Below are 161,528 nucleotides of genomic sequence, written 5' to 3'. Positions count from 1 at the left end.
TCTCAGACAGCTCGTTTATTTTATCTCATCTCTTTTTGTTTGTCAAGCACTTTTTTAAGTTTTTTTCAAACATTTTTGAGTTAAGATTTTGTTGTCGCTTCGTTGACGACTTGGATACTTTATCATATCTTCTGTCTTTTGTCAATAAGGAATTTCTTTTTTCTGAAATTCTTTTTAATTGTTTGCTTTTTAAAAACAATTATTTGCGACAGCTCAATTATATTACCATAGGGTTTTATGCTTGTCAACCATAAAATTCAATTTTTTTAGATTTTCCTGGAAATTTATCTTAAAGGGGTAATTTCTTTCCTTTTATTATCCTTTTATCTCCCTGTTTATTATTTTAAATATGTTTTTTTATAAATCTCTTCGCTGAGTGCGCTACGCCGGTCGCATTTTCAATGCGGTAAGTGCGAGGGAAGGCAATCTCAGAGTTCCGTAGCCCGAACGCCCTCCCTCGCGCTCCCACCCCGTTGGGCACGGAAGGAGTTCTTCGTTGTTGTGTGTGCTGCGTTGTTGACTTTTTTCTGTATGCTGCGGTACTCAGAGTGGAACGTTGTGCCGACCTGGTTCCTGGATTCTTCGATATTTATGGTGGTACGTTGGGCCGATCTCGTTTCTGGATTCTTCAATATTTATGGTGATACGCTATGCCAATCTCGTCCCTGTATTCTTCGATACTTATAGTGGTACGTTGGGCCGATCTCGTTTCTGGATTCTTCGGTACTTACAATGGTACGCTGCGCCAATCTGGTTCTGGAGATTCTTCGATATTTGCAGGAATATTCTGTACCAATCTGGCATTTCAGGACAGGACGCCCAGTCCGCTTCCGTCACCTGTTCTGTTTTTTTCCTGTCGGCTGGAAGCGTCAGCCAGAGGAAGGTGGCATCGGGCCGGGCTGCTGCGGAGGAGGGGTGATTACTACTTGGGCTGCGGGAGACGGCGTTATTGCGGCAGGGTCTGCTGTCTGAGCCGAAGGCGAGTTCTGGCCCTGCCGCAATGCTTTTAGCCGTCTCACGGAGCCCTAGTAGTATCCCCCGACGGAGTCCCTGCCCGGACCGATGCCACCTTCTTCTGGCGTCCCTCTATACATCCGCCTCTCAAACTCCCGACAGCATCCACCCACGGACCGGTGCCACTTTCCTCTGGCGTCCCTCTATACATCCGCCTCTCAAACTCCCGACAGCATCCACCCACGGACCGATGCCACCTTCCTCTGGCGTCCCTCTATACATCCGCCTCTCAAACTCCCGACAGCATCCACCCACGGACCGATGCCACCTTCCTCTGGCGTCCCTCTATACATCCGCCCCACAAACTCCCGACAGCATCCACCCTCAGACCGATGCTTCCTTTGTCCCTCTATACATCCACCTCACGAATCCACAAGCCCTTCCCGGACCCGCTCCGTAAGACTGTCTCCACCCTTACGATACCAATCTTCCACAAAAGAGTCAAAAGAGCTCACAGGCATCCTCCCCATAATAATCTGGATAAATGCATTCTTCTCCAGCAAACGCAAAGTCTGAGGAATCTCCCCGTCACCATCCCCCAGAAACTTTTTCTCCGGAGCACGATAATTCGCATCCACCAGAAGCCCCACCGCCGAAATCCTGGACTTATACGCCGCCCAGGCCTCCACCGAAGGCACCTCCGCCTCAAGATATTCCTTACACGCATCAAAATAAGACGCCTCAATGGCACTGAGATCCTCCCTGGTCTTCTCATTGCCCGGACTGTAAAGAACCTCACGGATATGCTTTGTCACCATATAAGTAGCCTCATTATAGTCCACATTGATCATTAGCGGACGCGCCGTAGGATCCACATTCAAGGCAAAATAAGTATTCATCTCATCTGCATCCTCCGCTTCATATCTGGAATAGTCGAACAACACATTCAAAATCTTCATTGCGATCTCCGGATGCTCATACCCTTTACGCACAACTACATATTTATTATCTCGAAACGTAGAGTATACCTCCACAGTCCGCTTTACATCCGCAGTCAGATAATACGGTTCCCAGTCCGCCTCTTTGTTCTTCCTATACTCATCCATAAGAGGATTATTCGGAGTCCACCAGAGTCCGAAAAACGCTCCGCATTTTCCATTCACCACAAGATCACGGATATTATTCTGTGCACGTAAAGCAAAATCCGGATCCAGTATTCCCTGCCTGTAAAGCTCTCTGAGATACCCCAAAGCCTCCTTTGTCTCCTCCGTCAGCGATCCATAGACAATTTCTCCATCTGCATTTTCAATCCACTGCTGCGGATACGCCCCGAACTTTTCAAACACAGGGTCCACCGAATAGCTGGTGCTGACCGTGCCCACAAGTTCCGGATCACAGACAAGTCCCACAGGATCTTCACCATCCTCTGCACCCATCCGGTTTTCCTGAAATGCACGGATCACTGAAAAAGCCTCTTCCAGTGTCTTCGGTTCTTTCAATCCCAGCTGTTCCATCCAGTCACGTCTCAGCCATAAAAGCTGCGACCCATCATCAATGGCAGTCTCCGGAAGTGCATACAGTTTTCCGTCAAAAGTTCCGGATGCCAAAAGTTCCTCTCCATAGCTCTCATACATTTCCTTTATTTTATCGGAAGCGCAGTTTTTGTATACTTCCGTCAGATCCTCGATAAGATCATTTTCAACCAGCTCTTCCAGAGTTTCCCTGTCCGACACCAGAAAAATATCCGGAAGATTCCGATCTTTGACCAGGATGTTCAGGGCTTCGTCATACCGCTCCTCACTCTCCATAAAAACATTCTTATTCTGAATATTCAGTGTCTTTTTCAGATACCGGGTATATGCATTGTCCTCATAGGTCTGCCCGTCCGGAAGATTAGAATTATTAGCCCCTTTCATCTGTCCCAGAGTATAAGTTACAAGCTCCGGATATTTCCCCAGAGGCGAGGTTTCTGCCTGTTCCCAGCTCTTACTGCTCTTTTCGGACAGAACATCTATATCTGCTTTTTCCATTTCCGTAGTTTTTAAAGAACACCCCGTCAAAAGTGCCAGGCTCAGTATCGTACTCAGAAATACCACTGTTTTTCCCAGACTAAGTCTCATCTTTTTTTACCTCTTTCGGGATTCTCATATCAACGCTTGTCCCCTCACCTACCTTGCTCAAGATCCGGATGGCATATTTCTCTCCATATAAAATACACATACGGTCATTGACATTTTTAAGGCCATAGCCTTTTGCCTGATATGTGAGCAACTTTTCTGCCTGCTCCTGCTCCATCCCTATTCCGTTATCTTCAACCCGAATCACTACATCCCCATTCTCTTCAAAGAAATAAAGTTTCAGAAGCTTTTCCCCTTCCTCCTTCACATCCAGGCCATGCTCCAGAGCATTCTCAACGATGGGCTGCAGGGCAAGCTTCGGAACCAGCTCCTGCTGCACAGACGGATCGATACTCCACTCCACCTTAAAATCATTGTCATGCATGATAAGCTGGATTTCCAGATAAGCTTCGATATTCCGAATACAGGTTTCCACAGTCACCATATCTGCTCCCTTACTGAGCGCAGTCCGGTAAAATGTAGATAATGCCAGTGTCACACGGCTGATCTCCTTCTGACGGCTCTTAATCGCCATCCAGTTTATAATAGAAAGAGAATTATAAAGAAAATGGGGATTGATCTGGGCAGTCAGCGCTTTCAGTTCAAATTCCTTCAGAGCGATCTTATTTTCATATACTTCTTCGATCAGTCGATTAATTTCATCCATCATATGGTGAAAGCTTCTCACCAGCTGTCCTACCTCATCTCCGGAATCACTGTAAACCGTAACTTCACGGCTTCCCTGGTTCACCTGTTCCATATTTCTGGTAAGCTGCTCAATCTTTCTGGTAAACAGCTTGGAAAACGTCATTCCCAGCACAATGATGATCACAACACAGAAGCCGATCAGTGGGATCTCACTGATCAATACTTTTGAAACCGAGCTCTCAATCACAGCCGGAGGTTTGTAAAAATAATAGGTCCACCTTGTTTCATGTCCGCTGCTGCTGACATAGGTATATTCTTCCCTCAGACGATCCAGCTTTTTTGCGGTTTCTTTCTGTGCGGAAATATCACTGGCCGCCAGATTTTCTCCATGATAGACGATATTTTGCTGATCATCCACCACAAAGCCTCCGGAATTCCGTTCGATAATATTGGCCAGAGGCTGGAATACTTTTCCGTAATCCAGCGAAATACAGAGCACAGCCTCCTTGTTCTTGCCATCATATATTTCCCTGACTGCCGCAATCTGACGATTATCCCGGTCCACGATCCACTGAACCGTCACGGTATTATTTAATTTGTCACTCCACCATTCCCCATCCACCTCTGAAAGCGGAGCCAAGGTATATTCATGGCGCACGGGAATGCTTTCTGCAAAAAGCTGTATTCCCAGAATTGCTTCGTGGTAGGATTTAGGCACTGTCAGCAGCGGATCCACAACTTCCGTATACTGTTCATATGCAGTATAACGATCCATATCTTTGTTGAAGATCACCTCCTGGATTTCGGGAGAATAGGTAAGATAATTCAAAAGACTGGCATAAATTTCGATCTGCCCGTCAATGTTTTCCCTGGTCTGCTCCAGAATGGAGTACATATCCTCCATCTCATTTTTCCGGACAAGACTACTCATGCGACTGTGACTGTACAGTGCCAACACAGTCATCGGCACCAGGGATACCAACACAAGAAGATTTGTCAGCTTGTACCGGTATTTCATATCATTATACTTCTTCAGAAGCCTCTTCATCCTCATTGTTTCCTTTCCGATAGGATTCCGGGCTGCTTCCGTAATATTCCCGGAAGCTCCGGCAGAAATACGAAGAATTGGCAAATCCTACCTGCTCGCTGACCATGGCTACTTTCATGTTGGTGGTGCGTAGAAGCTCCTTGGCCTTTTCCATGCGGAACACACGGATAAAACGATTCAGGTTCATCCCCGTCTCCTTCTTGAAAATAAAACTGAGATAGCCAGAAGAAAGATATACTTTTTCTGCCAGTGTTTCCAGATTCAGATCTTCCGCATAGTGATTGTAAATATAATTTTTTACTGCTGCCACCTCATCTCTGGATTCGCTCATGGAACGGTCCAGGAACTCTTCGTACTGACGGATATTTTTTTCTGTAACCTCAATGATCTCCTGAATGGTAGAACAGCCATACAGATGATCCACTTCCAGATCCAGCCTGTGCTCTCCGGCAAAACGATTCTCCTGAAACAGCTCCCTGATCACATTGGAAAAAACAAATTTCACATACATGGCCGAAAACTGGGTATTGGACTGATATTTTGATGCCAGGCTGCGGAAATGGCTCCACAGCTGCTTCACATCCTTTCTGGAAATATCTTCTGAGATTTTTTCCATAAGTCTGGAATCCTGTTCCTCTTCGCCGGTATTTTTCTCCTCCTCTTCCTCACTGGTGTAGACATGGATGTCCGGATGATAAAATTTCTCTTCCATCTGCTGCTCCAGCTGTTCCATGATCCCGGGCAGTTCCCGGTATCCGTCAAAACGTCGGCTTACAGCCAGATGAAAACGGACAGGATGCAGTCGTTTCAGAATACTGTAGACATTTTTTGCCACAAGAGTATAGTCGCAGTACACATCTTTAAAAAGAAGCAGGGACTGGCGGCCATTGAGATTCAGATAGAAAAAAAAAGACCGGCGAAGTTCTTCCTGGATCTCAAGCGGGACTTCATCACTGGCAGAATCAAAAAAAGATTCATCGGATTCAATGAGTATCGCACAGTGCCACTGCTCCCAGACAGAAAAATCCACAATTCCTTCCGCTTCCTTCAGACGCTCCTGATCTCCGGAATAAATGTAGCCCAACAGAAAATACTGCTGAAGAAAGCTCTTTTCTTTTATGGACTGCTGCTCTTTATTTTTCCGGGATGCGATCTCCTTCTGGATCTTCTGTATGGTGTCATGAAAGCGGTCCGGATCCACCGGTTTCAGTACATAATCCGTCACACCATAGCGGATTGCCTCCTGGGCAAAAGCAAAATCTCCATAACCGCTGAAAATGATAATTTCCAGATCCGGATATTCCTCTCTTGCTTTTTTTGAAAGCTCCAGACCATCCATATGCGGCATTTTGATATCTGTCAGCATCAGATCCACCGGATGCTTTCTCAGCTCATTTAATGCCAGCTTGCCATTAGCCGCCTCATAAATTTCCCACTCTCCCTCCTCCATAGACAGAAGAAAGCGGATTCCGTCACGTTCCAGTTTTTCATCATCTACCACCAAAACTCTGTACATTCCTCACCTCGCCAAATATGGCCTGATCCACGTAAAAGCACGCAGAGCAGGCCGTTTTTCTTTCATTTTAACATTATTCAACTAATTTGTCAGCCCTTAACAGCTCCTGCAACCACACCTTCAATGATATATTTCTGGCATGCAAGATAGAAGGCAATGATCGGAATGATGGAAAGGACAAGAACGCCCATCATCGCTCCCATATCAATGGTTCCGTAACCGCCCTTCAGATACTGGATGGCAATGGAAATGGTTTTATATTTCTTGATATCAAGTACCAGATATGGAAGAAGATAATCATTCCAGATCCACATGGTTTCCAGAATCGCTACAGTTACACAGGTCGGTTTCATAACCGGAAGAACCACTTTAAAAAATGTCTGGATCGGGGTACAGCCATCGATCATGGCAGCTTCCTCGATCTCGATCGGAATGGATTTTACAAAACCGCTGAACATAAATACCGCAAGTCCTGCTCCATATCCAAGATAAATGATGATCAGTCCCCACGGAGTATTCAACTTCAGGATGTTTGCAATCTTGGAAAGAGTAAACATTACCATCTGGAATGGTACGACCATGGAAAACAGGCACAGCATGTACATGGTTTTTGTCAGCGTGTTGGTAACACGGTTGATGTACCAGGCACACATGGAGGTACAGAGCAGAATTACCGCAACCGAAAATACTGTGATAAATAATGTCCATCCAAATGCCTGGAAAAATCCGGTTTTTGTAAGACCATTTACATAGTTTTCCAGACCTACGAACATTTTATCCGTTGGGATTGCAAAAGGATAACGGCTGATGTATGCTTTTTTCTTAAAAGAATTGATCAAAACCAGAAGAATCGGGAAAATATAAGCAACAGATACCACACTCAGGATCGCAGTCCACAGACCGCTGAATTTTACTTTTTTATTCATTACTGCTGTACCTCCTTACTTCTTGTGAGACGATTCTGGATCATGGCAATTGCTCCAACCAGTATAAAGAAGATCACGGCCTTCGCCTGTCCTACACCTTCCCATCCGGTACGTCCATAGAAGGTATTGAAAATATTCAGCGCAAGCATTTCTGACATATTGGAAGGCTCACCATTTGTAAGAGCAAGGTTCTGGTCAAAAAGCTTGAAGGAGTTGGTAAGTGTCAAGAAAGTACAGATGGTAATGGACGGCATGACCATAGGAATGATCACATGCTTCAGAAGCTGTCCTTTGTTCGCACCATCGATCTGTGCAGCCTCGATCAGTTCACCCGGGATATTCTGGATACCTGCGATGTAAATGATCATCATATATCCGATCTGCTGCCAGCACATCAGGATCACAAGGCCCCAGAATCCGTAAACAGATGAATATGTAAGTGTTTTATTGATCTGAAGAAGCAGACCGTTTAACAGAAGCTGCCATACATAACCAAGGATGATACCACCGATCAGGTTTGGCATAAAAAATACGGTACGGAATATATTGGTTCCTTTGATCTTCTTGGTCAGAAGCAACGCAACTGCAAAACCGATCACATTGATCAGAACTACTGATACAACCGTAAATGCGGTGGTGTACCATAATGCATGTCCAAAGGTTCCATCTTCAGTAAAAATCTTCACATAGTTCTGTAATCCCACGAATTTTGCATCCGTTACTGTGGTAAATTTACAGAAGGAAAGATATACACCCATGATAAAGGGAACGATAAACCCAATGGTAAATGCCAGCAGGGTAGGCAGGACAAAAACCGGAAAATACTTTTTCATCATCTTATTCTGCATGTTTTCTCTTCCTTTCTCCTGAGGATGCATCCTTCCCTACTTTACGCACCCTCTCTTCATTAAAAGAGGCAGGCGGAAACCGCCCACCCCTTCGTGATCACGTTTCAGTTATAACTTATCAGCCTTCATTTGCTGCTTTGTACTCTTTTGCCCATCCGTCAACAAATGCAGTTTTCACAGCATCCCACTCGCCGGTACCCTGTGCATACTCAAGCATTGCACTGCCGACCTGGTTTTTCCACTCTTCAGAAGGCATGGTTGTGAAGTTCCATGAAACCGGAGTTTTACCAGCTTTTACATATTCATTGGCTGCTTTTACAAGCGGATTTGTAGACTCATAATTCTCATCAAAGGTCTTGAATGGTGTTGTAAATCCCATTTCCTGGCTTATAGATTCTCTTCCTTCATCACTTGTGATAACCCAACTGAGGAAATCAAGAGTTGCCTGGATATCCTTCTCATCTGCTTTTTTATTTACGCACCAGTAGTTCTCACTGCCTGTGCAAAGTCCCTGGTCCTCTTCACCATCTACACCAATGTAGATTGGAAGCATTCCCATATCCTCGTCTGCTACTTCGTTATCTTTGATGCTATCATAAGCCCAGGTTCCATTCTGATAGAACACAGCCTCTCCAAGGCCAAATTCAGCATTTGCATCATCGATAGTCTTGCTGGAAAGAAGGCTTGGCTCACAGGTAGAATCTGTGATATAAAGGTCAAACAGGTTCTTGAAGTTATCAAGATAGGTTCCTTTGATCGCATCTGTGGATGTGATTCCGTCTTCTTTGTACTCATAATAGATTGGAAGGTTTGCAAGGTGTGTCTTGAAGCGCCAGTCACTGGAAGAATCAAAGCCTGCGGAAGTAAATGCACCGTCAACTCCAAGGTCATCTTTCTTAGCCTGGATATCATCTGCAACCTTCTTTAATGTCTCAAAATTGTTGATCTCATCTGCAGACTTGATCACAGCGCCATCCATCTCACAGTATTTCTTAAGAAGCGCTTTGTTGTAAATAATTCCATATGTTTCAATTACATAGGCGATACCATCAACTGCACCGCTGTCATCCTTCAGTACGAAATCGTCACTCTCCACATTTTTATAAACATCGCTGTCTTTCAGGTCATAGCAATAATCTTTCCAGGATGCAAGTCCAACCGGTCCGTTAACCTGGAACAGTGTCGGAACCTCATCCTTGGCCATCTCTGATTTCAGAGTAGACTCATAAGTTCCGGAAGCAGCTGTAACAACGGTAACCGGTACACCAGTCTCATCGGTGTATTTCTTTGCCAGGTCTGACCACTGATCTGCCTGCTCCGGTTTAAAATTCAGATAATAAACAGAGCCTTCACTGTCATCCCCCTTTGCCATAGCCGGAACTGCCGGGATCATGGTAGCTGCCATTAAAGCTGCAAGACCAAATGCTGTTGCTTTTTTCATTCTCATAATCGTACCTCTCCTTTACCTTATATGATATTCAATTTGTTTCGCGAATATGCTTAAAACGTCCATTTCGCATATTCCTGACCGATAAGCTTCAAATCAGCTTCTCGATTAACTTGATGTTATTGTAAATCGAAGAGGTCATTTTCACTATATAAAAAAATCAAGAAACGTGTTGATTTTTTTATATAGTGAAAATATTGATATTTTCTTATAAAAAAAGAAACCGGAAGAGGATCACTCCTATTCCGATTTCCTTTATATATTATTTTCGATTCATCATGCTTTATTGACAGATCCGAAAAGCTCCATTTTCTCTTTAACAGTAGCTTTGATTGCTTCTGCTCCAGGTGCAAGAAGCTTACGTGGGTCATATCCTTTACCCTGCTGATCTTTGCCCTCTTCAATGTATTTACGTGTAGCTTCAGCAAATGCAAGCTGGCACTCTGTATTTACATTGATCTTGGAAACACCAAGGCTGATCGCTTTCTTGATCATGTCTGCCGGGATACCTGTACCACCGTGAAGAACAAGCGGCATATCTCCTGTCAGTTTCTGAATAGCATCCAGAGTCTCAAAGCTTAAGCCCTGCCAGTTAGCCGGATATTTTCCGTGAATGTTACCGATACCAGCTGCAAGGAAGTTAATTCCGAGATCTGCAACTCTCTTGCACTCCTCAGGATCAGCGCACTCGCCCATACCAACAACACCGTCTTCCTCGCCGCCGATGGAACCAACCTCTGCCTCAAGAGACATGTTGTGCTCAGCAACGATCTTAACCAGCTCTTTAGTCTTAGCTACGTTCTCATCGATCGGATAATGAGATCCGTCGAACATAATGGAAGAGAAACCAGCCTCAACACATTTCAGGCATCCATCATAGCTGCCGTGGTCAAGATGAAGAGCAACCGGAACAGTGATGTTCAGCTCTTCCATCATACCGTTAACCATACCTACAACTGTCTTATAACCTGTCATGTATTTACCGGCACCCTCGGAAACACCAAGGATTACAGGAGAGTTGAGCTCCTGAGCTGTCTGAAGGATAGCTTTTGTCCACTCAAGGTTGTTGATGTTGAACTGACCAACTGCATAATGGCCTGCTTTTGCTTTTTTCAGCATTTCTGTTGCGTTTACTAACATGATAAAATCCTCCTAACCTGTATTAGGATACGGAAAAACCGTGTCCTTTATATCCAACCGTACTCATAATAGCAGATTTCCTTTGGTAAGTCCAGTATTTTACCAAAAATGCTGATGCTGTGGGAATTATTATTTTTTTTGAGAAAAAGCTTGCAATTTTATCAAATGTTATGTACAATATATTTGTTGTTCACGGATGGATTCCCGAGTGGCCAAAGGGGGCAGACTGTAAATCTGTTGGCACCGCCTTCGAAGGTTCGAATCCTTCTCCATCCAGCGAATTTAGCTCTTACATCTTTGAGATGTAGGGGCTATTTTTTTGTGAAAAAGGAAACCGCAAAGGGGCACAAGGCCGCGCCCCTCTGCACACCCCTGGGCCTTTTTTAAGGAGTTCTTGGTTGTGGAGGACGGGAGGGTGTTGACTTTTGTCTGTATGCTTCGGTGTTGGACGTGGGACGCTGTGCCGAACTGGTTGCTGTATTCTTCGGTGTTGCATGTGAGGCGTTATGCCGATACAGCCACGTTTTCACAATTCAGGACAGGACGCAAACGTCCGCTTCCGTCCCTTGCGGTTGGAGTTTCAGCCGGGGATGTGGCATCGGTTCGGGCTGCTGTGGAGGAGGTGTGATACTGCTTGGGCTGCGGGAATCGGCGTTATTGTGCAGGGGCTGCTGTTTGAGCCGAAGGCGAGTTCAGCCCCTGGCACAATGATTTTAGCCGATTCACGGAGCCTTAGCAGTATCCGCCGACGGAGCCCTGCCCGAACCGATGTCACATCCCCGGCGTACGTTCGTTCCACCATCCCAGCGTACGCTCCTTCCACCCTGCGCACACTCCTTCCATGCACAGAAAAAGACGGCCACCCCAAACCGAGACAGCCGCCTTTCCCTCACACATCATACATAGGAAATCGAAACATCGAAAAATACTTATTTATTAACTCTGTTAACTGTATTACCAGCCAGAAAAGCCTTGATATTATCAACCGTAATATCCATAATTCTCTGTCTGGAAGCCTGCGCAGCCCAGGAAATATGCGGAGTGATGATGCAGTTCTTAGCCTTAAGAAGCGGGTTATCCCCTTTGATCGGCTCAGTAGAAACAACATCAAGACCAGCAGCATAAACCTTGCCACTGTTCAGAGCATCCGCAAGATCCTGCTCAACAACCAGCTGACCACGGCTGTTGTTGATAAGGATAACTCCATCCTTCATCTTCGCAATATTCTCTTTATTGATCATACCCTCTGTCTCCGGGAAAAGCGGGCAGTGAAGGAAGATCACATCAGACTGTGCGAACAGCTCATCCAGAGAAACATACTCTGCAAGCTTAGCACCAGCCTCACTCTGATAAGCATCATAAGCAAGAACCTTCATATCCAGAGCGTTAAGCAGCTTAGCAGTAGCCTGACCGATTCTTCCAAGGCCAATGATACCAGCAGTCTTTCCGTAAAGCTCGATCATCGGATAATCCCAGTAGCACCAGTCATCATTATTCTCCCATTTACCGGCCTTAACAGTCTCATCATGATGGCCATAGTGAGAGCAGATCTCAAGAAGAAGACCCAGAGCATACTGGCCAACAATCTGTGTACCATAAGTTGGAACATTCACAACCGGAATATTTTTCTCTTTTGCATAGTTGTAATCAACAACATTGTAACCGGTAGCCAGAACAGCGATCAGTTTCATGTTCGGGCATTTATCGATGGTCTCCTTGGAAATCGGAGTTTTATTGATAATAACGATCTCAGCATCGCCGATACGCTCAGCGATCAGCGGAGACTCTTCGTAGGAAGTTCTGTCATAAACAGTAACCTCTCCAAGCTCTTTTAATGCGTCCCAGCTTAAATCTCCAGGGTTCTCTGTGTAGCCATCCAATACAACAATCTTCATATTCGTACTCACCTTTCTTTTAAAATATTTTTGTGATATATATTGATTAAAGTTTTCCATTCAGTCGTTCATCCAGAGCATCCATTTCATTCAACTCACGGATATACAAATCCTGGGCAAGGTCCAGACTGACCTCAACAAAACGTATCTTCTGACCAGGACGTGCCTGGGCGATCTTGGCAAAATCCACAGTGATCACAGTACCGATCTTTGGATAACCACCTGTACTCTGACGGTCTGCCAGCATAATGATCGGCTGTCCGTTTAAAGGAACCTGAATCGATCCCATGGAAATACCATCTGTATTAATATTACCGTCACCGGCATGCTCTACCGGCTCTCTCTCGATACGACAGCCCATACGGTCAAACTCATTAGTAATGGTACCGCTGTACCAGAAAAATTTACGAACACCTTCTTCCGTAAATTCATTCTCCTGAGGTCCCAGAACCACACGGAGAACTACCTCATCGGAAGGATAGATTTCTGCCGGAACATGACGGAGTTCCATATTCGGAAGCTCTGTCTTCGGAGCAGTAAACTCAATGCTGTCACCCTTTTCCAGTTTTCTTCCTTCAACACCGCCAATGTGGTTACGAAGCAATGTGGACTTACTTCCCATCACAAGCGGGATATCCAGTCCGCCGGCAAAAGCGATATATCCGCGGCTTCCGTTTCTGGCACCTGCAAACATCAGCTTCTGGCCTTTTTTTACAAGAACAGCTTTATACATCGGGAAAGGCTGTCCATCCAGCATCGGTGTCAGATCTCCACCTGTCACCGCAATAATATTATCACTGGTAAAAGTAAGGGTTGGTCCGATAAAAGTCATCTCCAGAGCACCCTCTGTTTTTTTATTGCCTACCAGAAGATTGGCAATATGGAAAGCACGCGGATCCATGGCACCGGATGTAGAAACACCAAATGCCTGGTTCCCGAATCTTCCCTCATCCTGAACAGTGGTCAGGATCCCGCCGTTTTCAACTGTAATTCCCATATCATGACCTCCGTTCTTAACCGTTATCCTGTGGCGTATAGGTTTTCACTTTATAGGTACCGTTTTCCACGTCTCTTCGGATCTGATCATACTCCGTTTTTGTGACAGGTACATGCTTTACCCAGTCACCGGCACGTACAAGGAACGGATCCTCCTTTGCAAAATTACAAATATCAAGAGGTGTACTTCCGATGATATTCCATCCACACGGCTGCTCAAAAGGAATAAAATCAGACAGAGCCAGCTGGACAACAATGGATCTTGCAGGGATCTTTACCCTCGGAGAGGTTCTTCTCTTAAAGCTAAAGGGCTCCTCAAATCGGGCCATATACGGATGTCCCGGTGCAAACCCAAGCATGTATACATAATATTCGTGCTGAGAATGCTTACGGATAATTTCCTCTGTTGTAGTATTCTCAAGCTCTGCACAGTACTCCAGATCCGGTCCGGTCTCACCGCCATAATAAACCGGAATCTCTTTTACAACCTTCTTCGTTGTTGTGGAAACCTCATGCATATCTGCAATTCTCTTCTCCAGTTCTTCCACCAGTCTGGAATAACGGATCACCTCCGGGCGGTAATGTACGATCAGTGCACAATAGGTCGGAACTGTTTCCACCATGCCTTCAATTGGAGATTCTTTTAATTTTTCATCCAGTGCACGCACCCTGGCATTGACCTCAAGGCTGATCACACTGCCGAATTCAACGGAAACTGCTCTGTCTCCTGCGATCAGGAACTTCACATCCATTTAAGCTTACCTCCGTTCTTAATTTGACAAAAAGGCCCGTCATACGTGGTGACAGACCTTCCTGTATGTATCTTTTATTCGGTTAGTCTACAAATTCAAATCCGACTTTTTTGAGAGTTTCGTCAACCCATGGACGTGGCCACTCACCGCGTGTCAGGATTCCCTCAAGCTGTTTTTCCTCACCGGCATGGTATTTTCTTGCGATCTCTGCAAGCTCTGCCGTGTGCTCATCCGGTCTGATAGCAAGAAGTCCGTCAGAGTCTCCTACAATGATATCACCAGGATTGATAACGATTCCTGCGAAAGATACCGGGAAGTTCATCTCTCCCGGGCCGTTTTTGTATGGTCCGTTTGGTGTGATACCTTTTGCATATACAGGGAAATCCATCTGACTTAATGTATAGCTGTCACGAACACATCCGTCAATGATGATTCCTGCGATTCCTCTGGATTTTGCGTAGTTGCTCATAATCTCTCCGCAAAGTGCTCTGCTCAGGCTTCCTTTGTTTGCAAGAACGATAACATCTCCCGGCTGAGCCATATCCAGAGCTTTATGGAACAGAAGGTTATCTCCTGCCGGTGCATTTACTGTAAATGCAGTTCCCAGAAGTCTTGCCTTCGGGTTCAGAGGGAAAATGCTGGAATCTACAGCAGCGATCCTTCCACAGTTATCATCAATATTTGCAACCGGAATACCGCGGAAAGCTTCCACTAATTCTTTTGACGGTCTTTCGAAATTTCTTCTGATTCTACATCCTAATGCCATATGAAAACCTCTCTTCTTTTGATTTTCTTTTTAAGTTGTATTTATCATATCATACAAGCTTACTATTGAATAACGAATAATTTCTCTGTATAATATAAATAATTTTTATATTATCAAAGCTTAAACTACCCTATAGATAAAACAAAAGAAAAGGAGCTGTTCATATGAACCTTGCTGAAATCGAAACCTTTCTCACCATTGTAAATACCAAGAGCATCACCCGTACAGCGGATCTTCTTTTTCTTTCCCAGCCTACTGTCAGCCACCGGCTCACATCTCTGGAGAACGAACTGGGTTTCCCCCTTGTGATCCGTCAGAAAGGCCATAAGCAGGTGGAACTGACTGCCAAGGGAACAGATTTTATCATCCTTGCAGAACGCTGGATGTCTCTCTGGAAGGAAACTATGGAGCTGCAGCGCAATCAGGATTCTCTGCTGCTTACCATCGGCTGTACAGACAGCCTGAACGTAGCTGTTTTCGCACCACTGTATGACAGGATCTTAAATGAGCAGACTAAGCTGGACCTGAACATTGAGTCCCATCACTCTTCAGAGCTCTACGGTCTTCTTGGAGAACACAGCATTGATATCGGATTTGTCTACCACAAATTGCATTACAAGAATATCATAACAGAGAAAATCTTCGAAGAAAAGCTTTATCTGGTACAATCGGATCAGCCAGTGATTCCGGCTCCGGCAATACATACCGATGAGCTGGATCCATCCCTGGAGCTGTTTTTAAGCTGGGATGACAATTATCAGATCTGGCATGACCGCTGGCTTTCCTCTGCTTCCAGGCCTCACATTGCGGCAGATACCATCACGCTTTTGGACCGTCTCTGGAAAAAGCCGGGAAACTGGATGGTCGCACCACAGTCTGTGATCCTGGAGCTTTCCCATTACCGGCCTCTTTTTATCAGTGAACTGAAAAACACGCCGCCAAATCGTGTTTGCTATAAGATCAAACATAAATATCCAAAATCCACCAGCAAACGTGCCGTGGAATTTTTTGAAAATGCACTGGAAGACTTTCTTGCAGAATCCACTCCGTCCTTCCCGATCGGCCAGGTATGGGAACGGCAGAAATAAAAAAAACGGTAAGCACAAGTCCGTCAGGAACATTTTCTGCTTTACCGTTTCTTCTTATATTAGTTATACCAGGATTTTGATCCACCGCTTTTTACCACAAAAGCGGTGGATATTTTTTATCTGATCATTTGTTTTTCAGCTCTTCCACTGCTTTTTTAATCCTTGCACATGCTTCCTGAAGATCCTCATAGCTGCATGCATAGGAAATTCTTAAGTATCCCTCACCTTCGGAGCCGAATGCGGAGCCAGGTACTAGGGCGATCTTTGCATTGTCAAGAAGATACTCGGCCACCTCCATGGAAGTCATTCCAAGGCTCTTGATATTTACGAAGATATAAAAAGCGCCATGTGGGTTATTGCAGCTGATCCCATCGATCTCGTTCAGAGCCTTTACCACATAATCTTTTCTTCTCTGATATTCCTTTCTCATTGCCTCAACATCTTCTGCACAGTCACTTAATGCGGTAAGTGCTGCTTCCTGTACGAAGGAAGAAGCGCAGGTAACGGTATACTGATGAACACGTACGCATGCCTGGATGATTCCAACCGGTGCACACATATATCCAAGTCTCCAGCCTGTCATTGAGTAAGCTTTTGAAAAGCCTCCTAATGTAATGGTACGCTCTTTCATTCCCGGAAGGGATGCGATGCTTACATGCTCTGTTCCATCGTATACAAGCTGGCTGTAGATCTCATCCGCGATCACAAGAAGGTCATGTCTGATGGCGATCTCACTTAATTTCTCAAGTGTCTCTCTGGAAAACACACCGCCGGTCGGGTTGCTTGGGTTAACAACTACGATCATCTTTGTCTTGTCAGTGATCTTTGACTCCATCTCCTCAAAGTCGATCTGATAATCGTTCTCTTCTCTCAGGCTGTATGTTACAGGTACTGCTCCAAGTGCTGACGGAACATGGATGTAGTTCAGCCATACCGGGTTCGGGACAAGGATCTCATCGCCGGGATCCAGGAAAGCGTCCATGGATGCGAAAGTTGCCTCACCAACACCTACTGTTACAAGAACTTCAGATGCTTCATAATCTGTACCATGGTTCTCGTTCTCCCATTTTGCAATGGCCTCTCTCAGTTTCGGGATACCGTAGTTGGATGTGTAAAACACATGTCCTGCTGCAAGGCTCTCGTTTGCTGCCTTTTTGATCTTCTCAGGTGTATCAAAATCCGGACGTCCGATCTCCAGGTGAATGATCTTTTCTCCTGCCTGCTGCATTTTGTTTGCTTTTTCCATTACTGCACGGATACCGGAAAACGGAAGGCATTCCATTCTTTTCGCTGTCTTGTACTCCATATTCATTTCCTCCTGAACCCTTTTATTTTTCTGCGGATGTCCCGCTTTTTTACTCTGGAAATTCCGGACTGCATCTGTGCAGATGGGCAAATCGCCTGCACAGCATGTCCATTTAGTATTTAAGCGTATAGCTGATGTCTCAACTACACGCTTAAATGGTATCATCGTAGTAATATTAAGTCAATTTAATAATTTGTATGTATAATATTAAGACTTTTTATATTTACTTACGCGTTATATTTGTTTACGTCAAGCTCATTCTCTTTCTTGTTAACGATAACGTTGACTGTTGCATCACCGATTACGTTAAGCGGAAGAAGTGCCATCTCAACCGGACGGTTGATAGCTACAACCAGTGCATATGCGATCATGCAGAGGTCAGATGTCCATCCCATACCGGAAAGGATGGTTACGATCAGAGTTGTACCTGCGATCGGGATAGCCGGGCAGCCCATTGCTGCACAGATGGAAAGGAATGCAACTGTGATCAGGTTTGCCGGTGTGATGTCGATTCCGGATGCTGTTGCAATAAAGGTTACTGCAAACATATGCATAACTGTTGTTCCGTTCATGTTGATGGTCATACCTGTTGGAAGTACGAAGCTTGTGATCTCCTGAGAGCATCCAAGCTCATCAAGGCATGTTCTGGTGTTCAGCGGAAGGCATGCTGCAGAAGAGTTTGTGGAGAATCCGAATACACCGACCTTAGCGATCTTCTTGAGGAATTTCATCGGGCTTAAGCCTGTTGTAAGACCGATACCGATCGGGTAAATCGTAACTACAAGTACAAACAGTGTCAGCATTGCACCTACAATATAAGCAGCTGCAGGTGCCAGATACTCTGCTCCGTAAATTGCGAATGTACGGGAGATCAGGCAGAAGATTGCAACAGGACCAACCTTATTGATCAGGAATGTAAGGTACAGGTTGATGATATCGCTGAAATTTTCAAGAACTTTTTTCAGAGGATCCACCTTGTCACCAAGTGCGTTCATGCAAAGTCCGAGAACGATAGCTACTACTACAACTGCAAGGATACTGTTGTTGCTGCTGAATGCGGTTCCGATGTTGGACGGAACTGCTGTTACGATTGTTGCAAGCGGGTTAAACTGATCCAGTGTTGCAGCCTCTGTAACTGCCTCTGCCGGAAGCTTAACATTGAAGAAGCCTGCAGATTTCATTGCAAATGCAACGATACCTGCGATGCATGCGCCTACTACATAGAAACAGAAGAATCCAATCAGTGTACGCCCTGCGATTCTTCCCAGCTTGGAAGAGCTGGAAATACTGCACATTGCAAGGCTTAAGGATACAAGTACCAGCGGTACGATCGCCATCTGTAATCCCCTCATGAACAGCTGTCCGATAATATAGAAGAGACCGATGGAATGAAATCCCTGATCTGCTGTGATATCCTGGAACAGAAGTGCATTGATCACGTTCCATGTTCCCTCAGACATCTGCTGTTTCAGAAGCATGAATCCAAGTCCTACGACCAGACCGCCGACCAGAGCGATCATCATGTTTCTTACTATGTTGTTCTGTTTTTTCTCTTTTGCCATAGTTTCCACCCTTTCCTTTCTTATCCTAAAAAAGTACACATTTTCATATAAAAAGAGCCGGACAAATCATCGCAGTAATCCCTTGTTTTAAATCTCCTTTGATTTATCCGGCATTCTATCTCTCATATGAATGTACTTTATTTAGTTTCTATAAGTGTTTGATCTCAATACCTTCTTCTGTGAATTTCTCACGGATCCTCTGTACAAAAGCAAGTGCCTTCGGTCCGTCTCCGTGTACACAGAGTGTGTCACCCTTGATGTCAAGCTCTTTTCCGTTGATGGATGTGACTTTACCTTCTTTGATCATTTTCACGCATCTTTCGATGGCAACGTTCTCATCTGTGATCATGGATCCCTCCATCTTTCTCGGTACAAGAGAAAGATCATCCATGTATGCACGATCTGCAAAAATCTCAGATGCTGTACGAAGTCCCTTGCTCTCGGCGATATCTCCAAGAACTGCACCTGCACAGTAGTAAACGATCAGATCTTTGTCATACTCACAGATTGCCTCGCAGATTGCTGTGGAAATGTCCTCGTCATACTGGCAGGCATTACCCATTGCTCCATGAGGAGCGACATGCTGAAGCTTCATTCCGTAGCTCTTAGTGAAAGCAGCCAGGGCTCCGATCTGATATCTGACGTAATTCTTAACTTCATCATGAGAGAGAACCATCTTTCTTCGTCCAAAGCCAAGAAGATCAGGATATCCAGGATGGGCTCCAACCATAACGCCACGTTCCTTTGCCATGCGGACTACCTTATCCATTACCATCGGATCGCCTGCATGCCAGCCACATGCTACATTTGCTGTTGTGACATATTTGATGATTTCTTCATCGCCGCCAAGCTTATATGCACCAAAGCTCTCACCCATGTCACTGTTTAAGTCGATACTGTACATGTTGCTACCTTCCTTTCTTTCTTTCTTTACTTGCTGAAAGTATAACATGTTAAATATAAATAATAAAATAGATTATTTTTTCAGAATATATTAATATTTTCTATATTTCTTTTGCAATAAATTTCACTTTTCTTTGATCCGTTTTTTGAAAAGCTGTTGACAAAGATTTTTATATATGATTAAATAGTCATATGAACATTAATTCATATATTCATATAAAAAGACAAACAAATCAGCAAGGAGAGTTCATATGGAAGAAAAATTAAAGAAAGATTCCATGGAGTCCGCAAATTCCTGCGGTTGCGGCTGTGGTCACGATCATGCGCATCACAGCCATGATGAGCATGAAGCACATCATGATCATGAGCACCATCACCACCATGACGAGCACTGCGGCTGTGGCTGCGAAGATCACGACCATGAGCACCACGAACACGAGCATGAACACCACGATGAACACTGTAACTGTGGTTGCGAGGAGCACGAGCACGAACACCACGAACATGAGCATGTGCACCACGATGAACACTGTAACTGTGGTTGCGAGGAGCACGAGCACGAACACCATGAGCATGAGCATGTGCACCACGATGAACACTGTAACTGTGGTTGCGAGGAGCACGAGCACGAACACCATGAACATGAACATGAGCATGTGCACCACGATGAACACTGTAACTGTGGTTGCGAGGAGCACGAGCACAAACACCATGAACATGAGCATGTGCACCACGGTGAACACTGTAGCTGTGGTTGCGAGGAGCATAAGCACGAACATCATGAACATGAGCATGTGCATGTGCACCACGATGAACACTGTAACTGTGGTTGCGAGGAGCACGAGCACGAACATCATGAACATGAGCACCACGATGAACACTGTAGCTGTGGTTGCAAGGAGCACGGACACGAACACCATGAACACGAGCATGTGCACCACGATGAACACTGTAGCTGTGGTTGCGAGGAGCACGAGCACGAACATCATGAACACGAGCACCATCACCACCATGGCGAGCACTGCGGCTGTGGCTGCGGGGATCATGATCATGAGCACCACGTTCACTCCCACAATGCTCTCACCGCAAAGCGTATCTATATTCTGGAGAACCTCGGCTGCGCTCACTGTGCTTCCAAAATGGAGGAACGGATCCAGGCTCTTGAAGGCGTAGAAAGCGCTACCATTACTTTTGCGACAAAACAGCTTCGCTTAGGGGCTGCAGATCCAGACGCTCTGCTTCCGCAGATCCGCAAGATCTGCACATCCATTGAGTCTGAAGTTAAAGTTGTTCCGAGAAATCCAGCTCCGGCAGCTTCCACTGACACAACAACTAAGACCTATCTTCTGGAAAATCTGGGCTGCGCTCACTGCGCTTCCAAAATGGAGGAACAAATCGCAAACCTTGAAGGCATTTCCGAAGCAACCATCACTTTTGCAACAAAACAGCTTCGCTTAACTGCAAAGAATCCGGACCGATACCTGGATCAGATCCGTAAGATCTGTACATCCATTGAATCCGAAGTTCTTGTAAAAGAAAAGGATCCGAAACCAAAGGCTCAGTCCACAAAAGCAGTGACTCACCCAACCGCTTACAAGAAGAAATTTTTCTCCAGGGAAAACGTAGATATCATCTGTATTATCATCGGTGCAGTACTCTTCGTTGCCGGAGAGATCATGGAACACAAAGGCTTCGGCACCAGTGCCACTCTTCCTGTATTTGTGATCGCATACCTGGCACTTGGTGGTGTTATCGTTGTAAAAGCTGCCAAAAACATCTCTCACGGACAGATTTTTGACGAAAACTTTCTCATGAGCATTGCAACACTTGCCGCTTTTGCCATCAATGATTCCGCTGAGGCCGTAGGCGTTATGCTCTTCTACCGCATCGGAGAGCTTTTTGAGGAAAAAGCCGTTGAACGAAGCCGCGGACAGATCATGGATGCCGTAGACCTTCGTCCGGAAGTAGTAAATCTAGTCACGGGCGATGATATCCAGGTAATTCCCTCTGAAGAGGCTCAGATCGGAGACATTCTTCTGGTCCGTCCCGGAGACCGCATTCCTCTTGATGGTATCGTAATTGAGGGAAACAGCCGTATCGACACTTCTCCGATCACAGGAGAGCCTGTACCGGTTGCTGTAAATGAAGGTGATGAGATCACTTCCGGCTGCGTCAACACCTCCGGACAGCTTAAGATCCGCGTGGAAAAACCTCTGGAAGAATCCATGGTCACTCGTATTCTGGATTCCGTAGAAAACGCGGCAGCAAGCAAACCGAAGATCGACCGCTTTATCACACGCTTTGCCAGGGTTTATACTCCTTGTGTTGTAGGAATCGCAGTGGCAACTGCCATACTCCCATCCCTTGTTACCGGAAACTGGCATTACTGGATCTACACAGCTATTACTTTCCTGGTAATGAGCTGCCCTTGCGCTCTTGTACTTAGTATCCCGCTGGCCTTCTTCTCCGGGATCGGTGCCGGTTCCAAAAAGGGCATCCTTTTCAAGGGTGGCCTTTCCATCGAAGGATTAAGTAAGCTCGGCGCTGTGATCATGGATAAGACCGGCACTATCACAGAAGGCAACTTCCAGCTTCAGAAGGTTGTTGCCACCGGTAAATACACGGAAAATGAACTCCTTTCCATGTGTGCAGGCTGTGAACAGAACTCCACACATCCTATTGCGAACAGCATCGTTGTTGCCGCAAAGGAACGTGAGATCCAATTTGAAAAACCGATCTCCCTGGAAGAAATTTCCGGTCACGGGATCGTTGCGGAAATGCCGGAGGGAAAAGTTCTCTGCGGAAATCGCAAGCTGATGGATAAATTCGGAGTTACAATCGGAGAATTAAAGGAAGCCGCTTACGGCTCTGAAGTATTTATGGCAGTAAACGGAACCTTCGCAGGATATATGCTGATCTCCGATACCATCAAACCTGACGCAAAGGAAGCCATTGCTTCTCTGAAAAAACTTGGTCTCCACACTGTTATGCTTACCGGAGACTCCGAAGACAGTGCACAGGCTGTAGGAAAAGATGCCGGGATTGATGAGATCTATGCAAAGCTTCTTCCGGAGGATAAGCTCAATGCCCTGAAAAAGGTCCGCCAGGCACATGGAACTGTTATGTTTGTTGGTGACGGTATCAACGACGCTCCTGTTCTTGCAGGTGCTGATGTAGGCGCTGCCATGGGAAGCGGTGCAGATGCTGCCATTGAAGCCGCAGATGCCGTATTTATGAATTCCAATGTAGATGCGATCCCTCAGTCCATCACCATTGCACGAAGCACAAACCGTATTGCATGGCAGAACGTAATATTTGCCCTGGTGATCAAGATCGCAGTTATGATCCTTGGTCTTGCCGGACATGCCAACATGTGGATGGCCGTATTTGCAGACACTGGCGTTGCCATGATCTGCGTGCTGAATTCCATTCGTATCCTGTATAAAAAATAAGATCCGTTCTGCAGGGCAGATATCCTGCAGCGGATCCATACAACTCCCCAGTGATGCAGAAAAGAATTTGACCGGTGCGTTTTTTTCAGCTACAATAGAAGTTAACAGTTTGGAGGATGCGCAAATGAAGAAAACACATATAGATTACCCGATCAATGATGATACACTGTACCGGCTTGCCGACCTGTTCAAGGTTTTCGGTGATCCTACCAGGATCCGTATCCTGTACGTACTTTCTGTAGAAGAGCTCTGTGTTCAGGATATTGCCGATCGTCTTTCCATGACCCAGAGTGCTATTTCACATCAACTCCGGGTACTGAAGCAGATGTCACTGGTCAAATTTCGAAGAGATGGAAAAACCATTTACTACTCCCTGGCAGACAGCCATGTGGCAACCATCATGAATCAGGGACTTGAACACGTTACAGAAGAATAACCCATAAAACACAATGAAAAAAGCCAATCCGCTTCCTAATGGAAGAACAGATTGGCTTTTTTCTCTGCCTTACTCGTACATCATTTGTATTTATCCCTTGCCCTGTGGTGAAGCACCATCGCTCCGTATGCAGGCATCTTCACCTGAAGAATCCCTGCATCTGCAATATATTCTTCCGGCATTTCCGTATAACCCTCTCCGGAAGAAAGCATCAGGCGCTGAAAAGCCGTTGCTTCTTTCCGGCTTACACCGGTTTTCCAGGCTGTTACCCTTATGTCTCTCTCCTGATCCTGATTATTGAGGATCACTATGATCTGTTCAGAATCAGAAAAACGACCATAGCTCAAGCCCTGATGATCGTTCCACAGAAATTCCAGGGACCCCTTTGCAAGAATCGGATATGCCTTGTGTATGCAGATCATACGTTTGTGAAAGTCCAGCATCTCCTGGTCTTCTTTTCCCCAGGGATAAGTTCTGCGGTTATCCGGATCTGTAAAGCCGCAGACACCGGCTTCATCCCCGTAATATACCGTGGGCGCACCAGGCCACGTCATCTGGATCACAACAGCCTCTCTCATGATAGCAGGATTGATACCTGCAGATGCTGCCTCTGCGCCTGCGTAGGAAAGCCTTCCCACTCTGTGATTGGTTCTTGTCAGAAATCTGGAATGGTCATGGTTTGAAAGCTCATTCATGGCTCCATAAAGCGCTCCCATATGCAAAGACTGCATATGATGCTTCATCGCCCCGATAAAGGCCTCACTGTTGCCATAAAGGTCCTCCCGGTACTCATCACTGTGCTTCTCCATTCCGGTCAGGAACCACGTTACAGGCTCCATAAAAGCATCATAGTTCATAACTGTATCCCACTCATCACCGCGAAGCCAGCTTTCCGGATTTCCGTAGTGTTCTGCAAGGATCACTGCATCAGGATTGGCTTCTTTTACTGTCCTCCGGAACGCTTTCCAGAAGTGATGGTTAAAATCATTGCTGTGGCCCAGATCTGCAGCTACATCCAGTCTCCATCCGTCTACGTTATACGGCGGCGAAACCCATTTTCTGCCCACATCAAGGATCGTCCGGCAAAGCTCCTCAGATTCTTCGTAGTTCAGCTTTGGCAGGGTATCATGGGTCCACCAGCCGTCATAGGTTGGATTATAGGGCCAGCGGTTCTGATCCTGAAAGCAGAAGAAAGAACGATAAGGGCTGTCCGCCGAAACATAGGCCCCCTTTTCGTAGCCTTCCTGATTTTCGTAGATCCGTTCCCTGTCCATCCATTTATTAAAGGATCCGCAATGGTTAAATACCCCATCCAGGATCACTTTCATTCCTCTTCTGTGAATTTCCTCCACAAGCTCCTGAAAAAGCTTATTACTGGCCTCCAAATTCCGTTTATTGGTCACACGGCGGATATACTTAAGGGCATGACTGTTGTCACTGTCTCCGGGACTTAACAGACCATCACAGTCCTCTACGATCCTTCCGATATGCGGATCGATATGATCGTAATCCTGACAGTCATACTTATGGTTGCTGGGAGAGACAAAGATCGGATTCAGATAGATCACATCCACTCCAAGCTCCTGAATATAATCCAGCTTATCCATAACTCCCTGAAGATCGCCGCCATAAAATTCCCGGACACCCATCACAGCCGGAACCTTTTCCCAGTTATCCACTTTTACGGAAGTGTCCCCGATATAGAAATATTCCCCTGTTTCCACATCATTGGAAGGATCTCCGTTACAGAAACGATCTACATAAATCTGATACATCACAGCACCCTTCAGCCACTCAGGCACATGATATCCGGGATAGATCTCAAATTCTGTCCTTTCCTCATGTCTGGTGCTTACACCATTTGTATCATAATAACAGGTAACAAGTCCTGAATGAATCTCAAAGTAATATCGTACAGGATTTTTTCCCATTACGATCTGTGCAGTATAATAATCAAAGCTTCCGGAAGTTTTTTCCCACTTCATTTCCAGATATTCTCCGTCATGCACAAGACAGACGTTGTCCACATTATTTCTCTGGGTACGAAAACGGATCGTAACTGTATCACCTTCCCGTGGATCCACAGGTGTACGGTAATATTCCGTCCCGTCACTGAACATTGCGTCTTTATTTAATACCGGACTCATATTGAGTATATACCGCATCTTCTTTGCAGTCTCCATGCTTTCATATAACATTCTATTTTCCTCATTCCGTTTTTAGTACCATGTTTTTAAATATATTATCTTAATTTTTTCCATCCCGCAAGCATATATATATATATGTTTTCTCCGTAATTCGCCTTTTATTTTTGGGCAGTAAAAAAGGCAGCTGGTTATGGAACATCACCCAATTTTCCCTTATTTTATGCGGTTCACGGTACCTTACCTACTGCTGTCCAACCTGACATAGTCACCGTTGCTGCAAATACACTACTTTTTTGGCTAGTAATTCCAGCTACGGCTCTCGGTTTGTAGTATGAATCCATTGTTGTTGTAATTTTCTTATGTCCCAAATCTCGGGCAACCTCCGTCACTGGCACACCTCCATCTAATAACACACTTGGTGCTAGAATATAAATAGTATAAGTCAAAATGAGAATCCCTAATTACAAATTTTATGGTACTATGTAGTTACCGCACTGAAGGAGGATCTCATTATGGCAAAGCACTATGACAAACAATTTAAATTGGATGCAATCCAGTATTATCATGATCACAGAGAATTAGGATTGCGGGGTTGCGCTTCAAACTTAGGAATCAGTCATCAGACACTGTCTCGCTGGCAGAAAGAACTGCGTGATACCGGAGACATTGAGAGCCGTGGTTCCGGCAACTATGCTTCTGATGAAGCAAAAGAAATTGCACGTTTAAAGCGTGAACTACGTGATGCACAGGATGCACTTGATGTATTAAAAAAAGCCACCAACATTCTGGGAAAATGACGGAAGCCATTTACCTCAAAGTTACTGAGAAGGCAGAAGCAGCCCGCAAGGCTAAACGCCGTGTTTCTGTCTCCGGAATGTTGAAAATACTTGGCGTTTCACGTTCTGGTTATCGCGCATGGCTGAAACATGTTCCTTCCAATGCTGAAAAGCGTCGGGAATCAGTAAAAGCCAAAATCAAGGCTATTTAGGTAGTGTAAATTATTCTGTGTAAACCTCTCAGATTGATGATAAAATCATAGGTTTATAGAATAATTTACACTACCCAGGCATGCGTTGGATTATATTCTACACCGACTGCGGAACAATATCATACCATGTTGTCAGAACATTTGAATTCAATTTCTGCATCTTTTTTATCTCACGAGATGCTTTATAAATATCTGTTTCCAAATATTCTTGTGGCAACAATGATACTTTTTTCTTTGTCCGTTTCATTGCTAAAGGATTTGATTTTTCCCCTTCAATCAATTTCAAATAGTTAACATATAATTCCGGACAGTTATTTTTCAACAATGCTGGTACAGTTGGATATACAAGCTTGTTAATAATATCCAATGCCCAATAACTTCGTACTGTCATATCTACTGGATTCACATATACATGATTATAATAATCAATGTCAATGATGCAGCCATGAATCCATCCACGCCCACCAATTTTTCTAATTTCATCGGCAATACTTTCCTGATAAGCTGTATATTTTTTCAAAGGTGTTTCAATAGATGCAATCATTGAATCCATATTATCATAATAATAATTCACATCTTTCACATCTAATTTTTTCAATGCTCCACCATTCAATATCGCCAACGAACCTGTCTTTGTTTTATGAATAAAGCAATAATACCCATTCTTTTTCAACATATAAAGAATATTAACTTGCCTATTGAATGTCATTGATATATTCTTTCCACGAGAAAAATCTTGATATTCCTGAGATGTAATTTCATATATGCCATCTTCATAGTCACCAAAATAATCATACTCTCCATCCATCAAAAAATTCTTCAGATACGGACTTTCATTTCTGTACCCAATCTGATTATCAGCATATATCCTTTTTACACCATCGTCAAAGAACATATTCCTATGTGTATGACCACTGACATATACAAAATCATCATGACAATTTGCATCTGCACACCAATCTTTCTTTGGTGTATGCGTAAAGATGACTGTATTTTTCCTTGCTAACACATCTGTCAATTTATCATATAACTGTTCAAACTTTTTACTCTCCTGAATCTCTGTATTTCTATCAACAGTTTCTCGATACACACCATCATTTGCATTGAATTCTTCATTGTAACCAGAGAATCCAAGACCACCCAAAATCACCAATCTTGTACATCTCAATTTTTCCAGAATAGCCTGATTATCTAACTGTATCAATTCATTATATGGAATAATCCCCATGTCATCAGATTCATTTCTATAAAACAAATCATTATGCAATAAGTACATTCCATTTTCCTTTAATACGGTTCTGTATTTATCAACAATCTCATCCACTGACAGTCCCGGAAAATCCCATAGTTCATGATTACCAAGAACAAATACAAAATTTCGTCTTCCTGAGCCAGCTGATTTTCTAAGCATTTTCACAAACAATTCAAATAGCGAAAATTCTGATGACATATCTCCACCGATAAGTGTTAAATTCGTACTTTCAGCCAAAATGTCATCAATAATTTTTTGTATTGTAAAAACAACATCTTCCTTTGATTTACATCCTGCATTTTTAATTCTATGCATTAAATGTAAATCAGAAATGTAGCTAATTCTGTTAGAATCCCATAAAAACATACTTCCAAGATTTTCGAAAAGTATACTGCTGTCAGATGCAACAATTTCCCTTGACAATTGTAATACCAATGCCGTTTCTTCTTCATTCTTTTCAACTGTTGGGAACTCACCAATGAGTTTTTCATCATAATCATATGTTTTATATTGAACATTAAATTGTTTGCATAATTCACTGGTCATTTTCACGTCACTCAAGTTAATTCCGTCTATATCGGAAAGATTTTTCATGCCAGTACAGAATAACATATCTGCACCAGATAAATCGCCTTTCAAAAATGTCACAAAATCAAAGAAATATGGAAATCTATGTACCTTCTGTTTTACAATTTTTTTATCTTCATTACTCCAAAATTGACATACTGCAAATTCCCCATTCTTATATACTTTCAATACCTTGCAACTCAGATTTGCATCTTCATTAATCGGTAATTTTGTTGTATCATCAGTTATATATTTTGAAAAATCATCATTCAAATCAATGGCTCCTGATAAGTCACAATTTGTCAAATTACCATTTCTATACTTGATAAATTCATCGAATGTCTCAAAAGCTCGACATACATCTACACTATGCCACTGATTCAAAGTTTTTCTGCCTTGGTAGCTATAATAGCGATACACTTTTGTTTCTTCACAATAAAAATGTGTTGCTCTATCAAAATAACCTACTACAGTCTTCTCAACATCCTGATTTTTCAAGTCTTCCACAAAATCTTTTACTTCTTTTTTTCGCTTCCTATTGGTTGTAATCGATCCTTGTGAAAAATCATATTTATCAAGAATGACTTCTGGCGTATGAATCAAGCACAAGCCCAATACTACATTACCACCAATATAATAATCCTTTGACAGATATTCCATAAGCACATCCAAATGCTTTTTGTTACACTGAGCATCAAAAGCATACTGGAAAAAGAAGAATTCTACACATTTATATTGTGAAACCGTTGATTTTTTATAATTACCGCATACCTTTTTGAATTGTTCATATGTATCACAAGTATTGAATTTATCCAACCACTGTTTTACGCATTTCTTATTTACTTTTTCACAACGCTTATATGATTCAATTTCATCCTTTGACCATTCACACAAATAATCATCTACGGTTTCTGTCACAAAACTTTTTACTTTTGTCAATCGATCTATATCAAGATTAAGATTTTGGGAAAATTCATCTTCAAATGCATACTGATAATAACAAGCATCTTCGTATATATCACCATCCAAAAATCCATAATATTCCTCAAAAGAATCAAAGGTCATCTTATGCATCTTGAAACAAGATTACCTGACGACTCTTTATGAAACCAATCTTCTTCTACAAAAAATGTTTGTGTGATTACATCAAAACCTCGATGACCGCTTTTTCTCAATCCCAATTTTCTTTCTGCTTTTACAACATTAGAATCTAAAGCAAATTTTTCTGGAACATTTCTCACTTCCAATTCTCCGCTTTTCAATTCCTTAATAATACGCTTTGCTTCTGGACTTACCCTTGCAGACTTCGATACAGCTTTCAAGTAATACACCCCTTTTCTTATATATTATATCTGTATGATATAATATACACTATACTCTTCTTTTACAACATTACAACTACTTTGCTATTAATCTATATACACGTATGTCACTAATGGTCTCCTCATATTTCTCATAAAACCAAACATAAAAGGCTGTGACACAAAATTTACAATATCACAACCTCTTAATATCCCTTCTATATAATACTATTATACTTTTGAAATCATTCAAAATTTCAGATTTTACCCTTCACAGCAATCGATACATGTCCATTTCCTCTATTAGGCTTATATGGACCAAAACATACGATTACTTTTTTACCTGGTTTGATATAATAATCAAAATCCGAATAATTCATTTTCATAATTGGTCTATACCCTGTTCTAGAGATTTTTCTTGCATAAGTGTCCGCTATCTTTTTCTTAACAGACGATCTCTTACCATAAACTACATCTTGAATCCCCATTTTCTTGCCATCTCTTAATCGATAAGTTAAGCCATATTCACTTGTATTACCAACACCTCCGGCATACCAACTACTCGTAAATTTAAAACAAACATATCCCTTTTGATTATATGTAACTTTACATTTATATGTACAGTAAATATAATTATGTGATGACTTTTTTAAAACCTCAAAGTAATCAAACAATCTTCTTTTATATTTAAATGTATTCTTGTAATCAGTCATGATTGACTTGTTAATTTTCTTTATGGCAGCACTCTTCCCCTTCAATTGCGGAAGCTGATAGAGATATTCTGCCTTATGATCTTTATACTGTTTTATTTGTCTTTTGTTAACAATTTTATATGAAGCTTTTGATGCCGCAGACACTTCTGAATAATTCTCATAAGACGTCAACGAAAAAATGAGTCCTGCTATACAGCATATCAATAACACTTCTTTTAAAATATTTTTAATCTCTTTCATACATTCGATCCTCATTTCTTGAGTTTTTCACATATTTTTTCTTTAGCCCCACAAGAAATCTTGTGGGGCAATCATTCTTTTAGCATTACTTACTTATTAAAATCGTTCCTTCATGGTCTTTAACAATATTTACTTTTCTATCCCTTGTATTTCTCATCTCACTTTATAGCTGTTTTATGTCAAAAGACTTTATATGATTATTTTATTCTTGTTTTTCAACATTCTCAATGGTTAATAGAAAATATAACCATTTTTTTAACAAATACATTAAATATAAATCTATGATACTACAAGTCTAAAACAATTCTCTTTCATTATCATTTCGATTGTCTCGGTAACCAATAATCAACTATTGAAGCAATAGAAGCATATCTTTTGTATTCACTTTCAGCCTCTTTCCATAGATTATATTCTCTTTTTTCCTCAGGAGTCATATTCACTGGACTTTTGCACTTCAAATCTTCATTGTGATATACAGCAATTTCCATATCCATAATATCCATATGCAATTCGATTAACTGTTCGTAAGATGCTTCTATATTAAGGAAGCAAGGAATTTCATCTATTAACCCTAATTTATATAGATTGTAATCCTCAGCTATGATTTCAGTTCTCCACTCTGGTCGTAATTCCGAAAGCAATAATCTATACTTTTCGGCTTCAGATTTTGGAATATTTTTAATTACCATTACATCACCCATTCATTCTCTCTAAATATAGTATTATAACTGCTATAAAAATCTTATTCATCTTCTTCATTATCATCATCAATATCTGGTAATTCACCACTATTATTCCCAAATGCACAATTTACGCCAATAGCAGCCCCAACAACCCCTGCAACTGCAATGACTGCAATTAATGCTTTAGATCCCATTCTTTCATAGAATTTTTTATTTCTTAAATCAAGCTCAGCAATTTTGTCTGCAACTGCAATCATGTCCTCTGTAATCGCTTTTCTTTCCTCTTCTGTTATTTCATCTTTTTCCAATTTCTTTGCATTTGCATCCAATATGGTCTGATATCCATGAACAGCAGCCATGTGACCTTCATGGTTTTTCTCAAGAATATTATCACATATATGCATATAATTCGCGATTAATATTTTCCCAAAATCTGCAAATTCAGGAAATTGATTTATTATCGCAATGGCCACATCTTTATCCATATATGGAATCATTGAAGCAAACTGCATCAACTTATCCTTAGACACATTCCTAAAAGAATCTATTTTCAAAGCTTTTTTAACCGCTTCCTCTGTCACATATCTTTTTCGAACTATTTTCCCCATATAATGATGCCTCCTCACCTTACCTCATAATTATATTTTAACATACCACTATAAAAATAGACAGCGTTCCGTCTATTTTAACGCTAATCTATATATCTCTTATCTGATATTAACAATGAGTGTATCCATATGAATAATTTAATCACGGATGAAAACCAACTGTAGTCTGCCAGGCAACACTTTTCTTTTTATTACCATTTTTTGGCTATTATATAAATGAGACTGCCCTCAACTGCAGGATTTACTATAAATGTTCTATCATCAATTATCATATTTTACCTCTCCTGGACATTAATAATACTTTGTCTACATACTCTTTCCATTCTTCAAGGCAGATATCTCTCTGTCTATTCCTGCTTTAATGCCTTGTAATTCGCCCTATTTCGGCTTTTATCTACTCAAACGTAACTTACATATTTGCAGCATATACGAGGTATTTCAAGCCCTCACAAGCAGTTCTTTTCTATCTCGTATAAAATATTTCATTCACGTCTTATCTCCTCATATATACTATACAAAATTATCTGAGAAAAAAACAGCAGCACTGACCACTTTTTATGGTCAACACTGCTGTCCGTGTTTAAGGGGGGGGCTGTCCACCTGCTGTCCACTTTTATTAGCCGTAGCCAAAAGGCCTGTTTTAGACAAAGTAAAAAAGACAGCTGGTTAGGCTGCCTTTTTTGGAGAAGGTATTTCTTCTTATGGGGTGTAGCAAAAACTATATAATGTATTGGGGGGTTTTTACGGTATTTATAGTACCATGTGTCCACCAAAAAGTGTGCACAAAGTTCACAAAATTCAATATATTTTTTTGTGCATTTTATTCGTTTGTTTTTGCAACCTCTTCTTTTTCTGTTGTAAAAAGTGCTTCGAACTCTTCACGATGTATCTTTTCCTTCTCGAGAAGAAGGGCCGCACAGCTGTGAAGAACGCCGATATTCTCACGGATGATGCTCTCTGCATTCTCATGGCACTCACGGATGATACGGGAAATCTCCCCATCAATCTCTCTTGCCACTTCCTCACTGTAGCCTCTGGTATGTGCCAGATCACGGCCGATAAATACCTCATCGTCATCGTTGCCGTAAGCGATCAGACCGATTTTTTCAGACATGCCGTATTTCATTACCATAGAGCGTGCAGTCTCTGTGGCACGTTTGATATCATTGGAGGCACCGGTGGTGATATCTCCGAAGATGATCTCCTCAGCCACACGTCCGCCAAGAAGCGTGGTGATATCCTCCAGCATTTTGTTCTTTGTATTAAACATCTCATCATTATCCGGCAGCGGCATGGTGTAGCCGGCAGCTCCCATTCCCGTAGGAATAATGGAAATGGTGTATACCGGATCCATATGAGGAAGTACATGGAACAGGATCGCATGGCCTGCTTCATGATAAGCTGTGATCTTTTTCTCTTTATCAGAGATGACCTTGCTCTTCTTTTCTGCACCGATCCCAACCTTGATGAATGCTTTCTTGATATCCTTCTGCATGATATAAGGACGACCCTCTTTTGCAGCATCAATGGCAGCTTCGTTAAGAAGGTTCTCCAGATCTGCGCCTGTAAATCCTGCGGTTGTCTGGGCGATCTGGCGAAGATCCACATCATCTCCCAGCGGTTTGTCCTTGGCATGGACCATAAGGATCTCTTCTCTGCCCTTGACATCCGGGCGTCCCACACCGACTTTACGGTCAAATCGTCCCGGACGGAGGATCGCAGGATCCAGAATATCCACACGGTTGGTCGCTGCCATTACGATGATTCCTTCATTTACTCCAAAACCATCCATCTCTACAAGAAGCTGGTTCAACGTCTGTTCTCTCTCATCGTGGCCGCCGCCCATACCGGTTCCCCTTTGACGGGCTACCGCATCGATCTCATCAATAAAGATGATGCACGGTGCATGACGCTTGCCCTCTTCAAAAAGATCTCGTACACGGGAAGCACCGACACCAACAAACATCTCCACGAAATCGGATCCAGAAATGGAGAAAAACGGAACTCCGGCCTCTCCTGCAACTGCCTTCGCGAGAAGGGTTTTACCTGTTCCCGGAGGGCCCACAAGGATCACTCCCTTCGGGATCCTGGCACCTACCTTCGTATACTTCTGAGGGGATTTCAGGAAGTCAACTACCTCCTCCAGATCCTCCTTCTCCTCCTGAAGACCTGCAACATCTTTGAATGTTACTTTCTTATCATCAGGGGATGACATCCTTGCTCTGCTTTTTCCGAAGTTCATCATCTTCGCATTGCTTCCGCCGCCTCCGGACATCTGCCGGTTCATCATCATAAAGAAAAAGATAAGGATCGCGCCGGTAAGCACTACCGGAAGTACCGTTCCGATCATGGAGCTGTCCTTGGGTACATTGCGGATCGTCGGATCGATACCATGTTCTTCAAGAAGCTCCTCCGCTTCCTTTACATCGGTTACGTAGACTGTCTTCTGACCGTCTGAAACAATGTTTGCTGTTACATAACCGGTGGGCACTTCTCTGTTCTGATGGATCACCGCATCCGTCACTTTGTCTTCTTCCAGAGCCTTTTCCAGCTGGCCCATTGTGTAGCTGCCCTGGGTAGATACCTGGTCATTGAGATACAGATATCCTGCGATCAGTGCCACAATAAGCAGAAGGTACAGGCCTATCTTACCTGAATGCTTGCTCACTTGGTTAAATCTCCTTTCAGTCCTGAAGCTCCACTACTCCGATGTAAGGAAGGTTTCTGTATTTCTGGGCATAATCAAGTCCGTATCCTACTACAAACTCGTCCGGAATATTGAAGCAGCAGTAATCTACCTCTACATCTGTCACACGTCTCTCCGGTTTGTCAAGAAGTGTACAGAGTTTGATGCTTGCCGGATGTCTGCCCTTCAGGATACGCAGCAGATAGCTTAAGGTTCTGCCTGAATCAATGATATCCTCTACGATCAGAACATCTTTCCCTTCCAGTGGCTGATCCAGATCCTTGACGATCTTTACAACACCGCTGGATTTCGTATCATCACCGTAACTGGACACAGACATGAAATCCAGTGTTACCGGGCGTGTGATCCTCTTGGCAAGCTCACACATAAAGAAAACGCCGCCTTTCAAAACGCAGATCATGTGTACATCTTTTCCTTCATAATCCTTGTTGATCATGTCTGCAACTTCCTGGATACGGGCATCTACCTCTTCTTCACTGAGTAAAACCCTGATTTTTTCGCTCATGCTAAAGCTCCTCCTTGGTAATGTAATTCTAACACTCTCCCTGTAGTGGAAGTGATCTTATACTTCTCGTTCATCCGTCCTCCCGGGATCCAGAGTATCTCAGATCCTGCCGCAACAACCGGAATCCTGTCTCTCATCTCCGCCGGAATCTTCTCATCAATAAAGATCCGGTTCAGCTTCTTTTTTCCGCCTTCACTGTTTACAGTAAGATAATCTCCCTGTCTTCTGGTCCGAACGCATGGACTATCTTTTATTTTATCATAATCAAACCATTTCGTATACTTTTTTTCTTCAATCTTCTGTTTCTTATAAGAAAAAATTTTCGACTCAAAAACTCCGAAAGGACTTTCCAGAATCCCAGGTACCGGAAGCTCCATAGACATTTCTCTGAGACCTGCCGATACTTTTTTTTCAGTGGAAGCAGCGTTCTCTCTGTCTGATGCAGAGTTGTTTTTCAGACATACCCCTCCATACTGTCGTATTACCCGCAGCGATTCCGGAAGGTTGATATAACGACCGTTTTCTTTTTTTTGAAGCGAAAGGACCTGGTCCACATGAAGAGAGGTAAAGTCCTTACGTTTTCCTGCCAGTATCTCAAATGCCTCCATCACCGCATATTCCTGAAGGATAGGATCCTGTGCAAAAAATTTTTCATCCAGAAGATAGCCATTTTCTTTCCGGCAGCTTGCCAGAAGCTCCCTTCCCTTTTTCTGAAGATACGAATCTGCTTCTGCCAGAACCCGTGCGGTTTCTGCCATATGCTCCACCGCTTTTGCATTGATCTTCTGTTCCATAGCCGGAAGAATATGGTTACGGATCCGGTTTCTTGTATAGTCATCTGAAAGATTGCTACTGTCTGTGATATAGGAAATACCTCTCTCCTTCAGATAATTGACGATCTCCTTCCGTTCTAAACACAAAACCGGCCGGATGATCTCACCGTTTACCGCCTGTATCCCGGAAAGTCCCCGGATACCGGTTCCCCTTGCCAGATGATGCAGCATAGTCTCTGCCAGATCGTTGCGGTTGTGTGCCAGTGCGATCCGGAACTGTCCGTTCTTTTCTGACTGTTCCCCGGAAAAACCAAGTCTCTTTTTTTCCTCCTGAAACGCCTGTTTTCGCACGATCCTTCCGGTTTCTTCTTCTCCCAGCTTCCACTTTCCGGAAAGCTCCGGAACCGGATAATGCCTGGACCGGAAAGGAATTCCCCAATCCCGGCAGATTTTTTCCACAAACTGCTCATCCCGGTCCGCCTCCTGGCCCCGGATCCCATGATGGACATGAACCACTTCCATGGAAAAACCGATCTCTTTCTGAAGATTTTTCAGAATATGAAGCATTGCTATGGAATCTGCCCCTCCGGAAACCCCTGCCACAACCATATCCTCTGCTTTCAGCATCTGATGGTCTCTGATATATTTTCTTACACGTGTGATCATTTTTTCTCCTGTAACCAAAAATACTCTATTTTTTCCACAATCCTGCCACAACTACTGTCATATCATCCCTGGCATGATAATCGCTGTATCCCAGGACCCTTTCCAGTATTCCCCGTCCCATCTCCCTGGGCTCTTTTTCCCGGACATCCATAATGATCTCCTTCATAGTTTCTTCTTCCCGTTCTGCAGGAAGTGCATCCAGAACTCCATCTGTCATCATGATCAGATAATCTCCATGATAAAGCTTCCTTGATGCAGTATCAAAATCCAACTGCTGAACCAGGCCTGCGGCAAGATTTTCCGAAGCAATGGATTCCACCCAGTGATCTCTTTTAATAAATGTGGAAGACGCCCCTGCTTTCAGGAAATCACAAATCCCGGTATAAAGATCCACCGCACAGATATCGACAGTAGAAAACATCCCTTCCCGTCCTTTCAACAGCAATGCGGAATTCACCATTCTGGCAGCTGTCTCCTGAGAAAAGCCGGATTCCAGAAACTGTTCCAGAAGTTCTACCACGATCTCACTTTCTTTAAACGCTTCTATTCCGGAACCCATCCCATCAGACAGACAGAGAAAAAACCTGCCATCCTCTTCCTGACGACAGATATAATTATCTCCGGAAACTTTTTCCGCTTCTCTTGTAAGCCGCGCTACTCCGTAAAGCATCTGATAACTGACATCCTCCACAAAATGAACCATACGAAAATCTCCATTTACAATACTGCGGCTGCCGGTGTCCGGCGTCATGGAGCTTCCGCAGATTCTGGACAGGATCTGTGCGATTTCCGTCGTGGAGACACACTGTCCGCTCCTGGCTCTCAGATTCAAAAATATCTGCCGTCTTCCTTCGATCTTATCCATGACCCAGACATTTTTTACAAGTACATGCTTTTTACGAAGAGCCTTTTTCAGATCTTCCTGAAACTGCTGATCTGCCGGCATGATATCATACAGCTCTTCTGCCATATGATCCATAATCCTCGAGATCTCCGTCAGCTGCTGTGCAACTGCAAGCCGGCTTTCGATCATCCGGTTGTCCCACACGAGATTCTGCCTTTCTTCCCGAAATCCCTCATTCAGGACCTGAAAATACTGGGCGGAACGGCCACATGCTCTCATCCATTCACTGCGGGCTCTCTGGATATTCTCCTCATTGCCTTCCTCCATGGTACGGATCATATTCTCACTGCCCCGCATGGTTTCCCCCGCATGCTCTCCCCAGCAGATCTCTCTCTGATAACATCTGGAACATACAGCCGCACTGGTGTCCGATATGATACGGTTCAGCTGTCCTCCGCTCAAAAATTCCTTACGGTAAGGCATTCCGTAGAATGTATCCGCAAGCTTCCGGAAGGATGCTGCATACCGTTCCACTTTTTCCTTCTGGGGATGGCTTTCACAAAGCGGCAGCATTTCTTCTTTTTCCTTCGTTTTTCCCGAAAAGACAGTTTTTGCCATGTCCCGGAGTATCAGCAATATGCTGACTACGAGCATGGCAATGATCCATTCCTGCATATTTTCCCCTCCCCTTATAACCTTCACTGACTGAACATTATAAAGGAAGATCCCTGAAATATCTGTCAAAGCCGCACGAAAATGTCAAAAAAAATTTCGTCGAAACCTTTGATTTTCAGCTATTTTTCTTCCTGAAACACGATCTCGTTGTCTTTCACAAGTCCCAGCTTCTCACGAGCCGCCTCTTCCACATATTCGTCGGTCTTCATATATTCTTTCTCTGCTTCGATCTCCTTGGTACGTTCCTTCTCACTTTCAATCGACTTCTCCAGTGCTGTAGCTTTGGAATCATAATAATCCCTGCGCCGTTCCAGAGTCTTACTCTGCAGCATAAGGCTTCCCAGCAACACCAGTGCGATCACCATGATCCCCGCCATGCCAAGATAATTATATCCGATCCGTTTTTTTTCTTTTCCCTTTTTTGGATTTTTCAATCTGCTGCTCCTTTTTTACACGATCTGATCTCTTTACCTTTTACGAGCTTATACATCCAGATTTTACAACTTCTTCAAAAAAATATCAACCGGTTTGCTGTCTTTTTAGCTTTAATGGAACAGTCTTTTTAAAAGGGATCCTTCTTTTTTGTCTTTTTTCCTGCCAAGATAGGTAAGACTGTCGATTTTTCCCTCCAGGCTAAGCTGCCCGCTTTTCAGATCAAGATGTTTTACATGAAGTCCTTCGCCTTTTATGGATAACTTTCCTTCCTCTGTATGCAGCAGTATTTCTTTTTCATCGAAAGAGATCACCTCCCGGATTCCCGTTATGGTGCCACCTTTCTGCCGCTCCAGCATCAGACTGTGAAATGCTGCCGTTCTCTTCTCGTCCAATCCATACCTCCCTGGGGATGATTTCTCTTTTATTTTATGAAAAATCCATCCGGAATAGACCATCACGCCCAAACGGCAGCTGTCCCTGCATCAGATATAGCGGAACATACTTTCCACTTCATCTTTTTTTACCGTTTCCTTAACTTCCAAGACTTCAACCTTTACATTACGGCTTCCAAACTGAATCTCCACAGTGTCACCGGTCTTTACCTGTACAGAAGCCTTAGCCGGCTTGTCATTGACCAGAACTCTTCCTGCATCGCAGGCTTCATTTGCCACCGTACGGCGTTTGATCAGTCTGGATACCTTCAGATATTTATCAAGACGCATAATTTTTCCTCCTAAAAAAGCAGGGGAAACCAAAAACCGGTTTCCCCTGCCGTTATCACTCTGAACCAACAGATTATTTGCCGTTGACAACGTCCTTTAAAGCTTTTCCTGCTTTGAACTTCGGAGACTTGGAAGCCTCGATCGTCATGGTCTCACCAGTCTGAGGATTTCTTCCCTCTCTTGCAGCTCTTGTGCTTACTTCGAAAGTTCCAAATCCAACCAGCTGAATCTTCTCGCCTTTTTTCAGTTCGTCTGTTACAACATCGATAAAAGATTTCAGAACAGCTTCTACATCTTTTCTGGAAAGATTGGTGTCTTTCGCCATTGCTGCCACTAACTCTGTTTTATTCATGGTGTTTCCTCCTATAATTGATGTTCTCTTATTTTTGACTTTGCTTTATATATATACCGCTTTTGGCTTATAATGTCAAGGTTTTTCGCATATTACAGGCGGAATGTGACCCATTTTATTATTTCATGGAATCAACCATTTCAAGAACAGCCTTGCCCATTGCATCGGATTTCTCGTCTGCATCTGCAAGAGATGTTCCCTTAACGCCATAATAGAATTTAACCTTAGGCTCTGTTCCGGACGGTCTTACGCAAACCCATGCATCATCGGTAAGCTCATAGTAGAGAACATTGGAATTCGGAAGTCCTGTCGGCTTCTTCTCACCTGTTGCAAGATCTGTGATCTCGTCCAGCTTGTAGTCACGTACAGCAGTCACCTTATGTCCGGCAAACTCGGCAGGCGGATTCTGACGAAGTGTTGTCATGATCTCCTGGATCTTCTGAAGTCCCTCAATACCCTTCATGGTAACTGCCTGGATGGCATCCTTATAGTAGCCGAACTCCTCATACATATCGATCATTGCATCCCAGAGAGTCTTGCCCTGTGTCTTATAGTAAGCAGCAGCTTCGCAAAGTGCCATGGTAGCAACAATGGCATCCTTGTCTCTTGCATAGGTTCCGATCAGGCAGCCGTAGCTCTCCTCAAATCCGAAAAGATATGTACCCTTGCCACTGTTCTCAAATCCGAGGATCTGCTGTCCGATGTATTTGAATCCGGTAAGTACTTCGATAAGATTCACGTTGTATCCCTTGGCAATGGCATCTGCCAGGTTTGTTGTAACGATAGTCTTTACAAGAGCTCCGTCCTCCGGAAGGCTTCCGTTTACAGCCTTTCTCTGGCTCAGCTCATAGTTTGCAAGAAGGCATCCGGACATGTTGCCCGTAAGATCATGATACTCTCCGTTTTTGTCCTTTACGCGAACGCCAAGACGGTCTGCATCCGGATCTGTAGCAAGTACGATGTCTGCATCAACTTCCTTCGCAAGCTTCAGGCCAAGCTCAAATGCCTCTGCTGCCTCCGGGTTCGGATAGCTGACTGTCGGGAAATCCCCATTCGGAAGCTCCTGTTCCGGTACTACATATACATTCTCAAATCCAAGCTCCTTAAGGATCCTTCTGGCCGGAATATTGCCGGTTCCGTGAAGAGGTGTGTAAACGATTTTCAGGTTCTTGCCCTCTGCCTGGATCGCATCCATATGGATGATCTGTTTCTTAAGCTCTGCCATGTAAGCGTCATCGACAGCCTGTCCGATCACTTCGAAAAGTCCTGCATTTACTGCTTCTTCCTTATCCATGGTCTTTACGGTATTCCAGTCGGAGATTGCCTTTACCTCGCCCATGATACCGGAATCATGAGGTGGTGTGATCTGCGCGCCGTCCTCCCAGTAAACCTTGTATCCGTTGTATTCCGGAGGATTGTGGCTGGCTGTTACGTTGATACCTGCCACACAGCCCAGATGACGTACTGCAAAGGAAAGCTCCGGTGTCGGACGAAGTGTCTCAAAGATATAAGCCTTGATTCCGTTTGCTGCCAGGCAAAGTGCTGCTTCCTGGGCAAACTCCGGTGACATATGACGGGAATCATATGCGATGGCAACTCCCTGAGATTTCTTGTCAACCTTGGCAATATAGTTGGCAAGCCCCTGGGTCGCTCTTCTTACCACATAAATATTCATACGGTTGGTACCTGCGCCGATGATACCACGCAGGCCTGCCGTACCAAACTCAAGATCCATATAAAAACGCTCTTTGATCTCATTTTCGTCGTCTTTGATCGCTTTCAGTTCTTCCTTTGTCGCCTCATCAAAGTATGGGTTTTCAAGCCACTGATTATAGATTTCTTTATAATCCATGTTCCAAAATACCTCCCTGTTTCTTTATATAAGATACTTAGTATTATATAACAATTTTCAGAAAAAGGGAAGTTTTGTTTTCGTTACATTCAGAATCATTACTGTCTGAAGCACTGTTTTGAAAATTCCTCCCACTGTTTTTTCTGATAAATCAGGGTTCTCAGCTTTTCCACATTTTTTCCGGAGATCACAGCCTTGTTATGTGTATAATAATGATTTGCCAGTTTCCAGTATTTTTCCGGATAACAGAACCGGACTCTCAGGTTCTGCCACTCAGACTCTGAGAGCGGCCGCACGGAATCATATTCAGAAAGCATCTTCTGCGCGAGGTGCAGATCCCAGCTGTATTTCTCCAGGATTTTCCGCATAAAGCGGTACAGATCTGCCATCTGCACATCAAAGCTCCAGTGGCTGAAATTCGTCACCGCTGTGTTTTTCCCAAGCATCAGCACATTATGCTGATTATATTCGCCATGACAGATACTGCCGCTTTGAAGAGACTGCTGCCGCAGATTTTTATAATCCGTGGTTTCCAGCATAGCTGCCGCTTCTTCTCCTTTTTGCAGAAACCATTCCACGCTTTTCAGATAATCTTTCTCAAAAGAATTGACCGCTCCTTTTTTTCGGATAAAACGGCGTATTTTTTTCATTTCCTGATTATGCCGGATATATTCTTCCTGCAGATTTCTTCCCGCATAATCCATTTCCACAGGAAGCTGCATGATCTTGTGTATCTGTGCCAGAGTCCGGATGCTTTTTAAAATATCGTTTTCGGATCTCGTGTCACATTCCCGTCCCTCAAACCAGAACTGTGCAGTATATGGAACAGAATCTTTGTCCCTGCTTACCAGTACACCTTCCCTGTTTCTGAGATAGGCGTCCACAAGACAGTTCTGTTCCTTCATTTTTTCAAGAAGCTGCTGCTGCATGGAAAGCTTTTTTTCCGAGCCATGAAATTCCCGGAGTATCACCGGACCTTTTTCTGTCCGGCACAGAAGTGCCCCCCGCACCCTGACGGAGAATGAAGCCGTAAGCCCATACTGCTCCAGCACGCTCAAACCATAATCATACAAAAAAGTTCCCCCCTGCCTTATTTTACGTTCTATCTTATGCAGGGGGGATTTTTGTTATTCTATTCGGTTTTTATGCTGTCTTTTTCTGCTGTTTCAAGAAGTTTTTCTTTTGTATTAAGGGTTGGATCTTTCAGCACACAGTCTAGAAGTCTTTCGAGCAGTGCTCCCAGTGCCGGCCCGGCCGGATGTCCTGCCTTTATAAGATCCTTTCCGGAAACTGCCAGGGTTTTCAGGGATGTACATTCTCCTCTTTCAAGGATCCCCTGATAAGCTTCCGTCACACCGCCTAACCGTGCCAGCTTCTCCTCCCTCTTGTAAGTACTCTGGGATAAAAGATCTGCCTTCTGTACTTTCAGATACAGCGGAAAAAGATCTTCTCCGATAAGATTCACAGCTCTCCGCACATCCTCGGCATCCGGTGTGGGACGAAGATCATGATATCGGATCAGCCGACAGGTATTTCGGATCGTTACATTATCAAATTTCAGACGGCGCAGGATCTTTCCTGCCAGCTTTTCGCCTGCCGGTCCGTGAGTCTTAAAGTGGTCTCTTCCATTCTCGTCTGTCTTTTTTACAACCGGCTTGGCAATGTCGTGAAGAAGCATGGTGATACGAAGAAGCCTGTCATTCTCAATCTCCGTAAGGCTTTTCAGAATGTGTTCGCCTACGTTGCAGCAGTGATGGGGGGTATTCTGCGCTGTTTCCATACAAGCATCAAATTCCGGAAGAAATTCCCGGGTAAGGCCTGTCTCCCAGGCTGTCCGAAGGTAATCCGGATGATCTGATACCAGGAGCTTTACAAGCTCTGTCTGGATACGCTCTGCACTGACATGCTCCAGGTTCCCCGACATCCGTGCCAGTGCCGCTTTCGTATTCTCTTCCACAGTAAAACCAAGCTGTGCGGAAAAACGCACTGCACGGAGCATCCGAAGAGCATCCTCTGTAAAACGTTCCACCGGATCCCCGACACAACGGATGATCTTCCTATTGATATCCTCCATTCCGCCAAACAGATCCACCAGTCCATGCTCCGGATGATAAGCCATGGCGTTAATGGTAAAATCTCTTCGTTTCAGATCTTCCTCAAGACTTCTGGTAAAGGTCACAGCATCCGGGTGGCGGCCGTCATGATATTCTCCGTCTACACGGTAGGTTGTCACCTCAAAGCCCTCTTTGCCCATCATTACAGTTACTGTTCCATGCTGAATCCCCGTATCTACAGTTCTGTGAAAAAGCGCCTTCACCTGCTCCGGAAGTGCGGAGGTAGTGATATCCCAGTCCCCAGGCACCCGGTTCAGGATGGAATCCCGGACACAGCCGCCAACAACATATGCCTCATAGCCGGCTTCATTGAGAGTACGCAGGATCTGTTCTGCCTTTTGTGGTATGTTAATCGTCATAATAACTCCTCTTGATGATCGCTGCTGTCCGGTAAAGCGGACATTCGCAATCCGCTTCGCTACTTGCTCATGAACGCAGTCGCTTCGCGATCTGCGTTCAAAACACGTTTACATTTCGCTGTATTATCTCCATGTCAGCAGCCGAATAATATTCTGATATGTTTTCCTTAACGCTATTATAACATAGATTCATAAAAACAGCGGAGCATATTTTGCCCCGCCGTTGTTTCTACAATATGATCGTCCCACTTTTTTGAAGTGGCCTGCTATATTTTTTAGTATGCGCGTCCCCAGTAAACCATCTTCTTAGCCGGTTTTCCACAGCATACGCAAACGTCGCTTAACTGCTCCTGCTCAAACGGCATACATCTGGATGTTGCCTGGAAATCTTCCTTGATCTTGTCCTCACACGCACGATCTCCGCACCACATAGCTTTGATAAAGCCAGGCTTGCTGTTGATGATCTCGCCAAACTCCTCATAATTCTTTGCTACATAAGTATGCGCCTCTCTGTGTGCACGTGCGCGCTCCAGCATATCATGCTGAATGGTATCCAGAAGCTCTTTTACCTTATCTGCAAGCTCCTCGAAGGATACTGTGTATTTCTCACGGGTATCTCTTCTGCAGAGAACTGCCTGGCCGTTCTCGATATCCTTCGGTCCACACTCCACACGAAGCGGGATACCACGCATCTCCTGCTCAGCAAACTTGAATCCCGGGCTCTTGTCTGTCGCATCAACCTTTGCACGGATACCTGCTGCCTTCAGTGCTGCAAGAAGCTCGTCAGCCTTCTCCATAACGCCCTCTTTACGCTGCTGGATCGGGATGATCACAGTCTGTACCGGAGCGATCCTCGGAGGAAGAACAAGTCCGCTGTTATCACCGTGAACCATGATGATAGCACCGATCATACGAGTTGTCATTCCCCAGGATGTCTGGTGAACATATTTCAGGGTGTTATCTTTATCTGTGTACTGGATTCCAAATGCTTTGGCAAAGCCATCTCCGAAGTTATGGCTTGTACCGGACTGGAGAGCCTTACCGTCGTGCATCAGAGATTCGATGGTGTAAGTAGCCTCAGCACCTGCAAATTTCTCTTTATCTGTCTTCTGGCCTTTGATGACCGGAATCGCAAGAACTTCCTCGCAGAAGTCTGCATAGATGTTCAGCATCTGGATGGTGCGCTGCTCCGCTTCCTCAGCTGTTGCGTGAGCAGTATGTCCCTCCTGCCACAGGAACTCTCTGGAACGAAGGAAGGGACGTGTTGTCTTCTCCCAGCGTACAACGGAACACCACTGATTATATACCTTTGGAAGATCTCTGTGGGACTGGATCTCTTTCTGGTAGAAATCGCAGAACAGAGTCTCGGAAGTCGGACGCACGCAAAGTCGCTCCTGCAGCGGATCAAGGCCGCCATGAGTCACCCATGCAACCTCCGGAGCAAAACCTTCTACATGATCTTTCTCTTTATCAAGAAGAGACTCCGGAATAAAGATCGGCATGTAAACATTCTCTACACCGGTCTCTTTAAATCTGCGGTCAAGCTCATGCTGGATATTCTCCCAGATCGCATAACCTGCAGGTTTGATTGCCATACAGCCCTTAACACTTGTATAGCCACAAAGCTCAGCCTTCTTAACAACGTCTGTATACCACTGAGCAAAATCCTCATCCATAGATGTGATGGCCTGTACTAATTTCTTTTCTTTTGCCATGATAAATCTCCTTTTTCTTGTGATCTGTTACATATTGCCGGCTGTCAGGCAGCCACAGCAATCCGGAATCCTTCCAGCTTGCTCTTCTGTCCCATAAACCGTACACTACATTTACAGTCCCGTTTTACGGACAAAAAAATAAGCCCTCCGGATCCCTCACAAGGGACCGAATGACTTCGGCGGTACCACCCCAGTTAACAGCCAGAAAAGCTGTTCTCTCAACACCCGTTAACGCCGGAAACACACGCCACGCTTCAATCACGCAGAGCTCCGAGGCCGGTTCCACAGTTCACGCACAGGATCCTTCCACCAAAGCAGATCCCTCTCTGAGATAATTCCCTGTGTACTATTCTCATCATCGCCGTATCTTTGATATATTTTAGGTGAAAACCGCCTCAAAGTCAACCCCAAACAAAAAAATATAACAAGTCTTTCTGCTATGAGTTACTGCTCACTCCGTTCTCAGTAACACGCTTCGCGATGCACAGAATTTATGCTAATCGCATAAATTCGCGCGGTATGTCTCGGGTTTTCTGTGACCTTCGCTCACAAAAAACACCTCGCGGAACATTGCCAGTGAACAGTAACTTCTATAATCCTATTCCTTCACAGACACAGCCGGCATCTCCAGATACCTGTTCAGATCTTCTGTGAGAATATGGAGCTTAGTTCTGGTATCCTGCTCCTGGTAAGTCAGCCGGCCTGCGATCCTGGTGATATAATCCTCTTCTTCGATGATCTCACAGGTCTCAGGAAAATTAATATCATAATACTGAGCAAGATAAGATACCCAGTAATCCACCGGCACATGTCTGTCTGAGGATAATACGGATTCTCTTCTGAGACAGGATTCCCACACTGCCGGTGAGATCAGCCCTTCCCCGGCAGTCTCTTCTGATACACCAAGCATGGCTTCTATTGATGCTTCCAGCTTCACCCGGCAATTATCCAGCTTATCGGCATCACGGATCAATTTTGCATGGAAAAGCGTTCTTGCATCGTGGATTCCTTCCAGTTTGAAATCACTGTGCTTCCGAATTGCTGCATTGATCAGTTCATCAAATTTATCATCCTTCACGAAGCGCCGGATCAGCTTCTCCTCCCCGAAAAGAAGTTCTGCACCGAACACTGCATGATCCATGGTTCCCGGCTCAAAGCTGTGAAATCTACGGATCTGCTCAAAACGGCCAATATCATGAAGCAGACCGATCAGCTCCGCAAGTTCCACATCTTCATCGGAACATTCCATTTTTCTGGCGATCTCTCCTGCGTATTTCACCACTCCATAAGTATGTACGATCTTCAGATAGATCTGTTCATCCTCCCGGTCGTACTCATCCAGATATTTTTCGAATTCCTGTTTTGCATGTGCAATGTCGATCATTCTGCCACATCCCTTCTTTTGTTCATTCTGTAGTTCTGTAAACACTCTGTATTTATTATACCGAAGGTCTCTGACGAATTCTACTGTATTTCCCGGAATTTTAAATCTTCTCTCTGCCTCCTGCTCTGGTCAAAAAAGACAGCTGCCCACAGCCTATCTTCCGGATAGGCCTGGCAGCCGCCTTTTCTAAAAAATACCTCTCTTTTTTCTTATCTCACAAAATGGATCTCATAATCTCCGGATCCGGTCTCTGCCTGCATAAATCCGTCTGCGGCTGTGAAGTTAAGTCCATCTGCGGCTTTCACTTCCTTTGCACCGTCCAGGCAGATAGTTGCAGTTGTATTTGCAGGTATGGAAACATGCAGAACCGTCTCTCCCGGTTTTTCTTCCCAGAAGCTTCTTACCGGTCCGTATACAGAACGATACTCAACCTTTACATAGTCCAGGTTTCCACCCATTCTCGGATAGATTACTGCATGTTTGTATCCCGGTTCCTTCTCATCCACCTCAAGACCTGCCATCACACGAACCAGCCACTCTCCGATAGAACCGTAAGCATAGTGGTTGAAGGAGTTCATATCTGCACTCCACATGGTTCCGTCCGGCTTCAGGCCATCCCAGTGCTCCCAGACTGTAGTTGCGCCCATTTTTACCTGATACAGCCATGATGGGAAATCATCTTTCAGAAGCAAGTCGTAAGCTTCTTTTACATGTCCGTTCTGGCTTAATGCGTGGCAGAAATACGGAGTTCCCACAAATCCGGTTACAAGATGATCGTTCTCTTTTTTCAGAAGTCTCAAAAGCCCCTGAACGGTTTTCTCTTTATATTTTTCCGGTACCAGTTCGAAGTACAGTGCCACGATATGTGCGGTCTGCGTCTGTGCTGTCATCTCACCGTTTTCATCAAAGAAGGTTCTCTGGAATTTATCTACAACTTTATTGTAAAGATCTGTGTACTCTTTCACGTCCTCAGTGCATCCCAGGGCTTCTGCTGCTTTTACAAACAGACCTGTGGAATATGCAAAGTATGCCGTACAGGTCAGATCATTCGGTGTTGCACCGAAATAGCTGCCTTCCTCAGCATCCAAAGCTACCCAGTCACCGAACTGCAGCTTGTAGTTCCAGATATAATCCACAGAATATTCTCTCATAAAGTTGATCCAGTTCTTCATGCTGTTGTACTGGATCTTCAGAATCTCTTTGTCACCAAACGTCAGATACATGGTCCAGGGATTGATCACAGCCACATCTGCCCAAGCTGCTGCAGAATGACTTCCCTGCTCAAGGAGCCAGTTATCCCCTTCGTTTCCGGAAATGATATCCGGAACAACATGGGCAACACCGCCTTCCTCTGTCTGGTCTGCCTCCACATCACGGAGCCATTTTCGGTAGAAGGAATAGGTATTTTCAAGGAAACATGCCGTACGGCAGAAGATCTCTGCATCACCGGTCCATCCAAGACGCTCATCTCTCTGCGGGCAGTCTGTGGGAACATCCACAAAATTGCTCTTCAGTCCCCAGAGAATATTATGTGCAAGCTGATTCAGATCCGGATTCGATGTCTCAAGGAATCCTGTACGCTCCATCTTGGTATAGATGGCATTTGCTGTGAAATTGTCAAGGGATGGCTCACCTGGAAAGGAAACGATCTTCGCATAGCGGAATCCCATAAATGTGAATGACGGACGGTATGTGATGGTTCCGTCTTCCCCGAATGTATACTGAAGAGATTCCTTTGCCCCTCTCAGGTTATCCAGATATACATTTCCTTTGGAATCCAGCACCTCAAAGCAGTCCAGACGGATTACATCACCTTTTTTACCTGCTGCGGTAACCTGAATAAGAGCACTCATATTCTGGCCGAAATCAATCACCATATCTCCCTGTGGTGTCTCAAAAATTTTTTTTGGTTTTACTTCATCCATAAGGGAAACCTTTCCGCTTCCCTGTCCGGTAAGAACGGAAAAATCGTAATCCAGTTTACGGACCGGCTTCCACTGTCCGGCTGTACATCCGGCCTCTGCCCATCCTTTGATCTCTTTTGCTCCGTCGTAGATCTCACCATCGTAGATCTCCGCAAACACAACCGGTGCATCTGCACCGCTCCAGCTCTCATCTGTCACAAAAAGATCTTCGGTCCCATCCGCATAACGGATCACCATCTGCGCCAGAAGTGCCGTATTCTCTCCATAGTGATTTCTGTTCTTTTCAAGGCCTTCAAATCCCATTTTACCTTTATACCAGCCTGCTGCCAGCACGGCACCTGCCGCATTTTTGCCTTCTTTCAGGTAATCCGTTACTTCGTAAGTCTGGAAGCAAAGATGTTTACGGTAGGATGTCCATCCTGGTGTCAGTTCATCATTTCCAACTTTTCTGCCATTGAGATAGAAATGATACAGTCCCAGTGCAGTTACAGATACATAGGCCTCTTTTACAGGTTTTTTCACTGTAAATTCATTTCTTACATAGGTACCCTTGGAGTTATCTTTATCTGCCTCTTCCTCTGCGGATACAAACACCGCTTTCCACTGACTGTTATCCAGAATTCCTGTGACAAACGATGTCTCTGCCCATTCTGTTTCTTCTCCGTTGGCAGTTACTTTTACACGAGCAAAATATTTCTTCTGGGATTCAAGTTTCACATCCTCAGGAATGATCTGCGCAGATGCATCACTGTTCACTCTTCCGCTTTTATAGATTTTTTTCTCAAAAGCCTTATCCTCAGCAATTTCCAGTTCCCAGGTATCCTGGCGCACATTTCTCTTATCACTTTCTAATGTCCAGCTGAACTCCGGAATATGTGTGATTCCAATCTGTTCTTTCTCATAATCCATACGGATCTCATTGATTTTCAACATAGGTTCTACCCCCGATCTTCCATGATATTATCAGTTCTTACAGAGATGGTAACAAAAAAAGCGTCATCCTTCAATAACGCTTTTTCATCAAAATATTAACCATTTATAAGGTGTTTCGATATTCTTTCCGATACTGCGCCGGTGTACATCCCTCTGCCTCACGGAATTTCCGGTAAAAGAAATTCATATTGTTGTAACCACACAGTGGAATCAGCTCTGAAAGCGGCAGTTCCGTTGTTTCCAGAAGCATCCTTGCTTTTTTCAGGCGCTGTTCCTGAACATGTTCCACAAAGCTTCTTCCTGTTTTTTCTTTCAGAAGAGCTGTGAGATAATTTCCATGCATTCCAAATGCCCTTCCCATTTCCGGAAGTGTGCATGTTTCGTAATTTTTTTCGATATAGGAAAGAAGCTCCAGGATCTGTACCTCCTTTGCAACAGATGCCTGTTTCTTTGTCTCGTCACGCCAGGTCCTGAGAAGCTCTGTAAACAGAATGATCACATAGCTTTCCATCACCTCTTCCATACCGATATCCCGGGCATAATACTCAGATATGATCTGCTCCATGATCTCACCCACCCGGTTGTTCCCATGAGTTTTAAAATACAGATAATGCTTTTTCTTCCTGCTTCTGGTCACCGATTCCGCAAGGAACTCCGAAACTATTCCCTGGCGCGGCATCCGGCTCAGAAAGGCAGTGTCAAAGAATTCCCGGCTCATAAGGATATTTACCAGAATATCGTTTTCACCGCCCGCCTCGATCGCGTGCACTGCCTGGGTATCAAAAATACAGACATCTCCCTCGCTGGTAACGATCTTCTTCCCTTCTATGGTCTGACTGCAGCTTCCTGACCAGAGATAACAAAGCTCTATATAATCATGCTGGTGGGGCAGGACTTTCACATAGCGGTCCTGCCTGCTTACCACGATTTTTTCTCCCGGTGCCATAAACAGGCTTCCCTCAAAAAGATAAGTTCCCTGGCCGGCCTTTGCAAAACGGCAGGTATCCTGCCTTTGCAGTTCCTCCAGGGAAATCCCTTCCAAAATTTCTTTTTCTCTTGGTGTTATCTTTCTCAGATAACGGTCAAGCTCTTCTCTGTCCATCGTATTTCTTCAAACTCCTCGTTTACCGGAAAATGACTGTTTCCGCTCTTTTTTCCAATATAACACGTTGTCCCTGTCCGGTAAACTGTTTTTTCCGGTTTCTTCTATTCATACTTTACGATTTCTTTCCGCAGCCGCTTCATGATCCGCTTTTCCAGGCGGGAAATGTAGGATTGCGAAATTCCTAAAAGATCCGCTACCTCCTTCTGTGTTTTCTCTCTTCCTTCCCGGTTTCCGATCCCGAATCGCAGACGGATGATCATCTGTTCCCGCTTTGTCAGTTTGCTGATGGCTTTTCCAAGAAGTGAGATCTCCACCTCATCTTCCAGACGTCTGGAGATCACATCGTCATCCGTTCCCAGGATATCCGAAAGCAGCAGCTCATTTCCATCCCAGTCCACATTCAGCGGCTCATCAATGGAAACCTCCATCTTTGTTTTACTGTTTCTCCTCAGATACATCAGAATCTCATTTTCGATACATCGTGATGCATAGGTAGCAAGCTTGATATTTTTTACCGGATCAAAGGTATTGATAGCCTTTATGAGCCCTATGGTTCCGATGGAGATCAGATCCTCCACACCTACCCCTGTATTGTCAAATTTCTTTGCAATATAAACCACCAGCCGTAGATTGTGCTCGATCAGAACCGACTTTCCTTCTTTTTCCTTTTCTGTTCCCAGCATTTCGATCACTTCAGCCTCCCGTTCTGCTGACAACGGCGCCGGAAGGATATCATTTCCACCAATATAAAAAACCTCTCCCGGACGATTGAACATAAATTTCCGGATCACCTGAAACGGATAGGATCTTGCAGCTGCTCTGTTCATAACAAAAGCCCCCTTCTCAATTTAATAGTCTGGAATTCAAAAGTATCTCGTACTCTTCTCCCAAAGCTGAGGGCTCGGATGTTATGGCAAGCACCGGTTTTCCTACATGTATCACCCTTCCGGGAGTCTGGATCAGAAGTTCATCAAGGATCACTGCCAGCAGCAGTCCCTTTTTTCCATCTGCGGTATGACAGCTCAGAAAATGCGGCTGCAGGCTGACAAATCCTGTATTTTCCAGTTCCTCTGGTTTATCTTTTATATCCATCAGTTTTTTCACCTGCTCTTTCGATATCAGGCTTCCCAAAAGTTCCTGTTTGATGATCGATACCGGCTGTTTTTTCACAGGATCCATAAGGAGATTTCCGGTATCATAAAAGCCGTATGTCTGCTTCAGCTTCCCCTGATATTTCAAAGTGACCGGGAAAATATTTCTTCTTCCAAACCGGAAGGTCTCGGTCACACATCCCAGGGTATAAAGTGTGCCATAAATCCCTGACAGAAAAAGCAGAAATATTTTCACTGTCATGGTTCTTTCCGTTTCCAGTGCCTGATAGATCCCGCCAACCACAAAAGCTGTGAAATACAGAGCCAGAATGGTTTTTGCAAGAAGGCCGCCTTTTTTCAGTCGAAAAGCAAACGACGCCATAAAAAAAGCGCAGCCGCCATGGATCAGTACAGCGGCAGGAAAAATGATCTTAAAAGGTGCACATACAAGCAGGCAGGATACAAAAGATCCAAAGGCAGCGGATATCACACATCTTCTGCGTTTCCCGTCAAGATGCAGAAATTTTCCTACAAGTCTTAAAAGCATGTAATCCATAAGGAAATTCGTCATAAAAACGATATCTATGTATATCCTCTGATACATAAGCTTCCCCCACTGCTGTTTCGTCTGCCATCGATTCTCAACTTTGGTAAGTGCATTTATTATAGGGCAGGCTCTTTGCATATTTTGTCAAATCCGGATGTCGATTCTTCAAACTTATCGGGTCATTTCTGTCTGTCTCGACATTTATAGTTTTTTTCTATGAATCAGCGACAAAAATGTATAAATTTCCGTACAATATTTGTATTTGTTGATTTTCGCACTTTATAGTGCTAAAATATTTTTTATTATATTTCGTAAAGAAATTCTATTTTATGAGATACAGGAGGGAATCGAACAATGATCAATATTACCGGACATACCGGGCTTACCGGCCTTCTGGGAAGCCCCGTCGCACACAGCGTATCACCTTTAATGCACAATGAGGCATTCCGTTATCTTGGACTTGATTATGTGTATCTCTGTTTTGATGTAACAGAGGAGACCCTTCCCCAGGCTGTGGAAGGACTGAAAGCCTGTGGGATCAAGGGCTTTAACCTGACCATGCCAAACAAGAATAAGATCGTGGAGCTTTTGGACGAGCTTTCTCCCACTGCCCAGCTGATCGGAGCGGTAAATACCGTACGCAACGACAATGGAAAATTAAAGGGGTTTAATACTGATGGTTATGGATTTACCCAGTCTGCCAGAGATGCCGGCTGTGATGTAAAAGGACGAACCATCACCGTTATGGGCGTCGGTGGTGCCGGAATGGCGATCTGCGGCCAGTCCGCCCTGGAGGGGGCAAAAAAGATCCATGTTTTTGCACGTCCTACCAGCCGTTACTGGGAGCGCGCCGCTGCCATGGCAGAAAAAATGTCTCATATGACAGAATGTGAGATGATACTTCATGAGATGGATGATCACACTGCGCTGAAGGATGCACTGGAGGAAAGCAATCTCCTCATCAATGCAACTTCTGTGGGAATGGTTCCGGATGTGACAGGCACCGTGATCCCGGATAAGACTCTGTTCCATCCGGAACTTACCGTAGCCGATGTTGTGTATGAACCAAGAGAAACCAGACTCCTTCGGGAAGCCCGGGAAGCCGGATGTCCAACCTTTAACGGAATGTACATGCTGCTCCACCAGGGTGTAAAGGCTTTCCACATCTGGACCGGACTGGACATGCCGGTTGAGCTCGTCCGGGAGAAATATTTTAAATAAATTAATATACGATTCTCATATTGATTCCCTGAGGGAAATCCCCGTATTTTTCTCCAAAAAGATTCAAGCCGCCTTTGTTTCCAGCATCCGGGCGCACTGCAAGTTTCAGCGAAATATACGGTTTTCCCGAAAGGCGGATCATTTCCAGTATATTTTCATTATTTACTTTAATTTCGTTTATATAACATCCATCTTCCCTTAGAGAAACGCTCGTCATAAACCCATACTGTGTCAGCCCCATCGGCCACACATTCGGAGTTAGCCTTCCCCTTCTTGCCCCCATATCTCCCGGGCATGTATAAATTCCCACTGTCTTTTCATTGACAGAAATTGTGATATCGGAGGGCCACTGTGCATTATATCCCGGTGCTTCCGAACATATTTCCATGAAAAAACTCAGTTCCCGGATATTCCACAGCGGATTGATCTTGTTTGGAAACCGATATTCTATATACCCCTGACAGAACCAGATCAACTGTGCTTTATGTCTGTCCGGAGAATAAAAGGATCTGGGATCATCAAAGGTATCGATCACACCATCCATTCCCGCCAGACCGCAGGACGGTTCCACTTGAAAATCCGCATAATTTCCAATGGGCATTTCATACACCAGCGTATTTTCTGTCGCATTGATATCCGTATCATAAGCTTCCAGATGAAACGAAATAAAATCACACATACATATTCTCATGGAACCATGAATTCCCGGCTGACTTTCCGTAGAAACCAGATGCGCTTTTTCTAAGCAGCTAATGTGCATAGCTGTAGAAGACAGGGGAATTCCCAGTCGTCTGGAAATTTCCTGTAATGACAACGGATGTACTTTAATCAGATTAAGGATATCAATCCGAACCGGTGATGATAGTGCCTTACCGATAGCCGTAATCCAAGGTTTATGACTTTCTGTTGACAGATTTAACTCCAGTTCTTTTTCTGTTGTGATTCTCTGATTTATTTTTTCTTCTGACATTTTTTCCCTCCTTAGTAAATATTCTGCCCTTTTTTCAATTTCAGGATTCATGTAATGAATATCTGCTTATCTTTTCTTTTGTTACAATTATTTTGAAACAATATTCATTTTTACAAAAATATATACAAATTGCATTATATATTCTTGTTATAATTAGAGATTTTTGTCATTTTGCATTAAAATCATTGATTTTTCCGGATTTTATAGCTACAATTATAAATATAAAAAAGAGGAAAGCATATTTATTATTTTGTTTTTCATCCTTTTTCAGTAATTATGTAATAAATTCTATCAACCCTATTATATGGCAGCCAACGTAACCTGACAACACCCATTACGGATATTTCAGCATTATTTTACCAGAAGAAAGGATCTGCCTATGAGAAATGAATATCCGCGTCCCGACTTTGTCCGGGATAAATGGATGACTTTAAACGGTTCCTGGGAATTCCTGGACGGAACATCAGATACTCCCGTTCAGATTCAGGTTCCATTTCCACCTCAGAGCAAACTCAGTGGATTTGAAAAAGAACTTATCTCTGACAAAATCGTATACCAGCGTACTTTTCGCATTCCGGCAGACTGGGCCGGCCAGAGGATCATCCTTCATTTCGGTGCAGTCGATTACAAATGCAACGTATTTATCAACAATCACTGTATCGGTTTCCATGAAGGCGGACAGTCTTCCTTCTCTTTCGACATCACAGATTTTCTTTCCGACAAGGATACGGTACTCCAGGTAGCTGTAACAGATTACCTTCATGACGAAACCATTCCAAGGGGAAAACAGTTTTGGAAATCTTCCAGCGAATTTATCTGGTATACACAGTCCAGTGGCATATGGCAGTCGGTATGGCTTGAACCGGTAAATGACTCCCATCTGGAATGGATACATTTCACTCCGGACATTGATAAGGGCATTGTTGAAATTGCATATTCTGTTTCTGACGCCGCTTCTTTCCCCTGCGATTTAGAATGGAATATTACCTTTCGTGAACATCCTGTTTCACATGGTTGCCTTACTGTTTCAGAAAAGCGTGGAAAGATCATCGTTGATATTTTCAAAAGCAAAGCTTTACGTGGTTCTTTCCATTTTACCGGATGGTACTGGTCCCCGGAACATCCGAACCTGTTTACCGCAGACATTTTTCTAAAATCCGGAAACACACTTCTGGATCACATTGTTTCTTATTTCGGAATGCGTAAGATCCAGGTCCGGAACAGTAAAGTATATCTCAACAATCAGCCTTATTATCAGAAATTACTGCTGGATCAGGGCTACTGGAAAAACGGTCTGATCACCGCACCTTCCCAGGAAAACTATATCCAGGATATTAAAAAAGCCAAAGAAATGGGCTTTAACGGCTGCCGTAAACATGAAAAAACAGAAGATCCCGTTTTTCTTTACTGGGCTGACAAACTTGGTTTTCTTGTATGGGAAAGCACCGCCAGCTTCTGGAGTTTTTCGACACAGTCCGCCGCCATTTTTTCACAGGAATGGGCTCGCACCATTCACAGGGATTACAATCATCCCTGTATTATCTTATGGAATATGCTGAACGAAAGCTGGGGAGTTCCCGCTCTTTACAGCAACCCTCAGCAACAACATTTTACCCGTTCCCTGTATCACCTGGCCCACAGCCTTGATCCGACCCGGCTTGTAATCGCCAATGACGGATGGGAAATGACCGAAAATGATATCTGTGCTTTTCACTCCTACAAACACGGTTCCTCCAATGATTCTGATTCCCTGCTTGCTTTTTCTACAGGCCTGAAATCTCTTTCCGGTCTGGAAAAGCTGGTGGAAAAACCACTTTTTGCAGAAGGATTTGTGTATGAAAATCAACCGGTCATGCTCACGGAAGCAGGCGGGATTTCTCTTGGTACCAGATGTAACCCTGACAGCTGGGGATATTCTGACACAGACAGCGAAGAAGATTTTCTCACTGCCTACAGACACGTAATTCAGTCCATTTATTCTTCTGATCTGCTGTGCGGTTTCTGTTACACACAGCTGGCAGATATCCAGCAGGAACAAAACGGGCTTCTAAATGAAGATCATCAGTTTAAAATTGACCCTCAGAAAATACGGGAAATCAACGATTCCAGAGAAACTACCACTTCATTTTCCACGATTGAGGACTGTTAAAGGAGGTCTCTATGAATAAAACAGTGTTTATCCTTCTGGATGCCTGCCAGTACGAAGCCGGCACACGAAATCTCGGATATCTGGAACACCTGATTGATTATCAGAAAGGTGCCAAATACAAAGTAAAAGGAGAGCTTCCTTCTCTTTCCCGGCCAATATATGCAACATTGCTTACCGGAACTCCTGTATATTCTCATGGCATAACTACCAACGATGTTCTAAAAACCCTGAACTGCGACAATGTGTTTTCTCTCTGCAAAAAGCATGGAGGAAAAACCGCCGCCGCCGCATACCACTGGTTCGGAGAGCTCTATAACCATATTCCATTCTGCATAGAGCATGACAGAATACAGCTTCAGTCTTCTGAGACCATCGATTCCGGAATTTACTACTGGGATGACAGCTATCCGGATTCCCACCTTTTTGCAGACGGAGAATTTCTTCGTCAGAACCAGAATCCTGATTTTCTGCTGATCCATTCCATGGCCATTGATGATCAGGGGCACAAACATGGAGCAGGCTCCAGAGAATACGAAGAAGCCGTCGCTATTGCCGGACATATGATTGCCAATCTGCTTCCTCTTTGGCTGGATTCAGGATATAACATTGTCATTACTGCCGATCACGGAATCAATGAATTTGGAATCCACGGTGGAACAGATTCACCTCAACGGGATGTACCTCTTTACATTTTCAGTGATCAGGTAGTTTCCGGACGTTTTGAAAGTAATTATATTTCCCAGCTTTCCATTGCACCTCTTCTATGCCGGCTTCTGAACATCCCGTCCTCTCCGGACATGATGACTGAAATTCCGATCAGAATGGCCGAGACCATTTAAATAACCACATACCATAACAAAGGAGGTTTACCCATGAAAAAACGAACTTTATCTTTACTGAGTACCGCATTAACCGCAGCTATTTCCGCGTCCATGCTGATCTGTGCCGTTCCCGTCAGCGCCGCTGACAACGCAAAAGTTGTTTTAAACGGCGAGGAAATGAGTCTTGACGATCTGATCAAAAATGCGCAGAAAGAAGGAAATCTTCAGTCTGTCGGAATGCCTGATGACTGGGCAAACTGGAAAGGTTCCTGGGAAGCGATCACCGATACTTATGGCATCTCTCACGGAGATGTGGATATGACTTCTGCAGAAGAGCTTTCACAGTTTGCAGCTGAAAAGGACGACCCTACCAAAGATATCGGTGACATCGGTCTTTCCATGACCCCGGAAGCCATCAAACAGGATGTCATCGGTACTTACAAAGCTTCCACATGGGATTCCTTCCCTGACTGGGCAAAAGACCCGGACGGACGCTGGATCATGACTTACACAGGATCCCTTGCATTTATCGCAAACACAGAATTCACCGATGGCAAATGCCCGACATCCTGGGAAGAAGTAAAGAGCGGAGATTATCTCGTATCTGTCGGAAATGTTCTTGGTGGCGCGGCATCACAGGTTGCAGTTTTATCCTGCGCCATCGCAAATGGCGGATCCATGGACAATGTACAGCCCGGCATTGATTATTTCAAAGGGCTTGCAAAAGCCGGACGTCTCGACACCGGTGATACAACTTCTGCCCGTCTGGCAAGTGGTGAAATGGTATGCTGCGTAGGAAACTATGATTACTCGGTTCTTGCATGGAGAGATAATATCATTGCGGAAAATCCATCCATGGAGCTTGATATTACGATTCCATCCGATGGCTCTGTAACAAACGGTTACGCCCAGATCATCAACAAATATGCTCCTCATCCAAACGCAGCCGGTCTTGCCATCGAATATCTCTGTAGTGATGAAGGTGCCATCAACCGTGCAGAAGGCTATGCCCGCCCAACTAAACAGGATGTAACTCTTCCTAATGATGTTAAATCCAAACTTCTTGATGATGATCTTTATAAAAACTGCACAAACATTTCTGATGTGGATGCATTAAACAATGCCTGTGCAAAAATCGCTGAATTGTGGGAAAGAGAAGTTCTTCCTCTGGTTCAGTAATATGGAGGACTGCCAAATGAAAAAAGTTCGTAACCTTCAAAAGCTGATACCGCTTCTTCCGCTGCTTTTGCTGGCCATACTGTTTATCTTTCTGCCAATTATAAGCATGATCCAGAAAAGTTTTTTATCACCGGAAACGGGCGCTTTTACATTAAATAATTACAAAAACATCTTTACGGATTCCATTTATCAGGTAGCAACCAGCAACAGTCTGTATTTGTCCTTTACTTCTACGATTATCGGTCTGGTTCTCTCTTTTCTCATTGCCTGGGCAGTTAATGAACTAGGCAAAAATGGCCAGAGCCGGATGTTATCCATGCTGAATATGGTATCAAATTTTGCCGGATTACCACTTTATTTTTCATTTGTCGTTATTCTCGGAAATACCGGAATTTTTGTACTTGCACTGCGTGCGATCGGTATACAGCTGTCCACGGTTTTCCGTCTGTATTCTATTCAGGGGCTTTTGCTGATGTTTATTTACTTTCAGCTGCCCCTGGGCAGTCTGATGCTGGTTCCCGCTTTTCAAGCAGTGGATTCTTCCTGGAAAGAAGCCGCCGAAATCTTGGAAGCCTCTCCTTTTCATTTTTGGACAAGGATTGGTATTCCTGTAATGCTTCCAAGTCTTCTCGATACGTTTGCCCTGCTTTTTGCAAATGCGATCACAGCTTACGCCACTGTTCTTCTTCTGGTAACTACCAGCATCCCGCTTCTTCCGGTAAAGATCACAACCATGTTTACCGGCGAAATGACACCGCAGAAAGAAATGGGATCTGCACTTGCCATATGGATGATCCTGATCATGCTAGCTGTTATCTGTATCTGTAATCTTCTGAAAAAACTCGCTTGTAAAGGAGGGGAACAGGTATGAAACGTAAGAAAAAAATGCCCTATGTTATCATTACCCTTGCCAGCATTTTCCTTCTGATTCCGTTTGCAGCAACGCTTATCTATTCCTTTACCATAGGATGGACAAAGCTGTTTCCCGCAGGCTGGACATTCAAATACTGGATACAGGCATTTACAGAACCCACTCTGTGGCCGGCTATCCTGCGCGGAATTCTGATCAGTATTCCACCAATCCTGATCTGCAACATTGTTGTGATTCTGGCACTGTATACCTCCGTTGTTTATTATCCAAAACTTGAGAAGTACATCCAGACGATCTGCATGATTCCCAACTCCCTGAAAGGTGTAACCATCGCGATTCCGGTTCTGGCGCTTTACGCCGGTGGCGTTACCTTCTTTTCCAATCGTATGGTCATGCTTGTATGTATCTACAGCATTTCTATTCTGCCTTTTGTTTATCAGGGAATCCGTAACAACCTTCACGGAATCAATGTTACCCGCCTTCTGGAAGCAGCCGAGATTCTCGGTGCCGGAAAGCTGTATGCTTTTATCCGTATTATTCTTCCAAATATGCTGGCCGGTATTCTGGTTTCCTCACTTCTGGCACTTTCTACTGTTTTCGGTGATTTCGCCGTCATTAAGATCATCGCAGGAAACAAATACGAAACCGTTCAGATGTTACTGTACAACAGCCGACTGATCGTGCTTCAGTATCAATGCGTAATCGTAATCATCATGTTTACAGTTACTCTGATCATTTCACAGCTGGTTTTTAAATTTCAAAACAGAAAGAGATAAGGGTGGTATAAAATGGCATATATTGAATTCAGAAATATTCATAAAAGTTTTGGAAATAACGAAGTCCTCAAGGGCATTGATTTTTCTATTGATGAGGGAGAATTTGTTACCCTTCTCGGACCCTCCGGCTGTGGAAAAAGCACCCTTCTTCGCTGCTTTTCCGGACTGGAAACAGTTACAGACGGAGAAATTTATCTTGACGGAACCAACATTACGGATTTCACCCCAAAGCAGAGAAAAATCGGTATGGTCTTTCAGCAGTACAGCCTTTTTCCAAATATGACCGTACGCCAGAATGTTGCCTTTGGTCTTCAAATGCAAAAAAAAGATAAACGTTTCATCGCCGAGAAAGTAAAAGATGTTCTTTGTACTGTAGGTCTATCCGATAAACTGGATCAGTATCCACGTCAGCTCTCCGGAGGGCAGCAGCAACGTGTTGCACTGGCACGTGCCATCATAATGGAACCAAAAGTTCTTCTACTTGATGAACCGTTAAGTGCCATTGACGCGCTTCTTCGAAGAAATCTGCAGGTAGAAATCCGAAAAATCCAGCAAAATCTGAAAATGACTACTATTTTTGTTACACATGATCAGGAAGAAGCCATGGTTATGTCTGATACTATCCATCTTTTTAACGTTGGAAAAATTGAACAATCCGGTTCTCCTGCAGATATTTATACACATCCTCAGACAAAATTTGCCGCAAACTTTATTGGGCATTACAACATTTTAAGCCGCACTGATCTTCAGAAACTATGCGGATGTTCCTCAGATTGTGATTTTGTTGCCATCCGCCCGGAAGCTATTCTGATTACTTCCGAAATTCTGGATGATGCAGTTCGATTCCAAGGAAAAATCACCGGCGTAATGCTTCGCGGAACCACTATTTCCTATACAATTGACTGCAACGGCATTGAGCTTCGCGCAGATGCCCTGTTCGAAACCAACAGACAGCGAAAGACCGGCGAACTCCTTCATCTCCAGATTTTAAAAGAAGATATTCTTCACCTTCATTAAATACTCCTTTATTTTTCCGGAGGTATCTCATGAACAAACTTGGCAAAATAAAAAATTCCAGCACAGCATTTTTTCTTTTCCTGCTGTGCTGGATTGCCTATTTTACAGCATATATCGGAAGACTGAATTATTCCTCTGCAATGTCCGATATGATTCAAACCGGAATTCTTACCCAAAGTCATGCCGGTTTTATCAGTATGCTTTATTTTTTCTCCTACGGCTTTGGTCAGCTCCTCAACGGCATTCTCGGAGATTGGCTGCCGCCTCAGAAAATGATCTTTACCGGTCTTTTTCTAGCTGCGGTTATGAATTTTCTCATGCCTCTGATTTCTCTTTATCCTTTCATGGCCGCAGTCTGGGGAATCAACGGTTACGCTCAGGCTATGATCTGGCCTCCCATCATCCGTATCTTCTCGGAAATGCTGGATAGTCGCAGAAAGCTTAAATACTCTATTGATATTGTTTCTTCACAAGCATCCGGAACTCTGGCTTCCTATCTCCTTTCTGCTATCATCCTTCATCTGTCCGGATGGAAATCTGTATTTACCGTTGCTTCCATACTTCTTTTTATCGTTGCGCTGGTCTGGAAAGTGGGTTTTTCCGCTGTATGCAGACAAACAGACATCGTCGGCAAAAATATTTCCGACTTTTCTGTATCAGAAAAGTCACCATTCTTGGGATTGATCCGAACCAGTGGAATCTTCCTGCTTTTATTCCCTATCATGATCCATGGAATGTTAAAAGACGGAGTTACCACCTGGGTTCCCACATACATTTCCGAGAATTTTCTTACTTCCCCTTCTTTTTCTGTACTAATTACCACATTACTTCCTATTTTCAATCTTGCCGGCGCTTATCTTGCAAGATATGTATATATTAAATGTCAGAAAAACGAAACGCTTGCTGCTGCTGTTTTTTTCGGAATTTCTACTCTTTCCCTCACTTTACTGTGGATGCTTGGACATATTTCCATTTTTCTCACCACTGTTCTTTTTGCCCTTACTACCACTTCCATGATGGCAGTTAACACCCTATATGTCAGCATCTATCCGTTGCGATATGAAAAGCAGGGTCGTGTGGCTACCATTTCCGGTTTTCTGAATGCAGTTGCGTATATGGGAACTGCCATTTCTACTCTGGGAATCGGAATCTTGGCAGAGCACACCAATTGGAGCATTACCGTAGGTCTCTGGGTTCTTTTTACAGCAGGCGCATTCTTCAACTGTGTTTTATGTCGCAACATTACAAAATAATTTGCTGCGTCAAAAATCCCGCCGACAGTTTTAACAATCTGCCGACGGGATCTTTTTCGTTTATGATTTATTTCTTTTCTTCCTGAACCTCGATCTTACGGATAGTCTTATTCTTGATCTCCTCTTTGATAAAGGTAATGAACTCTCCGAGATCTTTCATGCCTTCATCTCCAAGATAACGGCTTCTTACGGAAACCTTGCCTTCCTCTTCCTCTTTTGCACCGACAATGAGCATGTACGGTACTCTTTCAAGACGTGCCTCACGGATCTTGTAACCCATTTTCTCGGAACGTCCGTCAACGGAGCAGCGGATTCCGGCTTCTTTCATCTCGGCCTCAACCTTCTGCGCATAATCATTGAATTTCTCGGAGATTGGGATCACACGAACCTGCTCCGGACACAGCCATGTCGGGAACATTCCTGCGTATTTCTCAATGAGCCATGCCAGTGTTCTCTCATAGCATCCCATGGATGTACGGTGGATGATGTACGGACGCTGTTTGTCGCCATTCTCATCGATATAGTACATATCAAACTGCTCTGCAAGAAGTGCATCCCACTGGATTGTGATCATGGTGTCTTCTTTTCCGTATACGTTCTTTGCGTTGATATCAACCTTCGGTCCGTAGAAAGCAGCTTCTCCTACATCTTCTGTAAACGGAATATTCAGCTCGTTCAGCATCTGGCGGATATGACCTTCTGTCTCCTCCCATACTTCCGGCTCACCGATGTATTTCTCTTTATTTTTCGGATCCCATTTGGAAAGATGATAGGTTACATCCTCCTCAACACCAAGTACCTGGAGACAGTACTGGGCAAGTGCGATACAATCCTTGAACTCTTTTACCATCTGATCCGGTCTTACGATCAGATGTCCCTCAGAGATCGTAAACTGACGAACTCGTGTCAGGCCGTGCATCTCACCGGAATCCTCGTTACGGAACAATGTGGAGGTCTCTCCAAGACGGATTGGCAGATCACGATAGCTGTGCTGCTCTGCTTTGTATACATAGTACTGGAACGGGCATGTCATCGGACGAAGTGCGTAAACCTCTTTATCCTTCTCCTCATCACCAAGTACGAACATACCGTCCTTGTAATGATCCCAGTGTCCGGAGATCTTGTAAAGATCACTCTTTGCCATAAGAGGAGTTTTTGTTCTTACATATCCACGCTTTGTCTCCTCATCCTCGATCCAGCGCTGAAGCTCCTGCATCATGATCACACCGTTTGGCATGATAAGCGGAAGTCCCTGTCCGATCACATCTACAGTTGTGAAGATCTTCATCTCACGACCAAGCTTGTTATGGTCACGTCTCTTTGCCTCTTCCATCTGCTCCAGATGCTCTTTCAGCTCATCCTTTGTAGCATAGGCAGTTCCGTAGATACGTGTGAGCATTGCATTCTTCTCGCTGCCTCTCCAGTATGCGCTGGAAGAAGAAAGAAGCTTAAATGCTTTCACACCTTTTACGCTCATCAGATGAGGTCCTGCGCAAAGATCTGTCCAGTCTCCCTGGGAATAGAAGGAAATCTCTTCGCCCTCCGGAAGATCCTCGATAAGCTCAACCTTATATGGCTCGTTTTTCTCCTTAAAGTATGCAATAGCATCTTCACGGGATTTTGTGAAACGCTCGATCTTAGCGCCTTTTTTGATGATCTTTTTCATTTCTTTTTCGATGGCGTCAAGATCCTCCCGGGAAAATGGCTCGTGGTCGAAATCATAGTAGAAGCCTGTATCAATGGATGGTCCGATGGCAACCTTTGCCTCCGGGTATAAGTTCTGTACAGCCTGTGCCATTACGTGAGATGCTGTATGGCGGAGAACTGCAAGGCCCTTCTCGTCTTTCGCTGTGAGGATGTTCAGTTCACAGTCACTGTCAAGAACGGTACGAAGATCTACAACCTCTCCGTTTACCTCTCCTGCACATGCTGCACGTGCGAGACCTTCGCTGATGTCATAGGCGATATCGATCACAGATTTTGCTTCTGCGTATTCTTTTTTTGAGCCGTCTTTTAATGTAATGATCATTGTTTTTTTCTCCTTTCATTTTAAATGAAGTTTCTATGATACACAGCATGTGTCTGCTTTTGCAAGAGATTCTGCAATAAAAAAATCCCTCACAGTACATCACATACTGTAAGGGACGAGTTCATTCATTCTCGCGGTTCCACCCTGCTTGCTCTGCTGCCCGGTCATGCCAGGATACAAAGCCTCTCAATTATGATGATAACGGAATCACCGGACCGGATTGGGGCCACTCAGAGGTAGTCTTCGGCTGTTTCCCGATAAGATGTTTCCAGCACTTCACATCTCTCTCTGTAACGTTTCACAGCTTACTCGTCTCGTCAGCGTGTTTTTTATTTCTTTTTCTGTGGTTCATTATAAGCGCAGTATTTTTATTTGTCAACGCATGTTGACAAAATTTTTGAGATTTCTCTTCTCGCACAGATCTACAGATTTCCCATGAGTTTATCTTTGATAATGGCCAGAATCTCACGGGGAATGTAGATAAAAAGACGCCAGCTTCGATACCGGGAAGGTACCATTATCACTTCCCGAAAGCCACATTTTCTCGCAATGGCCGCGCCCCTCCATACATGAAAATTGTTCGTCACCACGCCTACGGAACAGTCTGTGTTTCCAATCTTTCTGCAGCTGAATTCCAAATTCTCTTTCGTACTGGTGGATTCCTCTTCCCGTATCAGTCTGTCCCCGTCTATTCCGTGACCGGTAAGATAGCGATACATAGCCTCTGCCTCGGAAATATTTTCTCCATCACCTTTTCCTCCGGAGAGCACTGCTTTCGTCCCCGGATTTTCTTCAAGATAAAGAAGAGCCCTTCTGGCTCGTTCCAGAAGGGCAAGTGTCATCCGTGTTCCGTCCACATGGGCACCTAACACGATAATGTAATCCAGATTCTTCTTTACGCTCATTATCTTCCGCAGCAGTGTTTGTATTTCTTGCCGCTTCCGCATGGGCACGGATCGTTTCTTCCGACCTTGTGCGGTTTCACAACTGTGCCGGATTTCTTCTGCTCCATGTAGAGAGTTTTCTTTTTCTCTTCTGTGAAGATCTTGTCCCACTGAGGAAGGTTGTAAAGCCAGTCAGCCTTGGCATCTACCATGTTCTTATAGAGTGCCTCTTTATCAAATGCAAGGTTTACCTTGGTATTCTCATCCATGGTCTCGATCGGGTTCGGAACCTTCAGACTGTCATTGATTCCGTCAAGGAAACCAACCATAGTCATAACATCCTGACCGTATTTCTCAGCAAGCTCTTTTACAGTTCCGGAAACAACCTCATCCGGGTTCTCAAGAAGCTGCTCATAAATATTCTTTTCAATGTTAAAATAATTTGCCCAGAAGCGCTGAAGCTTATTCTTATCTGCATTCTGATTATAAGCAATGGAACGCCACTGCTCAAGAATTGTCATATCGCTCATTGTCTGATCCTCTTTTCCAAAATTTTAGATAAATAAGACGGAGATTTATATTCCGCTTCGCAATTTCTACTTATTATATCATCTTTTGGCGAAGAAATCAAATATATCTGTTTCATATCCGAGTTATTTTATCACACTGAGTTACTGTTCACTCCGTTCTCAATAACACGCTTCGCGATGCACAGAATTTATGCTGATCGCATAAATTCGCGCCCCCCCCGCAGGGGACTTACCTGCTTCAGTTAAAATATTTTCTGAGAAGATAAGTCGGAGTGCAGCTCCATGCGTGGCAGTAGCTGTTGACAATGCTGCTTCCATATGGAGATTCTGCAGGATTTTCAGGATTATAAAGCTCCCAGAATGTATCCGCACCGTGGCTTATCATTCCGCCCCAGTAATATTTCATATATTTCATTGCCTGGTCTTTTTTACCACACATCAGAAGTGCTTCCACAAAATGATGGTTCATATACGGAGAAACCATTCCTTTTTCCGGTTTCAGTTCCACCAGACGATCCAGTATTTCCGCTCCTTCTTCGCCGCTGACTGCTTCCGCCAGGACCATCCATACCTGACTTGCATAGTTGATCTGTTTTTCGTCGCCACTGACGAACAGCCCGCTCTCTTCATCAAAAAGATATTTTTTTGCAGATGCTGTTTTTGCCTCAGCCTCTTTTTTCAGTTCTTCTGCTTTTTCCATATCTCCGAGGAGTTCTGCGATCTTCTGTACTTTCTTCGCACAGTAGATATAAACACCCTGCATTGCGCTCTGCTTGTTCAGACCCTCTGTCCAGTCGATAAAGCCCCAGAAACCATCTCCGTTTTTCATAAGTCCGTTTTCATCGAACTGCTCTTTTGCGATCTCCATCTGACGGTATGCACAGGCACTTAAATCCTTTAAGGCCTCCTTGTCACCGGATGCTTCGTAGTAGTCACAGAGGGTTGCTCCGAAGAACATGGAGTAATCCAGAAGGAAGGTATCATCCACAATAAATTTCGGTTCTGTGAAAAGGCAGGCACTTACCTGTCCATTGTCCTTTGTCTGGCCTGCAAACAGATACAGGCATCTTTTTACCAGCTCCATGTTGTGGAATGTCTCATAATTTGCAAGCGCCTGAAGTCTTAAATCTCCAAGCCACAGACGGCGGTCTCTCTTGGGGCCGTCCTCAAATACGGTCTGCATGCAGTTTTGCAGGGTACGAAGACTGACACGATCCAGTCTGCGGATCACTTCATCCTCACTTTTCACCGGCTTCACATCTTCCATTCTGACAGAAGAAACACTGGTACAGAATACATCTTCCACTACCATCTGCCATTTCATGGAAGTGTCTATAGCTTCGATTTCCATATAACGGAAGGCATATCTTCTCGGAAGCTTCAGCTCTGCCGGAAGAACATCGATATGGATAAATTCTTCCTGTATCCAGCTTCTGCTGATCCATCCGTCATAGTCTGCAGAATCCTCGGTCATCTCCTTGGCGATCTCTCCGAACTTCAATCTAAAAAATGCCGGTGCGTCCTGAGGACTTCCTACAGAGTTCAGCTTCAGGGTCACGTATCCTACCTGATGATCTCCAAAATCCAGACAGATCTTGTCTCCCTTTGCAAGATGATAGCCTGAAAGATTTTTGATCTCATCCTTTTTGTGAACCTCCGGATAGACCTCCTCTGTTTTTACGATGTCTACAATAGAAACCGGACGAACTACCGTTTTCAGTAACTCCGGTGTACATGCTTCTGCTTTTTTTACAAAATCCTCATTGGTCACACGGACCATATTAAGATCAATACTTACCTCTGCCATTATATGGATATTCTCCTTTCATCCAGTTCTTCGATGATTCTTTCTGCATCACTATACACTTTTTCACTTTTTCTTCCAATTGTGATTTTTTTTATAAAACACTGATGTTTTTTTGGGTGATTATGATATACTTTACTCACCTGTTATGAAAAAGTTACATGGAAAGAGGACAGTCATGAAGTTTACCAGAGAAGAATTTCAGAAATATATTTATTCCTACAACGACGATGAAACTTTTTATAAGACACTTTATCTGCAGGAGAAGGAACATCCGGAGACTTTTCATGAATATTGCCTGACACTGGACCGTAAAAAGATTTATGAACACCGGCTTTATGTACCGGAGCTTCAGACCGAAGCCTGGTATCCCTATATGAAAGAAACCGATCTTTTTCATGATATAAATGGCAATATCGTGCTTTCCAAGCATTACCGCTATACCCCTGTTTTTCCCCATGAACATGAATTTTTTGAGATCCTCTGTCTGTATGACGGAACTGCCCACACTACGATACAGGGGATTGAACACACTTTGCATACCGGAGATATCTGTATCATCCCACCGCATACCACTCACAGTGTGGGGATCTTTGATGACAGTGTTGCTTTTAATATTCTGGTACGTAGCTCCACCTTTCAGTCCACATTCTTCCAGTCACTGACGGCAGACAGTGCCCTGACGCAGTTTTTTGCCCATGTGCTGTACCGCAAGACCGTGGGAAATTATCTGATCTTTCACAGTGGAAATGATGCACAGATCCATGACATGCTGGAAAATCTCTATATCGAATATCTCGGCCACGCCAAATACAGCTGCACCTTTCTCAACTCCATGCTGGTCATGTTCTGGGCCATGCTGCTGCGTTTTCACGAAAATGATATTGAATCCATCCTTACAAAGAACAGCACCGGGAAGTCTGTGACGGAAATCCTAAACTACCTGAACTGCAACTATCAAAGCGTCACTTTACGTGACGCTGCGAGGCATTTTGGCTACAGTATTTCTCACTTCAGTACTCTGATCAGAGAGAGTACCGGGCGCACGTTTTTGCAGATCATCCGGGATATCAAGCTGGACCAGGCATGCCGCGCCCTGCGTGAAACATCTCTCAGCAATCTTGCGATCTGCGAACTTGTAGGATATGAAAGTCCGGAACATTTTATGCGTACTTTTAAAAAAGCATATGGAATGACTCCTGGTGAATATCGGAAGAAGAACAGGGAATAAATCTTATATATTTTCTGTATAACAGATGCCGTTCCGGGATATACTTATCATATCCTCCCCTTTAGAATGCAGAGGGCTTCGCGATGGTGCAGGTCCTCTGCGTTTCTCTTTTCACACTGAAGGTCATTTCACACCAAGCTTCTCAAGCTCCTTCGCCGCCTGCTTCAGATTCTCAAACCGGATGGTATGGATACCGGCTCTTCCGGCTCCCTCGCAATTCACGGCACGATCATCCAGAAATACCGATTTCTCCGGTTTCAGGCTGTAACGCTTCAGAAGTGTTTTGTAAATATCCACTTCCGGCTTAATCTGCTGCACATCACAGGAAAATACCGCTCCGTCCATATATTTCAGAAAAGACATATCCTGCTTTGTACGATCCAGCATATAAGTTCCGTAGTTGGAAAGGACATAGAGATGATATCCCTGATTTTTGAGATATTTCACCCAGGTTTCCGCATAATCATACAGATGCATACATTCCGGATCACGTCGTACCACCTCACGGATATCTTCTTCATATTCCGGTGCACTTTCCACAAATTTATCTACATACCAGGATTCCTCATGCTGTCCACGATCCTGTTCCTCCCAGATCGGATTTCGAAATACTGCATCTGCGATTTTCTGATACTTTTCTTCCGGGAAGTCATAGCTTCGAAGATACTCTTCCCAGTCATAGCCCATCAGCACATTTCCCACATCAAAAATAATATTCTCGATCATACGGTTTTTATCCTCCCTCGGCTTTTTATTTCCCCAGATCCGGTACGACATCCAGAAAACATATGCCACGATCGGTACCAAAACTGCTGCTGCAAAAGATCCCCTGAACAAAGTCTGGGCGTCTTCACTGCTTCCCCAAGCAAATACCATGGGAAGGCAAAATACAAGAAGTAGTATAATAACACCTGCAAGAGCCGCGATTCTTTTAAAATTTTTCATTGAACTTCCTTTCACATGATACATCAGCTATTCTATCTGTTATTTTAACTGAATATCCCTTTGAACCAAAAGGGCGCCGGAGAAATTCTTCCCCGGCGCTTCCTGTTGGCATAATCCTGATACTGTAAAAATAATTATCTGTAAATGATGTCGCTTCTTCCTGGTCCGTTAGAGATCATTGTGATCGGGAATCCAATATGTTTTTCTACGAACTCTACATATTTTCTGCAGTTTTCCGGAAGATCCTCATATTTTTTGATTCCACGGATATCGCATTTCCATCCCGGAAGCTTCTCAATAACCGGTTTTGCTTTCTCAAGCTGCACAGTTGTCGGGAATTCTGTTGTTACCTCTCCGTCGATCTCATAGCCTGTGCAAACCGGGATCTCATCCAGATATCCCAGAACATCCAGTACTGTAAAAGCAACGTCTGTAGTTCCCTGGAGACGGCATCCGTATTTGGATGCAACACAGTCGAACCATCCCATACGTCTCGGACGGCCTGTAGTAGCACCGAACTCACCACCGTCACCGCCACGTTTTCTCAGCTCATCTGCTTCCTCGCCGAAGATCTCAGAAACGAATGCACCTGCTCCAACTGCACTGGAGTAAGCTTTGCATACGGTTACGACCTTCTTGATCTCATATGGAGGCAGGCCTGCACCGATGGCACCATAAGCAGCCAGTGTGGAAGAGGATGTAACCATCGGATAGATTCCGTGATCCGGGTCTTTCAGAGTTCCAAGCTGTCCCTCAAGAAGAACCTGTTTTCCCTCTTTCAGTGCATTCCAGAGATAGAGAGATACGTCGCATACGTATGGCTCAACCATCTTCTTGTATTCCATCAGCTCATTCATGATATCTTCCGGTTTCAGAAGAGGCTTATGATAGAGATGCTCAAGTGTTACGTTCTTGGTCTCGCAGATACGTACAACCTTCTCTTTCAGTGCTTCCTCATCAAAGAGCTCACTTACCTGGAAGCCGATCTTTGCATATTTGTCAGAATAGAACGGAGCGATTCCGGATTTTGTGGAACCGAAAGCCTTGCCGCCAAGACGCTCCTCCTCGTACTGATCAAACAGAATGTGGTAAGACATTACCATCTGTGCTCTGTTGGAGATCAGGATCTTCGGTGCAGGTACTCCACGGCTTACTACTTCATTGTACTCCTTAAAGAATACAGGAATATTCAGTGCAACACCGTTTCCGATGACACTGGTCGTATGTCCGTAAAACACACCTGACGGAAGTGTATGAAGTGCGAATTTACCGTAATCATTTACGATGGTGTGGCCCGCATTGGCTCCACCCTGAAATCTTACGATGATATCAGCTTTCTCAGCAAGCATATCTGTGATCTTGCCTTTACCTTCATCTCCCCAGTTTGCTCCTACTACTGCAGTTACCATAACACAGTTCCTCCTTGTGTCTTTCTCTATTATTCGGAATGCCACGTTATCTGTATATCATCCACAGAAGACTGACATTCCTGTCTGTGTTCTTTTTATGCTTACAACATTATACATTGATCTCAACTTTAACGCCAAGCAGATCTTTATGCGCATCCAGCACCGGCTGTACCACATTTGCAATGAAAGCTTCTGTCTGCTCTTTGGCACGTCCTGTATATCTGGACGGTTCCATGGCCTTCTGAAGATCCTCAAGAGTCAGATTAAACGCCGGATCTGCCGCGATCAGCTCAAGAAGATTGTTATCCTTACCCTCTACCTTCACGTTCTTTCCTGCTTCCATGGAAAGCTCACGGATACGCTCATGAAGCTCCTGACGGTCTCCACCTGCCTTAACCGCATCCATCATGATATTCTCAGTTGCCATAAACGGAAGCTCAGACATCAGTCTCTTCTCGATAACCTTCGGATAAACAACCAGTCCGTCTACAACATTAAGGCAGAGATCCAGGATTCCGTCGATCGCAAGGAATCCTTCCGGAACGCTGAGACGCTTATTTGCAGAGTCGTCCAAAGTTCTCTCAAACCACTGTGTTGCAGATGTGATCGCCGGGTTCAGTGCATCGATCATCACATATCTGGACAGGGAAGCGATTCTCTCACTTCTCATCGGATTTCTCTTATATGCCATAGCGGAAGATCCGATCTGGGATTTCTCAAATGGCTCCTCCACTTCCTTCAGATGCTGAAGAAGACGAATATCGTTAGACATCTTATGTGCACTTGCAGCGATTCCCGCAAGGATATTCAGCACACGGGTATCAACCTTTCTGGAATAGGTCTGTCCGGAAACCGGATAGCAGGATCTGAATCCCATCTTCTCTGCGATCATCGGATCGATCTTGTCGATGGTCTCCTGATCCCCGTCAAAAAGTTCCAGGAAGCTGGCCTGTGTACCGGTTGTTCCCTTTGAGCCAAGAAGCTTCATAGTGCTTAATACATACTCAAGGTCCTCAAGATCCATCAGGAATTCCTGAGTCCAGAGAGTTGCTCTCTTACCTACGGTTGTCGGCTGTGCCGGCTGGAAATGAGTAAACGCCAGAGTTGGCTGATCCTTATACTGCGCTGCAAACTTGGAAAGCTCTGCGATCACGTTCACAAGTTTCTTGCGGACAAGCTTCAGTGCCTCTGTCATAACGATGATATCTGTATTATCTCCTACATAACAGGAGGTTGCTCCCAGATGGATGATGCCTTTTGCCTTCGGGCACTGCACGCCAAATGCATACACGTGAGACATTACATCATGGCGAACCTGACGCTCACGCTCCTTAGCCACATCATAATTGATATCATCCGCATGAGCCTTCATTTCGTCGATCTGCTCCTGGGTAATGTTAAGGCCAAGCTCACGTTCCGTCTCAGCAAGTGCAATCCACAGCTTTCTCCATGTGCGGAACTTCATGTCCGGAGAAAAAATATACTGCATCTCTTTACTTGCATACCGCTCTGACAGCGGGCTTACATATCTGTCTGTATTCATTACTACCTCCTGATCACATACCTCCGGGCCGGAATGGCGAAAGATCCGTTATCTGCCCGGTTCTGGTTAATTCACGCCTCTTGAAATTATATAACATTGCCTCTTTAAAAGCAACCGTTTGTTACTCCATACCCTGATGGAATTTCCCCAAAAATTCCTTCATTCTGCCATTTTCGGAAGAAAATACCTCCTGTGGCGTTCCCTCCACTGCGATCACACCCTTATCCATAAAGATGATACGGTCGGAAATATCTCTTGCAAAATTCATTTCATGAGTAACGATCACCATGGTGATATGCTCCTGAGCAAGATCCTTGATAACCTTCAGGATCTCACCGGTCAGTTCCGGATCAAGTGCAGATGTAGGTTCATCAAAAAACAGGATCTTCGGATTCATACAGAGCGCACGGGCAATGGAAACTCGCTGCTGCTGTCCTCCGGAAAGCTGAAAAGGATATGCCTTCTCCTTGTCTGCAAGGCCCATTTTCTTAAGAAGGCTTCTTGCCTGGGCGTAAACCTCATCTTTCTTTCTCTTCTGCACCTTCAGAGGTGCATCCACTATATTTTTCAGTACAGAAAAATGCGGAAACAGATTGAACTGCTGGAACACCAGTCCCACATCACCATTTTTGATGATCTCGCCGCTGTCCGGCGTCTCAAGTCCTGTGGCACAACGCAGGATGGTTGACTTGCCGGAACCGGAAGGACCGATGATACTTAAAACCTCTCCCTCTTCCACGTCAAGAGAGATATCTTTGAGAACTTCCAGTCCGTCAAAGTTTTTTTTGATGTGTTTCATTTCAAATAATTTCATATTTTATACTCTCCATTTCGGTCAGCGGTAGTAATTCATGCTTTTCTCAACCTTCTGCATCACAACAGCCACGATCAGGTTGAACACATAATAAAATATCGCAGCGATCACAAATGGCATCATTGTTGTCTGTGCACTTGCGATCTGCTTGGCAATGGTAAACATCTCCGCAACTGCCACAACAAACGCAAGAGAAGTATCCTTGACCAGCGTAATGACCTCATTTGTAATAGACGGCAAAATCCTCTTGATCACCTGTGGAAGGATGATGCGGAAAAATGTCTGTACCTTATTGTATCCAAGGATCTTTGCAGCTTCATACTGTCCCACCGGCATGGATTCAATGCCGCCACGGTAGATTTCTGCAAAGTAAGCTGCATAGTTGATAGCAAATGCGATAAATACAGCGATCAGACTATATCCCATGGAAATACGGATCCCGAAGATAAAATACGGACCGAAATATACAACCATCAGCTGCAGCATCAGCGGCGTTCCTCTCATGATGGATATGTACCCGGATACAATGGTACGGATTACTTTGTTTCTGGACATTCTGCCAAAACAGATCAGAAGTCCCAGCGGCAGAGAAAACAGCAAGGTTATAAAAAAGATCTCAATAGAGACCAGCATTCCTCCTGCCAGCTGCTGGAGCATTACACTAAAATTCATTTTTTTCCTCCTGGTTCGGAGTATCAGTCCTATTTATCGGACTGATACCTGTAATTCCTGTAAACAACAGGAAATGAGCGTGCACGGCAGCTCTTTCTGCGCCGAAGCACCCTCATTTCCTTTTTATGCGGAAGCTTCAAAAGCTTCTGCTATGTTTCTTATTTCTACTGCTGTTGGATAGCTAAAAAAACATCTTCACAGTTTTTACTGTGCCGGATCTGCACCGGATCATTTGGATTCAGAATCGGTTTCTTTCTCTGTGCTGTCTGCATTTTCTTCTGTTTCAGCTTCTGCAGAATCAGAATCCTCTGTCTTATCCTTATCCTCACTGATGCAGAGCATGCTCTTATCCAATTCATACTTATCTGCAAGCTTGTCAACCTCGCCGGACTCGTCAAGCTTCTTGACCTCATCCCATACGAGATCCTTCAGTTCATCATTTCCCTTCTTGAATCCGATGCCATACTGTTCGTTCTGGATCGGCTCGTCAAGGATCACATATTTATCCTTGCCTCTCTGGGAAAGCTGATAATTAGCAACACCGATATCAACAGCGACAGCGTCTGCAGCTCCGGAATCAATATTCATAAATGCAGTGTTGTAGTCCGGATTCTCTGTAAGAGATGCAAAGCTGTCCTTCAGTTCCTTATTGTCATCGTTGTTCAGTGCGTCCAGCGCAGCGGATGCAGCCTGTACAACTACGTTCTTGCCCTTAAGATCCGCAAGCTTCTCAATTCCGGAATCCTTGGCAACTACGATCACCTGCTCATTGTTAATGTATGGATCACTCCATGTATAGTCATCCTCACGTCCGTTGATAGTAAATCCATTCCAGATACAGTCGATCGTTCCGGAGTTCAGCTCCATATCTTTGGAATCCCAGTTGATAGGCTTCTTAACAAGTTCCCAGCCAAGATTATTACATACTTCCTGGGCAAGGTCAAGGTCAAATCCTACATATTCTCCATTATCATCCTTATATCCGAATGGAGGATATTCAGCATCAAATCCTACGATCAGGGTCTTATCCTCAACACCTGCCTGTACACTCACTCCTGTTACCATCATTCCTATTGTCATCGCTGCCGCCATTACTACTGCAACTGTTCTCTTCTTCATGGTCATTCTCCTTTTTTCGGCTATCTCTTTATCACATGGTCACTCTACCACGTGAAAGTGTATGGTTATAGTAACATACCCAAAAGGAGCTGTCAAGAGCAAACCTTCTGCTCCGCCAAATAATCTTTGTATTTCTTTCTGGCCGTTTTCAAATATGTTCTGGAAATTGGGATTTCCGTCTGTCCGACCACAAAACTGTTCTTCTTAAGTGAAGTTACCTTCTCCATGTTGATACAAAAGCTCTGATGGCATCTCAGAAAGCTGCTGTCTGACAGCTGTCCTGAAAAATCCCCCAGCCTGGCTCTGCAGCTGATCTTTTTTCCATCGGTAAGATGAAATGTCACACTGTGAAGACTACTGGATATATACGCCAGATGATCGTGCTGCAGTGTATAAACCTGTGTCCTGTAACGAAAATACAGCGCTCTTCCGTCTTCACGCCTGCATACCTCCAGGATATGTTCCAGAACATGTTCCAGTTCTCCACTTTCAACCGGTTTGACCAGATAGTTATAGGCAAACACTTCAAATGCTTCTTTATAGAATTTCTCATTCTCTGCCACCAGTACAACCGGGATATAATGTCCTTTCAGACGCATTGTCCGTACAGTTTCCAGACTCCTGCCCTGATCACCATCCAGTCCCAAAAATATCAGATCGCAGATCTTATGTCCCTCTGCCAGTCCTTTCAGAAGACTCTCCCTGGTCCGATACAGAAGGAGCTCTGCATCAGGAACCAGTGTGGAAAGCTGCCTGTACAGCCTCTGTGCATCCTTTCGTATTTCATCACATATCGCGATCGTCATCACTGCCATTGCCGAGTTTTCCTCCATCATGCTCTTTCTGATATTTAACATTTTATTTTCAAAGAAAGACCTGCGCAATATGTGCTTCTAATTGTGCCTTGTTTTTTTACAAATTATTGCAATTCATGATCTGTTTTCGTATAATAATGCCATATAAGCACAAAAAGGAGTACTATCATGTCTGATTTCAGCAGCAAATGCCGGGAATACCTAAAGGATACAGGAGAAAACGTTTATCAGTTATCTGCTTATTCGGGACTTGACCGTACCTCTCTGCAGCGTATGATCACAGGGAAACGTCTTCCCGGTATTGATTTTGTGCGCCAGTTCTGCGATTCCCTCCGGATCAACCCTTCCCAACGCCGGGAACTGATGGAATTATATAAAATAGAAAAAATCGGAAAAGAAATTTATTACAACCGCAAATATATACAGGAACTTCTGGGTGTTATCAGCTCCCGGCAGGTCATTTCCCGGGAAGGTTTTCTCAGGCTTCCATCCTTTCCCTTTTACCGTGGAACTTTTTCTCTTGATGTGGAAAAGAAGGTCCTGAGCCTTTTTGAGGACATCCTGTCTTCCGGTTCTTCCGAAACGATCCGTACCAACCTTCCGGCCAACTGCCGGCTTCTTGTACAGATTTTTTCCCATCTTTATCCCAAATATGAGAAACTGCCACCGGTGATCCAGATCCTGCCGCTTCACCAGAACCCGTCCGCCTCACCGGATTACAACATGAATCTGGAAACCTTTCTCTGCACACTCCTTCCGATCCTGTCAGGTTTTGCGGGCTACCAGCCATATTATTACTATACTCAGGCAGGCCGAGAGTTTTCCAGCTATGAACTGTTTCCTTTTTTCTTACTCACTGAAAAAAAACTGCTGCTGTTATCCTCAGATATGATGACCTGTATTTTTACCGAAAATCCAGAAGCGATCCACGCATATCAGCAGGAATTCCGGCGGGTTCTTGAGAATTCCAGTCAATTCTTCCTGCAATCGGATTCTCCGGACAGGATCCTTAATATCTTTGATTCTATCATGCAGACAAAGATCTCAACAAATTTTGCACTGGAATCTCATCCCTGCCTTGCACTGATGTCCTATGGTCCGGGCTTTATTCAGTCATTGTTTGATAACAGGGATATCGATCTTTCCGATCCGGTCTATACCCAGCTGGCAGCGGTCCTGAACCAGACTTCCTTTGCTTTTACAGAAGCTGCCTTTTCCTGCAATTATTTTACACTGAGCGGGATCCGGAAATTTGCCCGTACCGGACTCCTTGACGGTCCTTATTCCTACCATCAGACCCCTCTTCCGAAAGAAGAACGAAAAAAAGCCCTCAGGCATCTTCTTGACACAGATATGGGACATGAAAAATGCAGGATCCTGAAGCCTTCCGTACTTCCGGAAACCGGGATCCATCTGGAAGTTCTGTCTGACTATTCCGTTTTTCTCTGCTTTCTTTCCGAAAAAGATACTTTTCTCTGTATCTATCTGAAAGAGACCAGTATCGGACAGGCCCTGAATGATTACCTCTGTTCTCTGTCTGAGGAAGAATCCGTATATACAAAAAAAGAAGCCCGGCAGATCCTGCTGGGACTTCTTGAACAGCTTTAAGAGCCGGTACTTCTGTGATATTCTCTTGTAAGATCCTCCAGGATCCTGTCGGTTTCTCCGGATACGATATGCTGCTCCGGGAGACCGGCAAAGTTTTTCAGAGCCTGGTCTGTTTCCTGTATTACCCTTTCATCTGTCTTCAGCTCTTCTTGTCGTTTCCTGTATTCTTCTTCACTGTGAACACTGCGGTAGGCCAGAAGATAAACCTTCATTGCTTTCTCTGAATGATTCTCCTTCCATGCTTTCCAAAAGCAATCCAGCGCCTTATCCATCTGGAACAGATAACCGTATGCGCATCCCTGGTTATGCAGGATTCTTTCACGCATCTCTCCGGTAATCTCTTTCCCGCCGTGCTCAAGAAGCTTCTGATAAACACGGAGCGCATTCACATACATCCGGTTTTCCATCAGTGCGTCGCCTTTTCGCTTCTCCCGTATTTCTTCAGGTTCACGTTTTCTGGCTTCGATGCGCCCGTTTAAGGTCTTAAGTTCTTCATAAGCCAGATAATTGATCTCTTTAAATATCGGATACAGTACTTCTTCAAGTCCGGCCTCTCTTCCAATATAAGGTTTCAGCTTGGCCGCAAGCTTCGGAAGCTCCAGTTCTTCCTCCAGCCAGGTACAAAGCTTACTGCTGATCAATGAGCTGTCCACAAGATAAAGATTGTTATAAAGATAATAGCAGAGTTCTTCTATAGAATAAATATTGGTACTGATATTTTCGATATAAAACGGCTTCTCTGCTTTTTTTACCTGACATAAAATATATCCGCTCATGCCTGATTCCTTTCTTCCTGCTCATCCCATCGTACCAGTTCCCTCCAGATTTTTCCACTGGAAGGATACATTTCGCCAAATCCCAGATCCTTCACTGTGATCTCGCAGTCTCTCGGCGATACGTATTTCAGCGTGAGGGAAAGCCTTGAAGTCCGATTAGGCCGCTTTGGCAGACCGTCAAGTGCCATGGCCACACGTTTCTTCTCGGTTTCTTCCGGAATACTTACCACAAATACCAGTTCACTGGTATCATCCAGGATCAGCTCGCAGGATGCACTGCATTCATACCAGTTGCTGCCGCTTTCGATCAGCGGATAGTAAGCCGGAGAGCCCATCACCCGCATATCCATTCCTACGTCCACAGCCACCAGCGAATCACTTAAATAGCGGTAACCTTTGAGTTTTTTATCCTCCAGCCTGTCCTTACCGGCTATGCAGGCTCCCTTTGCAAAAAGATTGTTTCCGTAAAAAACCTTCCGTCCCTGATGACACAGGAGCTTTACAGACTGCTGTGCCCACTTCTGGTCAAATCCTTCTCCCGTGATCTGCACACTGGAGAAGAGTTCTTTGCCGAGAGTCTTACTGATAAAACGGTAAAATTCCACATCACGGATCTCATCTTCCGGTTCAAGCTTTGTGCTGACCGGATCCTCCAGTTTTACAAGCACCGGTCTGGAAGAGCCGTTGATAGTCAGCTTCCGGAAGGTTACCGTATCGCCTGCAAAGGCATACCATCCTACACTTCGATTCCAGGTTTCCCGTTTCTGCCCCAGCGCATAATAATAAAAACTCTCGCCATAGTCCATAAGCATATATTTCTCACGTGAAAAACCTGCAAGGCTGCAGGCCTTCTGATAATTCCGTACCTGAAGTGTACTAAGTTCCGGCGATGTGATACAAAGGCACCGGGTATTCTTTACAATATCCTGGATTCCCAGAAATTTCAGGATTCCCCTCAGAAAATGTGCCAGAAGCTCTGCCGGCTCTTTTTCCTCTCCTGCCACCTGGATCTTTTCTTCCTTCTGACAGATATCATAAATATTTCCGATCATGATCCCGCCCTTTTCCCTGGCAAAATACTCTGCTTCCAGGCCTACGCAGTAATCACCGTGATCGGTACGATAGCAGATACAGCCCGGAGCTTCGTACTGACTGGCTCCTACCTTCATGGAAAGAGAACGGGCTTCTTCTGCTTTTCTGTCATAATAACAGATCTGTGTGTATTCTTTTCCAATATCAATTCCTATGATCAAGTCACGAATTTCATTCATCTTTCCGGTTCCTTCTCTATGACAAACATTTCATTAACGTACTGTTCCTGCCGGAGATACTGTGCCAGCTTCTCCTTCACTTCCGTTTCTTTATCAAGTTTTCTTGCACAGAGTATCTGATTGATCAGCTGATATTTGCTGGATGCCTGGTCATCACTCTGGTTCATGGTCAGTATTTTTTCTTCCGTTTTGTGTACACCGGCTTCATCTTCTATCTGGAAATAATATCGCAGGGTTTCTCCATAAAACAATGTAAATGCTCTGGCAAAAATTCCCTCATAGATATTTTTGAGCGGTTCACTTTTATAGTCCGGTACAGTTCCAAGTCCGGTATCCAGGGAATAATACAGTGTGACCGAAGCCTCCGGTGAAGTATGATACTCTACAAAAGTCTTATCATCCAGCTGATACGGTCGCAGGATACTCTGATCCAGGTTCCGGAAAAACTCAAATGTCATTCCTTCCTTTACACAGGAAGAGAGGATTTTTTCTTCCATTTCCAGATTTTCTTCATCAGAAGTTTTTTCTTCGGAAAGCAGTTTCAGAAGGGTCAGGTCACAGATCCGGTCTCCGGGCCACTCCTTTTCTCTGCGATTTTTCAGATACTCCTTAAGTCCCGGCATCTCCGGCATTTCTTTTACAAACATTCCGTAAGACATCAGAGTCAGATACGCACCGATCACACTCTCTTTTCCGGAATGGCGGATATATGCTTTCAGGATATCCGCCCCCTCTGGCCGGTAATCCCAGTTAAACATCAGAAGAGAAAGGATCCTCTCCTCCAGATTATAGGTATCCATCTCAAACCCACAGGCACTTTTCCAGATATCCAGAAGTTCATCCACAGGTCCAAACCGGAATTTCATCAGATACATGAGGATCACTTCATCATAGATTCCCTGTCGGTATACATGAGAGGAAAGTGTGATCAGCTCTTCGTCTTCCGCACAGTCACAGCGGATGATCATACGGCTTACCAGCTTCAGAAGAGCACGCTCCTCTACTCCTTCAAATCCAAATGCTTCCACCACGCTCATAGCCTGCGGAAACAGTCCCCGCTGGATCAGGATCTCCAGAAGGGTTTTCCGGTCGACCATGGCATATTCCCGATAATCCATCATCTCCAGACAGGCATCCAGATCTTCTCCCTGTACGTGATCCCGATAATAATCCAGGATCTTTTTGCGGATCAGCCTCTTATATTCATCGGTAAACGCCGGTGAAAGGACCAGTTTCTGAAAAATTCCCAGATTCTTACGACTGATCTCCTGACCCTGACAGTAATGCAAAAGCACAGCCGGTTCATCTGCCCCTTTTTCCAGCACTGCCGGAACCATCTCACGATCATCGAAAAGTGGTGTCAGATTATAATCTACCGTAGCAGCATAACGTCTCTGTTTTTCATCCTGAAATACAACAGCCGCATCTTCGCTGCAGATCCTTGGGTAAGCGATTCCATGGATACACGGATAGATTTCTTCCTGTTTCATCTGTCTGTGACGGACGATCACACTACGGACCTTCGGATCATCCGTATACAGCCGGTGAGTAAACATTCTGGAGGCGATCACCTGCGCTTTTTCGCTGTCCGATGGTTCCCGCATGAATTCCTGATAAACAGCGGCATAATTTTCATTCATCCGGCCTTCCCGTAACTTACGGAAAGCAAATTCCTCCATGCTTTCACGATAACTTTCGTATGTCTGTGGATCACGTTCCTTCCCTGCAATGATGCATGCATACAGATAGGCACGCTTGGAATCACCGAGAGTATTGTTGTTATAGGTAAAATACATCAAAAGCGGTTTCGGCAGGACTCTCCGATAAGAGGTATCCAGTGTTTCCACATAATATTCATACAGCCGTGTGATCCGGAGCCCGCGGTCCACGGCAGCGGAAAACCACTGAAAATATTCCGGTTTTCTTGGATTTCCCTTCATAATATATTTACAGATAGCTTCCACGGTATCATCTGACGGAAAGGCTTCACACCCCATGGCCATAGCACGGTACAGGCTCTCGTTAAAAGCTTTCTCATAGCCGGAAAGATATGCCAGGCGCATGACCAGCTCTTCCGTCAGCATCTGTTCTTTTCCTGCAAAAAGGAATACCTGGGCCCAGAACCCATTGATTCGATGCAGCAGCGACATATCTGCACAAATACTGTTCCATGCTTCCAGATACAGAAAAGGACTTGTACATCCCCGCTCAAAAAGTTCCTCCATCAGAAAGATCTTTTTTGACGGAGAAAGCGTATGATCCATTTCAAATGCCAGTTTCAGAAGGATAAAGCTGTCTTCCTTCTGCATCCGGAAATTCTGTACCTTGCGGAGGGCCTGTTCCTTATCCCGGTACAGCCCGGTCTGTGTACACAGATACAGATAAATCCCTGCCAGTTCCAGTTCATTGTGATGAAAGGATTTATTCTGATAACGCTCAAGGATTTCTGAAGCCTGGTCATCTTCTCCTTCCAGATGAAGAAGATAGGCTTCCAGAAGCTGATATTCCGGATATTTCAGTCCGCTTTCGCCCATACGGTCAAGTTTCTCGTGAGTAAAGGCTGTCCAGGCCTGAAAATCTGTTCTTTTACAGAGATATCCCAGGTATTCCTTCATCAGAGCTATCCGGTACTGTTTTTCCAGAAGATCCAGGTTCACGGCACTCTCAGTTCCTCTGGATGCAAGAACGTGATATACCAGTTTCTGGTATGGGGTTTTTACAATGATCTCGCCGTACTGATTCCCTTTTCCCAGTTTTTCCTGGCGTATCACATAGTTTATTTCACAGGTACTTCCGATAAAATCCTCTTCTGTGACCACATGCTTGCCTGCCTCCAGAAAATCCCCATTTACCTCAATATCTGCCCGCAGGTGTCCCCATCCGCTCCTGTGGATATAAAGGGATTCCTGAACAGATTCACTGACATCATAAAAACCGGCCTCTTCTCTGTTCAGACTCAATGTCACCTTTTCCTTGGCACCGGCTGCGATCAGAAATTCCTCCAGATGCTGATAGGTCACCGGCTGCTGTGACATTCCTGCATAAAGAGAACGGATCTTCTCACTCTGATCACTCAGGATCAGGGAAAAATGGCGTTCTGTAAAAATCCGGTAAGCCTCATGGAAATCTTCTTTTGCAATGTGCAGAAATTCTTCCAGAGAAGACACCTTTCTGCCTGCACTCTTCACCTCTTCCGTCTGTACCTGCACAGTGAACGGCAGCTTATATTCTCCGATACTGGTAGTAAAACACAGCCAGCCTTCAAAGCTCTCTCCCGGCTTCATTCCCTCTGCATCTACCCCATAAGGCATGCGCACCGTAGTTCCTGAAAAGCGGTCAAATCCGGGTACCAGTCTCCGGTCAGATGAAGTCACAAATCCACTGATCCTGCGGTTGTCATCGGTACCGAAATAAATCTCATCCTTTGTAGTCTCTCCTGCCTTCAGCGTAGCGAAAATACGGTCCTGTGAAAACAGAAGCTCAGGCTGTTCATAAATAAATTTCCCGTTAAGAAGCTGTTCTATCCTCTTTTTCAAAATATATACTCCTCATCAATATACACTGATTGTTGTCACTCGTATCTTATGATTATACACCAGATCAGAATGTGGCGCAACAGGTGTTCGCCTCTGTCCTTTTTATAAAGTTTCTGTTGGAAAAGCACGAAAAGCACGTCCGGTTCATAAGCTATAAGGAAATCCCCTTTGAGGTGAACTCTTGAAAACCTTTCTGAAACCGCTTTCTTTTGCGGAAGAGCAGTTCTATCTTCTGCAGCTCCAAAGGGGCGATCCGGAAGCAAAAAATATCCTTATCGAACACAATCTCCGCCTCGTAGCACATGTTGCAAAAAAATATCAGGGATGTGACGAGGATCAGGATGATCTGATCTCCATAGGCACCATAGGTCTGATCAAAGCCATTTCCACCTTTGATCCCAGCCGGACTTCCAAACTTTCCACTTATGCTGCACGGTGCATCGACAATGAGCTTCTCATGATGTTTCGTGCCCGCAGGAAACGTTCCAGAGAAGTTTCTCTCTATGAACCCATCGGCACAGACCGGGAAGGCAATGAGATCAGCCTTCTCGATATCATTGAAAGTCCACCCGTTGATGTTGTGGATGATTGTTTCAAACGGGACAGCATTTCCTATCTTCTCCGTTATATCCGGACAGTACTCTCCCCAAAGGAATACCAGGTGATCTGCTGCCGCTACGGTTTGAATGGCCAGGAGCCACTGACCCAGCGAGAGATTGCCGAAAATCTCTCCATCAGCCGCTCCTACGTATCCCGTATCGAAAAGAACGCTCTTCGAAAACTCCGTACTCTTTTTCCCGAAAATCAGTAAAGGGGAGAACGTTCTTTTCGTTCTCCCCTTTACTCTCTTATCCACCCTTTCGGATCATTCACCTCTTCGGAGAATATCAAATACCTCCGGCATCTCTGTCAGTTTCACATAGATTCTCTGCTGGGCATGTGGTGCACTCTCCATAGCTTCGCCCTCTTCATTATAAATGGCTTCCACTGTGACCGGAATATTCCTTCCGTCCGGTTTCATGATCTCGATGGTCTCTCCTACAGAAAACTTATTTCTCTGTGTCAGTCTTGCCAGACCTCTCTCATCGATCTCTTCTGCAAATCCAAGATATGTGTATTCTCTTACATACGTGTTGCTGTCATAGATCTGGGTATTCTCATCCGGCTTTCCGTAGAAAAATCCGGTAGTAAACTGACGGTAGGTACAGTTTGAGATCTGCTCCTGATACCACGGCATATTTGCATGATATTTTTCCGAACTTTCCATACAGTCGTCAATGGCTTTGCGGTAGGTTCTTGCCACTGTTGCCACATAAAGAGCTGTTTTCATACGTCCTTCGATCTTCAGGCTGTCAATACCGCTTGTAAGGATATCTTCCATATGCTCTACCATACAGAGATCCTTGGAATTAAAAATAAAAGTTCCTCTCTCATTTTCAAATACCGGCATGTATTCTCCCGGACGCTTCTCCTCCACAACAGAATATTTCCATCTGCAGGGATGGGTACAGGCTCCCTGATTAGCATCTCTTCCCGCCATAAAGTTACTGAGAAGACATCTTCCGGAATAGGAAATGCACATGGCGCCGTGAATAAACGTTTCAATCTCCATATCCTCCGGAATATGTGCCCGGATCTCCCGGATCTCTTCCAGAGAGAGCTCTCTTGCACTTACCACACGTTTGGCACCAAGGTTATACCAGAAACAGTAAGTCTCATAATTGGTATTATTTGCCTGTGTACTGATGTGACGCTCGATCTCCGGACAGATTTCCTTTGCATACATAAAGATTCCCGGATCTGCGATGATCAGTGCGTCCGGTCCGATCTCCTTCAGTTCCTGAAGATATTCCCTTACACCCTCAAGATCACGGTTATGCGCCAGGATGTTTACTGTCACATAAACCTTTACGCCATGGGAATGGGCAAATGCGATTCCCTCACACATATCTTCTTTTGAAAAATTCTTAGCCTTTGCGCGAAGTCCAAAAGCTTCTCCGCCGATGTAAACAGCATCTGCACCATATATGACGGCAACCTTTAAAACCTCAAGGCTGCTCGCCGGAACCAATAGTTCTGGTCGTTTCATAAGCCTGTTCTCCTGTTTTTACACTTACAGCCGCTCCGTCTCCAAGAGGAAGCACCGATGTACGAAGCACCGGACTGTGAGTCAGCTGCCAGAGATATTCTCTCATTCTTTTATAGATTGTACGGTTACGCCGTTCCACAAGATAATGAGATTCAATAATATCCCCTTCCTGCAGCACGTTGTCAGATACCAGTACGCTTCCCTCTTTCATCAGTCTCAGCACGTCAGGAAGCCAGTGGATATACTGGCCCTTGGCTGCGTCCATGAAGATCATATCAAAGGTTCCGGTAAGATTCTTCAGGATCTCTCCGGCATCTCCCTCCAGAAGCGTGATCTGTGACTCTCTTCCTGCGCGCCTGAAATTATCCTTTGCGACAGGAATTCTTTTTTCATAATTCTCTATAGTAACAATTTCCATATCTTCCGGCCCATACTCACACATAAGAAGTGTGGAGAAGCCTACGGCAGTCCCCACCTCCAAAATGCGCTTCGGTTGTTTCAGTGCCAGAAGCATCCTCATAAAGCTCTGCATATCTCTCCGGATGATCGGCACCCGGCCTGCAAGTGCCTTTGTCTCCAACTCCTGCAGAAATGGAGTATTCCCCATATCCAGTGAATTGATATAGGTCTGCATGCGTTCTTCTACGATCACTGGCTGTTCGATCCTTCCTTGCTCTCTTCTCCTGACAGCACTGCCATGATCCTGGTCGGTGTATAGGCTGTACTGAGAAGGTATGTACCGGCTTTGATCTGTCCGTGATATGCGGACATTCTTTCCTGTATGGTAAATGCAAGCGCATCCTTGACAAGGCCCTTCTGCTCCAGTGTCTTGCCTACTTTATATGCAGAGGCGCCTTCTTTTATGACTACCGTGACCTGCTGTCCCTCTCCCGGGCTCATAGCCTGCTGGTTAAACACATCGTAGCCAAACTGATATGCTGATTTTCCAACCCAGATCAGAAATACGATAATAAAGATATATACAGCGGTTTTAAATACCCCTCCAGCCAGAAAAACGCCGGCCCTGCCAACCTTGTCTCTTGTGTCTGCCATAGTCTTTCCTCCTATAAGTCAGGAATCTGTATGTCGATCCCGTCCACCAGCGTCCTGCATATCCGCTGCATCAGTCTGCACAGCGCAAGCTCAGCGTCGAGATAGGCATTTACTTTCAGGTTCTGTCTCAGACTTGCAGACTCCTGATTGAGCTGTTCCTCAATATGGAACAGCTCATCCTTGTCTGAATGATTCTGCAGTCTGAAATTATCTCCACGGAATCTCATCACTCTGGCTTTCAGCTCAGGATCCGTTTCAAGCTGGGCTGCCTGTTTCTGATATTCCTGATATTCATCGCTTCTGTGCACAGCATCGAGAAGCTTCTCGATTTCCATGCTGATCTCATCCATGAACCTACGCCTCCATAATGATAGGCAGGATCATAGGATTTCTCTTGGTCCGTTTCCACAAATACTCTCCAAGGGCATCCTTGACCTCGGTTTTGATCTTGCCCCAGTCAGTGATATTGTTCTCCAGGCAGGAATCCAGTGCAGTTTCCACAACCTGTCTGGCATGCTCCATAAGATCCTCAGATTCTCTTACATACACAAAACCTCTGGAAACGATATCCGGACCTGCGAGAACTACATTACTGTGGCGCTCCAGTGTCATAACTACGATCATGATTCCATCTTCTGAAAGGTGCTGACGGTCACGAAGTACGATATTTCCCACATCACCAACGCCAAGTCCGTCTACGAAGATTGCACCTGTATGAACGCTTCCTGTCACCTTGGCATCCTGTCCGTCCAACTCCAGAACATTTCCGGAAGAAAGGATAAAAATATTCTCCTTCGGGATTCCCAGATCTTCCACTATGTGTTTCTGTGCAGTCAGATGACGGTACTCACCATGGATCGGAATGGCATATTTCGGTTTTACGAGAGAGTAGATCAGCTTGATTTCCTCCTGGCAGGCATGTCCGGAAACATGGACATCCTGGAAAATAACCTTGGCTCCTTTCATAGACAGTTCGTTGATAACCTTGGAAACTGCCTTTTCATTTCCGGGGATCGGATTGGAGCTGAAAATGATGGTATCGTTAGGCTTGATCGTGATCTTCTTATGGATATTGGCTGCCATACGGGAAAGTGCCGCCATGGACTCACCCTGACTTCCGGTTGTGATCAGAACCACCTTGTCGTCCGGATAATTCTTCACCTGATCGATCTCGATCAGTGTGTTCTCCGGGATCTGCAGATAGCCAAGTTCTGACGCTACGGAAATAACATTGACCATACTGCGGCCTTCCACAGCAACCTTTCTTCCGAACCGGTATGCAGTGTTAATGATCTGCTGCACACGATCCACGTTGGATGCAAAGGTTGCAATGATGATCCTGGATGTACGGTACTCATTAAAAAGATTATCAAATACATGTCCCACTGTACGCTCGGACATTGTAAATCCCGGTCTCTCTGCATTGGTACTCTCACACATCAGTGCAAGCACACCCTTCTTGCCAATCTCTGCAAAACGCTGCAGATCGATGGCATCTCCAAATACCGGTGTATAATCAACTTTAAAGTCTCCTGTGTGTATCACGATTCCTACCGGTGAATAAATAGCAAGTGCGGATGCATCCTGGATACTGTGATTCGTTTTGATAAATTCCACAGCGAAATCCCCAAGATTGATCACCTGCCCGTGTTTTACTTCTTTCAGTTTGGTAGAACGCACAAGGTTATGCTCTTTCAGTTTGTTGCGGATCAGTCCCAGTGTCAGCTTGGTAGCATAGATCGGAACATTGATCTCTTTCAACACATACGGAAGAGCTCCGATATGATCTTCATGTCCATGAGTGATCACAAATCCCTTCACCTTGGAAATATTTTCCTTAAGGTATGTTACATCCGGAATGACCAGATCGATTCCCAACATATCGTCCTCAGGGAAAGAAAGACCACAGTCTACAACTACAATACTGTCGCCATACTCAAAAGCGGTAATGTTCATTCCGATCTGCTCCAGACCGCCAAGTGGTATGATCTTAAGTTTGGATGTTGCTCTGCGGCCGTTTTTCCGACCGGATGGCCTGCCGCTGGTCTTTGCCGGTTTCTGTGTGTTTCTGCTGTTTTTTACAGCGCCACCGGCTGTTGTTTTCTTTGCTGTTGGCCGGAAAGGCTTATCCTGACGGTTTTTGCCGCCACCACGATACTGTCTTGTTCTTGATCCGGCATTCTTTTGTCTTGATGCGGTTCTTCTGGCACCGCCTGCGGAAACTTGTACTCTGCTCTCCGCATTTTTGTTGTCATCGTTGTTCTCGCTTTTCAAAAATCGCTCCTCCATTCAAAATTCACGTCATCCAGCATCTGCTGAAAAACTGCATATACAGCCTGAAGTTCGTCATCATCCTCGACCATCTCATAACAGGCTTCTGTACTTCCCGGAGCTGAAATATCCTTCAGAATATATGCGTCTGCTTCCTCATCCTGTGAATCGGACACCAAAAGATAAGTCACACCCGCAATATTGGTCTGCTCCTCTACGTAAAACTCAGCAGCTGTGCCGTCGTCTGACTGAAATATTATTTTTTCCATATTTAATTCTTCCTTATCCGTTCTTGTCAAGCGGATATTCACAATCCGCATTTGCTACCTGATCCGCTCAAAACATCTATTTGCGTTTCCGATCATTCTTCCACGCCTTCCTGCTGCTCTCTTCTGTATGCGGCAGCATCCAGATATCCCTGCAGGATAAAGACTGCAGCTACCTGATCCAGATACTGTTTACGGTTTTCCTTATGCACACCGGTCTCCTCCAGAGTGCGGTCTGCCGCCATAGTAGTCAGTCTCTCATCCCACATAACAACAGGCAGGCCCGTACGTCTCTCCAGCATTTCCTTAAACTCCAGAGATTTCTCGGCCCGCTCTCCTACTGTATTGTTCATGTTTTTCGGGTATCCCAGAACGATCTCCGTAACCTGATACTCCGAAATGATCTCTTCAATACGTGCCAGAGTACGACGAAGCTTGTTTTCCTGCTTGCGCCATACGGTTTCCACACCTTGGGCTGTCAGACCAAGGGGATCGCTCACTGCAACCCCCACAGTCTTCGAGCCATAGTCCAGTCCCAGTACTCTCATATTACCGTTCCCAAGACTTGTTCTTGATATACTCGGTGAGAAGCTCTTCTACCAGTTCATCACGCTCCACCTTCATGATCATGCTTCTCGCACCCTTGTGGCTTGTGATGTAGGTCGGGTCTCCGGACATAATATATCCTACGATCTGATTCACCGGATTGTAGCCCTTCTCATCCATTGCATTGTACACCAGATCCAGGACTTCTTTTACCTGAAGCTCCTGATCCGGTTTTGTTCTGAAATACTGTGTATTTCCCAGATTATTCTCTGCCATTGTCTCTCACGTCCTTAAAATATATTCTTTTTTATTTTAATATAAATTTACATAAATTACAATCTTAAATTTAACGAGGATTGCGGATACAAACTGTCAACATTGCTGTTCACTCCGTTCTCAGTAACACGCTTCGCAAAATATTACCAGTGAACAAACAACCTTTCAACATACGATCCCGTTCTTCACTCCACGGCTTCACCGGTCATGATATGCTCTTCAAGAAAGCCTTCTGCCTTTACGTTTACGATATCATTTACGCCATAAGCTTCCGATTTCGGTACAGCAGTTTTTATATACTCCCGGCTGTGTCCCAGATACCAGGTCCGTCCATCCTTTGTATACTCTTCCTCGATCAGTACCTCCAGATTTTTGCCAAGCATGGATTTCTCATAATCCCCTGCATGACGATGATGCAGCTCGATCATCTTCTCACTGCGGAAGGATTTCTCCGCCTCTGTCAGCTGTCCGTCCATGGCAGCCGCCTTTGTTCCCTGTCTTCTGGAATATTTGAAGATATGAGTCTCATAAAAACGGATGCTGTCCACAAAATCATAGGACTTCCGGAATTCTTCCTCCGATTCCTGCGGAAAGCCTACGATCACATCCGTTGTCAGTGCCGGATTTCCATACACTTCTCTTAAAAGCTCACAGCGTTCTCTGTATTCCCCGCTTCTGTATCTGCGGTTCATCCTCTCCAGAGTCTCATCACAGCCACTCTGCAGGGAAAGATGGAAATGCGGGCATACCTTTGGCAGCGCAGCGATCCCTTCCGCAAATTCTCTTGTAACGATTCCAGGTTCCAGCGATCCCAGCCGGATACGCTGGATTCCTTCGATCTCATGCACAGCACGGATCAGAGAAAGCAGTGTCTCTTTTTTCTCATCCGGGAAATCCACTCCGTAGGAACTTAAATGGATTCCTGTAAGGACCACTTCCTTATAACCTTTTTCCGCAAGTGCACGGACCTCCTTCAGCACACTTTCAATATTCCGGCTTCTGACACGGCCTCTTGCGTAGGGAATGATACAGTACGTACAGAACTGATTGCATCCGTCCTGAACCTTGATATATGCCCTTACATGTTCTGCTGTATGATCAATAGAAAGATCCTCATACTCTTTTGTCTGATTGATCTTGATCACATGAGAACCATGGCCCGGTTTGTTTTCCGCATATTCGGCCAGTGCCTCCACAATATTGATCTTCTGGTTATTTCCCAGAACAAGATCAATGGCTTCGTCTTTTTCCAGTTTCTCGCCACCGGTCTGTACATAACAGCCCGTTGCCACCACGATCGCTTCCGGATTCATTTTTTTGGCTTTGTGGAGCATCTGTCTTGATTTTCTGTCTGCAATATTGGTTACTGTGCAGGTATTGATCACATAAATATCCGCTCCCGGCTCAAAAGGCACGATCTCATATCCCGCCTCCTCCAGAAGCTGCTGCATGGCCTCGATCTCATAGGCATTTACTTTGCAGCCAAGGTTGTGTAATGCAACTTTATTTCCCATTTTTCCTCACTTTTTTTACACTTTAACTAATTATTGAAACAATTTTTATCTCTTTTCACCTTGACTTTTTGGGTACTGACAGGTAAGATGAAAGCTGTAAAACAACAAAAATCTATCAAGGGAGGTTATTATAATGAAAACAGCTAAAATCTCACTGAATTCCATCGATAAGGTGAAAGCATTCGTAAACGAGATCAGCAAATTCGACTGCGATTTTGATTTAGTATCCGGAAGATATGTGATCGATGCAAAATCCATCATGGGTATCTTCAGCCTGGATCTTTCCAAGCCGATCGACCTCAACATCCATGCAGACGGCGCTGCTCTGGATAACGTAATGCAGATTATTTCCAAATATACAATCGACTAATCTATACTGTATATTTGAGAGGAACTGTATCGGATACAGTTCCTCTTTTTTCATGCTTTCAGAATTCTTCTGTTCTCAATGAACTCCCTTTTCCTGATATATCGGTAGCTCCAGGGAACCTCTACAGTGAGGTTCCCTGTTTGTTTTTTCTTATCTAAAAACGGATTACTGAATTTCAATGATCTCTGTGGTATTCAGAGCAGTTTCCATAAGCTCATCGATCTTCTCGGAAAGCTTCTGCTCAGAACGGCGGATCACCTTAAGATTCGGCTTTGTTACAGGATGTTTCGCCACAAAGATGGTACAGCAATCCTCAAACGGCTGAATAGAAGTCTCAAAGGTGTCGATCTTTCTGGAAATACGGACGATTTCCTCTTTATCAAAACCGATCACCGGACGGTATACCGGAAGTGTGCAGACCTCATTTGTGGAAGCAAGGCTCTGTAAGGTCTGGCTTGCAACCTGTCCGATGCTCTCACCTGTGATAAGTCCGAGACAACGGTCTTTTTTAGCGAAATGCTCGGCAATACGCATCATATATCTTCTCATGATAATAGTAAGCTCATCATGAGGACACTGATCATAAATATAAAGCTGTATATCTGTAAAGTTAACTACATGGAGACGGATCGGTCCACTGTATTTGGCTACCAGGCGGGCAAGATCCACTACCTTCTGTTTTGCGCGCTCACTGGTGTAGGGCGGTGCATGGAAATATACCGCATCGATCTTGACGCCACGTTTTGCGATCATATAGCCGGCAACCGGACTGTCGATTCCACCAGAAAGAAGAAGCATGGCTTTTCCGTTTGTTCCGATGGGCATTCCGCCTGCGCCCGGAATGGTCTGGGAATATACGTAAATCTTGTCACGGATCTCAACAGAAAGATCCAGCTCCGGATGATGAACATCCACACTTGCCTCCGGGAACGCATCCAGGATACGTCCGCCAAGCTCAGCGCTGACTTCCATAGAGCTGATCGGGTAGGATTTCTTTGCGCGGCGTGTCCAAACCTTGAAGCTTCCGTTAAAGTCCGGATGCCACTGCTTCATATAACTCACAACATCTTCGGCAAGCTTCTCGAAGCCCTGTTCTTCATAAATCATAACCGGGCAGATGCCAACAATACCAAATACATGCTGCAGCGCATCTACAGCCTCATCGTAATCATAGTTCTCCGGGCAGAATACATAAACTCTTCCCTGCTCTTTTTTTACTTCAAAATCTCCCTCGATCTTGGAGAGTGCGATCTCCATCTGATGTACGAGAGCATCTTCAAAACGATAGCGGTTTTTTCCCTTAAGGGCAATTTCCGCATATTTGATCAGAAATGCATGTACTAACATAAAAATCCCTTTCTTCTGTATTCTCTATCGACGTGCATACCTGCGCAGCATCGGAATTGTTTTTCCCAGTGCTTCCAGGCAGTAATCTACCTCTTCAAAGGTATTTTCCTCACAGAAGCTGATGCGGACGGTACTTTCCACATCGGCTCTGCTCAAGCCCATAGCTGTCAGTGTTGCACTTGGTTTTCTCTTATGACTGGAGCATGCACTTCCTGCGGAAATATATACTCCGAATTCTTCCAGTGTATGGAGAAGAACCTCACTTCGTACTCCATGGAAGGTTGCACTCATGATGTGTGGTGCTCCCTCCATTAACGGCATTCCGTTAACAGTAATATCGCCAAGCTTTGAAAGTCCCTCTGCCATCCGTTCTTTCAGAGCATAGAGCTGCTGTATCTTTTTATCAAAATCTGTGTATACCATATCTGCGGCAACGCCAAGTCCTGCGATTCCCGGCACATTGTCCGTTCCGGAGCGCATGCCGTTCTGCTGTCCGCCGCCAAGGATCTGCGGCTGTACTCTTACTTTTTCGTTAATATAGAGAAAGCCTACGCCCTTTGGTCCATGAATCTTGTGACTGCTCACGGAAAGAAGATCGATTCCCAGCTTTTTCGGATAGATACGATACTTTCCGAATGCCTGGATGGCATCTACATGAAAAAGTGCTTTCGGACTTTTTTCATGGACAAGCTTTCCGATCTCTTCTACCGGCATCACAGCTCCCACCTCATTGTTCACGTACATTACAGACACCAGAATGGTATCCGGACGAAGAGCCGCTTCCAATGCGTCCAGCTTTACAACGCCCTGATGATCAACAGGAAGAATGGTCACCTCATAACCCTGTTCCTTCAGATAAGCAAAAGGCTGGGCCACTGCTGCATGCTCTACTGCAGTTGTGATGATATGGTTTCCCATACGCTTATTGGCTTCCACACCACCGATGATGGCAAGGTTGTCCGACTCTGTTCCACCGGATGTAAAAAGAATCTCTTTTTCATTCACTTTCAGTAATTTTGCAAGGGTCTGGGCACTTCTGCGAACATAATTCTCCGCTTCCACTCCTTTTTTATGCATGGCAGAAGGATTTCCGAAATCTTCTGTCATGGTTTTGCAGACAATATCCTTTACTTCGTCGAAGCATCTCGTTGTCGCGGAATTGTCAAAATATGCTTCCATAATCTATTCATCCTCCAGTTGAAACATCAGAACAGAAAGTACTGCGAGTCCCGCGGTTTCTGTCCGTAAGATCCGGTGTCCCAGGGTGATGGGTTTCGCACCGGCTTCCATGGCATCTGCCACTTCCTGCTCTTCGAATCCACCCTCAGGGCCAATAAAGACACCTATGCTTTTTCCCGGTTCGATCGACCGGATCAGCTCCTTTGTCTCTTTCATTCCCTTTGCAAGCTCATAAGGGATCAGCAGAATGTCCAGTTCCTCTGCATAGGCAAGAGCTTCTTTAAAGCTCATCACGGAATGTACCTCCGGCACCAGCATACGTTTGGATTGTTTTGCCGCACTTTCTGCGATCTGCTGCCAGCGGAATACTTTTTTTTCTGCTTTTTTGTTATCCAGTTTTACCACGCAGCGCCTGGTTGAAACAGGAACTATGGAATATGCTCCAAGCTCTACTGCCTTCTGGATGATCAGCTCCATCTTATCAGCTTTCGGTAGTCCCTGAAAGAGATAAATACGGTTCTTCAGCTCATAATCCGGCTCCTGTGCATAGAGGATATGAAGCAGGACTTCATCCTCACCCGTGTTTTCGATCACACAGTGATATTCTTTTTCCTTATCGCTGATCCAGAGCTCCTCGTCTTTTTTCATGCGGAGTACATTCACGATATGATTGACATCATTTCCTGTGATACGGATCTCATGTCTGTCCCTGTCGATCTGATGAGGTTCCACAAAAAATCGCTGCATGAGATCAGTCCTTTCTTGCTGTCACAGATACCCACTCGCCCTGATGAGTCACCTCAACAAGAGTCAGTCCGGCGTCTTTTACAGCCTTCACTACGACATCCTCCTTTACATCCAGGATACCTGATGTAATGTAGTAAGCGCCTTTTTTCATCTGTGCAACGATCACCGGAGTCAGCGGTACCAGAACATCTGCCAGGATATTTGCAGTTACGATATCATATTTCTCATATCCGACCTGATCCTGAACTTCTTTGTCATCAATGATGTTTCCAATCATCATGTCAAAAGACTTCTCCTCGATCTGGTTGGCTTCCTTGTTCTCAGACACTGCCGGAACTGCACAGGGATCAAGGTCTGTACCAACCACATGGCCTGCACCAAGCTTCAGTGCAACGATCCCCAGGATTCCACTTCCGGTTCCCACATCAAGGATCTCCATTCCCGGCTTCACAAATTTCTTCAGCTGACGGATCACCAGCTGGGTAGTCTCATGCATTCCTGTACCAAAGGCAGTTCCCGGATCAATGTGGAGGATCATCTTGTCTTTATCTTCTGCCTTCACTTCTTCCCAAGACGGTACGATCAGAATGTCGTCTACATAGAACTGATGGAAGTACTGTTTCCAGTTATTGATCCAGTCTTTGTCCTCTGTCTGGGATTCTGTGATGGTTGCCTCTCCGATATCCACAAAGCTTCTCAGATCCTCAAGTGCAGCTTTCACATCTTTCAGGATCGCCTCGGTATCCGCATCCTCTTCCAGATAGAAGTTCAGATATGCGATCCCGTCATCTGCAGGTCCTTCCGGCATGATATCCACAAACATCTGTGCCTTGTCCTCATCAGTCAGCGGCTGCTTGTCCTGGATCTCCACACCTTCAATTCCCACCTCGGCAAGTGTACAGATCACAATATCCTCTGCCTCTGTTTTTGTCTTAAGTGTAAAACGGTTCCATTTCATATTTCTATATCTCCTTATGCTGTATACACATTTACGGATTTTCGTTCCTGTCTGTCGCCTGTTTTCTATTGTCCCGAAAACGGGCACTTCTTTTAATATACACGAATACAGAAAAAAAAGAAAGAGGCATTTTGTGCCTCTTTCCTGTTTTCACTTTATTTATTCCTCGAACATTTCCTTAACTTTCTCACGGAAACCTTTTTTCTTCTTTTCAGTTTTTTCGGAAGTCTCGGATGTGCTGTCCTCTGACGGACGGTTTCCACATGCCGCATCAAAAGCTTCCAGAGCTTTCTTTGCTTCCTCATTGAGATTTGTCGGAGTCTGGACTACCAGGGTTACATAGTGATCACCACGAACATTCTTGTTACGTAATGACGGAACACCTTTGCCCTTCAGACGAATCCTTGTATCAGTCTGTGTTCCCGGCTTCACCTCATAGGCAACCTCACCGTCTACCGTATTGATACGCATCTCCCCGCCAAGTGCAGCCTGTGCAAATGTGATCGGAGCTGTTGAAAAGATATTCATATCCTGTCTCTGGAAGATCGGATGACGGGCTACATTTACCTCCACCAGCAGATCACCTCTCGGTCCGCCGTTGGTTCCCGGTTCGCCTTTTTCGCGGATACGGATACACTGACCATTATCAATACCGGCCGGTACAGACACCTGGATCTTCTTTCTGGAAGAGGTATATCCGGTTCCACGGCAGGCACTGCATTTGTCCTTGATCACCTTACCGGTTCCGTTACAGTCCGGACAGGTCTGAACATTACGCACCATGCCAAACATGGACTGCTGGGTGTAAACGATCTGACCCTGGCCTTTACATTTCGGACATGTGACCGGTGATGTTCCAGGTTTCGCACCGGTTCCGTGACATGTAGTACATTCATCCTTCAGAACGATCTCCAGTTCTTTCTCGCATCCGAAAACCGCTTCCTCAAAAGTAATGTTCACACGTGCACGAAGGTTGGCGCCCTTCATCGGTCCGTTGTTGGCCCGTCTGGTTCTGCCTCCGCCGCCGAAAAGGTCTCCGAAGATATCTCCGAAGATGTCTCCCATATCTGCACCGTTGAAGTCAAATCCGCCAAAGCCGCCGGCTCCGCCTCCACCGCCGTTTTCGAATGCCGCATGACCAAACTGATCATACTGTCTTCTCTTATCGGCATCACTTAAAACGGAGTAAGCCTCTGTCGCTTCTTTGAATTTCGCCTCAGCCTCTTTATCACCCGGATTTACATCCGGGTGATATTTCTTGGCCAGCTTACGATATGCTTTTTTTAATGTTGCGTCATCGGCGTTTTTATCCACACCTAAGACTTCATAATAATCTCTTTTATCAGCCATTGTAATTGTTTCCTACTTGTCTTAGACTTCCTTGTAATCAGCATCTACAACATCATCGCCGTATCCTGCTTCATTTCCGCCCTGGGCACCAGCGTTTCCGCCCATGTTACCCATATCCGGTCCAGGACCAGCCTGACCCTGAGCTCCCTGAGTCTGCTCATACATCTTGGAAAACAGCTTCTGAGCGCTCTCCATCATCTTCTCCTGTGCAGCCTTGATGTCTGCAACCTGAGAATCGGTAAGCTCCTGAGCATTTGCTGTCTGTGCAAGAAGATCCTTCAGTGCATTGAGGTCTGCCTCAACACTTGCTTTATCGTTTGCATCAAGCTTGTCGCCTGCTTCCTTCAGTGCATTCTCAACCTGGAATACCATGGAGTCTGCATTGTTCCTTGTGTCGATCGCCTCTTTACGTTTCTTATCCTGAGCCTCGAATTCAGCTGCTTCTTTGACAGCTTTGTCGATATCGGAATCGGACATGTTAGAACCAGCTGTGATTGTGATGTGCTGCTCCTTACCTGTTCCAAGATCCTTAGCGGATACGTTAACGATACCGTTGGCATCAATGTCAAATGTTACCTCGATCTGCGGAACACCACGACGTGCTGGCGGGATTCCATCCAGACGGAACTGGCCGAGGGATTTGTTGTCTTTTGCGAACTGACGCTCACCCTGTACAACGTTGATATCTACAGCTGTCTGGTTATCTGCTGCTGTGGAGAAGATCTGGCTCTTCTTTGTAGGAATTGTAGTATTTCTCTCGATCAGACGAGTTGCGATACCACCCATTGTCTCGATGGACAGAGACAGCGGAGTAACATCCAGAAGAAGGATATCACCGGCACCTGCATCACCTGCAAGTTTACCACCCTGTACGGAAGCACCAAGTGCAACACACTCATCCGGGTTCAGGTTCTTGCTCGGCTCTTTGCCTGTTAACTGTCTTACCTTATCCTGTACTGCCGGGATACGGGAAGAACCACCAACCAGAAGTACCTGGCCAAGCTCAGAAGCTGTGATACCTGCATCAGACAGTGCACGACGAACCGGCTCAGCTGTCAGCTCTACAAGATCATGTGTCAGCTCATCGAATTTAGCTCTTGTAAGGTTCATATCGAAATGCTTCGGTCCTTCAGCTGTTGCTGTGATGAACGGAAGGTTAATGTTTGTTGTTGTTGCGGAAGAAAGCTCTTTCTTAGCCTTCTCAGCTGCCTCTTTCAGTCTCTGAAGAGCCATCTTATCGTTGCTTAAGTCTACGCCCTCTGTTCTCTTGAACTCGGAAAGCATGTAATCTGTGACCTTCTTATCAAAGTCATCTCCACCAAGACGGTTATTACCAGCTGTGGAAAGAACCTCGATAACGCCATCACCGATCTCGATAACAGATACATCGAATGTACCGCCGCCAAGGTCGTATACCATGATCTTCTGCTCTTTCTCGTTGTCAAGTCCATATGCAAGAGCTGCTGCTGTAGGCTCGTTGATGATACGTTTTACATCAAGACCTGCGATCTTACCTGCATCTTTGGTAGCCTGACGCTGAGCATCGTTGAAGTAAGCCGGAACTGTGATAACTGCCTCTGTTACTTTCTCACCAAGATATGCCTCTGCATCCTTTTTCAGTTTCTGAAGGATCATTGCGGAGATCTCCTGTGGAGAATATTTCTTGTCATCAATGGTTACACGGTAATCGGTACCCATCTCTCTTTTGATAGAGGAGATTGTTCTGTCTGCATTTGTAACTGCCTGACGTTTTGCAGGCTCACCTACCAGACGCTCTCCTGTCTTTGTGAAAGCCACAACGGACGGTGTTGTTCTTGCGCCTTCTGTATTTGCGATAACTGTTGGCTGTCCACCTTCCATTACGGCTACACAGCTGTTTGTTGTACCTAAGTCAATACCAATAATCTTTCCCATGATTTTTTCCTCCTGTTTTAGTCTGTATCTGTTAAAATAAAGTTTGTTGTCAGTTAGTTCGCAACCTTTACCATACTGTGACGTACTACGAAATCCTTGTAGGTGTAACCCTTCTGGAACTCTTCCACCACGATGTTCTCTCCAACCTCTTCATCTTCCACATGCATCACTGCATTATGGAAATCCGGGTTGAATTCCTTTCCCACTGCTTCGATTGGCTTCACACCAAGCTCATCCAGTGTTGTGGTAAGCTGCTTGTAGATCATTTTCATTCCATCTGCAAAAGCATCGCCTTCCTGTGCCTGTGCAAGACCTCTTTCGAAGTTATCTACAACCGGCAGGATCTTTTCAACGATCTCTTTCGCTCCGATGATGTACATGCTGGATTTTTCTTTTTCCGTTCTTTTACGGAAATTATCAAATTCAGCCATGGTACGCTTCAGGCGATCGGTAAGTTCCTCCACCTTCTGCTCAGATTTATCTTTTTTCTTCTTTCCGAAGAAGGAAGTTTTTGATTTTTCTTCTTTTTTATCCTCTGAGGCAGCTTCTTCGCCTGGAGTATTGTTTTCTTCCTCCGGCAGATCTTCTCCCTCCGGTGTCAGGCTTTTTTCTTCCTGATCTCCGTCAGTTACGGGGATTTCCTTCTCCGCTTCCTGCTCTTCGGATGTTTTCTTTGTTTCCTCCGACACTTTTTTTCTACCGCCTTTCTAAGTTTTCTTCTTTTTCAAAACGTCATCCAGATGATTCTTAAGCTCTTTCAGACTGTCCACTACATTCTCATAATCCATTCGTTTGGGACCGATGATCCCGATGGTTCCGTACATTCCGTCTCCCAGTTCATATCTGGCAGTTACAATGCTGCAGTCCTTCATGGTCTGGATCGGCATCTCATCACCGATATAAACCTGGATTCCTGTATTCTCTCCATCTGACATCTGTTCTTTTACAAGATCGGCAAGTTCATGCTTCTCCTCAAATGCGGAGATCAGCTCCGTTGCCTTTTCTTTATCGGCAAGCTCCGGATACTTGAAGATGTTGGTTGCACCTGAAGTATAGATCTCCATATCTTCCTCTTCCACATGAATGGTGGCTGCCACTGCATCCAGAACTGTTGCCACCACACCGCTGTGGCTGCCTGCCTGTTCCTTCAGTCTGGCGATCATCCCAAGGTTGATATCCTGGATCGGGATCCCATTGAGATTGGTGTTAAGAAGAAGATTCAGTTTCAGGATCGTCTGGTCGTCCATTTCCTCGTCCAGATTGATGATCTGGTTCCGGACTGTGTTGTTGTCACTGACAACCACGGCCACAAGCTGAAGCTCGCTCATTCTCGACAGCTGGATGAACTTGATCTTGTTGCCGCTGTACTGCGGAACGGAAACCATGGTAGCATAGTTGGTATTGGAAGCAAGAACCTTCGCAACCTTCTTAAGCACCTTATCCATCTTATCTGTCTTCTCAATGATCAGATCTCGCAGCTCTGCAACCTCTGCTTCCTTCTCCTTCATCAGCTCATTGACGTAAAGTCTGTAGCCCTTATCTGAAGGAATCCTTCCTGCTGAGGTATGAGGCTGGACGATATAGCCCATATCTGTCAGGTCTGACATTTCATTTCGGATCGTTGCGGAACTTACATTGAGATCCGCATACTTGGAAATGGTCCTGGAGCCAACCGGTTCTCCGGTCTCCATATAGGTCTTGATGATTGCTTTTAAGATTTTTTGTTTGCGCTCATTCAACACCTCTTCCATGAAGCCATCTCCTTTCCTTTTTATTCTTTCCTGACGGATGTTGATTCTTTTTTTATATCTGTTAGCACTCATTTTAGTGGAGTGCTAACATCTACAGTCTTTAAGATATCACCATGTAAAATATTTGTCAATATGTTTTGAAAAAAAGTTCTTATTTTTTCAAAACAAAAAAAGCATCAGTACGATGCTTTTTTGTAATACTGGTCTACGCAGTTCTGTGCCCCAGCAAAAAATTCCGTTTCTGTTTTCTGTCCCAGCACGTATTTCTGAAATTCCGTACCCATAGCCGAAACAGCTTCTATGGAATCGGTGCACAGTGGTCTTGCCTTCAGCTTATAATCTTTCAGATATTGCCGGATCATTTCAATGCCATCCAGCTCAAAATTCTTATCCTCGATCACATCCAGTCTTGCCGGACACATTTTTGTCAGCTGTCCGTAATTTTTACTGGCCTCATATCCGGACACATACTGAAGGAACTTCAGAGCTGCTTCTTTATGATCAGAATTTTTATTCAGTACATACTGCCAGGTTGCGATATTGGTCACCTTCTCGTCAAATTCCGGAAATGGTGCCATATGGAGCTTATCTTTTCCATACACGCCTGCATTCTGAAAGGTACTCAACGCACCAGTATACATGAACATACATCCATACTGGCCGTTTATAAATTTTTCATTCAGCTGGTCATGCTGGTCGATCAGATTCTCCTCTGATATCATCCCTGTATCCAGCATTCGCTTCATATATTCTGCCGCTTCTCTTGTTTTCGGATCCGTCCAGTCTGTATAATCTCCTCCGAAAAAATCGACATACTCGCTGATACTATTATATATGTAAGAAATCTCCCATGCATCCCCGTATGCATATTTTCCCGTATTCTGAAGCTTTTTCTGAAGGATCTCAAGATCACTGAAACAGGAGAGTCTGTCCAGACCAGCCTGATCCAGCAATTCCTGGTTCACCCAGAATGCCATGATATCCATTTTGAACGGTACCGAAAAAATATGTCCGTCTGACATGCATATTTCTTTCAGGTATTCCTGTGGAAAATTCGCCGCTGTCTCCTCTGTCATAACCGTATCTTCCAGCGGAAGAAGAAATCCCTTATGCTTAAATTCAGATATCATCTCATCATTTACTGTGATCAGATCAACAGAATCATCTCCTGATGTCAGAAGAGTTGCTATTTTGGCCTGACGATTGTCCGCATTAGCCGGACATTTTTCGATATGGATCTCTATTCCAAGATCTTTTTCCGCCTGACTGATAAAAGAATCAAAGCCCTCTGTACCTGCATCCACATGAAGGATCGTCAGTTCCTGTCTGTTCTTCGGCACAATATCAGATGCAGCCTCCTTCTTCTGGACTCCACATCCTGTCACTGCCAGAGCCAGGGCAAATACCCCGCAAAATACCTGTTTTTTCAATCTCTACCACCCTTTTTATCTGGGCCATCTATCCTCTTTTGACATCAACGGCTGGAACGGTGCATGAGGAAGTGTCTGATACCAGTACGCTACACTTGCCACATCATCCTGTCGTTCAAACAGGCCACGGTATCCGACGCCTATCTGCTGAATCGTAACGCGAAGATCCTCTTCAAAGCAGATCGGATCCTGTAAATGCCATCTGTAAAAGCCTCGCATTGGCGGGCAGTCATCATTATGATAAAAATTGTGGATCAGTTCGTCATGGGCAGAATAATACGGATATCCCAGATATGGTGTGTTATAATTCTGTTCCACGGTTTTTCCATCCACCTGTTTGGCAAAGCTCCAGGAACCTCCAAAGTAATCTTCCGTTCCTGTTCCGCAGATGGTCGGATACTCCTCATCTCCGTCAATATAAAACTTCATTTCTCCCTCGCCCCACCAGTAACGTTCCAGTGTGGTAAGTGCCATGTAGGTTCCTATATAATGGCCTTTTCCTTTTACTCCATCCAAAATTGTATAATCTTTTGTTTTTTCTGTCAACCGTTCCCGTCTCCACTGCGCATGGAAATAAGCAATATCGTCCGGAAGCTCATCATAGAGACAGTAATCTACCTGATAAAAGAAAGCCGGGATTTTATTTGCATGCTGGTTTTCCAGTGTGATCTTTGCTTTCTTCTTAAACGGCATCGGAAAATAGCAGTTAAAGCCCCTGTTTGGAACAACAGCCACCGGAACAGAATTTACAAAACATTCTCTTCCGAATCCGCAGCAGAAGAAATCACCCAGAGGACTTTCCACGGAAGGAGTTTCCTCGTCATCCCAGTACATACGGATCACAAGATCCCTCAGTACAAAGCAATCTGCCTCTGTAGTCTTGTTATCAACGGTGATCCAGATATGATTGATCTGTCCCGGTCCTTCCATTTCTGCCAGAGTTACCACAGTTCCCGGCTCTATATCCTTAAGACACGGACTTCCTTTTCTGGATGGTCCCAGATGGCTTGCCTCCATACCGCCTCTGCCTTTTTCTCCATGAGGATTCTCCGCATTGATCGCACGGCTTTTTCCGTGCTTTGCAAGTGCGATTCCTCCAAGTCCGCCTGTAAATGCCTGATACATATCTGCATTCTCCTTTCCTTTGGAAATTAAAAAATATTTACGCTTTTACTCCACCTGCCATGATACCATCCATGATCTGTTTCTCAAAAACAGCTACAAAGATAATGATCGGAAGAAGGATGATCCATCCCATGGCGCTGACAAGATCCCACGGAACTCCATACATGTTGTCACGTAACGGAAGCTGTACGATGGAAACAGAAAGTACCTGAATACCATTTGAATAAAACAACGGTGTGAAAAAGTTATTCAGACAGGTAATAAAGTTGATGATGCAAACCGTAGCGATCGCCGGCTTCATCAGCGGCAGAACGATCGTAAATAGTCTCTGTGAAAAAGATGCGCCGTCAATAGCAGCTGCCTCCTCCAGTGAGATCGGGATCTCACCGACAAAGTTTCTGAGGATCAGAACCGTAAACGGTATAACGGTACTGATATAAAGAAGGATAAGTCCCGGATATGTATCATACAGCTTTACCTTCTGCATAAACTCATACAGCGGGCGGGCTGTAACAACCTCAGGGATCAGCATGGTAGCCAGAACAAATGCAAATGCAACAGAAACTCCCTTTGAGTTAAATCTTGAAAAGCCATAAGCTGCCATTGCACACAGCACGGTGCTGATCACAAGAGTAAGACCGACGATCAGTACGGTGTTTCCAATCTTTGAAAGCAGTCCGACATTCTGTAGCAGAAATGTGTAGCTTTCCAGTGTGGGATGATCCGGAAGATAATCAATCGGTGTTTTAAACAGTTCTCCTGCCGGTGTGATCGAAGAAATAAAGATCCAGTAGACCGGGAACAGGATCAGAAAAGCCACAATGGCAAACAGAACCCATCTTCCAACAGCTATCACTCCATGATAAACATTATATTTTCCTGTATTCTTCACGATAATTCCCCCCTAACTGTCAAACTTATTCATAACACGTATATTCAGCCAGCTGAAGATCGCCATTACAACAAACAGCAGCATAGCCAGCGCCGAAGCATATCCTACGTTTAGATTTGTAAATGCTTCTGTTGTGATTCTGTATGCGATCAGCGCAGTATCCTCGCCAGGACCTCCGGATGTCATGGAATAAACCAGATCGAAGGTTGTCAGTCTCCAGAGTGTGAACGGAATACATAAAGTCAGGACATTTTTTGTGATCAGCGGAAGTGTGATCCTGAAAAAGCTCTGGATCCCGTTTGCACCGTCTACCTTTGCTGCCTCATAGATATCGCCGGAAATAAACTGAAGTCCGGAAAGTACAAGAATTGCAAAGAACGGAAGATCCTTCCACAGGTCCATTGCAATTACCGCTGCTCTTGCAGTACCTGTATTGATCAGCCAGCTGTTCTGGTATCCCGGTACAAACCAGCGGATAAAATCATTGATCAGACCATAATCATTGTTAAATGCCCATTTTGCAGCCATACCGGCTACTACTGCTGGCATAGCCCATGGGATCAGCACAATAGTCCTCAGAAAACGGCGGCCTTTGAATTTCATATTCAGGATCAGTGCCAGAATAACTCCGAGGATCACATGCAGGATCATGGAAACAACCACAAATATTGCCGTAAAGCTGATCGATGTAAGCACTTTAGGATCAGAAAATACCTTCAGGTAATTCTTGAAGCCTATAAATTCATTGATACCTGCAAGGATACTGATATTAAAGAAGCTGTTTTTCACAGTCATCAGAATGGGATATACTGTTGTAAAGCCTCTGATCAGTACAACCGGCAGGATCAAAAGCCATGGTATCCACTTCATAGTTTTTTTACTTATTGTCATGGAACTTTCCTCCCTGTTCATCAAGCAATGTAAAGCAGACTTTTACCTCTGCTTTACATTGCTGTTTTTTTATATCTTTTACTTATACATATCTACCACATCCTGAGCCTTCTTGCAGAACTCATCAACTGTGATCTCGTCTTTCATACAGGACTGGAAGATCGTTCCCATATCGCTGATAAATTCCATTGTCTGTGCCACCAGTGGACGTCCCTGTACATTGCATTCATTTGCATATCTGCTGTACATTTCTTTTGCCGGGTCAGAATCCGGAACTACCTTCTCTGCAACATCCTTTCTTGCAGGATATCTGTCAAATGCTTTATAGGAAGCTTCCATTCCGCCTTCATCAGCCATATACTGAAGGAATTTCACAGCTGCATCTTTATTCTTGGATGCTTTGTTAAGAACATAGTTCCAAGAATCTGTAAAGATCGCACGCTCTCCCTTACCGCTGAAATCCGGTACCATTTCCATGTGGATCTTATCTGCGCCAAGCATATCTGCCTTTGCATAATCTGTTCCAAGGCCCCACATAAACCAGCATCCGTATTTTCCGTCATTGATCTTCGGATTCATCTGATCATATTTATCAGCAATCTGCTCAATGGAGGTTTCTTTATCAGCAACCAGATCATGGAGGAACTGAACCGCTTCCTTGTTTTCCTCTTTGGTCCAGTCAAAATAATCGCCGCCGAACATGTTTACAAACTGTGCAAGCTCGTTAAATGCATAAGTTTTCTCCCAGGAACCGCCGTAACCGAATCTTCCATCCTTGGAAACAGCCTTCATATACTTCATGAAGTCCTCTTTTGTATCAATGGACTTGATTCCGACCTCATCCATGATCTCCTGATTTACCCAGAATGCAAGATATCCTGCATAGCCTGGAACACCGATAATGTTTCCGTCCTTATCTGTGATCATATCCTCTACATATCCCTGAGCAAACTGATCAATGATATCATCTGTCATTACTGTATCATTCAGTCCTTCCAGCCATCCGGAATTTTTAAATGCCGCGCTCATCTCATCGTTGATCTCAATGACATCCACGGAAGTATCTCCTGTGGAAAGCATTGTGGTGATCTTCTGCTGACGGGTATCTGTATCTGTAGGTGCCGCAATTACATTAATGTTCAGGCCCGTGGCATCTTCCACATTTGCAAGCCAGTCCTCAAAATCCGGGTCTGTGGTGTTGACGCTGTATAAGGTAAGATCATATTTTTCCTTTGCGGAAACAGTAACCACGTTACCTGCCATACCCACAACCATCGCTGCTGCCAAAACTGCACTCATTACTTTTTTCTTCATATCTTTCTTCCTTTCTGGACATTTTCGTGTTTGTCCACACCTGTTTTTGATGGTTTAAGGATACCAGAGAGCCCCCTCATTCTAAATACAATATTTTATGATTTATTTATATTATTTTTCGTTCTCTTGTATTTTTGTTGTTTATTTTTTATAATCCTTTTATATAATCTATATTTGTAACGGCTTTTTTCACAGCTGAATTCGGTTTCATTAATTTGTTTTTGACATAAAGGAGAATATGTACTATGAAATTCCACAAATGTATCCCACCCAGTTTTTCCTCATTTCGCTATAAGCTCCTGCTCGCATTTCTGATCGCAACTATGGTACCTCTGATTTCCCTGACCTTCATCAGCTATCACATTTCCTATAACATTGCCAGAGATCGTATTATCGATTCCGCCGTAATGACTGACAGACAGCTGGTTTCTCAGCTGAACGACCGTCTCGGCCAAGTTGAAAATGTAGCAGATACCATACAGTTTCAAATGTACTCCCTCAATCATTCTTCCTCCAATAAGGTAGATGCACTTAAAAAATTTACCACTGTAAAAAACAATATTTCGCTGTATAAATCCACATTCGATTTCTTCCATATATATGTTTTTCTGCGGCCGGATCAGCTTGGTTCAAAAGAAGGCCTGTACTTCTTTTCCACAGACGAGCTTTCTGCATATGGTCTTGATAAAAATACTGTTTCCGGTTCAGGCTTCTCCTCTGTCTGGATACCGGTTTCCAATATGCCGCTGCCTAAAATATTGTCCACAAAAAAATCATCCGCCGATGTGATCCTCTGCGTCCGGGCACTGAAAAATCAGGCCACCAGTATTCTGGAATACGCCTACGGCATTGCGCTGGATACCTCAGAGCTTGCCACTTATCTTCAGCCTGCAGCTATGGATTCCCGCATATACAGCTACATTCTCACAGATCACGGAGAGATTGCAGCGAAAAATACATCCTCACTGAATTTATCCGGAATTTCCAAAGCACAGTTTCAGAAATTTAAAGAAAATGCAGATTCTTCTTTTCACAGCGGCGACAAATATTATAACTGCTGTACCTTAAGCAATGGCTGGCTCCATGTTACCGAAATCCCTGAAAGCTACATTCAGGGCAACACACACATCCTGATCCGTGCCTTACTGATCACTGTCCTTATTTTTCTGCCCCTTACTGTTATCATCGTGATCCTTTTTTCCGAAAATCTTACCCGGAAGATCACTGCACTTTCCTATGCAATGGAAACCTTTCAGCTGGGACATGATCCGGAACATCTGTCTATCGTTACTGTTCCCCACCCGGATGACCCTTCCAGGTATGATGAGATCGACAGACTGGGCATCACCTTTGAAGATATGCAGCACACAATAGCCGGAAACCTGAAGTCCATTGTAAATCTTTCCGTAAACGAAGAGCGTCTGAAATACCAGCTGCTCCAGTCACAGATCAATCCGCATTTTCTTTATAATATCCTGGGATCGATCCGTACCTGCCAGTCGCTTGGAAAGCTTGACATTGCTGATCAGATGATTACTGATCTGACGGCCTTTTACCGTCTTACCCTGCGTAAATCAAAGGAACTTATTCCTATTAAAGATGAACTGGAAATCGCCCGGCTTTATCTGGAAATGGAAAAGCTCTGCCATAAAGATAATCTGGATTGGGAGATTGAAGCAGAAGATGGAATCGAAAATTTCCTGATCTGCAAGTTTACACTTCAGCCATTTCTCGAAAATTCCATTCTGCACGGGATTTCTTCGGGCACACCAGCTGTTTTTATTTCGATCCATGTTCTTTATGGCGATGATACGGTTGTGATCTCCATTGAGGACAACGGTGCCGGCATGGATCCTGAAACCCTTGCACAGCTGCGCCATGCTATTGAACATAATGTTATTGATTATGAGAAGCATTTTGGAGTTTCCAATGTAAGTTCCCGTATTTCCAACCCATTATACGGAAACGGTTCTGTAAGGATCAGCAGCAACCCCGGAAACGGCACATATGTCACCATTGAATTCGAACAGATGGAGGAAGATATCGATGAAAAAAATAATGATCGTAGATGATAATTACCTATCTGCAGAAGGTATCGAAAAAAACATAGACTGGGAAGCGCTGAATGCAGAGATCATCCATGTCTGCTACAATGGAACATCTGCTATCGAAGCCATGAAAAAAGAGCCTGCAGATCTGATCATTTCTGACATTGAAATGCCGGATCTTGACGGCATTTCCATGAGCCGTCAGGCTCTTGAGATCAATCCTATGGTAAAGATCATTCTGATCAGTGCCTATGATAAATTTGAGTATGCACGGCGTGCTCTGCTCCTCGGTGCTCTGGATTATATCGAAAAGCCTCTTGATTATACCTATCTTATCCAGAAGGTAAAAAACGCTTTTGCACTGATGGAAAAGGAACAGAAAAATCTCCAGCTTCTGAAACAAAGCAGGCCTCTTCTTACAGAAAAGTTTTTCCGCGAGATCACCCACCTTCCGGCTTCTGAAGCTGCCTACCGGCTGAAGCCTTATCTTCAGTATCTGAACCTGAAGCTGAATTATGATTTTTATACAGTTGTTGTTCTGGAGCTTGAAAATGCTCCGGATCTAAAAGCCGTTTACGGGATTGAAAAATTTCAGATGGAGCTTCTCAACCTTCAGGATCTGATAACTGAGGAAACCGCTTCTCTTGATTTTGTACACCTTCTTCCGGATATGGATGGCTATCTGTGCATTCTGGGACACAGTGGATGCCAGTCCAACAGCTTCCGTCAGCTTACCAGCCAGCTTATTTCCTCAATAGCAGATGCCTGCCAGCCACTGGGGCTGTCCCTCAATGCAGGCATCGGAACAATTGTCCGGGATTTCTGGAACCTGAACCAGTCCTACAAAAGTGCCGTACATGCGCTGGAATACAGATTCTTTTTCCCGCATCAGAATATCTTTGACGGAAGAGATGCTCTAGGTTCCGATCTGTCTGTTGCAGATTTTTCAGACACAAAGGAAGATGAGCTGATCCGGCTTCTCTGTAAAAAGGATACCTCTGCCATAGATATCTGGTTTCAAAATTTTTCCGACTGGCTTACCCAGAAATTTCGCACAAAGAATTTCGCTTTCATACAGATCTATTCTCTTCTCGGCCGAATCCTGAAATTTTTCTATGAATTAAATCTGGATACTCATGACCTTGAAGCTAAAATTTTGTATGTTTACAACCACATAAATGAGTTTCATAATACGGAAGAACTATGTCAATGGCTGAAGGATCTATGCCATCTTTTATGCCGGAAACTTGATTCCTCCATGAATGATTATCACCAGAAGCTCTGTGAACTGGTGATCTCCTATATCAACGAACACTACACTGACAATACGCTCTGCCTCAATGACATTGCCGCCTCTGCCAATGTAAGCCCTGCTTATTTAAGTGCTCTTTTCAAAAAAAATCAGGGGATCAGTCTCAGCGACTTTATCACATCTCAGCGAATTTCCGCAGCCGCCCGTTACCTGACTACGACTACTATGAGTCTGAAGGAGATCAGCCTGAAATGTGGTTATGCCAATCAATATTATTTCAGCACCAGCTTCAAAAAGAAAATGGGGATCACACCTTCCGCCTATCGGGAACAGCATACATAACCTCTTCTCTTCTTTATAACAAAGTTACTGTCACAAATGCCAGTGCCCTTCTCCGGAATTTTACTTATAATCAATTAATAAAGAGAATCATCATATTTTTTCGAAGGAGGGATCGCTATAAAAAAATGGAAAAAAATCCTGATATCTCTGATAACAGTCTTTGTACTGGCCATGCTTCCGGCAGAATCGGCAATTCTGCCTGGCACAGTCTGTGTTACAGAGGCCGCTCCCAGGATCAGTTCTTCCAAGCTTACCATGATCAAGGGGCAGAGCAGAACACTGAAGATCACCGGTCTCAAAAAAGGGCAGAAAATCACCTGGAAGAGCAGCAATTCCAAGATCGTCGCTGTAAACAAAGCTGGCAAGCTTCAGGCTAAGGCTAAAGGCTCTGCCACCATTACAGGAACCGTTTCCAAAAGGAAATACACCTGCAAAGTCACTGTACATGCCCCGAAGCTGAACAAAACCGCAGTAACTCTGAAAGTCGGTCAGACATATCAGCTAAAGCTTAGTGGTACCAATCAGAAGATCACCTGGAAGAGCAGCAATTCCAAAATCGTCACTGTAAACAAAGCAGGCAAGCTTTTTGCAAAATCTGCAGGAAATGCTACAATTACTGCTCAGGTAAACGGGATCCGCTTTGTCTGCAAGGTTAAAATCCAGAAAAAAGCAGCTCCGGCAAAGCCAGCTCCCACCGCTGCTCCTGCAAAACCAAACCCTACCGCAGCTCCGAAGCCCGGCATAAAATTAAAAAACCACATTCTGAGCAAAGGCAAAAAGGCCAGTGATGGAAGCGTAAAAATCGAGCTTAACACACACGATGAATCAAAAAAAATCGATATGGATTTAGGCGGTTTGGGTTCGTCATCTTCTATGCAGGTTTCCGTAGATGAATATCGAAGTATCACATACATTCCCAAAAACAACAGTTTTAAATTCTATTTCCGGTTTTCCAGCCATGATGATTTAAAAAGTGATATTACTTTGACTTTCCCGATGAATTCTACTGCGGCTTCTTTAAACTTTTATTTTTACATGAGCATACTTCCTGATGATGAATCCGGTACACTGATTGCCACTATGAGCAGCTCCGCTCCGCTTTCCGCCATCAGGAATGAATCCTCTAATTTATCCTTCCACTTCCAGAAGCTTACAGATCCTTATGAAATCCTGACACAAAAAGATGCTTCCGAGCTTGCCAACGACACTCTGGATATGGCTGTTCCATATTGGACTGATCTTCTCAAGGGCTCCGGCATCACCCTGCGCTCCCTGGGCTTTTCAACTACAAAATAAGCTTTTCCCAAAAACAGATCGAGCATACCCGACAACACCCCTGGCTATTACAGCCAGGGGTGTTGTACTGTCAGCTGCTTTGCAGCCTATTCCGTTAATTCTTCCAGATTCTTTTTTAATTCGAGCATCTTGTCTCTCAGCTCAGCAGCCTGCTCGAAATTCAGGTCTGCTGCCGCAGCACGCATCTGCTTCTCTACCTGGGCGATCACCTTCGTCAGTTCTTTTCGGTTCATGGATTCCGGATCCTTTTTAAGCTTCACTTCTGTCTCTGCCACCTTCTTCGAAACAGCGATCAGATCACGGACCGCCTTCTTGATCGTGGTTGGAGTGATGCCATGCTCCCTGTTGTAAGCCTCCTGTATCGCTCTCCTTCTTTCTGTCTCCGAGATTGCTTTTTCCATGGATTCTGTCATATTATCTGCATACATGATCACATGGCCTTCGCTGTTCCGGGCAGCACGGCCGATAGTCTGTACCAGGGATGTTTCCGAACGAAGGAAGCCTTCCTTATCTGCATCCAGGATCGCTACCAGCGTGATCTCCGGAATATCCAGTCCTTCTCGCAGAAGGTTGATCCCGACTAGCACATCAAACACATCCAGGCGCATATCGCGGATGATTTCCGCACGTTCCAGAGTGTCAATGTCTGAATGAAGGTATCGGACACGGATTCCCAGATCCTTCATATAATCGGTAAGGTCCTCTGCCATACGTTTGGTCAGGGTCGTGATCAGGACTTTGTTTTTCTTTTCAATTTCCTTATTTACTTCTGCTACAAGATCATCGATCTGTCCTTCGATCGGACGCACCTCCACCTTCGGATCAAGAAGCCCTGTAGGACGGATGATCTGCTCTGCACGAAGAAGCTCATGGTCATATTCATATTCTCCCGGTGTCGCAGATACAAACATTACCTGGTCAAGCTTGTTCTCGAATTCATCAAAGCTCAATGGACGGTTGTCCTTGGCAGATGGAAGTCGGAAACCGTAATCTACCAGGGTCTGTTTACGGCTCTGATCACCGGCATACATACCGCCCACCTGAGGAACTGTTTTGTGAGACTCATCTATAATAAGTAAAAAATCATCTCCGAAATAGTCCATCAGCGTATACGGCGGCTGGCCCGGAGCCAGTCCTGTAAGATGTCTGGAATAGTTCTCGATTCCGGAACAGAATCCGGTTTCCTTCATCATTTCTACGTCAAAGTTGGTACGCTCCGCAATTCGCTGAGCCTCGATCAGCTTGTCCTCACTTTTGAAGTATTCCACCTGCTGCTTCATCTCTTCCAAAATGGCATCTGCTGCACGACGGATCTGCTCCTGAGGCACAACGTAATGAGATGCAGGGAAAATCGCTGCATGGCTTTCCACACTTTTGATCTCTCCGGTAAGCACATCGATATCTGTGATACGCTCGATCTCATCTCCGAAAAACTCCACCCGCACTGCCCGGTCTGTAGAATTCGCCGGAAAGATCTCCAGCACATCACCCCGGACACGAAAGGTTCCACGGTGAAAATCCATCTCATTTCTTGTGTACTGGATATCGATCAGCTGTTTGATAACCTCATCACGGTCCTTCTCCATTCCAGGGCGAAGAGAGATCATCATATCAAAAAACTCCTGAGGTGCACCTAAGCCATAGATACAGGATACCGACGAAACCACGATCACATCCTTGCGCTCACATAAGGCTGCTGTGGCGGAGAGACGGAGCTTATCGATCTCATCGTTAGTGGATGCGTCCTTAGCGATGTAGGTATCTGTGGACGGGACATAAGCCTCCGGCTGATAGTAATCGTAGTAGGAGACAAAGTATTCCACTGCGTTCTCCGGGAAGAATTCCTTAAACTCACCGTACAGCTGTGCTGCCAGTGTTTTATTGTGCGCAAGTACCAAAGTTGGCTTGTTTAACTGGGCGATGACGTTCGCCATGGTGAAGGTCTTACCGGAGCCTGTGACACCCAGCAAAGTCTCGAACTGGTTGCCTTCTTTGAAGCCTTTGACCAGTTTTTCGATTGCCTGGGGCTGGTCGCCTGTTGGTTTGTATTCGGAATGAAGTTTGAAGATTTGTTGTGAATTCTGCACAAAATCACCTCCTGGTTTTTATATCAAAAAAGTTCGTCTATCAGGCTGAAATTCGTAGAAGCACATTCTCTAATTTTGCCCCAATATGCCTCTCTACGAATTTTGTTCACCACCTTTATAATCTTCAATGGAAAATAATGCTCTTGCTGATTTCAGATCATTTCGGGCTGTTTCCAGACGATATAACATCAGATCCCGCCTGGTACCAATTTCCTGATTATGCTGCTCCATACAAAACTACCCCTTCTTTATGAATATTAGAATAAAATGGATAGTTCACAATCCACTTATTAAAATGTGCTTCACTTTTTGCAATAGGCTTAATATCCGTGTCATGATCCATATTAAAATCATATGTCATGTAAGAGAGCTGTTGTGCATATGCCTTTAATTCCAGATCTGACATATCTACCAGGATCATAATGTCCACATCAGAATCCGGACGAAAGTCACCCCTTGCATAAGAACCATAAAGGATTATCTGGCGTACATGGAAACCATAAATTTTTTTAACAGCTTCTACATACTGTTCAATCAAATCCTGCATCATCTTTGGCATATATCATCACCTCATTTTCTGCTGATCATTCTATACTCTGCCTGTTACTGTATGCAAAAAGGGTGTTTATATCTTTTTTATCCTTGCTTTTACAGTATATCATTCAGGGTAAAAAAAGTACAGAACAAGCGAATGTTTGTTCTGTACTTTTTACTGCCGTTATTACTGTTCACTCCGTTCTCAGTAACACGCTTCGCGATGCACAGAATTTATGCTAATTGCATAAATTCGCGCAGTATGTCTCGGGTTTTCTGTGACCTTCGCTCACAAAAAACACCTCGCGGAACATTGCCAGTGAACAGTAACCTGCCGTTATTCTTCTGCTTCTCTCTCATAAACGATCTCACCGCCAAGAACTGTCATATCCACTTTCGTGGTCTTGATCTCATCCGGGTCGATCTCATAGATATCCTTCTCGCTAACTACGAAGTCCGCATTTTTACCCACTTCGATGGTTCCGTTCTCTTCTTCTGTATAGGAAGCGTAAGCTGCGTTTTTTGTAAAAAGCTTCACCGCTTCATCTACAGACATTTTTTCGGACGGGATCCATCCTTCCTCAGGCTGGCCCTTTATATTTTTGCGGGTGACTGCAAAATAAATATTCTCCATGGCATCAAAGCTTACCACAGGAGCATCCGAACCGCCGGATGCATGGATTCCCATATCCAGCATGCTCTTCCATGCATACACCTTATCCATACGGTGTGCACCGATGGCAGGTTCCACTGTGTTCATATCCAGATCGATAAATACCGGCTGGATATATGCCAGAAGATCCTGGTCTTTCATCCCCTGCAAAATACGCGGATTGGTGATCTGGCAATGTACGATACCATGTCTGCCCTTTTTATTATCCTTCCGGTAAGGAGATTTCGCTGCTGCCTCAATGACCATATCCATGGCACGATCGCCGATACAGTGTACCGCTGCCTGCATCTGATGCCGGTCAAAAAAAGCAAACAGATCGTCAAGCTCCTCCTGACTGAATGTGATGATCCCGGTATTTCCCGGTGCATCCTCGTAAGGCTCATTCATGGCCGCTGTTCTTGCACCAAGAGAACCATCCTGGATCAGTTTCATCGGCCCGATCGTAAAGTGTTCTCCTCTCTGTCCTGTACGATATCCTTCCTCAATAAAAGCCTTCGCATCCTCCACCCGCTCAAAAAGGCACTGCTCATAATGGCGGATACTCAGCTCTCCTCTGGCATCCAGTGCCTTGTAGGAGGCCATGATCCGACGCCAGTTTTTTCCCGGAAGGGAGGCAAGATCATCGGACTGTACACCTGTAAATCCACATTCATTCAGCTTCTTCGCACTGTATTTGATGTAGCCTTCCACTTCTTCCTGGGACGGTGCATCCAATACGGAAGAATAAAACTGTACTGCGTTCTCCTTCAGAAGTCCGGTATCCAGGTCAACCTCCTTCTCAATCTCCGGGAACTCCGGGATTTTTTTCAGAAGCTCCAGACCGCAGCTGTTGCACACAGCCACATGCCCGCAGACACGCACCATAATGATGGGGATTTCCGTTGAGAGCGCATCCAGCTCATCCTTATGCGGATAGCGTGGCTTATCAAAATGCTCCTCATTCCAGCCTCTGCAGTAGAGCCAGGCCAGCTTCTGACCTTTGCTCTCCTCCAGTCTTTTTTTTGCTGCGGCAAGCATTTCCTCAACACTTGTGCAGTCAAACAGTTTTACAGATCTTTCCACAAATGCATAATGCAGCATATGCATATGTGTATCCACAAAACCGGGCAGCATCAGCCTTCCCTTAAGGTCGATCCGCTTTTTGCAGGAAAAAGCTTCCGCTTCTTTATCAGTTCCCACAAAAACGATCCGGCCATTTTCGATTCCCACAGCCTCTGCCACTTTTTCACTGTCATCCAGTGTTCTTATACATCCGTTAAAAAAAATTGTATCCACTGTTTATTTTTCCTCTTTTTCTTTTTTATCCTCGTAGAAAAGTGCCATATCCTTGTCTACCTTTCCGATTCCCATGTAACGCGCCTTGTAATCCTTCAGCAGTTTAAAGAAAGTACCACTTAAGATAAATAATGTGGCAACATTTACAAATGTAGGAAATACGGTTGTAAAGTCTGCAATTACCCACAGCTGCGCCGGTGTTCCGTTTCCGTAAAGAGTAAGCACTGTGACCAGAAGACCCCATAATGGTGTTCCAAGGATAAAAACCTTCTCTGCAATCTTCAGAACCTTCTGATTATTTTTCAGCCAGTGCTTCAGGATCACGCTGTAGTAGGTGAACCATCCGGTTGATGTTGTTAATCCAAAAAGAAAAATACTGATCGCGATCAGTGCTCTCGCAATGGAGCCCATTCCAGACTCAAATGCTGTCAGTGTCAGCTCTGATCCCTGAAGTCCTGAATTCCAGTAGCCGGTGATGATAACAACAAGACCTGTCATGGAGCAGACTACGATGGTGTCTGCAAATACCTCAAATGCTCCCATCAGTCCCTGTTTTACAGGATGGTCTGTCTTTGCGGAAGCATGGATCATAGGAGATGTTCCCCAGCCTGCCTCGTTGCTGTATACGGAACGGGCAAAGCCAAGACGCATTGCTGTTGCAACACCGGCTCCCATAAATCCGCCGACTGCCGCCTGTGTTGTAAATGCACCCTTGAAGATCAGTCCAAAGGTTTCCGGCAGCTTGTCAAAATTCACTACCAGTATTGCGAGAGAGCCTACAATGTAAAGCATGCACATGATCGGTGTCATATAGGAAGAGATCACGCCGACTTTCTTTACACCGCCGATGATGATCAGATAGATCGCTGCCACATACAGAAGTGACGGTACGATGTACGGCAGGTGGAAGGTACTTCCGACAGCCTCTGATACTGTATAATTCTGTAAGGTAATGAACCATGTCATAAAAATACAGCCGCCGAACAGCACTGCAAAAAGTTTCCAGAAGGGAAGCTTTTTCTCTCCGCCAAGTCCCTTCTGCATATAGTAGGTTGGGCCTCCCTGATACTCACCATTTGGCTGTTTTTCTCTGTAGTATACAGCAAGTGTTACCTCTGCCATCTTGATGACCATGGCAAGAAGCGCTGCGATCCAGAGCCAGAATAATGCACCAGGTCCTCCTGTTGCAATAGCCGTTGCAACACCGGACATATTGGATACACCAACGGTACCTCCGATTGCAATGGAAATAGCCTGGAACGGTGTCAGGCTCTTTCCGTCATCTCCGCCTTCCTGGCGACGTTCTTTACTGAACATGTTTTTCACAATGTAACCAAAATGGCGGAACTGGAAGAAACCGGAACGTACTGTCAGATATATGCCTGTAGCGAGGATCGTGATCAGCAGCGGCAGTCCCCAGAGCCAGTTGGTCAGATTTTCAAATAATTCAAACATCTTTTCCTCTCCTGTCTTTCTTATTGTTTGTCTTTTGCATCCATTCGGAAAATCTGTGTATAGAATAAAAAAAATCCCCGGAACATGAAGGCAGATACGGATACCCGGAGTTCCCGACATACAGCTCTTCTGCCATATATCTGCGAGCCCCGTTTCTATCCTCTTTATCCTTCATGCTCTGGGGATCTTACATATCAGTTCACGAATCTTCCAAACGATCATAGTATATCACACTTCCGGAGGAATTTCTACGTTTTCTGTTTGAATTTTGTATTTTTATTCATTTTTCATGAATATTACTATTTTACCGTATGGACTCCGGATACTCCACCCCTTCCGGCATGGGATCCCATTCGTTAAGGCCAATACTCTGCTTGAATTTCGCCTGTTCAAGCGTAAGCTTCGGGAGATCATCCTGCAGATAATCCATCAGCTCGCTGATACCTTCCCGGGTCTTGTTATTTACCATAAATATCCTCTCACAGCCCATGTTTTCCATCCACTGTCTGACCATTGGAATATTGGCATGGGGAGAATCTACCTTGGTGATGATCCCGATCAGCGGCCGCAGGAGAAAATTCCTGCTGCCGTCACTGAACAGGTTAAACGGCTCATTGGCTGCCTGTACAATAGCGATCACATCCGCCTCAAAGGAAAAGCAGGCCAGTCCTACGCTGAAATGCTTGGATTCCGCATATTCTCCCGGTGAATCAATGGTATCTTCATTTGTATTGGTATACTGGGTCTTATGATAATGAAGCTCTTCCCCTTTAAGCGCCTGCGTCAGGGATGTTTTGCCGGCTTCACTTCGACCCATCAGAAAAATTTTTTTCATTTTTTATCCCGTCCTGCTCTAGCTTCTGTGGATCTTACAGACATCGAATTTCAATGTCTCATGGAAAAATCGCACCACTTCCTCCACAGCTGTCATCACTTCCGTAAAACCGCCTGTCAGGATCAGTGTCCCACAGAAACGATCCATAAATCCAACTTCCACATGAGCAGCCTTCACTGCAACATCTGCCGCAACAACGATTGCCTCCCAGGGTGTGACTCTGACCATACCGATGGCATCTCCTCTGTGATCCTCGCCTTCATGAACACCGATATGTAATGCAAGATTCTCATAGACTGATTTATCACTTGGTGTAAAAACATGTGCAAAAGAAAGCTCTTTTCCAGGTACCCGCACACGGGTCAGCCGAAGTCTTTTTCCCTTAAGGTTCTCATAATCATCATGAAACAGCCGCTCCAGCAGTTCTTCCTTCGTTATCCGTTCTTCCATGGTACACTTCCTTATCTCTTGGTGATATTGCATACTACATATCCCAGAGTATCACGGAAATAATCCACGATCTCTTCCATTGCAGTCTGTACATCGGAAATCTCTCCTGTTATGATCAGTGTTCCTGTAAAACGGTCTGCAAATCCAAGATATACATTACCGCTCTTCACAGCAATATCCGATGCGATCACAGCAGACTCGGAAGGTGTCATGTTCATGATACCAATTGCAGATGATCCATAATCCACCTGCGGATTCAGTCCAAGTTTCTGATATATGATAGGTGCCGGACCACCCATGATATGGGCAAATGTGATCTCCTTACCGGCTACGGTTTCCTGTACGATTCTGATCTGATCTCTATGTTCATCTGCCATTGATGATTCCTCACTTTCAAAATTTTATATTATTCTCGATCTGATAATATTGGATAATTTTATAAGCCGGATTTCATTCATCCGGCTTACAGCTTCCTAAAGTCAAGCAGATCTTTGAAATCCGCTCTGCTACCTGCTCATGGTCAAAAAACAGTCTGGTAGTTCATCTGATTCAATTTTACTATTTACCAATTTTAATGTCAAGACAATTCTTCGAAAATAAGTCAAAAAACAACGTTTTTAAAAATAGAAATCCACAAAAAACAACATTTATTTTCACATCCTCGCGGAAAACCAGTCAGAAATCTGCTCAGAACTCAAACGCCTTCTTAATGCTGTCATAATGCAGGAATTTTCCCTCTGCGGCAAACGCCCTGATCTGTTCCAGGGTTGCAAACATATATCCGTCTGTCTCTTCTGTCTGAAGCTTCAGATCCTTATCCTCCACATCCATGACAAAACGGTACACATCCACAAAGTAATTATCTCCTTCCCCGGGATTCTCTCTTTTATATGTAAAAAGGTATCCGCCCTCTGCCTCACTGGCGTCCAGTCCGGTCTCCTCTTTCACCTCACGGAGTACTGCATCACGGGAAGCCTCTCCTGCCTGGGCTGCACCGCCGGAAACCTCCCACCAGCCTGGGGCCCAGGCCTTTGTCATCACCCGCTTGGTAATAAGGAAAGTTTTGTCCGGTCTTGCTACCACACCTAAGACTGTCAGATGATACTCTCCATCCTTTAAACACCAGTCATTGCGCTTCATAGTTCGTCCTGTCGGTTTCTTATCTGCATCGTAAATATCCCAGAATTCCATTTTATCTATCCCCTGTCTTTTTACAGAACGCGGAAATACAGTCTTACATCTGATCCGTTTCAGCCTGCCCGTTTCTCCGTTTTCTGTATCTTTTTTATTTGTTATGATAACACGTTAAAATCATATATGTAAACCCCTGGATCCGACACCATTTTCCAGTTAGCGTTACTGTTGTTCTGTTCACTCTGTTCTCAGTAACCAGTTAGCTTTCTACATCTGTTTTTTTATATTATAAGCATGCAAGTACCTGCAGCCTGAAAGATGATATGCAAAAATCTATAGATTATTTTTATTATATAACCCGTATTATGAATTAGTTTTATAGATTATTCTGTTATATAATTAACGCAAACAAACGATTCTATTTAAAATAACCAGGGAGGTTTTTCCAAATGAAGAATGATTATCCGCATATTTTTTCCCCATTAACCGTTAAAAATATGACTATCAAGAACCGTATTGTTATGATGCCGATGGGCACCAACTACGGTGAACAGAACGGCGAAATGAGTTTTCTTCATATCAATTATTATGAGCAGCGTGCAAAGGGTGGCACAGGTCTCATCATCGTAGAGAACGCAAGCGTCGATTCCCCGCAGGGCTCCAACGGAACCACACAGCTGCGTATCGATCATGACAACTACCTGCCACGTCTTTTCAAATTCTGTGAAAATATTCATAGATACGGAACAAAGATCGCGATTCAGATCAATCATGCCGGAGCTTCCGCTGTTTCTTCCAGGATCAACATGCAGCCGGTTTCCGCATCTGACGTTCCATCCAAAGAAGGCGGCGAGATCCCGCGTCCTCTTTCCAAAGATGAGATCCTTCACATCGTAAAAAAATACGGTGAGGCTGCAAAACGTGCACAGACAGCCGGCTTTGACGCAGTAGAGATCCATGCAGGACACTCCTACCTGATCAGTCAGTTCCTCTCCCCGATCACAAACAAGCGTACCGATGAGTTCGGCGGATCTGTTGAGAACCGTACCCGCTTCTGCCGTATGGTCATCGATGAGGTAAGAAAACAGGTAGGACCTTTTTTCCCGATCATGCTCCGTCTCAGTGCGGATGAGCTGATGGAGGGCGGAAATACACTGGAGGATACTCTGGAATACCTGGATTATCTTCAGGAAGAGGTTGATATCTTCGATGTTTCCTGCGGACTTAACGGTTCCATCCAGTACCAGATCGATGCAAATTATCTCCCGGACGGATGGCGTTCCTACATGGCAAAGGCCGTAAAAGAAAAATTCAACAAGCCATGTATCTCCATGGGTAATGTCCGTGACCCGAAGGTTGCTGAGCGTATCCTGGCTGACGGTGACGCAGACCTGATCGGTATGGGCCGTGGTCTGATTGCAGACCCTGCATGGGTAAACAAGGTTGCCACAGGTCATGAGTGCGACCTCCGTAAATGTATCTCATGTAACGTTGGCTGTGCCGGAAACCGTATCGGTGTAAACCGTCCGATCCGCTGTACTGTAAACCCATCTGTTCTTGAGGGCGATATATATAAGAAAAAACATATAAATAAAAACTGCAACGTGGTCGTTATCGGCGGCGGCACTGCCGGACTGGAAGCTGCCTGTACAGCCGCAGAGGTTGGATGCAATACCTTCCTTCTGGAAAAAGGCAATGAGCTTGGCGGACTTGCATCTCTGATCTCAAAGATCCCTGCAAAGAACCGTCTTGCTGATTTCCCGCACTATCTCATGCATCGTGCAGAACAGCTTGATAATCTTTACATCTTCAAAAACACAGAAGGAACACCTGAAAACATCCGCAAGTTCCATCCGAATATCATTGTAAGCTCCACAGGCTCCGCTCCGCTTCTGCCTCCGATCGCAGGACTGAAGGATCGTATTGACAACGAGAACCATAATATTTATTCTATTCTTGGTATGATCAGCCACATTAATGATTTTCCGAAGGATCTGGAAGGCAAAAAGGTTGTTGTTGTAGGCGGCGGTGCTGTAGGTCTTGATGTTGTGGAATTTTTTGCTGACAGAAACGCAGACATCTCTATCGTTGAGATGATGGATCAGATCGGACGTGATCTTGACCCGGTAAGCAAAAATGACACAAAGACCATGATGAAAAAACACAATGTACATCAGCTTACAAAAACTGCTCTCCTTGAGGTTAAGGATTCTTCCTTCCTTGTCAGGGGCGAAGGTGAGCCTTATGAGCTTCCATTTGAATACGGCTTCGTATGTCTCGGAATGAGAGCTCAGGGACAGCTTTACCAGAACCTCACAGAGGAATTTTCTTCTGAGGATGTTGAGATCATGAACATCGGCGACAGCCAGAGAGCAAGACGAATCATTGACGGTACCCAGGAAGGACGCAATATCCTTACCATTCTTGAGCAGAAGGGATACCTTTAATATTTTTCCGCTATACCCTTTCCGGGAGTATTTCAATCCTTCTGCCGGAAAGTGTATATAAATCTGTTACAGTTCACTCGGTGATCCGTAACATAGTTTTTCCACGTCTTCCTCCCCCGCAGTCGTCCGGAGAATGTCCGCAGCTTCTTCAGACCTATGTGGCGGGAGGTTTAAAAAAGACAAATCTTCATCCAGATTTTACCAATGAGAGGAGTTATTACCATGTCAGAAAGAATCACAGGACATACCGAACTGATTGGTCTTATGGCATATCCGATCCGCCATTCCAGCTCTCCTGCCATGCAGAATGAAGCTTTTGCAAAGCTTGGCTATGATTATGCATATCTTGCATTTGAGGTTGGTGCAGACGAGATCGAGGATGCTGTAAAAGCCATCCGTACTCTGAAAATGAGAGGTTCCAACGTTTCCATGCCGAACAAAACTCTGGTAGGCCAGTACCTTGACGAGCTTTCACCGGCAGCAGAAATGTGCGGTGCTGTAAACACCATCGTTAATGATCATGGTCATCTTACAGGCCATATCACAGACGGTATCGGATTTATGGCAGCACTGAAAGACAATAACATCGACGCCATCGGAAAGAAAATGACCATCGTAGGTGCAGGTGGTGCCGCAACTGCTATCGAGATCCAGGCAGCACTTGACGGTGTAGGCGAGATCGTGATCTTCAACCGCAAAGATGAATTCTGGGACCGTGCGGTATCTACGGTAGAAAAGATCAACACCAGAACTTCAAGCCATGCTGTTCTCTATGATCTGGCAGATCTTGACCAGCTGAAAAAAGAAATGGCTGACAGTTATATTTTCGTAAATGCGACAGGTGTTGGAATGAAACCGCTGGAAGGTCAGTCCGTTGTTCCGGACAAGTCTTACTTCCGCCCGGAGCTTATCGTTGTTGACGTGCCTTACTCCCCTCTTGAAACTGCTATGCGTTCTATGGCAAAGGAAGTTGGCTGCAAGACAATGAACGGCCTTGGCATGATGCTTTTCCAGGGCTCCGCTGCATTTGAACTGTGGACCGGCGAACCGATGCCGATCGAGCATATGAAAGAGATTCTTAACATCAGATACGACGACTAAACTGCTATCTGTTCCTGTCGTATCAGAAAGGACCATTATGAAAACAGTTCAGGTAAGAAATATCACACTCGGAGAGGGAAGACCGAAGATCTGTGTCCCGATCGTGGGACAGACAAAGGATGATATCCTCCTTGAGGCAGGGACCTTCGCAAGGATCCCCGTAGACGTTGTGGAATGGCGTGTTGACTGGTTTGAGGACGTTTTTGACACAGACAAGGTTCTGGATGTGGCAAAAGATCTCCAGACCATTTTAAAGGACACTCCGATCCTCTTCACCTTCCGTACTTCAAAGGAAGGCGGAGAAAAAGCGATCTCCAACGAAGCTTACAAAGCACTCAACATGGCTGTCGCAAAAAGCGGCTATGTAGATCTCATTGATGTAGAAGCCTTCACAGGTGAGGAGATCGTAAAAAGCATGATCCGGGAAGCACACAGCTATGGCGTAAAGGTCATCGCTTCCAACCATGATTTTGACGCAACTCCTGAGAAAGATGAGATCGTGCGCCGTCTCCGCATGATGCAGGACTATGGCGCAGATATCCCGAAAATGGCTGTTATGCCAAGAAACAAGCAGGACGTGCTTACACTCTTAAGTGCCACGCTGGAAATGTCCGAGCAGTTCGCCGACCGCCCGATCATTACCATGTCCATGGCAGGTACAGGTGTTGTCAGTCGTCTCGCCGGCGAAACCTTCGGTTCCGCCCTTACCTTCGGTGCAGCTACCAAAGCTTCCGCACCGGGACAGATCAATGTTAACGAACTTGAACAGGTTCTTGACATTATCCACAAAAGCCTGTGATCCTGTGACCTCCCATAAAAAGGATCTACAGTAGATTTTTGTAACAGAACGTGAATTATAAACCAATTTTTAAACCCAATTGATGTAACAAATTTTTGCAATTTTAATCCCATAATAGCAAATCTATTAAAATAATAATTAAAAACAACAAATCTCATGACAAAAAGAAGAAGTGTGCTGACCCATCCGGCACACTTCTTCTTTTTCTGTTTTTTATATCTTTGTTATTCCTCTGATCAATTTTTATCCTCGATGGCATTCTCCTCTTTCTTTCTGGGGTCCCAGTTTGAAAGGAAGATATTCAGACCGAAGCCTACAGCCAGGGCCCATGCGGATGCCCATGCAGTTCCCTGGGTTGCAAGCACAGCTGCCATAACACCTGCGATCATCTTGTCACGGTCTGTTCTGCAGTAATCCATACCGATTCTTGCACAGACAAAGGCCTGGAACATCAAAGTAATGGATGAACCGACTCCGAAGATCGGACGGAAGAAGCTTACGACCGGAATGATCAGCACACTTAAAAATGTTGCAATACGGAAGGATGCCATACCGCCGATCAGAGACTTCATGGCTTTCTTTCCCTCTTTGTAACGGATGGAAACAGATACTGTCATTCCCACCCATAACGGACCGGAAAGCGGAGGAAACGGCGCAATAACGGAAAGGATCAGGTTCCTGATTCCGCTGACCAGGTTGGAACGGCTGGAATTGAAATCAATATACTCATCATCTCTGGATTGGCGCGCCTCTGTAACCAGTGTCTCTGTGGTAACAAAATCACCAAATGCGATAACATAGCATACAAGCGCCAGCGGAAGCGCTTTGACAAACATGGAGACCGGCGGGATTCCCACACCAAAGATACTTACCTGTGAGATGATCTCTTTGAACTGCGGGATCTTGATAAAGGTTCCCAGTTCCAAACCGGGCGCATCCAGCTCGCCTACAAGAAGACCTACCACCATGGCGATCAGATATGGGAAAAGATTTCCATACCTTGCAACAAGATCCAGGAATTTGTTGTTCTTTCTCTTCTCCTGATATTTATCTGAAAAGCTGATCAGGATCAGAAGGCCTACACCGGCAACGATCGCCAGCGGATACTTATGCATGTTGCCGCCCTCTCCCAGCTGTCCTGCCATAACCGTCACCGGCGCTGCAAGAAGGATACCACCCTTAACAGAATTTGGTACTGCATGGACAAATTTATCCGCAAGCTTGGTGATGCCCATAAATATGAACACAAGACCAACCAGCATCTGCAGGGCGATCATTGCCTGGATACGTTCTTTTCCCATAGGGAAGCCTTCCAGGAATACGATAGTCAGCGGAAGGGTCGGTGTGATCCATCCCGGTACAACCGGATCACCAAGTAAGCTGTGTAGCATATACAGCATGGTCTCTATGATCACACAGCTCCATGCCAGCTCATAAGGCAGTCCCAGATACTGTTCCAGATAAGGAACCGCCGCCAGTGCCGTAACCCCGAGGATCAGGCCCTGGATAAACTCTACGGACTCAATTTTGTAGTGAATAAACGGAAAACGAATCTGAAATGGCCCAAACGGAATGTAGGGCAGTTCGTTTTCTCTTCGCTGTCTTGCTGCACGTGCCATAACGATTCTCCTTTATCGTTTTTTTGATAATACATATATAGTATCTTTTATTTTGTAAGTTTGTTAATTAACAAACATTTTCAGAAACGTTAAAGTCCAACCCGGGAATTGTTCCCGAATTGGAACTTTATTTTGCACAGATTTAGTCATCATTGTCTGTATCCATACAATGATTCACCTTTTTTACTGTAATCAAACGGATATTCACCCCAGGGGATTTCCTTGATCCAGTCAAGCCTCTTTTCCACGGTTCATCTTAACGAACAGTGCAAGAAGGATTCCTATGAATGTCACTGCCATGTTGAGAAGCAGGATCATTCTCGGAGCACTGGTTCCGGCAGTCTTTGTAATGTAGCCGGCCAGTGTCAGAATAGTGTAGTTCGCAACGCTGGATGCGATCATGACCATGGATGTTGCAGTTCCCTTGTTTTCCGGAAAGAACTCCGCAGTTGTGGAAACAGCCAGCTGAAGCACACCGCCTGCGCCTGCAAAACCGATCACAAATCCACCGATAAGACAGATTGTCGGATTCTGGATAAAGTAGCACAGTCCCAGCATGATGAAAGAAATCAGCGGATAAATGATCAGGATATTGATCTCCTTCAGTCCTTTTTTGATAAATACAGAAGAACACAGGATCGCTGCAAAAGTTCCTACTGCATAGAAGGACTGAATCTTGGCCGGATCACTTAAGTTATAAAGCTTTCCAAGCTCCTGGTTACAGTTCAGCCACAGCATAAATGTGGAGGAACTTGTAAATCCAATGAGAATAGCTGCAAAAGCGGCCGGTGTGATCTTGATCTTTGCCTTTTCTTTTTTTGCTCCGGCACCTGCTGCATTTCTCTCCGGGAATGGCAGGAACAGGATCAGGATACCATCAATAAAGATTGCAACGCCTGCAACGATAAAGATGGTTCTGTAAGACATATTCGCTGCTGCTACAAATCCGATCAGGAAAGGAAGCAGGAACTGGCTGATACACATGGAGAATTTTGTAAACAGGTTCGCTACAGAAGGATTGTTTACATAGATCTCCATACATGTAGGGCTTACGCAGGTATCCAGGAAGGAGTTTGCGATACCGCCTACGATAGCAAATGCATATGCGATTCCCATAGATGGCGCAAATGCGATTCCTATAAAGTATGCTGTATAACAGATCACGCCGATAATTCCGCTTAATCTGCGTCCGAATTTATCAGACAGAGGACCGGAAAACGGAAGGGAGATCAGTCTTCCAAGTCCCAATGCAGCGATTACAGATACTACCATGCTGACATCCATAGTTCCGTCACTTAAGGCCTTGGCTCCCCAGTGAGCTGCAAACTCCGGTTTGTACTGACCCATGATGGAAGCACCGATTCCGTGAATGAAATATGTAAAGTACAGCGCAATAGAAGTAATTACTAAATTTTTCTTACCTGTCTGGCTCATTTTTCTTATTTCCCTTCGTTCTCAGCCTGGAATTTCTGGTACTCAGCTGTCGGCATCTCAAGACCTGTATAAAGCTTGTAAGATGCTGCACCCTGCCACAGAAGCATTCCTTTTCCGCCTACTGCAAGTTTTACGCCTGCCTCTTTTGCCTCTTTTACCATTCTTGTCTCTGCCGGATTGTATACGCAGTCAGCAACAACAAGATCTTTATGGAACATGGATTTGTCAACAAGAGTAAGGTCGTCATGTGGTTTCATACCTGCAAGTGTTCCGTTTGCAAGGATATCAGCGTTTGCGATCTCTTCTCTCAGTTTGTCCTGATCGTCAAGGCAGTATACATTTACTTTGCAGTCCGGTACTTCTTTTGCAAGTTTCTCAGCTGTTCCTTTTGCTCTTTCAAGGAATGGATCATTAGGGTTGAAGATTGCGATGGAAGCAGCTCCGTCAAGGGCACACTGTACAGTAAGAGCTGTTGCAGCTCCGCCTGCTCCCAGAACTACCATCTTTTTGCCTTTTACATCAACGCCATGCTCTTTTAAGTTGCGGACAAAACCGATACCGTCTGTGATATGTCCTACAAGCTTTCCATCCTCGTTAACGATGGTATTTACAGCACCGATGATCTTTGCTGCCGGTGAAAGCTCATCTACACACTGGGCAACTTTGTTCTTGCAAGGCATGGTTACGTTGCATCCTCTCATTTTGAACAGACGCATTGCATCAAGAGCTGCCGGAACCTGATCCTCTTTGATATCGAATGCCATGTAAGCATAGTCCAGGTTATGGTACTGGAAGCTGAAATTGTACATAGCCGGGGATCCGGAATGTCCTACAGGGCTTCCGATCAGTGCAAGTAAACCTGTTGTTCCTTTAATTCTCTGTTCCATTTCTTTTTACCTCCTGCATTTTCCCCTGGCAGACACCGGATATATCTTCTCTGGTGTCTGCCGGGTCATCTTTTTAATTTTTATACCGTCCGGTTTATTGGATAGATTGGCAGATCAGATTCTGGAAGCTACCTCATAAGCCTCTTTTGTTGCGTCCAGTGCACGTCTTGCACGGATCGCATCTCCGATCACATGTGTCTCCGGCACAAGATCTTTGATCTTCTCTTCCAGAGGATTGTAGTTGCGGAATCCCATGGAAAGGATTACAGAATCATATCCTCTTGTCTCATGACGCTGTCCGTCTGCTGTCTCGTACTCTACACCATCTTCATAGAACTTGCATACCTTTGCGCCGGTGATCTCTTTGATTCCGTAGTCTTCAAAATCTTTCATCAGATATACTCTGTGCTCATGGATCACATCAGCACCTACGGTATCACGGAACTCGATAACCGTTACATCATGCTCCTGCTCGCCAAGGAATGCAGCTGTCTCGCATCCAACCATTCCACCGCCGACAACGAGAACTTTTTTGCCTGCTGCTCTCTTGCCATCCAGAAGGTCAGAGCCGTGGATGATAGCCGGATTGTCGATTCCCTCGATCGGAAGGATCAGAGTTTTGGAACCGGTTGCGATGATCACGCTGTCCGGCTTCTCTTCTTTGATAAGCTCCGGCGTTACCTCACAGTTCATCACGATCTTAACGCCATCCTTCTGGCAGCGATGGATGTAGCTGCGGATCATGTTCGTGATGTCACCTTTTCCTGGCGGATATGCAGCAAGTCTCATGTTTCCGCCGAGAACATCTCCTGCCTCATAAAGTGTTACCTCATGGCCTCTCTCCTTTGCGATAAATGCAGCAGAAAGTCCTGCAACACCACCACCGATAACCATAACCTTCTTCGGCTCCTCAGCTTTCTCAAGCGGCTCTGCCTCATGACCCAGGAACGGGTTTGTCAGACAGCATACCGGATTTCCTGCATACATGTTTGCAACGCAGCCCTGAAGACAGGCAATACAAGGAGTCATATCCTCAAGACGCTCTTCCTGTGCTTTCTTCGGCATAGCCGGATCTGCAAGGCTCTGACGCCCGAATGCCACAAGGTCAGCTCTTCCTTCTTTTACCATCAGCTCTGCGAACTGTGGCTCTGTATAACGTCCAACTGTGATCACCGGGATATTTACCGCACGTTTGATCTCTTCAACCTCTGCTGCGGAGAATCCACCGTGGATAACGGTCGGTGCCCACATAAACTCATCCTTGATATGAACAGCACGGGATACATGAAGTCCATCCAGTCCACAGCTTTCCAGATATGCTGCGATCGCTGCACTGTCGTGGACATCAAGTCCGCCCGGAACCTCGTCTGCACAGTTGATTCTTGCAAGAACTGCAATTTTTCCCTGTGTTGCTTTTTTAACTTCCTCAATGATCAGACGGGAGAAACGCATACGGTTTTCAAAACATCCGCCAAACTCATCCACTCTTTTGTTTGTTCTCGGAGAAAGGAAGGTACTTACCAGATAACCGTGTGCCATATGGATTTCAACAGCATCTGCTCCTGCTTCCATTGCTCTTCTTGCTGCCTCACCGTAGCCTTTGATCAGCTCGTAAACTTCCTCAGTTGTAAGCTGCTTCGGAATATCACGTCCGCATACAGACGGAATGCTGGTTGCTGCTGTGATCGGTGCTCCTGCGTTCTTTGCATTTCCCTCAGGACCTGCGTTCTGAAGCTGGATGGACACCTTTGCTCCTTCTGCATGACATCCGTCGATGACCTTGCGGAAGCTTTCGATCGTAGTGTCGTCATAAAGACATGGTTTACGCGGGCCGCCCTTTGCGCCTTTGTGAACTACAGTAGCCTCGATGGTGATCAGACCAAATCCGCCTTTTGCTCTTTCTCTGTAATATGCAGCGGACTGCTCACTCATTGTTCCGTCTGTGTTTGCAAAGTTGTTTCCCATTGGCGGAACAACAAAACGGTTCTTTACTGTCATAGGACCGATCTCGATCGGCTGAAACATCGCATTGAATTTCATATGCGTTCTCCTTTCCTTTGAAACAATCTTTTTTTCTCTCACGGGAACGCCCTGTCACCGGTATGACATCGGAAACAGGGGTTCGTCTGAAATATTAGTTTCTTATATTAATTACAGTACTTCCGGCCAAGCCTCTTCCAGTACCTTCTTTGTGTTCTCATATGTATGTTTTGCAGCATACTCGATACCTTTTTCAAGGTTTGCATCGCTGATAACCTCTACTCCGATGGCATTTGGCTTAATGCCTTTTTCTTTGATCATTTTTACGAACGGCACAGTTGTTCCGATTCCTGTTCCAGGAGCAAGACGGTCATGCATGGACTCATCTCTTAAGATCGTTGTTGCATATGGTCTTTCCCATACATCGTTGATCTGGATGGATACGATCTTGTCTGCCGGGATTCCCTCAAGTACGGAAAGCTCGATCGGCTGGTTTGCTCTTACCCAGTGCCATGTATCAAGGATCAGTTTTGCATTCTCGCAGTCAGCAGCTTTTACAACAGCCCAGCCTTTTTTTACATCCGGGATTCCGCTGTATGGCATTGGCTCAACACCGATGATGTATTTGCCTGCTCTGTGGCAAAGCTCACGAAGCTTCTGCGCTGTGTACTCTACGGAATAGTTCTCCATCAGTCCGCAGTTGATCTGTTTTACGTTAAATAATTCACACATATGGAAGCAAAGCTGTTCTTTGTATTTCTGCTCATAGGAGCGATGCTCCTCTGCCCACTGCACGATGTACTCAACCTCTGTTACCTTCATGTCATATTTATCCAGGATCGCCAGGATATCCTCGTCGAAAAGTCCCTCATTCAGGGCATCTACGTAGGTTTCTGCTCTCAGACCGATTCCCTCATAGCCAGCCTCTTTGGCAGCTTTTACACGGTCCTCAAATTTACACTGATCTCCAAGTGTCCAGGAACTGATTGTGATTGGAAATTCTTTTGACATGATAATTCCTCCTGAAAATATAAATAATTTTATTTGTTTTTTTTAAATTATTTTGTATCTTTTTTCTATAAGCATTATATAACTTTGTTAAATACAAAACAAATTGATTGTACCAGGAGAATTCATAGATTTTATCAATATATCATGTTATACTATATAAAACATATTCAGCCGTATTGCCGCCGTCACAGCATACGGCCCGGCAAATCTCTTATGTCTGTCAGACTTACCGGGGATCTGTCCGAAGCAAAACATTCAGATAAACTTACGAAAGGAGTATTGAAAAATGAATCTGTATCATCTTCGCTATTTCGTGACACTGGCTCATCTGGAACATTATACAAAAGCTGCGGATGTTCTGGCCATCACACAGCCCAGCCTAAGTCACGCGATCTCTTCTCTGGAGGAAGAGCTTGGAGTGAAATTATTTGAAAAAAACGGACGGAATGTTTCTCTCACCAAATATGGCAAGTCTTTTCTGGAGGATGTGGAACAAACCCTGAACCGGCTGGATTCCTCTGTAAACGGTCTCCAGCTTGCAGGAAAGGGAGAAGGACAGATCGATGTGGCTTTTCTCAGAACTCTGGGTGTTGACTTTATGCCAAAGATCATCCGCAGCTTTCTTAATGCCAATAAGGGAAAACAGATTCATTTCAATCTGTTCTGTGATAAGGTGCTTACCGGCGATATCCTCACCGGACTGAAAGAGAAGAAATACGATATCGGCTTCTGTTCCAAATTTGACGACGAACCACTGATCGAATTTATTCCGGTTGCCAAGCAGGATCTGGTCGTCATCGTTCCGCCGGAACATCCTCTTGCTGAGAAATCCGAGATCCATCTGGAGGAAACGCTTCCATACAAGCAGATCATCTTCAAGAAGAGAAGCGGTCTCCGCCAGATCATTGACCAGTTGTTTAAGAGCATCGGCCAATACCCGGATGTGGCTTTTGAGATCGATGAGGATCAGGTTGCCGCAGGGTTTGTTGCCAATGATTTCGGCATCTGCATTGCACCGGATATCCCTATCCTTCACTCTCTGAACCTTAAGATCCTGCCTCTTGTCTCTCCAAGCTGGCAGCGGAATTTCTACATGGCCATGCTGAAGGATGTGTACCATCCGCCGGTTGTGGAGGCCTTTAAGAAATTTGTGATCGAGGAAACCTCGAGGGAGATTTTCTATAAGACCAATTAAACGATCTGTTCATCTGCAAATATATGGTCCGGATCTTTTATAACCTAAAGGACAGCTGCCCGATCTCCGTTCTGTTTCTGTACGGTTTATCGGACAGCTGTCCTTTTTATATGTAAAACTATTCTGTTTTATGATCAGCAGTTATTTATTTGACTCTGCCTCACGAAGTCTGTGGATCATCTCCTCGCAGATCTCAAGCTCACTCTTTCCGTCTGTCTCAACAACTATATCTGCTGCTGCCTCATATTTCGCGCGACGTTTTTCCAACAGATCAGCGATAAATGAAACATTTTTATTGTTCTCAAGTAACGGACGGTCATGATTATCCTTTACACGTTCCAGGATAGTTTCCGGCTTTGCAGTCAGAAGTACAACACGGCCATTTTTTTTCATCTCAGCAACATTGCGGTCCCGCATCGGAACACCACCGCCACAGGATACCACAACATTAGATCTGGACTGCATCTCGATCAGAAGATTTGTCTCGAGCTCACGGAAATACTCTTCACCGTAGGTCTCAAAGATATCGGAAATACTCATTTCCTGTCTCTCCACGATACACTGATCCATCTCCACAACATCCATAGCAAGAACATTCTTCAGATAATCAGAGATCGTAGATTTACCAGCTCCCATAAATCCGATCAGGAAGATATTATAATTGAAAAGATTTCTGGACTGTATTCTCTTACTGTTCTGGATGATACTTGCAAAAACATCATTGACCTCTTTCTTATGACGTCTGCCTTCCATTCTGGCTTCCAGCCATCCCTTCTGCTTCGCCTCCTGTTCCGGCTGAAGTACCGGAAGATCATTTGCTTCCTTGTATACCATGATGTCCTCTACGATCCTGTTTCTCATAAGGAGTGCGTCCAGTATGATCTCATCGCACTGTCCAAGGCTCTCTCTTAATACTTCTAACTGATTCATAATGTCTCCTTTACTTCGTTCATTTTATCACGGATTTCCGTCATTACTTTATCACTTTAAACCAAGTATCTATTCTTATTATACCAACTGGTCATTTTTATCTCAACCCAAACTTTCATTGAATTTACGCATGTGATCTATAGATTATTTTTATGATTTGACGCACGGCAAAGATATCTGACGCAGGTATTCACGCCAGGATCTGTATCAAAAAAATCTCCGCCCTATTACAGAAGCAGAGATTTTTTACAGAAATTTTATCACCAGGATTCTACTGTATCACTTCATAAATCCGATAATGCTTGTATATATAATCCCGGAACTGCTCCACAAGCGCACTTGGATACCGGTTTTTCATCATTCCCATATATATATATCGACGGCAGTGAAGATTCTCGATATTTAAGATTTTCACAGGAAGTGTATGGATCACCGGTACATCCGGCACAATGCCAACACCAAATTCCTCCGCCACCATACCTGCCAGTGCACCATCCTCTTCTACCTCAAAGGCCGTCTCCGGTGAAAGTCCTTCTTTTTCGAAAAGCTCCCGGATCACAAAATACAATCCGCTTGCAGGGGTAAAGGTCACCTGCGGATACTGCCCCAGTTCTTTTATGGTCACTGAATTTCTGTCCGCAAGAGCATGGTTCTCAGGCACTACAGCCACCAGCTTTTCTTCTGACACCGGCACAAAGCTGATCTCCTTCTCTCCCTCTGCCCTGGAACAGAAGATCACATCGAATTTCTCTTCCTTCAGACCACGGATCAGACTTCCTGTAGCTGCATTCTGAAAACGGAAATCAATCTTCTTCCCTTCCTGTTCATTAAGGAATCCTCGAACAAGCTCCGGGATAAATCTTCGTCCCTGAGTGTGAATATACCCTATGGAAATACTTCCTCCCGGAATCCTTGCCGCTTCCTGTATCCTCTCCACACCAAGATTCAGTATATGTAAGGAGTCCTGCACATACTTCAGAAACATTTCCCCGTATTTGGTCATGGTCACATTTCTTCCATGGCGCTCAAAAAGGGGAACCTGCAGTTCCTTCTCAAGGTTGGAGATCGCATGACTCAGACTCGGCTGCGTAATGTCCAGCCTCTTGGCTGCTCTGGTATAATTTTCGATCTGGGCAAGAGTCACAAAATATGTGAGCTGATTTAAGTTCATATGTAAAAAATCCTTTCTTCCCTCCGCATGAGAGACTTTCAGGCAGGTAAGCTCAGCTAACTCGCTGCCTGGTCTGTTTCACACCCCAAGACTCAGGAGCTCTTTTCCATCCGCAAGTCTCTCATAAAACTGCTCATAAAAATCCCGCTTCTCATCATAAGGCTTCCTGTAAAACTGGTTCACCACATACATGTTCAGATTTCGAATCAGATCACTGTCCTCGCTCTCATAGAGAACCGCCTGGACATCCAGAAGAAAATAATGCCAGTCACAGACAAATTTTTCGTAATTTCGAAAATCCGGAGTATCTACCCATTTCCGGACCTTGATCTTACTGCGGCTGGTCTTTTTGCACTCGTGGATCTGAAGGATGTATTTAAAACCACCGTCCTCATAGTATCTTCCCAGTGGGAACAAACGGCAGAAGCCCGGACGGAAGCTGTGGATGGAGCATCTTCCGCTGCCATTCAGAAATACGCATCGTTCCTCTGCCCCTGTCATCCTAAGATGCGGCAGGATATTTCCGTCTGTGACGCCAAGCTCTATTTTTCCGGCAAGAAGCTGGTCCACACTTAAATGAAGTCCCTGGCTTAACCGCCATACATCCAGCGGATCCAGTACAACAGAATCTCCCATTCCCGTACAGCAGTCAAAACAGCCCTTACAGTCCTGACAGTCTGCCTTTACCATGTCATTTGCCTCATATAAACGGCCGTCGGAAATTTCCTCCAGGGTAACCTCCCGCCGCATCAGACAAGTGCCTCCAGTCCTGTGACTCCCCAGTCCTCAGCCAGGCTTTTCAACCCGTCCAGGATCTCCTCCCTGGAATAATCGTGATCATCCAGGTAATCTACGTCCATATCATTAAGATACAGATAAAAGGTAAGGGCAAGCTCCAGATAATCCGGATCATCGTCCTCCATATTCATAAGCAGCTCATTTTCCGCTCCGTTGATGTCACCCTCATCAGCAAGTCCGATAACCTTCTTAAAAAGCCGGTCTGCCTCTGTATAATCTGCCTCTGCTGCGGGAAGGGTATACTGCGGCATATCTCCCTTAAGAAGAAGTCTTGTGATCAGTCTTGCGATATCCTGAATATTTCCTGACATTCTATCATCCTGTAATCCCATATCGTTTTCCTCTCTTTCTGCTGTCCTGTTCTGCCAGACACATTTCTCCGACCGACGTATCTGCATCCGGTCTTCCTCTCATCCGAACCCCGGATATTCGGACAGACAATTTATTTAATCCAGTTTAATTCCTGACAAAGCCTGTGCAAATGCATTGTTCACCGGCTCATTGGCCTCTTTCTGCTGTTTCTTAAGATAACGCTGCACATCACGCTTATTTACTCCTGCACCCTCTTTGGCTCGTCTTGCCTGGAAGGATGAAAGCTTTTCTTTATAGCCACACTGACATACAAAGGTCTCTTCCTTTCCCTTCAGAAGCATCTCCATACGCTTATGGCATTTCGGACAGCGCGCATTGGTGGCTCTGGATACTGTCTCTCTGTATCCGCATTCCCGGTCCTCACACACCAGCATTTTTGCATTCTTTCCATTGACTGCCAGGAGATGTTTGCCGCAGTTAGGGCATTTCTTGTTTGTCATATTGTCATGGCGGAAGGTTCCCTGTCCGCTTTTGATCTCATTTACGATCTCGCAGGCATATTCACGGATTCCTGTGAGGAACTTATCCTGACGGAGCTTTCCGTTTGCAATATCACTGAGCTTCATCTCCCAGTCTGCGGTAAGCTCCGGCTTTTTCAGTTCTTCCGGAACCAGCTCCAGAAGCTGTTTCGCCTTGGAGGTAATATAGATCTCATTGCCTCTTTTTTCCATCATAAAGCTGTTGAAAAGCTTTTCAATAATATCGGCTCTTGTGGCCACCGTTCCAAGACCTCCGGTTTCGCCCAGTGTTTTCACTGCTTTTTTGTCATGGCTTTCCATAAAGTGGATCGGATTCTCCATGGCTCCCAGCAGCGTGGCCTCTGTAAATCTTGCAGGAGGTTTTGTTTTGCCTGCTGTAAGAGCAGCGCCTTCCACAGTAAGTATCTGACCTTCCGTAAGCTCCGGAAGCTTCTGGTCTTTCAGCTTATCACCGGATTCCTCTTCTTCATCATCCTGCCAGCCGCCTTCATAAACTTCTCTCCACCCTGCACTTTTTACAATACGTCCGCTTGCAGCGAAAGTTTCTCCTGCTGCAGTTCCTTCCATGTTTACCTGCTCATATACAGCCGGCGGATACAACACACTCAGAAAACGGCGTACTACCATATCGTAAATCTTCCGTTCCTCATTGGTCATATGATCCAGCTGTACAAACTGTTCTGTAGGAATGATGGCATGATGGTCACTGACTTTTTTGTCATCCACAAAGCCTGCACTGGTCTGGATCGGTTTATTGGCCAGCGCACCGGCAAGTTTCCGATAAGGGCCGGTTCCACAAGCCTGAAGACGTTCTTTAATGGTAGGAACTACATCTTTTCCTATATATCTGGAATCCGTTCTTGGGTAGGTAAGGACTTTGTGATTCTCATAGAGCCTCTGCATGATATTCAGAGTTTCCTTTGCAGAAAAGCCGTATTTCTGATTGGCTTCTCTCTGAAGAGTGGTCAGGTCATAAAGCCCCGGTGCATAGGTTTTCTTCGGCTTTCTGGAAACCTTTGTTATAGTAAGGCTGCTTTTTCCTGCCTTTGTCTGTATCTCCTGGGCACGCTCCTTCTTAAAGGTACGGAGGCTTCCGCTTTTTCCGTCACGCCAGGTCCAGCGTACATTTCCTGCCTGCAGAGTGATCCCGTAATAATCCTCCGGCTTAAATTCCCTGATCTCCTGCTCTCTTCTTGCGATCATGGCAAGGGTGGGAGTCTGCACACGTCCGCAGGAAAGCTGGGCATTATATTTACAGGTCAGTGCTCTGGTCCCGTTCATTCCCACCAGCCAGTCCGCCTCCGCCCTGGCCTGTGCCGCACGGTAAAGATCATCATAATCATGGCCGTTTTTAAGGTGGGCAAAGCCGTCGCGGATCGCTTTGTCCGTTACTGATGAGATCCACAGACGCTTAATAGGTTTATGGCAGTCTGCCTTTGCAAGGATCCACCTTGCTACCAGTTCTCCCTCACGTCCGGCATCTGTGGCAATGATGATCTCTCCGATATCCTTCCTGTAAAGCTGGGTTTTCACCGCATTGTACTGCTTGGAGGTCTGGCGTATCACCACCAGTTTCATTTTCTCCGGCATCATGGGGAGCGTGGAAAGCTCCCATTTGGTGTATTTTTTATCGTATTCTTCCGGATCTGCCAGTGTTACCAGATGTCCCAGGGCCCAGGTCACTACATAGTCTTTTCCTTCCAGGGTTCCGTTCCCCTTCTGACTGCAGTGGAGGACTCTGGCAATGTCTCTGGCAACTGATGGCTTCTCCGCAATTACTAATGATTTCATATTTTTTTCTTTCACCTCTTACTATTTGGAGCCTGTTTTTCAGAGCTCCGGGGTTCAACTATTATAGCATGAAAAAAGCACTTCGTCCAGAAAAGGGCCGAAGCCTTTTTCCGTCGAAATGCTCTTTAATCTCATATTACCCTCAGCAGCTGTTCATGCACATTTTCCGCTGATCTTATAGCCCACTCCACGAACTGTTTCCACCAGATCTCCTGCCGGGCCAAGCTTCTGGCGAAGGGTACGGATATGTACATCTACGGTTCTGCTTTCTCCGTCGAATTCATATCCCCAGATCTGATTTAAAAGCTGTGTCCTGGAAAGAACCGTACCACTGTTTTTCAGAAGGAGACAAAGCATCTCGTATTCTTTCAGTGTCAGATTCACAGGCTCCTGATCAACAGTTACCTCATGTCTTCCCGGACATACATAAAGATTTTCCATACGATACTCCTCTGCGCCATTGTCCTCTGATCTCCGAAGAAGGGCACGTACCCTGGAGATCAGCTCCATCATACGAAATGGCTTCGGAATATAATCATCTGCACCGCTGTCCAGACCTACCACGGTATCAAACTCGCTTCCTTTTGCAGTAAGCATGATCACCGGAAGTTTCCGCACATCCGGACGGATACGGATTTTTTTTAAAATAGACAGTCCGTCTTCCTCCGGAAGCATAATGTCCAGAAGCACCAGTGAAGGCAGTTCTTTTTCCAGCGCTTTCCAGAAAAGTGACGGCCTTTCAAACCCCTGTGCCTCCAGTCCCTGACTGTTTAATGTATATACAACAAGTTCACGGATACTTTCATCATCTTCCACAAGATATATCATAATTTTCCTCCAGCTTCATTTTTCATCTGATACGTGCAAGTATAAGGTGCATTCGTAAAATCCAGCATAGAAAAAAGGTTAAGTTTATGTAAAATATAGAAATCCTTAAGAAATTTTAATTTGTAAAAGCCAAACGTCAATGTTATGATAAAGCAGAGAGTTGTTTGGAGGTTTTTATTATGTATTCTTTTATTGTGAATCCCAATTCAAGATCCGGTGAGGGGCGTAATGTCTGGAACCGGCTTCGCAGCATCATGGAAAGTCAGGGGATCTCATATCAGTATTTTCTCACAGAATATGTGGGACACGCCACAGTACTGGCACAGAGGATCAGTGCCGCCGGAACACCGAAGGATCCGGTAACTCTGGTAACTGTAGGTGGTGACGGCACTATTTACGAAGTACTTACCGGGATCATTGATCTGTCTTCGGTTGTTTTTGGATTTATTCCGGTCGGGTCCGGCAACGATTTCTGCCGCAGTATGGGTCTGCCCTTTGATCCTTTTGAAGCGCTTCGCTCTATCCTTGAAAACAGACGGACCATTTCCATGGATGTTCCTGTGCTACATCTCGGCAGCCATTCCTACCGTTTCGGCATCAGTGCAGGAATAGGCTACGATGCAGCAATCTGTCAGGAAGTTCTGATCACACCTGGCAAAAAATTTCTCAACCGTCTCCATATGGGTAAACTCATTTACCTTATGGTGGCACTGAAACAATTTCTTTTCCTCACCCCGTCCCCGATCACGTTAACGCTTGACGGGAACAAGCCCCAAACCTTCAGCAGGACCTGGTTTGCGGCTGTAATGAACCAGAAATATGAAGGCGGAGGCTTTAAATTCTGTCCGAACGCCAGCCCGGAGGATGGTTTACTGGATGTGATCGTTATTGAAGGAATCTCCAAGCTGAAAATGCTGTTCTGCCTGCCGAGCGCTCTCTGGGGAAAACATACCCGCATTCGCGGTGTACATATTTTACAGTGCAGGAACGTACATATTACAAGTGCCCATTCCCTTCCTGTGCATAAAGACGGAGAATCCGGCGGAATCCAGCGTGAATTTTCTGTGACCATTGAAAAGAAACCTTTAAAAATCATAATGCCTGTGTTATAGTAGCAGGTAGATACTTAACAAAAAAGAAGCTTAAGGCTGACATCAGCCATACCTCAAGAAAAGGAGCGGCAAAATGTTGAGTAAGATAAAAAAATACAGGCACGGTTTTATCATAGCGATCTATTTCGTTGCCTATCTTATCCTGTTTGGATATCTGGAGCACCGGCCTGTACGAGCCTACCATGTTGTACATACTGTTTTTGATGATATGATCCCGTTCTGCGAGATTTTTATTATTCCGTACCTTTTGTGGTTTCCATATGTGATAATGACGGTTGTGTATTTCCTGTTTCGCAATAAGAATAAAAAGGAATATTTCCAGCTGATCTTCAACCTGATGATGGGAATGACGGTTTTCCTTGTTGTTTCCTACATCTATCCGAACGTTCAGCATCTCCGCCCTGCAGTATTCCCCAGAAGCAACATCTTTACACGACTGGTGGCTGAGATCTATCGGACAGATACTCCCACCAATATCCTGCCAAGTATCCATGTATTTAATTCCCTGGCTGTTTATTTTGCCATTCATCACTGCCAGGCACTAAAAGACAGGAAATGGCTCCGGCGAGGAGCTCTGATCCTTTCAGTTCTGATCATCCTGTCCACCATGTTTATCAAGCAGCATTCTGTGATCGATGTATGCCTTGGTACCACACTGGCACTGTTCGGCCATCTCCTGTTCTATCCACAGAGAGTGGATGACTACGAGGAACAGCGCTCCCTATCCCGTATGCGTAAGAAGAAGCCGGAACAGAATTTATAAAAAAAGCCCCGTTGGGGGCTTTTTTTAATTAAATCCATAAAACTTCTGACAGATCTTATATGCTGCCACAAACATCTTTCTTCCACCTCTTCCGGGAAGATTGGACACTCTTCCGAAGAGACTTCTCCGAAGTTTCCGGTACAGTCCCATATTCTGGTCCTTGATGTAATCCTGCAGCTCCTGTTTTTTATCCAGGCATTCCTGAGTTGCAGCTCTTACCAGCATGATCGAAGAAACGGTTGTGATGATATCCAGATAACTGAACATATAAGCTCGAAGTCTGCGGTTGCTTACATTAGCCTTCAAATAAGCATCCACCATCAGTTTGTTTACACGGATCTGCTGATCGATACGCTTGATCATCACTTTCTCATTGACAGACTGATCATCTCTTCCAATAAAATACCGATAGAAATTCACATCCAGATAATAGAGATTTTTCACATAGGGAAGCGGCTCAAACGCAAACAGGTTATCTACGTAGAACGTATGCTTCGGAAGCTCCATTCCACAGTCATGGAGAAGTTTTGTACGGTATATCATGGAATGCATAAGGAGATACTGGCCTTTTTTCATGTGGCGTACCTCATCCCATCCGAAAATCTGGTTTGTCGGAAAACAGTGTCTGTACTGCATGACCTTTTTGCGGGTAGCTCCCTGCTTCTCATAAACGAAATTACTGATGAGAAGATCCACAGTCTCAGCCCCACGTGTCAGTTCATAAAGTGTTTTCAGGACCTCATAATAGGCGTCCTGATTTACCCAGTCATCACTGTCCACAACCTTGAAATAAAGTCCTGTTGCGTTTTTGATTCCTGTGTTGACTGCCTGTCCATGGCCGCCATTTTCCTGATGTATGACTTTTACAATAGTTGGATATTTCTCGGCATAATCGTCTGCGATCTCGGCAGTACGGTCACTGGAGCCATCATCTACAATGATGATCTCCACTTCCTCTCCTGCGATCAGCAGGGAATTGATGCATTTTGACATATAAGCCTCTGAATTATAGCATGGTATTGCTACGCTCAAAAGTTTCATGTGTTTTCCTCCTTCATATATCTGGTGTATGCGCGAAACGCAGATGGTATTGCATATTTTTTATCGGATTCACTCTTATCCACAAACAGAAACTCCCCTTGCGGTGCTTCTTCCAGAGAGGATACAGCGATACGATAAGCACACATCCTCCATTCAATATGGGAAAAAATGTGCTTCGCATCTGGCAGTGCTTCGATTCGCAGTGGTTCCAGCCCCATGGCTTTTACCCAGGCAAGTGCTGCCTTCTCCGTCAGATAGCCTTCCACATTTGGAAGCTCATAAAGGCCTGCCAGAAGTCCTGTATCCGGACGTTTACGGATTGCTGTGCCTGCTCCGTCCTGGATCACAAGGACTGTTCTCTGTTCTGTCGTTCGGGATTTTTTGGGTGCTTTTACGGGAAGTTCTTCTACAGTGCCATGCTTTCTGGCAAGGCAGAAATGCCCCAGCGGACATTCTTCGCACTTTGCTTTTCCGTTTGGAACACAGACTACAGCTCCCAGCTCCATCATAGCCTGGTTGAAATCCCCGGGTCTGTCCTCTGACATCTGCTCTGTAAGGTCATTTTCCACCGATTTCCGTACAGACTGTTTCATGATATCTCCACGGTTTTCGGTAAGTCTTGCGTATACCCGCAGCACATTTCCATCTACTGCAGGGACTTTCTTTCCGTAGGCAATGGACGCAATGGCACCTGCCGTATATCTTCCTATTCCTTTTAACGAGAGAAGTGTCTCAAAATCCTCAGGGATCCTGCCTCCATATTCTTCCATGACATGAACAGCCGCTTTCTGCATGTTGCGGACACGGCTGTAATAGCCAAGGCCTTCCCACAGCTTGATGATCTTCTCTTCCGGCGCCGCCGCAAGGGCTGCTACATCCGGAAGTTCCCGGATAAAGCGCTGAAAATAAGGTTTCACAGCTTCCACCCGGGTCTGCTGGAGCATGATCTCAGATACCCAGGTATAATAGGCATTGTCTTTATCTCTCCAGGGCAGGATCCTTTTGTTTTTATCGTACCATTTCAGAAGGGGTTCTGCAATGTTTTCAGGCATATCGTTTCCTTTCTATAATCTTACCGGTATCGGATCGCAGATCTTTATGGAATCTTCCGTGACGGCACAGTCATAGGCCAGGATGTGGACCCCGGCATCTGCTGCCGCCTTAAGTGTTTCTCCGAATTCCGGATGTGTCTCCCGATTTGGTTCAAAATATCTTACATCCTTCATCTGAATCACCAGAAGAAGATACGCCTCATAGCCGTCAGCTGCTGCATGCATAAGCTCACAGAGATGCTTGATCCCCCGTTCTGTAGGTGCGTCCGGAAAGCGCACGATATTATTTTCTTCCAGGGTGACGCCTTTTACCTCGATAAAAGCCTTTCGCTTCCCGGATTCCACATACAGGTCAAAACGGGAGTTTCCATACGTCTTTTCTCTCCTGACAGTCACTTTCTCCGGAAAAAGATTTCCGGCTGCCACCCACTCTTCTGCTGCTTTATTTGGGGCCTGGGAATCCATATTGATCCAGCGGCCCTCCTTGTTCACACTGATCAGATCGTATTTCGTTTTCCTGGCAGGATTATCACTCTTTTCCAGGATCACTTCTGCTTCCGGAACAAGAAGCTCCCGGCATCTGCCTGTATTCTTCACATGGACCGTTTCCAGCTGATCCCCAATCTGCACATGAGCGATAAAACGGTTAGGTCTGTCTTTGAATGTACCTCTGATCGTATTCTTATAATTCATAGTTTTTCCCTCGTAACCTTTACTATAACATAAAATCTTCAAAAGCGCAGTTGCTTTTTTTTCTTTTCTCATATAGAATTGTTTTGATGTTACTGAGAATGGAATGAACAGTAACTTGTTTTGTACTATGTCCGGTACAAAGGGTTGCATTTTTTACATATCATAGTTTTTGGGGAGGTTTTTCTGATGGACAGTATTATTTTTGATGTTGACGGTACGCTCTGGGATTCCACTGGGATCGTAGCTGAGGCCTGGAGCGATTACCTTATCCATACGGAGCACATGGATACCGATGTAAGCGCCAAACGACTGATGGGGCTTTTTGGCCAGCTGCTGCCGGATATCGCAAGAGCTCTTTTCCCTGAGCTTCCGGAAGCAGAACAGCTTCGTATCATCGACGGTTGCTGCCAGGCAGAGCACGAAGCACTGCTTCGCAAATGTGCTCCGCTGTATCCGGATCTTGAGGAAACACTGAAGATTCTTTCCAGCCGTTTTCCTCTTTTTATCGTCAGTAACTGCCAGGCCGGATATATTGAAGTGTTCCTGAAATCCACGGGCTTCGGACACTATTTCAAGGGCCATCTCTGTCCCGGTGACACCGGCATGGCCAAAGCGGAAAATATCATGAAGATCCGCGAGGACAATAATCTATCCGATCCTGTTTATATCGGTGATACCTTAGGAGACTTTAATGCCTGCCGGAAAGCAGGAGTTCCTTTTATCTTTGCCGAATACGGTTTCGGGCAGGTGGATAAACCGGATTACCGGATCACCAGGCCTTTTGACCTTACGGAGATATGCAGATGAGTATGAAAAGATCAAAATCCATAGACCTTACTTCCGGTCCGATCCTGAAAACGCTTTCAGAGCTTGCTCTGCCAATCATGGCATCTTCCCTTCTCGGAACTGCCTATAATATCACAGATATGGCCTGGATCGGACTTCTGGGCTCCAAGGCAGTTGCCGGTGTCGGTGTGGGAGGCATGTATGTGTGGCTTTCCCAGGGACTGGTAGCCCTTCCGCGAATGGGCGGACAGGTAAACACAGCACAGTCCTGCGGCCGGAAGGATTATAAAGAGGCACGTTCCTACGCGGCCAGTGCCCTGCAGATGACCATTCTGTTCGGTCTTTTATTTTCTGCAGCAAGTATTATATTTCTTGATCCTCTGATCGGATTTTTTAATCTGACAGACCCGGAAGCATATTCTTCTGCCAGATCTTATATGCTGATCACCTGCGGACTGATCATTTTTTCCTTCCTGAACCTGACTCTCACCGGACTTTTTACAGCCCAGGGAGATTCCAGGTCTCCGCTGATGGCCAATTTTCTTGGACTTGTGGGAAATATGCTCCTGGATCCGCTCCTGATCCTTGGCATTGGACCTTTTCCACGGCTTGAAACGGTAGGTGCTGCCATTGCCACAGTAACTGCACAGTTCTTGGTTTTTGCAGTGCTGGTTTTCCGGATCTTTACTTCCGGACTGGAACCAAATATACTTCGTGAACTTCATCTTTTTTCACGTTTTCCGGGAAAATTTTATAAAAATATCTTCCGCATTGGTTTTCCAACCGCCATCCAGAGCATGATCTACTGTATGATCTCCATGGTACTGACCAGAATGGTTTCCGCCTTCGGTGCTGCTGCCATTGCTGTCCAGCGTGTGGGCGGACAGATCGAATCCGTTTCCTGGAACACCGCGGACGGCTTTGCCTCTGCCTTAAATGCTTTTACCGCACAGAATTTCGGTGCAAAAAAATACGACCGCATCCGCCATGGCTACCGTATTTCCTTTGGTATCCTGGCAATCTGGGGCCTTATCATAACTGCAGCCTTTGTGCTGCTCCCACGCCCAATCTCCGGTTTATTTTTCCATGATCCGGAATCCCTTGGGATTTCTGTAAATTACCTGATCATCATCGGCTTCTGTGAGGCTTTCATGTCCATTGAGCTGATGACCATCGGTGCACTGTCCGGCCTTGGTATGACCAAACTCTGCAGTATCATCAGTATTATCCTGACAGGGGCCAGAATCCCGCTTGCCATGCTGCTGACTCATGCGGGAATGGGACTTAATGGTATCTGGTGGGCACTTTCCCTTACTTCCATTGTAAAGGGAATCATCTTTACTCTGACATTCCGGCAGACCAGCCGAACGAAATTAAAATAAATACAGACAGAAAAACTCCCCGCAAATACCGGAGCCTGATCAGACAGGTTACCGTTTCACGGGGAGTTCTGATATTTTTGATCATTTTTTGATACATTTTGTTCTGAGTACAAACAGAAATACCGCAAGTATCACAAACAGAATTACTACATAGGCGATCTTTGCTGCTACACTTGTGGTGAATGCGTCAACTCCTGTAGCCACTCCGATAAGTATCAGACAGATTCCTGAAGCCTTTTCCATTTTTTTCTCATCATACTTCTGGTTTCTGGCCTGTGTGTTTCCGCCTTTCATAAAAATGGAACCGTGTCCAGTAAAAAGCATAAAGCCTACTACCAGTGCTGCGATTGTAAGTATAAAGCTGAATGACTGATCAAACATAATATTTTCCTCCTGCTAAAGAACAGGAGCCACACACCGGATCACCGGCTGGCTCCTGTTTGTTTTTTGATTACAGATCCGATCAATAGAAACAAACGATCGGAACGTTATACTGGATAATGTTGTAAAGCTCTCCCGCTTTATCCGGCGGCATATTGATACAGCCGTGGGAACCTCCGGTCAGATACCGGTCGCCTCCAAAATACGGCTGCCAGTCTGCATCATGGAATCCAATGCCTCCGTTAAACGGCATCCAGTAGGTTACCGGCTGTTCATAGGAATAGGTTCCGTCTGCTTTCTTGGTGCCACGGAGCACATCCGGGCTCTTCTTATAGTACAAGGTGAAGATTCCAGGAGGTGTTTTTCTCTCCGGATCACTTGCAAGTCCGGATACGATATCTGATTCAAAGATCACATTTCCATCCTGATAATACCACATATACTGTTCTGTAAGGTCCACTTCAATGTAGGTATTTCCCAGATCATTCACACCATAAGAATTGGCTCTCATGGAATAAACCGGCTCTCTGGTCGTCTGAGTTCCGGACTGGATCTCCTGGGTAAGCTGTGCCACCTCTCCGTCCTGATCGATCTTCCAGCCATATGCAGAGCCGGAAACCGAAACAGTTCTTCCGCTTGTTGTCTGGAACTGACGCTCTGTACCTACTGTATCATGATCCGCAGCAAGCTGTGCCACATAATCCACGATATGCTGCTTGAAAGATGCATCATCCTGGATCAGCTGCCCCTTTTCGTCAAACTGCAGCCAATTTTTGATGGTGCTTCCATCAAGTGTTACTGTCTCATCTCCAAATGTGTAGGTGATGCTTGCCCTCGCAAAGTTATTATATGCATCCACCGTTGCCTGCAGATCTGCACTGTCACTGGTCACATCTGCCTTCACGTAAGCATCCGGGTTACTGCCGAGATCCACTTCACCTTCATCGTTGCTGATAGCATCACTGATCATCTGATAGGCTTCTTTTACCTTCAGCTGACTTCCCTCTGTATCCGGCACGATCGTAAATTCGGAATCATTAAAGCTTACGTACGCATTCTCCGGTGCTACCTGATTCTCTTTCCGGGCACAATTCAGTCCTTTCACTTCTGTCTCCAGCTTTAACTTGTCAAAAGCAGTCTGCTCACTGGCCGTGTAAGTCGTCTTTTCAAAAAAACCTTTCACCCATTCGTAGGGCTTCTGCTCTTTCAGAAGCTTCAGAACTTCACCACTGGATATATAACGATAATCAATATCCGCTCCCTCTATGGTCTGCGTATCCTGATTTCTGGCCTTTACCTGTATGGAATAGCCTTCCATTTTTTTTGCGATTTCCTGCTCCACCTCATATGCAGTCCTGTTGGAGCTGTCAATCCCGTTGATCGTTGTGCCCTCAAAGAAATGACTGGTGTAATAATAGGATAATCCTGCATATGCACAGCCCACCACTACCAAAACCATGGCAGCAATCATTCCGGTCACCTTCAGTGCCTTATGCTTTTTCTTTTCGGGTATAACGATAGGTTCAAATTCAGATTCATCGATAGGTACGTAGGTGATTTTCCTTGGCCTTGCTGATTTCGAAGGTCTTGCTGACTTGTGAGCAGCTGATCTGTCTTTTTTATTTTCAGGATGAGGCTCTCCTACAGCATCACTGACGATCTTTGCCATGGCATCATTGATCCTGTCCTCGATATCCCTCTTTTCATCGTTGCTCATATTTATCCACCTCTATGTTCATGTGCCTTCAAAAAGGCACCTTTCCATTGATACTTTCTGGTCTTACTCACCAGCCTTTTCATTATATCATACTTTCCAGAAATTGCATCTCATTTCATGGTTTTTTTATAACTTATTTGTACCGTACAGCTTCCGCGCCATATCTTTCATAACATAGAAGTACATTACCCAAAGGAGCACCGTCGCAAAGATCCAGGCCACCGGACTTGCAAGACAGGTACCGATATAGCTGCTTTTTCCGGCCGCAATGGTAGCGGTGATTCCTCTTCCTGCAAGCTCAGCCACGCCGGCCATCATAGGAAGAAGACCATATCCCATTCCCTGGATCCCGTTTCGCAGCACATTGACAAAATACAGAGGAATAAAAAACAATGCCACACATTTTACATAGATTGCTACCATAGGAAGTACTTCTCCAATGTTATCTGAGATAAACAGATATGCGAAATATTTTCCCGCAAAGAACAGAAAACCGCCAACAACAACAGAATATACAATTCCTATAAAATGCGAAGCCCGAAAACCTTCCCGCACTCTCTCAAGCTTTCCGGCTCCGATATTCTGTGCATTGTAGGTAGCGCTGGCAGTTCCCTGTGCCACAAATGCCTGGGTGAAGATCTGCTCGATCTTACTTCCTGCTGTAAACGCCGCCACCGCATAGGAGCCAAGCATATTTAAGGCGGACTGTACCATCATGGTTCCGATCGCCGTGATAGAATACTGCAGTCCCATTGGGATTCCCACACCGATCTGCTTGGCTGCGAGGTTACGTCTGAAATACCAGTCTTCTTTTTTCATACGGAGCTCCGGCACAAACTTCCAGATATATACCAGACATAAGACTCCTGAAACTCCCTGAGAAATAATGGTAGCCCAGGCTGCTCCAGGTGCTCCCAGTTTAAACACGATGATAAATACAAGGTCAAGCACAATATTCAGCATTGCAGACAAGATCAGAAAATACAGTGGTACCTTACTGTTTCCCAGTGCACGAAGAATACTGGCCAGGATATTATATAATGCCTGGGCAAAAATCCCTCCGCAGATGATCATAACGTAAGCATATGCATCCTTGAAAATATCATCCGGCGTGTGCATAAATTTCAGAAGTGCATGCATACCTGTCATGCTGACTGCTGTCATCACTGCCGAGATCAGCGCTGTCAGGATCAGTGCATTTCCCACGGTCTGACGCATCTCATCCATTTTTCCCGCACCGTACTTCTGTGCAGTCAGTACGGTAAAACCGGCAGTAAGTCCCAGAAGAAAGCCTATGATCAAAAAGATGATAGTTCCTGTTGAGCCAACTGCCGCCAGTGCCTTTGTTCCTACAAATTTTCCTACAACCACCGCATCTACCATATTGTAGAACTGCTGAAATACATTACCGATAAATACCGGGATCGTAAATCCCAGGAGCACTTTTACCGGTTTTCCCTGCGTCATGTCTGTTTTCATGAAATCTTCCTTCCCCACATTTAATTTGATCGTTCATAAACTTTGTGCTGCTTTTTGTTATTCTTTTTATTATTCTTTCTGTAACTTTACAGTTAATCAAAAGTTACCTGTTTTTATGTATCAGAGGGATTATAGTTGAAATGGAATGATTTTACAAGATGATTTTGAAAATTTTTTTCATGTGTGGAAGCAGGAACGATCGGATAAAAAAACCCGACAGATCCGTAAAAATCTGCCGGGATTCCGTGAAACTTATTTATTTCTCAACAAGAAGAGACTCTCCTGTCATTTCCTTCGGCTGCTCCATACCCATAAGCTGGATCAGAGTCGGAACGATATCTGCAAGACATCCGTTCTCACGAAGTGTGTATTTCGGATCTGCATTTACAAGGATAAACGGTACCGGGTTAGTTGTATGAGCTGTCCATGGCTCACCTGTTTCATAATTTACAAGCTGCTCTGCGTTACCATGGTCAGCACAGATAAAGAGCTGTCCGTCAACCTCTTTGATCGCCTCTACAGCCTTACCGACACACGCATCAACAGTCTCAACAGCCTTGATCGCAGCTGCCTCAACACCTGTATGGCCAACCATATCCGGGTTAGCAAAGTTGATGATGATCACATCATACTTGTCAGACTTGATCGCCTCTACAAGCTTTTCACAAACCTCCGGTGCGCTCATCTCCGGCTGCATATCGTAGGTCGGAACCTTCGGGGATTTTACAAGGATTCTGTCCTCTCCTTTGTTTGGCTCCTCAACACCACCGTTGAAGAAGAATGTAACATGTGCATATTTCTCTGTCTCGGCGATACGTGCCTGTGTCATATCGTGAGCTGCAAGGTACTCACCGAAGGTATTGTGAAGAAGAACCTTGTGGAATGCTACCAGCTTATTCTGGATGGTATCATCATACTCTGTGAAGCATACGAATGTGGTATCCAGTCTCTTTGCTCTCTCAAAGCCCTTAAAATCGTCATCACAGAAAGCTCTTGTGATCTCTCTTGCACGGTCCGGACGGAAGTTGAAGAATACAACGGAATCCTTATCGGAAATAGTTGCAACCGGTTTGCCGTCTTTCTCGATAACAGTCGGAAGCACAAATTCATCTGTCTTGTCAGCATCATAGGAAGCCTGAACTGCTGCTGCAGCATCTGTTCCCTTTACGCCTTCGCCCTGTGTAAGAGCTTTATATGCAAGCTCAACACGATCCCAGCGGTTATCACGATCCATTGCATAATAACGTCCGGAGATCACACCGATCTCACCAACGCCGATCTCTTTCATTTTGGCTTCCAGCTGCTCTACAAACTCTTTACCGGATGCAGGCGGTGTGTCACGTCCATCCAGGAAGCAGTGTACGTAAACTTTCTTGAGTCCCTCTCTCTTTGCCATCTCAAGAAGTCCATAGAGATGTGTATTGTGGCTGTGTACGCCACCGTCAGAAAGAAGTCCCATAAAATGGATCGCGGAATCATTGTCTTTTGCGTTCTTCATAGCAGTAAGAAGTGCCTCATTCTTGAAGAAATCGCCGTCCTGGATCTCTTTTGTGATTCTTGTAAGCTCCTGGTATACGATACGGCCTGCGCCCATGTTCATATGACCAACCTCGGAGTTACCCATCTGTCCGTCCGGAAGACCTACCGCAAGACCGCTGGCATTGCCTTTTACAAACGGATAATCTTTCATAAGTCCGTCCATAACCGGTGTTTTTGCCTCATATACAGCATTTCCGTCATGTCTGTCATTGAGTCCGTATCCATCAAGGATCATTAAAACTGTTGGTTTTTTGCTCATAATTTTCCCCTTCTTATCTTTGATCGAAAATCTGTCCGGCACAGCTCTTCAATGATTCTGAAACTCTCTGTACCATTCAGGATTCTTTTGTTTTCCATTTTATATAGTACCAAAATCCAGAAATTTTGCAACGTTTTCTTTGACAAAAATTTGTCTGTTTCCAATTTCCTAACAACTGATGCGGCTGATCTGTAAATTTACGCGAAAGATATTATTTCTGGTATACACGGATCATAGAAGAAATCTTTCTTACAGATGCGCTATTTTCCAGCTCTTCCTTAACCTTAAAGAAAGCGCCCTCACTTACAAGTTTAGTGATCACAACAACCTCTGCAGTATCCGGTCTCTTGCTTTCTTTCTGCATGATCTGTGCCACGCTTGCCTGATATTTTGCAAAATGCTCCAGGATCTCAGCCAGCACACCGCAGCGGTCCTCTACCTGCAGGCGGAGAAAATAGCGGTTATGGGTATCTGCCATATCTTTTACCGGAAGTGTCTTATAGCAGGTGCAGCCTACTCTTCCGCAGCAATCTGCCTTCATATTACGAACTACCTCAAATACATCACCGGCAACCGCACTTGCTGTAGGAAGCTCACCTGCTCCACGTCCATAGAACATGGTATCTCCTACTGCATCTCCGTGTACAAAAACCGCATTATAAGAATCATTGACGGATGCAAGGGGATGCTCTGCCGGAATCAGCATCGGGCAGACATAGGCCTCAACGCCGTCCTCCTGACAGCGTGCAACACCCAGAAGCTTGATCTCGCAGCCCATTTCTTTTGCGTAACGGATATCCTTTGCTGTGATCTTTGTGATTCCTTCTATATGAACATTATCAAGGGTAACTCTGGAATTAAAGGCAACTGATGCAAGGATGGCAACCTTTCTTCCTGCATCAATTCCTTCGATATCTGCGGTAGGATCTGCCTCTGCATATCCAAGCTCTGTAGCAAGCGCAAGTGCATCTGAAAATTCCATTCCTTCCTGGGACATCTTGGTAAGGATAAAGTTCGTAGTTCCGTTTACGATTCCCATAACTTCCGTTACATGGTTGGCCTCAAGACTGTTCTTCAACGGGCTGATGATCGGGATTCCTCCGGCAACTGCTGCCTCAAACAGAAAATCCTTCTGTGCTGCCCGGGCAGTTTCCAGGATCTCTTTTCCGTGGACTGCGATCAGATCCTTATTTGCAGTTACAACGTTCTTGCCGGCTTTCAGTGCTGCAAGGATATAAGTACGTGCCGGCTCGATTCCACCGATCAGCTCGATCACAATATCAATGGAAGGATCTCCCTCAATATCTGCCCAGTCCGTTGTAAGAACAGAAGGATCATCTACCTTCCCGGATGCTTTCTCAAGGTTACGCACCAGGATCTTTGTGATCTTTACCTGGCATCCAAGCTTAGCTGTCATTTCCTGCTCCTGGCTTTTGATCACTTTATATACACCGGTCCCTACTGTTCCGAGACCAAGAAGGGCCGCATTTACGACTTTTTCGTTCATTTTCTGATGTCCCCTTTCCGTTTTTTCCAATTTTATCAGAGTAACTCCTATGTTATGGCAGAAAACGCTTTTTGTCAAGTTCCGGCAGAGGAAGCAATTCCAGCCAGCTGCCAAAAAGTCCGGTGATCAGCTCCTGCACCATAGCTTTTGACTGTGGTTCCAGTTTATCCAGCTGGCGCACCATGGCAGCCAGACTTTTCAGACCGCCTTCCTGGATTTGGGAAATGGTATCTGCTCCGGTTGCTTCCAGCACAGAAAAAAGTTCCCCGATGAGATGCTCTCTCTGCTTTTCATCCATATGGTCGATCCATTTGTGAAGACTTCGATCTGACGCCGCAGCTCTTCTTGTCAAACTTTCTTTCTCTATAAAGGATGGCCCCATTACCTCCCAGGTAAAAGCGTCATGCTGCAGGATTCCCTTCTGTGTACTGGCTACGATCAGCGGATCTTTCTGGTGGCTGAGCAGCATCCCGATCACAGATGCCTCGGGAATGATACGAGTGACTTTTGGCAAAACCCTTTCCACTCTTCCGGGACTGAAAAATCCTTCCGGAAAACCCGGACCATCATTATCATAGACAGAAAGAATCTTTTCCTGCAAGATGTCACTGCACTGCATTGCTGTATACATAGCCAGATTTCCTCCTTTGGAATGACCGCCGATCCGCAGCATGGACTGTATATAAGTTCCATGCGTTTCCAGATATTCCAACGCTTTTCTGTGCGAAGGAACAACTCCGTTGCTTAAATTAAAATCCTCCTTCCACCCCACAATGGTATCATCGGTTCCACGAAATGAAATATATGTGGTTCCATCATCCAGTCCTATAGTCACTGCCGCAAACTGCTGAGCCTGACGGGAAAGGATTTCATTGACAAAGCCTCCTACTGTACATTTCCGGAATCTCTCCGCACAGGCCATTTTTTCAAGGAGCACCGGTGTATTCTGCAGAAATGCGCTTTCTGCTTTCAGATCCTTCTTTATTTCCCGTCTGGAAAAAGCCGCAAAGAGTTCTTCTACAGAAAGAGTATTTCCGTTTTTTACTTCTGCCATCTCATCCAGATCAAGATAGGAAAAACACGCCAGTATCAGATTGTCAACTTCATTAAAGGGTGACTGCTCAAAGGTAATATCTCCTCTCCAGTCAAGATAATCCAGAATATTCCCCATAAAATCCTCCACAAATGATCATATAAGCGTCTTACGCACAGCTGCAGGCTTTCTTTCTATTATAATACGTAACGGCTGCATCACAGCACAGCCATCTGATGCGTTTCTGCCGTTATCAGATAACCGTTTTCTGAAACGACATACCCTGCCAGATATTTATTGTTATCATACCATAAATCCTGATCATTTGCGCCTTTCATCCATTTTTTTTCTGAGATAAAGGATGTAATGAATGCAGCCGCAGGTAAAAGCCGGAAACAGTATCGACAAGCCTGCTGCTGACATCATATAGATCACTGCCCCTTTTCCGCCATCCGGTGTTCCTGCCACAAAGCAGTAGAACATGGTAGCTGAAAAATACAGTGTGATCACCACTGAAATTAAGATTTTAAAAAACTTCCTCATTGCTTCTCCTTTCTGTAGTGTCGATATAAGGACACTGTTGTGATTCCAATTTTACCTTCATAATAAGATTAATTCAAGGATGAATCGGACAGGATATATATATGATAAAATATGACAGATTTTGGGTCACGATGAAGGAGCGTGGGATCACTCAGTATGATCTTTATGAACATTACCAGATCACCCGTTCACTTCTGGACAGACTTCGAAAAAATAAAAATGTTGAAATTTATACCATAGACAGGCTGTGTTCCATTCTCCACTGCGAGATCGAGGACATTGTGGAACATGTTCCCGAGCCTGACGAAAGGAACGAACATACAGAAAAAGCTTCAGTGAAAAACAATCCTTACTCTGAAGATAAGAAAAACTCTCTCTGACTGTGATCAGATGCAGCTTTTTGTTGGCTGTGCTATCCGTGTCAGGGAGAGTTTTTCTGGTTTTTTCTATAAGAAGATATAAAAAAAGGGGCCGAAGCCCCTTTTTAAGTGGATCTTATTTGTAGTTTACGATCTTTCCGAAATCTGGTTTCAGGGAAGCGCCGCCTACAAGACCGCCGTCGATGTCAGCCTGAGCGAATAAGTCAGGAGCTGTTGCAGCGTTTACAGATCCGCCGTACTGAATACGGATTTCTGCTGCTGTAGCATCATCATAGATCTCAGCGATGCATTTACGGATATCAGCGCAAACCTCCTGAGCCTGCTCTGTTGTAGCTGTCTTACCTGTTCCGATAGCCCAGATCGGCTCGTAAGCGATAACTGCTGTCTTAGCCTGATCAGCTGTAACACCCTGGAATCCAACCTTAACCTGCTGACGGATGAAGTCCATAGTCACGCCCTGCTCTCTCTGAGTAAGTGTCTCACCGCAGCACATGATCGGTGTGATGCCATGCTCGAAAGCTTTGAGCATTTTTTTGTTAACGTCTTCGTTTGTCTCTCCGAAGTACTCTCTTCTCTCGGAATGTCCAAGTACTACGTACTTAACGCCTGCATCTACGAGCATAGCCGGAGCGATCTCACCTGTGTAAGCACCTTTCTCCTCGAAGTACATGTTCTCAGCGCCAACCTGGATGTTTGTTCCTTTAGCTGCCTCAACAACAGGAATGATGTCGATAGCCGGTACGCAGAACACTACATCAACTTCGTCGTTAACAACAAGCGGTTTTAAGGTCTCAACCAGCTTTACAGCCTCGCTTGGTGTCATGTTCATTTTCCAGTTTCCAGCAATAATTTTCTTTCTTGCCATTGTTTTATCTCCTTTTTTGTGTTTATGGAACACTTTATTTTTTTATCAGTCTTTATCGTTAGCTGCAGCTACACCCGGAAGCTCTTTTCCTTCAAGGAACTCAAGAGATGCACCGCCACCTGTGGAGATGTGTGTCATCTTGTCGCCATATCCAAGGATATTTACTGCTGCTGCGGAATCACCGCCACCGATGATCGTTGTTGCATCTGTCTCAGCAAGAGCTTTGGCAACTGCCTCTGTACCATGTGCAAAGTTCGGCATCTCGAAGCATCCCATCGGTCCGTTCCATACAACTGTCTTAGCATCTTTTACAGCATCTGCAAAGATCTTCTCTGTCTCTGTTCCGATGTCCATTCCTTCCCATCCGTCCGGAATCTCACCACGTTTTACGATCTGGATGTTGCAGTCGTTGGAGAAGTCATCACCGATTCTGTTATCTACAGGAAGAAGAAGCTTAACGCCTTTCTCCTCTGCTTTCTTCATCATGTCGAGAGCATACTGAAGGTAATCATCCTCGCAGAGGGATGTTCCGATGTGTCCGCCCATAGCTTTGGAGAATGTATAGGACATACCACCACCAATGATCAGTGTATCTACCTTATCAAGAAGGTTGTTGATTACAGAGATCTTGCTGGAAACCTTAGCACCGCCAAGAATTGCAACGAATGGTCTCTCTGGATTATTTACAGCGTTTCCGAGGAAATCGATCTCTTTCTGCATCAGATATCCTACAACTGCTGTCTTAACATATTTGGTAACACCTACGTTGGAGCAGTGAGCTCTGTGAGCGGTTCCGAATGCATCGTTTACGAATACATCGCAAAGAGAAGCAAGGTCTTCGCTGAACTTATCTTCGTTCTTTGTCTCTTCTGCACGGTAACGTGTATTCTCAAGAAGAATTACATCGCCATCTTTCATCTCAGCAACAGCAGTTTTTGCGTTTGGTCCTACTACCTCAGGATCTGCTGCAAATTTCACTTCCTGTCCAAGAAGCTCAGAAAGACGAACAGCTACAGGTGCAAGAGAAAGCTCCGGTTTCGGCTCTCCCTTCGGTTTTCCGAGGTGGGAGCAGAGGATAACCTTTCCGCCGTCTGCGATCAGTTTCTTGATTGTAGGAAGAGCAGCCACAAGACGATTCTCGTCTGTGATCTTTCCATCCTGAAGCGGAACGTTAAAGTCACATCTTACAAGTACTCTCTGTCCTTTTACATTGATATCATCAACACTTTTTTTGTTCAGCATTTCTATATCTCCTTAACTTTTATTTCTGCCGGAAGCAGATCAATAAGGGCGAGCGGTATTGTTGTCCGCTCTGTCAACAGTCATTTCCTCAGATATTCTTTTGTTTGATCTTTTGGAAAAAAAGGGCCCGGTCCTCTTCAGACCGGACCCTTTCTGAGTCTATTCTTCTACACTCGTTCGCTGAAAATTAAGCGTTCAGAAGGCTTCCGAAGTGCTTGATTGTACGAACCATCTGGCTTGTGTAGGAGTTCTCGTTGTCATACCAGGAAACTACCTGAACCTCTGTTGTGCCATTCTCAAGTGGAAGTACCATTGTCTGAGTAGCATCGAAGAGGGAACCAAATCTCATACCAACGATATCGCTGGATACGATCTCATCCTCGTTGTATCCGAAGGACTCGTTAGAAGCTGCTTTCATAGCTGCGTTGATCTGCTCTTTTGTAACATTTCCTTCAACTACTGCTGTAAGGATTGTTGTAGAACCTGTTGGGGTAGGAACACGCTGTGCAGAACCGATAAGTTTGCCGTTAAGCTCTGGGATAACAAGTCCGATAGCTTTAGCAGCACCTGTGCTGTTCGGAACGATATTAACTGCAGCTGCACGGGATCTTCTCAGATCGCCTTTTCTCTGCGGTCCGTCAAGTGTCATCTGATCGCCTGTGTAAGCGTGGATTGTGCACATGATACCGGATTTGATCGGTGCAAGATCGTTAAGAGCCTTAGCCATTGGTGCAAGGCAGTTTGTTGTACAGGAAGCTGCGGAGATGATCTTGTCCTCGTTTGTAAGACCCTGATGGTTTACGTTGTAAACGATTGTCTTAAGGTCGTTTCCAGCCGGAGCGGAAATAACTACGTGCTTAGCACCTGCATCGATATGAGCCTGAGCTTTATCTTTAGATGTGTAGAAACCTGTGCACTCAAGAACTACGTCTACACCGATCTCTCCCCATGGAAGCTCTGCAGCGTTAGCCTTAGCATAGATTTTGATCTCTTTTCCGTCTACTGTGATGGAATCCTCTCCTGCTGTTACTGTATCTGCAAGAGCGTATCTTCCCTGTGTAGAATCATATTTTAATAAGTGAGCAAGCATTTTAGGAGATGTAAGGTCATTGATTGCTACAACCTCGAATCCCTCTGCTCCAAACATCTGACGGAATGCAAGACGACCGATACGTCCAAAACCATTAATTGCAACTTTTACTGCCATGATAAATTCCTCCTATGAATTGAATGGTGATTAAATCGTTCCTTTGTTAAAGAAACATCAACCTGTTTCATATTGTACCTAATTCCAAACAAAAATTCAAGAGCTATTTATAAAAAAGAACATTAAAATAAATATTAAGAAAATTTCTGAAAAATGTGCTATAATTCTCTGATAGAAAGTTCTGTCCTGCTGAGCGCCAAAAGAGATATCCCTGCTCCCTTCCGGGAGCCTGACTTTTCCGGCTTCATAGCAGGCAGATACGATCATTGTCACAGAATATAAAGGCTTGAATATGGAGGTACAAAATGGACCAGAAAATTTTATGGGACTGCCATATGCACTCCTCTTTTTCCGCAGATTCCGATACACCGATGGAAAAGATGATCCAGACTGCCGCAGACAAGGGTCTCATGGGAATCTGTTTTACTGAACATTTTGATCCGGATTATCCTGATACTCCGGAAAATCTTGATTTTTCCCTGAACATCCCTGCATACCGCCAGAAGCTTGAGAGTCTTGCGGATGCTTTTAAAAACCAGATCCAGGTTAACTTCGGGATCGAGCTTGGACTTCAGCCTCAGCTTGCAGAATCTTTTTCCGATCTTCTGAAGGAAGTTCCTTTTGATTTCGTTATTGGTTCCTCCCATGTGGTGCACGGATACGATCCTTATTATCCTTCTTATTTTGAGGGCCGTAAGGAATCCGCATGTTACATGGAATATTTTGAATCCATCCTGGAAAATATCGCTGCTTTTGATGAGATGGATGTGTATGGACATATCGACTATGTAGTACGTTATGGTCCAAATCAGAACCGTCAGTATTCTTATGGAAGATATAAGGAGATCCTGGACGAGATCCTGCGGACACTGATCCGCAAAAATGTGGGAATCGAGCTGAACACAGGCGGTTATCACTATGGGCTTGGTGAACCGAATCCATGTATCAATATTATCCGACGCTACCGTGAGCTTGGCGGTGAGATCATCACCATTGGTGCAGATGCCCACACTCCGGATAAGATCGGCTATGCTTTTGACAAGGCGGCTGATATTTTCCGTGAATGTGGTTTTTCCTATTATGCTGTATTTAAAAATCGTCGCCCTGTTTTTCATAAACTGTAGCTCTGTTTCTCTCTCACGAGAGAGAGTTTACACTTTTATACCGAAAATATCATTTTATCTAAGGAGGAACTCTATATGTCAACAAAAAGACTCCAGAAAAAGAAAGCTGCCATGCAGGCAAAAAAAGAAAAGCAGCTGAAAAAAAATACCCCTGCTGCCAAATCTGTTGAAAATACTAAAGTCGAAGTAAAAAAACTTGAAACCGTAAAGAAGGAAACGCTTAAAGTCGAGACCTCTAAAACTGAACCGATCAAGGTTGAAACTTCAAAGACTGAGCCGATCAAGGTTGAGACTTCAAAGACCGAGCCGATCAAAGTTGAGACTTCCAAGACTGAGCCGATCAAAGTTGAGACTTCAAAAACCGAGCCGATCAAAGTTGAGACTTCCAAGACCGAGCCGATCAAAGTTGAGACTTCCAAGACCGAGCCGATCAAAGTTGAGACTTCAAAAACCGAGCCGATCAAAGTTGAGACTTCCAAGACCGAGCCGATCAAAGTTGAAACTTCAAAGACTGAGCCAATCAAGGTTGAAACTTCTAAAACCGAGCCGATCAAAGTTGAGACTTCTAAAACCGAGCCGATCAAAGTTGAAACTTCTAAAACTGAGCCGATCAAGGTTGAGACCTCTAAGACTGAACCGGCGAAAGTTACTACTTCCAAGACCGAGCCTCTGAAAGTCGAAACCTCCAAGGAGGACACAGCTTACGATGCCCTCTACGAGAAACGTCTGAAACACTACTACAATGATCTGAAATGGCTCTACTGTGAACTGTTCCGCGATCATCCGGAAGTTGCCGGCACATTCTCAAGCCTCACAAAAAAGATGAAAGAGATTTACCGTGAGCGCTCTCTTTCCATGAAGGAAGCTGACCAGACCTGCGTTGCTGATCCTGACTGGTTCCGTAAGACTACTTTCACCGGAATGGCTGTAAATCCTGCTGACTTCGCAGATACTCTTTCCGGTCTATCTGATAAACTGGACTATATCAGCGAATGCAAAGCAGACACTCTGTACCTGACAGATCTTTTCCAGGCAACCTCCAATTGCTCCCTTTGCATTATCCCGGAGATCGGAACCTCCGAAGATCTGTACACACTTGCAGCTAACTGTAGGAAAGCAGGTATCCGCCTGGCTCTTGAGATCCCGTTAAGCCTTTCTGTGGATGACCCACAGTCCGGTGCGCCGTGTGTGCTCCAGACTCCGGCTTATTTCAATGCAATGCTTCTTCAGATCCTGGAACTTGCAAATGAAGGTGCTTCTGTATTCAGCCTTGGTGTCCTTCCGATGATGCCGGAAGAAAATCTCTGGAAGCTTCACTCTCTGCTACGTATGACCAGAATGGTGTGTGAGATCGTATGCCCCGGAATTCTTCTCCTTGGCGAAACAGACCGCCCACCTGCAGAGGCTGCTGCATTCGGCGGAACTTCCGATATGCCGGAACTTCACATTGTAAACAGCACCCGGCTGATGTCCGATCTCTGGCATACCGTTGCCACAAAGGACACTGCCCTTCTCCGCCGGGGAATTGACAGAGCTGCAGACCTTCCGCAGGCACCGGTATTCCAGAATTACCTCCGTAACCGCAACACTGTACGTTGGAACCTAGACTATGATTTCCTGAAAGGAAGCTTTATCACAGAAGGACCTCACAGAGATTATCTGAATGAATTC

139 protein-coding genes, 1 tRNA gene and 1 other annotated feature (1 of these 141 only partly in view) are annotated in these 161,528 nt (G+C 44.8%); of the genes, 32 read left to right on the top strand and 108 right to left on the bottom strand.

Features of this window, described 5'->3' with window-relative positions; genetic code table 11:
• Positions 1-1,376: 1,376 nt before the first annotated feature.
• The 7 genes from MUB50_RS07170 to fba form a co-directional block, all read right to left on the bottom strand.
• Positions 1,377-3,074 (bottom strand): extracellular solute-binding protein, encoded by a 1,698-nt coding sequence (locus MUB50_RS07170; protein WP_118624007.1) that lies wholly within the window; start codon positions 3,072-3,074, stop codon positions 1,377-1,379.
• Positions 3,064-4,851 carry a cache domain-containing sensor histidine kinase gene (locus MUB50_RS07165; RefSeq protein ID WP_244790316.1) on the bottom strand — a complete coding sequence of 596 codons (1,788 nt, stop codon included), beginning with the start codon at positions 4,849-4,851 and terminating at the stop codon, positions 3,064-3,066. The genes MUB50_RS07170 and MUB50_RS07165 overlap by 11 nt, the downstream gene beginning before the upstream one ends.
• Entirely contained in the window at positions 4,742-6,283 is a 1,542-nt protein-coding gene (locus MUB50_RS07160; protein WP_244790315.1) for a response regulator transcription factor, read from the bottom strand. The genes MUB50_RS07165 and MUB50_RS07160 overlap by 110 nt, the downstream gene beginning before the upstream one ends.
• 89 nt (positions 6,284-6,372) lie before the next feature.
• The gene (locus MUB50_RS07155; RefSeq protein WP_021650827.1) at positions 6,373-7,209 is read right to left on the bottom strand and encodes a carbohydrate ABC transporter permease; all 837 of its coding nucleotides are present in this window, start codon (positions 7,207-7,209) and stop codon (positions 6,373-6,375) included.
• A complete protein-coding gene (locus tag MUB50_RS07150; RefSeq protein WP_227752378.1) occupies positions 7,209-8,057 on the bottom strand; it encodes a carbohydrate ABC transporter permease in 849 nt (282 codons plus the stop codon). The genes MUB50_RS07155 and MUB50_RS07150 overlap by 1 nt, the downstream gene beginning before the upstream one ends.
• Positions 8,058-8,175: 118 nt before the next feature.
• On the bottom strand, positions 8,176-9,504 hold the full coding sequence (locus MUB50_RS07145; protein WP_118062163.1) for an ABC transporter substrate-binding protein: 1,329 nt from the start codon (positions 9,502-9,504) through the stop codon (positions 8,176-8,178).
• Positions 9,505-9,780: 276 nt separating this feature from the next.
• Positions 9,781-10,644 carry a class II fructose-1,6-bisphosphate aldolase gene (fba, locus tag MUB50_RS07140; protein ID WP_015527136.1) on the bottom strand — a complete coding sequence of 288 codons (864 nt, stop codon included), beginning with the start codon at positions 10,642-10,644 and terminating at the stop codon, positions 9,781-9,783.
• 194 nt (positions 10,645-10,838) lie between these two features.
• On the opposite strand from fba, the gene MUB50_RS07135 reads away from it, so the two are divergent.
• A tRNA-Tyr gene (locus MUB50_RS07135) sits at positions 10,839-10,920 on the top strand.
• Between the two features lie 653 nt (positions 10,921-11,573).
• Here MUB50_RS07135 and MUB50_RS07130 read toward each other — a convergent pair.
• The 4 genes from MUB50_RS07130 to MUB50_RS07115 form a co-directional block, all read right to left on the bottom strand.
• On the bottom strand, positions 11,574-12,539 hold the full coding sequence (locus tag MUB50_RS07130) for a D-2-hydroxyacid dehydrogenase (protein WP_118624013.1): 966 nt from the start codon (positions 12,537-12,539) through the stop codon (positions 11,574-11,576).
• A gap of 46 nt (positions 12,540-12,585) precedes the next feature.
• The gene (locus MUB50_RS07125) at positions 12,586-13,536 is read right to left on the bottom strand and encodes a biotin-dependent carboxyltransferase family protein (RefSeq protein WP_118624015.1); all 951 of its coding nucleotides are present in this window, start codon (positions 13,534-13,536) and stop codon (positions 12,586-12,588) included.
• A gap of 16 nt (positions 13,537-13,552) precedes the next feature.
• Complete coding sequence (gene pxpB, locus MUB50_RS07120) at positions 13,553-14,287, bottom strand: 5-oxoprolinase subunit PxpB (RefSeq protein WP_118624017.1); 735 nt, start codon at positions 14,285-14,287, stop codon at positions 13,553-13,555.
• Between the two features lie 82 nt (positions 14,288-14,369).
• A complete protein-coding gene (locus MUB50_RS07115; protein ID WP_118516192.1) occupies positions 14,370-15,053 on the bottom strand; it encodes an RraA family protein in 684 nt (227 codons plus the stop codon).
• Positions 15,054-15,217: 164 nt separating this feature from the next.
• Here MUB50_RS07115 and MUB50_RS07110 point away from each other — a divergent pair, with 164 nt between their 5' ends.
• The gene (locus MUB50_RS07110) at positions 15,218-16,141 is read left to right on the top strand and encodes a LysR family transcriptional regulator (protein ID WP_118624019.1); all 924 of its coding nucleotides are present in this window, start codon (positions 15,218-15,220) and stop codon (positions 16,139-16,141) included.
• A 124-nt stretch (positions 16,142-16,265) separates the two neighbouring features.
• On the opposite strand, the gene MUB50_RS07105 is transcribed toward MUB50_RS07110, so the two are convergent.
• From MUB50_RS07105 to MUB50_RS07090, 4 genes are all read right to left on the bottom strand, one after another.
• On the bottom strand, positions 16,266-17,447 hold the full coding sequence (locus MUB50_RS07105) for a pyridoxal phosphate-dependent aminotransferase (protein WP_118516201.1): 1,182 nt from the start codon (positions 17,445-17,447) through the stop codon (positions 16,266-16,268).
• A 227-nt stretch (positions 17,448-17,674) separates the two neighbouring features.
• A complete protein-coding gene (locus MUB50_RS07100; protein WP_118624021.1) occupies positions 17,675-19,009 on the bottom strand; it encodes a dicarboxylate/amino acid:cation symporter in 1,335 nt (444 codons plus the stop codon).
• A 148-nt stretch (positions 19,010-19,157) separates the two neighbouring features.
• Complete coding sequence (locus MUB50_RS07095; protein WP_118516190.1) at positions 19,158-19,913, bottom strand: LamB/YcsF family protein; 756 nt, start codon at positions 19,911-19,913, stop codon at positions 19,158-19,160.
• 262 nt (positions 19,914-20,175) lie between these two features.
• Positions 20,176-21,039, bottom strand: a complete 864-nt coding sequence (locus MUB50_RS07090) for a hypothetical protein (RefSeq protein WP_244790313.1) — start codon at positions 21,037-21,039, stop codon at positions 20,176-20,178.
• Between the two features lie 12 nt (positions 21,040-21,051).
• Here MUB50_RS07090 and MUB50_RS07085 point away from each other — a divergent pair, with 12 nt between their 5' ends.
• Positions 21,052-23,364 carry a heavy metal translocating P-type ATPase gene (locus tag MUB50_RS07085; RefSeq protein WP_244790311.1) on the top strand — a complete coding sequence of 771 codons (2,313 nt, stop codon included), beginning with the start codon at positions 21,052-21,054 and terminating at the stop codon, positions 23,362-23,364.
• A gap of 124 nt (positions 23,365-23,488) precedes the next feature.
• Positions 23,489-23,800, top strand: coding sequence for an ArsR/SmtB family transcription factor (locus MUB50_RS07080; protein ID WP_022427364.1), 312 nt, complete (start codon positions 23,489-23,491; stop codon positions 23,798-23,800).
• A gap of 80 nt (positions 23,801-23,880) precedes the next feature.
• Here MUB50_RS07080 and MUB50_RS07075 read toward each other — a convergent pair whose 3' ends face one another.
• Entirely contained in the window at positions 23,881-25,998 is a 2,118-nt protein-coding gene (locus MUB50_RS07075; RefSeq protein WP_118624023.1) for a glycoside hydrolase family 13 protein, read from the bottom strand.
• A gap of 461 nt (positions 25,999-26,459) precedes the next feature.
• On the opposite strand from MUB50_RS07075, the gene MUB50_RS07070 reads away from it, so the two are divergent.
• Together MUB50_RS07070 and MUB50_RS07065 are read left to right on the top strand one after the other, a co-directional pair.
• Entirely contained in the window at positions 26,460-26,744 is a 285-nt protein-coding gene (locus MUB50_RS07070; RefSeq protein ID WP_244790309.1) for a transposase, read from the top strand.
• Positions 26,741-26,935, top strand: coding sequence for a hypothetical protein (locus MUB50_RS07065; RefSeq protein ID WP_118624027.1), 195 nt, complete (start codon positions 26,741-26,743; stop codon positions 26,933-26,935). The genes MUB50_RS07070 and MUB50_RS07065 overlap by 4 nt, the downstream gene beginning before the upstream one ends.
• 97 nt (positions 26,936-27,032) lie before the next feature.
• Here MUB50_RS07065 and MUB50_RS07060 read toward each other — a convergent pair whose 3' ends face one another.
• From MUB50_RS07060 to MUB50_RS06955, 22 genes are all read right to left on the bottom strand, one after another.
• The gene (locus MUB50_RS07060) at positions 27,033-29,819 is read right to left on the bottom strand and encodes a metallophosphoesterase (RefSeq protein ID WP_244790307.1); all 2,787 of its coding nucleotides are present in this window, start codon (positions 29,817-29,819) and stop codon (positions 27,033-27,035) included.
• Positions 29,816-30,076, bottom strand: coding sequence for a hypothetical protein (locus MUB50_RS07055; protein ID WP_244790305.1), 261 nt, complete (start codon positions 30,074-30,076; stop codon positions 29,816-29,818). The genes MUB50_RS07060 and MUB50_RS07055 overlap by 4 nt, the downstream gene beginning before the upstream one ends.
• 236 nt (positions 30,077-30,312) lie before the next feature.
• On the bottom strand, positions 30,313-31,008 hold the full coding sequence (locus MUB50_RS07050; protein WP_118624031.1) for a hypothetical protein: 696 nt from the start codon (positions 31,006-31,008) through the stop codon (positions 30,313-30,315).
• 317 nt (positions 31,009-31,325) lie between these two features.
• On the bottom strand, positions 31,326-31,709 hold the full coding sequence (locus MUB50_RS07045; protein ID WP_118624033.1) for a hypothetical protein: 384 nt from the start codon (positions 31,707-31,709) through the stop codon (positions 31,326-31,328).
• A 41-nt stretch (positions 31,710-31,750) separates the two neighbouring features.
• Positions 31,751-32,299: a hypothetical protein gene (locus tag MUB50_RS07040; protein WP_118624035.1), complete on the bottom strand. Its 549-nt coding sequence runs from the start codon at positions 32,297-32,299 to the stop codon at positions 31,751-31,753.
• Between the two features lie 820 nt (positions 32,300-33,119).
• Positions 33,120-34,967 (bottom strand): ATP-dependent zinc metalloprotease FtsH, encoded by a 1,848-nt coding sequence (gene ftsH, locus MUB50_RS07035; protein WP_118624037.1) that lies wholly within the window; start codon positions 34,965-34,967, stop codon positions 33,120-33,122.
• 16 nt (positions 34,968-34,983) lie between these two features.
• Positions 34,984-35,511 (bottom strand): hypoxanthine phosphoribosyltransferase, encoded by a 528-nt coding sequence (hpt, locus tag MUB50_RS07030; protein ID WP_118513120.1) that lies wholly within the window; start codon positions 35,509-35,511, stop codon positions 34,984-34,986.
• Positions 35,508-36,950: a tRNA lysidine(34) synthetase TilS gene (gene tilS, locus MUB50_RS07025; RefSeq protein ID WP_244790303.1), complete on the bottom strand. Its 1,443-nt coding sequence runs from the start codon at positions 36,948-36,950 to the stop codon at positions 35,508-35,510. Before tilS ends, hpt begins: the two co-directional genes overlap by 4 nt.
• A gap of 25 nt (positions 36,951-36,975) precedes the next feature.
• The gene (locus MUB50_RS07020; RefSeq protein ID WP_118624041.1) at positions 36,976-38,469 is read right to left on the bottom strand and encodes a SpoIIE family protein phosphatase; all 1,494 of its coding nucleotides are present in this window, start codon (positions 38,467-38,469) and stop codon (positions 36,976-36,978) included.
• A gap of 119 nt (positions 38,470-38,588) precedes the next feature.
• Positions 38,589-38,903, bottom strand: coding sequence for an FtsB family cell division protein (locus tag MUB50_RS07015; protein WP_227752318.1), 315 nt, complete (start codon positions 38,901-38,903; stop codon positions 38,589-38,591).
• Positions 38,904-39,014: 111 nt separating this feature from the next.
• Positions 39,015-39,296: a sporulation protein YabP gene (yabP, locus tag MUB50_RS07010; RefSeq protein WP_173753898.1), complete on the bottom strand. Its 282-nt coding sequence runs from the start codon at positions 39,294-39,296 to the stop codon at positions 39,015-39,017.
• A gap of 90 nt (positions 39,297-39,386) precedes the next feature.
• Positions 39,387-39,626 carry an RNA-binding S4 domain-containing protein gene (locus tag MUB50_RS07005; protein ID WP_015527118.1) on the bottom strand — a complete coding sequence of 80 codons (240 nt, stop codon included), beginning with the start codon at positions 39,624-39,626 and terminating at the stop codon, positions 39,387-39,389.
• Between the two features lie 73 nt (positions 39,627-39,699).
• Complete coding sequence (locus tag MUB50_RS07000) at positions 39,700-39,993, bottom strand: HU family DNA-binding protein (protein WP_270427032.1); 294 nt, start codon at positions 39,991-39,993, stop codon at positions 39,700-39,702.
• A 103-nt stretch (positions 39,994-40,096) separates the two neighbouring features.
• Positions 40,097-41,830, bottom strand: a complete 1,734-nt coding sequence (locus MUB50_RS06995) for a phospho-sugar mutase (protein ID WP_118624043.1) — start codon at positions 41,828-41,830, stop codon at positions 40,097-40,099.
• Between the two features lie 98 nt (positions 41,831-41,928).
• Complete coding sequence (locus MUB50_RS06990; RefSeq protein WP_118624045.1) at positions 41,929-42,903, bottom strand: hypothetical protein; 975 nt, start codon at positions 42,901-42,903, stop codon at positions 41,929-41,931.
• Between the two features lie 59 nt (positions 42,904-42,962).
• On the bottom strand, positions 42,963-44,303 hold the full coding sequence (locus MUB50_RS06985) for a CCA tRNA nucleotidyltransferase (protein ID WP_118624047.1): 1,341 nt from the start codon (positions 44,301-44,303) through the stop codon (positions 42,963-42,965).
• 275 nt (positions 44,304-44,578) lie between these two features.
• Positions 44,579-46,018 (bottom strand): proline--tRNA ligase, encoded by a 1,440-nt coding sequence (gene proS, locus MUB50_RS06980; protein ID WP_015527114.1) that lies wholly within the window; start codon positions 46,016-46,018, stop codon positions 44,579-44,581.
• A gap of 158 nt (positions 46,019-46,176) precedes the next feature.
• Positions 46,177-46,386 (bottom strand) — a binding site (T-box leader).
• A gap of 230 nt (positions 46,387-46,616) precedes the next feature.
• Complete coding sequence (locus MUB50_RS06975; RefSeq protein ID WP_118624049.1) at positions 46,617-47,402, bottom strand: HD domain-containing protein; 786 nt, start codon at positions 47,400-47,402, stop codon at positions 46,617-46,619.
• 209 nt (positions 47,403-47,611) lie between these two features.
• The gene (locus tag MUB50_RS06970) at positions 47,612-50,260 is read right to left on the bottom strand and encodes an alpha-L-rhamnosidase (protein WP_118624051.1); all 2,649 of its coding nucleotides are present in this window, start codon (positions 50,258-50,260) and stop codon (positions 47,612-47,614) included.
• 103 nt (positions 50,261-50,363) lie between these two features.
• Entirely contained in the window at positions 50,364-51,362 is a 999-nt protein-coding gene (locus MUB50_RS06965; RefSeq protein WP_244790300.1) for an AraC family transcriptional regulator, read from the bottom strand.
• A gap of 104 nt (positions 51,363-51,466) precedes the next feature.
• Positions 51,467-52,192 carry an RNA polymerase sporulation sigma factor SigE gene (sigE, locus tag MUB50_RS06960; protein WP_118624055.1) on the bottom strand — a complete coding sequence of 242 codons (726 nt, stop codon included), beginning with the start codon at positions 52,190-52,192 and terminating at the stop codon, positions 51,467-51,469.
• Between the two features lie 16 nt (positions 52,193-52,208).
• Entirely contained in the window at positions 52,209-53,060 is an 852-nt protein-coding gene (locus MUB50_RS06955) for a sigma-E processing peptidase SpoIIGA (protein ID WP_173753892.1), read from the bottom strand.
• A 297-nt stretch (positions 53,061-53,357) separates the two neighbouring features.
• Here MUB50_RS06955 and MUB50_RS06950 point away from each other — a divergent pair, with 297 nt between their 5' ends.
• The gene (locus MUB50_RS06950) at positions 53,358-54,224 is read left to right on the top strand and encodes a shikimate dehydrogenase (RefSeq protein WP_022427354.1); all 867 of its coding nucleotides are present in this window, start codon (positions 53,358-53,360) and stop codon (positions 54,222-54,224) included.
• Position 54,225: 1 nt separating this feature from the next.
• On the opposite strand, the gene MUB50_RS06945 is transcribed toward MUB50_RS06950, so the two are convergent.
• A complete protein-coding gene (locus MUB50_RS06945; protein WP_118624057.1) occupies positions 54,226-55,194 on the bottom strand; it encodes an ArsR/SmtB family transcription factor in 969 nt (322 codons plus the stop codon).
• Positions 55,195-55,573: 379 nt separating this feature from the next.
• On the opposite strand from MUB50_RS06945, the gene MUB50_RS06940 reads away from it, so the two are divergent.
• The 7 genes from MUB50_RS06940 to MUB50_RS06910 are packed head-to-tail and all read left to right on the top strand — an operon-like array spanning position 55,574 to position 63,260.
• On the top strand, positions 55,574-57,343 hold the full coding sequence (locus MUB50_RS06940) for a glycoside hydrolase family 2 protein (RefSeq protein ID WP_118624059.1): 1,770 nt from the start codon (positions 55,574-55,576) through the stop codon (positions 57,341-57,343).
• 11 nt (positions 57,344-57,354) lie between these two features.
• Positions 57,355-58,182: an alkaline phosphatase family protein gene (locus MUB50_RS06935; protein ID WP_118624061.1), complete on the top strand. Its 828-nt coding sequence runs from the start codon at positions 57,355-57,357 to the stop codon at positions 58,180-58,182.
• 33 nt (positions 58,183-58,215) lie between these two features.
• Entirely contained in the window at positions 58,216-59,343 is a 1,128-nt protein-coding gene (locus MUB50_RS06930; protein ID WP_244790298.1) for an extracellular solute-binding protein, read from the top strand.
• 16 nt (positions 59,344-59,359) lie between these two features.
• Complete coding sequence (locus MUB50_RS06925; protein WP_182433948.1) at positions 59,360-60,214, top strand: ABC transporter permease; 855 nt, start codon at positions 59,360-59,362, stop codon at positions 60,212-60,214.
• Positions 60,211-60,990, top strand: coding sequence for an ABC transporter permease (locus MUB50_RS06920; protein ID WP_118624067.1), 780 nt, complete (start codon positions 60,211-60,213; stop codon positions 60,988-60,990). The genes MUB50_RS06925 and MUB50_RS06920 overlap by 4 nt, the downstream gene beginning before the upstream one ends.
• 12 nt (positions 60,991-61,002) lie before the next feature.
• Positions 61,003-62,007 carry an ABC transporter ATP-binding protein gene (locus MUB50_RS06915; protein ID WP_118624069.1) on the top strand — a complete coding sequence of 335 codons (1,005 nt, stop codon included), beginning with the start codon at positions 61,003-61,005 and terminating at the stop codon, positions 62,005-62,007.
• Between the two features lie 29 nt (positions 62,008-62,036).
• Positions 62,037-63,260: an MFS transporter gene (locus MUB50_RS06910; protein WP_118624071.1), complete on the top strand. Its 1,224-nt coding sequence runs from the start codon at positions 62,037-62,039 to the stop codon at positions 63,258-63,260.
• Between the two features lie 67 nt (positions 63,261-63,327).
• Here MUB50_RS06910 and thrS read toward each other — a convergent pair whose 3' ends face one another.
• The 4 genes from thrS to MUB50_RS06890 all read right to left on the bottom strand — a co-directional run bounded on the left by thrS (position 63,328) and on the right by MUB50_RS06890 (position 68,510).
• Positions 63,328-65,289: a threonine--tRNA ligase gene (gene thrS / locus MUB50_RS06905; RefSeq protein WP_118624073.1), complete on the bottom strand. Its 1,962-nt coding sequence runs from the start codon at positions 65,287-65,289 to the stop codon at positions 63,328-63,330.
• A gap of 422 nt (positions 65,290-65,711) precedes the next feature.
• Positions 65,712-66,194: a YdcF family protein gene (locus tag MUB50_RS06900; RefSeq protein ID WP_118513106.1), complete on the bottom strand. Its 483-nt coding sequence runs from the start codon at positions 66,192-66,194 to the stop codon at positions 65,712-65,714.
• On the bottom strand, positions 66,194-66,703 hold the full coding sequence (locus tag MUB50_RS06895; RefSeq protein ID WP_110102484.1) for an SEC-C metal-binding domain-containing protein: 510 nt from the start codon (positions 66,701-66,703) through the stop codon (positions 66,194-66,196). Before MUB50_RS06895 ends, MUB50_RS06900 begins: the two co-directional genes overlap by 1 nt.
• Before the next feature lie 238 nt (positions 66,704-66,941).
• Positions 66,942-68,510: an alpha-L-rhamnosidase-related protein gene (locus MUB50_RS06890; RefSeq protein WP_118624075.1), complete on the bottom strand. Its 1,569-nt coding sequence runs from the start codon at positions 68,508-68,510 to the stop codon at positions 66,942-66,944.
• A gap of 175 nt (positions 68,511-68,685) precedes the next feature.
• Here MUB50_RS06890 and MUB50_RS06885 point away from each other — a divergent pair, with 175 nt between their 5' ends.
• Positions 68,686-69,738: a helix-turn-helix transcriptional regulator gene (locus MUB50_RS06885; RefSeq protein WP_182433949.1), complete on the top strand. Its 1,053-nt coding sequence runs from the start codon at positions 68,686-68,688 to the stop codon at positions 69,736-69,738.
• A gap of 123 nt (positions 69,739-69,861) precedes the next feature.
• Here MUB50_RS06885 and MUB50_RS06880 read toward each other — a convergent pair whose 3' ends face one another.
• From MUB50_RS06880 to MUB50_RS06850, 7 genes are all read right to left on the bottom strand, one after another.
• Complete coding sequence (locus MUB50_RS06880; RefSeq protein ID WP_118624079.1) at positions 69,862-70,683, bottom strand: HAD family hydrolase; 822 nt, start codon at positions 70,681-70,683, stop codon at positions 69,862-69,864.
• A gap of 134 nt (positions 70,684-70,817) precedes the next feature.
• Positions 70,818-72,092: an adenylosuccinate synthase gene (locus tag MUB50_RS06875; protein ID WP_118513102.1), complete on the bottom strand. Its 1,275-nt coding sequence runs from the start codon at positions 72,090-72,092 to the stop codon at positions 70,818-70,820.
• A gap of 109 nt (positions 72,093-72,201) precedes the next feature.
• A complete protein-coding gene (gene purB, locus MUB50_RS06870; protein ID WP_118624081.1) occupies positions 72,202-73,635 on the bottom strand; it encodes an adenylosuccinate lyase in 1,434 nt (477 codons plus the stop codon).
• 121 nt (positions 73,636-73,756) lie between these two features.
• Positions 73,757-74,449: an amino acid ABC transporter ATP-binding protein gene (locus MUB50_RS06865; protein ID WP_118513100.1), complete on the bottom strand. Its 693-nt coding sequence runs from the start codon at positions 74,447-74,449 to the stop codon at positions 73,757-73,759.
• Positions 74,450-74,470: 21 nt separating this feature from the next.
• Positions 74,471-75,121 carry an amino acid ABC transporter permease gene (locus MUB50_RS06860; protein WP_244790296.1) on the bottom strand — a complete coding sequence of 217 codons (651 nt, stop codon included), beginning with the start codon at positions 75,119-75,121 and terminating at the stop codon, positions 74,471-74,473.
• A gap of 228 nt (positions 75,122-75,349) precedes the next feature.
• A complete protein-coding gene (locus MUB50_RS06855) occupies positions 75,350-76,240 on the bottom strand; it encodes an amino acid ABC transporter substrate-binding protein (RefSeq protein WP_118513099.1) in 891 nt (296 codons plus the stop codon).
• Positions 76,241-76,332: 92 nt separating this feature from the next.
• Positions 76,333-77,055 carry a LytR/AlgR family response regulator transcription factor gene (locus MUB50_RS06850; protein WP_182433950.1) on the bottom strand — a complete coding sequence of 241 codons (723 nt, stop codon included), beginning with the start codon at positions 77,053-77,055 and terminating at the stop codon, positions 76,333-76,335.
• 168 nt (positions 77,056-77,223) lie between these two features.
• Between MUB50_RS06850 and MUB50_RS06845 the strand changes: the two genes are divergently transcribed.
• A complete protein-coding gene (locus tag MUB50_RS06845) occupies positions 77,224-78,663 on the top strand; it encodes a helix-turn-helix transcriptional regulator (protein WP_118624089.1) in 1,440 nt (479 codons plus the stop codon).
• On the opposite strand, the gene MUB50_RS06840 is transcribed toward MUB50_RS06845, so the two are convergent.
• The 3 genes from MUB50_RS06840 to MUB50_RS06830 are packed head-to-tail and all read right to left on the bottom strand — an operon-like array spanning position 78,660 to position 84,246.
• Positions 78,660-79,439: a hypothetical protein gene (locus tag MUB50_RS06840; protein ID WP_173753885.1), complete on the bottom strand. Its 780-nt coding sequence runs from the start codon at positions 79,437-79,439 to the stop codon at positions 78,660-78,662. The genes MUB50_RS06845 and MUB50_RS06840 overlap by 4 nt on opposite strands.
• On the bottom strand, positions 79,436-80,710 hold the full coding sequence (locus tag MUB50_RS06835) for a DUF5716 family protein (RefSeq protein ID WP_244790294.1): 1,275 nt from the start codon (positions 80,708-80,710) through the stop codon (positions 79,436-79,438). Before MUB50_RS06835 ends, MUB50_RS06840 begins: the two co-directional genes overlap by 4 nt.
• Positions 80,707-84,246, bottom strand: a complete 3,540-nt coding sequence (locus MUB50_RS06830) for a DUF5717 family protein (protein ID WP_244790292.1) — start codon at positions 84,244-84,246, stop codon at positions 80,707-80,709. Before MUB50_RS06830 ends, MUB50_RS06835 begins: the two co-directional genes overlap by 4 nt.
• Positions 84,247-84,427: 181 nt before the next feature.
• Between MUB50_RS06830 and sigK the strand changes: the two genes are divergently transcribed.
• Complete coding sequence (gene sigK / locus MUB50_RS06825; protein ID WP_059085391.1) at positions 84,428-85,057, top strand: RNA polymerase sporulation sigma factor SigK; 630 nt, start codon at positions 84,428-84,430, stop codon at positions 85,055-85,057.
• A 54-nt stretch (positions 85,058-85,111) separates the two neighbouring features.
• Here the strand turns inward: sigK and MUB50_RS06820 are convergent, their stop codons facing one another.
• From MUB50_RS06820 to mtaB, 9 genes are all read right to left on the bottom strand, one after another.
• Positions 85,112-86,335 carry a peptidase U32 family protein gene (locus MUB50_RS06820; RefSeq protein WP_244790290.1) on the bottom strand — a complete coding sequence of 408 codons (1,224 nt, stop codon included), beginning with the start codon at positions 86,333-86,335 and terminating at the stop codon, positions 85,112-85,114.
• Positions 86,295-86,987 carry an O-methyltransferase gene (locus MUB50_RS06815; RefSeq protein WP_227573693.1) on the bottom strand — a complete coding sequence of 231 codons (693 nt, stop codon included), beginning with the start codon at positions 86,985-86,987 and terminating at the stop codon, positions 86,295-86,297. Before MUB50_RS06815 ends, MUB50_RS06820 begins: the two co-directional genes overlap by 41 nt.
• Positions 86,984-87,388, bottom strand: coding sequence for an endolytic transglycosylase MltG (locus tag MUB50_RS06810; protein ID WP_118513091.1), 405 nt, complete (start codon positions 87,386-87,388; stop codon positions 86,984-86,986). The genes MUB50_RS06815 and MUB50_RS06810 overlap by 4 nt, the downstream gene beginning before the upstream one ends.
• Positions 87,389-87,399: 11 nt before the next feature.
• Complete coding sequence (locus MUB50_RS06805) at positions 87,400-87,738, bottom strand: YlbF family regulator (protein WP_244790289.1); 339 nt, start codon at positions 87,736-87,738, stop codon at positions 87,400-87,402.
• 4 nt (positions 87,739-87,742) lie between these two features.
• Positions 87,743-89,377, bottom strand: a complete 1,635-nt coding sequence (locus MUB50_RS06800; RefSeq protein WP_118513134.1) for a ribonuclease J — start codon at positions 89,375-89,377, stop codon at positions 87,743-87,745.
• 281 nt (positions 89,378-89,658) lie between these two features.
• A complete protein-coding gene (locus tag MUB50_RS06795) occupies positions 89,659-89,928 on the bottom strand; it encodes a DUF1292 domain-containing protein (RefSeq protein ID WP_059086846.1) in 270 nt (89 codons plus the stop codon).
• 92 nt (positions 89,929-90,020) lie between these two features.
• A complete protein-coding gene (gene ruvX, locus MUB50_RS06790) occupies positions 90,021-90,473 on the bottom strand; it encodes a Holliday junction resolvase RuvX (protein WP_118513089.1) in 453 nt (150 codons plus the stop codon).
• A 1-nt stretch (position 90,474) separates the two neighbouring features.
• A complete protein-coding gene (locus MUB50_RS06785; RefSeq protein ID WP_015527087.1) occupies positions 90,475-90,747 on the bottom strand; it encodes an IreB family regulatory phosphoprotein in 273 nt (90 codons plus the stop codon).
• Positions 90,748-90,932: 185 nt separating this feature from the next.
• The gene (mtaB, locus tag MUB50_RS06780) at positions 90,933-92,261 is read right to left on the bottom strand and encodes a tRNA (N(6)-L-threonylcarbamoyladenosine(37)-C(2))-methylthiotransferase MtaB (RefSeq protein WP_118624099.1); all 1,329 of its coding nucleotides are present in this window, start codon (positions 92,259-92,261) and stop codon (positions 90,933-90,935) included.
• Between the two features lie 133 nt (positions 92,262-92,394).
• Between mtaB and MUB50_RS06775 the strand changes: the two genes are divergently transcribed.
• On the top strand, positions 92,395-92,631 hold the full coding sequence (locus MUB50_RS06775; protein ID WP_015527084.1) for an HPr family phosphocarrier protein: 237 nt from the start codon (positions 92,395-92,397) through the stop codon (positions 92,629-92,631).
• Between the two features lie 165 nt (positions 92,632-92,796).
• Here the strand turns inward: MUB50_RS06775 and thiI are convergent, their stop codons facing one another.
• The 13 genes from thiI to MUB50_RS06710 all read right to left on the bottom strand — a co-directional run bounded on the left by thiI (position 92,797) and on the right by MUB50_RS06710 (position 107,529).
• Entirely contained in the window at positions 92,797-93,978 is a 1,182-nt protein-coding gene (gene thiI / locus MUB50_RS06770) for a tRNA uracil 4-sulfurtransferase ThiI (RefSeq protein ID WP_118513087.1), read from the bottom strand.
• A 24-nt stretch (positions 93,979-94,002) separates the two neighbouring features.
• Positions 94,003-95,157: a cysteine desulfurase family protein gene (locus tag MUB50_RS06765; RefSeq protein ID WP_244790287.1), complete on the bottom strand. Its 1,155-nt coding sequence runs from the start codon at positions 95,155-95,157 to the stop codon at positions 94,003-94,005.
• A 3-nt stretch (positions 95,158-95,160) separates the two neighbouring features.
• Positions 95,161-95,904: a 16S rRNA (uracil(1498)-N(3))-methyltransferase gene (locus tag MUB50_RS06760; RefSeq protein WP_244790285.1), complete on the bottom strand. Its 744-nt coding sequence runs from the start codon at positions 95,902-95,904 to the stop codon at positions 95,161-95,163.
• Positions 95,905-95,908: 4 nt separating this feature from the next.
• Entirely contained in the window at positions 95,909-96,862 is a 954-nt protein-coding gene (prmA, locus tag MUB50_RS06755) for a 50S ribosomal protein L11 methyltransferase (RefSeq protein WP_118513084.1), read from the bottom strand.
• A gap of 159 nt (positions 96,863-97,021) precedes the next feature.
• A complete protein-coding gene (gene dnaJ / locus MUB50_RS06750) occupies positions 97,022-98,212 on the bottom strand; it encodes a molecular chaperone DnaJ (protein ID WP_118513083.1) in 1,191 nt (396 codons plus the stop codon).
• 21 nt (positions 98,213-98,233) lie between these two features.
• Positions 98,234-100,126, bottom strand: a complete 1,893-nt coding sequence (gene dnaK / locus MUB50_RS06745; RefSeq protein WP_118513082.1) for a molecular chaperone DnaK — start codon at positions 100,124-100,126, stop codon at positions 98,234-98,236.
• Between the two features lie 53 nt (positions 100,127-100,179).
• Positions 100,180-100,815, bottom strand: coding sequence for a nucleotide exchange factor GrpE (gene grpE, locus MUB50_RS06740; RefSeq protein WP_118513081.1), 636 nt, complete (start codon positions 100,813-100,815; stop codon positions 100,180-100,182).
• An 18-nt stretch (positions 100,816-100,833) separates the two neighbouring features.
• The gene (gene hrcA, locus MUB50_RS06735; protein ID WP_015527075.1) at positions 100,834-101,877 is read right to left on the bottom strand and encodes a heat-inducible transcriptional repressor HrcA; all 1,044 of its coding nucleotides are present in this window, start codon (positions 101,875-101,877) and stop codon (positions 100,834-100,836) included.
• A gap of 176 nt (positions 101,878-102,053) precedes the next feature.
• The gene (locus MUB50_RS06730) at positions 102,054-103,307 is read right to left on the bottom strand and encodes an ABC transporter substrate-binding protein (RefSeq protein ID WP_243101068.1); all 1,254 of its coding nucleotides are present in this window, start codon (positions 103,305-103,307) and stop codon (positions 102,054-102,056) included.
• Positions 103,308-103,322: 15 nt separating this feature from the next.
• The gene (locus MUB50_RS06725) at positions 103,323-104,432 is read right to left on the bottom strand and encodes a glycoside hydrolase family 172 protein (RefSeq protein WP_244790281.1); all 1,110 of its coding nucleotides are present in this window, start codon (positions 104,430-104,432) and stop codon (positions 103,323-103,325) included.
• Between the two features lie 37 nt (positions 104,433-104,469).
• Entirely contained in the window at positions 104,470-105,324 is an 855-nt protein-coding gene (locus MUB50_RS06720) for a carbohydrate ABC transporter permease (RefSeq protein WP_118062779.1), read from the bottom strand.
• A 12-nt stretch (positions 105,325-105,336) separates the two neighbouring features.
• Positions 105,337-106,215, bottom strand: a complete 879-nt coding sequence (locus MUB50_RS06715) for a carbohydrate ABC transporter permease (RefSeq protein ID WP_244790279.1) — start codon at positions 106,213-106,215, stop codon at positions 105,337-105,339.
• A 78-nt stretch (positions 106,216-106,293) separates the two neighbouring features.
• On the bottom strand, positions 106,294-107,529 hold the full coding sequence (locus MUB50_RS06710; RefSeq protein WP_118062777.1) for an ABC transporter substrate-binding protein: 1,236 nt from the start codon (positions 107,527-107,529) through the stop codon (positions 106,294-106,296).
• Between the two features lie 245 nt (positions 107,530-107,774).
• Between MUB50_RS06710 and MUB50_RS06705 the strand changes: the two genes are divergently transcribed.
• The 3 genes from MUB50_RS06705 (at position 107,775) to MUB50_RS06695 (ending at position 112,467) form a co-directional block, all read left to right on the top strand.
• Positions 107,775-109,601, top strand: coding sequence for a sensor histidine kinase (locus MUB50_RS06705; protein WP_244790277.1), 1,827 nt, complete (start codon positions 107,775-107,777; stop codon positions 109,599-109,601).
• Positions 109,576-111,171 (top strand): response regulator, encoded by a 1,596-nt coding sequence (locus MUB50_RS06700; RefSeq protein ID WP_244790275.1) that lies wholly within the window; start codon positions 109,576-109,578, stop codon positions 111,169-111,171. The genes MUB50_RS06705 and MUB50_RS06700 overlap by 26 nt, the downstream gene beginning before the upstream one ends.
• Before the next feature lie 171 nt (positions 111,172-111,342).
• Positions 111,343-112,467 (top strand): Ig-like domain-containing protein, encoded by a 1,125-nt coding sequence (locus tag MUB50_RS06695; protein ID WP_244790273.1) that lies wholly within the window; start codon positions 111,343-111,345, stop codon positions 112,465-112,467.
• A gap of 86 nt (positions 112,468-112,553) precedes the next feature.
• Here the strand turns inward: MUB50_RS06695 and uvrB are convergent, their stop codons facing one another.
• The 9 genes from uvrB to MUB50_RS06650 all read right to left on the bottom strand — a co-directional run bounded on the left by uvrB (position 112,554) and on the right by MUB50_RS06650 (position 120,967).
• A complete protein-coding gene (gene uvrB / locus MUB50_RS06690; protein WP_244790271.1) occupies positions 112,554-114,554 on the bottom strand; it encodes an excinuclease ABC subunit UvrB in 2,001 nt (666 codons plus the stop codon).
• 93 nt (positions 114,555-114,647) lie between these two features.
• Positions 114,648-114,785 carry a hypothetical protein gene (locus MUB50_RS06685; protein ID WP_244790269.1) on the bottom strand — a complete coding sequence of 46 codons (138 nt, stop codon included), beginning with the start codon at positions 114,783-114,785 and terminating at the stop codon, positions 114,648-114,650.
• Complete coding sequence (locus tag MUB50_RS06680; protein ID WP_244790267.1) at positions 114,772-115,113, bottom strand: nucleotidyltransferase domain-containing protein; 342 nt, start codon at positions 115,111-115,113, stop codon at positions 114,772-114,774. Before MUB50_RS06680 ends, MUB50_RS06685 begins: the two co-directional genes overlap by 14 nt.
• Before the next feature lie 312 nt (positions 115,114-115,425).
• Positions 115,426-117,036, bottom strand: coding sequence for an amidohydrolase (locus MUB50_RS06675; protein ID WP_244790265.1), 1,611 nt, complete (start codon positions 117,034-117,036; stop codon positions 115,426-115,428).
• 3 nt (positions 117,037-117,039) lie between these two features.
• Positions 117,040-118,491 (bottom strand): alanine/glycine:cation symporter family protein, encoded by a 1,452-nt coding sequence (locus MUB50_RS06670; protein WP_244790263.1) that lies wholly within the window; start codon positions 118,489-118,491, stop codon positions 117,040-117,042.
• Positions 118,492-118,795: 304 nt separating this feature from the next.
• Positions 118,796-119,326 carry a EutP/PduV family microcompartment system protein gene (locus MUB50_RS06665; protein ID WP_118513075.1) on the bottom strand — a complete coding sequence of 177 codons (531 nt, stop codon included), beginning with the start codon at positions 119,324-119,326 and terminating at the stop codon, positions 118,796-118,798.
• An 18-nt stretch (positions 119,327-119,344) separates the two neighbouring features.
• Complete coding sequence (locus MUB50_RS06660; RefSeq protein WP_118608568.1) at positions 119,345-119,776, bottom strand: BMC domain-containing protein; 432 nt, start codon at positions 119,774-119,776, stop codon at positions 119,345-119,347.
• An 11-nt stretch (positions 119,777-119,787) separates the two neighbouring features.
• Positions 119,788-120,153 (bottom strand): BMC domain-containing protein, encoded by a 366-nt coding sequence (locus MUB50_RS06655; RefSeq protein WP_015527035.1) that lies wholly within the window; start codon positions 120,151-120,153, stop codon positions 119,788-119,790.
• Positions 120,154-120,463: 310 nt separating this feature from the next.
• Positions 120,464-120,967 carry an NUDIX hydrolase gene (locus MUB50_RS06650; RefSeq protein ID WP_118624127.1) on the bottom strand — a complete coding sequence of 168 codons (504 nt, stop codon included), beginning with the start codon at positions 120,965-120,967 and terminating at the stop codon, positions 120,464-120,466.
• A 392-nt stretch (positions 120,968-121,359) separates the two neighbouring features.
• Between MUB50_RS06650 and MUB50_RS06645 the strand changes: the two genes are divergently transcribed.
• The 3 genes from MUB50_RS06645 (at position 121,360) to aroD (ending at position 125,257) form a co-directional block, all read left to right on the top strand.
• The gene (locus tag MUB50_RS06645; protein WP_118624129.1) at positions 121,360-123,357 is read left to right on the top strand and encodes an oxidoreductase; all 1,998 of its coding nucleotides are present in this window, start codon (positions 121,360-121,362) and stop codon (positions 123,355-123,357) included.
• A gap of 222 nt (positions 123,358-123,579) precedes the next feature.
• Positions 123,580-124,458, top strand: coding sequence for a shikimate dehydrogenase (locus MUB50_RS06640; RefSeq protein WP_118608570.1), 879 nt, complete (start codon positions 123,580-123,582; stop codon positions 124,456-124,458).
• A gap of 37 nt (positions 124,459-124,495) precedes the next feature.
• Positions 124,496-125,257, top strand: a complete 762-nt coding sequence (gene aroD, locus MUB50_RS06635; RefSeq protein ID WP_244790261.1) for a type I 3-dehydroquinate dehydratase — start codon at positions 124,496-124,498, stop codon at positions 125,255-125,257.
• A 236-nt stretch (positions 125,258-125,493) separates the two neighbouring features.
• Here aroD and MUB50_RS06630 read toward each other — a convergent pair whose 3' ends face one another.
• The 5 genes from MUB50_RS06630 to MUB50_RS06610 all read right to left on the bottom strand — a co-directional run bounded on the left by MUB50_RS06630 (position 125,494) and on the right by MUB50_RS06610 (position 132,188).
• The gene (locus MUB50_RS06630) at positions 125,494-126,876 is read right to left on the bottom strand and encodes a hypothetical protein (protein WP_015527029.1); all 1,383 of its coding nucleotides are present in this window, start codon (positions 126,874-126,876) and stop codon (positions 125,494-125,496) included.
• 231 nt (positions 126,877-127,107) lie between these two features.
• Positions 127,108-128,310, bottom strand: a complete 1,203-nt coding sequence (locus tag MUB50_RS06625; protein WP_118624131.1) for an MFS transporter — start codon at positions 128,308-128,310, stop codon at positions 127,108-127,110.
• A gap of 5 nt (positions 128,311-128,315) precedes the next feature.
• Entirely contained in the window at positions 128,316-129,197 is an 882-nt protein-coding gene (gene aroE, locus MUB50_RS06620; RefSeq protein WP_118513068.1) for a shikimate dehydrogenase, read from the bottom strand.
• A 114-nt stretch (positions 129,198-129,311) separates the two neighbouring features.
• Entirely contained in the window at positions 129,312-131,237 is a 1,926-nt protein-coding gene (locus MUB50_RS06615) for an FAD-dependent oxidoreductase (protein ID WP_244790259.1), read from the bottom strand.
• A gap of 111 nt (positions 131,238-131,348) precedes the next feature.
• Positions 131,349-132,188 carry a sugar phosphate isomerase/epimerase family protein gene (locus MUB50_RS06610; protein WP_118513066.1) on the bottom strand — a complete coding sequence of 280 codons (840 nt, stop codon included), beginning with the start codon at positions 132,186-132,188 and terminating at the stop codon, positions 131,349-131,351.
• Between the two features lie 286 nt (positions 132,189-132,474).
• Between MUB50_RS06610 and MUB50_RS06605 the strand changes: the two genes are divergently transcribed.
• A complete protein-coding gene (locus MUB50_RS06605) occupies positions 132,475-133,383 on the top strand; it encodes a LysR family transcriptional regulator (RefSeq protein ID WP_021652297.1) in 909 nt (302 codons plus the stop codon).
• A gap of 141 nt (positions 133,384-133,524) precedes the next feature.
• On the opposite strand, the gene MUB50_RS06600 is transcribed toward MUB50_RS06605, so the two are convergent.
• The 6 genes from MUB50_RS06600 to MUB50_RS06575 all read right to left on the bottom strand — a co-directional run bounded on the left by MUB50_RS06600 (position 133,525) and on the right by MUB50_RS06575 (position 139,752).
• On the bottom strand, positions 133,525-134,313 hold the full coding sequence (locus MUB50_RS06600; protein WP_118624135.1) for a shikimate kinase: 789 nt from the start codon (positions 134,311-134,313) through the stop codon (positions 133,525-133,527).
• Positions 134,314-134,584: 271 nt separating this feature from the next.
• The gene (locus tag MUB50_RS06595) at positions 134,585-135,484 is read right to left on the bottom strand and encodes a LysR family transcriptional regulator (RefSeq protein ID WP_015527022.1); all 900 of its coding nucleotides are present in this window, start codon (positions 135,482-135,484) and stop codon (positions 134,585-134,587) included.
• 78 nt (positions 135,485-135,562) lie between these two features.
• Complete coding sequence (locus MUB50_RS06590) at positions 135,563-136,234, bottom strand: YkgJ family cysteine cluster protein (protein WP_118513064.1); 672 nt, start codon at positions 136,232-136,234, stop codon at positions 135,563-135,565.
• Positions 136,234-136,614 (bottom strand): DUF6483 family protein, encoded by a 381-nt coding sequence (locus tag MUB50_RS06585; RefSeq protein WP_118513131.1) that lies wholly within the window; start codon positions 136,612-136,614, stop codon positions 136,234-136,236. Before MUB50_RS06585 ends, MUB50_RS06590 begins: the two co-directional genes overlap by 1 nt.
• Positions 136,615-136,728: 114 nt before the next feature.
• Positions 136,729-138,924: a DNA topoisomerase III gene (locus MUB50_RS06580; protein WP_118624137.1), complete on the bottom strand. Its 2,196-nt coding sequence runs from the start codon at positions 138,922-138,924 to the stop codon at positions 136,729-136,731.
• A gap of 153 nt (positions 138,925-139,077) precedes the next feature.
• Entirely contained in the window at positions 139,078-139,752 is a 675-nt protein-coding gene (locus MUB50_RS06575; protein ID WP_021652293.1) for a response regulator transcription factor, read from the bottom strand.
• A gap of 179 nt (positions 139,753-139,931) precedes the next feature.
• On the opposite strand from MUB50_RS06575, the gene MUB50_RS06570 reads away from it, so the two are divergent.
• Together MUB50_RS06570 and MUB50_RS06565 are read left to right on the top strand one after the other, a co-directional pair.
• A complete protein-coding gene (locus tag MUB50_RS06570; protein ID WP_244790257.1) occupies positions 139,932-140,864 on the top strand; it encodes a diacylglycerol/lipid kinase family protein in 933 nt (310 codons plus the stop codon).
• Between the two features lie 73 nt (positions 140,865-140,937).
• The gene (locus MUB50_RS06565; protein ID WP_118513062.1) at positions 140,938-141,627 is read left to right on the top strand and encodes a phosphatase PAP2 family protein; all 690 of its coding nucleotides are present in this window, start codon (positions 140,938-140,940) and stop codon (positions 141,625-141,627) included.
• Positions 141,628-141,651: 24 nt separating this feature from the next.
• On the opposite strand, the gene MUB50_RS06560 is transcribed toward MUB50_RS06565, so the two are convergent.
• The 3 genes from MUB50_RS06560 to sfsA are packed head-to-tail and all read right to left on the bottom strand — an operon-like array spanning position 141,652 to position 144,413.
• On the bottom strand, positions 141,652-142,668 hold the full coding sequence (locus tag MUB50_RS06560; RefSeq protein ID WP_118608576.1) for a glycosyltransferase family 2 protein: 1,017 nt from the start codon (positions 142,666-142,668) through the stop codon (positions 141,652-141,654).
• A complete protein-coding gene (gene mutY, locus MUB50_RS06555; RefSeq protein ID WP_244790255.1) occupies positions 142,665-143,720 on the bottom strand; it encodes an A/G-specific adenine glycosylase in 1,056 nt (351 codons plus the stop codon). Before mutY ends, MUB50_RS06560 begins: the two co-directional genes overlap by 4 nt.
• Positions 143,721-143,732: 12 nt before the next feature.
• A complete protein-coding gene (gene sfsA, locus MUB50_RS06550) occupies positions 143,733-144,413 on the bottom strand; it encodes a DNA/RNA nuclease SfsA (protein WP_244790253.1) in 681 nt (226 codons plus the stop codon).
• A 186-nt stretch (positions 144,414-144,599) separates the two neighbouring features.
• On the opposite strand from sfsA, the gene MUB50_RS06545 reads away from it, so the two are divergent.
• A complete protein-coding gene (locus MUB50_RS06545; protein ID WP_118513058.1) occupies positions 144,600-145,220 on the top strand; it encodes an HAD family hydrolase in 621 nt (206 codons plus the stop codon).
• 2 nt (positions 145,221-145,222) lie between these two features.
• Complete coding sequence (locus MUB50_RS06540) at positions 145,223-146,581, top strand: MATE family efflux transporter (RefSeq protein ID WP_442863184.1); 1,359 nt, start codon at positions 145,223-145,225, stop codon at positions 146,579-146,581.
• An 81-nt stretch (positions 146,582-146,662) separates the two neighbouring features.
• Here the strand turns inward: MUB50_RS06540 and MUB50_RS06535 are convergent, their stop codons facing one another.
• The 7 genes from MUB50_RS06535 to MUB50_RS06505 form a co-directional block, all read right to left on the bottom strand.
• Entirely contained in the window at positions 146,663-146,962 is a 300-nt protein-coding gene (locus MUB50_RS06535) for a DUF3784 domain-containing protein (protein WP_244790250.1), read from the bottom strand.
• A gap of 82 nt (positions 146,963-147,044) precedes the next feature.
• The gene (locus tag MUB50_RS06530) at positions 147,045-148,679 is read right to left on the bottom strand and encodes a L,D-transpeptidase family protein (RefSeq protein WP_244790248.1); all 1,635 of its coding nucleotides are present in this window, start codon (positions 148,677-148,679) and stop codon (positions 147,045-147,047) included.
• 126 nt (positions 148,680-148,805) lie between these two features.
• On the bottom strand, positions 148,806-150,158 hold the full coding sequence (locus MUB50_RS06525; protein ID WP_118513055.1) for an MATE family efflux transporter: 1,353 nt from the start codon (positions 150,156-150,158) through the stop codon (positions 148,806-148,808).
• 256 nt (positions 150,159-150,414) lie between these two features.
• A complete protein-coding gene (gene gpmI, locus MUB50_RS06520) occupies positions 150,415-151,956 on the bottom strand; it encodes a 2,3-bisphosphoglycerate-independent phosphoglycerate mutase (protein ID WP_173753866.1) in 1,542 nt (513 codons plus the stop codon).
• 211 nt (positions 151,957-152,167) lie between these two features.
• Positions 152,168-153,463 (bottom strand): homoserine dehydrogenase, encoded by a 1,296-nt coding sequence (locus MUB50_RS06515; protein ID WP_118513128.1) that lies wholly within the window; start codon positions 153,461-153,463, stop codon positions 152,168-152,170.
• 52 nt (positions 153,464-153,515) lie between these two features.
• Positions 153,516-154,634 carry an Mbeg1-like protein gene (locus MUB50_RS06510; protein WP_118608581.1) on the bottom strand — a complete coding sequence of 373 codons (1,119 nt, stop codon included), beginning with the start codon at positions 154,632-154,634 and terminating at the stop codon, positions 153,516-153,518.
• Positions 154,635-154,817: 183 nt separating this feature from the next.
• A complete protein-coding gene (locus MUB50_RS06505) occupies positions 154,818-155,039 on the bottom strand; it encodes a hypothetical protein (RefSeq protein WP_118608582.1) in 222 nt (73 codons plus the stop codon).
• 101 nt (positions 155,040-155,140) lie between these two features.
• Between MUB50_RS06505 and MUB50_RS06500 the strand changes: the two genes are divergently transcribed.
• A complete protein-coding gene (locus tag MUB50_RS06500) occupies positions 155,141-155,419 on the top strand; it encodes a helix-turn-helix domain-containing protein (protein WP_118608583.1) in 279 nt (92 codons plus the stop codon).
• 115 nt (positions 155,420-155,534) lie between these two features.
• Here the strand turns inward: MUB50_RS06500 and tpiA are convergent, their stop codons facing one another.
• The 3 genes from tpiA to gap form a co-directional block, all read right to left on the bottom strand.
• Entirely contained in the window at positions 155,535-156,284 is a 750-nt protein-coding gene (tpiA, locus tag MUB50_RS06495; protein ID WP_015527001.1) for a triose-phosphate isomerase, read from the bottom strand.
• Positions 156,285-156,329: 45 nt separating this feature from the next.
• On the bottom strand, positions 156,330-157,526 hold the full coding sequence (locus MUB50_RS06490; RefSeq protein ID WP_244790245.1) for a phosphoglycerate kinase: 1,197 nt from the start codon (positions 157,524-157,526) through the stop codon (positions 156,330-156,332).
• Positions 157,527-157,713: 187 nt separating this feature from the next.
• Entirely contained in the window at positions 157,714-158,733 is a 1,020-nt protein-coding gene (gene gap / locus MUB50_RS06485) for a type I glyceraldehyde-3-phosphate dehydrogenase (RefSeq protein WP_015526999.1), read from the bottom strand.
• A gap of 305 nt (positions 158,734-159,038) precedes the next feature.
• Here gap and MUB50_RS06480 point away from each other — a divergent pair, with 305 nt between their 5' ends.
• Together MUB50_RS06480 and MUB50_RS06475 are read left to right on the top strand one after the other, a co-directional pair.
• Entirely contained in the window at positions 159,039-159,857 is an 819-nt protein-coding gene (locus MUB50_RS06480; RefSeq protein ID WP_244790244.1) for a histidinol-phosphatase HisJ family protein, read from the top strand.
• Positions 159,858-159,932: 75 nt separating this feature from the next.
• Positions 159,933-161,528, top strand: the 5' portion of a protein-coding gene (locus tag MUB50_RS06475) for a hypothetical protein (RefSeq protein WP_118624145.1). It continues 648 nt past the right edge of the window; only the first 1,596 of its 2,244 coding nucleotides appear in the window; it begins with the start codon at positions 159,933-159,935; the stop codon falls past the right edge of the window.

Source organism: Blautia sp. NSJ-140 (genome assembly GCF_022868965.1).
Lineage (GTDB): Bacteria > Bacillota > Clostridia > Lachnospirales > Lachnospiraceae > Blautia_A.
This window is presented reverse-complemented; position numbering and strand designations above follow the sequence as displayed.

Excerpts from the sequence above, each read along its gene's own strand:
- MUB50_RS06595 (WP_015527022.1), bottom strand. The coding sequence starts at position 135,484 with ATGAACTTAAATCAGCTCACATATTTTGTGACTCTTGCCCAGATCGAA.
- sfsA (WP_244790253.1), bottom strand. The coding sequence starts at position 144,413 with ATGAATTATAAGAATACGATCAGAGGTACATTCAAAGACAGACCTAAC.
- MUB50_RS07130 (WP_118624013.1), bottom strand. The coding sequence starts at position 12,539 with ATGAAGATTGTTGTATTGGATGGCTACACAGAGAACCCTGGAGATTTA.
- MUB50_RS07115 (WP_118516192.1), bottom strand. The coding sequence starts at position 15,053 with ATGGCATTAGGATGTAGAATCAGAAGAAATTTCGAAAGACCGTCAAAA.
- MUB50_RS06785 (WP_015527087.1), bottom strand. The coding sequence starts at position 90,747 with ATGGCAGAGAATAATCTGGGAAATACACAGTATTTCAGAACAAAACCG.
- MUB50_RS06885 (WP_182433949.1), top strand. The coding sequence starts at position 68,686 with ATGAAGTTTACCAGAGAAGAATTTCAGAAATATATTTATTCCTACAAC.
- MUB50_RS06945 (WP_118624057.1), bottom strand. The coding sequence starts at position 55,194 with ATGTCAGAAGAAAAAATAAATCAGAGAATCACAACAGAAAAAGAACTG.
- MUB50_RS06880 (WP_118624079.1), bottom strand. The coding sequence starts at position 70,683 with ATGAAAAATTTTAAAAGAATCGCGGCTCTTGCAGGTGTTATTATACTA.
- MUB50_RS06545 (WP_118513058.1), top strand. The coding sequence starts at position 144,600 with ATGGACAGTATTATTTTTGATGTTGACGGTACGCTCTGGGATTCCACT.
- MUB50_RS06510 (WP_118608581.1), bottom strand. The coding sequence starts at position 154,634 with ATGGGGAATATTCTGGATTATCTTGACTGGAGAGGAGATATTACCTTT.
- sigE (WP_118624055.1), bottom strand. The coding sequence starts at position 52,192 with ATGAACAGAGCAGCTGCAAGATCCTATCCGTTTCAGGTGATCCGGAAA.
- MUB50_RS07105 (WP_118516201.1), bottom strand. The coding sequence starts at position 17,447 with ATGGAGTACAAGACAGCGAAAAGAATGGAATGCCTTCCGTTTTCCGGT.
- MUB50_RS06975 (WP_118624049.1), bottom strand. The coding sequence starts at position 47,402 with ATGATCGACATTGCACATGCAAAACAGGAATTCGAAAAATATCTGGAT.
- MUB50_RS06915 (WP_118624069.1), top strand. The coding sequence starts at position 61,003 with ATGGCATATATTGAATTCAGAAATATTCATAAAAGTTTTGGAAATAAC.
- ruvX (WP_118513089.1), bottom strand. The coding sequence starts at position 90,473 with ATGAGAGTACTGGGACTGGACTATGGCTCGAAGACTGTGGGGGTTGCA.
- MUB50_RS06865 (WP_118513100.1), bottom strand. The coding sequence starts at position 74,449 with ATGAAATTATTTGAAATGAAACACATCAAAAAAAACTTTGACGGACTG.
- MUB50_RS06820 (WP_244790290.1), bottom strand. The coding sequence starts at position 86,335 with ATGAAACGACCAGAACTATTGGTTCCGGCGAGCAGCCTTGAGGTTTTA.
- MUB50_RS06995 (WP_118624043.1), bottom strand. The coding sequence starts at position 41,830 with ATGGATTATAAAGAAATCTATAATCAGTGGCTTGAAAACCCATACTTT.
- MUB50_RS06680 (WP_244790267.1), bottom strand. The coding sequence starts at position 115,113 with ATGCCAAAGATGATGCAGGATTTGATTGAACAGTATGTAGAAGCTGTT.
- MUB50_RS07095 (WP_118516190.1), bottom strand. The coding sequence starts at position 19,913 with ATGTACAGTATCGACTTAAACAGTGACATGGGTGAGAGCTTTGGTGCA.
- MUB50_RS06515 (WP_118513128.1), bottom strand. The coding sequence starts at position 153,463 with ATGAACGAAAAAGTCGTAAATGCGGCCCTTCTTGGTCTCGGAACAGTA.
- MUB50_RS06560 (WP_118608576.1), bottom strand. The coding sequence starts at position 142,668 with ATGAAACTTTTGAGCGTAGCAATACCATGCTATAATTCAGAGGCTTAT.
- MUB50_RS06605 (WP_021652297.1), top strand. The coding sequence starts at position 132,475 with ATGAATCTGTATCATCTTCGCTATTTCGTGACACTGGCTCATCTGGAA.
- dnaJ (WP_118513083.1), bottom strand. The coding sequence starts at position 98,212 with ATGGCTGATAAAAGAGATTATTATGAAGTCTTAGGTGTGGATAAAAAC.
- MUB50_RS06935 (WP_118624061.1), top strand. The coding sequence starts at position 57,355 with ATGAATAAAACAGTGTTTATCCTTCTGGATGCCTGCCAGTACGAAGCC.
- MUB50_RS07060 (WP_244790307.1), bottom strand. The coding sequence starts at position 29,819 with ATGACCTTTGATTCTTTTGAGGAATATTATGGATTTTTGGATGGTGAT.
- MUB50_RS06920 (WP_118624067.1), top strand. The coding sequence starts at position 60,211 with ATGAAACGTAAGAAAAAAATGCCCTATGTTATCATTACCCTTGCCAGC.
- MUB50_RS07005 (WP_015527118.1), bottom strand. The coding sequence starts at position 39,626 with ATGCGTCTTGATAAATATCTGAAGGTATCCAGACTGATCAAACGCCGT.
- MUB50_RS06835 (WP_244790294.1), bottom strand. The coding sequence starts at position 80,710 with ATGAATGAAATTCGTGACTTGATCATAGGAATTGATATTGGAAAAGAA.
- gpmI (WP_173753866.1), bottom strand. The coding sequence starts at position 151,956 with ATGAGCAAAAAACCAACAGTTTTAATGATCCTTGATGGATACGGACTC.
- MUB50_RS06525 (WP_118513055.1), bottom strand. The coding sequence starts at position 150,158 with ATGAAAACAGACATGACGCAGGGAAAACCGGTAAAAGTGCTCCTGGGA.
- MUB50_RS06985 (WP_118624047.1), bottom strand. The coding sequence starts at position 44,303 with ATGACGATTAACATACCACAAAAGGCAGAACAGATCCTGCGTACTCTC.
- MUB50_RS06655 (WP_015527035.1), bottom strand. The coding sequence starts at position 120,153 with ATGGCAGATGAACATAGAGATCAGATCAGAATCGTACAGGAAACCGTA.
- MUB50_RS07155 (WP_021650827.1), bottom strand. The coding sequence starts at position 7,209 with ATGAATAAAAAAGTAAAATTCAGCGGTCTGTGGACTGCGATCCTGAGT.
- MUB50_RS06490 (WP_244790245.1), bottom strand. The coding sequence starts at position 157,526 with ATGCTGAACAAAAAAAGTGTTGATGATATCAATGTAAAAGGACAGAGA.
- MUB50_RS06850 (WP_182433950.1), bottom strand. The coding sequence starts at position 77,055 with ATGGCAGTGATGACGATCGCGATATGTGATGAAATACGAAAGGATGCA.
- MUB50_RS06580 (WP_118624137.1), bottom strand. The coding sequence starts at position 138,924 with ATGAAATCATTAGTAATTGCGGAGAAGCCATCAGTTGCCAGAGACATT.
- MUB50_RS07070 (WP_244790309.1), top strand. The coding sequence starts at position 26,460 with ATGGCAAAGCACTATGACAAACAATTTAAATTGGATGCAATCCAGTAT.
- hrcA (WP_015527075.1), bottom strand. The coding sequence starts at position 101,877 with ATGGAAGAGGTGTTGAATGAGCGCAAACAAAAAATCTTAAAAGCAATC.
- MUB50_RS06500 (WP_118608583.1), top strand. The coding sequence starts at position 155,141 with ATGATAAAATATGACAGATTTTGGGTCACGATGAAGGAGCGTGGGATC.
- MUB50_RS06700 (WP_244790275.1), top strand. The coding sequence starts at position 109,576 with ATGAAAAAAATAATGATCGTAGATGATAATTACCTATCTGCAGAAGGT.
- MUB50_RS06895 (WP_110102484.1), bottom strand. The coding sequence starts at position 66,703 with ATGAGCGATATGACAATTCTTGAGCAGTGGCGTTCCATTGCTTATAAT.
- gap (WP_015526999.1), bottom strand. The coding sequence starts at position 158,733 with ATGGCAGTAAAAGTTGCAATTAATGGTTTTGGACGTATCGGTCGTCTT.
- MUB50_RS06860 (WP_244790296.1), bottom strand. The coding sequence starts at position 75,121 with ATGAATTTTAGTGTAATGCTCCAGCAGCTGGCAGGAGGAATGCTGGTC.
- MUB50_RS06805 (WP_244790289.1), bottom strand. The coding sequence starts at position 87,738 with ATGGATGAGATCAGCATGGAAATCGAGAAGCTTCTCGATGCTGTGCAC.
- MUB50_RS06710 (WP_118062777.1), bottom strand. The coding sequence starts at position 107,529 with ATGAAGAAAAAAGTAATGAGTGCAGTTTTGGCAGCAGCGATGGTTGTG.
- MUB50_RS07020 (WP_118624041.1), bottom strand. The coding sequence starts at position 38,469 with ATGCAGGAATGGATCATTGCCATGCTCGTAGTCAGCATATTGCTGATA.
- MUB50_RS06575 (WP_021652293.1), bottom strand. The coding sequence starts at position 139,752 with ATGATATATCTTGTGGAAGATGATGAAAGTATCCGTGAACTTGTTGTA.
- MUB50_RS06845 (WP_118624089.1), top strand. The coding sequence starts at position 77,224 with ATGTCTGATTTCAGCAGCAAATGCCGGGAATACCTAAAGGATACAGGA.
- MUB50_RS06535 (WP_244790250.1), bottom strand. The coding sequence starts at position 146,962 with ATGTTTGATCAGTCATTCAGCTTTATACTTACAATCGCAGCACTGGTA.
- MUB50_RS06660 (WP_118608568.1), bottom strand. The coding sequence starts at position 119,776 with ATGGAAGAACGGATAACGAAGGAAGAACTGCTGGAGCGGCTGTTTCAT.
- MUB50_RS06875 (WP_118513102.1), bottom strand. The coding sequence starts at position 72,092 with ATGGTAACTGCAGTAGTAGGAGCAAACTGGGGAGATGAAGGTAAAGGC.
- MUB50_RS07045 (WP_118624033.1), bottom strand. The coding sequence starts at position 31,709 with ATGGGTGATGTAATGGTAATTAAAAATATTCCAAAATCTGAAGCCGAA.
- MUB50_RS06570 (WP_244790257.1), top strand. The coding sequence starts at position 139,932 with ATGTATTCTTTTATTGTGAATCCCAATTCAAGATCCGGTGAGGGGCGT.
- MUB50_RS06940 (WP_118624059.1), top strand. The coding sequence starts at position 55,574 with ATGAGAAATGAATATCCGCGTCCCGACTTTGTCCGGGATAAATGGATG.
- MUB50_RS06540 (WP_442863184.1), top strand. The coding sequence starts at position 145,223 with ATGAAAAGATCAAAATCCATAGACCTTACTTCCGGTCCGATCCTGAAA.
- MUB50_RS06685 (WP_244790269.1), bottom strand. The coding sequence starts at position 114,785 with ATGGAGCAGCATAATCAGGAAATTGGTACCAGGCGGGATCTGATGTTA.
- dnaK (WP_118513082.1), bottom strand. The coding sequence starts at position 100,126 with ATGGGAAAGATTATTGGTATTGACTTAGGTACAACAAACAGCTGTGTA.
- MUB50_RS07110 (WP_118624019.1), top strand. The coding sequence starts at position 15,218 with ATGAACCTTGCTGAAATCGAAACCTTTCTCACCATTGTAAATACCAAG.
- MUB50_RS06645 (WP_118624129.1), top strand. The coding sequence starts at position 121,360 with ATGAAGAATGATTATCCGCATATTTTTTCCCCATTAACCGTTAAAAAT.
- purB (WP_118624081.1), bottom strand. The coding sequence starts at position 73,635 with ATGAATACAGACAGATATGTAAGCCCGCTGTCAGAGCGGTATGCAAGT.
- MUB50_RS06530 (WP_244790248.1), bottom strand. The coding sequence starts at position 148,679 with ATGAGCAACGATGAAAAGAGGGATATCGAGGACAGGATCAATGATGCC.
- MUB50_RS06760 (WP_244790285.1), bottom strand. The coding sequence starts at position 95,904 with ATGCAGCGATTTTTTGTGGAACCTCATCAGATCGACAGGGACAGACAT.
- tpiA (WP_015527001.1), bottom strand. The coding sequence starts at position 156,284 with ATGGCAAGAAAGAAAATTATTGCTGGAAACTGGAAAATGAACATGACA.
- MUB50_RS06670 (WP_244790263.1), bottom strand. The coding sequence starts at position 118,491 with ATGTTTGAATTATTTGAAAATCTGACCAACTGGCTCTGGGGACTGCCG.
- MUB50_RS06480 (WP_244790244.1), top strand. The coding sequence starts at position 159,039 with ATGGACCAGAAAATTTTATGGGACTGCCATATGCACTCCTCTTTTTCC.
- MUB50_RS06695 (WP_244790273.1), top strand. The coding sequence starts at position 111,343 with ATGCTTCCGGCAGAATCGGCAATTCTGCCTGGCACAGTCTGTGTTACA.
- MUB50_RS06810 (WP_118513091.1), bottom strand. The coding sequence starts at position 87,388 with ATGGCAGACACAAGAGACAAGGTTGGCAGGGCCGGCGTTTTTCTGGCT.
- MUB50_RS06505 (WP_118608582.1), bottom strand. The coding sequence starts at position 155,039 with ATGAGGAAGTTTTTTAAAATCTTAATTTCAGTGGTGATCACACTGTAT.
- MUB50_RS07080 (WP_022427364.1), top strand. The coding sequence starts at position 23,489 with ATGAAGAAAACACATATAGATTACCCGATCAATGATGATACACTGTAC.
- MUB50_RS06705 (WP_244790277.1), top strand. The coding sequence starts at position 107,775 with ATGAAATTCCACAAATGTATCCCACCCAGTTTTTCCTCATTTCGCTAT.
- MUB50_RS06795 (WP_059086846.1), bottom strand. The coding sequence starts at position 89,928 with ATGGAAAAAATAATATTTCAGTCAGACGACGGCACAGCTGCTGAGTTT.
- MUB50_RS06590 (WP_118513064.1), bottom strand. The coding sequence starts at position 136,234 with ATGCGGCGGGAGGTTACCCTGGAGGAAATTTCCGACGGCCGTTTATAT.
- MUB50_RS06625 (WP_118624131.1), bottom strand. The coding sequence starts at position 128,310 with ATGAGCCAGACAGGTAAGAAAAATTTAGTAATTACTTCTATTGCGCTG.
- MUB50_RS06930 (WP_244790298.1), top strand. The coding sequence starts at position 58,216 with ATGAAAAAACGAACTTTATCTTTACTGAGTACCGCATTAACCGCAGCT.
- tilS (WP_244790303.1), bottom strand. The coding sequence starts at position 36,950 with ATGATCACACGTGTAAGAAAATATATCAGAGACCATCAGATGCTGAAA.
- mtaB (WP_118624099.1), bottom strand. The coding sequence starts at position 92,261 with ATGGGAAATAAAGTTGCATTACACAACCTTGGCTGCAAAGTAAATGCC.
- thiI (WP_118513087.1), bottom strand. The coding sequence starts at position 93,978 with ATGTTAGTACATGCATTTCTGATCAAATATGCGGAAATTGCCCTTAAG.
- MUB50_RS06600 (WP_118624135.1), bottom strand. The coding sequence starts at position 134,313 with ATGAATCAGTTAGAAGTATTAAGAGAGAGCCTTGGACAGTGCGATGAG.
- MUB50_RS07145 (WP_118062163.1), bottom strand. The coding sequence starts at position 9,504 with ATGAGAATGAAAAAAGCAACAGCATTTGGTCTTGCAGCTTTAATGGCA.
- MUB50_RS06765 (WP_244790287.1), bottom strand. The coding sequence starts at position 95,157 with ATGGAAGCATATTTTGACAATTCCGCGACAACGAGATGCTTCGACGAA.
- MUB50_RS06925 (WP_182433948.1), top strand. The coding sequence starts at position 59,360 with ATGAAAAAAGTTCGTAACCTTCAAAAGCTGATACCGCTTCTTCCGCTG.
- fba (WP_015527136.1), bottom strand. The coding sequence starts at position 10,644 with ATGTTAGTAAACGCAACAGAAATGCTGAAAAAAGCAAAAGCAGGCCAT.
- hpt (WP_118513120.1), bottom strand. The coding sequence starts at position 35,511 with ATGAGCGAAAAAATCAGGGTTTTACTCAGTGAAGAAGAGGTAGATGCC.
- MUB50_RS06970 (WP_118624051.1), bottom strand. The coding sequence starts at position 50,260 with ATGTTGAAAATCAATGAGATCCGTATGGATTATGAGAAAGAACAGATT.
- aroD (WP_244790261.1), top strand. The coding sequence starts at position 124,496 with ATGAAAACAGTTCAGGTAAGAAATATCACACTCGGAGAGGGAAGACCG.
- MUB50_RS07100 (WP_118624021.1), bottom strand. The coding sequence starts at position 19,009 with ATGGCAAAAGAGAAAAAACAGAACAACATAGTAAGAAACATGATGATC.
- MUB50_RS06950 (WP_022427354.1), top strand. The coding sequence starts at position 53,358 with ATGATCAATATTACCGGACATACCGGGCTTACCGGCCTTCTGGGAAGC.
- MUB50_RS06565 (WP_118513062.1), top strand. The coding sequence starts at position 140,938 with ATGTTGAGTAAGATAAAAAAATACAGGCACGGTTTTATCATAGCGATC.
- MUB50_RS07050 (WP_118624031.1), bottom strand. The coding sequence starts at position 31,008 with ATGAAAGAGATTAAAAATATTTTAAAAGAAGTGTTATTGATATGCTGT.
- MUB50_RS06955 (WP_173753892.1), bottom strand. The coding sequence starts at position 53,060 with ATGTATCAGAGGATATACATAGATATCGTTTTTATGACGAATTTCCTT.
- MUB50_RS06585 (WP_118513131.1), bottom strand. The coding sequence starts at position 136,614 with ATGGGATTACAGGATGATAGAATGTCAGGAAATATTCAGGATATCGCA.
- MUB50_RS07170 (WP_118624007.1), bottom strand. The coding sequence starts at position 3,074 with ATGAGACTTAGTCTGGGAAAAACAGTGGTATTTCTGAGTACGATACTG.
- MUB50_RS07065 (WP_118624027.1), top strand. The coding sequence starts at position 26,741 with ATGACGGAAGCCATTTACCTCAAAGTTACTGAGAAGGCAGAAGCAGCC.
- aroE (WP_118513068.1), bottom strand. The coding sequence starts at position 129,197 with ATGGAACAGAGAATTAAAGGAACAACAGGTTTACTTGCACTGATCGGA.
- MUB50_RS07150 (WP_227752378.1), bottom strand. The coding sequence starts at position 8,057 with ATGCAGAATAAGATGATGAAAAAGTATTTTCCGGTTTTTGTCCTGCCT.
- MUB50_RS07160 (WP_244790315.1), bottom strand. The coding sequence starts at position 6,283 with ATGTACAGAGTTTTGGTGGTAGATGATGAAAAACTGGAACGTGACGGA.
- proS (WP_015527114.1), bottom strand. The coding sequence starts at position 46,018 with ATGGCAAAAGAAAAGAAATTAGTACAGGCCATCACATCTATGGATGAG.
- MUB50_RS06715 (WP_244790279.1), bottom strand. The coding sequence starts at position 106,215 with ATGACAATAAGTAAAAAAACTATGAAGTGGATACCATGGCTTTTGATC.
- MUB50_RS06630 (WP_015527029.1), bottom strand. The coding sequence starts at position 126,876 with ATGGCACGTGCAGCAAGACAGCGAAGAGAAAACGAACTGCCCTACATT.
- MUB50_RS07075 (WP_118624023.1), bottom strand. The coding sequence starts at position 25,998 with ATGTTATATGAAAGCATGGAGACTGCAAAGAAGATGCGGTATATACTC.
- MUB50_RS06615 (WP_244790259.1), bottom strand. The coding sequence starts at position 131,237 with ATGAAATTCAATGCGATGTTTCAGCCGATCGAGATCGGTCCTATGACA.
- MUB50_RS06840 (WP_173753885.1), bottom strand. The coding sequence starts at position 79,439 with ATGAGCGGATATATTTTATGTCAGGTAAAAAAAGCAGAGAAGCCGTTT.
- prmA (WP_118513084.1), bottom strand. The coding sequence starts at position 96,862 with ATGAAATGGAACCGTTTTACACTTAAGACAAAAACAGAGGCAGAGGAT.
- MUB50_RS06725 (WP_244790281.1), bottom strand. The coding sequence starts at position 104,432 with ATGTATCAGGCATTTACAGGCGGACTTGGAGGAATCGCACTTGCAAAG.
- MUB50_RS06965 (WP_244790300.1), bottom strand. The coding sequence starts at position 51,362 with ATGGACAGAGAAGAGCTTGACCGTTATCTGAGAAAGATAACACCAAGA.
- MUB50_RS07125 (WP_118624015.1), bottom strand. The coding sequence starts at position 13,536 with ATGGGAATTACAGTTGAAAACGGCGGGATCCTGACCACTGTTCAGGAT.
- pxpB (WP_118624017.1), bottom strand. The coding sequence starts at position 14,287 with ATGGATGTGAAGTTCCTGATCGCAGGAGACAGAGCAGTTTCCGTTGAA.
- MUB50_RS06900 (WP_118513106.1), bottom strand. The coding sequence starts at position 66,194 with ATGAGCGTAAAGAAGAATCTGGATTACATTATCGTGTTAGGTGCCCAT.
- MUB50_RS06610 (WP_118513066.1), bottom strand. The coding sequence starts at position 132,188 with ATGTCAAAAGAATTTCCAATCACAATCAGTTCCTGGACACTTGGAGAT.
- mutY (WP_244790255.1), bottom strand. The coding sequence starts at position 143,720 with ATGCCTGAAAACATTGCAGAACCCCTTCTGAAATGGTACGATAAAAAC.
- MUB50_RS06775 (WP_015527084.1), top strand. The coding sequence starts at position 92,395 with ATGAAAACAGCTAAAATCTCACTGAATTCCATCGATAAGGTGAAAGCA.
- thrS (WP_118624073.1), bottom strand. The coding sequence starts at position 65,289 with ATGATCATTACATTAAAAGACGGCTCAAAAAAAGAATACGCAGAAGCA.
- MUB50_RS06890 (WP_118624075.1), bottom strand. The coding sequence starts at position 68,510 with ATGGCAGAGGTAAGTATTGATCTTAATATGGTCCGTGTGACCAATGAG.
- MUB50_RS06855 (WP_118513099.1), bottom strand. The coding sequence starts at position 76,240 with ATGAAGAAGAGAACAGTTGCAGTAGTAATGGCGGCAGCGATGACAATA.
- MUB50_RS07085 (WP_244790311.1), top strand. The coding sequence starts at position 21,052 with ATGGAGGAACGGATCCAGGCTCTTGAAGGCGTAGAAAGCGCTACCATT.
- MUB50_RS06640 (WP_118608570.1), top strand. The coding sequence starts at position 123,580 with ATGTCAGAAAGAATCACAGGACATACCGAACTGATTGGTCTTATGGCA.
- MUB50_RS06650 (WP_118624127.1), bottom strand. The coding sequence starts at position 120,967 with ATGGAATTCTGGGATATTTACGATGCAGATAAGAAACCGACAGGACGA.
- MUB50_RS06910 (WP_118624071.1), top strand. The coding sequence starts at position 62,037 with ATGAACAAACTTGGCAAAATAAAAAATTCCAGCACAGCATTTTTTCTT.
- MUB50_RS06665 (WP_118513075.1), bottom strand. The coding sequence starts at position 119,326 with ATGAAAAAAATTTTTCTGATGGGTCGAAGTGAAGCCGGCAAAACATCC.
- MUB50_RS07040 (WP_118624035.1), bottom strand. The coding sequence starts at position 32,299 with ATGGGGAAAATAGTTCGAAAAAGATATGTGACAGAGGAAGCGGTTAAA.